The sequence below is a fragment of the Azospirillum oryzae genome, from assembly GCF_008364795.1.
Lineage (GTDB): Bacteria > Pseudomonadota > Alphaproteobacteria > Azospirillales > Azospirillaceae > Azospirillum > Azospirillum oryzae.
This window is the reverse complement of the sequence record NZ_VTTM01000001.1, coordinates 110,748-336,330: the sequence shown is the minus strand read 5'-3', so window position 1 is coordinate 336,330 and position 225,583 is coordinate 110,748. Positions and strand designations below refer to the sequence as shown.

Annotated in this window: 222 protein-coding genes and 1 riboswitch (1 of these 223 running past the window's edge); of the genes, 108 read left to right on the top strand and 114 right to left on the bottom strand. The window is 66.5% G+C overall.

Annotated features, from left to right (window positions below):
• The 9 genes from hflX to FZ938_RS01595 all read right to left on the bottom strand — a co-directional run.
• On the bottom strand, positions 1-14 hold the start of the coding sequence (gene hflX / locus FZ938_RS01635; protein WP_149197643.1) for a GTPase HflX. 1,279 nt of this gene lie to the left of the window's left edge; the window shows 14 of its 1,293 coding nt (coding positions 1-14); its start codon is at positions 12-14; its stop codon lies beyond the left edge, outside the window.
• Positions 15-66: 52 nt separating this feature from the next.
• Entirely contained in the window at positions 67-315 is a 249-nt protein-coding gene (hfq, locus tag FZ938_RS01630) for an RNA chaperone Hfq (protein ID WP_012974114.1), read from the bottom strand.
• Positions 316-376: 61 nt separating this feature from the next.
• A complete protein-coding gene (locus FZ938_RS01625; protein WP_149196965.1) occupies positions 377-1,105 on the bottom strand; it encodes an HAD family hydrolase in 729 nt (242 codons plus the stop codon).
• A 178-nt stretch (positions 1,106-1,283) separates the two neighbouring features.
• Positions 1,284-2,684: a nitrogen assimilation response regulator NtrX gene (gene ntrX, locus FZ938_RS01620; protein ID WP_149196964.1), complete on the bottom strand. Its 1,401-nt coding sequence runs from the start codon at positions 2,682-2,684 to the stop codon at positions 1,284-1,286.
• Positions 2,674-4,992 carry a sensor histidine kinase NtrY-like gene (locus tag FZ938_RS01615; protein WP_149196963.1) on the bottom strand — a complete coding sequence of 773 codons (2,319 nt, stop codon included), beginning with the start codon at positions 4,990-4,992 and terminating at the stop codon, positions 2,674-2,676. Before FZ938_RS01615 ends, ntrX begins: the two co-directional genes overlap by 11 nt.
• Before the next feature lie 225 nt (positions 4,993-5,217).
• Positions 5,218-6,663 (bottom strand): nitrogen regulation protein NR(I), encoded by a 1,446-nt coding sequence (gene ntrC, locus FZ938_RS01610; RefSeq protein WP_109151026.1) that lies wholly within the window; start codon positions 6,661-6,663, stop codon positions 5,218-5,220.
• A complete protein-coding gene (locus FZ938_RS01605) occupies positions 6,663-7,862 on the bottom strand; it encodes a two-component system sensor histidine kinase NtrB (protein WP_149196962.1) in 1,200 nt (399 codons plus the stop codon). Before FZ938_RS01605 ends, ntrC begins: the two co-directional genes overlap by 1 nt.
• Positions 7,863-7,876: 14 nt before the next feature.
• A complete protein-coding gene (gene dusB / locus FZ938_RS01600) occupies positions 7,877-8,863 on the bottom strand; it encodes a tRNA dihydrouridine synthase DusB (protein WP_149196961.1) in 987 nt (328 codons plus the stop codon).
• A 168-nt stretch (positions 8,864-9,031) separates the two neighbouring features.
• Positions 9,032-9,862 carry a cytochrome C assembly family protein gene (locus FZ938_RS01595; RefSeq protein WP_149196960.1) on the bottom strand — a complete coding sequence of 277 codons (831 nt, stop codon included), beginning with the start codon at positions 9,860-9,862 and terminating at the stop codon, positions 9,032-9,034.
• A gap of 188 nt (positions 9,863-10,050) precedes the next feature.
• On the opposite strand from FZ938_RS01595, the gene FZ938_RS01590 reads away from it, so the two are divergent.
• Genes FZ938_RS01590 through FZ938_RS01580 form a run of 3 tightly spaced genes read left to right on the top strand, consistent with a single transcriptional unit; the run spans position 10,051 to position 12,009 of the window.
• Positions 10,051-11,238: a bifunctional 2-C-methyl-D-erythritol 4-phosphate cytidylyltransferase/2-C-methyl-D-erythritol 2,4-cyclodiphosphate synthase gene (locus FZ938_RS01590; protein ID WP_149196959.1), complete on the top strand. Its 1,188-nt coding sequence runs from the start codon at positions 10,051-10,053 to the stop codon at positions 11,236-11,238.
• Between the two features lie 36 nt (positions 11,239-11,274).
• On the top strand, positions 11,275-11,778 hold the full coding sequence (locus FZ938_RS01585; RefSeq protein WP_085089438.1) for a CinA family protein: 504 nt from the start codon (positions 11,275-11,277) through the stop codon (positions 11,776-11,778).
• 42 nt (positions 11,779-11,820) lie between these two features.
• Positions 11,821-12,009, top strand: a complete 189-nt coding sequence (locus tag FZ938_RS01580; protein ID WP_014247666.1) for a 4-oxalocrotonate tautomerase — start codon at positions 11,821-11,823, stop codon at positions 12,007-12,009.
• A gap of 33 nt (positions 12,010-12,042) precedes the next feature.
• On the opposite strand, the gene FZ938_RS01575 is transcribed toward FZ938_RS01580, so the two are convergent.
• The 9 genes from FZ938_RS01575 to FZ938_RS01535 form a co-directional block, all read right to left on the bottom strand.
• Positions 12,043-12,498: a type II toxin-antitoxin system RatA family toxin gene (locus tag FZ938_RS01575; protein ID WP_109151031.1), complete on the bottom strand. Its 456-nt coding sequence runs from the start codon at positions 12,496-12,498 to the stop codon at positions 12,043-12,045.
• A 35-nt stretch (positions 12,499-12,533) separates the two neighbouring features.
• Positions 12,534-13,490, bottom strand: coding sequence for a lipoyl synthase (gene lipA / locus FZ938_RS01570; protein WP_149196958.1), 957 nt, complete (start codon positions 13,488-13,490; stop codon positions 12,534-12,536).
• 62 nt (positions 13,491-13,552) lie between these two features.
• Positions 13,553-14,038 (bottom strand): DUF29 domain-containing protein, encoded by a 486-nt coding sequence (locus tag FZ938_RS01565; RefSeq protein ID WP_149196957.1) that lies wholly within the window; start codon positions 14,036-14,038, stop codon positions 13,553-13,555.
• 42 nt (positions 14,039-14,080) lie between these two features.
• A complete protein-coding gene (gene lpdA, locus FZ938_RS01560) occupies positions 14,081-15,478 on the bottom strand; it encodes a dihydrolipoyl dehydrogenase (RefSeq protein ID WP_149196956.1) in 1,398 nt (465 codons plus the stop codon).
• A 15-nt stretch (positions 15,479-15,493) separates the two neighbouring features.
• On the bottom strand, positions 15,494-15,796 hold the full coding sequence (locus FZ938_RS01555; protein WP_149196955.1) for a chorismate mutase: 303 nt from the start codon (positions 15,794-15,796) through the stop codon (positions 15,494-15,496).
• 20 nt (positions 15,797-15,816) lie between these two features.
• Positions 15,817-17,154: a pyruvate dehydrogenase complex dihydrolipoamide acetyltransferase gene (locus FZ938_RS01550; protein ID WP_149196954.1), complete on the bottom strand. Its 1,338-nt coding sequence runs from the start codon at positions 17,152-17,154 to the stop codon at positions 15,817-15,819.
• A gap of 16 nt (positions 17,155-17,170) precedes the next feature.
• Positions 17,171-18,586 (bottom strand): pyruvate dehydrogenase complex E1 component subunit beta, encoded by a 1,416-nt coding sequence (locus FZ938_RS01545; RefSeq protein WP_149196953.1) that lies wholly within the window; start codon positions 18,584-18,586, stop codon positions 17,171-17,173.
• A 116-nt stretch (positions 18,587-18,702) separates the two neighbouring features.
• Complete coding sequence (pdhA, locus tag FZ938_RS01540) at positions 18,703-19,722, bottom strand: pyruvate dehydrogenase (acetyl-transferring) E1 component subunit alpha (RefSeq protein WP_149196952.1); 1,020 nt, start codon at positions 19,720-19,722, stop codon at positions 18,703-18,705.
• A gap of 194 nt (positions 19,723-19,916) precedes the next feature.
• Positions 19,917-20,288, bottom strand: coding sequence for an FtsB family cell division protein (locus FZ938_RS01535; RefSeq protein ID WP_174757288.1), 372 nt, complete (start codon positions 20,286-20,288; stop codon positions 19,917-19,919).
• Positions 20,289-20,647: 359 nt separating this feature from the next.
• Between FZ938_RS01535 and FZ938_RS01530 the strand changes: the two genes are divergently transcribed.
• On the top strand, positions 20,648-20,959 hold the full coding sequence (locus FZ938_RS01530) for a hypothetical protein (RefSeq protein ID WP_149196951.1): 312 nt from the start codon (positions 20,648-20,650) through the stop codon (positions 20,957-20,959).
• A 35-nt stretch (positions 20,960-20,994) separates the two neighbouring features.
• On the opposite strand, the gene modC is transcribed toward FZ938_RS01530, so the two are convergent.
• The 3 genes from modC to modA are packed head-to-tail and all read right to left on the bottom strand — an operon-like array spanning position 20,995 to position 23,634.
• Complete coding sequence (modC, locus tag FZ938_RS01525) at positions 20,995-22,116, bottom strand: molybdenum ABC transporter ATP-binding protein (protein ID WP_149196950.1); 1,122 nt, start codon at positions 22,114-22,116, stop codon at positions 20,995-20,997.
• A gap of 2 nt (positions 22,117-22,118) precedes the next feature.
• Positions 22,119-22,814, bottom strand: coding sequence for a molybdate ABC transporter permease subunit (gene modB / locus FZ938_RS01520; RefSeq protein ID WP_149196949.1), 696 nt, complete (start codon positions 22,812-22,814; stop codon positions 22,119-22,121).
• Positions 22,815-22,824: 10 nt separating this feature from the next.
• Positions 22,825-23,634, bottom strand: coding sequence for a molybdate ABC transporter substrate-binding protein (gene modA, locus FZ938_RS01515; RefSeq protein ID WP_149196948.1), 810 nt, complete (start codon positions 23,632-23,634; stop codon positions 22,825-22,827).
• Positions 23,635-23,837: 203 nt separating this feature from the next.
• Between modA and rpe the strand changes: the two genes are divergently transcribed.
• Entirely contained in the window at positions 23,838-24,491 is a 654-nt protein-coding gene (gene rpe / locus FZ938_RS01510) for a ribulose-phosphate 3-epimerase (protein ID WP_085089452.1), read from the top strand.
• A 115-nt stretch (positions 24,492-24,606) separates the two neighbouring features.
• On the opposite strand, the gene FZ938_RS01505 is transcribed toward rpe, so the two are convergent.
• Complete coding sequence (locus tag FZ938_RS01505; RefSeq protein ID WP_149196947.1) at positions 24,607-25,047, bottom strand: hypothetical protein; 441 nt, start codon at positions 25,045-25,047, stop codon at positions 24,607-24,609.
• Between the two features lie 213 nt (positions 25,048-25,260).
• Here FZ938_RS01505 and FZ938_RS01500 point away from each other — a divergent pair, with 213 nt between their 5' ends.
• Positions 25,261-25,518, top strand: coding sequence for a GlsB/YeaQ/YmgE family stress response membrane protein (locus FZ938_RS01500; protein WP_109049913.1), 258 nt, complete (start codon positions 25,261-25,263; stop codon positions 25,516-25,518).
• Positions 25,519-25,647: 129 nt separating this feature from the next.
• Here the strand turns inward: FZ938_RS01500 and FZ938_RS01495 are convergent, their stop codons facing one another.
• The 3 genes from FZ938_RS01495 to FZ938_RS01485 all read right to left on the bottom strand — a co-directional run bounded on the left by FZ938_RS01495 (position 25,648) and on the right by FZ938_RS01485 (position 28,009).
• Positions 25,648-26,448 (bottom strand): response regulator, encoded by an 801-nt coding sequence (locus tag FZ938_RS01495; protein ID WP_149196946.1) that lies wholly within the window; start codon positions 26,446-26,448, stop codon positions 25,648-25,650.
• Between the two features lie 261 nt (positions 26,449-26,709).
• Positions 26,710-27,297 (bottom strand): thermonuclease family protein, encoded by a 588-nt coding sequence (locus FZ938_RS01490; protein ID WP_246457417.1) that lies wholly within the window; start codon positions 27,295-27,297, stop codon positions 26,710-26,712.
• Positions 27,272-28,009 carry an SOS response-associated peptidase gene (locus tag FZ938_RS01485; RefSeq protein WP_149196945.1) on the bottom strand — a complete coding sequence of 246 codons (738 nt, stop codon included), beginning with the start codon at positions 28,007-28,009 and terminating at the stop codon, positions 27,272-27,274. The genes FZ938_RS01490 and FZ938_RS01485 overlap by 26 nt, the downstream gene beginning before the upstream one ends.
• A gap of 200 nt (positions 28,010-28,209) precedes the next feature.
• On the opposite strand from FZ938_RS01485, the gene FZ938_RS01480 reads away from it, so the two are divergent.
• Both FZ938_RS01480 and FZ938_RS01475 read left to right on the top strand, forming a co-directional pair.
• Positions 28,210-30,543 (top strand): xanthine dehydrogenase family protein molybdopterin-binding subunit, encoded by a 2,334-nt coding sequence (locus tag FZ938_RS01480; protein WP_149196944.1) that lies wholly within the window; start codon positions 28,210-28,212, stop codon positions 30,541-30,543.
• Positions 30,544-30,716: 173 nt separating this feature from the next.
• Positions 30,717-31,412 (top strand): EAL domain-containing protein, encoded by a 696-nt coding sequence (locus FZ938_RS01475; protein WP_211101029.1) that lies wholly within the window; start codon positions 30,717-30,719, stop codon positions 31,410-31,412.
• A gap of 9 nt (positions 31,413-31,421) precedes the next feature.
• On the opposite strand, the gene FZ938_RS01470 is transcribed toward FZ938_RS01475, so the two are convergent.
• The 3 genes from FZ938_RS01470 to FZ938_RS01460 all read right to left on the bottom strand — a co-directional run bounded on the left by FZ938_RS01470 (position 31,422) and on the right by FZ938_RS01460 (position 33,847).
• Positions 31,422-32,426, bottom strand: a complete 1,005-nt coding sequence (locus tag FZ938_RS01470) for a hypothetical protein (RefSeq protein ID WP_149196942.1) — start codon at positions 32,424-32,426, stop codon at positions 31,422-31,424.
• A 10-nt stretch (positions 32,427-32,436) separates the two neighbouring features.
• On the bottom strand, positions 32,437-33,015 hold the full coding sequence (locus FZ938_RS01465; RefSeq protein WP_149196941.1) for a hypothetical protein: 579 nt from the start codon (positions 33,013-33,015) through the stop codon (positions 32,437-32,439).
• 274 nt (positions 33,016-33,289) lie between these two features.
• Positions 33,290-33,847: a GNAT family N-acetyltransferase gene (locus tag FZ938_RS01460; protein ID WP_149196940.1), complete on the bottom strand. Its 558-nt coding sequence runs from the start codon at positions 33,845-33,847 to the stop codon at positions 33,290-33,292.
• 90 nt (positions 33,848-33,937) lie between these two features.
• Here FZ938_RS01460 and cysQ point away from each other — a divergent pair, with 90 nt between their 5' ends.
• Genes cysQ through rnhA form a run of 4 tightly spaced genes read left to right on the top strand, consistent with a single transcriptional unit; the run spans position 33,938 to position 37,029 of the window.
• Positions 33,938-34,714 (top strand): 3'(2'),5'-bisphosphate nucleotidase CysQ, encoded by a 777-nt coding sequence (gene cysQ / locus FZ938_RS01455; protein WP_149196939.1) that lies wholly within the window; start codon positions 33,938-33,940, stop codon positions 34,712-34,714.
• Positions 34,711-35,517, top strand: a complete 807-nt coding sequence (locus FZ938_RS01450) for a ferritin-like domain-containing protein (protein ID WP_149196938.1) — start codon at positions 34,711-34,713, stop codon at positions 35,515-35,517. Before cysQ ends, FZ938_RS01450 begins: the two co-directional genes overlap by 4 nt.
• A 55-nt stretch (positions 35,518-35,572) precedes the next feature.
• On the top strand, positions 35,573-36,556 hold the full coding sequence (locus FZ938_RS01445; RefSeq protein ID WP_149196937.1) for a homoserine kinase: 984 nt from the start codon (positions 35,573-35,575) through the stop codon (positions 36,554-36,556).
• A complete protein-coding gene (rnhA, locus tag FZ938_RS01440) occupies positions 36,553-37,029 on the top strand; it encodes a ribonuclease HI (RefSeq protein WP_149196936.1) in 477 nt (158 codons plus the stop codon). Before FZ938_RS01445 ends, rnhA begins: the two co-directional genes overlap by 4 nt.
• A gap of 28 nt (positions 37,030-37,057) precedes the next feature.
• Here the strand turns inward: rnhA and FZ938_RS01435 are convergent, their stop codons facing one another.
• The 4 genes from FZ938_RS01435 to FZ938_RS01420 all read right to left on the bottom strand — a co-directional run bounded on the left by FZ938_RS01435 (position 37,058) and on the right by FZ938_RS01420 (position 41,013).
• Positions 37,058-37,705, bottom strand: coding sequence for a hypothetical protein (locus FZ938_RS01435; protein WP_149196935.1), 648 nt, complete (start codon positions 37,703-37,705; stop codon positions 37,058-37,060).
• 133 nt (positions 37,706-37,838) lie between these two features.
• Entirely contained in the window at positions 37,839-38,336 is a 498-nt protein-coding gene (locus FZ938_RS01430; RefSeq protein ID WP_149196934.1) for a peroxiredoxin, read from the bottom strand.
• Positions 38,337-38,479: 143 nt separating this feature from the next.
• The gene (locus FZ938_RS01425; RefSeq protein WP_149197640.1) at positions 38,480-38,833 is read right to left on the bottom strand and encodes a zinc ribbon domain-containing protein YjdM; all 354 of its coding nucleotides are present in this window, start codon (positions 38,831-38,833) and stop codon (positions 38,480-38,482) included.
• 89 nt (positions 38,834-38,922) lie between these two features.
• Positions 38,923-41,013, bottom strand: a complete 2,091-nt coding sequence (locus FZ938_RS01420) for a protein-disulfide reductase DsbD family protein (RefSeq protein WP_149196933.1) — start codon at positions 41,011-41,013, stop codon at positions 38,923-38,925.
• A 194-nt stretch (positions 41,014-41,207) separates the two neighbouring features.
• Here FZ938_RS01420 and FZ938_RS01415 point away from each other — a divergent pair, with 194 nt between their 5' ends.
• A complete protein-coding gene (locus tag FZ938_RS01415) occupies positions 41,208-41,798 on the top strand; it encodes a YqgE/AlgH family protein (RefSeq protein ID WP_149196932.1) in 591 nt (196 codons plus the stop codon).
• Between the two features lie 24 nt (positions 41,799-41,822).
• Here the strand turns inward: FZ938_RS01415 and moaE are convergent, their stop codons facing one another.
• From moaE to FZ938_RS01370, 9 genes are all read right to left on the bottom strand, one after another.
• A complete protein-coding gene (gene moaE / locus FZ938_RS01410; RefSeq protein WP_149196931.1) occupies positions 41,823-42,275 on the bottom strand; it encodes a molybdopterin synthase catalytic subunit MoaE in 453 nt (150 codons plus the stop codon).
• A gap of 4 nt (positions 42,276-42,279) precedes the next feature.
• Complete coding sequence (gene moaD, locus FZ938_RS01405) at positions 42,280-42,531, bottom strand: molybdopterin converting factor subunit 1 (protein ID WP_149196930.1); 252 nt, start codon at positions 42,529-42,531, stop codon at positions 42,280-42,282.
• A gap of 10 nt (positions 42,532-42,541) precedes the next feature.
• A complete protein-coding gene (locus FZ938_RS01400; protein WP_149196929.1) occupies positions 42,542-43,795 on the bottom strand; it encodes a molybdopterin molybdotransferase MoeA in 1,254 nt (417 codons plus the stop codon).
• Between the two features lie 70 nt (positions 43,796-43,865).
• Positions 43,866-44,495: an HAD hydrolase-like protein gene (locus FZ938_RS01395; protein WP_149196928.1), complete on the bottom strand. Its 630-nt coding sequence runs from the start codon at positions 44,493-44,495 to the stop codon at positions 43,866-43,868.
• Positions 44,496-44,549: 54 nt separating this feature from the next.
• Positions 44,550-44,879, bottom strand: a complete 330-nt coding sequence (locus FZ938_RS01390; protein WP_149196927.1) for a hypothetical protein — start codon at positions 44,877-44,879, stop codon at positions 44,550-44,552.
• A 355-nt stretch (positions 44,880-45,234) separates the two neighbouring features.
• Complete coding sequence (mobB, locus tag FZ938_RS01385) at positions 45,235-45,735, bottom strand: molybdopterin-guanine dinucleotide biosynthesis protein B (protein ID WP_149196926.1); 501 nt, start codon at positions 45,733-45,735, stop codon at positions 45,235-45,237.
• 11 nt (positions 45,736-45,746) lie between these two features.
• Positions 45,747-46,349, bottom strand: coding sequence for a CDP-diacylglycerol--glycerol-3-phosphate 3-phosphatidyltransferase (gene pgsA, locus FZ938_RS01380; protein ID WP_149196925.1), 603 nt, complete (start codon positions 46,347-46,349; stop codon positions 45,747-45,749).
• Between the two features lie 78 nt (positions 46,350-46,427).
• Entirely contained in the window at positions 46,428-48,374 is a 1,947-nt protein-coding gene (gene uvrC, locus FZ938_RS01375) for an excinuclease ABC subunit UvrC (protein ID WP_149196924.1), read from the bottom strand.
• A 404-nt stretch (positions 48,375-48,778) separates the two neighbouring features.
• The gene (locus tag FZ938_RS01370; RefSeq protein WP_085089474.1) at positions 48,779-49,549 is read right to left on the bottom strand and encodes an SDR family oxidoreductase; all 771 of its coding nucleotides are present in this window, start codon (positions 49,547-49,549) and stop codon (positions 48,779-48,781) included.
• Between the two features lie 106 nt (positions 49,550-49,655).
• Here FZ938_RS01370 and FZ938_RS01365 point away from each other — a divergent pair, with 106 nt between their 5' ends.
• The 3 genes from FZ938_RS01365 to FZ938_RS30410 all read left to right on the top strand — a co-directional run bounded on the left by FZ938_RS01365 (position 49,656) and on the right by FZ938_RS30410 (position 51,222).
• The gene (locus FZ938_RS01365; RefSeq protein ID WP_149196923.1) at positions 49,656-50,471 is read left to right on the top strand and encodes a hypothetical protein; all 816 of its coding nucleotides are present in this window, start codon (positions 49,656-49,658) and stop codon (positions 50,469-50,471) included.
• A 39-nt stretch (positions 50,472-50,510) separates the two neighbouring features.
• A complete protein-coding gene (locus FZ938_RS01360) occupies positions 50,511-50,825 on the top strand; it encodes a hypothetical protein (protein WP_149196922.1) in 315 nt (104 codons plus the stop codon).
• A 229-nt stretch (positions 50,826-51,054) separates the two neighbouring features.
• Complete coding sequence (locus tag FZ938_RS30410; protein WP_174757286.1) at positions 51,055-51,222, top strand: RSP_7527 family protein; 168 nt, start codon at positions 51,055-51,057, stop codon at positions 51,220-51,222.
• Positions 51,223-51,328: 106 nt separating this feature from the next.
• On the opposite strand, the gene FZ938_RS01355 is transcribed toward FZ938_RS30410, so the two are convergent.
• Positions 51,329-51,709 carry a DUF983 domain-containing protein gene (locus tag FZ938_RS01355; RefSeq protein ID WP_149196921.1) on the bottom strand — a complete coding sequence of 127 codons (381 nt, stop codon included), beginning with the start codon at positions 51,707-51,709 and terminating at the stop codon, positions 51,329-51,331.
• 354 nt (positions 51,710-52,063) lie between these two features.
• Here FZ938_RS01355 and FZ938_RS01350 point away from each other — a divergent pair, with 354 nt between their 5' ends.
• The 3 genes from FZ938_RS01350 to FZ938_RS01340 are packed head-to-tail and all read left to right on the top strand — an operon-like array spanning position 52,064 to position 54,790.
• Positions 52,064-53,044, top strand: coding sequence for an ABC transporter substrate-binding protein (locus FZ938_RS01350; protein WP_149196920.1), 981 nt, complete (start codon positions 52,064-52,066; stop codon positions 53,042-53,044).
• Positions 53,045-53,087: 43 nt separating this feature from the next.
• A complete protein-coding gene (locus FZ938_RS01345) occupies positions 53,088-53,996 on the top strand; it encodes an ABC transporter permease (RefSeq protein WP_149196919.1) in 909 nt (302 codons plus the stop codon).
• Positions 53,993-54,790 carry an ABC transporter ATP-binding protein gene (locus FZ938_RS01340; protein WP_149196918.1) on the top strand — a complete coding sequence of 266 codons (798 nt, stop codon included), beginning with the start codon at positions 53,993-53,995 and terminating at the stop codon, positions 54,788-54,790. The genes FZ938_RS01345 and FZ938_RS01340 overlap by 4 nt, the downstream gene beginning before the upstream one ends.
• On the opposite strand, the gene FZ938_RS01335 is transcribed toward FZ938_RS01340, so the two are convergent.
• The 6 genes from FZ938_RS01335 to FZ938_RS01310 form a co-directional block, all read right to left on the bottom strand.
• Entirely contained in the window at positions 54,787-56,598 is a 1,812-nt protein-coding gene (locus FZ938_RS01335) for a monovalent cation:proton antiporter-2 (CPA2) family protein (protein WP_149196917.1), read from the bottom strand. The genes FZ938_RS01340 and FZ938_RS01335 overlap by 4 nt on opposite strands.
• A 102-nt stretch (positions 56,599-56,700) precedes the next feature.
• On the bottom strand, positions 56,701-57,546 hold the full coding sequence (locus FZ938_RS01330) for an FTR1 family iron permease (RefSeq protein WP_149196916.1): 846 nt from the start codon (positions 57,544-57,546) through the stop codon (positions 56,701-56,703).
• 37 nt (positions 57,547-57,583) lie between these two features.
• On the bottom strand, positions 57,584-57,931 hold the full coding sequence (locus FZ938_RS01325; protein WP_149196915.1) for a cupredoxin domain-containing protein: 348 nt from the start codon (positions 57,929-57,931) through the stop codon (positions 57,584-57,586).
• Positions 57,932-58,109: 178 nt separating this feature from the next.
• On the bottom strand, positions 58,110-58,529 hold the full coding sequence (locus FZ938_RS01320; protein WP_211101027.1) for a GFA family protein: 420 nt from the start codon (positions 58,527-58,529) through the stop codon (positions 58,110-58,112).
• Positions 58,514-58,975, bottom strand: a complete 462-nt coding sequence (locus FZ938_RS01315) for a GFA family protein (protein ID WP_149196914.1) — start codon at positions 58,973-58,975, stop codon at positions 58,514-58,516. Before FZ938_RS01315 ends, FZ938_RS01320 begins: the two co-directional genes overlap by 16 nt.
• A 3-nt stretch (positions 58,976-58,978) precedes the next feature.
• A complete protein-coding gene (locus FZ938_RS01310; protein WP_149196913.1) occupies positions 58,979-59,218 on the bottom strand; it encodes a DUF1127 domain-containing protein in 240 nt (79 codons plus the stop codon).
• 171 nt (positions 59,219-59,389) lie between these two features.
• Between FZ938_RS01310 and FZ938_RS01305 the strand changes: the two genes are divergently transcribed.
• From FZ938_RS01305 to FZ938_RS01280, 6 genes are all read left to right on the top strand, one after another.
• A complete protein-coding gene (locus tag FZ938_RS01305; RefSeq protein ID WP_149196912.1) occupies positions 59,390-60,277 on the top strand; it encodes a transcriptional regulator GcvA in 888 nt (295 codons plus the stop codon).
• A gap of 57 nt (positions 60,278-60,334) precedes the next feature.
• Entirely contained in the window at positions 60,335-61,309 is a 975-nt protein-coding gene (locus FZ938_RS01300; protein ID WP_149196911.1) for an aspartate carbamoyltransferase catalytic subunit, read from the top strand.
• Entirely contained in the window at positions 61,309-62,616 is a 1,308-nt protein-coding gene (locus FZ938_RS01295; RefSeq protein WP_149196910.1) for a dihydroorotase, read from the top strand. The genes FZ938_RS01300 and FZ938_RS01295 overlap by 1 nt, the downstream gene beginning before the upstream one ends.
• Positions 62,585-63,220 carry a glycerol-3-phosphate 1-O-acyltransferase PlsY gene (gene plsY, locus FZ938_RS01290; protein ID WP_211101026.1) on the top strand — a complete coding sequence of 212 codons (636 nt, stop codon included), beginning with the start codon at positions 62,585-62,587 and terminating at the stop codon, positions 63,218-63,220. Before FZ938_RS01295 ends, plsY begins: the two co-directional genes overlap by 32 nt.
• Positions 63,221-63,478: 258 nt before the next feature.
• Positions 63,479-65,431, top strand: coding sequence for an acetoacetate--CoA ligase (locus tag FZ938_RS01285; RefSeq protein WP_149196908.1), 1,953 nt, complete (start codon positions 63,479-63,481; stop codon positions 65,429-65,431).
• A 1-nt stretch (position 65,432) separates the two neighbouring features.
• Positions 65,433-65,891 (top strand): hypothetical protein, encoded by a 459-nt coding sequence (locus FZ938_RS01280; RefSeq protein ID WP_149196907.1) that lies wholly within the window; start codon positions 65,433-65,435, stop codon positions 65,889-65,891.
• A gap of 52 nt (positions 65,892-65,943) precedes the next feature.
• Here the strand turns inward: FZ938_RS01280 and FZ938_RS01275 are convergent, their stop codons facing one another.
• The gene (locus tag FZ938_RS01275; protein WP_149196906.1) at positions 65,944-66,936 is read right to left on the bottom strand and encodes a TerC family protein; all 993 of its coding nucleotides are present in this window, start codon (positions 66,934-66,936) and stop codon (positions 65,944-65,946) included.
• Positions 66,937-67,371: 435 nt separating this feature from the next.
• Here FZ938_RS01275 and FZ938_RS01270 point away from each other — a divergent pair, with 435 nt between their 5' ends.
• From FZ938_RS01270 to FZ938_RS01250, 5 genes are all read left to right on the top strand, one after another.
• Complete coding sequence (locus FZ938_RS01270) at positions 67,372-67,647, top strand: HU family DNA-binding protein (RefSeq protein ID WP_012974184.1); 276 nt, start codon at positions 67,372-67,374, stop codon at positions 67,645-67,647.
• Positions 67,648-67,682: 35 nt separating this feature from the next.
• Complete coding sequence (locus FZ938_RS01265) at positions 67,683-68,093, top strand: Ros/MucR family transcriptional regulator (protein ID WP_149196905.1); 411 nt, start codon at positions 67,683-67,685, stop codon at positions 68,091-68,093.
• A gap of 727 nt (positions 68,094-68,820) precedes the next feature.
• The gene (gene rpoH, locus FZ938_RS01260; RefSeq protein WP_085089494.1) at positions 68,821-69,711 is read left to right on the top strand and encodes an RNA polymerase sigma factor RpoH; all 891 of its coding nucleotides are present in this window, start codon (positions 68,821-68,823) and stop codon (positions 69,709-69,711) included.
• 356 nt (positions 69,712-70,067) lie between these two features.
• A complete protein-coding gene (locus tag FZ938_RS01255) occupies positions 70,068-71,414 on the top strand; it encodes a globin-coupled sensor protein (RefSeq protein WP_149196904.1) in 1,347 nt (448 codons plus the stop codon).
• Between the two features lie 658 nt (positions 71,415-72,072).
• On the top strand, positions 72,073-72,717 hold the full coding sequence (locus tag FZ938_RS01250) for a GNAT family N-acetyltransferase (protein WP_149196903.1): 645 nt from the start codon (positions 72,073-72,075) through the stop codon (positions 72,715-72,717).
• A 3-nt stretch (positions 72,718-72,720) separates the two neighbouring features.
• Here the strand turns inward: FZ938_RS01250 and FZ938_RS01245 are convergent, their stop codons facing one another.
• A complete protein-coding gene (locus FZ938_RS01245) occupies positions 72,721-73,164 on the bottom strand; it encodes a hypothetical protein (protein WP_246457416.1) in 444 nt (147 codons plus the stop codon).
• Positions 73,165-73,438: 274 nt separating this feature from the next.
• Here FZ938_RS01245 and FZ938_RS01240 point away from each other — a divergent pair, with 274 nt between their 5' ends.
• Entirely contained in the window at positions 73,439-74,566 is a 1,128-nt protein-coding gene (locus tag FZ938_RS01240) for an alpha/beta fold hydrolase (protein ID WP_246457415.1), read from the top strand.
• Positions 74,567-74,608: 42 nt separating this feature from the next.
• On the opposite strand, the gene FZ938_RS01235 is transcribed toward FZ938_RS01240, so the two are convergent.
• From FZ938_RS01235 to FZ938_RS01220, 4 genes are all read right to left on the bottom strand, one after another.
• Positions 74,609-75,472, bottom strand: coding sequence for an alpha/beta fold hydrolase (locus tag FZ938_RS01235; RefSeq protein ID WP_149196900.1), 864 nt, complete (start codon positions 75,470-75,472; stop codon positions 74,609-74,611).
• 45 nt (positions 75,473-75,517) lie between these two features.
• Complete coding sequence (locus FZ938_RS01230; RefSeq protein ID WP_149196899.1) at positions 75,518-76,417, bottom strand: lytic transglycosylase domain-containing protein; 900 nt, start codon at positions 76,415-76,417, stop codon at positions 75,518-75,520.
• 94 nt (positions 76,418-76,511) lie between these two features.
• Positions 76,512-78,653 carry an excinuclease ABC subunit UvrB gene (gene uvrB / locus FZ938_RS01225; protein ID WP_149196898.1) on the bottom strand — a complete coding sequence of 714 codons (2,142 nt, stop codon included), beginning with the start codon at positions 78,651-78,653 and terminating at the stop codon, positions 76,512-76,514.
• A gap of 111 nt (positions 78,654-78,764) precedes the next feature.
• Positions 78,765-79,034, bottom strand: coding sequence for a hypothetical protein (locus FZ938_RS01220; RefSeq protein WP_149196897.1), 270 nt, complete (start codon positions 79,032-79,034; stop codon positions 78,765-78,767).
• A gap of 14 nt (positions 79,035-79,048) precedes the next feature.
• Here FZ938_RS01220 and FZ938_RS01215 point away from each other — a divergent pair, with 14 nt between their 5' ends.
• Positions 79,049-80,065 (top strand): sensor domain-containing diguanylate cyclase, encoded by a 1,017-nt coding sequence (locus FZ938_RS01215; protein ID WP_149196896.1) that lies wholly within the window; start codon positions 79,049-79,051, stop codon positions 80,063-80,065.
• 45 nt (positions 80,066-80,110) lie between these two features.
• Here FZ938_RS01215 and FZ938_RS01210 read toward each other — a convergent pair whose 3' ends face one another.
• From FZ938_RS01210 to FZ938_RS01200, 3 genes are all read right to left on the bottom strand, one after another.
• Positions 80,111-80,497 (bottom strand): DUF6285 domain-containing protein, encoded by a 387-nt coding sequence (locus FZ938_RS01210; RefSeq protein WP_149196895.1) that lies wholly within the window; start codon positions 80,495-80,497, stop codon positions 80,111-80,113.
• Complete coding sequence (locus tag FZ938_RS01205; protein ID WP_149196894.1) at positions 80,497-81,579, bottom strand: phosphotransferase family protein; 1,083 nt, start codon at positions 81,577-81,579, stop codon at positions 80,497-80,499. Before FZ938_RS01205 ends, FZ938_RS01210 begins: the two co-directional genes overlap by 1 nt.
• Positions 81,580-81,777: 198 nt before the next feature.
• The gene (locus FZ938_RS01200; RefSeq protein ID WP_149196893.1) at positions 81,778-84,423 is read right to left on the bottom strand and encodes a glycosyltransferase; all 2,646 of its coding nucleotides are present in this window, start codon (positions 84,421-84,423) and stop codon (positions 81,778-81,780) included.
• Between the two features lie 189 nt (positions 84,424-84,612).
• On the opposite strand from FZ938_RS01200, the gene FZ938_RS01195 reads away from it, so the two are divergent.
• Complete coding sequence (locus tag FZ938_RS01195) at positions 84,613-84,828, top strand: hypothetical protein (protein WP_149196892.1); 216 nt, start codon at positions 84,613-84,615, stop codon at positions 84,826-84,828.
• Between the two features lie 54 nt (positions 84,829-84,882).
• On the opposite strand, the gene gcvPB is transcribed toward FZ938_RS01195, so the two are convergent.
• The 5 genes from gcvPB to FZ938_RS01165 form a co-directional block, all read right to left on the bottom strand.
• A complete protein-coding gene (gcvPB, locus tag FZ938_RS01190; RefSeq protein ID WP_149196891.1) occupies positions 84,883-86,454 on the bottom strand; it encodes an aminomethyl-transferring glycine dehydrogenase subunit GcvPB in 1,572 nt (523 codons plus the stop codon).
• A complete protein-coding gene (gene gcvPA / locus FZ938_RS01185) occupies positions 86,451-87,809 on the bottom strand; it encodes an aminomethyl-transferring glycine dehydrogenase subunit GcvPA (RefSeq protein ID WP_149196890.1) in 1,359 nt (452 codons plus the stop codon). Before gcvPA ends, gcvPB begins: the two co-directional genes overlap by 4 nt.
• A gap of 1 nt (position 87,810) precedes the next feature.
• Complete coding sequence (gcvH, locus tag FZ938_RS01180) at positions 87,811-88,185, bottom strand: glycine cleavage system protein GcvH (protein WP_109155828.1); 375 nt, start codon at positions 88,183-88,185, stop codon at positions 87,811-87,813.
• Positions 88,186-88,235: 50 nt separating this feature from the next.
• A complete protein-coding gene (gene gcvT, locus FZ938_RS01175) occupies positions 88,236-89,348 on the bottom strand; it encodes a glycine cleavage system aminomethyltransferase GcvT (RefSeq protein WP_149196889.1) in 1,113 nt (370 codons plus the stop codon).
• Positions 89,349-89,519: 171 nt separating this feature from the next.
• A riboswitch (glycine riboswitch) is annotated at positions 89,520-89,635 on the bottom strand.
• Positions 89,636-89,841: 206 nt separating this feature from the next.
• Positions 89,842-90,378, bottom strand: coding sequence for a lipoprotein (locus FZ938_RS01165; protein ID WP_149196887.1), 537 nt, complete (start codon positions 90,376-90,378; stop codon positions 89,842-89,844).
• A 220-nt stretch (positions 90,379-90,598) separates the two neighbouring features.
• Between FZ938_RS01165 and ispH the strand changes: the two genes are divergently transcribed.
• Together ispH and FZ938_RS01155 are read left to right on the top strand one after the other, a co-directional pair.
• Entirely contained in the window at positions 90,599-91,576 is a 978-nt protein-coding gene (gene ispH, locus FZ938_RS01160) for a 4-hydroxy-3-methylbut-2-enyl diphosphate reductase (protein ID WP_149196886.1), read from the top strand.
• A gap of 84 nt (positions 91,577-91,660) precedes the next feature.
• Positions 91,661-91,903, top strand: coding sequence for a hypothetical protein (locus FZ938_RS01155; RefSeq protein ID WP_246457413.1), 243 nt, complete (start codon positions 91,661-91,663; stop codon positions 91,901-91,903).
• 335 nt (positions 91,904-92,238) lie between these two features.
• Here the strand turns inward: FZ938_RS01155 and FZ938_RS01150 are convergent, their stop codons facing one another.
• The 5 genes from FZ938_RS01150 to FZ938_RS01130 form a co-directional block, all read right to left on the bottom strand.
• On the bottom strand, positions 92,239-93,324 hold the full coding sequence (locus FZ938_RS01150) for a pyridoxal phosphate-dependent aminotransferase (RefSeq protein ID WP_149196884.1): 1,086 nt from the start codon (positions 93,322-93,324) through the stop codon (positions 92,239-92,241).
• 162 nt (positions 93,325-93,486) lie between these two features.
• Positions 93,487-94,272, bottom strand: a complete 786-nt coding sequence (locus FZ938_RS01145; protein WP_149196883.1) for an amino acid ABC transporter ATP-binding protein — start codon at positions 94,270-94,272, stop codon at positions 93,487-93,489.
• Positions 94,273-94,302: 30 nt separating this feature from the next.
• Positions 94,303-95,409 carry an amino acid ABC transporter permease gene (locus FZ938_RS01140; RefSeq protein WP_149196882.1) on the bottom strand — a complete coding sequence of 369 codons (1,107 nt, stop codon included), beginning with the start codon at positions 95,407-95,409 and terminating at the stop codon, positions 94,303-94,305.
• Positions 95,410-95,414: 5 nt separating this feature from the next.
• Entirely contained in the window at positions 95,415-96,614 is a 1,200-nt protein-coding gene (locus tag FZ938_RS01135) for an amino acid ABC transporter permease (RefSeq protein WP_149196881.1), read from the bottom strand.
• Between the two features lie 211 nt (positions 96,615-96,825).
• Entirely contained in the window at positions 96,826-97,845 is a 1,020-nt protein-coding gene (locus tag FZ938_RS01130) for an amino acid ABC transporter substrate-binding protein (RefSeq protein WP_149196880.1), read from the bottom strand.
• A 316-nt stretch (positions 97,846-98,161) separates the two neighbouring features.
• Between FZ938_RS01130 and metC the strand changes: the two genes are divergently transcribed.
• The 4 genes from metC (at position 98,162) to FZ938_RS01110 (ending at position 101,655) form a co-directional block, all read left to right on the top strand.
• Entirely contained in the window at positions 98,162-99,340 is a 1,179-nt protein-coding gene (gene metC, locus FZ938_RS01125) for a cystathionine beta-lyase (protein WP_149196879.1), read from the top strand.
• Positions 99,341-99,369: 29 nt separating this feature from the next.
• Complete coding sequence (gene hisI, locus FZ938_RS01120) at positions 99,370-99,804, top strand: phosphoribosyl-AMP cyclohydrolase (protein WP_149196878.1); 435 nt, start codon at positions 99,370-99,372, stop codon at positions 99,802-99,804.
• 560 nt (positions 99,805-100,364) lie between these two features.
• Positions 100,365-101,048, top strand: a complete 684-nt coding sequence (locus FZ938_RS01115) for a calcium-binding protein (protein ID WP_149196877.1) — start codon at positions 100,365-100,367, stop codon at positions 101,046-101,048.
• A gap of 124 nt (positions 101,049-101,172) precedes the next feature.
• Positions 101,173-101,655 (top strand): PRC-barrel domain-containing protein, encoded by a 483-nt coding sequence (locus FZ938_RS01110; RefSeq protein ID WP_149196876.1) that lies wholly within the window; start codon positions 101,173-101,175, stop codon positions 101,653-101,655.
• Between the two features lie 86 nt (positions 101,656-101,741).
• Here FZ938_RS01110 and FZ938_RS01105 read toward each other — a convergent pair whose 3' ends face one another.
• Positions 101,742-103,253: a TRAP transporter large permease gene (locus tag FZ938_RS01105; RefSeq protein ID WP_149196875.1), complete on the bottom strand. Its 1,512-nt coding sequence runs from the start codon at positions 103,251-103,253 to the stop codon at positions 101,742-101,744.
• 18 nt (positions 103,254-103,271) lie between these two features.
• The gene (locus FZ938_RS01100) at positions 103,272-103,772 is read right to left on the bottom strand and encodes a TRAP transporter small permease subunit (protein ID WP_246457412.1); all 501 of its coding nucleotides are present in this window, start codon (positions 103,770-103,772) and stop codon (positions 103,272-103,274) included.
• 507 nt (positions 103,773-104,279) lie between these two features.
• Here FZ938_RS01100 and FZ938_RS01095 point away from each other — a divergent pair.
• Positions 104,280-105,971, top strand: a complete 1,692-nt coding sequence (locus tag FZ938_RS01095) for a methyl-accepting chemotaxis protein (protein WP_149196873.1) — start codon at positions 104,280-104,282, stop codon at positions 105,969-105,971.
• Between the two features lie 53 nt (positions 105,972-106,024).
• Here FZ938_RS01095 and FZ938_RS01090 read toward each other — a convergent pair whose 3' ends face one another.
• The 4 genes from FZ938_RS01090 to FZ938_RS01075 form a co-directional block, all read right to left on the bottom strand.
• Positions 106,025-106,789: an arginyltransferase gene (locus tag FZ938_RS01090; protein ID WP_149196872.1), complete on the bottom strand. Its 765-nt coding sequence runs from the start codon at positions 106,787-106,789 to the stop codon at positions 106,025-106,027.
• 70 nt (positions 106,790-106,859) lie between these two features.
• The gene (locus FZ938_RS01085) at positions 106,860-107,837 is read right to left on the bottom strand and encodes an alpha-E domain-containing protein (RefSeq protein ID WP_149196871.1); all 978 of its coding nucleotides are present in this window, start codon (positions 107,835-107,837) and stop codon (positions 106,860-106,862) included.
• Positions 107,834-109,216 carry a circularly permuted type 2 ATP-grasp protein gene (locus FZ938_RS01080; RefSeq protein WP_246457411.1) on the bottom strand — a complete coding sequence of 461 codons (1,383 nt, stop codon included), beginning with the start codon at positions 109,214-109,216 and terminating at the stop codon, positions 107,834-107,836. Before FZ938_RS01080 ends, FZ938_RS01085 begins: the two co-directional genes overlap by 4 nt.
• 288 nt (positions 109,217-109,504) lie before the next feature.
• Entirely contained in the window at positions 109,505-110,656 is a 1,152-nt protein-coding gene (locus FZ938_RS01075) for a flagellar motor protein MotB (RefSeq protein WP_149196870.1), read from the bottom strand.
• A 343-nt stretch (positions 110,657-110,999) separates the two neighbouring features.
• On the opposite strand from FZ938_RS01075, the gene FZ938_RS01070 reads away from it, so the two are divergent.
• Complete coding sequence (locus FZ938_RS01070) at positions 111,000-111,491, top strand: flavin reductase family protein (RefSeq protein ID WP_149196869.1); 492 nt, start codon at positions 111,000-111,002, stop codon at positions 111,489-111,491.
• A gap of 23 nt (positions 111,492-111,514) precedes the next feature.
• Here FZ938_RS01070 and FZ938_RS01065 read toward each other — a convergent pair whose 3' ends face one another.
• From FZ938_RS01065 to FZ938_RS01055, 3 genes are read right to left on the bottom strand one after another with little or no spacing between them, the layout of a single operon-like run.
• A complete protein-coding gene (locus tag FZ938_RS01065; RefSeq protein WP_149197637.1) occupies positions 111,515-111,799 on the bottom strand; it encodes a DUF1488 family protein in 285 nt (94 codons plus the stop codon).
• Between the two features lie 35 nt (positions 111,800-111,834).
• Positions 111,835-112,491: a DUF6134 family protein gene (locus FZ938_RS01060; protein ID WP_149196868.1), complete on the bottom strand. Its 657-nt coding sequence runs from the start codon at positions 112,489-112,491 to the stop codon at positions 111,835-111,837.
• A gap of 49 nt (positions 112,492-112,540) precedes the next feature.
• Positions 112,541-112,843, bottom strand: a complete 303-nt coding sequence (locus tag FZ938_RS01055; RefSeq protein WP_085089532.1) for an SCP2 sterol-binding domain-containing protein — start codon at positions 112,841-112,843, stop codon at positions 112,541-112,543.
• Positions 112,844-113,014: 171 nt separating this feature from the next.
• On the opposite strand from FZ938_RS01055, the gene FZ938_RS01050 reads away from it, so the two are divergent.
• The 6 genes from FZ938_RS01050 (at position 113,015) to FZ938_RS01025 (ending at position 119,653) form a co-directional block, all read left to right on the top strand.
• On the top strand, positions 113,015-114,763 hold the full coding sequence (locus FZ938_RS01050) for a long-chain-fatty-acid--CoA ligase (RefSeq protein WP_149196867.1): 1,749 nt from the start codon (positions 113,015-113,017) through the stop codon (positions 114,761-114,763).
• 114 nt (positions 114,764-114,877) lie between these two features.
• The gene (locus FZ938_RS01045; protein ID WP_149196866.1) at positions 114,878-115,270 is read left to right on the top strand and encodes a MerR family transcriptional regulator; all 393 of its coding nucleotides are present in this window, start codon (positions 114,878-114,880) and stop codon (positions 115,268-115,270) included.
• Positions 115,271-115,382: 112 nt separating this feature from the next.
• A complete protein-coding gene (locus FZ938_RS01040; protein ID WP_149196865.1) occupies positions 115,383-115,913 on the top strand; it encodes a thioesterase family protein in 531 nt (176 codons plus the stop codon).
• Positions 115,914-115,952: 39 nt separating this feature from the next.
• Positions 115,953-116,702, top strand: a complete 750-nt coding sequence (locus tag FZ938_RS01035; protein WP_149196864.1) for an electron transfer flavoprotein subunit beta/FixA family protein — start codon at positions 115,953-115,955, stop codon at positions 116,700-116,702.
• A gap of 166 nt (positions 116,703-116,868) precedes the next feature.
• Complete coding sequence (locus tag FZ938_RS01030; protein WP_149196863.1) at positions 116,869-117,795, top strand: electron transfer flavoprotein subunit alpha/FixB family protein; 927 nt, start codon at positions 116,869-116,871, stop codon at positions 117,793-117,795.
• Between the two features lie 37 nt (positions 117,796-117,832).
• Positions 117,833-119,653 carry an acyl-CoA dehydrogenase C-terminal domain-containing protein gene (locus FZ938_RS01025; protein WP_149196862.1) on the top strand — a complete coding sequence of 607 codons (1,821 nt, stop codon included), beginning with the start codon at positions 117,833-117,835 and terminating at the stop codon, positions 119,651-119,653.
• Here the strand turns inward: FZ938_RS01025 and FZ938_RS01020 are convergent.
• Complete coding sequence (locus FZ938_RS01020) at positions 119,595-120,254, bottom strand: pseudouridine synthase (RefSeq protein ID WP_149196861.1); 660 nt, start codon at positions 120,252-120,254, stop codon at positions 119,595-119,597. The genes FZ938_RS01025 and FZ938_RS01020 overlap by 59 nt on opposite strands.
• Before the next feature lie 80 nt (positions 120,255-120,334).
• On the opposite strand from FZ938_RS01020, the gene FZ938_RS01015 reads away from it, so the two are divergent.
• Positions 120,335-121,261, top strand: coding sequence for a 2-hydroxyacid dehydrogenase (locus FZ938_RS01015; RefSeq protein ID WP_149196860.1), 927 nt, complete (start codon positions 120,335-120,337; stop codon positions 121,259-121,261).
• 95 nt (positions 121,262-121,356) lie between these two features.
• On the opposite strand, the gene ubiB is transcribed toward FZ938_RS01015, so the two are convergent.
• The gene (gene ubiB / locus FZ938_RS01010) at positions 121,357-122,895 is read right to left on the bottom strand and encodes a 2-polyprenylphenol 6-hydroxylase (RefSeq protein WP_149196859.1); all 1,539 of its coding nucleotides are present in this window, start codon (positions 122,893-122,895) and stop codon (positions 121,357-121,359) included.
• Between the two features lie 6 nt (positions 122,896-122,901).
• A complete protein-coding gene (locus FZ938_RS01005) occupies positions 122,902-123,735 on the bottom strand; it encodes a class I SAM-dependent methyltransferase (RefSeq protein WP_149197636.1) in 834 nt (277 codons plus the stop codon).
• A 434-nt stretch (positions 123,736-124,169) separates the two neighbouring features.
• On the opposite strand from FZ938_RS01005, the gene FZ938_RS01000 reads away from it, so the two are divergent.
• Positions 124,170-125,126, top strand: a complete 957-nt coding sequence (locus tag FZ938_RS01000) for a tyrosine-type recombinase/integrase (protein ID WP_149196858.1) — start codon at positions 124,170-124,172, stop codon at positions 125,124-125,126.
• A gap of 12 nt (positions 125,127-125,138) precedes the next feature.
• Complete coding sequence (locus FZ938_RS00995) at positions 125,139-126,302, top strand: aminotransferase class I/II-fold pyridoxal phosphate-dependent enzyme (protein WP_149196857.1); 1,164 nt, start codon at positions 125,139-125,141, stop codon at positions 126,300-126,302.
• On the opposite strand, the gene FZ938_RS00990 is transcribed toward FZ938_RS00995, so the two are convergent.
• Positions 126,276-127,544: a pentapeptide repeat-containing protein gene (locus FZ938_RS00990; RefSeq protein WP_174757164.1), complete on the bottom strand. Its 1,269-nt coding sequence runs from the start codon at positions 127,542-127,544 to the stop codon at positions 126,276-126,278. The two genes, FZ938_RS00995 and FZ938_RS00990, sit on opposite strands and share 27 nt — an antisense overlap.
• Before the next feature lie 559 nt (positions 127,545-128,103).
• Between FZ938_RS00990 and rpmI the strand changes: the two genes are divergently transcribed.
• From rpmI to FZ938_RS00965, 5 genes are all read left to right on the top strand, one after another.
• Entirely contained in the window at positions 128,104-128,304 is a 201-nt protein-coding gene (gene rpmI, locus FZ938_RS00985; protein ID WP_012975158.1) for a 50S ribosomal protein L35, read from the top strand.
• A 35-nt stretch (positions 128,305-128,339) separates the two neighbouring features.
• Positions 128,340-128,711, top strand: a complete 372-nt coding sequence (gene rplT / locus FZ938_RS00980) for a 50S ribosomal protein L20 (protein WP_012975157.1) — start codon at positions 128,340-128,342, stop codon at positions 128,709-128,711.
• A 134-nt stretch (positions 128,712-128,845) separates the two neighbouring features.
• Positions 128,846-129,913: a phenylalanine--tRNA ligase subunit alpha gene (gene pheS / locus FZ938_RS00975; RefSeq protein ID WP_149196855.1), complete on the top strand. Its 1,068-nt coding sequence runs from the start codon at positions 128,846-128,848 to the stop codon at positions 129,911-129,913.
• A gap of 12 nt (positions 129,914-129,925) precedes the next feature.
• Positions 129,926-132,337 (top strand): phenylalanine--tRNA ligase subunit beta, encoded by a 2,412-nt coding sequence (gene pheT, locus FZ938_RS00970; protein ID WP_149196854.1) that lies wholly within the window; start codon positions 129,926-129,928, stop codon positions 132,335-132,337.
• Positions 132,338-132,707: 370 nt separating this feature from the next.
• Entirely contained in the window at positions 132,708-133,121 is a 414-nt protein-coding gene (locus FZ938_RS00965; protein WP_149196853.1) for a response regulator, read from the top strand.
• A gap of 48 nt (positions 133,122-133,169) precedes the next feature.
• On the opposite strand, the gene FZ938_RS00960 is transcribed toward FZ938_RS00965, so the two are convergent.
• From FZ938_RS00960 to FZ938_RS00950, 3 genes are all read right to left on the bottom strand, one after another.
• A complete protein-coding gene (locus FZ938_RS00960; protein WP_149196852.1) occupies positions 133,170-134,936 on the bottom strand; it encodes a DUF3369 domain-containing protein in 1,767 nt (588 codons plus the stop codon).
• Positions 134,937-134,997: 61 nt separating this feature from the next.
• Entirely contained in the window at positions 134,998-136,011 is a 1,014-nt protein-coding gene (locus tag FZ938_RS00955) for an SH3 domain-containing protein (protein ID WP_149196851.1), read from the bottom strand.
• Positions 136,008-136,976 carry a LysR substrate-binding domain-containing protein gene (locus FZ938_RS00950; RefSeq protein ID WP_246457574.1) on the bottom strand — a complete coding sequence of 323 codons (969 nt, stop codon included), beginning with the start codon at positions 136,974-136,976 and terminating at the stop codon, positions 136,008-136,010. The genes FZ938_RS00955 and FZ938_RS00950 overlap by 4 nt, the downstream gene beginning before the upstream one ends.
• A 159-nt stretch (positions 136,977-137,135) precedes the next feature.
• On the opposite strand from FZ938_RS00950, the gene FZ938_RS00945 reads away from it, so the two are divergent.
• Positions 137,136-137,342 (top strand): hypothetical protein, encoded by a 207-nt coding sequence (locus FZ938_RS00945; protein ID WP_149196850.1) that lies wholly within the window; start codon positions 137,136-137,138, stop codon positions 137,340-137,342.
• Between the two features lie 51 nt (positions 137,343-137,393).
• Positions 137,394-138,482, top strand: a complete 1,089-nt coding sequence (locus tag FZ938_RS00940) for an asparaginase (protein ID WP_149196849.1) — start codon at positions 137,394-137,396, stop codon at positions 138,480-138,482.
• A gap of 62 nt (positions 138,483-138,544) precedes the next feature.
• Here FZ938_RS00940 and FZ938_RS00935 read toward each other — a convergent pair whose 3' ends face one another.
• Positions 138,545-139,141 (bottom strand): PRC-barrel domain-containing protein, encoded by a 597-nt coding sequence (locus FZ938_RS00935; protein WP_149196848.1) that lies wholly within the window; start codon positions 139,139-139,141, stop codon positions 138,545-138,547.
• A 159-nt stretch (positions 139,142-139,300) separates the two neighbouring features.
• On the bottom strand, positions 139,301-141,103 hold the full coding sequence (gene lepA / locus FZ938_RS00930; protein WP_149196847.1) for a translation elongation factor 4: 1,803 nt from the start codon (positions 141,101-141,103) through the stop codon (positions 139,301-139,303).
• 561 nt (positions 141,104-141,664) lie between these two features.
• Here lepA and FZ938_RS00925 point away from each other — a divergent pair.
• Positions 141,665-144,541 (top strand): pentapeptide repeat-containing protein, encoded by a 2,877-nt coding sequence (locus FZ938_RS00925; protein ID WP_174757352.1) that lies wholly within the window; start codon positions 141,665-141,667, stop codon positions 144,539-144,541.
• 26 nt (positions 144,542-144,567) lie between these two features.
• Here the strand turns inward: FZ938_RS00925 and glgA are convergent, their stop codons facing one another.
• On the bottom strand, positions 144,568-146,034 hold the full coding sequence (gene glgA / locus FZ938_RS00920; protein ID WP_149196845.1) for a glycogen synthase GlgA: 1,467 nt from the start codon (positions 146,032-146,034) through the stop codon (positions 144,568-144,570).
• A gap of 124 nt (positions 146,035-146,158) precedes the next feature.
• Positions 146,159-147,430: a glucose-1-phosphate adenylyltransferase gene (glgC, locus tag FZ938_RS00915; RefSeq protein ID WP_149196844.1), complete on the bottom strand. Its 1,272-nt coding sequence runs from the start codon at positions 147,428-147,430 to the stop codon at positions 146,159-146,161.
• A 649-nt stretch (positions 147,431-148,079) separates the two neighbouring features.
• On the opposite strand from glgC, the gene FZ938_RS00910 reads away from it, so the two are divergent.
• The 3 genes from FZ938_RS00910 to FZ938_RS00900 all read left to right on the top strand — a co-directional run bounded on the left by FZ938_RS00910 (position 148,080) and on the right by FZ938_RS00900 (position 151,324).
• A complete protein-coding gene (locus tag FZ938_RS00910; RefSeq protein WP_149196843.1) occupies positions 148,080-149,516 on the top strand; it encodes an ammonium transporter in 1,437 nt (478 codons plus the stop codon).
• Positions 149,517-149,692: 176 nt separating this feature from the next.
• Complete coding sequence (locus FZ938_RS00905) at positions 149,693-150,550, top strand: pirin family protein (RefSeq protein ID WP_149196842.1); 858 nt, start codon at positions 149,693-149,695, stop codon at positions 150,548-150,550.
• A 228-nt stretch (positions 150,551-150,778) separates the two neighbouring features.
• Positions 150,779-151,324 (top strand): invasion associated locus B family protein, encoded by a 546-nt coding sequence (locus tag FZ938_RS00900; protein ID WP_149196841.1) that lies wholly within the window; start codon positions 150,779-150,781, stop codon positions 151,322-151,324.
• A gap of 167 nt (positions 151,325-151,491) precedes the next feature.
• On the opposite strand, the gene FZ938_RS00895 is transcribed toward FZ938_RS00900, so the two are convergent.
• Complete coding sequence (locus tag FZ938_RS00895) at positions 151,492-151,923, bottom strand: catalase family protein (protein WP_149196840.1); 432 nt, start codon at positions 151,921-151,923, stop codon at positions 151,492-151,494.
• Positions 151,924-152,327: 404 nt separating this feature from the next.
• On the opposite strand from FZ938_RS00895, the gene FZ938_RS00890 reads away from it, so the two are divergent.
• Entirely contained in the window at positions 152,328-155,312 is a 2,985-nt protein-coding gene (locus FZ938_RS00890; RefSeq protein WP_246457573.1) for an EAL domain-containing protein, read from the top strand.
• 90 nt (positions 155,313-155,402) lie between these two features.
• On the opposite strand, the gene FZ938_RS00885 is transcribed toward FZ938_RS00890, so the two are convergent.
• Both FZ938_RS00885 and FZ938_RS00880 read right to left on the bottom strand, forming a co-directional pair.
• Positions 155,403-155,819, bottom strand: coding sequence for a hypothetical protein (locus tag FZ938_RS00885; protein WP_149196838.1), 417 nt, complete (start codon positions 155,817-155,819; stop codon positions 155,403-155,405).
• 115 nt (positions 155,820-155,934) lie between these two features.
• Positions 155,935-156,849 carry a pseudouridine-5'-phosphate glycosidase gene (locus tag FZ938_RS00880; protein ID WP_149196837.1) on the bottom strand — a complete coding sequence of 305 codons (915 nt, stop codon included), beginning with the start codon at positions 156,847-156,849 and terminating at the stop codon, positions 155,935-155,937.
• A 40-nt stretch (positions 156,850-156,889) separates the two neighbouring features.
• On the opposite strand from FZ938_RS00880, the gene FZ938_RS00875 reads away from it, so the two are divergent.
• Positions 156,890-157,981: a ligase-associated DNA damage response exonuclease gene (locus FZ938_RS00875; protein ID WP_149196836.1), complete on the top strand. Its 1,092-nt coding sequence runs from the start codon at positions 156,890-156,892 to the stop codon at positions 157,979-157,981.
• Positions 157,978-159,567, top strand: a complete 1,590-nt coding sequence (locus FZ938_RS00870) for a cisplatin damage response ATP-dependent DNA ligase (RefSeq protein ID WP_149196835.1) — start codon at positions 157,978-157,980, stop codon at positions 159,565-159,567. The genes FZ938_RS00875 and FZ938_RS00870 overlap by 4 nt, the downstream gene beginning before the upstream one ends.
• A gap of 7 nt (positions 159,568-159,574) precedes the next feature.
• Here the strand turns inward: FZ938_RS00870 and FZ938_RS00865 are convergent, their stop codons facing one another.
• Positions 159,575-159,766, bottom strand: coding sequence for a hypothetical protein (locus FZ938_RS00865; RefSeq protein ID WP_149196834.1), 192 nt, complete (start codon positions 159,764-159,766; stop codon positions 159,575-159,577).
• Positions 159,767-160,116: 350 nt separating this feature from the next.
• On the opposite strand from FZ938_RS00865, the gene FZ938_RS00860 reads away from it, so the two are divergent.
• Positions 160,117-161,277 carry a DUF3734 domain-containing protein gene (locus FZ938_RS00860; protein ID WP_149196833.1) on the top strand — a complete coding sequence of 387 codons (1,161 nt, stop codon included), beginning with the start codon at positions 160,117-160,119 and terminating at the stop codon, positions 161,275-161,277.
• Between the two features lie 31 nt (positions 161,278-161,308).
• Positions 161,309-162,088 carry a 3-hydroxybutyrate dehydrogenase gene (locus FZ938_RS00855; protein ID WP_149196832.1) on the top strand — a complete coding sequence of 260 codons (780 nt, stop codon included), beginning with the start codon at positions 161,309-161,311 and terminating at the stop codon, positions 162,086-162,088.
• Positions 162,089-162,178: 90 nt separating this feature from the next.
• Here the strand turns inward: FZ938_RS00855 and FZ938_RS00850 are convergent, their stop codons facing one another.
• The gene (locus tag FZ938_RS00850; RefSeq protein ID WP_149196831.1) at positions 162,179-164,707 is read right to left on the bottom strand and encodes a methyl-accepting chemotaxis protein; all 2,529 of its coding nucleotides are present in this window, start codon (positions 164,705-164,707) and stop codon (positions 162,179-162,181) included.
• Positions 164,708-164,979: 272 nt separating this feature from the next.
• Here FZ938_RS00850 and FZ938_RS00845 point away from each other — a divergent pair, with 272 nt between their 5' ends.
• The 6 genes from FZ938_RS00845 (at position 164,980) to upp (ending at position 170,642) form a co-directional block, all read left to right on the top strand.
• Entirely contained in the window at positions 164,980-166,863 is a 1,884-nt protein-coding gene (locus tag FZ938_RS00845) for an ABCB family ABC transporter ATP-binding protein/permease (RefSeq protein ID WP_149196830.1), read from the top strand.
• Between the two features lie 22 nt (positions 166,864-166,885).
• Positions 166,886-167,452 (top strand): biliverdin-producing heme oxygenase, encoded by a 567-nt coding sequence (locus tag FZ938_RS00840; RefSeq protein WP_149196829.1) that lies wholly within the window; start codon positions 166,886-166,888, stop codon positions 167,450-167,452.
• A 72-nt stretch (positions 167,453-167,524) separates the two neighbouring features.
• Positions 167,525-168,250: an orotidine-5'-phosphate decarboxylase gene (pyrF, locus tag FZ938_RS00835; RefSeq protein ID WP_149196828.1), complete on the top strand. Its 726-nt coding sequence runs from the start codon at positions 167,525-167,527 to the stop codon at positions 168,248-168,250.
• Positions 168,247-168,891 (top strand): phosphoribosylanthranilate isomerase, encoded by a 645-nt coding sequence (locus tag FZ938_RS00830; RefSeq protein WP_149196827.1) that lies wholly within the window; start codon positions 168,247-168,249, stop codon positions 168,889-168,891. Before pyrF ends, FZ938_RS00830 begins: the two co-directional genes overlap by 4 nt.
• A gap of 95 nt (positions 168,892-168,986) precedes the next feature.
• On the top strand, positions 168,987-169,895 hold the full coding sequence (locus FZ938_RS00825; protein ID WP_149196826.1) for a diguanylate cyclase: 909 nt from the start codon (positions 168,987-168,989) through the stop codon (positions 169,893-169,895).
• Between the two features lie 96 nt (positions 169,896-169,991).
• Positions 169,992-170,642 (top strand): uracil phosphoribosyltransferase, encoded by a 651-nt coding sequence (gene upp, locus FZ938_RS00820; protein WP_085087593.1) that lies wholly within the window; start codon positions 169,992-169,994, stop codon positions 170,640-170,642.
• Between the two features lie 71 nt (positions 170,643-170,713).
• On the opposite strand, the gene FZ938_RS00815 is transcribed toward upp, so the two are convergent.
• Positions 170,714-171,820: a DUF2235 domain-containing protein gene (locus tag FZ938_RS00815; RefSeq protein WP_149196825.1), complete on the bottom strand. Its 1,107-nt coding sequence runs from the start codon at positions 171,818-171,820 to the stop codon at positions 170,714-170,716.
• Between the two features lie 458 nt (positions 171,821-172,278).
• Here FZ938_RS00815 and hemA point away from each other — a divergent pair, with 458 nt between their 5' ends.
• From hemA to FZ938_RS00790, 5 genes are all read left to right on the top strand, one after another.
• Positions 172,279-173,493, top strand: coding sequence for a 5-aminolevulinate synthase (gene hemA, locus FZ938_RS00810; protein ID WP_149196824.1), 1,215 nt, complete (start codon positions 172,279-172,281; stop codon positions 173,491-173,493).
• Between the two features lie 177 nt (positions 173,494-173,670).
• Positions 173,671-174,216, top strand: coding sequence for a hypothetical protein (locus FZ938_RS00805; RefSeq protein ID WP_149196823.1), 546 nt, complete (start codon positions 173,671-173,673; stop codon positions 174,214-174,216).
• 143 nt (positions 174,217-174,359) lie between these two features.
• The gene (locus FZ938_RS00800) at positions 174,360-175,136 is read left to right on the top strand and encodes an Hpt domain-containing protein (RefSeq protein WP_149196822.1); all 777 of its coding nucleotides are present in this window, start codon (positions 174,360-174,362) and stop codon (positions 175,134-175,136) included.
• 107 nt (positions 175,137-175,243) lie between these two features.
• Positions 175,244-176,128, top strand: a complete 885-nt coding sequence (locus FZ938_RS00795; protein ID WP_149196821.1) for an ABC transporter permease — start codon at positions 175,244-175,246, stop codon at positions 176,126-176,128.
• A gap of 25 nt (positions 176,129-176,153) precedes the next feature.
• Entirely contained in the window at positions 176,154-176,969 is an 816-nt protein-coding gene (locus tag FZ938_RS00790; RefSeq protein ID WP_149196820.1) for an ABC transporter permease, read from the top strand.
• 18 nt (positions 176,970-176,987) lie between these two features.
• Here FZ938_RS00790 and FZ938_RS00785 read toward each other — a convergent pair whose 3' ends face one another.
• Positions 176,988-177,233, bottom strand: a complete 246-nt coding sequence (locus tag FZ938_RS00785; protein ID WP_014248877.1) for a hypothetical protein — start codon at positions 177,231-177,233, stop codon at positions 176,988-176,990.
• 180 nt (positions 177,234-177,413) lie between these two features.
• Here FZ938_RS00785 and FZ938_RS00780 point away from each other — a divergent pair, with 180 nt between their 5' ends.
• Positions 177,414-177,836: an acyl-CoA thioesterase gene (locus tag FZ938_RS00780; protein ID WP_149196819.1), complete on the top strand. Its 423-nt coding sequence runs from the start codon at positions 177,414-177,416 to the stop codon at positions 177,834-177,836.
• 41 nt (positions 177,837-177,877) lie between these two features.
• Positions 177,878-179,224, top strand: a complete 1,347-nt coding sequence (locus FZ938_RS00775; protein WP_149196818.1) for a class I SAM-dependent RNA methyltransferase — start codon at positions 177,878-177,880, stop codon at positions 179,222-179,224.
• A gap of 28 nt (positions 179,225-179,252) precedes the next feature.
• On the opposite strand, the gene FZ938_RS00770 is transcribed toward FZ938_RS00775, so the two are convergent.
• Both FZ938_RS00770 and FZ938_RS00765 read right to left on the bottom strand, forming a co-directional pair.
• Positions 179,253-180,464, bottom strand: a complete 1,212-nt coding sequence (locus tag FZ938_RS00770) for a class I SAM-dependent rRNA methyltransferase (RefSeq protein WP_149196817.1) — start codon at positions 180,462-180,464, stop codon at positions 179,253-179,255.
• A gap of 68 nt (positions 180,465-180,532) precedes the next feature.
• Positions 180,533-181,099 carry a hypothetical protein gene (locus FZ938_RS00765; protein WP_149196816.1) on the bottom strand — a complete coding sequence of 189 codons (567 nt, stop codon included), beginning with the start codon at positions 181,097-181,099 and terminating at the stop codon, positions 180,533-180,535.
• A gap of 245 nt (positions 181,100-181,344) precedes the next feature.
• Between FZ938_RS00765 and ccoN the strand changes: the two genes are divergently transcribed.
• The 8 genes from ccoN to FZ938_RS00725 all read left to right on the top strand — a co-directional run bounded on the left by ccoN (position 181,345) and on the right by FZ938_RS00725 (position 188,985).
• Positions 181,345-182,841 carry a cytochrome-c oxidase, cbb3-type subunit I gene (ccoN, locus tag FZ938_RS00760; protein WP_149196815.1) on the top strand — a complete coding sequence of 499 codons (1,497 nt, stop codon included), beginning with the start codon at positions 181,345-181,347 and terminating at the stop codon, positions 182,839-182,841.
• A gap of 21 nt (positions 182,842-182,862) precedes the next feature.
• A complete protein-coding gene (gene ccoO / locus FZ938_RS00755) occupies positions 182,863-183,600 on the top strand; it encodes a cytochrome-c oxidase, cbb3-type subunit II (protein ID WP_109074327.1) in 738 nt (245 codons plus the stop codon).
• Positions 183,601-183,615: 15 nt separating this feature from the next.
• Positions 183,616-183,777, top strand: coding sequence for a cbb3-type cytochrome c oxidase subunit 3 (locus FZ938_RS00750; protein WP_012972963.1), 162 nt, complete (start codon positions 183,616-183,618; stop codon positions 183,775-183,777).
• A gap of 3 nt (positions 183,778-183,780) precedes the next feature.
• Positions 183,781-184,671: a cytochrome-c oxidase, cbb3-type subunit III gene (gene ccoP, locus FZ938_RS00745; protein WP_149196814.1), complete on the top strand. Its 891-nt coding sequence runs from the start codon at positions 183,781-183,783 to the stop codon at positions 184,669-184,671.
• A 249-nt stretch (positions 184,672-184,920) separates the two neighbouring features.
• Positions 184,921-185,445, top strand: coding sequence for a FixH family protein (locus FZ938_RS00740; protein WP_246457571.1), 525 nt, complete (start codon positions 184,921-184,923; stop codon positions 185,443-185,445).
• 45 nt (positions 185,446-185,490) lie between these two features.
• Positions 185,491-188,016 (top strand): heavy metal translocating P-type ATPase metal-binding domain-containing protein, encoded by a 2,526-nt coding sequence (locus tag FZ938_RS00735; RefSeq protein WP_149196812.1) that lies wholly within the window; start codon positions 185,491-185,493, stop codon positions 188,014-188,016.
• Entirely contained in the window at positions 187,937-188,140 is a 204-nt protein-coding gene (gene ccoS, locus FZ938_RS00730) for a cbb3-type cytochrome oxidase assembly protein CcoS (RefSeq protein ID WP_149196811.1), read from the top strand. Before FZ938_RS00735 ends, ccoS begins: the two co-directional genes overlap by 80 nt.
• A gap of 158 nt (positions 188,141-188,298) precedes the next feature.
• Positions 188,299-188,985, top strand: a complete 687-nt coding sequence (locus FZ938_RS00725; protein ID WP_083897443.1) for a Crp/Fnr family transcriptional regulator — start codon at positions 188,299-188,301, stop codon at positions 188,983-188,985.
• 59 nt (positions 188,986-189,044) lie between these two features.
• Here FZ938_RS00725 and FZ938_RS00720 read toward each other — a convergent pair whose 3' ends face one another.
• The 4 genes from FZ938_RS00720 to FZ938_RS00710 all read right to left on the bottom strand — a co-directional run bounded on the left by FZ938_RS00720 (position 189,045) and on the right by FZ938_RS00710 (position 191,359).
• Positions 189,045-190,112, bottom strand: coding sequence for a COX15/CtaA family protein (locus FZ938_RS00720; RefSeq protein WP_149196810.1), 1,068 nt, complete (start codon positions 190,110-190,112; stop codon positions 189,045-189,047).
• 89 nt (positions 190,113-190,201) lie between these two features.
• Positions 190,202-190,696, bottom strand: a complete 495-nt coding sequence (locus FZ938_RS00715) for a lysozyme (protein ID WP_149196809.1) — start codon at positions 190,694-190,696, stop codon at positions 190,202-190,204.
• A 143-nt stretch (positions 190,697-190,839) separates the two neighbouring features.
• Positions 190,840-190,989 (bottom strand): hypothetical protein, encoded by a 150-nt coding sequence (locus tag FZ938_RS30405; RefSeq protein ID WP_174757351.1) that lies wholly within the window; start codon positions 190,987-190,989, stop codon positions 190,840-190,842.
• Between the two features lie 106 nt (positions 190,990-191,095).
• Positions 191,096-191,359: an usg protein gene (locus FZ938_RS00710; protein WP_149196808.1), complete on the bottom strand. Its 264-nt coding sequence runs from the start codon at positions 191,357-191,359 to the stop codon at positions 191,096-191,098.
• Between the two features lie 355 nt (positions 191,360-191,714).
• Here FZ938_RS00710 and groES point away from each other — a divergent pair, with 355 nt between their 5' ends.
• From groES to FZ938_RS00680, 6 genes are all read left to right on the top strand, one after another.
• Positions 191,715-192,005 carry a co-chaperone GroES gene (gene groES / locus FZ938_RS00705; protein WP_014248860.1) on the top strand — a complete coding sequence of 97 codons (291 nt, stop codon included), beginning with the start codon at positions 191,715-191,717 and terminating at the stop codon, positions 192,003-192,005.
• A gap of 48 nt (positions 192,006-192,053) precedes the next feature.
• On the top strand, positions 192,054-193,697 hold the full coding sequence (gene groL, locus FZ938_RS00700; RefSeq protein WP_149196807.1) for a chaperonin GroEL: 1,644 nt from the start codon (positions 192,054-192,056) through the stop codon (positions 193,695-193,697).
• A 264-nt stretch (positions 193,698-193,961) separates the two neighbouring features.
• Entirely contained in the window at positions 193,962-194,318 is a 357-nt protein-coding gene (locus tag FZ938_RS00695; protein ID WP_149196806.1) for a hypothetical protein, read from the top strand.
• Positions 194,319-194,333: 15 nt separating this feature from the next.
• A complete protein-coding gene (locus FZ938_RS00690) occupies positions 194,334-195,251 on the top strand; it encodes a DMT family transporter (protein WP_149196805.1) in 918 nt (305 codons plus the stop codon).
• Positions 195,252-195,674: 423 nt separating this feature from the next.
• Positions 195,675-196,376 carry a response regulator transcription factor gene (locus FZ938_RS00685; protein ID WP_246457569.1) on the top strand — a complete coding sequence of 234 codons (702 nt, stop codon included), beginning with the start codon at positions 195,675-195,677 and terminating at the stop codon, positions 196,374-196,376.
• A gap of 153 nt (positions 196,377-196,529) precedes the next feature.
• Complete coding sequence (locus FZ938_RS00680; RefSeq protein WP_149196803.1) at positions 196,530-197,705, top strand: ATP-binding protein; 1,176 nt, start codon at positions 196,530-196,532, stop codon at positions 197,703-197,705.
• 121 nt (positions 197,706-197,826) lie between these two features.
• Here the strand turns inward: FZ938_RS00680 and FZ938_RS30400 are convergent, their stop codons facing one another.
• A complete protein-coding gene (locus FZ938_RS30400) occupies positions 197,827-198,171 on the bottom strand; it encodes a hypothetical protein (protein ID WP_174757349.1) in 345 nt (114 codons plus the stop codon).
• 241 nt (positions 198,172-198,412) lie between these two features.
• On the opposite strand from FZ938_RS30400, the gene FZ938_RS00670 reads away from it, so the two are divergent.
• Complete coding sequence (locus FZ938_RS00670) at positions 198,413-199,423, top strand: zinc-binding alcohol dehydrogenase family protein (RefSeq protein WP_149196802.1); 1,011 nt, start codon at positions 198,413-198,415, stop codon at positions 199,421-199,423.
• A gap of 25 nt (positions 199,424-199,448) precedes the next feature.
• On the opposite strand, the gene FZ938_RS00665 is transcribed toward FZ938_RS00670, so the two are convergent.
• Positions 199,449-200,342, bottom strand: coding sequence for a LysR substrate-binding domain-containing protein (locus FZ938_RS00665; protein WP_149196801.1), 894 nt, complete (start codon positions 200,340-200,342; stop codon positions 199,449-199,451).
• Between the two features lie 192 nt (positions 200,343-200,534).
• Here FZ938_RS00665 and FZ938_RS00660 point away from each other — a divergent pair, with 192 nt between their 5' ends.
• Together FZ938_RS00660 and FZ938_RS00655 are read left to right on the top strand one after the other, a co-directional pair.
• The gene (locus FZ938_RS00660; protein WP_149196800.1) at positions 200,535-201,056 is read left to right on the top strand and encodes a substrate-binding domain-containing protein; all 522 of its coding nucleotides are present in this window, start codon (positions 200,535-200,537) and stop codon (positions 201,054-201,056) included.
• Between the two features lie 183 nt (positions 201,057-201,239).
• Positions 201,240-201,740 (top strand): GNAT family N-acetyltransferase, encoded by a 501-nt coding sequence (locus FZ938_RS00655; RefSeq protein WP_149196799.1) that lies wholly within the window; start codon positions 201,240-201,242, stop codon positions 201,738-201,740.
• Positions 201,741-201,743: 3 nt separating this feature from the next.
• Here FZ938_RS00655 and FZ938_RS00650 read toward each other — a convergent pair whose 3' ends face one another.
• Positions 201,744-203,297 carry an ATP-binding protein gene (locus FZ938_RS00650; protein WP_149196798.1) on the bottom strand — a complete coding sequence of 518 codons (1,554 nt, stop codon included), beginning with the start codon at positions 203,295-203,297 and terminating at the stop codon, positions 201,744-201,746.
• A 612-nt stretch (positions 203,298-203,909) separates the two neighbouring features.
• Here FZ938_RS00650 and FZ938_RS00645 point away from each other — a divergent pair.
• Positions 203,910-205,778 (top strand): GGDEF domain-containing protein, encoded by a 1,869-nt coding sequence (locus FZ938_RS00645; RefSeq protein ID WP_149196797.1) that lies wholly within the window; start codon positions 203,910-203,912, stop codon positions 205,776-205,778.
• A gap of 28 nt (positions 205,779-205,806) precedes the next feature.
• Here the strand turns inward: FZ938_RS00645 and FZ938_RS00640 are convergent, their stop codons facing one another.
• The 6 genes from FZ938_RS00640 to FZ938_RS00615 form a co-directional block, all read right to left on the bottom strand.
• Positions 205,807-206,583: an ABC transporter ATP-binding protein gene (locus FZ938_RS00640; RefSeq protein ID WP_149196796.1), complete on the bottom strand. Its 777-nt coding sequence runs from the start codon at positions 206,581-206,583 to the stop codon at positions 205,807-205,809.
• Positions 206,584-206,588: 5 nt separating this feature from the next.
• On the bottom strand, positions 206,589-207,434 hold the full coding sequence (locus tag FZ938_RS00635) for an ABC transporter ATP-binding protein (protein WP_149196795.1): 846 nt from the start codon (positions 207,432-207,434) through the stop codon (positions 206,589-206,591).
• Between the two features lie 2 nt (positions 207,435-207,436).
• The gene (gene nikC, locus FZ938_RS00630) at positions 207,437-208,357 is read right to left on the bottom strand and encodes a nickel transporter permease (protein ID WP_149196794.1); all 921 of its coding nucleotides are present in this window, start codon (positions 208,355-208,357) and stop codon (positions 207,437-207,439) included.
• Entirely contained in the window at positions 208,354-209,364 is a 1,011-nt protein-coding gene (locus tag FZ938_RS00625) for an ABC transporter permease (protein WP_149196793.1), read from the bottom strand. The genes nikC and FZ938_RS00625 overlap by 4 nt, the downstream gene beginning before the upstream one ends.
• Positions 209,365-209,632: 268 nt before the next feature.
• A complete protein-coding gene (gene trxB, locus FZ938_RS00620; RefSeq protein WP_149196792.1) occupies positions 209,633-210,637 on the bottom strand; it encodes a thioredoxin-disulfide reductase in 1,005 nt (334 codons plus the stop codon).
• 35 nt (positions 210,638-210,672) lie between these two features.
• Positions 210,673-212,601, bottom strand: coding sequence for a hypothetical protein (locus FZ938_RS00615; protein ID WP_149196791.1), 1,929 nt, complete (start codon positions 212,599-212,601; stop codon positions 210,673-210,675).
• Between the two features lie 195 nt (positions 212,602-212,796).
• On the opposite strand from FZ938_RS00615, the gene FZ938_RS00610 reads away from it, so the two are divergent.
• The 10 genes from FZ938_RS00610 (at position 212,797) to sigJ (ending at position 219,520) form a co-directional block, all read left to right on the top strand.
• Positions 212,797-213,408 (top strand): PadR family transcriptional regulator, encoded by a 612-nt coding sequence (locus FZ938_RS00610; protein ID WP_149196790.1) that lies wholly within the window; start codon positions 212,797-212,799, stop codon positions 213,406-213,408.
• Positions 213,409-213,428: 20 nt separating this feature from the next.
• The gene (locus FZ938_RS00605) at positions 213,429-213,722 is read left to right on the top strand and encodes a DUF2218 domain-containing protein (RefSeq protein WP_149196789.1); all 294 of its coding nucleotides are present in this window, start codon (positions 213,429-213,431) and stop codon (positions 213,720-213,722) included.
• Positions 213,723-213,875: 153 nt separating this feature from the next.
• Complete coding sequence (locus tag FZ938_RS00600; protein ID WP_042701959.1) at positions 213,876-214,331, top strand: RrF2 family transcriptional regulator; 456 nt, start codon at positions 213,876-213,878, stop codon at positions 214,329-214,331.
• 158 nt (positions 214,332-214,489) lie between these two features.
• The gene (gene cysK / locus FZ938_RS00595) at positions 214,490-215,449 is read left to right on the top strand and encodes a cysteine synthase A (protein WP_149196788.1); all 960 of its coding nucleotides are present in this window, start codon (positions 214,490-214,492) and stop codon (positions 215,447-215,449) included.
• Between the two features lie 165 nt (positions 215,450-215,614).
• Positions 215,615-216,412 carry a hypothetical protein gene (locus tag FZ938_RS00590; RefSeq protein WP_149196787.1) on the top strand — a complete coding sequence of 266 codons (798 nt, stop codon included), beginning with the start codon at positions 215,615-215,617 and terminating at the stop codon, positions 216,410-216,412.
• A 95-nt stretch (positions 216,413-216,507) separates the two neighbouring features.
• Positions 216,508-217,296, top strand: coding sequence for a HesA/MoeB/ThiF family protein (locus FZ938_RS00585; protein WP_174757345.1), 789 nt, complete (start codon positions 216,508-216,510; stop codon positions 217,294-217,296).
• 57 nt (positions 217,297-217,353) lie between these two features.
• A complete protein-coding gene (locus FZ938_RS00580) occupies positions 217,354-217,818 on the top strand; it encodes a DsrE family protein (protein WP_149197635.1) in 465 nt (154 codons plus the stop codon).
• 16 nt (positions 217,819-217,834) lie between these two features.
• A complete protein-coding gene (locus FZ938_RS00575) occupies positions 217,835-218,092 on the top strand; it encodes a hypothetical protein (RefSeq protein ID WP_149196785.1) in 258 nt (85 codons plus the stop codon).
• A 97-nt stretch (positions 218,093-218,189) separates the two neighbouring features.
• Positions 218,190-218,642 (top strand): carboxymuconolactone decarboxylase family protein, encoded by a 453-nt coding sequence (locus FZ938_RS00570; protein ID WP_149196784.1) that lies wholly within the window; start codon positions 218,190-218,192, stop codon positions 218,640-218,642.
• Positions 218,639-219,520: an RNA polymerase sigma factor SigJ gene (gene sigJ / locus FZ938_RS00565; protein WP_149196783.1), complete on the top strand. Its 882-nt coding sequence runs from the start codon at positions 218,639-218,641 to the stop codon at positions 219,518-219,520. Before FZ938_RS00570 ends, sigJ begins: the two co-directional genes overlap by 4 nt.
• Before the next feature lie 12 nt (positions 219,521-219,532).
• On the opposite strand, the gene FZ938_RS00560 is transcribed toward sigJ, so the two are convergent.
• The 4 genes from FZ938_RS00560 to FZ938_RS00545 all read right to left on the bottom strand — a co-directional run bounded on the left by FZ938_RS00560 (position 219,533) and on the right by FZ938_RS00545 (position 221,836).
• Entirely contained in the window at positions 219,533-219,907 is a 375-nt protein-coding gene (locus FZ938_RS00560; RefSeq protein ID WP_149196782.1) for a response regulator, read from the bottom strand.
• 76 nt (positions 219,908-219,983) lie between these two features.
• Entirely contained in the window at positions 219,984-220,595 is a 612-nt protein-coding gene (locus tag FZ938_RS00555; RefSeq protein ID WP_246457567.1) for an HAD family hydrolase, read from the bottom strand.
• Between the two features lie 209 nt (positions 220,596-220,804).
• Positions 220,805-221,209, bottom strand: coding sequence for a hypothetical protein (locus tag FZ938_RS00550; RefSeq protein WP_149196780.1), 405 nt, complete (start codon positions 221,207-221,209; stop codon positions 220,805-220,807).
• A 195-nt stretch (positions 221,210-221,404) separates the two neighbouring features.
• A complete protein-coding gene (locus FZ938_RS00545) occupies positions 221,405-221,836 on the bottom strand; it encodes a Fur family transcriptional regulator (RefSeq protein WP_085090580.1) in 432 nt (143 codons plus the stop codon).
• 460 nt (positions 221,837-222,296) lie between these two features.
• Between FZ938_RS00545 and FZ938_RS00540 the strand changes: the two genes are divergently transcribed.
• The gene (locus tag FZ938_RS00540; protein WP_246457564.1) at positions 222,297-223,454 is read left to right on the top strand and encodes an ATP-binding protein; all 1,158 of its coding nucleotides are present in this window, start codon (positions 222,297-222,299) and stop codon (positions 223,452-223,454) included.
• A 67-nt stretch (positions 223,455-223,521) separates the two neighbouring features.
• On the opposite strand, the gene htpG is transcribed toward FZ938_RS00540, so the two are convergent.
• A complete protein-coding gene (gene htpG, locus FZ938_RS00535) occupies positions 223,522-225,402 on the bottom strand; it encodes a molecular chaperone HtpG (RefSeq protein WP_149196778.1) in 1,881 nt (626 codons plus the stop codon).
• Positions 225,403-225,583: the final 181 nt, after the last annotated feature.

Here is a 225,583-nt window from a genome sequence, read left to right as displayed (position 1 = left end):
ACAGGGTGGACCACGATGGCCCGCGCGGCGCCTTCAGGGGCCGCGCCGTTACCATTGGTCAAGGGATCAGACGCTTTCACCTTCCTTGGGCGGCTCGAAAAGTTGAATGGGATGGGCCGGCATGACCGTCGAGATTGCGTGCTTGTAGACGAGCTGGGAATGCGCGTCGCGCCGCAGAAGTACCGAGAAGTTGTCGAACCAAGTAATAATGCCCTGGAGTTTCACGCCGTTCACGAGAAAGACGGTTACGGGAGTCTTGTTCTTACGGACGTGATTGAGAAACACGTCCTGCACGTTTTGGCTTTTTTCAGACATTTTTCATGCCCCCTTCTTCAATGTTCTTGGGACCCCTTCGTCAGGCGGTCCGCTCCCCGTTTCACGGTGCAGGTATGGTGCGCGTTGGTACCGTCTCGACAGCCGTTTGCAGGGATATGGTATCACCATTGCCTTCCACCAAGCCATACAGGACGCGGTGCAGCGCCGTACAGTCGGTGTGGCGATGGGCGGGCGGGAAACGGTCGAAGCCGCTCCCCTCGCCCAGCCCTATTAGCACCGGAACGAGTCCGGCGCCATGGGCGCATTCCATATCGATGTCGGCATCGCCGAGAAACCAGATATCGGCACCCGGCGCGATCCCCGCCGGCTCCAGCGCCATCCGCACCGGGGCGATGTGCGGCTTGTCGAACTCGGCATCCTGTGCGCCGACCAGCTTGCCGAAATAGCGGCTCCAGCCCAGCGCATCGGCCTCCGCCCGCAGGAACCTGCCGTTCTTGTTGGAGACAACGGCCTGATAGACGCCGCGCTCGTGCAAATGGCGCAGCAGAATCTCCGCGCCCGGCAGCGGCTTCAGTCCGTCCAGATGGTGGGCTGCGAAATAGCCGTAGAACAGGTCGCGCGCCTCGGTCCAGCGCTCGCCGAAGATGCGGGGGAAGCTGTCGCGCAACGATGCCTTGATCCGCTCGCGCGCCTCCTCGGCACTCCAGGGGTCGAGGCCGAAGGACACCAGCGCATGGTTCAGCGCCGCGCGCACGGTGTCCCAGTTGCTGACCAGGGTATTGTCCCAGTCATAGATGACGGCGCGCGGCAGGGTGATGGGGGCGGACAAGGAGATGCTCCAATAGGCGTGGGAATGGCGGCACGAAGCCGCCCTCACGTGGAGGTCATCCCCACGAAAGCGGGGATCCAGGCTGTCCCACAGTCACTCCTGTGCAAACGCTGGACTCCCGCCTTCGCGGGAATGACGGACGGACTGAGAAGTGATTGCCGTCGTGCGATGGCGCCGATCACTCGATGAACATTTTCCCCTTTTCGCTGCCATGGACGCCCAGCGACTTCAGCTTGCGGTGAAGGGCGGAGCGCTCCATGCCGACGAAGGACGCGGTGCGGGAGATGTTGCCGCCGAAGCGGGTGACCTGTGCCAGCAGATATTCGCGCTCGAACACCTCGCGCGCCTCGCGCAGCGGCAGGCCCATAATCTCGCCGCCCTTGTCCCATTTCAGGACCGTCGGCGTGATGGCGCCGATCTCCGGCGGCAGGGTGTCGGCGCGGATCGGCTCCTTCGCGTCGCCCTGGGCCATGATCAGCAGCCAGTCCACCACGTTGCGCAGCTGGCGCACGTTGCCCGGCCAGTCATAGGCCTGGAGCGCCGCCATCGCGTCCTCGCCGAACTCGCGGACCGGCAGGCCCGACGCCTCGGCGGAGCGCTGCATGAAATGGCGGGCCAGCACCGGGATGTCCTCCCGCCGCTCCGCCAGTGACGGCACGCGGATCGGCACCACCGACAGGCGGTAGAACAGGTCCTGGCGGAAACGTCCCTGCTCGATCTCCGCCTGCAGGTCGCGGTTGGAGGTGGCGATGACGCGCACGTCGACCTCGACCCGCTGGCCGCCGCCGACGCGCTCGAACACCTGCTCCTGCAGGGCGCGGACGATCTTGCCCTGGGTTTCCAGCGGCATGTCGGCGACCTCGTCCAGCAGCAGCGTGCCGCCATGGGCCTGCTCGAAGGTGCCGATCTTGCGGCCGGGACCGTCGACGCCGGCCTCGGTGCCGAACAGTTCCATCTCCAGCCGCTCCGGCCGCATGGTGGCGCAGTTCAGCCCGACGAAGGGGCCGCTGGCCCGGCGCGAGCGGGCATGGATCAGGCGCGCGACCACCTCCTTGCCGGCGCCGGGCGGGCCGGAGATCAGCACGCGGCTGCCGGTCGGCGCCACCTTGTCGATGGACTGGCGCACCTGATTGACCGCCGATGAGCGGCCGATCAACTCGACGTCGCCGCCGGCGCGCAGCTTCAGTTCCTGGTTCTCGCGCTTCAACCGCGCCGCCTCGATGGCGCGGTCCACCATCAGCAGCAGCCGGTCGGCCTTGAACGGCTTCTCGATGAAGTCGTAGGCGCCGACCTTGATCGCCTGGACCGCGGTCTCGATGTTGCCGTGGCCGGAGATCATGATGACCGGGAGGTTGCCGTGGTCCCGCATCAGCTGTTCCAGGATCTGCAGGCCGTCCAGCCTGCTGCCCTGCAGCCAGATGTCGAGCACGACGAGGCTCGGCCGGCGCGCCGCCACCTGGGCGAAGGCCTGATCGGCGTCGGCGGCCTCGCGGGTCTTGATGCCTTCGTCGTTCAGGATGCCGGCTATCAGCATCCGGATATCGGCTTCGTCGTCGACGATCAGAATGTCATGCGCCATGGGCTTCGTGCCTCATCTCTCCGCCGGTCTCCGCCGGCCTGTCGTCACGGCCGCCCGCGTCGTTCGCGACCGCAACCGGGTGTGGAATGACCAGGGTCACGCGCGCCCCGGACCCGCCTTCGCGGTCCTCCAGGGTCAGCACGCCGCCATGGTCCTCCATGATCTTCTTGACGATGGCGAGCCCCAGCCCGGTGCCCTTGGCCCGCGTCGTCACATAGGGTTCGGTCAGACGGTCGCGCTGTTCGCCGCCGGGCAGGCCCTTGCCGTTGTCCTCGACGGTGACGACGACCTTCTCGCCGTCGTCCTCCACCGCGATCGCCACCTCGCCGGGCGGCAGGTCCGACCCGTCGGTGGGCGGCGTGCGCCCTTCGATGGCGTCCGCCGCGTTCTGCAGCAGGTTGGTCAGCGCCTGGGAGATCTGCCGGCTGTCGCACGCCACGGTCAGCGGCCCGGACGGCAGCCGGGTGTCGAAGCGGATCTTGCCGGTATGGGCGCTGGATTGCAGGAACACCGCCTGCCGCACCAGATCGTTGATGTTGACCGGCTTCATCACCGGCTGCGGCATCCGCGCGAAGGCGGAGAACTCGTCCACCATGCGGCGGATGTCGTCGACCTGCCGGACGATGGTGTCGGTGCACATGGTGAAGACCTCCGTATCGCTGGAGATCTCCTTCAGGTATTTGCGGCGCAGCCGTTCGGCCGACAGCTGGATCGGCGTCAGCGGATTCTTGATCTCGTGCGCGATGCGGCGCGCCACGTCGGCCCAGGCCGCCTTGCGCTGGGCCGACACCAGTTCGGTGATGTCGTCGAAGGTGACGACATAGCCGCGCACCTCGCCGGCGCGCACCTCCGCCGCGATGCGGACCAGCAGGGTCAAGGTCGGCTTGCCCGGACGGCGGATCTGGATCTGGTCCTGCACGACGCGGCCCGGCTTCTTCGGCGCATTCTCCAGCAGGTCGCCGATGTCCGGCAGCAGTTCGACCAGCGACATGCCGACCAGACGCTCCGGATCCTCCTCGCCCAGCAGCCGGGCGGCGGACAGGTTCGGCAGGTTGATGACGCCGTCGGCATCCACGCCCAGCACGCCGGCGGACACGCCGGACAGCACCGTCTCGGTGAAGCGGCGCCGCTCGTCCAGCAGCCGGTTGGTCGACAGCAGTTCCCGCCGCTGCCCCTCGATTTCCGTGGTCATGCGGTTGAAGGCGCGGGACAGCAGCACGAACTCGTCCTCGCCCGGCGGCTCGGAGACGCGAACGGTCAGGTCACCGGCGCGCACCCGCTCGGCAGCGCCGATCAGGGCGCTGATCGGGCGGACCAGCCGCGTGGCGAAATTCAGCCCGGCCCACACCGCCGCCAGCAGCAGCAGCATCGCCACCACCAGGAAGATCAGGGTGAAGGTGATCTGCAGGCTGCCGCGCTGGTTCTCCAGCGCCGTGTATTCCTTCACCGCCCCCTCGGCAGAGGCCATGTGCTGGAGCACCCGCGGTTCCACCATGCGGCCGACATAGAGGAAGGTGTCGGACACCCGGTCCAGGCTGACCAGGGCGCGGACGCGGTCGTCGGATTCCTTGACGATCAGCGCGACCTCGCCATTGCGGGCCTGCTGGATCTTGTCTTCCGGGATCGGTTCGAATTCCAGGGTGAAGGTATAGCCGGCGCGCGCGACGATGGCGCCGGTGGTGCCGTTGAAGACGATGGCTTCCGACAGGGCGCGCAGCATCGCCTGGGTGGCGACGACCTGCTCGAACCGCTCCGGGTCGCTGGAAAGCCGCGCCTCCTGCGACAGGTCGTTGGCCATCGCCAGGGCATCGGCGCGGATGTTCTGCTGGTGCTCGTGCAGATAGGCGCTGGCGACCACCAGGGATTCATTGACCGCCGTGCGCACGCGGTCGCTGAACCAGCTCTGCACCCCGACATAGAAGAACAGGGTGGAGAAGACGGTCATGATGATGGCCGGCGCCACCGCCAGCACGCTGAACACCAGAACCAGCCGGGTGTGCAGCCGCGATCCCGCCAATCCGCGCCGCCGCCCGATCAGGATCGCGACGATCCGCCGGGCGATCAGCACGCCCAGCGTCAGCAGGATCGCGAGGTCGAGCGTCAGCAGAAGCGTGACGGTGCGCGGGTTGGCCTGCCCGAAGGGCGCGCTTTCCGTCATCGCCGCATAGGTGGCGAAGCCGGCGGCCAAGGCTGCCAGCGACAGGGCAAAAGCCAGCCGCTTGCCCAGGCCTACCCGCCGGGACCAGTGGAGAATCTTCTGCCAGACCGGCCTTTGGCCGGCTGCTGCGTTGTCGGAAATGGGTGGCATGGTCCGGCGCTGATCTGTTGCCGGAAAGATACACCTCTGTTGCGGCCCTGCCAAGCCGCAATGGATCTGCCTTTCGGACAGGACCGATTAGGCCAGCCGGCGCGGCGCGCCATCGGGCGGTTGCTGGTCTTTCGTCCAGCGCCGTCCGCACCGACGCTGTGTCACAATTTTGGCACGGGTCGGTTGCGGCGGCGGCGGGGCGTCAATCGGCTGGTCGGCAGCAGTCTATTTGATGCCGCGCATCACCTGGATGTCCAGGTCGCGGATCTTCTTGCGAAGCGTGTTGCGGTTCAGACCCAGCAGCTGGGCTGCCTTGATCTGGTTGCCGCGGGTCGCCGACAGGCTGAGCGAGATCAGCGGCCGTTCGATCTCGCGCAGCACGCGGTCGTACAGGCCGTTGGACGGCATGCCGTCCTTATGGGCGGCGAAATAGTCCTTCAGGTGTCGCTCGACCGCCGAGGACAGGCCCTCGCTCTGCGGCTCCTCCACCGGCTGGGCGGCCGGGGTGGCGTCGGCAAGCTCCGCCTCGACCACGTCCAGCCCGATGACCTCCTGCGAATAGAGCGCGGCCAGACGGCGGACCAGATTCTCCAGCTCGCGGACGTTGCCGGGCCAGCGGTAGCGCTTCAGCCGGTCCATCGCCGCCTGATCGATGCTCTTGGCCGGAAGCCCCTGGCTGATGCCGAGATTGAGGAAATGGCGGACCAGCAGCGGAATGTCCTCCGTCCGCTCCCGCAGCGGCGGCAAGCGGATCGGCACCACGCACAGCCGGTAGAACAGATCCTCGCGGAACAGGCCCTGGCGGATCAGGGTGCGCAGGTCGCGGTGGGTCGCCGCGATGATGCGCACGTCGGTCTTGATCGCGGTGCGGCCGCCGACGGTGGTGTATTCGCCCTCCTGCAGCACGCGCAGCAGGCGGGTCTGCGCCTCCAGCGGCATGTCGCCGATCTCGTCCAGGAACAGGGTGCCGCCCTGCGCCTGTTCGAACCGGCCGGTCGACCGGTTGGTGGCGCCGGTGAAGGCACCCTTCTCGTGGCCGAACAGCTCGGACTCGATCAGCTCGCGCGGGATGGCGGCCATATTGATGGCGACGAAGGCGCCGTTGCGCCGCTTGCCGTAATCATGCAGCGCGCGGGCGACCAATTCCTTGCCGGTGCCGGACTCGCCGGTGATCATCACCGTCAGGTCGGTGCCCATCAGGCGGGCCAGCACCCGGTAGATTTCCTGCATGGCGGGCGAGCGGCCGATCAGCGGCAGCTGTTCCTCGCCTTCCAGGTCGCCGCCGGGCATCGCCGCCGGCGGCGTGTTGGTGTTCAGCGCCCGTTCGACGACCGACACCAGCTCCTTCAGGTCGAAGGGCTTGGGCAGATATTCGAAGGCCCCGCGCTCCGCGGCCTTCACCGCGGTGATCAGCGTGTTCTGCGCGCTCATGACGATGACGCGCAGTTCGGGCCGCAGCTTCTTGATGCGCGGGATCAGGTCCAGGCCGTTTTCGTCCGGCATCACCACGTCGGTGATGACCAGATCGCCCTGCCCGTCCGCCACCCAGCGCCACAGCGTGGCGGCATTGCCGGTGGTGCGCACCTCGTGCCCCAGCCGGGCGAGCGCCTGCGTCAGGACGGTGCGGATGGCGCGATCGTCATCCGCGATGAGAATGGTCGCCGCGCTCATCAACGACTCCCCCGGCCGCCCTTGGACTGCAAGCCAGCGTCTGAAATCTTCGACTCCCCGGAAGGTTTCGAGTCATCGTATTTCGAATCATCGTACATCGGCAGCGACACCTTGAAGACGGTCCGGCGAGGCTGGCTGTCGAACTCGATGGTTCCGCCATGATCGCCTATGAGTTTCGCCACCAATGCAAGACCAAGGCCAGTGCCGTTCACTTTGCTGGTCACGAAGGGATCGAACAGGTTGGACTGCAGGTCTTCCGGAATGCCATCGCCATTATCCTGCACCGTCACCAGCAAGGGCAGATGCCGGCGCGCATCGCCGCCCGGCAGCGCCATGCGCACGCCATGCTGATAGGAGGTGATCAGGGTGATTTCGCCGCCTGATTCCGGTGCAGCTTCTGCCGCATTTTTCACCAGATTCAGGAAAACCTGCACAAGTTGGTCGCGATTGCCGTAAACAGGAGGCAGCGAGGGGTCGTAACGCTCGACAAAGCGTATTTTTCGGGCAAACCCGCTCTGGGCTACCTTGCGCACATGCTCCAGGACCGTGTGGATGTTCACCGCGGCGCGTTCCAGCGGCCGTTCATCGGAGAACACCTCCATCCGGTTGACCAATGCGACGATGCGGTCGGCCTCGTCGCAGATCAGGCGGGTCAGCACCCGGTCCTGGTCGCTGGCGTTCTCCTCCAGCAACTGGGCGGCGCCACGGATCCCCGACAGCGGGTTCTTCACCTCATGCGCCAGCATCGCCGCCATGGCGGTAACGGAGCGTGCGGCATGGCGGTGGGTCAGCGAATGGTCGATCTTGCGGGCCAGCGACCGCTCATGGATGGTCAGCACCACATGGTCGGGCGGGTCGCCCATGGTCGCCACCTGCACCGTGACATGGTGCGGACCGATGCGCGGCGTGTCGATGATGACCCCGTCCTGCGACACCCGGCGGCTGCCGCGGCGCACCTGCTCGATCAGGCCCATCACCGGACTGTCCGGCGGCAGCAGGTCGGGCAGCGGCATGCCTTCCATGGCGTTGGCGGACAGGTCGAAGAATTCCTGCCCCTCCAGATTGACGAAGCGGATGTCGCCATTGCCGTCCACCACCAGCACCGGATCGGGCAGGCTGTTCAGCACCACCAGGGAATCCAGCCGGGGCGCCCGCGAGGCACCCGACCGGTTGCGGCCACGCTGGCCCGGGGCGGTCATCGGTACGGGATCCATCAGGCGGCCATCCTTTCGATTGCCGGTTCGTAGAAGGCACGGATGCGGTCACGCACCGCGTCGGGGTCGGCCAAGCGGTTGACCTCCTGGCGGAACTCGTTGGAGTCGCGCAGGCCGGTCGAATACCAGGACACATGCTTGCGGGCGACCTTGATACCGCCGTCCGTGCCGTAATGGCTCAGCATGCTGTCGAAATGCTCCAGCAGCGTGGTCATCTGCTCGTGCAGCGGCGGATCGGGCAGCCTCTCGCCGGTGCGCAGGTAATGCATGACCTGCGACGGGAACCAGGGCCGGCCATAGCTGCCGCGCCCGATCATCACGCCGTCGGCTCCGGATTCGGCAAGCGCGCTGTCCACCGCCTCGAAACTGGCGATGTCGCCGTTGACCACCACCGGGATCGACACCGCCTCCTTCACATGGCGGACATAGGTCCAGTCGGCAGTGCCGGTGTAGAACTGCATGCGGGTGCGGCCATGGACCGTCACCATCCTGATCCCGCACTGCTCGGCGATGCGGGCGAGGTTGGGAGCGTTCCGGTTGGTCTCGTCCCAACCCAGCCGCATCTTCAGCGTAACCGGAATGCTGACGGCCTTCACCACCGCCTCCAGGATCCGCCCGGCCAACGCCTCGTCCCGCATCAGGGAGGAGCCGGCGTGGCCGTTGACCACCTTCTTCACCGGACAGCCGAAATTGATGTCGACGACTGCGGCGCCGCGGTCCTGGTTCAGCTTCGCCGCTTCCGCCATCACCTCGGGCTCGCAGCCGGCGAGCTGGACCGCCATCGGAAATTCTTCCGGTTCGGTCTCCACCATCCGCAGGGTCTGGCGATTCTCGCGGATCATCGCCTGGCTGGCGATCATCTCCGACACGACAAGGCCGCAGCCCGCGCGCTTCACCAGACGGCGGAACGGCAGGTCGGAGACACCCGACATGGGCGCCAGGATCACCGGTCCGGCGAGCGTGATGGGTCCGATTTGTATGGTCATTCTCACCTGCCCGATTGATGGGCAAATCAACAAAGTGCCGCCAATTTGTGCAAGTTATCACGCTGCTGCGGATGTGTGCAAGCGCGAAGCCCGATCGCAAGCCCAATGGCCAAGCTTACGCTTGGGGCAAAACCCATGTTCCGCCACCGGCTTGCGGTGGATGCGCCCTCAACTCCAAGCCCATTGGCCGATCAGCACGTTCGACACGAACTTGACGCCGGGATAGGCAAGCGTCGCCAGCAGATAGACGATCAGCATGGTCCGCGCCGCCGTCCGCCCGCGCACGCCGGTCCGGTATTCGGCCAGCAGCAGGACGCCGATGACGATGAAGGTCGCCAGCGACAGCAGGGTCTTGTGATCGGTGCGGAACAGCAGCCCCTGTTCGAAATAGAGCACCGCCATGCCGGTGGCGAGACCGGCGCCGAGGATCACCTCCGACGCGATCAGCAGTCGCAACTGCAGCCGCTCGCTCTCCGCCACCGGCGGCAGGAAGCGGCTGAGCGGGGTCGGCCGCTTGCTCTTCAACGCCCGCGTCTGGATCACCGCGGCGAAGGATGCCACGGCACTCAGGGTCAGCAGGGCATAGGTGAAGACCGACACCGCGATGTGCAGGTCGATCCACACGCCCGGCGCATTGCCGCGCAGGACCGGCGCCGGCGCATCCTCCGTCAGCGTCGCCAGCAGGCAGACCGCCAGAAGATAGGGCAGCAGCAGCGGCGCCAGCCTCCAAGCCGTGTCATGGAGCAGGCTGAGCCCGATGAACAGAGCCATGCAGGCGGCGGTCGTGACCCACAGCGCGGTGGAGAAACCGGTCTGCCATTGGCCGGCGACCTGCAGGATCGCCCACATGCCCGGCCCGGCGGCGGCGAGCAGCAACGCACCCCAGAAGGACCAGCCGCGCCCCTCCACCCCCTGCCCGGCAATGCGCCGGTAAGGATAGAAGGCGGCAGGCAACAGGGCCACCAGCGCCGTCAGGCTCAAGAAAATGTTCTGCGACATGGACCCGAATGCACTCCCGTCCTTCCGCCGTCATGCTGCCATGACGTGCCGCCATATCATGCCGCCCGCCCCCGGACATCATCCGGAGCGTAGCAGGTGGCAAGGCTCGGCACTTGGCGGAACCACGGCGACAGGCTAGGCTCCGCGACGTTTCCGTCAAGTGGCTATCATATCTTACGGTTTGCCTCATGCCCACCTGCATCGCGCCCACCTGCATCGCCCTGATCGTCGCCGGCGGATCCGGCCAGCGGTTCGGCGCCGAACGGCCGAAGCAGTATCTCGAACTCGCCGGCAAGCCGGTGTTGCGCCGGACGGTGGAGGCTTTTCTGAGCCATCCCCAGGTCACCGGCGTGCGCGTGGTCATCGACCCGACCTGGCGCGAGGCCTATGACGCCGCCGTTGCCGGCCTCGGCCTGCCCGATCCGGTGGCCGGCGGCGCCAGCCGTCAGGATTCGGTGCGCAACGGGCTGGAGGCTCTCGCCGCCGCCGACGGCGCCCCTGACCTCGTACTGATCCACGACGCCGCCCGTCCGCTGATCGACGCGGCCACCATAGGCGCGGTGATCGACGCGCTGGAGACCACGCCGGGCGCCATCGCCGCTGTGCCAGTCGCCGATACCCTCAAGCGCGGCAGCGGGAATGGAGGGGCCGGCGCCATCGCCGGCACGGTGGACCGCGAAGGACTGTGGCGGGCGCAGACCCCGCAGGGCTTCCGCTTCCCCGCCATTGTGGAGGCGCACCGCGCCGCCGCCGGCCTGTCGCTGACCGACGATGCCGCGGTGGCGGAGCGGGCCGGGCTTGCCGTTGCCCTGGTGCCGTCCAAGGAGGACAATTTCAAGGTGACCACCCCCGACGACCTGACCCGCGCCACCCGCGCGATCATGAGCAGCCTGTGGGATGTGCGGACCGGCAGCGGCTTCGATGTCCACCGCTTCACCGATGGCGATTTCGTCACGCTTTGCGGCCTGCGCGTGCCGCACGACCACGGGCTGGAAGGCCATTCCGACGCCGATGTCGGCCTGCATGCCCTGACCGACGCCATCCTCGGCGCGCTGGCCGCCGGCGACATCGGCAGCCACTTCCCGCCGACCGACCCGCGCTGGCGCGGCGCCGACAGCGCCAAGTTCCTGCGCCATGCCGCCGATCTGGTGGCGGAGCGCGGCGGCGTCATCGCCCATGCCGACGTGACGATCATCTGCGAACGGCCGAAGGTCGGCCCCCACCGCGCCGCGATGGCCGAGCGTATTGCCCAAATCCTGGGCATTGAGGTCGGGCGGGTCAGCGTCAAGGCGACGACCACCGAGCAGCTGGGCTTCACCGGCCGGCGCGAGGGCATCGCCGCGCAAGCGGTGGCGACCATCCGGCTCCCCGGTTAACATCCAATCCAACAGTCCGAACCGGGAGAGGCCGTCATGTTTCCCGAGCCCATCCGCGAGCTTTCCGCCCAGGTGCTGGCCGAATACGGCCTCGCCGGCTTCATGCTGGCGACCGCCGAGTCCTGCACCGGCGGTCTGATCGCCGGCGCGCTGACCGACATCGCCGGCTCGTCCAAGGTGGTCGACCGCGGCTTCGTCACCTACACCAACATCGCCAAGACCGAACTGCTCGGCGTTCCCGCCAGCCTGCTGCACGCCCATGGCGCGGTCAGCCCGGAGGTGGCGGTCGCCATGGCCGTCGGTGCGCTGGCGAAGTCGCGGGCCGATGTGACGGTGGCGGTGACCGGCATCGCCGGTCCCGGCGGCGCGACCGAGACCAAGCCGGTGGGCCGCGTCTATGTCGCCACCGCCGTGCGCGGCGGGGCGGCCAAGGCCAAGGAATATACCTTCCCCGGCGACCGCGACGCCGTGCGGATGGCGACGGTCCAGGCGGCGCTGGAACGGCTGCGGCTGGCCCGCCCGACCGGAAGCCTGCGCTGAAGAAACGCCGGCAAACTCTTCACTAGCAAGGAAAATCACCCGATGCCGACCATCAACATCCAGCTGTTCGAAGGCCGCACCGTCGAGCAGAAACGCGAATACGCCAAGGCGCTGACCGAAGCGACCGTGAAGGTCCTCGGCTGCTCGCCGTCGGCGGTGGACATCATCTTCCAGGACGTGAAGAAAAGCGATTGGGCCAGCGGCGGGGAGCTGTGGTCGGACAAGACCTGACCGACCACCCACGCAACCGCGTACAAGCCGGCGTCAGGCCGGCTGCGTCACCCGGCCCGGCCCATAAAGCTGGGCCGCCCGCGTTTCGAAGGCCTGCACCATGCGGCGCACCGCCTCGTTGAACAGCAAACCCATGATCTTCTGCAGCATCTTCGAGCGGAACTCGAAATCGACGAAGAAGTCGACGCAGCAGCCGCCGGGATGATCGTTGAAGATCCAGTGGTTGTTCAGGTATTGGAACGGCCCGTCGGTGTACTGCACGTCGATCCGGCAGGCTGGCGCACTCAACTCCACCCGTGAGGTGAAGCGTTCGCGGACCATCTTGAACCCGATGATCAGGTCCGCGAACATGACATTGCCTTCGCGCTTGCGGATTCGGGCCGCGAGGCACCAGGGCAGAAACTCCGGATACTTCTCCACATCGGCGACCAGGTCGTACATCTGCTGGGGCGTGTAGGGAAGAACCTTCTTTTCCGCGTGCGTCGGCATGCCCGTACCCGTGTCCTTCTATTGAACCGCCTGGATCAGGCGGCCGCGACCCCCAGCTTGCGCAGCCGGGCTTCGCGCAGCTTCTCGAAATCGGCGCCCGCATGGTAGGACGAGCGCGTCAGCGGCGACGAGGCCACCAGCAGGAAGCCCTTGCCGCGGCCGACAGTGGAATAACCGTCGAACTCCTCGGGAGTCACGAAACGATCCACCGCCGCATGCTTGGGCGTGGGCTGGAGATACTGCCCAATCGTCAGAAAGTCCACATCGGCGGAACGCAAATCGTCCATAACCTGCCCGATCTCCTCCTTCGTCTCGCCCAGCCCGACCATCAGGCCGGACTTGGTGAAGATCGTCGGATCCAGCTCCTTCACCCGCGCCAGCAGCTGCAGCGAGGCGAAATAGCGCGCACCGGGGCGGATTGTCGGATAAAGGCGCGGCGCAGTTTCCAGATTGTGGTTGAACACGTCGGGCTTGGCCTCCACCACCACCTCGACCGCACCCTTCTTCTTCTGGAAGTCGGGGGTCAGGATCTCGATGGTCGTCGTCGGCGACGCGGCGCGGATGGCGCGGATGGTGCGGGCGAAATGCTCGGCGCCGCCATCGGCCAGATCGTCGCGGTCGACCGACGTGATGACGACGTGGCTCAACTTCAGCTTGCCGACCGCTTCGGCCACATTGTCCGGCTCATGCGGGTCCAGCTGGTCGGGACGCCCGGTCTCCACATTGCAGAAGGCGCAGCCGCGCGTGCAGATGGAGCCCAGGATCATGAAGGTGGCGTGCTTGTGCTTCCAGCACTCCCCGATGTTCGGGCAGGCGGCCTCTTCGCACACGGTGTTCAGCTTCAGACCGCGCATCAGCTGGCGGGTCTCATTGTATTCCTGGCTCATCGGCGCCTTGACCCGGATCCAGGCCGGTTTGCGCTGGATGGGGTTGTCGGGCTTATGGGCCTTTTCGGGGTGGCGCAGCTTCTCGGTCTGGTCGACGAGGGTCATGGTCTAAAGCTCCCGATGGCCGACGCGATGCCCCGGCCCCGACAATAGGTGCGATGAGGATGTCAAACCCGCCATTCCGGCGGAAACAGTTCGGCCGGATAGGCCGGATCGAGCGCCTGGTCAAGTGTGAAAGGCGACTGGACCGGGAAATGGCCGTCGGGCACATCCGCCTCGACGGCGGCCCGCAGGCGGGCATCCGAGTAAACGTCGGCGAAGATGCCGGCAATGTATGGCCGAAGGCTGGGGCTGTCCTTGATCTCCCGGATCAGCTTCTTGCGCTGCTCCCGGACAGTCAGGCGCCAGCCGCGCTCGCACCGCTCCCGCAGGTCGGGACAGAACATCCATTTCAGCAAATGGACCAGCAGAACGCCAAGGCGGCTGTCGATCTCGGACTTCTGGCCGCGGCCCATGCTCTCGATCTCCTCGGCGACGTTCTCCCAGTCGACCGGGGCATTGTTCCGCTCGGCGCCGGCACGGCGAAGCTCCTGCGCCTGGGCTTGCGTCCAGGCGTAGAAATCCTCGTCATAGGCGGCGCTGCTGCGGTCCATGGCTCCGTCCAAAGGGGAAAACGTCACCTCGGAAAATCTTAGTTAAAAGTGGATCGCCCGGCCATAGGCATCAAGGACCGACTCATGCATCATTTCCGACAGGGTCGGGTGCGGGAACACCGTGTGCATCAGCTCGGCCTCGGTCAGCTCCGACGACTTGGCGATGCCGTAGCCCTGGATCAGCTCGGTCACTTCCGCGCCGATCATGTGGGCACCCAGCATCTCGCCGGTCTTGGCGTCGAAGATGGTCTTGATCAGGCCTTCCGGTTCGCCCAGCGCGATGGCCTTGCCGTTGCCGACGAACGGGAAGCGGCCGACCTTGATCTCGTAGCCGGCTTCCTTGGCCTTCTTCTCCGTCAGGCCGACCGACGCGATCTGCGGGTGCGAATAGGTGCAGCCCGGGATGTTGCGGACGTTCAGCGCATGCGGATGCTTGCCGGCGATGTGCTCGACCACGATCACGCCTTCATGGCTGGCCTTGTGGGCGAGCCAGGGGGCGCCGGTCACGTCGCCGATGGCGTACACGCCCGGCTCGTCGGTCTCGCACATGCCGTTGGTCTGGATGTGGCCGCGGTCGGTCTTGACCTTGGTGTTCTCCAGCCCCAGCCCCTCGGTGTTCGGGCTGATGCCGACGGCGACGATGACGCGGTCGACCGTGATGTCCTCGGTCTTGCCGCCCGCCTCGACGGCCACGGTCACGCTGTCGGCGGCCTTGCGCAGGTTGCCGGCCTTGCCGCCGGTGATGATCCGCATGCCCTGCTTCTCAAAAGCTTTCCGGGCCATTGCGGAGATTTCCTCATCCTCCACCGGGAGGATGCGGTCCATCACCTCAACCACTGTAACCTTGGCGCCCAAGGCATTGTAGAAGCTGGCGAATTCGATGCCGATGGCACCGGACCCGATCACCAGCAGCGACTTCGGCATGGAGTCCGGAGTCATCGCCTTGCGATAGGTCCAGACCAGCTTGCCGTCATCCTCCAGCCCCGGCAGCGTGCGGGCGCGCGCGCCGGTGGCGATGATGATGTGCTTGGCGCCGAAGGTGCCGACCGGGGCCTCGCCCTTGGTCACCGCCACCTGCCCCTTGCCGAGCAGCTTGGCGGAACCCTCGATCACCGCGACCTTGTTCTTCTTCAGCAGGTGCTTGACGCCGCCGTTCAGCTGCCCGGCGACCTTGCGCGAACGGGCGACGACCTTGTCGAGGTCGAAGGACGGGTTCTGGATGACCAGACCATAGTCGGCGGCATGCTTGGCGAGATGCAGCACCTCGGCCGAGCGCAGCAGCGCCTTGGTCGGGATGCAGCCCCAGTTCAGGCAGATGCCGCCCAGGTTCTCACGCTCGATGACCGCGGTGTGCAGGCCAAGCTGCGCGGCACGGATCGCCGCCACGTAACCGCCCGGCCCGCCGCCGATGACGATGACGTCGTAATTCATGTCGGCCAAGGGTGTTCTCCCCATTCAGGAGCGAGGCGCATCCTCGCGGCCGGCGGCAAATATGCCTTCCTCGACCCGGCACGCCTCGTCGATGATCGTCTGGTACAGGGTGGCCATGAAGTCCGGATCCAGGCCGTACACCAGCCCCGCCTCGGCCGCCCGTTTTTTCACCGCTTCGACGCGGTCGGGCAGCACGGCCGGCAGGTTCTCCGCCATCTTCACCGCTGCGACGCGGTGGACGACGGACAGGCGCTTGCCCAGCAACGCGACGAGTTCGTCGTCGATGGCGTCGATTTCGGCGCGGAGCGGGGCAAGTCTTTTCGACATGGAACCGGATCCTCAAACCATCAGAGCAGCATCGAGAGCGGATCCTCGAGCAGCTTCTTCACCGCTGCAAGGAATTCCGCACCGACGGCGCCATCAGCCACGCGGTGATCGAAGGTGCCGGTCAGGCTCATCACCGTGGCGATGGCAAGCGCGCCGTCCTTCACCACCGGGCGCTGCTCGCTGGCGCCGACCGCCAGGATGCAGGCCTGCGGCGGGTTGATGATCGCCTGGAACTGCTTGATCCCCATCATGCCGAGGTTGGAGATGGAGATGGTGCCGCCCTGATACTCTTCCGGCTTCAGCGCGTTGTCGCGCGCCTTCTTGGCCAGCGCCTTCATCTCGTTGGAGATGTCGGCCAGACCCTTGGTCTCCGCCTTCTTGATGATCGGGGTGATCAGCCCGGTCGGGGTGGCGACGGCAACCGAAACGTCGGCGTGGCCGTACTGCAGCATCGCCTCGTCGGTCCAGGACGCGTTGATCGCCGGGACCTTCTTCAGCGCCAGCGCCACGGCGCGGATGATGAAGTCGTTCACCGACAGCTTGTAGGCGTCGGACCGGCCGTTCAGCTCGGCGCGGACCTTCATCAGCGCGTCGATCTCGACATCCACCGTCAGGAAATAGTCGGGGACGGTGCGCTTCACCTCGCCCAGACGCTTGGCGATGGTCTTGCGCATGCCGCTGTTCGGCACGGCGGTGTAGGCCATGCCCAGCTTGTCGGCGAGCGCCTTGGCGTCGATGCCCTCGGCCTTCGGCGACGGTGCCGGAGCAGCGGCAGGAGCCGGTGCAGCGGCCGGAGCCGGCGCAGCCGCCGGGGCGGCGGCCTTGGCCGGACCGGCGGCCTTGGCGGCCTCCACGTCGGCCTTGACGATGCGGCCGTGCGGGCCGGTGCCCTTGACGGACTTCAGGTCGACGCCGGCCTGTTCGGCGATGCGGCGCGCCAGGGGGCTGGCGAACACGCGCTCACCCGGAGCGGCAGCCGCTGGAGCGGCGGCCGGAGCCGGAGCAGCGGCCACCGGAGCGGCCGTCGGCGCCGGGGCAGCGGCCGGAGCGGCGGCAGCAGGCGCCGGGGCCGGGGCGGGAGCGGAGCCGGCCGAGGCCAGCGCGCTCTCGTCCTCGCCCTCTTCCAGCAGGATGGCGATCGGGGTGTTCACCGCGACGCCCTGGCTGCCGGCCGGGATCAGGATCTTGCCGATGCGGCCTTCATCGACCGCTTCGACTTCCATGGTGGCCTTGTCGGTTTCGATCTCGGCGAGAACGTCGCCGGACTTCACCGTGTCGCCTTCCTTCTTCAGCCACTTGGCGAGGTTGCCCTCGGTCATCGTGGGCGAGAGGGCGGGCATCAGAATCTGAACGGTCATCCTATCAGCCCTCCTCTCAACGATAGCAGGCTTGCTTGGCGGCCTTGACGATGTCGGCGACCTGCGGCAGCGCCAGCTTTTCCAGGTTGGCGGCGTAGGGCATCGGCACGTCCAGGCCGGCCACGCGGGCCACCGGGGCGTCGAGATAGTCGAACGCCTGCTCCATCATCAGCGCGCACATTTCCGAACCGATGCCGGCGAAGGGCCAGCCTTCCTCGACGGAGACGAGACGGTTGGTCTTCTTGACGCTGTTCACGATGGTGGCGGTGTCCAGCGGACGGATCGTGCGCAGGTTGATGACCTCCGCGTCGATGCCTTCCTTCGCCAGTTCCTCCGCCGCAGCCAGCGCATGGCCGACCATGATCGAGAAGGCGGTGATCGTAACGTCCTTGCCCTGACGCTCGATCTTGGCCTTGCCGATCGGCAGGACGAATTCCTCGTCCTCCGGTACGTCGAAGCTCTGGCCGTAGAGAATCTCGTTCTCCAGGAAGACGACCGGGTTCGGATCGCGGATCGCCGCCTTCAGCAGGCCCTTGGCGTCGGCCGCCGACCAGGGCGAGACCACCTTCAGGCCCGGGCAGTGGGCGTACCACGAGGCATAGCACTGCGAATGCTGGGCCGCCACGCGGGCGGCGGCGCCGTTCGGGCCGCGGAAGACGATCGGGCTACCCATCTGGCCGCCGGACATGTAGAGCGTCTTGGCGGCGGAGTTGATGATGTGGTCGATCGCCTGCATGGCGAAGTTGAAGGTCATGAACTCGACGATCGGCTTCAGCCCCTTGAAGGAGGCGCCGACGCCCAGACCGGCGAAGCCGATCTCGGTGATGGGCGTATCGATGACGCGACGCTCGCCGAACTCCTGCAGCAGTCCCTGGGTCACCTTGTAGGCGCCCTGGTACTGCGCGACCTCCTCGCCCATGACGAAGACCTTCTCGTCACGGCGCATTTCCTCGGCCATCGCGTCGCGGAGAGCCTCGCGGACCGTCTTCTTCACCGTCTTGGCGAAGAACTTGTCCTCATCCGAATCCGGAGCAGACACCGGAGCGGCCGGCACGGTCGGCGCCGGGGCCGGGGCCGGGGCCTGCACCGCCGACGGGGCGGCCTTGGTCTCTTCCGAGGCGGGGGCGGCGTTGGCCGGAGCGGCGGCGGCCGGGGCGTTGCCACCCTTGGACAGCGCGCTCTCGTCCTCACCCTCTTCCAGCAGGATGGCGATGGGGGTGTTCACCGCGACATTGTCGGTGCCTTCTGGCACCAGGATCTTGCCGACGCGGCCTTCATCGACCGCTTCGACTTCCATGGTGGCCTTGTCGGTCTCGATCTCGGCGAGAACGTCGCCGGACTTCACCGTGTCGCCTTCCTTCTTCACCCATTTCGCCAGCTTGCCCTCGGTCATGGTGGGCGACAGGGCCGGCATCAGCACTTCGATCGGCATTCCTCAACCTCCGGCGGCGCGGGGAACCGGCTGCTTCACCCCGATATGGGGGCAACCCGTTTCTCTGGCGCCGCTCCTGCTTTTCGTTGACGTCAGGACCAGACGGTGGACGACGGTCAGCTCTCGACCAGGATGTCGGTCCACAGCTCCGACGGATCGGGCTCGGGGCTCTGCTGCGCGAACTCGGCCGATTCGGTGACGATCGCCTTCACCGCGCGATCGATCTCCTTCAGCTTGTCCTCGTCGGTATGGCCGCCGGCCAGCAGCTTCGACTTCAGCTGGTCGATGGGATCGGACTCCGACCGCATCTTCTCGACCTCCTCCTTCGTCCGGTACTTGGCCGGATCGGACATGGAGTGGCCGCGGTAGCGGTAGGTCTTCATCTCGAGGATGACCGGGCCGTTACCTTCGCGGATGTAGTTCACCCACTTGTCGGCGGCGGCCTTCACCTCGAGCACGTCCATCCCGTTGACCTGATAGCCGGGGATGCCGTACGCGGCGCCGCGCTGATGCAGTTCACCGGCGGAGGCGCGCTCCTGCGAGGTGCCCATGGCGTACTTGTTGTTCTCGATGACGAACAACACCGGCAGCTTCCAAAGCGCCGCCATGTTGAAGCTCTCGTACACCTGGCCCTGGTTGATCGCGCCGTCGCCGCAATAGACCGCGGACACGCCGCCGTCGTTGAGGTACTTGTGCGCAAAGGCCAGACCGGTGCCGAGCGGAACCTGGCCGCCGACGATGCCGTGACCGCCGTAGAAATTCTTCTCGCGGCTGAACATGTGCATCGAGCCGCCCTTGCCCTTGGAGTAGCCCCCAATGCGGCCGGTCAGCTCGGCCATCACGCCCTTGGCTTCCATGCCGCAGGCCAGCATGTGGCCGTGGTCACGGTAGCTGGTGATGACGTCATCGCCTTCTTTCAGGGCGGCCTGGACGCCGACCACAACGGCTTCCTGGCCGATGTAGAGATGGCAGAAGCCGCCGATCAGGCCCATGCCGTACAGCTGGCCCGCCTTCTCTTCGAAGCGGCGGATCAGCAGCATTTCGCGATAGTAATGAAGAAGCTCTTCGGACGAGACGGCTTGAGCGGGCGCGGTGTCGGTCTGCGCCTTGGTGGAACGGCGTCGGGACGCGGCCATGATTCCTCCCCAGGGTTCAAGCGGCAAAGGTCTTTTTCAACACCCCTTGCCGCCGCGCGTTGCGGGCGTGCGAGAGCCCGCACCGGAAGCGAATATGGCGCGCACACTACACGAGCTTCTGGGTCTGCGCAAACGTCTGTTTTTGCAGCGCTATTTTAGATTAACCGCGATTCGGTTAATCGGCTGATATCCCCTTACTTCTGCGTGGAGGCACCCTCGGGATCAGCCAGCTTGGGCAGCTTGACGATGACGTCGCGCGGGTTGGCGAAATTCAGCATCAGCCGCGCCCGCTCCTCCAGCATGTCGCGGTCGAGACCGTCGCCGCGCAGCAGCTGGGCGCGCCGTTCCATATCTTCCCGCTCGGTGCGGAGCTGGTTGAGGACCCCTTCGGCCTGGGCGATTTCCCCCTGGATCTGCTTCATCGCCACCAATCCGCGATCGCCATGGATCGCGTAGTAGGCGAAATAAGCGACCACGCAGGCGCACAGCGCCGGCATGATTGCTTGGCGGATCGCGCTTTTGGCGGCGCGGGCGAGCGTATCGGTGAGGTCGGCGATCATCGTCATGGTGGCACGATGGAATCACAGCGGCTTTCCACCGGTCAAACGAAAAAGATGGAACAGCCAAGTCGCAAAAGCTTCGTGATCTTTGCGCAACCCAGTAATGGGTATTCGTCACGCCCAAGCCACAAGTCGAGAGGATGTTCTGGTAAAGTTCTCATCGGTAATCGGGCGTCCGACCGGGCGATGCACCCGCTCATCGGTACAGCCAGCCACCCGGCATAGAGCGAAGGTGCATGGAATGAAACCGGCGGTGGCGTGTTTGGACCCACACGGCGCCGCTTGGCCAAAGCCGCGAGTCCCTTGCGGGCTCGCACAGGCGATTCCGCCGATGGCGCCGCCCACTGGCTGAGGAGCGATACCCCATGCGCAGCAAGTTCCTGATCGTGGCCCTGCCCGCCCTGCTTCTGGGTCTGGCGGCCTGCGACGACCAAAACGCCCAGAACTCCAATGCGGCGAACCAGACCAGTCCGACCACCAGCAGCGGGTCGAGCAGCGGGTCCACCACTGTGCCGCCACCTTCGACCGGCGTTCCGATGCAAGGCGGCACCTCCGGCAATTCGATGAACGAGACCAGCGGGTCCACCCGCACCGTGCCGGGCGGCTCGACCGCCGGTGGTTCGGCCGGCGGCGGCGCCAGCACCGGCGGCTCCCCCGCCCCGTCGGGCACCCAATAAGGACGAAAGCCGATAAGGCGGGACACGGTGGACGGTCACACGTCCACCACCCGCTTCCGCCGGTCCGATGCTTCGCCGCTGCTGTCCGGCTCGAAAGCGATGCCCTTGACCAGCGCCACCACCAGGCGGCCGGGCGCCAGTTCCAGTTCGCGCACGGCCGCCCGCGTGATGCGCGCGATCAGGAACGACCCGCCAACGGCCAGCCGCACATCGGCCGACGATGGCCCGGACTCCGCCACCTCCGCCACGGTCGCGGTCAGCGTGTTGCGCAGGCTGACGCCGCTCGGCGGCTGCAAGGCGATGATGACGTCGCGGGCGTGGATGTGCAGCCGCACCGCCGCGCCGGGCGGGCGGTCGATCTGCGGCACCGTCAGGCGCCCGCCGTCGAAAGCCAGCACCGACAGCCCGTCCTCCGGAACGTGACGCTCGACCGTCAGGTCCAGCACCGCGCCGGCATCCTGCGCGCCGGTCACCGCCGACAAGTCCAGCCGGCCCATCACCGTACCGACCGGCCCGGCCGCGCGCACCCTGCCCTCCGCGATCAGCACCATCGTGGTGGCGAGCCGCACCACCTCGTCCAGCGCGTGGCTGACCAGGACGATGGGGATATTCATCTCGTCGCGCAGCCGCTCGATATACGGCATGATCTCCGCCTTGCGGGCGGCGTCGAGCGATGCCATCGGCTCGTCCATCAGCAGCAGGCGCGGCTGTGCCAGCAGTGCGCGGCCGAAGGCGACCCGCTGTTTCTCGCCGCCGGACAGGCCGCGCGGCCGGCGGTCCAGCAGATGGCCCAGCCCCAGCAGGTCCACCACCGGTTCGAATGCGATGCGCCGCTCCCCGGCGGGCACGCGGCGCAGCCCGTATTGCAGGTTGCTGCGCACCGTCATGTGCGGAAACAGCCGCGACTCCTGGAAGACATAGCCGATGCGCCGCTTTTCCACCGGAACGTCGATGCGCCGGACGCTGTCGAAGAACACGGTGTCGCCGATGCGGATGTGCCCGGCATCGGGCCGCCTCAGCCCGGCGATTGCGTTGATGACCGACGTCTTGCCGGAGCCGGAGCGGCCGAACAGCGCCGTGACCCCGCGTTCCTCTGCGGTGAAGGCGATGTCGAGCGTGAAGGCGCCCAGTCTCTGGCGAATGTGCAGGTCCAGCATGCTCAGACCTGCCCGATCAGGCGGCGAACCCGGTTTGCCAGAAACTCCGACAGCATCAGCGCCATCAGCGCCACGCCGAAGGAAATCGCCGCCAGCCGCGCCGCCACCGCGTCGCCGCCCGGTTCCTGCGTCGCGGCATAGATCGCCAGCGGCAGGGTCTGCGTCTTGCCGGGGATGTTGGACACGAAGGTGATGACGGCACCGAATTCGCCCATCGCGGCGGCGAAGGCGACGATGGCGCCAGACAGCAGGCCCGGCGCCATCAGCGGCAGCAGGATGGTGAAGAAGCGGTCGACCGGCCCGGCGCCCAGCGTGCGCGCCGCCGCCTCCAGCCCGCTGTCGATGGCCTCCACCGACAGGCGGATCGCCCGCACCATCAGCGGAAAGGAGGTCACCGCCACCGCCAGCGACGCCCCTTCCGCCGTGAAGATCAGCTTGATGCCGAAAGTCTGGTAGAGCCAGCCGCCGACCACCCCCTTGGTTCCCATGGTCACCAGCAGGATGTAGCCGGTGACCACGGGCGGCAGGACCAGCGGCAGATGGACCAGTCCATCGACCAGCGTCTTGCCCGGAAAGGAATAACGGCCGAGCACCCACGCGGCGAGCACGGCCACCGGCAATCCCAACGCGATGGCGACGCCCGCGACACGCAGGCTCAGCAGCAACGCGGTGGTTTCCATCGGCGTCAGGAGTTCCATGCGGCAGAGCTTACGGTGCCTTGGGTGCCGGAACGAAGCCGAATTCCTTCCAAACCGCCATGCCGTCCGGCGATTTCATGTAATCGAGGAGGGCAACGGCCGCCGGACTCTTCGACGACGCCACCAAAGCCGCCGGATAGGTGATCGCCGGATAGCTGTCGGGCGGGAAGGTCGCGGCGACCTCCACCCCCGGATCGACGGCGGCGTCGGTGCGATAGACGATGCCCAGCGGCACCTCGCCCCGGCTGACCAGCACCAGCGCGGCGCGCACGCTGTCGGCCCGCGCCAGCTTCGGTTCGACCGCCGTCCATTGGCCCAGCGACTCCAGCGCCGCCTTGGCGTACTTCCCGACCGGAACGTTCGACGGGTCGCCGGTGGCGAGCCGCCCGTCGCCCAGCTGGTCCGCCAGCTTGCCGCCCTTGGACAGATCCGGCTTCAAGGGCGAACCCTTCGGCACCACCACCACCAGTTCGTTGCCAAGCAAATTCACCCGGCTGTCGGTCTTGATGAGATCGCGCTTCTGCAGATAGTCCATCCAGTCGAGATCGGCCGAGATGAAGATGTCGGCCGGGGCGCCATTCTCGATCTGCTTGGCCAGCGCCGACGAGGCGGCAAACGACGAAGTCACGGCGGCCCCGGTCTTCGCCTTGAACTGCTCCGCCAGCTTTTCCACCGCGTTCTTGGTCGAAGCCGCCGCCAGAACCAGCACGTCCTGCGCCATCGCCGCCGGTGCCGCGACCGTCAGGCCGATGCCCAGGACGACCGCCGAAACCGTCACCGAAAAACCGCGGAGCCCGAACTTCCTATCCTTCCCGACCATCGCCACCTCCTGCCGAATTCGATGCCTGACCTATATTCCAACGGATACAACGCTTCGCGGTTGCGGTAAAGCGTAAACGGTGCAATCCGCACCGTTGAGGCATGACGGCCATCCACATCATGTCATGACTTGCGTTGCGGCCCCGTGATAGGAAGTGCGGCGAATCAGCCCCTCTTCATCACTCCCTGCCCCAGGAAAGCCCCATGCGCGCCGTGAAGATTTCCCCCTCGATTCTCTCCGCCGATTTCGCCCGGCTGGGCGAGGAGGTCCGCGCGGTCGACGCCGCCGGCGCCGACTACATCCACATCGACGTGATGGACGGCCATTTCGTGCCGAACCTCACCATCGGGCCGGGCGTGGTGAAGGCGCTGCGTCCGCACTCCGCCAAGGTCTTCGACGTCCACCTGATGATCTCGCCGGTGGACCTGTTCATTCCGGACTTCGCCAAGGCCGGCGCCGACATCATCACCGTCCATCCGGAGGCCGGCCCGCACCTGCACCGCACCATCCAGCTGATCAAGTCGCTGGGCAAGAAGGCCGGCGTCTCGCTGAACCCGGCCACCCCGGTGGACGCGATCCAGCATGTGCTGGAGGACATCGACCTCGTCCTGGTGATGACGGTCAACCCCGGCTTCGGCGGCCAGAGCTTCATCAAGAGCCAGCTTCCGAAGATCCGCGACCTGCGCGCCCGCATCGACGCGCTCGGCAAGCAGATCGACCTGGAGGTGGACGGCGGCATCAACCCGGAGACCGCCCGTCTGGCGATCGAGGCCGGCGCCGACGTGCTGGTTGCCGGCACCGCCACCTTCACCGGCGGTCCGGAGCAGTATGCCGCCAACATCCGCGCGCTGCGTTGAACGAACCGTTCGAATAAATGCCGACGGCCCCGCAACGCTCCCCCGGATAGGAGAAGCGTTGCGGGGCCGCTTCGTTTCAGGCCGGACTGGTTACAGTCCGGCCGGCAGGCATGGGTCAGCGGGTCGGCGGCGTATAGGGCGCACCGCCATTCATACCGCGCGTGCTCATGTTGCCTTCCGTCTGCGATCCGGTGCCGGAATAGCCCGGAGCGGTATAACTGGGAGCGGTATAGCTGGAACCGGAGTTGCTGTAGCCGTAGGTCCCGGCGCTCGACCCGGAATAGGTGACGGGCGGGGTCATGCTCTCCGCCCGCTGTCGTTCGGCCAGCTGGCGTTCACCGATGCTCTCGCCCAGTACGACGACCTTGCCACCCTGCGCCGTGTCGGTGATCGGCAGGCCGCGGGCCGGCGCGTTCAGCGGCGGCACGCCGGTCGTCCCGCCCATCGTATAGCTGGAGCCGGCCTGCGGCGTCGTCGCGGAACCGGCCACCTGGGCCATCGCGCCGGTCGACAGCAGAACGGCACCCACAGCGGTGAAAATGAAGGTCTTGTTCATAACGCGTCTCCTAACAGTCGTCCGTGGCGGCACCGCAGTGCAACGCCTGAAACGTGATGCGGAGAACAGGGCCGGCCCCGGAAAGGTTCCCGGCCGGGTTTCGGTTACCCGAAGGCGAGTCACCCTAAAAGATCACGCATCTGCGAGAACCAAATGCGTCTCTGCCCGTTATTGGGCATGGGAAGACGGTCCCGCAACGGAAGGGAAATCACCATGGGCATTCTCTGGACGATCATCATCGGCTTTCTCGCCGGCATCGTCGCCAAGTTCCTGATGCCGGGTCGCGATCCGGGCGGCTTCATCATCACCACCCTGCTGGGCATCGCCGGCGCTTTCGTCGCGACATATCTGGGCGCCGCCGTCGGCTGGTATCGGCCTGGCGAGGGAGCGGGCTTCATCGGCGCCATCGTCGGCGCCGTCGTCATCCTGGCCATCTACCGCATGATCGCCGGCCGGCGGACGACGGTCTAAGGCGACGGCTGTGGTACGGATCGGCCTGATTGAAGGCCGGTCGCGACATAACAGTACAGGACAAAGGGACCACCGGTCGGCCGGCGGTCCCTTTTCCGTGTGTCCTTATTCCTGGCCGGATCGGCGACGTTACGCCAGCGCCACCGGCTGCGGCATGAAGATGGCGCGGGAGATGGCGGCCTGGATGCCGGCGTTGGTGAAGGGCTTCCGGACGATCTGCCCGAGATGGCGGGCATCGCCGGCCTGGATGTCGTCGTCGAAGGCGGTGACGAAGATGGTGCGCAGATCTCGCACGCGCTTCAGCCGCCGTGCAATCTCGATCCCGCTGCCGCCATCGGCCAGCCGGACGTCCAGCAGGGCCAGTGTCGGCTTTTCCGCCTTCATCAGGGCCAAAGCCTCCGGCTCGTTGCCGGCGGTCCCGCAGACGACATGCCCCATCTCGGCGACCAGCGCCCCTAATTCCATCGCCAGGAGGGCGTTGTCCTCCACCACCATCACCCGCTGGACCATGGCGCCGCGCACCCGCGCACGGGCGGTCTTCAACCTCTCGATCGCCTCTCCCGGCCGCAGCTGCAGCACCTTCGCCGCCTGCGGCAGGCTGAGGCCTTCCAGCGCGGTCAGCAGATACAGACGGCGATCGGCCTCCGGCAGTTCGGCAAGGGCGCGTTCGATGGGGTGCGGCGAGGGCAGCGGCCGGCCGGCCGGGCCGAAATCCTCCGAACGGTCGAACAGCAGGTTCAGCAACGCATACATCGACATCCGCGCCCCGTCGCCGCCACGGTCCAGACCGAAGCGCGAGGGCGCCATCATCGCGGCCTCAACACAGCGGGTCACCAGCGCGTCGCCACGATCAGTCGTGCCGGTCAGCGCCCGCGCATAGCGACGCAGCACCGGAACCACTTCGAACAATTCGCATTCGTAAACGAGCATACCCGTGACTCCGCTCCCCGACGGGAATTGCCGCTCTGGAATCGCGCCTCTCGAACCGTTCACCGGGGAAACGCGCGGCCCCTGTCGATTGATGTCAGCCACAGGCCCGGCTTTGGAAATCGCCTTCTGGAGATCGTCATTCGTTCCATTCGAATGCTATCATGGACGGCGCGGCGGTCGAATGGGAAATGGGGGTGCCGGCCGCCAACGGGCCATAGAGTCTTTGCGGCCGGCACAGCGCAACCGGCAGGCGGGATCCGATCACTTGGCCGTCTCGCGAAGCTGCCGGCTGCGCCATTGCCAGGGCTTTTCCACCTGCCCGGCCCACAGCCCCATGCGCTTGCTCTGGGCATAGGCCTCGCCCTTCTGGTAGGCCGGCGACAGGCTGGCATATTGAAAGGCCCAGCCGCGCGACACCATCGCCGCCCCCAGATCGACGCCGCGCACGCGGCATTCGCCCTTCTTCTCGCCGGTGCGGTCCTGTTCGGTGACGGTGCAGGTCACCTCCTCGCCCTTCACCATGTTGGCGAGCACGGCAGTGGCAACCTTGAAGCAGTCCAGTTCGTGACCGTAGCGGTTCCTGCATTTCTGCCCCGGGTCCGGCGCGTCGATGCCCATCAGCCGGACCGCGGTGCCGTTGATGGTCAGCAGGTCGCCCTCCACCGCCATGGCGGTGCCCTTGATGGTCTGGTCCGGCGTGTTGGCGATGGGGCCGCGCCCCTTGGCCGCCTGATTGGTCTGCGCGGCGACCGGTGCCGCCAGGGCCAGCAAGGCCGCCAGCAGCAGCCCCTTTCCCGGCCCCGCCACCATCATCTGCATCGTCTTAGAACAGGCTCGGCTGGTCATCATCGCCCGGCTTGCCCGTCGCCTTCACCGGAGCGGTATCCTGCGGCGGATCCAGGCAGGAGCAGTCGTCGTTGCGCACGCTGTTCACCTTCGGCCCCACCGGCACCACATCCAGCCATTCCTCCGGCGCGGAGCGGATCAGCCCCTCCAGCACCGGCAGCGGGGTCGACGGATCGAGCCATGTGTCCCAATCAGCGGGGTCGAGAACCACCGGCATGCGGTCATGCAGGAAGGACAGGGTCGCGTTGGTCGCCGTCGTCACCACCGTCGCGGTCTCCAGCGGCGGGTCGAGCGGCGGCGCGCCCTTCGGCCCGCGCCAGCGCTCCCACAATCCGGCCAGCGCGAACAGGCCGCGGTCGCGGCGACGGATGACGTGGCCCTGCTTGCGCGGCTTCGCCCCCTCCCCCACACTGGTCCATTCATAAAACCCGTCCAGCGGAACCAGGCAGCGGCGCTTGCGGAAGGCATCGCGGAAGGCCGGCTTGTCGGTCACCGATTCCCCGCGCGCGTTGATCATCCGCCCACCGATGGCTGGATCGTCGGCCCAGGGCGGCACCAGCCCCCAGCGGACCATCGCCAGATGGCGGCCGTCCTCCTCGCGACGGATGACGGGGATGTCCTGCGTCGGGGCGATATTCCACCGCGGCATCAGGTTCGGCCGTTCGGGCACGCCGAACACGCGCTGGACCTCGCTGACCGGGGTGGTGAGAAGCATGCGTCCACACATGTCCTGAAATATGGCCCTTGATGGTCGATTGCGCCAGCCGTTTGCCCCTGTCCTTGCGGGTCCATCCGACAATCCTTGCAGCGGACAACCGTCACCCATGTCGCCCGTCGGGGTTTCCCTGACGCTTAAGCCGGCCTATCTTCGCGGGGCACAACAATCGCATCGAACCGGAAGGCGGGAGTTCACCCATGAAGTTCGGCATCGGACAGGCGGTTCCGCGCACCGAAGACGCCCGGCTGCTGACCGGCGGCGGCCGCTACACCGACGACGTGTCCCTCCCCGGACAGGCCTATGCGGCCTTCGTCCGCTCGCCCCACGCCTTCGCCGCCATCGGCGCCATCGACACGTCCGACGCGCTGGCCCAGCCCGGCGTGCTGGCGGTGTACACCATCGCCGATCTCGACGCCGAGAATGTCGGCATGATCCCCTGTCAGGCGGTGCTGAAGCAGCGCGACGGGTCGAACTATGTCCGCACCCCACGCCCGGCGCTGGTCCGCGGCTTCGCCCGCCATGTCGGCGATCCGGTCGCCATGGTGGTGGCCGAAACGCTGGAGGCCGCGCGCGAGGCCGCCGAACTGGTGATGGTCGATTACGAGGACCGCGAGCCCGTCACCGGCACGCTGGCGGCGCTGGAGCCCGGTCGTCCGCTGGTATGGGACGACGCGCCGAACAACCTCTGCTTCGACTGGGACACCGGCGACGAGGCGGCGGTGGAGGCCGCGCTCTCCGGCGCCCATCGCGTCGTTGAGCTGGAGCTGGTCAACAACCGCGTCGTCGCCAACCCGATGGAGGGGCGCGCCTGCGTCGCCGGCGTCGAAGCCGGTGCCGACGGCGGTCCCGGCCGGCTGCTGATCTACGTCACCAGCCAGGGCGTGCACGGCCTGCAGAAGCAGTTCGCCAAGATCCTGAACGAGCCCGAGCAGCGAATCCGCGTGCTGACCACCGATGTCGGCGGCGGCTTCGGCATGAAGCTGTTCAACTATCCGGAATATGTCGCCTGCCTGTTCGCCGCCCGCCGGCTGAACCGCGCGGTCAAATGGGCCGCCGACCGGATCGAGGGCTTCATCAGCGACGATCACGGCCGCGACCATGTCAGCAAGGCGCGCCTTGCGCTCGACGCTGACGGCCATTTCCTGGGCCTGCGGGTCGATACCGTCGCCAATCTCGGCGCCTACCTGTCCAACTACGGTCCCTTCATCCCGACCGATGCCGGGTCGGCGATGCTGGTCGGCTCCTACAAGACGCCGGCCGTATATGTGCGGGTGAAGGGCGTCTTCACCAACACCCAGCCGGTGGACGCCTATCGCGGCGCCGGCCGTCCGGAAGCGGCTTATCTGCTGGAACGGCTGATCGACCATGCCGGCCGCGTCACCGGCCTCGGCCCGGCGGAGATCCGGCGGCGCAACTTCATCCCGCCGACGGCGATGCCCTATGCCACGCCGATGGGGCAGGTCTATGACACCGGCGAGTTCGTCCAGAATCTGGAAGACGGCCTGATCCTCGCCGACATGGCCGGCCTGCCCGCCCGCAAGGCGGAAGCGAAGGCCCGTGGAAAGCTGCGCGGCGCCGGACTGTCCACCTACATCGAAGCCTGTTCAGGCGGCGGGCCGGAGCAGGCGACCGTCCAGGTCAACGGCGACGGCAAGGTGGTGCTGATGATCGGCACCCAGACCAACGGCCAGGGCCACGAGACCGCCTACAAGCAGATCCTCGCCGACCGGCTGGGCGTCCCACCGGAAGACGTGGAGGTGGTGCAAGGCGACACCGACCGCGTCAGCTGGGGCGCCGGCACCGGCGGCTCGCGTTCCGTCCCCGTTGGCGGCTCGGCGCTGGCGGAGGGGGCGGCCAAGGTGGTGAAGGCAGCGACCAGCGTCGCCGCCGACCTGCTGGAAACCGCCGAGGTGGACGTGGAGTTCGCCGACGGCCGCTTCACCATCGTCGGCACCGACCGCTCGGTATCGCTGAAGGAGGTCGCGGCCAAGGCGGCGGCCGGCACGGGCGGCGTCGCCTTCTCCGAGATGGCGCGCTGGACCCCGCCGGCCAGCACCTTCCCCAACGGCTGCCACATCGCGGAGGTGGAGATCGACCCCGCCACCGGTATCGTCGAGGTGCTGCGCTACAGCGTCGTCGACGATTTCGGCACGGTCATCAACCCGATGCTGGTGATCGGCCAGATCCATGGTGGCGTGGCGCAGGGGCTGGGTCAGGCCCTGCAGGAGCGGGTGGTGTTCGATCCCGACAACGGGCAGCTGCTATCCGGCTCCTTCATGGACTACCAGATGCCTCGCGCGGTCGACATGCCGCCGATCGAGGTGAAGCTGAACAGCGTGCCCAGCACAACCAACATGCTGGGCATGAAGGGCGCCGGCGAGGCCGGGGCCATCGGCGCGCCGCCGGCCATCATCAACGCGGTGGTCGACGCGCTGTCCGACCTCGGCATCACCCACATCGACATGCCGGCGACGCCGGAATCGGTGTGGGCGGCAATCCGCAACGCTGAAACCCGAATGGCGGCGGAATAGGGGAAAGTCCTAACCGGAAGGTGTGGCAATTGCCACACCTCCGTCTGATGAAATTCATGGCATTGTTCCCTACCTGAAAGTGCAATTCTCGATCCGACAGGGGTAGGGCGATGGCGTTTGGCGACGGTGGGTGCGGCGGTCAATGTGCGGACCGCCTCGATCTGGACTTCACGATGGCGTTCCAGCCCATCGTCGACGTCGCCAATGGTGGTGTCTGGGCGCATGAGGCGCTGGTGCGCGGCACACAGGGCCAAGGGGCCGGCTGGGTGCTGGGCCAGGTGACCGATTCCACCCGCTACGCTTTCGACCAGTCCTGCCGCATCAAGGCCATCGAGCTTGCTTCGTCCCTGCCGATGAACGGCGCCCGCCTGTCCATCAACTTCCTGCCCAACGCCGTCTACAAGGCGGAGGCCTGCATCCGCGCGACGCTCGCCGCCGCCCGGCGCACCGGCTTCCCAACCGACCGCATCATCTTCGAGGTGACGGAGAACGAGCGGGTGGTGGACCACGACCACCTCAAAAGCATCTTCAACGAATACAAGCGCCAGGGCTTCCTGACCGCCATCGACGATTTCGGCTCCGGCTATTCCGGCCTGAACCTGCTGGCCGAATTCCAGCCCGACATCATCAAGCTGGACATGGAGCTGACCCGCAACATCGACAGCGCGCGCGCCCGGCGCAGCATCGTCAAGGCGATCCTCGCGGTGTGCGAGGATCTCGCCATCACCCCCATCGCCGAGGGCATCGAGACCGCCGATGAGGCCAAGACCCTGCGCGACCTGGGCGTGAACCTGATGCAGGGCTACCTGTTCGCCAAGCCGGCCTTGGAATCTTTGAAGCTGGATATCGATCTTACCAACCTTACATAGTCGATACCCTTAACGAGGTTCTAAATTTCCATTGGACGCACCACCTTCTGAAACATTCTTTTCAAGCTTCCCCCTTGACATTAATAAACTTGCCTTGCGATTCCTAATGAAAATTGCATTTTTCTCGAATATATCCGGGTGAATTCTGTGAATAGAGGCAAATTTCTTCTGCTTATCTTGCTCGATAAAATTAAACTCATCCCTTAGAGTCTGGTTTATTGCTTCTGCAATATCAGAGTTGCCGGAGACGATGTATTTGTCCACTAAGGCAACATCCGCATACATCTGTGCATCCAAGACTTCTTTCATTTTTTCAAACTGACCTAGTTTCATGAGTTTACGATAACGATCAGCGAATGACTGATCCTCCCTAGCCATCGCCTCATATTCTGCCATAATGGTAACAATATCTTCTTCCATGCCAAAGAGATGTTCAGGAAGAGTTGCCAATTCATAAGCAAATTGAAACCAATCTTTGGCAGCTCTCAATGTAAGCTGATGAGACTTGCCATTTCCTTCAGAGACGACAGCCTTCTTATAGATGTAACGCGCGTCAGAGATCTTCTCGAGAAGGGTGATCATATCAGCAGAAGTTTTTGCTTCCACGCCTTCAATGGAAGACATAGTTTTTGCCGGCTTATTTCTGAATATGTTTATAGACAATTCGTCTTCTGAAATTTTCGAGAGTGGTCGCAGAAGTACAACCTCCTGATCAGTGCGACCCTTATCTCGCCATTCCGCAACGAGAACGACTGGATTTTTCACAAGTGAAGCCACGTCGATTGAACGCAAATCGAGCGTTAGCTTGTACTCCGTAGGATTATCATCGTTTGGTTTTGTAACACGTGCAACGTGAGGCCCAGCGCGAAGTTGGATCTTACTCGGAAGGACAGCATCTAAAGGCAAAACGCTAACGTTCACGACAAACTCGCGAGCTTGTAACGGTTCCGTTACTCCACACCCCATCATCACCGCAACAGCAGTGAAGCAAAATGACGAGAGCGAGAACCGCATTCGTGACATTCTAACCTACCCCCTTAGAGCCTGTGACGTTTCTCGCAGATATCCCAAGTATAACCATCATATACATTAAACTAGTTTCTTGCACTCTACCAAAAAACACCTCCATTCTCTTGAAGGTATCGTCGAGTTCGTCTGGAGAGATCGCTGAATTTACAGCATCTTTCACAAACCGAGCCTCAGTTACCACCCCTAAATAGAGCGACAAAAACAAACCAGATATGACTAATATTAACAAGAAAATCATCGAAAAAGGCCTCTGACCCTTAAACGCAAAGATGGAAGCAATAGAGACTAAAGGCAGAAGCAATTTATGAAAAGCATTCAAAAAATTCTCCGGCTTGTCCGTAAACGAAATGAATATCGAAAGCCACTTTCCATCATCATCATATTGAACGCCACCTACAGTCTTGTACATAAAGATGTATAACGGCATATAATACAAAAAAAGAACAATAAAGCTAAAAGCGAAAGCTACCCAAAAATACCATCTGTTTTCTTCTGAATAAATTAACTCGCCATTAGTATTTTTGCTTTCACTCTGCGCTAAGGGAGGCTTTTCACTATCTTTCTGCTCGGTCAAAGCACCCTCCTTCCCAAACTTATGATTTCACACCGAAAAAATCAATAATAAGGCCCGCCTGATTAACACAAGGCGCCTCATATGTCCAATAGGTAACCGCGTAGACATTCAAATTGCCGCCAAGGGCGGGATATACCAAAGCGACAAGGTTGGTTATTTATGGGCTGCGTGGTAAACGCATGGGCTTATCAATATACAACAAAGAAATTTCATGGAAATAATTAATGCGAAATCGAAGTATCTAAATAGAAATCTAATGAAGAATCAGCGACGTCTATTTTTTTGAAACAGTCATTGTCATATAGCTCATCCCGCCGCCATAGCTCGCCAGCTTGGCCTCCAGCGCCGGTCCGCCATCCGCATAGGGTGCGAAGCCGACGCGGTCCCAATAGCTCCGCGCACCCGGCGTCGAGGTCAGCGCCAGCCACCTCCACCCCTCCCGTGCCGCCAGTCCATGGGCATAGCCCAGCACCGCCGCCCCCAGCCCGGTGCCGCGTGCCTCCGGCAATAATGCGATGTCGTGCAGGTACAGGCAGTCCGCATCGGCCGACAGGCTGCCCAGCGGCGTGTCGAGCGGCGGCGGCACCCCCAGCTTGCCCGGATGCATGACGCCGTAGCCGATGGCCTCGCCGCGGCATTCCGCCACACGACAGCCGGCGGGATAGAGCGCCAGCCGCTCCTCGAACACGCCGCGCTCCTCCGGATAGTCCGGATGAACGATGTCCGCGATTGCCAGGATCCGGTCCAGATCGGCCGCGGTCATAGCACGCCATAGGGCCGATGCGCCGTGGCCGTTCGGCCGCCCGATGTCCGACAATTCCCCGGCCGTCATCCGCCTTCTCCGTTCCACACCCGTTCAAGAGCTTCCGGCCCGCCTTCGGGCAGGATATGCTGACTCTTCATACCATAGGGAGATTACCCCATGCCCGATGCCGCTGTGGCGAGCCTGCTGCCGACGGTCCGCACCATCGCCCACGAGGCCGGCCAGGTCATCCTGCGCTTCTACAACGACGGCATCGACGTCGCCACCAAGGTTGACGGCAGCCCGGTCACGCAGGCCGACCAGGCGGCGGAGGCGGTGATCGTCCCGGCGCTGCACCACCTCCTGCCGGGCGTACCTGTCGTCGCGGAAGAGGCGATGGCCGCCGGCCACAAGCCCGACATCTCCGGCGGCCGCTTCTGGCTGGTCGATCCGCTCGATGGAACCAAGGAATTCATCTCCCGCAACGGCGAGTTCACGGTGAACATCGCCCTGATCGAGAATGGCGTCCCGGTCCTGGGCGTCGTCTATGCCCCCGCCACCGGCGACATGTACACCGCCGCCGGCCCCGGCACCGCCGTCCATTGCGCGGAGGGCCGCCACGACCACCCCATCGCCGTCCGCAACCCGCCGCCCGACGGGCTGACCGTCGTCGCCAGCCGTTCCCACGGCAGCGGTTCGGTACTGGAGGATTTCCTCGGCAAGTACACGGTCAAGGACCGGGTGTCCTGTGGCAGTTCGCTGAAATTCTGCACGGTTGCGAGCGGCAAGGCCGACCTTTATCCCCGCTTCGGGCCGACCAGCGAGTGGGACACCGCCGCCGGCCACGCCGTCCTAATCGGCGCCGGCGGCCGGGTGGAACAACCGGACGGCTCGCCGCTGGTCTATGGCAAGGACGACATCCTCAACCCGCACTTCGTCGCCTACGGCTGGAAATGACCTCGTCCATATCGTGCCTGGGTGAGGCGGCGACCGCGGTGCTGACCACCGCGGCGCCGCTGGAGAAAGTGCGCCTGACCCGCCTGCATGCCGCCGCCTGGCGCGACGGCCTGCTGTCGCCCGCCGTGCCGGCCCCACCGCCCGACCGCCCCGCCCGTCCCGACCGGCCGGAGTTGAAGCTGCCGCGCGACATGCCCAAGCGCGGGCGCGGCGGCAGCGCGCAGAACCGCATCGCACTGCTGCATGCGCTGGCGCACATCGAACTGAACGCCATCGACCTCGCCTGGGACATCGTCGCCCGATTCGCCCCGCTCGGCCTGCCGAAGGGCTTCACCGACGACTGGATCCAGGTGGCCGACGACGAGGCCCGGCATTTCCAGATGCTGGAATCCCGCCTGAATGCCCTCGGATCCTCCTATGGCGACCTGCCGGCCCATGACGGGCTGTGGCAGGCGGCGACGGAGACCGCGCACGACCTCGCCGCCCGGCTGGCGGTGGTGCCGATGGTGCTGGAGGCGCGCGGCCTGGACGTCACCCCCGACACCGTGCGCCGCCTGCGCGACTTCGGCGATGCCGAGAGCGCCGACCTGCTCCAGACCATCCATGACGAGGAAATCAGCCACGTCGCCGCCGGCCGCCGCTGGTTCGTTCATCTCTGCGCCGAGCGCGGAGCCGAGCCGGTCGCCCTGTGGCAGGAACTGGTCGGCCGCCATTTCCGTGGCGGTTTGAAGCGCCCCTTCAACACCACCAGCCGCCAGTTGGCCGGCTTCGGCCCGGAATATTACGAGCCGATCACGCCCTGAATTTTGATTGTGGAAATTGACCGCAGGCCGGAAACCCGGTAAGGCGCTGGACACCATGGCCGTATACACCGAAGTCACCGACGAGGATCTCAGCACCTTCGCCGCCCAGTACGATCTGGGCGCGGTGCTGTCGTGCAAGGGCATCGCGGAGGGGGTGGAGAATTCCAACTTCCTGCTGGTGACCGAACGCGGACCCTACATCCTGACGCTCTATGAAAAGCGCACGCGGAAGGAGGATCTGCCCTTCTTCCTCGGCCTGATGGAGCATCTGGCGGAGAAGGGCATCGCCTGTCCGCTGCCGGTGCCGGGGCGCGACGGCGTGGCTCTGCGCGAGCTGTGCGGCCGCCCGGCGGTGATCGTCACCTTCCTGGCCGGCATGTGGCCGCGCCGGATCATGCCGCAGCATTGCGCCCAGTTGGGCGAGGCTCTGGCCCGCCTGCATCTGGCGGTCGGCGATTTCCGCATGGAACGGCCGAACGCACTGGCCCTGCCCGGCTGGAAGGATCTGTTCGCCAAGTCCGCCGAACGCGCCGACGAAGTGGCGCCGGGCCTGCGCGCGACGCTGGAATCGGAACTGGCGGCGCTGGAAGCCAACTGGCCGATCGGCCTGCCGGCCGGTGTCATCCATGCCGACCTGTTCCCGGACAATGTCTTCTTCCGCGGCGAAAGCCTGTCCGGCCTGATCGATTTCTATTTCGCCTGCAACGACTTCTTCGTCTACGACGTGGCGATCTGCATCAACGCCTGGTGCTTCGAGATCGACGGCTCCTTCAACGCCACCAAGGCGCGGCTGCTGCTGTCCAACTACCGCAAGGTCCGTCCGCTGTCCCGCGAAGAGCTGGACGCCCTGCCCTGGCTCTGCCGTGGCAGCGCCGTGCGCTTCCTGCTGACCCGTCTCTATGACTGGCTGAACCACCCGCCGGGCGCCTTCGTGCGGCCGAAGGACCCGCTGGAATATCTGCGCAAGCTGCGCTTCCACCAGTCGGTCCGTGGCCTGGGCGACTATTTCCTCGACGATTCCGACGCAGGCGGGCGATGACCGACGACTCCACCCCGACCGAATCCGGCCGTAAGACCGTCGACATTTTCACCGACGGCGCCTGCAGCGGCAATCCCGGCCCCGGCGGCTGGGGCGCCATCCTGCGCTATGGCGAGGTGGAGAAGGAGCTGTATGGCGGCGAGCCGGCCACCACGAACAACCGCATGGAACTGATGGCCGCAATCATGGCGCTGGAAGCGTTGAAGAAGCCGGTGACCGTCCGCCTCTTCACCGACAGCGAATATGTGAAGAACGGCATCACCAAGTGGATCCATGGCTGGAAGGCCAAGGGCTGGCTGACCGCCGACAAGAAGCCGGTGAAGAACGTCGACCTGTGGCAGCGCCTGGAAGAGGCGAAGCGGCAGCACGAGATCGAATTCCACTGGGTCCGCGGCCACGCCGGCCACCCGGAGAACGAACGCGCCGACGAACTGGCGCGCCGTGGCGTGGCCGACGTGCGGGCGCAGGGCTAGCGTATAACCCTTTGTATCCCAATCCGCCTTAACGTGTCAGAACCCAGAAGCAAGAAGCAAATCGGATCAACTGATCTTCAGATTCAGAAACTCTATATGTATATGACTCTGGCCCCCCATCCTCGCCATAACGGTAAATTCCGTCTTTGGATCTCTGATAATTGAGTCCGAAAGACTTTTCACCAATGTTATGCGCCCTGGTATCAACTCTTTCAGTCGCGGATTTGCGCGCACCGTCGCCATTGGCCACCAAAAATGCCATGCCTACGTATTGAATTGTCGAACTTTTTGGCGACTTCTTCAAAGCAGATCGCAAGCGGGACAGGTCACTCGCTATCGTCGCGTGAGCATTGATAGTTCTTTTTACTTCAATAGCTCCGATCGGCGCCTCAGACGTGTCATAAACAAAAATATCAAATCGTCCAGCTTCGTTAAGTGCTTCAGGGAACTTTCCACGCCCCAGAGCACCAGCTTCACTCATCGACTCTCTGATGTTGGCTTCTGGCTTTACCCAACCGACAGACTTCAGTTTCTTCAGACTACGGTACAATCCGGCTGTCAGAAGATATTCGGGCATGAGATCGCAACTGATCCCGCTGATCTCTTGAAATTCGTTGCAAACCTCACCCAGAGATTTGTGGACGCATTTGATTAATGCATTCAGGGCCAATGTCATAAAGTGTACTCCCAAAGGACGGCAATGCAATCCTTTGGGAGATTTTTTCCGCTGTCAATCCCGTATACGTATTGACATTAAGAGACGAGATCAACTCAGCGTATACGCTATACCCCTACATTCTCCCCAAAGATCAAACCTTCTCCAGCACCGCCTCGGCCGACGACACCTCGAACTTGCCGGGGGCCTCGACGGCGACGTGGGTGACCTTGCCGTCCTCCGCCACCAGGGCGAAGCGCTGGCCGCGGGTGCCCAGGCCGTGGGCGGAACCGTCCATGGTCAGGCCGAGAGCCGTGGTGAAGGTGGCGTTGCCGTCCGGCAGCATCTTCACCTTGTCGCCGACGCCGCCCTTGTCGCCCCAGGCGCGCATCACGAAGGGATCGTTGACGGCGAGGCAGATGATGCTGTCCACGCCCTTGGCCTTCAGCGCGTCGGCCTGCTGGACGAAGCCCGGCAGGTGCTTGGCGGAGCAGGTCGGGGTGAAGGCGCCGGGGACGGAGAACAGGACGACCTTCTTGCCCTTGAACAGCTCGTCCGTCGTCACTTCCTGCATGCCGTTGTCGGTCAGCCACTTCAGCGTGACAGACGGAATGGTATCGCCAACCTGGATGCTCCCAGCCTGATTGCTCATGGTCTCTAACCCTTCCGATTTTATGGGTTTGACCCGTTTTCCGGGTTCGGTCGGGCCCCTGTTGCTGAGCCCGGCCCTGCATCCCTTCTATCCCCCGCGGCGAATGGCCGCAAGGCGCGGTTGACCCAACTCAACGGCCAAGCTCACACCTTCTTCACGAACTCCGATTTCAGGTTCATGGCGCCGATGCCGTCGATCTTGCAGGCGATGTTGTGGCCGTCGGCGCCGTCCGTCAGACGGATGTTCTTCACCTTGGTCCCGCCCTTGACCACCAGGGACGACCCCTTGACCTTCAGGTCCTTGATGACCGTGACGCTGTCGCCGTCGGCCAGCGGGTTGCCGTTGGCGTCGCGCACGCCCAGCCCCGCTTCGGCATCCGTCGCCGCGGCGGCCGTGTCGGGGTTCCATTCATGGCCGCAGTCGGGGCAGTTCCACAGGCTGCCGTCGTTATAGGCGTTCTCGGAGTTGCACTGCGGGCAGTTGATCTGATCGTCCATCATCGTCCTCATGGCACGGGAGAAGATCCCGGAGCCGCCCTGTTACCGCAGAATAGCCGCAGCGGCCATAGGCCTTTTCCCAATCGCGCTCAGGACGACTTGCCCGCCGCCTTGCCCAATGCCTCCAGCACCGCGCCGTCGCTGAGCAGTTCCGGCAGGGCGATGCCGTCCGGCGCGCCGGGGCCGTAGACGATGTTGAAGGGGATGCCGTACCGGCCATGGTCGGACAGGAACTTCGCGATCGTCGCGTCCGGCCGGGTCCAGTCGGCGCGCATCGCCACCACGCCCTTGTCCTCCAGCCGCTCGGCAACCTCGCCACGGTTCAGGACCAGCTTCTTGTTGGCCTGACAGGTGATGCACCAGTCGGCGGTCACGTCGACGAACACGGTGCGGCCGGCGGCGACATGGTCGCGGATCGTCGATTCGACGAAGGGAACCCAGCGCGCCTTGCTGTCGCTGACCACCGGCGCCGCACCGGCCGACGGGCCGACCGCGGCCGGCATGGCGAAGGCGGCAACCGCCAGCACACCGGCCAGCGCCGGGCCGGCGGTCCGCGCCGCGCCGCGTGCGCTCCGCCCCACCCACAGCGCCAGCACCAGCGCCGCCATCAGCAGCCCGACCGTCGCGGCAGCCACCTCGCCGATCTGCGCCGTCAGTACCGACAGCAGCCAGACCGCCGTCAGCATCAGCGCGAATCCCAGCACGGTCTTCAGTGTCGCCATCCAGCGCCCCGGTTTCGGCAGCCACCCGGCCACCCGCGGCCACGCCGCCACCGCCAGATAGGGCAGAGCCAGCCCGACACCCAGCGTCGCGAAGATCGCATAGACCTCCACCGGCCCCTTCGACAGCGCGAATCCCACCGCCGTACCCAGGAAAGGCGCCGAACAGGGGGTCGCCAGCAGGGTGGCGAACATGCCGGTGGCGAACGGCCCGGCCAGCCCGTCGCCGCCCAGCCGATCGGCCAGCGCGCGCGGCAGCGGCACCTCGAACAGGCCCCACAAATTGGCCGAGAACAGCGTGACCAGCACGACCATGAAAACCAGGAACAACGGCTGCTGGAACTGGATGCCCCAGCCGACCGCCCCGCCCGCCGCCTTGATGCCGACCAGCGCCGAGGCCATCAGCAGGAAGGAGGTCAGGATGCCGGCTGCGCTCGCCAGGAATCCGGCGCGCACCGCCGCAGGCGCCCGTCCGCCATGCTTGACCACCGACATCAGCTTCAGCGACAGCACCGGCAGCACGCAGGGCATCAGGTTCAGGATCAGCCCGCCCAGCAGCGCCACCCCCAGCATCGCCGCCAGACCGACGCTGCCGGGTGTCGGCGCGGCAGAACCGGCAGATGCCGTCACCGGCGCCTCGACCGCCTTGTCACCGTCGACCAGGGTCAGCGTCATCGCCCGCCCGGCCAGATCCAGCCCCGGCTGCGGATCGGTCACCGTCAGGGTCAGGCGGACATGGCGGTCATTGTCGGAAAAAACCGCCTTGGGGGCGGAAAAGGTCAGGGCAGGATCGGTCTCGACGAACAGGTCGGGGGTGACGAAGCCGTCGGCGGCGGTCGCCTCCACTTCCAGCGACGAACCCTTGCCCTGCACGGAATCGATGCGCAGCAGCCCGTTCGGTCCCTTCGGCACCAACGCCTGCGCGCGCGCCACATCGTTGGCGACCTCGCTGGGGTCCGCCGGTCCGGCCGGCAGCGCAAGCGCGAGGTCCAGCGTCTGTGGCACGCAGATCTCCGAACAGACCAGCAGTTCGGCGGTCAGCGCCAGATCGACCGGCTTGCCGGGCGTCGCCGGCGCCCCCTGGATCGGGAACAGGACCGCGGTGTCGTATCCCGCCGTCTCGAATCCCAGGACGGAGAAACGGTGCGGCGCCGGATAAGAGAGCGTCGCCTCGCCCAGGTTACCCGAGCGGCTCCAGTCCAGGCGCGGCGCGAATCCGGCATCGCCGGGGGAGCGCCAGTAGGTCTTCCATCCCGGCTCCAGCCGCAACTCCAGCCCCAGCGGCAGCGCCGTCAGGTCGCCGGTGCCGCGCACCGCGGAAACCAATCGCGCCTCCACCGGCCCGGCCTTCGTCCAGGCTCCAATCCCGTCCCCTGCCTCATTGCCCTGGGCAAAAGCGGGTGCGGCGCCACCGGCCGGCACGGCCAGAAGCAGCAGGAGGGCGAGGGCATGTCTTTTCATCGCGCGCACTGTTCTCTTCCCTGGAAGGGGCGCATCGGCGTCCCCGACACCCTATATGATAGCCCATATAATGGTGACAAAGCTCGGCCGGTGCTGTCACACTCCGGTGAAAGCGTCGCCAGAGCGCCAACCACAACCCACCGTAGGGACGGGCGCGGTCATCCGCACCGAACCGACGACAAGGATAATCGCCCATGCCGCGCCTGACCAAGTCTCCGGACTCCAATGCCACGGAATCGCTGACCGGCCAGCTGCTGATCGCCATGCCCGGAATGGAGGACCCGCGTTTCCAGCGTACGGTCATCTATGTCTGCGCCCACAATGAAGACGGCGCAATGGGTCTGGTGGTGAACCGGCTGTTCGGGTCGATCACGTTCGAGGATCTGCTGGAACAGCTCGACATGGACATCCCGCAGCCGACCCACAACCTGCCGGTGCATTACGGCGGTCCGGTCGAGTCGGGCCGCGGCTTTGTCCTGCACTCCACCGATTATGTCCGCGACGGCACGCTGGTGGTGAACGACGACGTGGCCCTGACCGCCACCATCGACATCCTGCGCGCCATCTCCGAAGACCGCGGCCCGCGCCGCAACCTGCTGCTGCTCGGCTACGCCGGCTGGGGTCCGGGGCAACTGGACGCCGAATTCCAGGCCAACGGCTGGCTGAACGTGCCCTGCGACGAAAAGCTGCTGTTCGACACCGACCTGGACGCCAAGTGGGAACGGGCCATCGGCAAGCTTGGCGTCAGCGTCTCCATGCTGTCGGGCGAGGCCGGGCACGCCTGAGCGCGCCCAGCCTGTCCTGATATCTCACTGCGCCCACCGTGCCGCTGCCGCGTCGTCGCTTTCCTTGGCCTCGACCCAGCGCTCGCCCTCAGGCGTGGCTTCCAGCTTCCAGAAGGGCGCCTTGGTCTTCAGCCAGTCCATCAGGAAACGGCAGGACTCGAAAGCGGCGTCGCGGTGGGCCGACGCGGTGGCGACCATCACGATGCGGTCCCCCGGCTCCAGCCGGCCATAACGATGGATCACCAGCACATCGTCCAGCGGCCAGCGGCGCCGCGCCTCCTCCTCGATGGCTTCCAGCTGACGCTCGGTCATGCCGGGATAGTGCTCCAGCGTCATGGCGCTGACCGCCGCGCCGCCGGCGATGTCGCGCACCAGACCGACGAACATCGCCACCCCGCCGATGCTGGTTCGGCCGGCGGTGAAGGCGGCATATTCGGTGCCGACATCGAAATCCTCGGCCTGGACGCGGATTGCCATGCCGTCAGCCCCCCGTCACCGGCGGGAACAGCGCAATCTCATCGGTCGCGGAGATCGGGTGGTCGTAGGGCACATGCTCCTGGTTCACCGCCACCTTGACGACCTTGCTGTTGGCCAGCGCCTCGGCGTGGCGGGGGCTGCGGGTCTTCAGCCATTCGACGAGAGCACCGGCCGTGGTCACCTCCGCCGGCAACTCCACGGTCTCGGTCGGCACGCCGATCTTGCTGCGCAGCCAGGCGAAATAGAGAATCTTCATCACGCGACCTCTACAGGAATTCTTTGAAAGGCAGGAAATCGACGGTCATGCCGGGCTCGACCCCGGCCAGATCCTCCGGCAACTCGATCAGGCCCTCGGACTCGACCAGCGACGACAGCACGCCGGCCCCGTCGCGCGGGTATTTGGACGCCACCAGCGCGCCATCCTCACCGCGGGCCAGCGACCCGCGCAGGAACTCACGCCGCCCCGGCTTCTTCTTGTGCGCGAAGGCTGCGCGCACCGGGATCGCCCGCGGCGCCTCGTCCGCCGCCCCCATCAGCCGCAGCAGGATCGGCCGGGCGATGCGCAGGAAGGTCACCACCACCGCCACCGGATTGCCTGGCAGCCCGACGAACACCGCCCCGCGCACACGGCCCAGCGCGACCGGCCGGCCAGGCTTGATCGCCAGCCGCCAGAAATCCAGCCGCCCATTGGCCTCGACCGCCGGCTTGACGTGATCCTCCTCCCCGGTGGACATGCCGCCGGAGGTGATCAACGCATCATGGCTCGCCGCTGCCTCCGCCAGAGCGTCGCGGATCGTCTCGAACCGGTCGGGCAGGATGCCGAGGTCGGTGACGGCGCAGCCCAGCCGGGTCAGCAGCGCGATCAGGGCGAAGCGGTTGGCGTCATAGACGGCGCCGGGCTCCAGCACCTGACTAGGCTGCCGCAACTCGTCGCCGGTGGAAAACACCGCCACCCGCAGGCGGCAGCGCACCTCCAGCACCGCATGGCCCAATGACGCCGCCAGCGCGATGTCCTCTGGCCGCAGGCGGCGTCCGGCGGCCAGCACCACCGATCCCTCGCGCACATCCTCGCCCGCCAGCCGCCGGTTTACGCCGCGGCGGATGCCCGCCGGCAGGGTGACGGTGGCGCCGTCGCTGCGGCAATCCTCCTGCATGAACACCGTGTCCATGCCCGGCGGCATCGGCGCGCCGGTGAAAATGCGCACCGCCTCCCCCCGCACCGCCGGCCGGCCGAGCCACTGCCCGGCGGCGACCCGCGCCGTCACTGGCAGCACGGAAGCCCCATCGGCGGAGAGATCGTCGAAGAACACGGCATAGCCGTCCACCGCAGCATTGTCGTGCGGCGGCACGTTGAAGGGCGCCACCAGATCGGCGGCCAGCACCCGGCCGAGCGCGTCGGACAGCGGCACGATCTCGGTCGCCGTCACCGGCCCGACCCGTCCGGCCAGCAGCGCCAGCGCCGGCTCCACCGCCATCATCGGCCCGCCGAAGGCGAAGCAATCATTGTCGAGTTGCACCATGGCCGCCACTCTAGTCCGTCGCGGCGTCCGGTGCGAAGAGGGAAAAGGCGTCCTTTCCGGGACGTGGCACTCAGTCGCCGAACAGGCCGGGAATCTCCTCCACCCGCGTCAGCAGCCGGTCCGGCCGCCGCGCCGCCAGCGCATCCTCGCGCGCATAACCCCAGGCGACGGCGGCGCAGCCCATCCCCACCTTCCGCGCGGCGTCGATGTCGCGCACCTCGTCACCGATGCCGATGGCAAGCTCCGCCGGAACACCGGCCGTGCGCAGCATCTTGCGGAACTTCGCCGCCTTGCCGAACAGCGAGGCGCCGCAGCCGTAATGCGCCACCCGCCCGGCCGCCTCCGGCCCCAAAATACCGCGGATGTTCTCCACCGAGTTCGAACTGACGATGGCGACGGTCATGCACCTGTCGCTCAATGCCCGCAGCATCTCCGGCACACCGTCGAACAGCCGGATTCCGTCAATGTCGCGCGCCATCAGCTGCCGCATGTGATCGGCGATGAAGGGCAGCTTCCAGTTCGGCACCCGCAGGTGCCGCATGATTTGCCGCGCGTCATAGCCGCGCAACCGCTCCACCTCGTCCGCCTGCACCCGATTGAAGCCATAGCGGTCGGCGACGCCGTTCAGGACGCCGATGAACCAGGGAAAGCTGTCAGCCAGCGTCCCATCGAAATCGAAGATGGCGAGCTTGTAACGCAAGGATGAGAACACAAACTCTGCTACATTAGATTTGGTCGACTTTGTTCAGAGCGATCACGCAATATCGAAAATTTCCTCTCCATCGCGCATCACATATTTCCCGCACACCCAGCACTTGACCAGATATTTCGATTCCGGATCATTGCGAGTATACGTATACATCACATAGGAATTATTCTTTCGACGCACCCAGAGATCACCGGCTTCGGTGTCTTCCAGCAGGCGATCGCCGGTTTGATCCGGAATATTGTTTAGACTATCGATCACATCGTCAACATCAGCTGCTTCAGCTGCAGTCAACGCCTGAAATAGACGATTAAATTGACGGTGGTATTGAAATAAAATCTTAGGCTTACGACTCAATCTAAACGGCTCGTCGGACACGACCTTCAACCCTTTTTGTTGGGCAACCAGCCTCCCGGCTTGTCACCTTCAATCTTCAATTTCGAAATAAACTCAGAGACTTTCTTTTTGCTACTCGGGTTCAGAGCAATCTTAACCGGCGCCTTTGTTACATGTGGTCCCGCTGAAGGGGGCTGCTGCGGTTTCGATGCCGTCATAGTGGGCCTCACTAACAAATCTGTGTCTGACATATATGTGGCGACCTTTGTCCTGTGGTGTCAACGATAGCAGAATGCGCCAAAACGCATAGCTCCGTCGGAGTCAGGGATAACTCTAACGTCTTATAAGTAGAAAGTCACTTGCATTTTCGCGCATTCAGATGCATGAGCGAGCAAGATCACCCCAACCCGCACCGCTCCACCACAAACGCCGCAACCGCCTCGGCGTCGTTCAGGTCCAGCACCGGCACAGGGCATCGCGGCACGACGCCGTCGCTCGCCACCGCAACGATGGTGGGATCGTCGGGGGCGATCAGCGCCTTGTCCACCTCGGCCCGCCAGACCTCGATCTTCTCGTGCCGGTCGCGCTTGAATCCCTCGACCAGCAGCAGGTCCACCGGAGCCACCTTGGTCACCAGCTGCTCCAGAGTCAGCTCCGGCTCGCCGTCGCGCAGTTCGTGCATCAGCGCCCAGCGGCGGGGGGAGCTGACCAGCACCTCCGTGGCGCCGGCCAAGCGATGGTTGTGGCTGTCCTTGCCGGGATGGTCGATGTCGAAGCCCTTGTGGGCATGCTTGACCGTCGACACACGCAACCCCCGCGCCGTCAGCGCCGGGATCAGCCGCACCATAAGCGAGGTCTTGCCGCTGCCGCTCCAGCCGGTCAGCCCGAAGATTTTCATGTTGGAAACTCTCAACCGGCGCTGCGGGCGGAACGGGCGGTGCCGGGCTTCGCCGGCTGTTCCGCCATCATGTGGGTCAGCCCGGCGCGCATGTAATCCCACCCGGTATAGAAGGTCAGCGCTGCGGCGATCCACAGCCCGACCGTGCCGATGAAGGTCACCGGCAGTTCCGCCGGACCATAATCGCCGACGATCAGGAAACCCAGCGCGATCATCTGGATCGTCGTCTTCCATTTCGCCAGCCAGGTCACCGGCACGCCGACATGCAGCCCGGCCAGATACTCGCGCAGGCCCGACACCAGCACCTCGCGCAGCAGGATCACCACCGCCGGCAGGATCGACAGGCCGGTCAGCCGGTGGAACCCCGCCAGCATGATGAGGGTCGCCGCCACCAGCAGCTTGTCGGCGATGGGGTCCAGGAACTTGCCGATCACGCTTTCCTGCGCCCACGCGCGTGCCAGATAGCCGTCGAACCAGTCGGTGATGCAGGCGGCGGCATAGAGCGAGCACGCGGTATAGGCCGCCCAGGCTTCCGGCACATAGAACAGCCCGACCACCAGCGGGATCACCGCGATTCGCGACAGGGTCAGCAGGTTGGGCAGGCTGGTCAGCATGACGGAAAACTCGAACCGCTGGAGGATGTCGCCGCACGGCACCCGTGAGAGAGCCGGCTGATTTGTTGTGCCCGCATTCTAACCATCGGGATGGAAGTGATCGTATATCTTTTTCGCAACGGCGCGATTGATCCCTTCCACCTCCTCCAGATCGGCCAGCCCGGCGCGCGCCACCGCCGCCCCGCTGCCGAAATGATGCAGCAGGGCCTTCTTGCGGGCGGGCCCGATGCCGGCGATCTCGTCGATCGGTGATTTGCCGATGGCCTTGGTCCGCTTGGCCCGGTGGGTGCCGATGGCGAAGCGGTGGGCCTCGTCGCGCAGCCGCTGCAGGAAATACAGCACCGGGTCGCGCGGCTCCATCTGGAAGGGCGGACGGTTCTCCATGAAGAAATGCTCGCGTCCGGCGTCGCGGTCCGGACCCTTGGCGATGCCGACCAAGGTCACGTCGTCGATGCCCAGTTCCGCGAACACCTCCAGCGCCACGTTCAGCTGTCCCAGACCGCCGTCGATCAGCACCAGATCGGGCCAGGTCCCCAGGGTGCGCTCCGGGTCCTCCTTGACCGCCCGGCCGAATCGGCGGGTCAGCACCTCGCGCATCATGGCGAAGTCGTCGCCGGCCGCCCCCTGCTCGCGGATGTTGAACTTGCGGTAGGCGTTCTTGATGAAGCCCTCCGGCCCGGCGACGATCATCGCACCGATGGCGTGTGCCCCCTGGATGTGGGAGTTGTCGTAGACCTCGACCCTCTCCGGCGGCCCGTCCATGCCGAAGGCGGCGGCAACCCCGTCCAGCAGCCGCGCCTGGCTGGAGCTTTCGGCCAGCCGGCGCCCATGCGCCTCGCGCGCATTGGTCAGGGCATGCTCGACGATCCGCCGCTTCTCGCCGCGCTTCGGCTCGGCCAGTTCCACCTTGTGCCCGGCGCGCACGGCCAGCGCCTCGCTCAGCAGGTCCAGCTCCGGCAGGGCGTGGCTGACCAGCACCAGCGGTGGGGCCGCCTTGTTCTCGTAGAACTGGGCGATGAAGGCGGCCAGCACCTCCTCGGTCTCTGCCGCCTTGTCGTGGCTGGGGAAATAGGCGCGGTTGCCATAGTTGCGTCCGCCGCGGAAGAAGAAGACCTGGATGCAGGTCACCCCGCCCTCGGCATGGGCGGCGATGACATCGGCATCCTCCACCACGCCCTCGACATTGATGTCCTGGTGGGCCTGGATCGCGGTCAGCGCGCGGATACGGTCGCGGTAGCGCGCCGCCGTCTCGAAATCCATCGCTTCGGAAGCGGCCATCATCCGGTCGGCGAACTCCGTCTGGATATCGCGGCTCTTGCCCGACAGGAAGGCGCGCGCCTGACCAACCTGTGCCTGATACTCCGCCGGGCTGACCCGGCCGACGCAGGGCGCGGTGCAGCGCTTGATCTGGTATTGCAGGCAGGGCCGGGTGCGGGCGGCGAACACCGTATCGGCGCAGTTGCGCAGCAGGAAGGCGCGCTGCAGCGCCGTGATCGTCCGGTTCACCGCACCGGCCGACGCGAAGGGGCCGAAGTAATCGGCATCGCGCCCGCGTGCGCCGCGGTGCTTGGTCAGCTGGGGATAGTCGTGGTCCTTCGTGATCATGATGTGCGGAAAGGTCTTGTCGTCCCGCAACAGCACGTTGTAACGCGGCATCAGCTTCTTGATCAGGTTCGATTCGAGAAGCAGCGCCTCCACCTCGGTGTGGGTGTTGACGAACTCCATCGTCTCGGTCTCCGCGACCATGCGCTGGAGCCTGACCGGCAGCTTTCCGACCTGGGTGTAGTTGGTCACCCGGCGCTTCAGGTTGCGCGCCTTGCCGACATACAGGACCGCCCCGTCGCCCGCCAGCATGCGGTAGACGCCCGGCGTCTGCGGCAGGGTCTTCAGATGCTCACGAATGATCTCGACACCCCGGTTGATGTCGGCCGGCTGCCGCTTCGGACGCGCGGCAACGCCCTCACCGCCCGAGGCATCGGTGTCGGAAGAGGAAACCAGGGGCTCTGAGGAATGCGTTTCGGACATGACCAGAATGTCGTCGAGGCGCCGTCGCGGGTCAACCGTTGGGCACGCGAAGGACGCATGCGGAGCGACTCACCCCTCCTGAAGAATATCCACGAAACCTGTGGATAAGTTTGTCGATAACGACGGGGGTAGCCCGTCCGGAGCTAGGCGCCACAACGGGTCGCATGCTTCCGCCCATTTTTTAGGCATTTTTGTTAAGCCATTGATTTCCTTAGGTCAGGCCCGAGTCAAGGCCGGGAATTGACGCGCCGACACAAAATTGTCGCGGGTGTGCAGGCGCCTCTTGCGCGGGGTGGGGCACCTGTGTAAAACGCGCGGTCATTTTCGCCGCACCGCACCCGTCCCGCCGGCCGCAAGGCTCCGGACGGGCGCGCCCGTCCCTGTTCAAGGATTGTAATCCGCCGCTATTCGTTGGGCACGAAGCCATGCGCCGGCTGCGCCCATCCCAGATGTTCCCCACCGTCCAGCGCGATCATCTGGCCGGTCATCGCCGGGGCGGCGATCAGGAACCGGATAGCGGCGCAGACCTCCTCCGGCGTGGTGCCGCGATGCAGCGGGGTCGAGTCCCACTGGGCGGCGAACTCCTCTTCCGTCTGACGGTCGTTGCGCAGGGTGGGACCGGGTCCGATGCCGTTGACGCGGATGCGCGGGGCCAGCGCCAGCGCCATCGTGCGGGTCAGCGCCCACAGCCCCATCTTCGACAGGGTGTAGGATACGAAGTGCGGCGTCGGATTCCATACGCGCTGGTCAATGATGTTGACGATCAGCCCGCGCTCCCCCTCCGGCAACCGCGACGCGAAATCCTGCGACAGCACGAAGGGCGCCCGCAGGTTCGCCTCCATATGCGCATCCCACGATTCGCGGGTGACGTCGGCCATCTCGTCGCGTTCGAAGCGGGAGGCGTTGTTGACCAGCAGGGTCAGCGGACCGAGCCGCTCCGTCACCGCCGGCACCAGCGTCTTCACCTCCGCCTCGCGGTCCAGGTCGGCAGCGAAGGCCATGGCACGACCACCCGCCCGCTCGATCTCGGCGACGACGGCATCGGCCTCCCCGCGGGAGCTTCGGTAATGGACGGCGACGTCCCACCCCTGCCCCGCCAGATCGAGCGCGATGGCCCGCCCGATGCGCTTGCCGGCCCCGGTCACCAGAGCCGTTTTCCTCTTGATCTCGACCATGGCGCCATAGGTACCTTGCCACCGCCGCGGGTCAAGGGGTGAGACGGCCCAAAGCCGGGCCGATGCCGAAGTTGGCGGCGAAGTTGGTGGAAGGGGTAAGCCGGCGATGTTGCGCGAAGCCTTCGAATATTTGACCACGCCCTGCCCACCGCTGGCCCGCCGTTTCGGCTATCTGTCGGAGATGGTGGCCCTGGGGGCCCGCCACCGCCGGCAGAGGCGGACCTGGGCGCCGCATGTCGCGGCCTGTCACCGCTTCATCGATCAGGCGATGCAGCGGGTGGAGCCGGGCGGACGGGCCTTGGTGGCCGGCTCCGGGTTGCTGATCGAAATTCCGCTGGAAACGCTGACCGCCCGCTTCGACGAGGTGGTCCTGGCGGACGTGCTGCACAGCCGAACCGTCCGCCGCCGCGCGGCGGCCCTGCCCAATGTCCGCCTTGTCGAAATGGATGTCAGCGGCGCGCTGGCGCCGCTTGCCGCCGCGCTGGACACCGGCGGCCGCCTGCCCACCGATTTCGAACCGCCGATTCCCGACGGCGGCCCGTTCCGCTTTGCCGTGTCCTGCAACCTGCTGTCCCAACTGCCGCTGCTGCCGCTGGAAGCGGTGGAACGCCGCGCCCCGGCGACCACGGAGGCGGAGCGGACGGCCTTCGCCCTGCGCATGGTCCATGGCCATCTCTGCTGGCTGTCCGCCATCGCCGAACGCGCGGCCCTGTTCACCGACATCGACGCCTCCTGGATGCATGGCGGCACGGTGACGGAGGTGGAGGATTCGACCTGGGGCTTGGCCCTTCCCGCCCCCGATATGTCCTGGCTTTGGGACATCGCCCCGGCGCCGGAGCAGGACCGGCGGCAGGACCTGCGCCACAGCGTCGGCGGCTGGTTCGACGTGCGGACGGTGACGAGTGTCCTTCCACCCTGTTGAGGGAACCGAGACCTCGACACAGCAGACGGGAGAGCGCCCATGGCCGCCGATGACCGCAACCGCGGTATCAATGACCGCACCGGAGACGACCGTCCAAAAGATGACCGGCCGAAAGACGACCGCAACGTCGGCAACGCCACCGGCCCCGGCGCAGGCGGCCCCATCGACCAGCCCGACGAGGGCTTTGGCATTCCGGGCAGCGAGGAGGCGGGCGGACTCGGCACCGGTCCCCTGCCGCCGCGACAGCCCGACCGTCCACAGGGCCAGACCACCAGGGGAACCGAACCGGGATCTTCGGACCGTATCGTCTCCGACCGCAACGTCGCGGTCGATGGGGCGCGGGACCGCAAGTAATCGGTACGGCGAACTACTGCCGGAGAGGCCACGGACCATGGCGGCCGACAATAGTTCGCACCTCCGTTTATTGATAAAGCTGATACGGAAACGGTCGGGCGGCATTGCGCGAACTGCGCTTCTTGGGACAGTGGTTCTGCCCTATCTTGGGTCTCACAAGGCGAACGAATGCCTCATACCAACCCAAGGGAGTGGACGTCTCTCACCTCACGTGGAGATTCCCAAAGCCATGAACAGCAATTTCAACGAAGTCCGCGCTCCCCGTTCCTACGACGAGATCATGCTGGCCGCCCGCCAGATGCGCGCCGACCACCTGCGCGACCTGTTCGGCAAGCTGCGCGCCAACCTGTTCGGCGCCCGTGCCGGCCACGGCACCGCGCTGCCGAGCGTTCGCTGACGGCAGATGGGCCGCCGCCGACCGGCGAGGCTCCAGCCAGATAAGGAAACGGCACCGTGCAATGCTGCGCGGTGCCGTTTTCGCATCTAGGATACTCTCCAACCCGCTACCCGCGTTCCGACCCCGGTGCGCCGGTGCACCACAGAAGACCCAACACCAGACCCTTGCAGCGCGGCAGCAGGACCAGCGTCAGCAGCAGGGTCAGCGCCGGCCAGATGGCCAGATGCAACCAGGTCGGCGGCTCATAGGTCTGTTCGACGAACAGCAGGGCGGGGATGACGATGTGGCCGACGATCAGGATGGTCATCCAGGGCGGCGCATCGTCGGCGCGCAGATGGCCATAAGCCTCCCCACAGGCCGAGCAATGGTCCACCGGCTTCAGGAAGTTCCGCAGCAGCCGGCCGCGCCCGCAATTGGGACAGCAGCCGATCAAGCCGCGGAAAGAGGCTAGAAACTTCGACGGAGCCGCTTCGGTCCCTGCGATCATGGCCACTCCTTCCGTGTTGCCCACAATATAGGCTCTTGCCCGCCAAACCACACCCCCGATTGCGGACAGGTCGGGCATGCGGAGGTCGGGATCGCGGCGACCGTCCGGATTTTCGTGCCGTCCTTATCCCGTCCGTCACCCCGTGCTATGAAGTGTGCAGCCTGTTTGCCGCTACGGAGAAGACATGGGAGGGGACCCGATGGATCGGACGCCGGATGAAACAATGGAACATCTCCCGGATTCTGTTTCATAGCGTTTCAAATGTTCAACTCCAGCCTCCCCAACCCTGCTGCCGAGTTGACGGCGGCGACCGCGCGGTCTAGGGGAAGACCTTTGCGTTCCGGAGACCCAGCCATGCCCGTCACCCGTCTGTTGTGCGCCGCCGCGGCCCTCGCCGCCTTCGTCGGTCCGTTCGCCGCCCCGGTTTCGGCGATGGCGCAGACCAAGACCGTCGCCATCACCGCCATCGTCCAGCACCCGGCGCTCGACGCGACCCGCGACGGCGTGGTGGAGGCGTTGAAGGACGCCGGCTACGTCCAGGGCCAGAACCTGAAGGTCGAATACCAGAGCGCGCAGGGCAGCCCGGCCACCGCCGCGCAGATCGCCCGCCAGTTCGCCGGCTCCCGCCCCGACGTGATCGTTCCGATCTCCACCCCGTCGGCCCAGGCGGTGGCGGCGGCGACCCGCGACATTCCGGTGGTCTTCACCGCGGTGACCGATCCGGTGTCGGCCCAGCTGGTGAAGTCGATGGACAAGCCCGGCGCCAACATCACCGGCCTGTCCGACATGGCCCCGGTTGGCGAGCATGTCGCCCTGATCCGCGAAATCCTGCCGCAGGCCAAGCGCATCGGCGTCCTCTACAACCCGGGTGAGCCGAACTCCATCGTGCTGGTCAAGGCGCTGAAGGACGAGGCCGCCAAGGCCGGCCTGACCGTGGTCGAGGCCTCCGTGCCGAAGTCGTCGGATGCCCAGCAGGCGGTGCGCAGCCTCGTCGGCAAGGCCGATGCCGTCTACATCCCGCTCGACAACACCGTCGTCTCGGCGCTGGAAAGCGTGATCGCCGTCGGCCAGCAGGCCAAGCTGCCGATCTTCTCCGCCGACACCGACAGCGTCGCCCGCGGCACCGTCGCCTCGATCGGCTTCGACTATCTCCAGGTCGGCAAGCAGACCGGCGCCATCGTCGCCCGCGTCCTGAAGGGCGAGAAGCCGGGCGACATCCCGGTGTCGCTCGCCAAGGGCACCGACCTGTTCGTCAACCCGAAGTCCGCCGCCGCCATGGGCGTCACCCTGCCCGACGCGGTGGTGAAGCGCGCGACGAAGGTGGTTGGACAGTAAGGCGCCTGCCTGCACCTGCCCGCACCTGAACAAAAGCACCGCAATGACCGAAATCGCCCTCTTCGGCGCCATCGAGATCGGCCTCGTCTATGCGCTGGTCGCCATCGGCGTCTATCTGTCCTTCCGCATCCTGGACTTCCCCGACCTGACGGTGGACGGAAGCTTTCCGCTGGGGGCGGCCGTCTGCGCGGTGCTCTTGATCGCCGGCGTCAACCCCTGGCTCGCCAGCCTCGCCGCCGCGCTGGCCGGGGCGGCGGCCGGGCTGGTGACGGCGACGCTGAACGTGCGCTTCAAGATCCTGCATCTGCTCGCCAGCATCCTGACGATGATCGCCCTGTTCTCCGTCAACCTGCGGGTCATGGGGCGGCCGAACGTGGCTCTGCTGATGCAGGACACGGTGCTGACGCCTTTCTATGGACTCGGGATTCCCGACCACATCGTCCGCCCGCTGGTGGTCGGCGTCATCGTCGCCGTCGTCGTCCTGCTGCTCGCCCGCTTCCTGTCCAGCGAGTTCGGACTGGCGATGCGGGCGACCGGCGTCAATGCACGGATGGCGCGGGCGCAGGGTGTCGACACCGACGCTCATGTCTATGCCGGCATCGCCCTGTCCAACGCCCTGACCGGTCTTGCCGGCGCCCTGTTCGCCCAGACCAACGGCTTCGCCGACGTGACGACCGGCATCGGCACCATCGTGGTCGGCCTTGCCGCCGTGATCGTCGGCGAAACGGTACTGCCTGCCCGCACCCTGGCTCTGGCCTTGGTCGGCTGCGTCGCCGGCTCGATCCTCTACCGCCTCGCGGTGCAGTTGGCGCTGTCGGCCGATTCCATCGGCTTGCAGGCTTCCGACCTCAATCTGGTGACCGCGGTTCTGGTCGCGGTCGCCCTGATCCTGCCGCGCTTGAGGGCCAAGGCCTCCCGTAGCGTCTCCCGCAGCCCGAGTGCCGCCAAATGATCGTCGTCGAGGATATCCACGTCACCTTCGGCCGCGGCACGCCGCTGGAAAAGCATGCGCTGCGCGGCGTCGACCTGACCATCCCGGAGGGGGAGTTCGTCACCGTCATCGGCTCCAACGGCGCCGGCAAGTCGACCTTCCTCGGCTCGCTGGCCGGTGATGTGCTGGCGGAGCAGGGGCGCATCTCCATCGACGGCACCGACGTCACCCGCTGGGACACGCCGCGCCGGGCCGGGCTGGTCGCCCGCGTCTTCCAGGACCCGATGGCCGGCAGTTGCGCCGCCTTGACCATCGAGGAGAACATGGCGCTGGCCGCCGCCCGCGGACGCCGCCGCGGCCTTGGGCTGGCGCTGGGCAGCGACCGCCGCAGGAACTTCCGCGACCGCATCGCCGCGCTCGGCCTGGGTCTGGAGAACCGGCTGCACGACCGCATGGGCCTGCTGTCCGGCGGGCAGCGTCAGGCGGTCAGCCTGCTGATGGCGACGCTGGCCGGCTCCAAGATCCTGCTGCTGGACGAGCACACCGCTGCGCTCGACCCCGCCACCGCCGATTTCGTGCTGGACCTGACCCGCCGCATCGTCCGCGACAACCGCCTGACCACGCTGATGGTCACCCATTCGATGCGGCAGGCGCTGGATTATGGCGACCGCACGCTGATGCTGCACGAGGGGCGCGTCGTCCTCGACGTGGCGGGGGAGGAACGCGCCGGCCTGGACGTGCCGCACCTGCTCGCCCTGTTCGCCAAGCAGCGCGGCGGGGTGGAGATCAGCGACGACAGCCTGCTGATCGGCTAGGCCCTCGCCGTCCTCGCCTCGGCCTGCGCCACGTGCTCGTCCTCGCGATCCGCCTCGAACAGCGACTGAAGCTCCGCCGCGGCATCACGGGAGGTCTGGATCAGCTTGGTCTCGTCATTGTGAACGGCGTGCTGACGGATCAGGGTGCGTTCGTCATGGGCCCGGAAGGTGTCGAGCGTCCGCGTGACCTCCCCCTCCGCCATGCCCATCTGGCGCAGCACGTCGCCGGTCAGGCGGATGCTGCTGTCGAAGGTCTCGCGCACGATGTGGCTGACGCCACGGTCCATTAGATGGTGGACATGGCGGCGGTTGCGGGCGCGGGCGAAGATGGTCAGGTTGGGGAAATGCCGGGTCGCCATCTCCACCACCCGCAGCGACTGCTCCATGTCGTCCAGTGCCACCACCAGGACCTTTGCCTTCTCCGCACCGGCGGCGCGCAGCAGCTCGACCCGCGTCGGGTCGCCGTAATAGGCCTTGCTGCCGAACTTGCGGACGAAATCGACCTGGGCCGCACTGCTCTCCAGCGCGGTGAAGGCGATGCCACGCATCCGCAGCACACGGCCGACCACCTGCCCCACCCGACCGAAGCCGCAGATGATGACCGGCGGGTTGTCGTCGGGCGGGTTGTCGAAAGGACGCTTGGGCTTCGCCGACATCAGGCGCGGCGCAAACCAGCGCTCCTCCGCCGCGAACAGGAACGGCGTCGCCAGCATCGACAGGGTGACCACCAGCATCGCCGCCGACGCCTGTTCGCCGGCCATCACACCGCCGCCGACGGCCAGCCCGAACAGCACGAAACCGAACTCGCCGCCCTGGCTCAACACTGTCGCCATCCGCGTCGCTCCTGCCCACGGCACCCCGGCGATGCGGGCGAGAACAAGCATCACCAGCGCCTTCACCACCAGCAACGCCAGGGCAAGGCCGAGGAAGCGGACGGGATGCGCCATCAGCGTCGGCACATCGGCTCCCATGCCGACCGACACGAAGAACAGCCCGAGCAGCAAGCCCTCGAAAGGTTCGATATCCGCCTGCACCTCGTGCCGGTATTCCGAATCCGACAGCAGGACGCCGGCCATGAAGGCGCCCAGCGACATCGACAGCCCGGCCTCCTGGATCAGCACTGCGGTGCCGATGACGATCAGCAGGGCGGTGGCGGTAAAGATTTCGGGCGCGCCGGCCCGGTCGACCGCGTGGAAGATCGGCCGCAGTAGATAGCGCCCTCCGATCAGCACCACGACCACGGCGACCGCCGCCTTGGCGACGGACAACCACGCGCCGTCGGCCTGGGGAACGCTGCCAGTGCCCAGCAGCGGCAGCAATGCTACTGCAGGAATGATGGCGAGGTCCTGGAACAGCAGGACGGAAAAGGCGTTGCGCCCGGATTGATTGGCGAGCAGCCCGCGCTCCGCCATCATCGGCAGCGCCATGGCGGTGGAGGACAGGGCGAAGCCGAAGCCCAGAACCACCGCCGTCGGCCAAGCGAGTCCCAGCCCCCAGCCGCACAGCGCGGTGATCACGGCGCCGGTTACCGCGACCTGCGCACCGCCCAATCCCAGCACCGATTTCCGCATGACCCACAAGCGGGCTGGCCTCAGTTCCAGCCCGATCAGGAACAGCAGCATGACGACGCCGAGTTCCGAGGCGTGGGCGATCGCCCCCACGTTGGTCACCAGCCCAAGCCCGGCCGGACCCACCGCCAGCCCGGCGGCGAGATAGCCGAGCGGCGCACCGAACCCGAACCTTTTTGCCACCGGCACGGCGACCACCATCGCCGCCAGCAGCACAACCAACGTCACAAGTTCCGCCATGTCCCCCGCCGCTCGACTGTCGCAGGGGCACTATGGCGCGAATTCCATGGCCGATGCCAGACGCTTAACCGTCAGCCCGGCCATATACCCAGATACTATTGATTATTCGGCCGCGGAGGCCACGCGCGAATTGTTCGACGGCGGCGCCCCGCTGGCAGCCCAGCGGGTCAGCAGAAGGATGCCGACGACCACGCCGACATAGGCGATCAGCTGCGCTTCCGTCGGACGGTCGGTGTAGCCGACCAGCACATGCAGCGCCTGCCCGACGAGGCTGTTGTCGCGCAGGACGTCCGAGGTATCCCACAGCACGGTGCCACCCGCCATCAGGATGCCGCCCTGCGCCAGGAAATTGACCGCCGTGGCGGCCATGCCGGCAGCCAGCAGCGTCAGCAGCCACGTGGTCGTGGCGAACAGATGTCTTGTCGGGATCTGCAGCAGCCCGGCATAGAGCAGGACGGAGACCAGCGCGCCCAACGCCATGCCGCCCAGCCCGCCGGTGGCCACCGTGGCGATGCCGCCCTCTTCCGATGCGAGGATGCCGGTCAGGAACAGGACGACCTCCGATCCCTCGCGCAGCACGGCGACGCCGATGACGATCGCCAGCGCCGCCAGCGACTTCTCCCCGCTCTGCACCGCACGGCCGACCGCCTTCATGTCACGCGCCAGTTCGCGGCCATGCTGCGCCATCCAGGCATTGTGCCAGGCCAGCATGACGACGGCGATCAGCAGGACGGTGGCGTTGAACATCTCCTGCCCGGTATCGGCGAACAGCGAGCTGATGCCGTCGGCGAAGGCGGCGACGATGCAGGACCCGACGATTCCACCGACGATGCCCAGCGAAATCGACCGGCCGCGGCCGGGCACTCCCTGCGTCGCGGCCAGCACGATGCCGACGATGAGGCCCGCTTCGAGGACCTCACGAAAGACGATGATCAGACTGGCGAGCATGGTCGTCTCCGGTACTGGGCGGTCTTCTGGGACAGCGTCACTCGGCGATCACGACGCCTTGCGCCGTCGCTTCGTGGAATTCGCCGAAGAAGGGATAGCGCCCCGGCTTCAGCGGACCGACCATGACCTTGATCTGCTTGCGGCCGCCGACGATCTTCTCGACCTTCATCTCGCCGCTTTCGAACTCTTCCGAGGTGGCGTCCTGGTTGTCGACCAGCAGGGTCACCCGCTTGTTCGCCGGAATCCTGACCTCCGCCGGCTCGAACTTGTGATCCTTGATGACGATGGTCACCGTGTCGGCAGCCTGAGCCGGGACGGCATGGATCAGGGCGGCACCGGACAAGGCGATGCCGAAGGCGGCGGAAAGCAGAGAGACACGACGCATTCGCGGAAAACCTCAGGGGCTGGTGGGCCATTGCTTCTGAAAATCATTCTCACTCAAGCCCCCCGGGGTCAAATGAAAAGGCACCCGCAGGCTCCGCAACGCACCTGCGACGGAATCGCGCACCCCGCCGGGGTCCCGCCGATTCGCAAGGCTCCCCGCACCCTGAATCCCTGCCCCGCTACTCCTGCTCGGACGAGCCGGGGAACTGCTCCAGCCCGTCGGTGATTTCATAGTAGTCGGCCTTGTCGGCCACATAGCCATGGCGGAGCGTCGTCAGCCCGGTCGGCTGGTCCAGGCTGCCCGCCGCGATCTCGATCTCGGTCTTGCCGTCGCCCTTCCAGAACAGGGACGACCCGCAGCGCCCGCAGAACCCCCGCTCCGCGATGGCGGAGGAACGGTACCAGGACAGCGTTTCATCGGCGTCGAAGGTGACGGTATCGCGCGGAACCGTGACATAGGCGCCGATGTGGCCGTGAAAGCGGAGGCACTGGCCGCAATGGCAGGTCACGACCCCGTCCGGCCGTTCCGCCAGCAGGAAGCGCACGCCGCCGCACAGGCAACCGCCGGCCAGAGCCCGCCCCGTCATGCCTTCGGACATTCCACCACATCTCCCGTGCTGGTCCGCCGCTCGACACCATCGTCGCCGATGTCGTAATAGGCGCCCTTTTGGTCGACGAAGATATGGCGATCCACCCGCAGCCCAGACGCATCATCCAGGCTTCCGGCGGTCACCGTGATCCGGCGCTCCGCACCGGCCTGTTCCAGCGCCTCCCAGAACAGCCCGGCACCGCAACGCGCGCAGAAGCCGCGCCGGGCCCGCTCGGAGGAGGCGTACCACGTCAGTGTCGAGTCGGTGAGCAGACGCAGCGCCGCGCGGGGCAGGCCGGTGTAGGCGCCGACATGGCTGTGCTGGCGCCTGCACTGGGAACAATGGCAGAAGGAGATCGGCTCCGGCCGGGTGTCGATGGCATAGCGCACGCCGCCGCACAGACAGCCGCCGGTCCAGACCCGCTCCCCCACCCCGCTTGCCTTCACGTCGCCCATCACTCAGCCCCGCCAGAACGGCTTTTCGGCCTCATAGTCCGCGTCGACACGGGAAATGCCGATGTCGGACAGCAGATGGTCGGGCAAAGCTTCCAGCGCGCGGCGCTGCCGGCGGCGTTCGTTCCAGGTCGCAAGGCGGTCGAACAGCGCCACCACGTGCCCGCCCAACCCACTGCCGGCCTTGACCGGCTTGCGGACGAACAGTTCTGCGCTGGAGATCGGTGAGTGCATTCCCTTTGCCATGATCCGTTTCCCTCCGGTGAATGGGGAGCGGGGCGTTGGCCTCGCCGCTCCGATTGTCAGATCGCTTGTGAAACTGAGGATGGTACAGAGACCGCTTGCCGACAAACGACGCTTTCTCATAGAATCGATTAGCTCAGCTAATCCGAATCCAGCCGCCGGTCCGTCCCCGCCATGTCCCGCCGCCTACCCCCGCTGAACGCGCTTCGCGCATTCGAAGCCGCCGCACGCCATCTTTCCTTCACAAAAGCCGCGGATGAGCTGCATGTGACGCAGGCCGCCGTCAGTCACCAGATCAAGGCGCTGGAAGAGTGGCTCGGATTACCGCTGTTTCGCCGAATGAACCGGGCGCTGGCACTGACCGAGGCCGGGCAGAGCTACCTGCCGCCGGTGCGCGAGGCGATGGACACATTGTCCCAGGCGACCGACCGCCTGATCCGCGCCGACAGCAGCGGCACGCTGACCATTTCCACCATGCCCAGCTTCGCGTCGAAATGGCTGGTGCCGAGGCTGGTGCGTTTCCAGAAGCGCCATCCGGAAATGGATGTGCGGGTCCACAGCACGTCACAGGTGGTGGACTTCGCCCGCCACGACGTCGATCTGGCAATCCGCTTCGGCAATGGCCTGTGGCCGGATTTGCGGGTCGAACGGCTGCTGACCGAGGACATCTTCCCGGTCGGCCATCCGTCGCTGCTGTCCGGCGACCGGCCGCTGGTCAATCCGGAGGATCTGCGGCACCACACGTTGCTGCACGACGACTACAACATCTCCTGGGCGGTCTGGTGCCGGGCGGCGGGGATCGAGGGGGTGGACACCGACCGCGGCCTGCGATTCGACGATTCCTCCTTCACGCTGCAGGCGGCGATCAACGGCCACGGCATTGCGCTCGCCCGCGGCGTGCTGGTGGCCGACGACATCGCCGCCGGACGGCTGGTCCGCCTGTTCGAGGTGCGGCTGCCGGGAAGCCTCGCCTACTACGTCGTGGCGCCACAACATTACTTTTCCCGGCCCAAGGTGAAGGCCTTCCACGACTGGTTGTTCGAAGAGGCTGAAGCGGTCTGAAAAGCACCGAATTGAGCGGCTTGCGGGCGAAACGGACCGCTCCTATAGTCCGCGCCCATGAGCGCGAACCCGTCCCCCGACACGGTCTTCCCGCACCGCCATCTCCTCGGAATCGAGGGGCTGCGGGCCGGCGAGATCACCCAGATCCTCGACCTTGCCGATGGCTATGTCGAGCAGAACCGCCGCCCCGTGAAGAAGTCCAGCCTGTTGGACGGCCGCACGCAGGTGAACCTGTTCTTCGAGAACTCCACCCGCACCCGCACCAGCTTCGAGCTGGCCGGAAAGCGGCTGGGGGCCGATGTCATCAACATGTCGACCGACAGCAGTTCGGTGAAGAAGGGCGAGACCCTGATCGACACGGCGATGACGCTGAACGCCATGCACCTGGACGCGCTGGTGGTGCGCCACGCCGATTCGGGCGCGGTGAAGCTGCTGGCCGACAAGGTCAACTGCTCCGTCATCAACGCCGGCGACGGCCACCACGAACACCCGACCCAGGCCCTGCTGGACGCGCTGGCAATCCGCCGCCGTCTCGGCCGGCTGGATGGGCTGATCGTGGCGATCTGCGGCGACATCCTGCACAGCCGCGTCGCGCGCTCCAACATCCACCTGCTGAACGCCATGGGCGCCCGGGTGCGCTGCGTCGCGCCGCCGACCCTCCTGCCCTCGCAGATCGAACGACTGGGCGTCGAGGTCCATCATTCGATGAAGACCGGCCTGCGCGACGCCGACGTGGTGATGATGCTGCGCCTGCAGACCGAGCGGATGAGCGGCCAGTATGTCCCCTCGACCCGCGAATACTTCTACTTCTACGGTCTCGATTACGAGAAGCTGGAGGTGGCGAAGCCCGACGCGGTCATCATGCATCCCGGTCCGATGAACCGTGGCGTCGAGATCGACTCCGAGGTCGCCGACGACCTCAAGCGCTCGATGATCCTCGATCAGGTGGAGCTTGGCGTCGCCGTGCGCATGGCCGTGCTCGACCTGCTGACCCGTGAACGCCGCCTGTCCGACCTTGCGGGAGCCGTCTGATGAGTGCCCCGACGAACCCCCGTATCGTCTACCGCAACGCCCGCCTGCTCGATCCGGCGACGGGCCTGGACCAGCGCGGCGACCTGCTGATCGACGGCGAGACGATCGGCGATTTCGGCCCCGGCCTGTTCAACGACTCCACGCCCGAAGGGACGGAGGTCATCGACCTCGCCGGCCGATGCCTCGCCCCCGGCCTCGTCGACATGCGGGTGCTGATCGGCGAACCCGGCGAGGAAGAGAAGGACACCATCAAGAGCGCCTCGCGCGCCGCGGCTGCCGGCGGCATCACCGCCATGGCGCTGCTGCCCAACACCGACCCGGTGCTGGACGAGGTCGCCGGACTGGAATTCATCGCGCGCCGCGCCCGCGAGGTGAAGCTGGTCAAGGTCTTCGCCTATGGCTCCGCCACCCGCGGCACCGAAGGCAATGAGATCACCGAGATGGGCCTGCTGGGTCAGGCCGGTGCGGTCGCCTTCACCGACGGCACCAAGGCCATCGTCAGCGCCAAGACGATGCGCCGGGCGCTCAGCTACGCCAAGACCTTCGGCAAGCTGATCGTCCAGCATCCGGAAGAGCCGTCGCTGGCATCCGGCGGCATGATGAATTCGGGCGAGATCGCCACCCGCCTCGGCCTCGTCGGCATCCCGCGTGAAGCCGAGATCATCATGATCGAGCGCGACCTGCGGCTGGCCGAACTGACCGGCGGGCGCCTGCATTTCGCCCATATCAGCACCGGTGAATCGGTCGACCTGATCCGCCGCGCCAAGGCGCGCGGGTTGAAGGTGACCTGCGACACGGCTCCGCATTACTTCGCCCTGACCGAGACCGACGTCGGCGACTACCGCACCTATGCCAAGGTCTCCCCGCCGCTACGCGGCGAGATGGACCGGCGCGCCATTGTCGAGGGTTTGGCCGACGGCACCATCGACGCCATCGCCTCCGACCATGTGCCGCAGGATCAGGACCAGAAGCGACTGCCCTTCGCCCAGGCCGCCCCCGGCGTCGTCGGGCTGGAGACGCTGTTCCCGCTGACTCTGGAATTGGTGCACAAGGGCAAGATGCCGCTGCTGAAGGCTCTCGCCTGCGTCACCGCCAACCCGGCGGCGATCCTCGATCTGCCGCTCGGCCGCATCGTCAAGGGCGGGCCGGCCGATCTGGTCGTCTTCGACCCCGACGTGCCGTGGCAGATCGACGTCACCCGCTTCAAGTCGAAGTCGAAGAACTCGCCCTTCGAAAATCGCCCTGTCCAGGGTCGGCCGCTGCGCACCATCGTCGATGGCCGCACCGTCTGGCAGGCGGAGGACTGATCCGGTGCCGATCCTCCTGTTCGCCGCGCTGCTGGGCTACCTGCTGGGCTCGATCCCCTTCGGGCTGGTGCTGACCCGGATGGCCGGTCTGGGCGATATCCGCCAGATCGGTTCCGGCAATATTGGCGCCACCAACGTCCTGCGGACCGGCAACAAGCCGTTGGCGCTCGCCACCCTGCTGCTCGACGGCGGCAAGGGGGCCATCGCCGCATTGCTGGCGCAGTGGCTGGCCGGGCCGGAAGCGGCGGTGCTGGCCGCCGGCGGCGCCATGCTGGGCCACAGCTTCCCGGTCTGGCTGGGCTTCAAGGGCGGCAAGGGTGTCGCGACGGCGATCGGCGTTCTGCTGGCGGTGTGCTGGCCGGTTGGGCTGCTCGCCTGCCTGACCTGGATCGTCATGGCAGCGCTGTTCCGCATCTCCTCGCTGTCGGCGCTGACGGCGCTGGGCATCAGCCCGCTGACCGGCTGGTATTTCGGCGGGCCGCTGGTCGGCGGCCTCTGCCTGTTCATCGCGGCGCTGGTCTTCATCCGCCACGAGACGAACATCCGTCGCCTGTTGAAAGGCGAGGAGCCGAAGATCGGATCGGGCAAGAAGAAGGCTGCCTGAGCGGTCCGAATCGAAGAAACAGATCGAACGGGCGGCGGGGAGGCGACTCCCCGCCCATTTCATTTGCAGTCCTCTGATTCCGTTGGCATTCCGCCGCCCTTGCTCCTGCGCCTGCCATCCCGCTTCCGTCCACCCGGGCAAAGACAACCGGGGCGGCCATGCGCTATGCTGCACGGCAATCCGGGGCACGAACAAGCAACCCGGCAGGTGAGCCGGCGGCTGGCGCCGGCGGACAACGAGACGCTGAGGGAACCGAGAATGGACACTCCGCTGTGGAGCCCGAGTGAGGAGCGCATCGCGCAGGCCAACCTGACCGCTTTCCGCGAGGCGGCGAATGCGCGATTCGGACTGCGGCTGGACGATTACGACGCGCTCTACAACTGGTCGATCGCGGAGAAGGAGCGGTTCTGGCGCTTCCTGTGGGAGTGGGCCGGGCTGACCGGCGACCTCGGCAGCGTCGATCTGCTGGACGGCGACAAGATGCCGGGCGCCCGCTGGTTCCCCGAAGCCCGTCTCAGCTATGCCGAGAACCTGCTGGCCGGCGCACCGGACGACAACGCCGTCATCTTCTGGGGCGAGGACAAGGTCAAGTACCGCTGGAGCGGGACGGAATTGAAGGCCACCGTTTCCCGTCTGCAGCAGGCGCTGAAGGCCAAGGGCGTCGGCAAGGGCGACCGCGTCGCCGCCATCATGCCGAACATGCCGGAAACGCTGGCGGCGATGATCGCCACCACCAGCCTTGGCGCGGTGTGGTCCTCCTGCTCGCCCGACTTCGGCATCCAGGGCATCACCGACCGCTTTGGCCAGATCGAGCCGAAGGTGGTCTTCGCCCCCGACGCCTACTGGTACAACGGCAAGAGCCACGACGTCCGCGCCAAGGTGGCGGAAGTCCTGAAGGACCTGCCGACCGTCGTCGCCACCGTCATCGTTCCCTATGTCGACAAGGCGCCCGACCTGTCGTCAATCCCGGGCGCGGTCGGCTTCCAGGACTTCATGGCGCCCCACCCGGCGGTCGAGCCGACCTTCGAGCGCGTCGCCTTCGACCATCCGCTGTTCATCCTCTATTCGTCCGGCACCACCGGAAAGCCGAAATGCATCGTCCACGGCACCGGCGGCACCATCCTTCAACATGTGAAGGAGCACCGGCTGCATTGCGACCTGAAGCCCGGCAACCGTCTGTTCTACTTCACCACCTGCGGCTGGATGATGTGGAACTGGCTGGTGACCGGGCTGGCCAGCGGCACGACGCTGGTCCTCTATGACGGGTCGCCCTTCGCCCCCAACGGCAACATCCTGTTCGACTATGCCGATGCGGAACAGGTGACCCTGTTCGGCACCTCGGCCAAATTCATCCAGTCGCTGGAGAAGTCGGGGCTGGAACCGATGAAGACCCACTCGCTCGCAAGCGTCCGCGCCCTGGCCTCCACCGGCTCGCCGCTGATGCCGGAGAACTTCGAGTTCGTCTATCGCTCGATCAAGCAGGACATCCACCTCGCCTCGATCAGCGGCGGCACCGACATCATGTCCTGCTTCGTGCTGGGCAACCCGATCTCCCCGGTGTGGAAGGGTGAGATCCAGACGCGCGGCCTCGGCATGGCGGTGGAGGCGTTCGACGACAACGGCCACGCCGTGCGCGGCGAGAAGGGCGAACTGGTCTGCACCCGTCCCTTCCCCAGCATGCCCATTGGTTTCTGGGCCGATCCGGACGGGTCGAAGTACCGTTCCGCCTATTTCGACCGCTTTCCCAATGTTTGGGTCCATGGCGACTTCATCGAGCAGACCGAGCATGGCGGCTGGGTGATCTACGGCCGTTCGGATGCGGTGCTGAACCCCGGCGGCGTGCGCATCGGCACGGCGGAAATCTACCGCCAGGTCGAACAGCTGCCGGAAATCATGGAGGCGGTCTGCATCGGCCAGGAATGGGACGGTGACGTGCGCGTCGTGCTGTTCGTCGTCCTGCGCGAGGGGCTGAAGCTGGACGAGGCGCTGGCCGCCACCATCCGCAAGCGGATCAAGGACAACTGCTCCCCCCGCCATGTCCCGGCGAAGATCGTCCAGGTCACCGACATCCCGCGCACCCGCTCCGGCAAGATCACCGAACTGGCGGTGCGCGACGCCGTCCACGGCCGTCCGATCAAGAACACCGAGGCGCTGTCCAATCCGCAGGCGCTCGACGAGTTCCGCGAACGGATGGAACTGAGCGGGGCGTGAGGTGGCGCCGCCGCTGTTCCTCGACCTGGACGGCGTGCTTGCCGATTTCGACCGCGGCGTGGTCGCGGTCACCGGCAAGCGGCCGGAACAGCTGCCGATGAAGGAGATGTGGCAGGCCCTGTCCCGCCACTCCGATTTTTTCGGCACGCTGGACTTCATGCACGACGCGCAGGAGCTTTGGAATTTCTGCGCGCCGCATCGGCCGACCATCCTGACCGGCCTGCCCCTGGGCAGTTGGGCACCCGACCAGAAGAAGCGCTGGGTCGCCCGCATGCTGGGGGCCGAGGTGCCGGTCATCACCTGCATGGCTCGCGACAAGGCGCGCTACGCCAGTCCCGGGGCCATCCTGGTCGATGACCGCGAGAAGGCCCGCGATCCGTGGGAGGCGGCCGGCGGACGCTTCATCCTCCACCGCGATGCGGCGGCGAGCATCGCCGAACTGGCGAGGCTGGGATTCTGAACGTGACAAGGGGCGGCACCCGTGTGCCGCCCCCCCGTTTCGCCGAACCCGTTTACTCGGCAGCCGCTGCCCTAGTCTCGCGGCTGGTCTTCCACAGCGACACCACCACGCCGCCGCCGATCAGGGCGAAGGTGACGCCCAGCGCGATCAGCGGGTCGGGCTTGCCGAAGAATTGCGTGTAGAAGATCTTGCCGCCGATGAACACCAGAACCAACGCCAGCGCGTATTTCAGATAACGGAATCGGTGGACCATCGCAGCCAGGGCAAAGTACAGCGCACGCAGGCCCAGGATGGCGAAGATGTTGCTGGTGTAGACCAGATACGGGTCGGTGGTGATGGCGAAGATCGCCGGCACGCTGTCGACCGCGAAGACCAGATCGGCCAGTTCCACCATGATCAGTGCCAGCAGCAGCGGCGTGGCCGTCCACCGCATCACGCCACTGTCGCCCACCGGCTGTTTGACGATGAAGTGATGGCCGTGGAAGCGGTCGGTGACGCGGATGTGGCGCTTCAGGAACCGCAGCGCGGCATTCTCGCCGATGTCGGTCTCATCATCCTTCGCGAACAACATCTTGATGCCGGTCAGCAGCAGGAAAGCGCCGAAGACATAGAGGATCCAGTGGAATTCGGACACCAGAGCGGCACCGGCGCCGATCATCAGGCCACGCAGCACGATGACGCCCAGGATGCCCCAGAACAGCACACGATGCTGCAGTTCGCGGGGCACGGCGAAATAGCTGAAGATCAGCGATATGACGAAGACGTTGTCCAGCGACAGGCTCTTTTCGACGAAGAAGCCCGTGTAGTACTGCAACCCGGCCTCGCCACCCATCGACCACCAGACCCAGCCGCCGAACAGCATGGCGACCGCGATGTAGAAGGCGGAGAGCTTCAGGCTTTCACCGACGCCGATGACATGGTCGCGTCGGTTGAGAACGCCCAAGTCCAGAACCAGAAGCGTCAGGACGATTCCAACGAAAACGAGCCAAATCCAAACCGGTTTTCCCAGAAATTCCAGGAAAATCGTTGCAAACAAACCATCCATCGCAAAACCCACTTGATGACGCTGCGTGAGCGGTGAGATCAAGCGGTTCCGACATCACGACCGACGCCTCGGCCGTCAGAGGGGCCCGGACCCGAACTTTCTCGCAGATGGTGTCGCCCCGCCGCAGGTCAAGATGGCGGCAAGCAGCGACGAGGCGGCGAAAGCAAAAACACCGCACGGTGTCTTCCGCTGGCCTTTGCGAGTCGCAGCGCCGGCAGCGTCGGTATGCCGGCCGCACTGCGGAAAACTGCGGCCCTGTGGGTGGGAACGGCACCGGGACTCGGCGCTTGATGCAATGCCGCCACAGATAGCCAAGAAATGACCGGCAAGAAAAACACCGATGGTTGCCCAATCTGTGTTCGCTCTTGTGCGGATGGTGCCGTTCTGCCAATAACTCCGAAAAACCGAAACCAAACCGAACAAATGGAGTTTTGCATGAACCAGGCCGAGCTGATCGAAACCGTCGCCACCAACGCCGGCATCAAGAAGGCCGACGCGGCCAAGGTCGTTCAGGCTGTGTTCGAGGGCATCTCCGGCGCGCTGGGCCGCGGCGAAGATGTGCGGCTGGCCGGTTTCGGCATCTTCGAGGTGGCCGAGCGCGCCGCTCGTGAAGGCCGCAACCCGCGCACCGGCGAAGTCGTGGCGATCGCCGCCTCCAAGGCTCCGAAGTTCAAGCCGGCCAAGCAGCTGCGCGATCTGGTGAACGGCTGATCCGCCCGCAACCACGTCCCAGGGGGAGCGCAGCAATGTCCATCGATCAAACCGAACTGCAATCGCTGACCGCCAAGGTCGTCGCCGCCTATGTCGGCAACAACTCGGTGCCGGTTCAGGATCTGCCCACGCTGATCAACAGCGTCCAGGTGGCATTCCGCAATCTGGGCGACGACAAGCCGGCCTCTGCCAAGGCCGAACTGGTTCCGGCGGTCGCGATCAAGAAGTCGGTCACGCCGGAATTCATCGTCTGCCTGGAAGACGGGAAGAAGCTGAAGATGCTGAAGCGGCATCTGAAGACCGTCTATGACATGACGCCGGACGAATATCGCGCCAAGTGGGGCCTGCCGCCGGAATACCCGATGGTCGCCCCGAATTACGCCAAGGCGCGTTCGGAAATGGCGACCAAGCTCGGGCTTGGCCGCAAGCGTGCGGCGGCCGAATAACGGCTTACGCCCTCTGCCGTCCAGAAAGGCGCGTCCCTGGGGGCGCGCCTTTTTCTTTGTCCGCGCGATGCCGACGGTCCGTCCAAGGAACCTTCACGCGGGCTACCCCGTTCCTGTTTGACGGCCTATGACCAATGTTCAGGTAGCGAAGCGCCTCGGCCTTCCCATCTAGGGTTCCGGTAGGGTTCACGGGCCGTAGACGGTCCTATCACCTTCCTCGCCGCAGAGGCACAGTCGCCTCCCGCTATGTCTGTCGACCGGTGGCCCACCTGCCGCCGATCCACTTCTCAGATGCGGTATGACGGTGGCATATCAAGGGCGGCCCGCCCGGAACGATGCCAGCCGACTGGAAAGGTGATACCTGCCCGAAAGGCACCTTGCCGAAGGTCTTGGGTCATAGGATTGCCTCCTCCCCCAGACTGCCGGTGCGGGTGGAAGAAGAGCTTGGGTATACGCCGAAAAACACCCGGAACACGCCCTTTACAGGGTTGATCCGCCGCATTTACGCGGCCACATTAACATTGTCGAAAGGACGCAGTTCCTTGAGACACCGGGCAAAATACGAACCCCACAACAAACCAAAACCAGCCAGAGCCGAAGCGACGGACGATATTCCTGCGTCCGCCGATGGACAATCGCCTCTAAAGGCGACCCCGCCATGGGCCCCGACATGGGCCGGCCTTCGAAAATCGGCCGTCCCAGGAAGCGTTGGAGAGGAGGCATTCGCGTGCTGAAGAAACTGCTGACCGGTGAAAACGCCAGCCTGACCCGCTACATCGAGGAGTCCAAGCGCTTCCCCATCCTTGCGCCGGACGTCGAACGCGACCTTGCCATCGCCTGGCGGGAGCGCGGAAGCCCGCAGGCCCTGGAACAGCTCGTGGGCAGCCATCTCCGCCTCGTCATCAAGATCGCCCGCGGCTTCGGCGGCTACGGCCTGCCGCTGGTCGATCTGGTCGCCGAAGGCAATGTCGGCCTGATGCAGGCGGCCCAGAAATTCGATCCGCAGCGCGGCTTCCGTTTCGCCACCTACGCCACTTGGTGGATCCGCGCCGCGATCCAGGAATACATTCTGCACAGCTGGTCGCTGGTGAAAATGGGCACCACCGCCGCGCAGAAGAAGCTGTTCTTCAACCTGCGCCGCCTGAAGAGCCAGATGGCCGAGCTGGAACAGGGCGACCTGTCGCCGGAGACCGTGGCCACCATCGCCGCCGAACTGGATGTTCCGGAGACCGAGGTGGTGGAGATGAACCGCCGTCTGGCCGCCAACGACAGCTCGCTCGACGCTACCCTGTCGACCGACGGCGAAACCAATTGGCTGGAACTGCTGGCCGACGACCGCCCCACCCAGGACACCATGCTGGCCGACGCCGACGAACTGGCGCTGCGCCGCCGGCTGGTCGGGCAGGCGTTGGACCGGCTGGATGCCCGTGAACGACGCATCCTTTTCGAACGCCGCCTGAAGGACGATCCGTCCACGCTGGAAGCGCTGAGCCAACAGTTTTCGGTGTCGCGCGAACGGGTGCGCCAGATCGAGGTGCGGGCTTTCGAAAAGCTCCAGAAGGCGGTGCTCAGCGCCGCGCAGGCCCTGCGCCGTCCGGCCACTCCGATGGTGGCCTGACCCAGCCGATTGTCCCGTCGGGCGGACGCGATGCCGGACGGGCGTTTTGCGGAACCGGCCAGCCGGTCGGTCACCGCATCGTTGCCGCGGGCTTTCCGCCCGCCAGTTGCCTCCAGACCTGTCACCTTCAAGCCGGCGGCGCCCTTGGCCCGCCGGCATTTTCTTGCGCCGACAGGCTATCGCCGGGTCTCAGTCCGTTGTCACACATTGCGTTTGTTGCTGCTTTTGGGTGCTGTGCGACAAAGTGACCGGTTCAAAGATGCGAATGCTTGCGCATGATGTGCCGCTCGCGGGAAAGATTGCATTTTCTCCAATACTTAGTACGCTAGTCATATCTCAAATGGGAGAGGGGCTCCATGTCGCACGCTGCCCAGACTCAATCGATCATTGACCGCATCACCTTCCTGCGCATCGACGAGGCGACGAAGGCGACCCTGCGGGAGTTCCAACCCTATCTGGCGCAGCGCATCGATCAGATTCTCGAGGAATTCTACGGCTATCTCCGTTCGGTGCCGCAGGTGGCGCCGATGCTGGTCAATCCAGCAGTGACCGGCCGGGCGCGCGATCTGCAGAAGCAGCACTGGCTGCGCAACGTCTTCACCGGCACCTTCGACGAGGCCTATGTCAGCCAGGTTCTGAAGATCGGTCAGACCCACCAGCGCATCGGGCTTGAACCGCGCTGGTATACCGGCGCCTACTGCTTCACCCTGAACAAGCTGATCGAACTCGCTGCCCAGATCCACCGCAAGAAGCCGGAAAAGCTGTCGCAGCTCCTTCAGGCCATCAACAAGGCGGTGTTCCTGGACATGGACCTCGCCACGTCGGTCTATATCGATCTGAACACCGCGGCGATCATCGCGCGTGAACTGGGCAGCACCGCAGACAGCTTCGAGCGCGAGGTGAAGGGCGTGGTCCAGGCGGTGGCGAGCGCCGCCCAGCAGCTCCAGGGCACCGCCCAGGCGATGAGCCGCACCGCCGAGACGACGAGCGAGCAGTCGACCCAGGTCGCCGCCGCCGCCGAAGAGGCGTCCGTCAACATCCAGACCGTCGCTGCGGCGGCGGAGGAACTGACCGCCTCCATCGGCGAAATCAGCCATCAGGTGACCCAGTCGGCCGCCATCGCCAACGCCGCGATGACGGAGGCCGAACGCACCAACGCCACTGTCCAGGGGCTTGCCGACGCCGCCAGCCGCATCGGTCAGGTGGTGAAGCTGATCCACGACATCGCCAGCCAGACCAACCTGCTGGCGTTGAACGCCACCATCGAGGCGGCGCGCGCGGGCGAGGCGGGCAAGGGCTTCGCCGTCGTGGCCAGCGAGGTGAAGAGCCTCGCCAACCAGACCGCCAAGGCGACGGAAGAGATCAACTCGCAGATCGGGGCCGTTCAGGGTGCGACCCAGGAGGCGGTCGGCGCCATCCGTTCCATCTCCGGCACCATCGCCCGCATCAACGAGATCTCCACCTCCATCGCCACCGCCATGGAGGAACAGGGTGCCGCCACGACCGAGATCGCCCGCAACGTCCAGCAGGCCTCGATCGGTACCCGCGAGGTCAGCGAGACCATTGTCGCGGTAAACGCCTCGGCCAACAATGCCGGGGAAGAGGCCCGTGAAGTGCTGGAGGCGACCAACGAGTTGTCTCGCCAGTCCAACACCTTGCGGACAGAGGTCGAACGTTTCCTTGCCCGCGTCCGCGCCGGCTGATCCGGTCCTCCGGTCTCGAAATGAAAATGGCGCGTTCCACAGAACGCGCCATTTTCATATGGATGCTTTGAACTTTGAATTCCGCCTGAATACGGTGGCTCACGGCATCGTGCGAACTACCAAGTCGCTGACCGGAATATTCTCGGCCTGAGCGGCGCGCCGAACATCTTCGGCACTGCGCCAATGACTGCGACCGCCCAGGCTGGTGAGAATACCTCCCCGCATCGCCACGAACAGCCCGGTACGTCCCAGATTGACAATTCTCATCATGATCCTACCCCCGCCCAATTTCTTGCATTTTAGAGAATTTATTTAGATTCTCACTCTGAAAGAGGATACCTCTCTGTCCAAAAGAGGTATCAGCACATACCAGGTCGCGTCAATAAGACTTCCGTCACTCAACTCGATGACGAATTCATAGGCCACTCTTCATCTGAAAGCCTTCGCCTTCATCCCACCACGGTCTATATTGATTTACTTTTGTTTATATGAAAATTTTAGAGACTTTCGCTGCATCCATTGAATGGCTCCTCCTGTCCAAAAGCCTTATCCCGACAGCGTCGCGTGGGAACGACCGCGTGCCGTGTAGGGTTGTCACCGAAAGCCGCTGTCCAATCGACGGCATGCAGCGGGAAAGAACCTGCGAGGCATCGGCATCATGGCAACTGCACACCGCCGTACCGGCCCTTACGGCACGGCCAACAACGACTGCGTTGGTGCGGAATCGGAAGAGAACGGCGACAAGCGCGCAATCCTTGCCCTGCCATTGACGATCCGTCAGGCAAGGCAGGAAGATTTACCGACCTTGGAGTGGTACGGCCAGCACACACCCCATCGCGAGATCATAGCGGGTGCCTTCCGTCTGCAGGAGCGGGGCGACGGCTCAATGCTGTTGGCCGACGTCAATGGCTTCCCCGTCGGCCAGATCTGCGTCGACTTCCTGCGCAAGCGGCCGAGTGGCCGGGCCACGCTGTGGGCTTTGCGGGTGTTCCAGCCGTTCCGAGGGTTGGGCATAGGCGCCCGGTTGGTGCGGGCGGCCGAGCGGGTCGTGATCCAGCGCGCCGTCCCCTACGCCGAATTGGGCGTCGACCGCGACAATGCCGGCGTCCTGCCCTTTTATGAGCGGTTGGGATACGAACATTGTGGTCGAGAACGCGGCCAGTTCCTTTACCATACGCCCGAGGGACGGCTGGTCCGCGTTGCCATCGACCAGTGGCTTTTGCACAAGCGGCTGATCGAAGGGGCGGAGTCCGCCACCGCAGTTCCCGACAACGGTCGTTGCCTGCGGCTTGCGGGGGACTGACCGCTATTCCGCTGCCAACGCCGCACCGACCGGAAGGGGCACCAGCCTAGCCGCCCGCCTGCGCGGCAGGAAGATGCGGGCGCCATCCAGGATATTGCCCAACTCGCCCATTGCATCGACTGCCATGCACAGCGCCACCGGCGGAAGCCAACGGTCGAACAACTGCGCCGCCACCTCAGCATCACCGCCCTGGACCGCAGCCAGGGAATCCAGCAGTGCCGCCTCGTCGGCACTGATGCGGGTGCAGGCCGGGCAACGGATCTCAGGCTTGCGGGCACCCGCCACCGCGAATGTGCCGAGCAGCGCGAACAGCGGCAGCAGGGCCGTGTTCGGCACGCCGGCCACGTTCAGCCCGATTCGCATCGACGCCATTGCTCCGGCGGTGCCGGCGCGGAACCACTGTCGGACGCCGGTCAACAGCGCCCGTTCGGCCGTCGTCAGGTCCATCACAGTCCATGGCGACGGCCGCCCTTCTTCCATCGTCCCGCACATGCCGCAGTTCCTTCATCCGGTTGCAGGACCATCCTAGCGCTTCTCCATCCTAATTGCGAGTCATTCTTATTTGCGATTTTGCCTGTGACAAAAATCGGGCGGCCGTGACAGCGGGAATGCCGGAAAGGTCGCGTTAACGAACCAAGGCAATCCTGAACCGACTCGCAGTACAGGGGGATCGGTGGGGATGATTCGGACACTACGGGGAGCTGTTTTCGGACTGGTTGCGGTGATCGGAATCGCTGTTGCGTCGGGCTTGACGGTGGCCCACCCGGCAGCGGCCCAGATCGTTTTGAAATCCGCTTATGGGGAGGCGTCACTGGCCGGCCCGGCGAGGGCGCGCGGCGCGGTGGTGTGGAGCCACGGTCGTTCGGTGGACTCCGAGGATTCGGAGGCTCCCACCCCGCTCTACATGAAGGCGCTGCGCGACGCCGGCTGGGACGTCTACCGGTTGGACCGCATGCGCGTCAGCGACACGCTGCCCAACAGTTCCCGTTCGCTTGCCAGCTATTCGGAAGCGCTGAAGGCCAAGGGCTATCGCCGGGTCGCCCTGACCGGCCAATCCTTCGGCGCTTTCATCTCGCTGATCGCCGCCGGACAGACCAACGCCATCGACGCCGTCATCGCCACCGCCCCCGCCGCCTTCGGCAACTTCACCGAGGCTTTCGACAGCTACCGCGAGAATGCAGCCCAGCTCTGGCCGATCCTGCGTGAGGTTCGCCGGGCGCGGGTGATGATGTTCTTCTTCCACGGCGACGATTTCGATCCGGGCGGACGTGCCGAGCCGGCCCGCAACATCCTGTCTCAGCGCGGGCTGAGCAGCATGATCGTCGACCAGCCGTCGCTGCTGACCGGGCATGGCGCCGCCAACACCGGCCTGTTCGTCCGCCGCTTCGGCGCCTGCATCGTCCGCTTCGCCGAGGAGCCGCCGACTCCGAACGATCCGCCCTGCGATGAATCCTGGGGCCGCAGCCCCAGCGCGGAACTGCTGCAGGCAGCATTGCCCGCCAACGCGTCGGGCTCCGCCAAGGGCAATGACGCCACCGCGGCGCTCCGCCCCTATATGGGCACGTGGTACGGCAGCTACATCAACGGCCGCGAGGTCGCGCTGTCGGTGGAAAAGGCGGAGGGCGACGCCGTCTATGCCGACTATGTCCTGGGCGCCGGCATGGAAGCCGACCAGCCCGCCGAACGGGTGCGCCGCAAGGGCCGGATCGAGAATGGCGAACTGGTCTTCGACGAGAAGGGCCGCAACATCCTGCGCTACCGCCTGCGCCCTGACGGCCGCGTTGCCGCCAGTTGGCTCGACAAGGACGGCCACGGCCGGCTCGACACCGTGCTGCGCCGGGTTAACTGACCTTCCAGGGCGGCGGGCGCATGGCCCACCGCCCTCTCCTTCTTAGCCCTCGGCGAGGAAGTTGCGGACGATCGCGATCTGCTCGTCCGTCATCAGGGACGGGGCGTGGCCGGTGTTGGGGAATTCCACCACCCGCACCAGACCGGACGCTCCCGGTCCACGCTCCGCCATCCGCTCCGCCGTCTCGGCGCTCAACAGGTCCGAATCCGCCCCACGCAGGACCAGCACCGGGCAACGCACGCGATCCCACAGCGCCCACAGATCGACGTCGGCGATGGGCGCGGTCTTGAACGCCTCGCCGATGGCGGGATCATAGGCAAGGCGGAAACGGCCGTCGGGCAATGGGCGGGCGCTGTGCTCCGCCATGTGGCGCCAGCATTCGTCGCTGATCGTGCCGAAGCCCATAAGGATGAAGCGCAGGTAGGATTCCAGTGCCGGCAGATCCTCGAACACCGGGTCCTTGCCGACATAATCGGCGATCCGCTGCAATCCGGCCTGGGCGATGAAGGGACCGACGTCGTTGATGACCATGCGACGGATCGGACTGTTGGCCTGCGCTGCCAGAGTCATGCCGATCAGCCCGCCCATGGACGTGCCGACCCAATCGACCGTCTCCACCCCCATACGGGCGATCAGCGCCACCATGTCGGCGCAATATTGCGGATAGCCGTAGAGCGCCGGAACCGGCAGCCAGTCGCTGCGCCCGCGTCCGACCACGTCCGGGCAGGCCACGCGCCAGCCGTCGGCCAGCGCCAGAGCCAGCCGGTCGAAGTCCCGGCCGTTGCGGGTCAGTCCATGAACGCACACTGCCGTCCGCGCGGCGTCGTCACGCCCCCACTGGGTGTAGGCGATCTTGTGAAACCCGGCGGCGCTGAGGCCGAGGACGTTGCGTTCGGACATCGGCACGGGCGGGCACTCCTGTTCGGATTCGACTTCCCGGTTCAACGGGGCTCATCCCTTTTTCGGCGATTTGGCGCCGCGTGGCAACTCCGCCTCCGCATCGCCACCGGAGGCGGCGCGGATGGCGGGCAGCGCCGGCGACGGCTCGGCCACCGTTCGATCGAAGGGATGCCGGGTATCGTCATAAATGCGGCGGATGACACGGACATAGTTGCGCGTCTCCGCATAGGGAGGAACGCCCTTGTAACGGTCGACCGCCCGCTCTCCGGCATTGTAGCCGGCCAGCGCCAGCGTCACGTCGCCCTGAAAATAGGCCAGCAGCCAACGCAGATACTTCACCCCGCCGGTGATGTTCTGCTTCGGGTCGAAGACGTCGCCAACGCCGAACCGGTCGGCCGTGTCGGGGATCAACTGCATCAGGCCCGCAGCGTCCTTCGGCGACACCGCATCTGTGCGGAAGGCGCTTTCCGCCTGGATCACCGCCAGCACCAGCGCCGGATCGATGCCGTATTTCGGCGCGATGGAGTTTACCAGCGCCACCACCTCCGCCGGGGGAGGACCGATCTCACGCACCGGACCGGCACCGGGACGGCACCAGGGACGGATGCGCCCCATGCGGCCGGGGACATAGTTGACCAGCCGCCGCGCCTCCGGATGCCCGCGCGACGCGGCGGCGCGCAGCCATGCGGTGCCGAGCCGCCGGTCCTTGCGCACGCCCTTGCCGAACAGATAGCGGCGGGCAAGCCGGAAGGCGGCGTCGGCATCGCCCTGTTCCGCCAGTTCGCATTCGCCGGATTTGCTTTTCAGCGAAGGCGGCGGCAGTTCGGCCACCGCATTCGGCTTCGCCGCGGACTTCGCATCCGCCGCCTCGGCGATGGATACCCCCCCGATGCCGACGCCACACAGCGCCAGCGCGATCAGCGGCACCATCACGACACGACGAAAAAGCAACCCACAACCCTCCTGTGATCCCGCCCCACCCTACGGGAAGCGGAAGTATGGTGTTGCAACCTGTTCAGGACAAGGGTGGGTCAACAAGGGTGGGTTATGGCCCGCGGCGGCGGCGACCCTGCTTCTTCGGGGCACCTTCGGGAATGCCGCGACCCTGGCGGGCACTGCTGATGCCGATGCTGCCGGGGGTCTCCAGCCCCAGATCCATCGCCTCCAGCCGGCGCAGCTCGTCGCGCAGGCGGGCGGCCTCTTCGAATTCCAGATCGGCGGCGGCGGCGCGCATGCGCTTTTCCAGATCGGCGATGACGTTCTTGAGATTGTGCCCGACCAGTTCGTTGGCATTCAGGCCGGTCTTCACCGTCACATGGTCGCCGCGCTCGAACACGCTTTCCAGGATGTCGCCGATGGCCTTCTTCACCGATTCCGGCGTGATGCCGTGCTCAAGGTTGTAGGCCATCTGCTTTTCACGGCGGCGCGCCGTCTCGTCGATGGCGTATTTCATGCTGTCGGTGATCTTGTCGGCATAGAGAATGGCCCGGCCATCGACGTTGCGCGCCGCACGGCCGATGGTCTGGATCAGCGAGGTCTTGCTGCGCAGATAACCTTCCTTGTCGGCGTCCAGGATCGCCACCAGCGCGCATTCCGGGATGTCCAACCCCTCGCGCAGCAGGTTGATGCCGACCAGCACGTCATAGGCGCCGAGCCGCAGGTCGCGGATGATCTCGATGCGCTCCAGCGTCTCCACGTCGGAGTGGATGTAGCGCACGCGCAATCCCGCCTCGTGCATGTACTCGGTCAGCGCCTCGGCCATCTTCTTGGTCAGGGTGGTGACCAGCACGCGATATCCCTTGGCGACCACCTCCTTGCACTCGCCGATCAGGTCATCGACCTGGGTTTCGGTCGGACGGACAATCACCGGCGGGTCGATCAGACCGGTCGGGCGGACCAGCTGCTCGGTGAAGACGCCGCCGGTGCGCTCCAACTCCCACGGGCCGGGGGTGGCCGAGACGAAGACCGTCTGCGGCCGCATGCCCTCCCATTCCTCGAACTTCAGCGGCCGGTTGTCCTTGGCGCTGGGCAGGCGGAAGCCGTAATCGGACAGCGTCGATTTGCGCACCAAGTCGCCGCGATACATGCCGCCGATCTGCGGCACCATGACGTGGCTCTCGTCAACGATCAGCAGAGCGTCGCCCGGCAGATACTCGAACAGGGTCGGCGGCGGATCACCCGCTGCGCGGCCGGTCAGATAGCGGGAATAATTCTCGATGCCGGCGCAGGAACCGGTGGCCGCCATCATCTCGATGTCGAAGGTGGTGCGCTGCTCCAGCCGTTGCGCTTCCAGCAGCTTGCCTTCGGCGGCGAACTCCTCCAGCCGGTCCTTCAGATCCTTCTTGATCTGATTGATCGCCTGATTCAGTGTCGGCTTCGGCGTCACATAGTGGCTGTTCGGATAGACGCGCACCGCCTCCAGCGCCGCCAGCTTCTCGCCGGTCAGCGGGTCGATTTCGTGGATGCCCTCGATCTCGTCGCCGAACAGCGAGATGCGCCACGCCCGGTCTTCCATGTGAGCCGGGAACAGTTCCACCGTGTCGCCGCGCACGCGGAACAGACCACGGCCAAAGGCGGCATCGTTGCGCTTGTATTGAAGCTCGGTCAGCTTCCGCAGCAACTCGGGTTGGGCGATCACCTCGCCCTTGCGCAGATCGACCGTCATCTCCGAATAGGTTTCGACCGAACCGATACCATAGATGCAGGACACCGACGCGACGATGATGACGTCGTCCCGCTCCAGCAGAGCCCGCGTCGCCGAGTGGCGCATGCGGTCGATCTGCTCGTTGATCGAGGATTCCTTCTCGATATACGTGTCGGTGCGCGGGACGTAGGCTTCGGGCTGATAATAATCGTAGTAGGAAACGAAGTATTCCACCGCATTATTCGGGAAGAAGGACTTCATCTCGCCATAAAGCTGCGCCGCCAGCGTCTTGTTGGGCGCTAAAATCAGCGTCGGACGCTGCACCGTCTGGATGACGTGCGCCATGGTGAAGGTCTTGCCCGACCCGGTAACCCCAAGCAGCACCTGATCCTTCTCGCCCTGCCGCAGCCCGGCGGTCAGCTCCTCGATCGCGTTCGGCTGGTCGCCGGCCGGCGTGTAGTCCGACACGATAACGAACTGCTTTCCGGCTTCCAGCTTCGCGAGCGGCCGGGCGGGAATAGCGGACAGGACGGGACTTGCCATGGGGCGGCGATCCGGATCAGAGGAGGGGTACGGAACGGGAACCGATTATATGGCCGCAACGCCCCCGTCTGTCGAGCGCAGGCTGAGCGGCAATTGCGATATGAAGCACGATCATCCCGAAATTCGATTTCCTGAAACGCTTCGATTCACGACCATCAGCGGACGGGAAGCCTCGCCTAAATCGCGCGCAAGTTGATCGTAACGGCGCGAAATGCTCGATAGCTTGAACGGTGCAATATAGTGTGGCATTGTGCCGTTTAAAGTGTGAAGTAGGTGCCGTTCATGAAGCCTGTCCAAAGGGGCCGCTTCAAGGATATCCTTGCCCAGCCGCAGCCACAACTTGCGGATGCGGCGTTTCGTGGACTGACTGTTGTTGTGCATTCGGCGGATCGTTCATGTCAGACAAGTTCTTCTCCGAGATTTCCGACACACTCACCTCCGCCCGTTCGGTCGAAGACCTGACCCGTCCTCTGCTCAGCCTGTTGGAAGCGGTAACGGAACTGGAAGCGACCTACCTGACCCGCATCGACCGGGAACTGGGTGTGCAACGCGTTCTGTTCGCCTACAACACCAAGACAATGCAGATTCCCGAAGGGCTCGTCGTTCCCTGGGAGGGGACGCTGTGCAAGCGCGCGCTCGACGAAGGACGGTTCCATACCGACGATGTGCCAACTCTGTGGGGCGACTGTGACGCCGCCAAGGCTCTCGGTATCCAGACCTATGTCAGCACTCCGGTTCGGCTGAATGACGGCACTTTGTTCGGAACCCTGTGTGCCGCGGGGTCGGAGCGCAAGCCACTGACCCCGAAGGGGGAGCAGGTCCTCCGCCTCTTCTCCTCGCTGATCGGCCTGCATGTGGAGCGGGAACAGCTTCTCGAAAACCTTCAGACCGTCAATACCGCCCTAGAGGCCCATTCCTTCACTGACGTGCTGACCGGACTGCCCAACCGCCGCTTCCTTCTGAAAGAGATGGACCGCCTGTTCACCGATGCCGAGCTGACAGGGCAGACGGTCCTGATCGCCTTCATCGACCTCGATGGGTTCAAGGCGATCAACGACCGCCATGGTCATGAAATCGGCGATGAGTTCCTGATCGAGGTGGGCAAGCGACTGTCGGCCGGTCTTCGGGCAGGGGACATCCTTGCCCGCTTCGGCGGCGACGAATTCATCGTCACCGGCCTGGGTCCATCGGGTGACGCCGAAGGCCGGGCGGCTGCGGAGGCCTTGTGCAACCGCCTGGCCCCGTTGCTGATCGGGGACTACCAGTTGCACGGCATCACCCTGCACTATTCCGGCGCAAGCTTCGGACCCACCGCCGCCGACCCCCGCATCGTCAATGTGGAGGCCGCGCTGCGGACGGCCGATGCCGCCATGTACGAGGTGAAGCGGGAACGGAAAACGCGCAAGGCGTGACGGGGCCGGGCAGCACTCCAACCTGACGACCCGACCCCAACGCCCCTACCCCAACGCCTTCGGGTTCGATATCCCCAGACGAGCCTGTACGATGGCCTCCAGTGAATCCATCAACACGTCCTGGCCCTCGTGGTCGAAGTCGCCGGCGGCGATCTCGATGCAAAGTCGGTGCTGCAAGGCCTCCACACGCTTGCGCAGATCGTCGCCCGACAGGGCGTCGTCGGCGTCCTCGCCATAGAGCAGGGCAAGCGCGCCCAGCATGGAATGGCCGGCGGCATCCAGCCCCTTCAACTCGCGCTCGGCGATGTCCAGCGCGTTGGCGACCATCAGGGCGGCGAAGCGCGCCTCCGGCGCCACATGGGGAAGAACGTCGGACCGGAAGGTGGAGGCGGCGATCTGCAGCAGACCGCGGGCGTCGGGATTGGTGCGCATCAGGCCACCTTCTCCACCGCTCCGGACGCCATGCTGCCGATGGCGCGGAGATGGCGCAGCATGTCCAGCTCGATTTCCGGCAGCATCCGCCCGGTCAGCGCCAGCTCCAACGAAGATTCGGCACCGGAGCTGTGACGCAGCCCCTGCTCCACCGCGATGGCCGCCCAGCGCAGGTAGGCGGCCGTCTCCCAATAGGCGACGCGCGCGGGATCGACGCGGCGGCCGGAGGTCTCCTCATAGCCGGCATAGAAATCCGCACGGTCGGCGATGCCCCCCGCCTCTCGGTCGGGCCGGCGGAACCGCCAGGAGCGGGCGCAGAACCAGCCCAGATCCTCCATCGGGTCGCTGAACCCGGCGAACTCCCAATCCAGGATCGCGGTCAGCGCGCCGTCCTTGACCAGATAGTTGCCGGTGCGGAAGTCGCGATGGCACAGCACCACCGCACCCGGCAGCGGAGCGTTGACCTCCATCCAGCGCAGGCCCCAGGCGATCACCGGATCGCGGCGTCCAAGGTCGCCGAACCAGCGGCGATACTGAGCCAACGTCTCGTGCGCTGGGCATTCCGGCGCCTCGCCCAGCCTCTCCAGCCCCTCGGTCTCCGGGGTGATCCGGTGCAGCCGGCCAAGCTGTCGGCCAAGTTCCCGCGCCAGCTCCGGCTGGGCCGCTTCCGACCGCGTCACCGCATGGCCGGCTCCCAGCCCATCGGCGCGGCGCATGATGTAGAAGTCATGGCCAAGCACGGCGGGGTCGTCGCAGGCGAACAGCGGTTCGGGCGCCATCACGCCGCCGGCGAAGGCGGCGCGCAGCACCACGAACTCCCGCAGCTTGCCGATGCTGGCCGAAATACGCCCGCCGCCCTCGGCCCGCAACACGCAGGCATGCCGGCCGGCAATCGGCCCACCATCGATGTCCAGAGTCACCGCAAGGTTCAGGGAGATCGCGCCACCGCCAAGCCGTCCATCCTCAGTCACCACGACGCGGGATGCGCCGGCCTGTGCGGCCAGCCAATTTTCCAGACGAACGCGATTGTCGCCCGACAGCAGCGATGGCGGCGACTGGTCGGACGCTTTGACGACATGCATGGCGTTCTCCCTCCAGAGGTTGCTTGGCGCGTTGGTCCGCGCGTCCTTATCGATTTCAGCCGCCGATGGTAGGCACGAAGAGCTGTTGCCGACAAGTTTCACCTTGGTCGGAAAAGCGACTCCACCCCCAAAAAAGTCGGCCCCTCCCCCGCCCTTGCAGGCGGGAAAGGGGCCGTCGGTGGGCGTGATGCGGAGGCGTTACGCCGCGATCGGACGGTTCGCCCCCTGCTCCTGGCCGGCCGTGACGGCCTGCTGGGTGGCGGGGACCGGCGCCGGCTTGGCCTCGCGGACCGGCAGCATGTCACCGATACCGAAGGCGACGGCCATCAGGTTCGGGACCGCCATCGCGGCGAGCAGAACCGACCACAGCTCCAGCGACAGGGTGCCCAGCGGGTTGACCAGGGCGGCGGTGGCCGACGAGGCGACCAGCGCGGCGGACAGCCAGGCTTCGGGCTTGGCGCAGAAGCGGCCGGCGGTGCGCTTGCCGCCCTTGGCGGTCACCCGGAAGGCGTCGTGCTTGCGAACCAGACCGCGGACGACGGCCAGGGCGACCGTGGTGGACAGCGCCATGCCGACGGCGCAGGCGCCCAGGCTTTCCTTCCAGCTGTTGCCGGAGGCGTAACGCGAGGCCAGCAGGCTGGAGCCGGCGCGGAGGACCAGGGCCCCTAGCACGGCGGCGGTTGCGGCCACCGGCGGAAGGTGCAGCGGCAGAACCAGCGAGGCGAAGGTCCAGACCACGGCGGCGGCGGCGGCGAACAGGCCGACGGCATCGGACCACCAGCGGATCCAGTTGGTGACGTAGCCCAGCTTCTGCCGCGCACTCAGCTCGGCCGCACCCGGCAGGAACTTCTTCCAGTGGGCCCGGACGATCTGCGTGGAGCCGAACACCCAGCGGTCACGCTGCTTGCGGAACTGCATGAAGTTGTCCGGGGCCAGACCGGCGCCGAGCCGCTCGTCGGTATAGGCGGCGCGGTAGCCGGCCGACAGGATGCGCAGGCCCAGTTCGGTGTCCTCGCAGATGCCGGCTTCCGACCAGCCGCCGACCTGATCCATCGCCGACCGGCGCAGCATGATCATCGTGCCATGGCAGATGAAGGCCTGGCTCGACACGCCTTCCTGCATGCCGACGTCGAAGAAGGGGCGGTATTCGGCGGTCATCGCGGCCTTCAGCGCCGTCTCGTGGCCGTCGCGGTGTTCCTGCGGGGCCTGGACGATGCCGACCGACGGATCGGCGAAGGTCGGAGCCAGCTTCGACAGCCAGTCGGACGACACTGTATAGTCGGCATCCAGCACGGCGACGATCTCGGCCGACGGATCAGTGTGGCGCAGGGCGGCGTTCAGCGCGCCGGCCTTGAAGCCGGAGATCTTCTTGTACCAGTGGAACTTGAACTTGCGCCCAAGCGCCTGGCACATCTCCTCCACCGGACGGACCAGATGCTCCTCCTCGGTGTTGTTGATGAGGACGACGACCTCGTAGTTCGGGTAGTCCAGCCGCGACAGAGAGGCCAGCGTGGCGTTCAGCACGTCCGGCTGCTCGCGGCAGGCGGCGACGTGGATGGACACCATCGGCTTGTGGTCGATGCTGGGCACGGCATGCGGCAGCAGCGCCGGGGCGCGGCCGGTCAGCAGCCGGCGGGCGACATCCACCAGATCGGCGAAGGCGACGCTCATCATCAGGGCGCCCAGTGCGAAGGCGGAGCCCCAGGTGGTGACCGCACCGAAGGTCAGATATTCGGCGAAGGCGCCGGCGACGGCCGAACCGATGGCAAAGCCGATGATGTTGGCGCCCAGCGAGGCGGCCAGGGCGAAGCCGGCGTTGGTCCGGCGACGGAAGACGGCGAAGGCCGACAGGGCCAGACCGACGGCGAGCGCCACGCCCGCACCGACCCGCTCGCCATAGGGGGCGGCGACGGCGCCGGTCATCGACCATTTCGGCTGACGGTCGGCATCCAGCACGCCCCAGGTCGGGCCGGGCGAGCCTTCGATGGTCGACTTCCAGATGCCGTCGAAGGCCTCGACGACGTTGTAATGGATGCCGAGCGCATTGGCTTCCGCCGCGAACCCGCGGACGACCGCGGCCTGCGCCTCCGGCGTCGGGTAGGCGTCGTGGAAGTTCTCGCCGCCCGAAGGCCAGCCGACCTCGCCGACGAACAGCGGCTTGCCCGGATGCGCCTTGCGCACGGTGTCGAGCCGGTCGCGGATCCAGGTCAGCGCATCGGTGACCGGCACGCCTTCCCAGTAGGGCAGCACATGGACGCCCATGAAGTCGGACGCCCTAACCGTAGCGTCAGCCTTGACCATTTCAGACCACACGTCGGCGGTGCCGACCTTGATCGAAGCCGGAACGGCGGCGCGCACACGCTTGATGTAGCCGGCCAGCTCGGCATCCGTCAGTTCGGCGCGCAGCAGAGTCTCGTTGCCGACGACGATGCGCTTGATGCCGCGGAATTCCTTGGCCAGCGCGATGCCGTGCATCACCTCCCGCTCGTTGCGGACCTTGTCCTTGCTCAGCCAGATGCCGAGCGTGACGTCCAGCCCCTTGGACACCGCGATCTCCGGCACCTCGCCCTGCGAGCCGAGCGTCGAGTAGGTACGGACGCCATCGGCGAAGCCGGCGATGGCGGTCATGTCCTTCTCGATGTCCTTGCGCGGGACGATCGGCTGATGATTGGGATCGTAATTGCGGCCCGAGGGCGAATAGGACACCGATTCTATGCGGCCGGGTTCCGCGTCCACCGCCGTGGGCGCGTTGCGCCAGGACCAGAAGGACGCGTGGCCGGCGGTCACGGCCAGCAGTGCGGCGGCGATGGTTGCGCGCCGGATCGAGTTCTTCGGGTTGCTCATGGGGAGTTCGCGTTGCCCTGTTGCTGGGTGGCCGTTCGCCACCGGACATCCGCACAAACGGGCAGACCGACTTCCCTATTCCGTCACTTCCAAAAATTTTTTGTGCGCTGCGGAGAACGGAACCCTGCCGATCGCCTCCTGTTGGACAACGTCCGGTTCCATACTCCCAAAAACACAGGAGAGCGCCCCATGGCCACCCGCCACGAAGACAGCCCGGAACACAAGAAGGCCCACGATCTGGCCGAGCAGGCACTGGACAAGGCCGCCGGCGGCGATCCCCGCAAGGCGCGCGACCTGATCGAGGAAGCCAAGCGCATCGACCCCAAGATCGGCGAGGAGATGTCCCGCGAAGCCGCCGAGGATCAGAAGAAGGCCGACAGGTACGTCGACAAGACCGACAAGTGAGCGACGGAAACTCCCTCTCCCGACGTGGGAGAGGGAGTTTCGACGTCGAGCCCCTTACTCCGCCGCCAGAGCCTCCGCCACCACCGGCGGAGTCCAGCGCAGGACCGGCTTGCGGGCCGCCGCGGTCTCGTCCAGACGACGGCGCGGAGTCAGGCGCGGAGCGGCCTGGAAGTAGGCCACGTCGCCCGACTTCGCCCGTTCGGCCAGCGCCCGCAGCGCGTCGACGAACTGGTCCAGGCTGGCCTTGCTTTCCGTCTCGGTCGGTTCGATCAGCAGGGCACCGTGGACGACCAGCGGGAAATACATGGTCATCGGGTGGAAACCCTCGTCGATCAGCGCCTTCGCCATGTCGAGCGTGGTGACCCCCGTCCCCTTCAGGAATCGGTCGTCGAAGAGGCACTCGTGCATGCACGGCCCCTCGAAGGAGGCCGTCATCACGTCCTCCAGCCGTGCCATGACATAGTTGGCGTTCAGCACCGCGTCGCCCGACGCCTGCCACAACCCGTCGGCGCCATGACTCAGCATGTAGGACAGGGCGCGGACGAACATGCCCATCTGGCCGTGGAAAGCCTTCATGCGGCCGAAGGCCAGACCGTCGCCGGCGTTCTCCACCAGCGCGAAGCCGTCCTTGCCATGCGTCACGTAGGGCACCGGGATGTAAGGCGCCAGCGACTCCGCGAACACCACCGGTCCCGACCCCGGACCACCGCCGCCATGCGGGGTGGAGAAGGTCTTGTGCAGGTTGATGTGCATGACATCGATGCCGAGGTCGGCCGGACGGACCCGCCCGACGATGGCGTTGAAGTTGGCGCCGTCGCAGTAGAAATAGCCGCCGGCCGCATGCACCGCCTCGGCGATCGCGATGATGTCGCGTTCGAACAGGCCGCAGGTGTTGGGGTTGGTCAGCATCAGGCCGGCCACGTCGGGACCGAGCTTGGCCTTCAGCGCCTCCAGATCGACACGGCCGTCGGCGGTCGCCGGGATGGCATCGACGCTGTAGCCGCAGGCGGCGGCGGTCGCCGGGTTGGTGCCGTGGGCACTTTCCGGCACCAGGATCTTGGTGCGGCCGGTATCACCCTTCGCCTCATGCGCGGCGCGGATCGCCATGATGCCGCACATCTCGCCATGGGCACCGGCGGCGGGCGCCAGCGTCACGGCGGCCATGCCGGTCAGCGTCTTCAGCCAGTGGGCCAACTGGTCCATCAGTTCCAGCGCACCCTGCACCGTGCTGACCGGCTGCATGGGATGCACGTCGGAGAAGCCCGGCAGCCGCGCCATCTTCTCGTTCAGGCGCGGGTTGTGCTTCATCGTGCAGGAGCCGAGCGGATAGAACCCGCTGTCAATGGCATAGTTCTTCTGCGACAGGCGGGTGTAGTGGCGGACCACCTGCGGCTCGGCGAGGCCGGGCAGCCCGACCTTGGCACGCGGCTTCACCGCACCCAGGCGCGAGGCCACCTTCGGCACGTCGGGCAGGTCGACGCCGGTGCGGCCGGCGCTGTCCTGTTCGAAGATCAGCGGTTCTTCGATCTGCAGGCCACGGTTGCCGGTGACGGTGCCGGTCACGCCGTCGAACGAGGCGGCACCGGCCGGAATGGCCGACGGACGGCCCTGGTTGTTCATGCTCATGCCAGAACCCCAGATCCCAGAATTTCAGTCAAGGCAGCCGCGAAGGCGTCCATGTCGGCGTCGGTGTTGGTCTCGGTGACGGCGACCAGCAACAAATCTTCCATTTCACCCGGATAGAGGCGCGACACCGGCACGCCGCCGAGGATGCGGCGCTTGGCGAGGTCCTCGACCACCGCGGCGGCGGGCTTCGGCAGCTTCACGGTAAATTCGTTGAAGAAGCCGTCGTTCAGCACCTCGACGCCCGGAACCGCCGCCAGCTTGTCGGCCATCTGGACCGCCTTGGCGTGGTTCAGCTGGGCCAGCTGCGTGATCCCCGCCTCGCCCAGCAGGCTGACATGGATCGAGAAGGCCAGCGCGCACAGGCCGGAGTTGGTGCAGATGTTCGAGGTCGCCTTCTCGCGGCGGATGTGCTGCTCGCGGGTGGAGAGCGTCAGCACGAAGCCGCGGCGGCCATCGGCGTCCACCGTTTCGCCGCACAGGCGGCCCGGCATCTGGCGGACATATTTGTCCTTCACCGCGAACAGCCCGACATAGGGGCCGCCGAAGTTCAGCGCGTTCCCGAAGGACTGGCCTTCCGCCGCGACGATGTCGGCGCCCATGTCGCCCGGCGGCGTCAGCAGCCCCAGCGACAGGGCCTCCGTCACCACGACGATCAGCAGTGCGCCCTTGGCCTGGCAGGCGGCGGCCAGATCGGTGTAGTCGCGGACATGGCCGAACACGTCGGGGTTCTGCACGACGACGCAGGACGTCTTGTCGTCGACCAGCGCCAGCAGATCCTCGCCGCCGGTCGGTGCGGCCGGCAGGGCCACCGCCTCGAAACCGATGAAGCGGGCGTCGGTGGTGGTCACGTCGCGGTAATGCGGGTGCAGGCCGCCGGACAGGATCGCCTTCTTCCGCCGGGTGACGCGATTGGCCATCATGACGGCTTCGGCGCAGGAGGTGGCGCCGTCATACATCGAGGCGTTGGCCACATCCATGCCGGTCAGCAGGGCAACCTGGGTCTGGAATTCGAACAGGACCTGCAGCGTGCCCTGGCTCACCTCCGGCTGGTACGGCGTGTAGGCGGTCAGGAACTCGCCGCGCTGGACCAGATGATCGACGGTGGCCGGCACATGGTGGCGGTAGGCACCGGCGCCGAGGAAGCTGGGCACCGATCCTGCCGTCAGGTTCTTCGCCGCCATGGTCCCCAGCAGACGCTCGACCTCAAGCTCGCCCATATGGTTGGGCAAGCCCCCGATCGGGCCGGCCAGTTGGGCCGCCTTTGGAACATCGCGGAACAGGTCTTCGACCGATGTTGCGCGGACGGCCTCCAGCATCGACTGCCGGTCGGCCTCGGTCAGGGGCAGATAGCGCATGTCAGTGGGATTCCTCAACGAAGGCCTTGTAGGCCGATTCGTCCATCAGACCATCGAGTTCGGAGGCGTCCTTCAACTGGATCTTGAAGAACCAGCCATCGGTCTCGGCGGCGCTGTTGACCATCGACGGGTCATCGACCAGGGCCTGGTTGGCCTCCACGACGGTGCCGGAGACCGGTGCGTACACGTCGCTGGCAGCCTTCACGGATTCGACGACAGCGGCTTCCTTGCCCTGCTCCAGCACGCGGCCGGCCTCGGGCAGCTCGACGAACACAACGTCGCCCAACTGGCTCTGCGCGAAGTCGGTGACGCCGACGGTGGCGACATCGCCATCGACCTGAACCCACTCGTGGTCCTTGGTGAATTTCTTGCTCATATGAAGATTTCCCTGTCCGAACGGTTGCTTGTGATTGGGTTGAGGAGGCATCAGCCCCGGTAATAACGCTGCGGCACGAAAGGCGTGGCGGCGACGCGGGCGGGCAGCGGCTTGCCGCGCACTATCAGCGTCAGCGGCGTGCCGACCGCGGAGTTCGCGATGTCGACATAGCCCATGGCGACCGGCGCGCCGGCGGTCGGGCCGAAGCCGCCGCTGGTGATCTCGCCGACGCGGGTGCCGTTGGCGTCCTGGATCTCGGTGTGCTCGCGGGCCGGCTGGCGGCCTTCCGGCTGGATGCCGACGCGGCGGCGCGGCGCGCCCTCGGTCAGCTGCCGGTGGATGATGTCGTAACCGGGGAACCCGCCCTCGGCGCGGCGACGCTTCGGCAGCGTCCATTCCAGCGCGCCTTCGACCGGCGTCGTGGTGGTGTCGATGTCATGGCCGTAGAGGCAGAGCCCGGCCTCCAGCCGCAGCGAGTCGCGGGCGCCCAGCCCGATCGTCTCGACCTCCGATTCGCCCAGCAGCGCGCGGGCGATCATCTCCGCATCGGCCTTGTCGCAGGAGATCTCGTAGCCGTCCTCGCCGGTGTAGCCGGAGCGGGTCAGGATCACCGGCACGCCCTTGAAGGTGGCGGACAGGTAGCTCATGAACTTCATGGTGGCGGCTTCCGGCACGAAGCGGGCCATCACCTCGGCCGCCATCGGACCCTGGAGCGCCATCAGCGCCAGATCGTCCAGCAGTTCGACCTCGGCCTTGCCGGCCAGCTTCTTGCGCAGATGGGCGACGTCCTGCTCCTTGCAGGCGGCGTTCACCACCAGGAACAGGTGGTCGCCGGCATTGGTCACCATCAGGTCGTCGAGGATTCCGCCCTGCTCGTTCAGGAACAGCGTGTAGCGCATGCGGCCCTGGACCAGCCCCTTGATGTCGCCGGGAACCAGCGTTTCCAGGGCGGCGGCGGGATCGTCGCCGGTCAGGCGGACCTGCCCCATGTGGGACACGTCGAACAGCCCAGCCTTCTCGCGGGTGTGCTGGTGCTCCTTCAAGATGCCCAGCGGATACTGCACCGGCATGTCATAGCCGGCGAAAGGCACCATGCGGGCGCCAAGCTCGACATGGAGCGCGTGCAGCGGGGTGGTCTTGAGAGCGGTTGCGGCCTCGGTCACGCGCGGGTCCTCCGACAAGGTTTCAGCGCCCGCATCGGGATCGATGCAGGAAGCTGCCCCCTCTGTCTTGGACCTGAGAGATTCACCGCTGTCCGGTCGAGCCGGGCACCCGGTTTACTCCTTCGGTGAGTCGCGGCGACTGGGCGCCGAGGCTGCTTTCCAGAGTTGCCTTATCCCCTTGCGGTCCTTTTGCCTGAGAGTTTCCGGGGGCGGTTGCTCCTTCGGCGCCGCCCGCGGACCTGTCGATTTACGACAAGCTCACAAGCGATCTCTCCCGCGAGGGATCATCGGCGTGTACGCGGCGCACACTGTCGCGAATGGACAGGTTTGTCAATCGGCGGATCCGGTGCCAAACCCGCACCCTCGACGGCCGTCATCCCCGCGAAGGCGGGGATCCGGGCTTCCAGATAAAGCGGTTGATGCGGCTGGATTCCCGCCTGCGCGGGAATGACGGTCGAAAGGGGACGGCCCCGAAACCGATGAACAGAAGTTCTTACTTCTTCATCTGCGTCCGGTTGAAGTTCAGCTGCTCCGGCGTCAGCTGGAAGCCGAGATAGATCTTCCAGTCCTTGGCGTTGGCGTCCTTCGGCAGCGGGATCTTCGGGGTCAGTTCCTCGCGGGTGCCGGCGCGCGGCTGGCCGGGGACGAAGGTCACGTCGGTGTCGAAATAGGCCTTCGACACCAGCGTGTCATCCGGCTGGGCCAATGCTACGAAATACTGGTACTTGGCGGTGTTGCCCTGAAGGGCCGGGCCGCGCTCGGCCACCAGATAGACGTTCACGTTCACGGTGACGCCGTCGCTGGTGTAGTCGCAGCTGCCGGTGAAATCGACCAGGGCGGCGCGCGACTCCAGATCCGTCAGATCCTTGCCGCCTGGGCGGAAGACCGTGACTTCCTGAAGGTCGCGGACGATGTTGACCTTCGGGCAGGCCAGCGCCGCCTCCGACGGATTCGTCGGCCCCAACCCCATGCCGGAGCAGCCGGAAAGCACCAGCACGGCCCCGGCCGCGAGCAGCGCAGGGCGGCCCATCCCAAAGAGGGACGCCAGCGGGCTTTTCCGGGCGGGGGTTCCTATATTACGGTCGCGGCGGTCCATCGGTTCGGCCTGATCGGTTAACGGGCTGTTGGATCACGACTTTAGTGTCCCAGCTTGACCGGCACAAGACCGCGCGGCGGTTCTATCCCTTGTGACCGTCCGGCGCAGGACCACCTAAGGGCGACCCACTCCACGCAAGGGCGGCACAGCGCATATGACCACGACCTCTTCCCCAGCCCTTCGGCCCCTGACCATCCTGCTGGCGGCACCGCGCGGCTTCTGCGCCGGGGTGGACCGGGCGATCCAGATCGTCGAGACGGCGCTCGACCGCTTCGGGGCGCCGGTCTACGTCCGGCACGAGATCGTCCACAACCGCTTCGTGGTCGAAAGCCTGGAAGCCAAGGGCGCCGTTTTCGTCGATGAGCTGACCGAGGTGCCGGACGGCCGCCCGGTGGTCTTCTCCGCCCATGGCGTGCCGAAATCGGTGCCGCAGGCGGCCGAGGCGCGCGGGCTGTTCTATCTCGACGCCACCTGCCCGCTGGTCAGCAAGGTACACCGCGAGGCCGAACGGCATTACGAGGACGGCAAGCAGATCGTCCTGATCGGCCATGCCGGCCACCCGGAGGTGATTGGCACCATGGGCCAGCTGCCCGACGGCGCCGTGGTGCTGGTGGAGACGGTGGCCGACGTGGCGACGCTCGAGGTGCAAGACCCTGAAAACCTCGCCTTCGCCACCCAGACCACCCTGTCGGTCGACGAGACGACGGAGATCCTGGCCGCCCTCCAGGCCCGCTTCCCCGCCATCGCCGGTCCGAAGAAGGAAGACATCTGCTACGCCACCACCAACCGGCAGGCGGCGGTGAAGGCAATCGCGCCGAAGGTGGACGCGCTGCTGGTGCTGGGGGCGCCGAACTCCTCCAACTCCAAGCGGCTGGTGGAGGTGGCGAAGACCCATGGCTGCCCGGCCGCCCAGCTGGTCCAGCGCGCCGTCGACATCGATTGGGACGCACTGTCCGGCGTCGCCCGCCTCGGCATCACCGCCGGCGCATCGGCCCCGGAAGTGCTGGTCGAGGAGGTCATCGAGGCCGCCCGCGCCCGATTCGACGTGACGGTGGAGGAGCTGCGCACGGCGACGGAGAACATCGTCTTCAAGCTGCCGCGCGCGTTATCGGTGGAGCGGGAAGAGGTTTGACGGCGCCGGAACCCGGTCGCGGGGCGGCGCGTTGCTTCAGGCGGAGCGCACGCTCCACCGTGACGAGCGTGAGGTGAAGCCTTGGTGGGTTGGATCATTCGGACGCTGGTGTTGTGCTTCGTCGTCGGCTTCGTGCTGTCGTTCCTGCGCATCGATCCGGCCAGCATCCTGACGAACAGCTGGCAGACGGTGCAGGAGATCGTCGCCTTGATGATCGACGCCGGCCGCTGGGCGCTGCCCTACATCCTGATCGGCGCCGTCATCGTGGTGCCGCTGTCGGTGCTCGGGCTGGTGCTGCGCTGGAACCGCACGCGCCCGCCCTCATAGGCATCGCCGTCCAGAGCCCAGGCAAAAAAACAGGAGGCACCGGAACCGGGGCCTCCTGTGAAACAGGGAGGGTTAGAGACAGTCACAGGTCTACGCCCACCCACCCCTCCCCGCTTTGATGCATGTCAACGGACGGGCACTTTCCGTCGCCCCCCGCCAAAAAGAAAAAGCCGGAGACATCCATGCGGATGCTCCGGCTCAGTGATACAGGGAGGGTTAGAGACAAGAAGGACCTTATCCGGAAGCGCATAGATCGTTCGTTGATCTGCATCAAAAGAGACGAAAATCTTCGCGATCCGTTCGCGTCGTTCCGTCGCAGCCTCTGGCCGGCCTCGTCAGCCGAGAATCTCCGCCAGCGCCGCCACCAGCGCCTTGTTCTCCTCCTCCCGGCCGATGGTAATGCGCAGGCAGTCGGACAGGCCATACTCGGTCACCGGTTTCACCAGGATGCCCCGGCGGGCGAGATGGTCGATGACCGCCTGGATGCCCAGCGACGGATCGGTCGGCACACGGGCCAACACGAAATTGCAGACGCTGGGATAAACGCGCAGCCCGACCCGCTCCAACTCGCGCGACAGCCAGGGCAGCCACTGCGCATTGTGGGCGAAGGTCGCCTCCTCATGCTCGGCGTCGCTGAGCGCGGCGGCGGCGGTCAGTTGGGCGGGAAGCGAGACGTTGAAGGCGCCGCGGATGGCATTCACCGCCTCGATCACCGTGGCGGGACCATAGCCCCAGCCGACCCTCAGCCCCGCCAGCCCATGCATCTTGGAAAATGTGCGGATCAGCAGGACGTTGTCGGAATTCTCGACGATCTCCGTACCGTCGCTGTAGTCCGGCAGGCGGCAATAGTCGGCATAGGCCGAATCCAGCACTAGCAGCGTGTTCGACGGCAGGCCGGCGCGCAGCCGCTGCACCGCCTCGGCCGGAATGTAGGTGCCGGTCGGGTTGTTGGGGTTGGCGAGGAAGCAGATCTTCGTGCGCTCGCTGGCGCGGTCGATCATTGCCTCCACATCCACCACCATGTCGCGTTCCGCCGCGACCACCGCGGTGGCGCCGGTGGCACGGATCGCCTTGAGGAACCCGCGATAGCCCCGCTCGTGGCACAGAACCTCGTCGCCGGGGCCAGCGAAGGCCTGGGCGACCAGATGGATCAGTTCCTCTGACCCGGCGGTGCAGACGATGCGGTCGGCATCAATGGAATGACGGCGTGCGATGGCGTGGCGCAGCGGTTCCTGGTCCCAATCCGGATAGCAATGGATGCGCGTGGCCGCTTCGCAATAGGCGTCCAGTGCCAGCGGGCTGGGTCCGAGCGGATTGTGGGTCAGCGACAGGTCGATCCACCGACGGCCGTCGCGAGGCGGGCGAGCGGGACGGTACGGCTTGATCTGGCCAACGCTGGGACGGGGGCTGAGCAGGTCCATAACCTCGGTCTCCGTAAGCGGATCGGTCGAACAGCACGTCAGGCGACCGATTGAACCGCAAACCGGTGCGCGACGCCACAGGACATTGCGTCGCGCACCCCAACTCGAGGTGTTTTATTTCCAAATAGCAGGCCGGACGGAAGCGCCGGCCTGCTGTCCGGATCAGTGGTTTAGAATTTGGCTGAGGAAGAGGCGCGTGCGGTCCGACTTGGGGTTGGAGAAGAACGCGTCCGGCGTGTCCTGCTCCACGATTTCGCCGCGGTCCATGAAGATGACGCGGTCGGCGACCGACTTGGCGAAGCCCATCTCGTGCGTCACGCACAGCATGGTCATGCCGTCCTCGGCCAGACCGATCATGACATCCAGCACCTCCTTGACCATCTCGGGGTCGAGCGCGGAGGTCGGCTCGTCGAACAGCATCACCTTCGGGCTCATGCACAGCGACCGCGCGATGGCGACGCGCTGCTGCTGGCCGCCCGAAAGCTGGCCGGGATACTTCCTGGCCTGCTCGGCGATACGCACCCGCTTCAGGTAGCTCATCGCCCGCTCTTCCGCCTCCGCCTTCGGCATCTTGCGAACCCAGATCGGGGCGAGCGTGCAGTTCTCCAGCACGGTCAGGTGCGGGAACAGGTTGAAGTGCTGGAACACCATGCCGACTTCGCGGCGGACCAACTCGATGTTCTTCAGGTTGTTGGTCAGCTCGATCCCGTCGATGACGATCGTGCCCTTCTGATGCTCCTCAAGCCGGTTCAGGCAGCGGATCATCGTCGATTTGCCCGACCCCGACGGGCCGCAGACGACGATGCGCTCGCCCTTCTGGACATTGAGGTTGACGTTCTTCAGGACGTGGAACTCGCCGTACCACTTGTTGACGCCCGTGCAGCGGATGATCTCCTCGCCGCTGAGGGTGTGCTTCGGCTTGGTGCCCTGGGACATGGCCTGGGACATGGGTCTTGCTTCTCCCTTGACGGCGTTGATCTAGCGGCGATGGCCGCGATTCAGGTCGCGTTCCAGCTTCTGGCTGTATTTCGACATGCTGAAGCAGAAGATCCAGTAGATCACGCCGATGAACAGATAGGCCTCGCGGTAGAAACCGCGCCAGGACGGGTCGGACAGCGCGGCCTTCGCGGTGCCGAGCAGGTCGTACAGGCCGATGATGATGACGAGCGAGGTATCCTTGAAGAAGCTGATGAAGGTGTTCACCAGCGGCGGGATGGCGATGGCCAGCGCCTGCGGCAGGATGATCTTGCGCATCTTCTGCCAGTAGCTGAGCCCCAGCCCGTCCGCCGCCTCATACTGCCCCTTCGGGATCGCCTGCAGGCCGCCGCGGATCGCTTCCGCCATATAGGCGGCGGCGAACATGATGAAGGCGATCTGCGCACGCAGCAGCTTGTCGACCGAAACACCGTTCGGCAGGAACAGCGGCAGCATCACCGACGCCATGAACAGCAGGCTGATCAGCGGCACACCGCGGATCAGCTCGATGTAGGTGACGCACAGCACCTTCACCGCCGGCATGTCCGACCGCCGGCCCAGCGCCAGCAGGATCGATACCGGGAAGGCCACGGCCAGACCGATCACCGACAGGATGATGGTCAGCGGCAGGCCGCCCCACAGCGTGTTCTCGACATAGGTGAGGCCGAAGACGCCGCCCCACATCAGGATCGCCACCAGCGTCAGCCCGGCGGCCCAGACCAGCCCAAACCACGGCTTCCAGAAGCGGCGGTCGCAACTGGCGACCAGCAGAGCGATGAAGATGCCGATGGTCAGAAGCGGGCGCCACTGCTCATCCCACGGGAACATCCCGAACATGATGAAGCGCAGCTTCTCACCGATGAAGCCCCAGCAGGCGCCGCCGGCATCCTGCCGGCAGACCGTGGAGTTCGAATCGAAGCCATGCGCGTTGACCAGCAGCCATCCGACGAAGGGGGGAATTGCCGAGACCAGCAGCGCCAGGACCAGAATGGTCAGGATGGCGTTGTACCAGCTGTTGAACAGGTTGCTCCGCAGCCACGCGATGGGGCCGACGGTGTTGGCCGGCGGACGCTCGTCCGGCAGGCCGACGCTTTGCACGTTGTCGGTCATGGCCGTTACCGCTCCACCAGCGCGATGCGCTTGTTGTACCAGTTCATGAAGATCGAGATGCTGAGGCTGATGACCAGATAGGTGCCCATGATCATCGTCACGCCCTCGATCGCCTGACCGGTCTGGTTCAGGGTCGTGTTGGCGATGGACACCAGATCGGGATAGCCGATGGCCAGCGCCAGCGAACTGTTCTTCATCAGGTTCAGATACTGGCTGGTCAGCGGCGGCACGATCACCCGCAGCGCCTGCGGCAGGATCACCAGACGCAGCGTCGGGCCGCCCGGCAGGCCCAGCGCGCGCGCCGCCTCGGTCTGGCCCCAGTTGACCGCCGTGATGCCGCTGCGCACCACCTCGGCGATGAAGGCCGCGGTGTAGAGCGTCAGGCCGGTCAGGATGGCGAAGAATTCCGGCGAGATCGCGGCGCCGCCGGTGAAGTTGAAGCCGGTCAGCTTCGGCACGTCCATGGCGAGCGGCGCGCCGCCGGCGAGCCAGGTCAGGATCGGCAGGCCGATGATCAGGCCGAGCCCGGTCCAGCCCGCGGGGAACAGCTGCCCGGTCCGGTCCTGCCGTGCCCGTGCCCAGCGCGACACGCCCCAGGCGGCGAGGATGCCAACCAGCAGGGCGATGCCCATGTTCGCCCAGACCGGATCGGGGGCGGGCACCGGCACGCGCAGGCCGCGCTGCGACAGGAACACGCCCGGGATCGGGTTCAGCGCCTGACGCACCGGCGGCAGGCCGTCCGACACCAGCGCGTACCAGAAGAACAGCTGAAGCAGCGGCGGGATGTTGCGGATGATCTCGACATAGGTCGAGGCCAGCTTGGCGATCAGCCAGTTGCTGGACAGCCGGGCGACGCCGATCAGCGTGCCGATGATCGTCGCCAGGAGGATGCCGATGACCGACACCTTCAGCGTGTTCAGCACGCCGACCAGGAAGGCCCGGCCATAGGTGTCCTTCGGCGAATAGTCGATCAGCGACTCGCCGATGCCGAAGGCCGCTTCACGCCCCAGGAAATCGTAACCGGTCGCGATCGAGCGCCGCGCGAGGTTGTCGAGCGTGTTGGAAACAAGGAACCAGCCGACCAGAACGACCGCGCCGACCACCAGGATCTGGTAGACGATGGCACGGAACGTCGGGTCGCTGAGGGAAATGGATACGCCACCCGGCGGCGGAGCGCCTTGGGTGGTCCGGGTCTCGGTCGCCACGGACTACTCTCCCCCAACCATCGCGCCCCATACGGTGCCCACGCGGTCCCGGACGTTTTTCCGGGCATTTCCCACACCGTAGGGGATGCGACATGTCTCCCAATGCGGTCCAATGCGCGGGCGTTTCGCTGACGCCCTTCGCGACCGCTCCTCTACCGGAAGGCCGCCCCCGGCAGGTTCCCGACGGGCGGCCTTCAAACGGTGGTTCGCCTTACCGGAACGGCTGCGCGTACATCAGGCCGCCCTTGGTCCACAGCGCGTTCAGGCCGCGCTCCAGCTTCAGCGGGGTGCCCGGGCCGACGTTGCGGTCGAAGATCTCGCCGTAGTTGCCGACCTTCTTCACGGTGTTGTAGGCCCATTTCTCGTCCAGGCCCAGAGCCTTGCCCATGCCCGGCGAGGTGCCGAGGAAGCGCTGGATGTCCGGGTTCTTGGAGTTGGCGAACTCGTCGATGTTCTTGGAGTTGATGCCGAACTCTTCCGCCTGGATGGTGGCGTAGACCGTCCACTTCACGATGTCGAACCACTGGTCGTCGCCATGGCGCACGGCCGGGGCCAGCGGCTCCTTGGAGATGACTTCCGGCAGGATGACATGGTCTTCCGGAACCGGCGCGACACCGGCGCGGGTGCCGGCCAGACCGGACACGTCGGTCGTCAGCACGTCGCAGCGGCCGGCGAAGTAGGCGGCGTTCACCTCGTCGTTCGACTCGATGACGACCGGGTTGTAGGTCATGTTGTTGGCGCGGAAATAGTCGGCGAGGTTCAGTTCGGTGGTAGTGCCGGACTGGACGCAGACGGTGGCGCCGTTCAGTTCCTTGGCGCTCTTCACGCCCAGCTTCTTCGGAACCATGAAGCCCTGGCCGTCATAATAGGTGACGGGGGCGAAGTTCAGGCCGACCGAGGTGTCGCGGGTCAGCGTGGCGGTGGTGTTGCGCGACAGCAGGTCGACTTCGCCCGACTGGATGGCCGGGAAGCGCTGCTGCGCCGACAGCGGGGTGAACTTGACCTTGTTCGGGTCGTTGAAGATGGCGACGGCGACGGCACGGCAGTAATCGACGTCGAGGCCGGTCCAATTGCCGGCGCTATCGGGATTGCCGAAACCCGGCAGGCCAGCATTGACGCCGCACTGCACGAAGCCGCGCTGCTTGACGGTATCGAGCGTGGCAGCACCGGCGGCGGCGCTGGCGGTAATGACCACGGCCGCCGCGGCGGCGGCGAGAAGCCCTGACTTCATAATTATTAACTCCACCCTGTTCTTGCGTTCTTCGCATTTGAGCGGTCTGACGACGCGCCGACCACGCCGGCCAAGTGAACCCCGGGGCTCCCTCGCGGGCCGCCCCTGTGGGGATCGCGACGCAGCCATGCGCGTGGGACAAGAGTGTATCAAGTTGATCCCGCTTGTCGAATCATCCGTGCATTTGTGGTGATACCAGACTATACCGCCGGCTGACGGCACTTCGGCGCAATCGGCGTTGGCCGCGGGGCCTTCGGAATGACACAATGTTCGGCTCCGCCGCACCGGGATGCCGCACCAGCCAAACGGACAGTCGATGAAGGACGTCACGAAGGACACGATTCTCGTTCATGCCGGCCGCGATCCGCGGAACAACCACGGCATCGTCAATCCGCCGGTCTATCACTGTTCGACCGTGCTGTTCCCGACGCTTGACGCGCTGGAGGAAAGCGACCGCAACACGCTGGAAGGCGTGCACTACGGCCGCATGGGCACCCCCACCACCTTCGCCTTCGAAGAGGCGGCGGCGGCGCTGGAGGGTGGTTACCGCGCGGTGAACACCGGCTCCGGCCTCGCCGCCATCGCCATCGCGCTGTCGGCCTTCACCAAGGCCGGCGACCATGTTCTGATCACCGACAGCGCCTATGGCCCCACCCGCCGCTTCGCCAAGGAGACGCTGGCGCCCTATGGCGTGGAGGTCGAGTTCTACGATCCCTGCATCGGCGCCGGCATTTCGGCGCTGCTGCGGCCGAACACCAGCGTGGTCTTTCTCGAATCGCCGGGCTCCCTGACCTTCGAGGTGCAGGACGTGCCGGCCATCGCCGCGGCGGCCAAGACGGTTGGCGCCACGGTGATGATCGACAATACCTGGGCGACGCCGCTGTTCTTCCGCCCCTTCGACCATGGCGTCGACCTGTCGATCCATGCCGCCACCAAATATATGGTCGGCCATGCCGACGCGATGCTGGGCGTCATCACCTGCCGGGACGAGGAAAGCTGGACCGCGGTGAAGAAGGCAGCCACCCGTTTCGGCGTCTGCGGCGGGCCGGACGACCTCTATCTCGGTCTGCGCGGACTGCGCACCCTGTCGGTGCGGATGCGCCAGCATCAGGAAAGCGCTCTGGCGCTCGCGGACTGGCTGGCCGCCCGGCCGGAGGTGACGCGCGTGCTGCACCCCGCCCGCCCCGATTTCCCCGGTCACGAGTTGTGGAAGCGCGACTTCACCGGATCGAGCGGCCTGTTCTCCATCATCATCGATCAGGTTCCGCGCAAGGCGCTGGCGGCGATGCTGGACGGGATGGAGTTGTTCGGCATGGGCTACAGCTGGGGCGGGTTCGAAAGCCTGATCCTGCCGACGCGGCCGGCTGCGGTGCGCTCCGCCACCCGCTGGACCGATCCGGGACAGGTCCTGCGCCTGCATGCCGGCCTGGAAAGCCCCGACGACCTGATCCGCGATCTTGAGGCCGGCTTCCGCCGGATGGCCGCCGCCCTCTGAGCGGCAGGCCTGTGAAGGAGTGATTTGCCATGACGGACACACCGTCGATCGATGTTGGCCCCTTTGAAGAGGTGCTGGCCGCCATCCGCTTCACCGCCGACGGCCTGGTTCCGGCAATCGCCCAGGCCGAGGGCACCGGCGAAATCCTGATGATGGCCTGGATGAACCGCGATGCGGTGGTGGAGACGCTGTCCACCGGCCGCGTCTGCTATTGGTCGCGGTCGCGCGGCGGCCTGTGGCGCAAGGGCGAGACCTCCGGGCAGGTGCAGCGGCTGAAGGATTTCCGGGTGGATTGCGACGGCGACACCCTGCTGCTGATCGTCGAACAGGACGGCGTCGCCTGCCACACCGGCCGGCGCAGCTGCTTCTATCGGGCTTGGCGGGCTGGAAAGCTGGAAACGATCCAGGAGGTCGAAACCGACCCGTCCGTTCTCTATGGCGGGCATTCGCACAGCCACGGCTGAGCGGGAGGACGATGAGGACGCGGTTCGGCGCCGCCGCCGGATTTCTTGATCCACATCAAAGCGGCACCCCCGCCAAAGGGTATACACACCTTCTTGTCTCTAACCCTCCCTGTATATGACTGCGCCGGGCGCTCCTTATGGACGCCCGGTTATTTTTTGTGCCGATCCCCGGATCCGCAATCGTAGACAGCGGAGGGCGCATTTGCGCCGCCGATCTTCTTTCGGACGATCCGTTCCGACAGTGTATTTGCCTGCGGCCTACTGCCCTCCCGTCCGTGCATCGCCTTCGGCCGGCTGCCCTGTGCCCTTCCGCCGGCTCGGAACTGCCCATAAGAGGAACAAAGTCTCTGTTCCATCACAGAAAGATCCCGCTTTCGATCACAAATGCGTCGAATAAAGAAACATTAAATATGATAAATCAAATCAAGGTTCAGTTATCTGTGTCATCTCTCCTTGTCCCGTTTGTACTGCCCCTTTATCGCTTTTCGACCGCCCCGGCCCCATGGTTAACATCTGGTTAATCGTTAACAGCACGTTAACGGCACTGATGGAGAGACGCCATGCGCCAGTTTTGGGGGACTTCGAACAACGACGCCATGACCGGCACCGCCTATGACGACCGGCTCGACGGTCTGGATGGCGACGACCGCATCAACGGCGCCGGCGGAAACGACCTGCTGTATGGCGAACGCGGCAATGACTCGCTGATCGGTGGGCTGGGCAACGACCAGTTCCATGGCGGCGACGGCAACGACTGGCTCGGCGATCCCTATGGCGGCAACGAGGCCGGCAACGATTCGATGTGGGGCGATGCCGGCAACGACCAGCTGTTCGGTGGCGACGGCAACGACTGGCTGAACGGCGGCACCGGTGACGACATCGTCAAGGGGATGCGCGGCGACGACACGATGATCGGCGGCGCCGGCAACGACACGCTGTACGACAGCTATCGCGACGGCGGCGCCGACCTGTTCCAGCCGGGTACCGGCAACGACCAGATGGTCAGCTACACCGACGGGCAGGTCGACCGCTTCCTGATGGAGCAGGCGCCCGGCGGCTTTGGGCAGGACACCATCAACTATTTCGAAAAAGGGGTCGACCAGATCGAGTTCCATGGCTACGCCGCGTGGGAGATGGGCATGACCAGCAGCGGCTCGACCTCGGTCTTCACCTTCACCGACGGTTCGTCGCTGACCGTGGACCAGATCGGGCTCAGCGCCGGCCACGATTTCATCTTCACCTGACCTGTCCAAATGGAGGTCTTTCGCGGGCGATGGGGTCACCCCGTCGGCGCGAGGGACCTCCGGCCACGCTCGTGCTGTTTTAAGGGCGGACATTTCCGCGCCGTCAGCAAAAGGGCCAAGACCGATGGATCACCGCCGCCTTTCCCTGCGCATGCCCCTCCCCACCTTGTCGGCTCTGGTCATCCTGCCGGTTTTGGCATTGGGCGCCTGCGCCAGTTCCGACATGGGCGGCGTCCCATCGGCGGAAGTGGCGACCAAGCCACCGGTGGAACTCGTCGGACTGACCGTGCAGACGCCGGACGGCCGCCGCATCCTCGGCAACGTCAGCGATCTCGTGATCGGACCGACCAACCGGGTGGAACAGGCGATCGTCACCGTCGGCGCACCGCGCTACCCGAACGAGCACAAGGTCGTGGTCGCCAGCGACAACCTGCGCTACGCCCGCAATCGTCAGGCGGTGATCCTGACCGGTATGACGGCGGAGGAGTTCGCCGCCCTGCCGCCCGTCGCCGGAAGCGACCGCATGGTTTCGCTCGGCAGCGGCGGCGCTCTCCCCTCCACCGGAACCGCGCCGACCAACTGGGCCGGTGCCACCAAGTCACGCTGACCCTTTCCCCTGCGAATGCGCATCAAAAAGAAAGGGGCCGGATGAACCGGCCCCTTTTGCTTGTCCAGGTCTTGTGACGGTCGCCGTCACTTGCCCTGCAACTGCTTCATGATGTCGTCGTTCGGGCTCGACTCCGGCTGCGCCGGAGCGCCGAAGGGCGGAGCCACTTCTTGGTTGTCGAAGGCGGGAATTTCGATCTTCACGTCGTTCAGGTTGATAGCCGGTCCCTTGTCGCGGCCGGCATCGACCAGCTGCGGGAAGCCGATGACGAGACCGACCATGATGATCTGGATGACGACGAAGGGAACCGCACCCCAATAGATCTGGCCGGTGGTGATCTTTGCGATCTTCTTCCCGGTGATCTTGTCGAGATAATCGGTTTTCGGCGCCACCGACCGCAGGAAGAACAGCGCGAAGCCGAAGGGCGGGTGCATGAAGCTGGTCTGCATGTTGACGCCCAGCAGCACACCGAACCAGATCAGATCGATGCCCAGCTTGTCCGCCACCGGCCCCAGCAGGGGGACGATGATGAATGCCAGCTCGAAGAAATCGAGGAAGAAGGCCAGGACGAAGACCAGGATGTTGCAGACGATCAGGAAGCCAAGCTCGCCGCCCGGCAGGCTGGTCAGCAGATGCTCCACCCACAGGTCGCCGTTCACCGCGCGGAACACCAGACCGAACACGGTCGAACCGATCAGGATGAACACCACGAAGGACGACAGCTTGGCAGTCGCGTCCATGGCCTGACGCATCAGGCCCCAGCTCAGCTGCCGCTTGGCGAGCGCAAGCAGGATGGCACCTGCCGCGCCCATAGCGCCGCCCTCCGTCGGGGTGGCGATGCCGATGAAGATCGTGCCCAGAACCAGGAAGATCAGCACCAGCGGCGGCACCAGCGACGTGATGACGCGCAGCAGAAGCTTCCAACCGCGCAGCGAACGGGCTTCCAGCGGCAGGGCCGGCACCATCTCCGGCTTGATGATGCTGGTGAGCAGGATGTAACCGGCATAGAGCCCGGTCAGCACGAGGCCGGGGATCAGTGCGCCGGCATACATGTCGCCGACCGAGCGGCCGAGTTGGTCGGCCAGAACGATCAGCACCAGCGACGGCGGAATGATCTGGGCCAGCGTGCCCGACGCGGCGATCACGCCAGTCGCGATCCGCCGGTCATAGCCGTAACGCAGCATGATCGGCAGCGAAATCAGGCCCATGGAGATGACCGAGGCCGCGACCACGCCGGTCGTCGCCGCCAGCAGCGCGCCGACGAAGATCACCGCATAGGCCAGACCGCCACGGATCGGACCGAACAGCTGCCCGATGGTATCGAGCAGATCCTCGGCCATGCCCGATCGTTCGAGGATCAGGCCCATGAAGGTGAAGAATGGGATCGCCAGCAGCGTGTCGTTGCGCATGATGCCGAACACGCGTTCCGGCAGCGCCTGCATCAGCGCCGGGGTCAGAAGACCCAGTTCGATGCCGATCAGACCGAAGACCAGTCCGTTCGCGGCAAGCGCGAAGGCGACCGGGAAACCCATCAACAGGAAGAACACCAGCGCGCCGAACATCAGCGGCGCCATGTTGGCGGTTACGAACTCGACCATCTGGGGTGCTCCCGGTCCTTAGGAATGGCTGTGCATCTTCTCGCCCGGCTCGTCACGATGGCCGGTGAGAAAACCGATGCGCTTGATCAGTTCCGAGACACCCTGCGCGGTCAGCAGGAAGAAACCGACCGGGACCAGAAGCTTCACGGGCCAGCGGATCAGGCCGCCGGCATCGCTCGACATTTCGTTGGTGACGAAGCTGTCCATGAACATCGGCCAGGACAGCACCATGATCAGGATCGTCATCGGGAACATGAAGACGATGATGCCGAAGATGTCGACCCAGGCCTGTACCCGCTTGGAAAAGCGGCCCAGCACGATGTCGATGCGGATGTGTTCGTTGCGCAGGAAGGTATAGCCGGCGCACAGCAGGAACACAGCCGAGAACAGATACCATTGCAATTCCAGCCACGCATTGGAGCTGGTGTTCAGCCCATAGCGGACCACCGCGTTGACGGAGCTGACGACGACGGCGACCAGCACGAGCCAGTAGGCGAGCTTGCCGATGCCTTCATTCATGGCATCGATCAGCCCACTTAGTCTGAGCAGACCTCTCAAAGGAGAAACCTCCCTGTTGCGGGGGCGCGGCTTGGGCCGTCCCCTTTTGCTTTTGTTGCAGCCGCGCTGCGCGCGACAGGTAGCAACCCTCTCTCGGTTGGAGGGTATACCAAAAGATAGGATTGAACGGGACTATTCCTTTCCCGCCCCCCAGCGGCAAGGCCTACGTTGGAGCTACGTAGAATCCCGTAGATGCGCACTGCGGAATGCGTCGCAATTCGCAGCGCCTGCGTCAACTCGCCACACCGTAGGTCCCGCCGCATGGGTCGCCGGTCGATCTTGAAATCGATCATCGCCGGCCAAGCCCTTGCTTTTCTTGCAACTCCACATAACGGAGCCCGATGGCGCATTCCTTGCTCAGGCAGTCGGATGCCCTATCGCAGACGCCCAAAGAGGCGTGGCGATATGGTGTCTGCCGGTTTTAGCGCCTTTTCAATCAGCACCGTTGCATTTTGCAGGAGATGGGGAATGACGTGGCTATCGAACATGACGGTTCGAATGAAGTCGATCGCTTCCTTTACAGCAGTAATAATCATATTTATTGCGTTTGGAGGCTTCTCTATCCTGCAGATGTCGTCGATGAACGATAAGTCTCTCGAAATCAGGAACAATTGGCTTCCGTCCGTGGCTGCGGTCGCCAATCTTTACACACTGTTCGATTACTACCGCATCAATGAGGGTGCGCACATCATCTCAACCTCGGACGAGGGCATGCGCGTCGAAGAAAACACCCTGGAGGAGATTCTTAAATCTTTTGAACAGGCCGATAAGATCTATGCGGCCATGCTGACGCCAGGATACGAGACCGAAACCTATCAGGCGTTCAAGTCAGCATGGGACGGTTATCTGAAAACCAGCAAAACCGTTCTGCTTCCACTCTCGCGCAAGAACCAAACCGAAGAAGCTGGTTCCGTCTTCCGTGGACAAGCAAGAGATCAGTATAGGACGGCAAAAGGCCTTTTGCAGAAGCTGATCGACTTCAATACGCGCGAGGGCGCAAAGGCGGCTGACCAAGGCCAGAACCTGTACGAAAACGGCAGAATCCTCATCATGGTTTCTTCCGGCCTAGTTGCCGTGATCTGCATCGGCATCGCTGTTTCCATGCTGTCCACCGTGGTTCGGCCGATCCAGAAGCTGACCACGATCATGGGCCGTCTCGCGAACCGGGAACTTTCGGTCGCCGTCGATGGAACGGAGCGGAAGGACGAGTTGGGCGCCATGGCCAGAGCGGTCCAGATCTTCAAGGACGGTCTGATCGAGGCCGACCGGCTCGCCGCCGCCGAGGCCGCCGAACAGCAGACCAAGGCGCGGCGTACCGCGGCGATCGAGCGTCTGCTGGCCTCCTTCGAGACGTCGTCCGGCGCCGCGTTGCGCACCGTGGCGTCGGCCGCGTCGGAACTGGACGCCACCGCGCACGCCATGTCGGCGATGGCGCAGCAGACCAGCAGCCAGGCCACCGTCGTGGCGTCGGCCGCCGAACAGACCAGTGCCAACGTCCAGACGGTCGCGACCGCGACCGAGGAGATGGCCAGTTCCATCCGGGAGATCGGCAGCCAGATCGCCCGCTCGGCCGACATTGCCGGCAAGGCGGTGACGGAGGCGGCGCAGACCAGCGACGCGGTGCGCAGCCTCGCCGATGCAGCCCAGCGGATCGGGGCGGTCGTCGAACTCATCAACTCCATCGCCAGCCAGACCAACCTGCTGGCGCTGAACGCCACCATCGAAGCGGCGCGGGCAGGAGAGGCCGGCAAGGGCTTCGCCGTGGTCGCCAGCGAGGTGAAGAGTCTTGCCGGCCAGACCGCCAAGGCGACGGAGGAAATTGCCGGCCAGATCGGCGCCATCCAGCAGACGACCTATGGCGTGGTGACGGCGATCACCGGCATCGGCGGCACCATCGGCCGCATCAACGACATCACCACCGGCATCGCCGCGGCGATCGAGGAGCAGAGCGCGGCGACCAACGAGATTTCGCGCAATGTCCAGCAGGCCGCTGCCGGCACGCAAGAGGTGACGGGCAGCATCGTCCAGGTCAATCAAGCCGCAGGCGAGGCCGGCAATTCCGCCGATCAGGTGCTGGGCGCCGCCAGCGAACTGTCCAAACAGGCAGAGTTGATGCGCCGGGATGTCGAGAAGTTCCTGAGCGACATCAAGGCAGCCTGACGTCGGCGGTCATCTGGGAAGGGCGCATCGCCGTTGGTGCGGCGGCGATGCCTCTACTCTCCATTCCTGATCGGTCCGTCCATGTCCCGAGCGATCTCAGCCGGGCGCCAGCCGTCCTCGCCCAGGCATTCCAGTGGATGGAACTTCGCCTTGTAGGCCATCTTTCGGCTGTGGGCGATCCAATAGCCGAGATAGACATAGGGCATGCCGGCCAGCCGCGCCCGTTCGATCAGGCCCAGGATCATGAAGGTGCCCAGGCTGCGACGGTCCTGCGCCGCGTCGTAGAAGCTGTAGACCGCCGAATAGCCGTCCGACAGCCGGTCGGTCAGCATGCAGCCGACCAGTTGGCCGCGCTCGTCCCGCGCCTCCAGCAGGTTGGTGTCCGCCCTGCCCTCGTCCACCATGGCGGCGAAATCACCCATCGCCATGCGGGCCATGTCGGAATCGCCATGGCGGGAGTTCTGGTAGAGCGCGAACAGCCGGTACTGCTCCGACGTGGCGTAGGCCGGGCGTTCCGCCAGCGTCACCCCCTCGTTCAGCTTCAGCACCCGGCGCTGCGACCTAGTCGGCACAAACTCCGCAACCGGTACGCGCACCGGCACGCAGGCCTGGCAGTTGGGGCAGACGGGCCGATAGACGATGTCGTGGCTGCGGCGGAAGCCGGCGCGCGACAGGGTCGAGTTCACCTCGGTCGCGAAGGGACCGATCAGGCGGGTGAACAGCTTGCGTTCCACACGTCCGGGCAGATAGGGGCAGGGCATCGGCCCCGACCGGAAGAATTGCTGCAATGGACGCTGCGGCGGCTGGATGACCGACATTCTGACCGACAACCACCACGACAGTGAGGAGGAGGCGGAGGAGCGTGAAACCCCTCCGCCGGACCTGAGCTTACTGCGACTGGCTCTGAACTGCCAGAGGAGGCTGTACGCCGAAGAAGGCTTGCGCGATCTCCGTGGTCACGATGCTCAGCTGCAGCTGTATCCAATCGAGATATTCGTGCAGGCCGTCACGCAGCACGGCATCGATCGGACGTGACAGCAGCGCGGCCAGCAGCTCGTCCACCCGCTCCATCGCCGCCGACCCGCCGCGCAGGTCGTAGCGCGAGCGCATCCGCGTCAGCACCCCGTCGATCTGCCGCACGCACATCACGACAGAGCGCGGAAACCCCTCGTTGAACAGCATGAAGCCGGCGACCGTGGTCGGCGACATGCCGCGGGGATAGACGCGACGGAAGGCGTGGTAGCCGGCGGTGCAGCGCAGCACCGTCGTCCACTGGCTGACGTCCAGCGTGGACCCGACCTCGGCCGACGACGGCAGCAGCGTGTGGTACTTGATGTCGAGCAGGCGCGTGGTCTGGTCCGCCCGCTCGATATACTTGCCCATCTGGTAGAAGTACCAGCCCTGGTCGCGGTAGAAGGTGCCCTCGGTGATGCCGGTGTGGGTCTGGCATTCCTCCTTGATCCAGGTGCAGACCTTGGACAGGTTCTGCGTCGCCACGTCCTTGACCGACATCTCCAGCAGCTTGTTGTGGAACACGTTGATCTGCGTCCACATCTCCGTCGAGATCCAGGGGCGCAGGGTCCGCGCATTCTCCCGCGCCATCCGCAGCATCGACAGCAGCGAATTATGGTTCTGCGCGTCGAACATGTAGTAGTGGATCACCGCTTCCGCCGTCGGGCGGTCGTGGCGGCTGAAGAAGTCCTTCTCGTCGGCGTTCAGCTGGACGATGGAGAACCAGTTGGTGGCCCCGCGGGTGTCGCGCGCGAAGGTTTCGTGCACGTCCAGAATGCGGGCCAGATTCTCGGCCCGTTCCATGTAGCGGGCCATCCAGAAAATGCACTCGGCGTAACGGGACAGCAGGTTCATGCCGCACCACCTTCCAGAACCCAGGTGTCCTTGGAGCCGCCGCCCTGGGACGAATTGACGATCAGCGTGCCCTTCTTCAGCGCCACGCGCGACAGGCCGCCGGGCAGGACCCAGGTGCTCTTGCCGGTGATGGCGAAGGGGCGCAGATCGACATGGCGCGGCTCGATGGCATCGTCGCAGACGGTCGGGCAGACCGACAGGTCGACGACCGGCTGGCTGATGTAATTGGACGGATCGGCCAGCAGCTTGGCCCGGCAATCCTCCAGCTCCGCCTTGCTGGCGCGCGGGCCGATGGTGATGCCGTAGCCGCCGGCCTCGCCCACCGGCTTCACCACCAGATCGGCCAGATTGTCCAGCGTGTATTGCAGGGCGTCCGGCTCACGGCAGATGCGGGTGTCGACGTTGGGGATGATCGGGTCCTGGTCCAGGTAGTATTTGATCATCCGTGGGACGTAACAGTAGACCGCCTTGTCGTCGGCCACGCCGGTGCCGATGGCGTTCGCCAGGGCGACATTGCCCTTGCGGTAGGCCTCCAAAATGCCGGGCACGCCCAGCAGGCTGTCGGGATTGAAGGCCTTGGGATCGAGGAAGGCGTCGTCAAGCCGGCGGTAGATCGAATGGACCGGAGCCAGACCGTTGGTCGTCTTCATGAAGACGCGGTCGTTTTCCACCACCAGATCGCGCCCCTCCACCAACGGCACGCCCATCTCGCGCGCCAGGAAGATGTGCTCGAAATACGCCGAATTGTAGGTGCCCGGCGACAGCAGAACCACCTGCGGATCGTCGACCGGCGCGATCTCCATCATGGCATCGAGCAGCTTGTGGCCGTAATTGTCCACCGGGCGGATGCCGATGTCCTGCAACAGGTCCGGAAAGACCCGCTGCATCATATGGCGGTTCTCCACGACATAGGAGACGCCGGACGGAACACGGCCATTGTCCTCCAGCACGCGGAAGGTGCCGTGACGGTCGCGCACCAGATCGGTGCCCATGATGTGGATGTAGGTGTTGAAGGGAACGTCCAGCCCGATCATCTGCGGGCGGAAATTATGGTTCCCCTCGACCAGATCCCGCGGGATCACCCCGTCCTTCAGGATCTTCTGGTCATGATAGATGTCGTGCAGGAACAGGTTCAGCGCGGCGACCCGCTGCGTGACGCCTGCCTCCAGATGCTTCCATTCCGGTGCGGAGATCACCCGCGGGATGACGTCGAACGGCAGGATGCGGTCGACGGCGTCCTTGTCGGAATAGACGATGAAGGTGATGCCGAGATTGTATAGCTCCCGCTCCGCATCCTGCGCGCGGCGGCGCAGTTCATCGAAGTCGAGCGCGGCCAGCCTCTGGCGGATCAGCGCCGTATGTTCGGCCGGCAAATCCATGGCTCCGAACAATTCGTCGAAGTACAGGCCAGGATTGTAGGATGACAAAAGGTCGGACGGTTTGCCCTCGGGTACGCTCACAGACTCCCCCGCGCTTGTATCTGACCGATCATCGCGGGCCGGGCGGCATCGCCCCGGCCATGTCGCATTGTGCAGGAAGTATGACCCAACGCCGCGCGCTTTGAACAGGGCAAACGCGCGTGCCGTTGTGCGACGCGATGACAAAGCAAGAATTCGGATGCCGGCGATTCCGGAAATTAGCGCCAAAGTACCGGCGGCACCGAAGACTTATCGTGCTTTGGTGGGGGCGCCGCCGCCGCCGGACTGGCCGCCGGCCGCGGGTGCCGCCTGGGTCTCGCGCAGCAGGACCATGGTGATGCGGCGGTTGCGCGGGCTGTTGGGCTGATCGGCGACCAGCGGGTCGCGGTCGGCCTTGCCGACGACGTCCTGGATTCGCGAGGGGTCGATGCCGCCGGTCAGCAAGGCGCGGCGGGTGGCATTGGCCCGCTCGGTCGATAGATCCCAGTTGTCGCGGCCGGAACCTGAGGGGAACGGTGTGGAATCGGTGTGGCCGCTGATCGACAGCTTGTTGGGCAGCTTCGACAGTGCCTTCGCCACCTGCTGCACCAATTGGCGGGTCTGCGGATACATCTGGCCGGAGCCGCCGGGGAACATCGACACGCGGTCCTGGTCGACGATCTGGATGCGCAAGCCTTCCGGCGTCTGGTCTATCATCAGGTTCTGGGCCAGCGGCTCCAGTTCCGGCACCGACTGGATCGCCTGACGGATCTCGGTGGCCGCCTGCTGGAACTGGCGGGCCTCCTTGGCCGCGCCCTGCAGGCTTTCCATCGCCTCCTTCACCCGCTCGCCGAAGTCGGACAGCTTCTCGCCGGGCTTCTGGCCGGGGATGCCCAGCTGCTTGGCCATCTCCTCCATCCGCTTCTGGAACTCGGCGCGGGTCTCGCTGGGCTTCTGGTCGGCGACGTCGGCATCGGAGGCCGCACCGTTCGCCGCCGAGTCCTTGCCCGATTTTCCCGGACCGGTGCCCTGTCCGGGTCCGACGGCCGATTCGGTCGGGTCGTCGGCGTCGTCGGTCTGCTGCGACGAATAGCCGGGCGGACCCGACACCGGCACATCGGCCGACATCGGCGAGCTGGGGGAAATCTGCGCGCCCGGCACCGTGATGGTCTTGCCGCCCAGCATGCCGCCGGAGCCGGACTGTTCGCGGCTGACCGACACGGGCGAGAAATAGTCGGCGATGCCCTTGCGCTGGTCCGAGGTGGTGACGTTCAGCAGCCACAGCAGCAGGAAGAAGGCCATCATCGCGGTCACGAAGTCGGCATAGGCCACCTTCCACGCACCACCATGGTGGCCGCCGTGCCCGCCCTTCTTCTTCTTGATGATGATTGGCCGCTCGTCGCCGCCGGAATTCCCGCTCATGCCCTGGCCGTGGCGAATGGTTCGAGGCCCGAAGGCCGATTTCCGCGCGCGGCGCCGCGGTGGACGCGGCGGCTGTCCGCCGCGGCAAAACCCTGACCGGGTTTGATTAAGATCCGTTTAACGACGTTGCCTCCACGGGAGGTGCGACGGAGATCGGGCGGAGATGCGGGGCAGATGTGGTGGGGGATGCGACGGAGATGCGGCTTGCACCGGATGGCGTGCTGGATTAATTCGCGGTATTTCCTACTTTCAATGTCATCTTCGGCCACTCAGGGGGCCTTGCACGGGTCCCCTGCCGTCTTCTCCGCCAGCCCCTCCACTTCGGCCCACACCACAGGACGTCATGACCACCGAACAGCCGATCGATCCCCTTGCGTTCCGTTCCGCCCTCGGCTGTTTCGCCACCGGGATCGCCGTCATCACCACAATCGCGCCAGACGGGCTGCCGCTGGGGGTGACGGTGAACTCCTTCTCGTCCGTGTCGCTCGATCCGCCGCTGGTGCAGTTCTGCCTGGGCCGTGCCGCGATGTCCTTCGAGGCCTTCAACGTCGCCCCGCATTTCGCGGTGAACATCCTGGCCGCCGACCAGGAGGAGCTGTCGAACCGCTTCTCCCGCCGCGACCTGCAGGAGCGCTGGGCAGGGCTGGAGACCACCACCGGCCGCGGCGGCGTCCGCCTGCTGACGGGCTGCCTCGCCACGTTGGAATGCGACCGCGAGCATCTGCTGGATGGCGGCGACCACGTCATCGTGCTGGGCCGCGTCCGCAATCTGACCTCACGCGAGGACGGCGACCCGCTGCTGTATTTCCGCGGCCGCTACGCCCATCTGGATTGATTTGCGGGGGCTGACGCTTCGGTTCAGCCGGCCGCGCGGTGAAGGTCGCGGCCGGTCAGGTGGATGTTGGCATCGGGGTCGAGCGCGCGGGACATGATGCGCTGTTCGGTCGCCCGTTCGAACAGGGGGCGGTTCATGCAGACCTGCTGAACCGCCTCGTCCGGCTTCGGCATGTGGCCGACGATGCCCTGCAACGTGCGGCGGGTGACGAAGACCCGGCCCTGATATTCCCCGACCTGCACCGCGAACTCCACGGCGTCGGCCTCCTCGTTCCAGAAGGGGTCGTCGGGAAACAGGAAGATCGGCATCGGGTCCTCGTTCACTCAGGATTCATCGGCGGAATTCACTTCAGGACATAGGTGATATCATAGCCGCTGCGTTTGAAGCGCGTCTTCAGCAGCGTGCCGTCCGCCGCATACCACAGGTCGCGTTCCACATCGCCCTCGATGCGGTGGTGGGCGGCCTCGGTCGCCTTGCCGCCGGCCTCCACCGTCTCCGCTCCGATCTTGCGCGAAGCCACCTTGTAGGGAGCCGCGTCGATCACCGACAGAAGCTCGCGGTGCTTCAGCACGTCCGTCGTCCACAGAGTCAGCGGCAGGGCGCTTGCCGGCGCCTGCTGGGATTTGCCGTCCACGACCAGCTGGTAGCCGCCGGGATCGCGCGCCATGTCCATCTTGTGCGGGGTGCCGTCGTCGTCGGTGGTGGCGGTCATCGATTCCAGAACGCCGCCCTTCCACATCTCCTCCCGCTTGTGGTCGTAGCGGAAGTTGATGAACAGCACCTTCACCCGCGTGGTGGCGGTGACAGTGACCTTGGTGCGGTCGCCCTGCAGTTCGATCTTCACCTGTTCGGTGCCGATGGGGTCCTCGCCCATCAGGATCTGGTAGGTCAGCGTGCGCGCGGTCGCCTGCGCGGAGGCCGCACCCGGCAGACCGGCCAGCAGCGTGGCCGCCATCAGGGCAGCGGACAGGGTGGCGCAATTGGTGCGCATCGTCGTCATGTTCGTTTCCTCCCGGTTGATTTGGTGGGCGGCTCTTCCGGCCGCGTCGTCAGTCGTCCAGCAGCTGCGCCAGCTTCATCGCGACACCCATCGAGCCTTCGACCTTCAGCTTGCCCATGGTGAAGGCCAGCATCGGGTTCAGCTTGCCGTTGATGAGCTTCTGCAGGTTTTCCGGCGAAATGCGGATGGTGCAGTCGGACTCGGCGTCATCGCGGCTGATGCTGATCGGGCTGGCGCGGCCGTCGACCCGGATCACCTCGCCCTCCTTGCCCAGCAGGAAGCGGACCGAGGCGTTGAGCGAGCGCAGATCGCCGCTGCGGCTGCGCAGTTCCTGCAGAATGTCGTCGACCATGAAAGCGTGCCCTCAGGATTGTTCGTAGGACTGGTCTTGACAGTAGGCGCGCATTACGTTTACGTCAACGTCATAACGAAAGCGTTTCAGACGCCCGCCGCTTGTCGATGCCGCCGTTCGGTGCCGGCCGTCAGGTGATCCGGAACGCGCCACCGCCAAGGGGAGCGAAGCATGCCCGAGCCGCTTGCGCAGAGCGCCAATCCGCCGACCACCAATGCCAATGGCGCCGCCGCCAATGACACCGTCCATCCCTGGCTGGCGCACTATCCCAGGGGAATCGCCTGGGACCAGACCTTCACGCCGATGCCGCTGCACATGCTGTTCGAGGAGGCGGCCGGGAGCTATGCCGACCGCCCCTGCCTGGACTTCATGGGCCGCCGCTACACCTACGCCGAGGTGCTGGCCCTGGTGAACCGCGCCGCCCGCGGCTTTCAGGATCTGGGCGTCGGGCCGGGGGTGCGGGTGGGGCTGTGCCTGCCCAACTGCCCGACCTACGTCATTTCCTATTTCGCGGTGCTGAAGGCCGGCGGGACCGTGGTCAACTACAACCCGCTCTATGTCGAGCGGGAGTTGGAGCACCAGATCACCGACTCGCAGACCGAGATCATGGTGACGCTGGACCTGAAGCAGATCTACCCGCGTGTCGGGGCGATGCTGACGCGCACGCCGATGAAGCGGATCGTCGTCTGCCGCATGGCATCCATCCTGCCGGCGATGAAGAAGGCTCTGTTCAGCGTGCTGAAGCGCGGTGAACTCGCCGCCGTGCCGCGCGACGACCGCCATGTCGATTTCGACAGCCTGCTTGCCAATGACGGCACGCTGCGGCCGGTGCGCATCGACGGGCTGCGCGACGTCGCCGTGCTGCAATACACCGGGGGCACCACCGGCGTGCCCAAGGGTGCGATGCTGACCCACCACAACCTGTTGTCCAACGCGCGGCAGGTGCAGGCCTGGTTCCCCGAGGTGGCGCTGGGCCGGGAGCGCATGCTGGCGGTCCTGCCCTTCTTCCATGTCTTCGCCATGACCGTGGTGCTGAACATGGGGCTGGCCTGTGGGGCCGAACTGATCATGCTGCCGCGCTTCGAGACCGAACAGGTGCTGAAGACCATCGCCAGGCGCAAGCCGACGCTCGTCCCCGGCGTGCCGACCATGTACAAGGCGCTGCTGGGCCATCCGCAGGTCGGCCGCTATCCGATGACCTCGATCCGCTACTGCATCTCCGGCGGCGCGCCGCTGCCGATGGAGCTGAAGCGCCAGTTCGAGACGGCGACCGGTTGCGTGCTGATCGAAGGCTACGGCCTGTCGGAAGCCTCCCCCGTCTGCGCCGCCAACCCGCTGAACGGCGTCAACAAGGAGGGGTCGATCGGCCTGCCGCTGCCCGGCATCGCCATCGAGATCCGCGACCTTGAGGATCCGGCCCGCAAACTCGGCATCGGCGAGAAGGGCCAAGTGGCGATTGCCGGACCCAACGTCATGGCCGGCTACTGGGGCCGGGCGGAGGAAAGCGACCGCACCGTGGTCGACGGATTCCTGCTGACCGGCGATGTCGGGACAATGGACGAGGATGGATACGTCTTCCTGCTCGACCGTCTGAAGGACCTCATCATATGCAGCGGCTACAACGTCTATCCGCGCATGATCGAGGAAGCGATCTATCAGCATCCCGACGTTGTCGCCGCCTGCGTCATCGGCCTGCCCGACGATTACCGGGGCCAGACGCCGAAGGCCTTCGTGCAGTTGAAGCCCGGCGCGAGCCTGACGGCGGATGCTCTGCGCGACTTCCTGCGCGACAAGATCTCCCGCATCGAGATGCCGACGGCCATCGAGTTCCGCGAGGAACTGCCGAAGACCGCCGTCGGCAAGTTGTCGAAAAAGGAACTGATCGCCGAGGCGAAGCAGGCTCTATCGAACGGAGGATGACCCGAAGTCACCGCGTTGACCCGGACGTAAAGGGAAGCCTTATCACGCGACGGCAGCTGTGCTACCAAACGGAAGGCGCATTGTGCCGAACGCAAACAAAAGGTCTTCCCAGGGATGGAACAGCTCTACACGGTCAACCAGCTTGCGGAGGAGCTGGGCATCACGCCGCGGGCCCTGCGCTTCTACGAGGTCAAGGGGCTGCTGGCGCCGAACCGCGTCGGCAACAACCGGGTCTACACCAAGCGCGACCGCGCCCGGCTGAAGCTGATCCTGCGGGGCAAGCGTCTGGGCTTCTCGCTGGCCGAAATCCGCGAATATCTCGACCTCTACAACGTCAATGGCGGGGTCGAGCAGCAGAAGAACCTGTTGAAGCGGGTGCAGAAGCGGCTGAAGGACCTCGCCCAGCAGCGTGAGGACCTGGAAGCCACCGTGCAGGAGCTGCGCGACATCGAAGAGCAGGTCAACAACACCCTGGCGGACCTGAAGACCGCCGCGAAGGACAGCTGACCGGTCGGGCGCCCATCGTGCGCCGATCGGCCCTGTGGAGGGGGGATCGGAACATGATGGGACAACGACATCCGCGGGCGGCCTGCGATGCCTTCAAGGCGGGAGAGGGGCGATGAACCTGATCTTCCGCCTGCTGGCGGTCGCCGCCGCCGCTATCTTTGCTGCGTGGCGCGGTCGACGCTCGGGATTGCTGGAGCCGTCGGCGCTGCGTTTCCGGGTCTGGCCGACCGACCTGGACATCAACCTGCACATGACCAACGCGCGCTATTTCAGCGTGATGGATCTGGGTCGCACCGACCTGATGATCCGCGTCGGTCTGGGGCCGGCGATCCTGCGCAACCGCTGGCAGCCTGTGTTGGGCGGGGCGACGATCCGCTACCGCCGGTCACTGCGGCCGTTCCAGAAATTCACCCTGGTCAGCCGTGTGCTGTGCTGGGACGATAAATACATCTTCATCGAACACCGCATGGAAACGCGGGGCGGGCTGGCGGCGATGGCCGTCGTCCAGGGCGCCTTCGTCGGAAGCCGGGGCGTGGTCGCGCCGGCCGAGGTGCTGGCAGCCCTCGGCACCACCGCGGCCTCCCCGCCAATTCCCGATGCGGTCGCAGCCTTGCGCGGACAGCCCCTGTCCGCCGCCGCCTGAGTCCATAGAAGAACACCATTCGAGAGGAGACACGCCATCATGAAGGTGCTGGTGCCGGTGAAACGGGTCGTCGACTACAACGTGAAGGTCCGCGTCAAGGCGGACGGCAGCGGCGTCGAGACCGCCAACGTGAAGATGAGCATGAACCCCTTCGACGAGATCGCCGTCGAAGAAGCCGTGCGCCTGAAGGAAGCCGGTACGGCGACCGAGATCGTCGTTGTCTCCGTCGGCCCGACCCAGGCCCAGGAAACCTTGCGCACCGCTCTCGCCATGGGTGCCGACCGCGCCATCCTGGTGCAGACCGACGTGACGACCGAGCCGCTCGCTGTCGCCAAAGTGCTGAAGGCCCTGGTCGAGAAGGAGGCCCCCGGCCTCGTCATCCTCGGCAAGCAGGCGATCGACGACGACTGCAACCAGACCGGCCAGATGCTGGCCGCCCTGCTCGGCTGGGGCCAGGGCACTTTCGCCTCTAAGGTTGTTGCCGCTGACGGCAAAGTCGCCGTCACCCGCGAGATCGACGGCGGTCTGGAAACCGTTGAGCTGAAGCTGCCGGCGGTGGTGACCGCCGACCTGCGCCTCAACGAGCCGCGCTATGCCTCGCTGCCGAACATCATGAAGGCGAAGAAGAAGCCGCTGGAGACCGTCACCCCGGATGCGCTGGGTGTCGACGTGACACCGCGTCTGAAGACGCTGAAGGTCACCGAGCCGGCCAAGCGGCAGGCCGGCATCAAGGTGCCGGACGTCGCCACCCTGGTCGACAAGCTGAAGAGCGAGGCGCGTGTGATCTGAGGAGCGCCGGCCCCGGTGCCCCCACCCTAACCCTCCCCCGCTTCGCAGGGGAGGGAACTGCCGCCGAACGCCGACAAGCATCCTGCTCCCTCCCCCGCCCAGCGGGGGAGGGTCGGGGTGGGGGCAAGTGTCCGCACTCCCCGCCCGCCCGACAGAGGAACCCGCCATGCCCATCCTGATCCTCGCCGACCACGACAACGCCACCCTGAAGCCCGCCACCGCCCACGCGGTCAGCGCCGCTGCCAAGCTCGGCAGCGACATCCACCTCCTGGTCGCCGGCCGCAATGCCGCCCCCGTTGCGGAGCAGGCCGCCAAGCTGGCCGGCGTCGCCAAGGTGCTGCTCGCCGACGATGCCGCCTACGAGCACGCGCTGGCCGAGCCGGTCGCGGCCCTGCTGGTGTCGATCGCCTCCGGCTACAGCCACGTCCTCGCCGCCGCCACCTCGGTGGGCAAGAACGTGCTGCCGCGCGTCGCGGCGCTGCTCGACGTGGCAATGATCTCCGACATCACCGCCGTGGTCTCCGCCGACACGTTCGAGCGGCCGATCTATGCCGGCAACGCCATCGCCACAGTTCAGTCGTCCGATCCGGTGAAGGTCGTCACCGTCCGCACCACCGCCTTCGAAGCAGCGGCAGCCGCCAACAGCGCCCCGGTCGAGAGCGTCGCAGCGGTCGCCGATCCCGCCCTGTCGAGCTTCGTCTCGGCCGAGCTGTCGAAGTCGGAGCGGCCGGAGCTGACCGCCGCCCGCATCGTCATCTCCGGCGGGCGCGGCATGCAGTCGGGTGACAACTTCCACCTGCTCGAGGTCATCGCCGACAAGCTGGGCGCGGCGGTTGGTGCCAGCCGCGCGGCGGTCGATGCCGGCTTCGTGCCAAACGACTATCAGGTCGGCCAGACCGGCAAGATCGTGGCGCCGGAGCTGTACGTCGCCGTCGGCATCTCGGGCGCCATCCAGCATCTGGCCGGCATGAAGGACAGCAAGGTGATCGTCGCGATCAACAAGGACGAGGAGGCGCCGATCTTCCAGGTCGCCGATTACGGCCTCGTCGCCGACCTGTTCAAGGCGCTGCCGGAGTTGCAGCAGGCCGTCTGATCCCGTTCATTTCCTCCGTTACCCGAAGAGGTCCCCCATGACCGCCGCCGCGATCCCCTATACCCCGCCGCTGAAAGAGATCCGCTTCGTCCTCGACCACCTCGCCGGCATGGCCGAGGTGGCGGCTCTGCCGGGCTTCGAGGATGCCAGCCCCGACATGGTGGACAGCATCCTGGGCGAGGCGGCGAAGATCGCCGAGAACATCCTGGCTCCGCTGAACCGTATCGGCGATGTCCAGGGCGCGAATCTCGGCGCCGACGGCATCGCCCGCACGGCGGAGGGCTGGGGGCCGGCGTGGCAGGCGCTGGTGGAGGGCGGCTGGAACGGGCTGCCCTTCGATCCGACGCGCGGCGGCATGGGGCTGCCCAACCTGCTGAACACCGCCGTGCAGGAGATGTGGCATTCCGCCAACATGGCCTTCGCGCTCTGCCCGATGCTGACGCAGGGGGCGGTGAACGCGGTGCAGCTCTATGGCTCCGACGCGTTGAAGGACATCTATTTGCCCAAGATGATCTCGGGCGAGTGGACCGGCACCATGAACATCACCGAGCCGCAGGCGGGCAGCGACCTTGCCGCCACCCGGTCGCGCGCGGTGCCGAACGGCGACCATTACCTCGTCGGCGGCCAGAAGATCTTCATCACCTACGGCGACCATGACCTGACGGAGAACATCGTCCATCTGGTGCTGGCCCGCCTGCCCGATGCGCCTCCGGGCGTGAAGGGTATCAGCCTGTTCGTCGTGCCGAAATTCCTGGTCAACCCGGACGGCAGCCTGGGCGCCCGCAATCAGGTGAAATGCGTGTCGCTGGAGCACAAGCTGGGCATCCACGGCAGCCCGACCGCCGTGCTGTCCTTCGGTGATGAGGGCGGGGCGACCGGCTTCCTGGTGGGCGAGCCGAACCGCGGCCTGGAATACATGTTCACCATGATGAACCATGCCCGGCTGAACGTCGCCATGCAGGGCCTGTCGATCGCCGAGCGCGCCTACCAGCAGGCGCTTGCCTATGCCCGCGACCGCGTGCAGGGCAAGCCGCTGGGCTGGACCGAGGGTCAGTCGAAGGGCATCGTCAACCACCCCGACGTCCGCCGCCTGCTGATGGGCATGAAGGCGCGGATCGAGGCGATGCGCGGCATCCTCTACACCGCCGCCGCCGCGGTGGACGTGGCGCATCACCATGCCGACGAGGCGGCACGTGGCCGGGCCGCCCTGCTGGTCGATCTGCTGACCCCCATCGCCAAGGGCTGGTGCACCGAGACCGGCCAACAGCTGGCGTCGGACGGCGTGCAGGTCCACGGCGGCATGGGCTTCATCGAGGAGACCGGCGCCGCCCAGCATCTGCGCGACGCCCGCATTACCACGATCTACGAGGGCACGACCGCCATCCAGGCCAACGACCTGATCAACCGCAAGATCCTGCGCGACGGCGGGGCGACGGCCAACGGCTTGCTCGACGAGATCGCGGCGCTGGGCGGCGAGTTGTCCGGCCACGCCGATGAAGCATTGCGCGTCACCGGTGCCGAGCTGGTCGCTGCGGTGCATGAGGCCAAGCAGGCGGTGGCCTGGGTTCTGGCCACGGCGAAGCAGGACCCGCGCCTGCCGGCCGCCGCGTCGGTGACGCTGCTGGAACTGATGGGTGTCGTCGCCGGCGGCTGGCAGCTTGCCCGCGCCGCCAAGGTGGCGGTTGAACGGCTGGCGGAGGGCGATGGCGACACCGCCTTCCTGTCGGCCAAGCCGCTGACCGCCCGCTTCTACGCCACCCATGTGCTGCCTAAGGCGGCGGCGCTGCGGGCGACCGTCGTCAACGGCTCCGCGAGCGTGATGGCGCTGAGCGAGGAGCAGCTGTTCGGCGCGGCTTGACGGGGGCGCGCTGACCGGTTGGCGCCGGAGCCTTTGGCCCTTTGCTGGGTGTCGCGGGCGGTTGGGGGACCTCCCGCCACTGCCCCGGCGCCAGCCCATCCAATGTCCAATCGCCGATCGACCAGCGGATCAGCCGCAGGGTGGGGAAGCCGACCGCCGCGGTCATGCGGCGGACCTGCCGGTTGCGCCCTTCGCGCAGGGTCAGCGCGATCCAGCTGGTGGGGATGGCGGCCCGGTAGCGCACCGGCGGATCGCGCGGCCACAGCGACTCCGGCTCCTCCATCCGCCGCACCTCGGCCGGCAGGGTGGGGCCGTCCTTCAGCGTGACGCCGCGACGCAGAGCCTCCAGCGCCTCGTCGGTTGGCACGCCTTCCACCTGCACCCAATAGGTCTTGGGCATCTTGTTGGCGGGCGATGCGATGCGGGCGATCAGCGGGCCGTCGTCGCTGAGCGCCAGCAGCCCCTCGCTGTCGCGGTCGAGCCGGCCGGCGGCATAGACGCCCTTCACCGGCACCAGCTCCGCCAGGGTCGGGCGGCCCTGGTCGTCGGTGAATTGCGGCAGCACACCATAGGGCTTGTTCAGCAGGATCAGGCGCGGCACGGGCTTGCTTCCTTGCGCGGTTCGGGAAAGGCGCTATCGTTCGCACCCCAACATGATCTCTTGATAGCAGGGGTTCGGCCGTGACGCTTCTGTTCTGCTCCGCCAGCGACAGCGCCGAGGATTGGCGCCGGGAAATCGCCCGCCATCTTCCCGGCGTGGAGATGCGCGTCTGGCCCGAGACCGGCGATGTCGCCGACATCGAGGTCGCGGTGGTGTGGAAGCCGCCGGCCGGCATGCTGGCGACGCTGCCCAACCTGCGCCTGATCGTGTCGCTGGGCGCCGGGGTGGAGCCGATCCTGCAGGATCCGACCCTGCCCGACGTGCCGCTGGTCCGCATGGTGGCGGACGGGCTGACGGTCGACATGGCCGGCTATGTGGCTTTCCAGGTGCTGTACTGGCACCGGCTGATGGATGGCTATGCCGCCCTCCAGGCCGAGGCACGGTGGGAGCAGAGGGACCATCGCCCGGCCTCCGAGGTGACCGTCGGCTTCCTTGGATTGGGCGAACTGGGGGCGGCGTCGGCCCGCACGCTGCGGACCCTGGAATACCGCCTGATGGGCTGGAGCCGCAGCCCGAAGAGCATCGAGGGGGTGGAGAGCTTCTCCGGTCCCGACGGGCTGGCGGCGATGCTGCCGCAGTGCGATTTCCTCGTTTGCCTGCTGCCGCTGACCGACGAAACCCGCGGCATCATGGATGCCTCGCTGTTCGCCGCCCTGCCCAAGGGGGCGGTGGTGGTCAACGCCGCCCGCGGTGGGCATCTGGTCGAGCGGGACCTGCTCGACGCGCTGGAGAGCGGGCATCTGCGCGGCGCCAGCCTGGACGTCTTCGCGACGGAGCCCCTGCCGGCCGACCATCCGCTCTGGCGTCATCCGAAGGTCCGCGTCACCCCCCATGTCGCTGGGATCACCCACCCGTCCCGCTGCGCCGTGCAGGTGGCCGACGCGGTGAAGGCCCTGCACGACGGCCGGCCGCTGCCCAATCTGGTGGATCGCAGCCGGGGGTATTGATCTGGCAAAAAGGACTTTCCTCGACCGTCATTCCCGCCTTCGCGGGAATGACGGTCGAGGAAAGCGCAGCAACAACTTTAGCCCAGTCGCGGCCCTTACAGCATCTGCACCGCGATCACCGCCAGCAGGGCCGCGATCACCCACAGGGCGATGCGGTCCGAGCGGCGGCGGGTCTCCCAGCCGTTCAGCATCTGGCGGACGGTCTGCGGGTGCAGGCGCACCCCGCCTTCCGCGATGTCGCGGGTCACCCGTTCCGCCTCGCTGACCAGGGCGGGAATGCGGCGGACGGTGGACAGGATGGCGCCGGCATCGTTGATGAACTGCGCCTCCGGTCCGCGATTCTCGCGCATCCACTCCTCGATCAGCGGGCGGGCCAGCTCCCACATGTTGATGTTGGGGTTCAGCAGGCGGCCGACGCCCTCGGCGGTCAGCATGCTCTTTTGCAGGAGCAGCAACTGCGGCTGGGTTTCCATCTCGAACTGTTCGGTGACGGCGAACAGCTGGGCCAGCAGCCGGCCGACCGAGATGTCGGCCAGCGGCTTGTTCTGCAACGGCTCGCCGATGGCGCGGCAGGCCTGGGTGAAGATTTCGATCGACTGGTGGCGCGGGACGTAGCCGGCCTCGAAATGCACGATGGCGACGCGGCGGTAGTCGCCGGTCAAAAAGCCGATCAGCATGTCGGCGAGGTAATAGCGCGTCTCGCGGTCCAGCCGGCCCATGATGCCGAAATCGACGGCGGTGATGGTGCCCTGTTCGTTGATGAACAGGTTGCCGGGATGCAAATCGGCGTGGAAGAAGCCGTCGCGGAAGACCTGATTGAAGAAGCTGGCCGAGGCCATCGCCAGAATCTCGTCGCGGTCGAAGCCGGCGGCGGAGATGCGGGCCGGCTCGTCCACCTTGAAGCCGCGGATGCGCTCCAGCGTCAGCACCCGGCCGCCGGTGCGCTCCCAATCGACCTTCGGCACGTTGAAGGTGTCATCGTCCTTGAAGTTCGACGCCAGTTCCGACGCCGCCGCCGCCTCCATCCGCAGGTCCATCTCCAGGCGGGAGGTGCGGGCGAAGGTGTCGACCACCTCGACCAGCCGCAGCCGCTTCAGCCTGGGCAGCACCCACTCGGCGAGCCCGGCCAGCCGGTAGAACAGGTCGATATCGCGCTCGAATGCCTGTTCGATCCCCGGGCGCAGCACCTTGACCGCCACCTCCTGCCCATCGGCGGTGACGGCGAAATGGACCTGGGCGATGGAGGCGGCGGCGACCGGCTTGTCGTCGAAGCTCTGAAACAGGGCATGGACCGGCTGGCCGAACTCCGCCTCGATGATGGCGCGGGCCTGATGGGCGGGGAAGGGCGGCAGTTTGTCCTGCAGCTCGGCCAGATCGACGGCCATCCGCTCGCCGACCAGATCTGAGCGGGTGGACAGCAGCTGCCCCAGCTTGATGTAGGTCGGGCCGAGTTCGGCCAGCGCGCGGGCCAGCCGCTCGCCCTCGCGGCCGGGCACGCCCTTGCGGGCGACTCGGCGCCACAGCCACAGCAGGCCGGGGGCGGTGCCGAGCAGGCTGGTGGGCAGGGCATCGTGACGGGCGACCGTCCGGCCGATCACGGCCATCCGGATCAGGTTGCGCAGGATGCGGAACACGGGGTCTTAGATCCGCCAGCCGGAATGGATGGCGGCGATTCCGCCCGACAGGTTGCGCACGCGCACCGCGCCGAATCCGGCGGCCTCGATCCGTTTGGCCAGATCGGCCTGCTGTGGGAAGCGGCGGATGCTCTCGGCCAGATAGCGGTAGCTCGCCTCGTCCTTCGCCACGACGCGGCCCATGAAGGGCAGCACCTGGAAGGAATAGACGTCGTACAGCTCGCGCAGAACCGGCAGGACGACGTGGCTGAATTCCAGGCAATAGAACTTGCCGCCCGGCTTCAGGACGCGCTGGGCTTCCTTGATCGCCTCGTCGATGCGGGTGACGTTGCGCAGGCCGAAGGCGATGGTGTAGGCGTCGACCGAGCGCGAGGCGATGGGCAGCCTTTCCGCATCGCCAACCGTCCATTGCACGCCGGACAGGATGTTGCGGTCGATGGCACGGTCGCGGCCGACCCGGACCATCGCCTCGGTGATGTCGCAGACCACCGCGGCTCCGCCGCCCTTCTTCAGGAAGCGGAAGGCGATGTCGCCGGTGCCGCCGGCCACGTCAAGCAGGGTCATGTCCGGCTTCGGCGCCACCATCTCCATCAGCGTGTCCTTCCACAGCCGATGGATGCCGCCCGACATCAGGTCGTTCATCAGGTCGTAGTTGGTCGCCACGCTGTCGAACACGGCGCGGACCAGCCCGGACTTGGCGGACGGATCGACGGGGGTGAAGCCGAACCAGTTGCCTTCGGCACCGGAGGGGGCGGCACCGGACGCGGGCTTTTGCGGGTCGGCGGAGGATGGGGGGGTGCGGTCGCTCATGGCCGGGAAGATAGCGCGGGCAAGGGCCATGCGCCAGCGGGGGCGTGCGGTGCGGAAGGCGCTGCGGCGAATGGCGTAGGGCGGATGGAGGCGAGGGGCGGGGGAGGCGGAGGTTGGAACGTCGTGGAACAGGTTTTGGAGACTGTTCCACGGGGTGCGGTTCGGCGGTAGGTCGGCGGTCTGCCGGGTGATGGAACAGGGTGAAACAGTTTCCCGGTGATGTTCCATCGCCGTTGAGACCTCCTGAAGGCGTAGGTACTCAATCCTATCACCGGGTCGGCCGACGGGAAAGGATGGGGCGAATTCCGGACTGCGCGGCTTCGTTATCATGCGGGCTGATGAGCCTGGAGGCGCTGGCCGTGCTTGCCATTCACCGGGGGCTGGCCTACTGACTGCCGGGTATAACATACGCCCGTATTCCTGTGGCTGCGGTGGCCGTGGGTGGGAGCCTCTGGTGGATCGGCATGACCCTTGCTGAAGCTTGCGCCGAATTCCTGACCCATTGCCGGGTCGCCAAGAACCTGTCGCCCCATAGTCTGCGCGCCTACACCATCGATCTGGCCGAGTTCGAGCGATTCGCCGGCCCCGCGACGGCGGTGGCGGTGGTGGACCGCCCGCTGCTGCGCCGCTATCTCAGCCACCTGTTCGAGGTGCGGCGGCTGAAGGAAACCAGCGTCAAGCGGCGGATCGCCTGCCTGAAGGTGATGTTCCGCTGGCTTGAACTGGACGAGGTGATCGAGATCAGCCCCTTCCACCGGCTGGACGCCCGCATCCGCCTGCCGCGCCGCCTGCCGCGCAATCTGACCGACGACGAGGTGCGCCGCCTGCGGGGCGCCGCTCTTGCCGGGGCGGGGATTGCGGGGCGGGTTACCGAAGTGAAGGCCCTGCGTGCTGCCCGCAAGGCCGAACACGACGCCTTCACGGCGCTGGTGGCGGTGGAGGTGCTGCTGGCCACGGGGTTGCGCGTGGGCGAGTTGGCCGGCATGCGGGTGGAGGATGTGGATCTGACCGGCCGCGTCATCACCATCGTCGGCAAGGGCAGTCGCCAGCGCCGGGTGTTTCTGCCCGACGATGCGGTGACGGCCCTGGTGACGGCTTATCAGGGGGCGACAGGCGCGCGGCGGTGTGACCATGACCGGTTCCTGATGACGGGAACGGGCGGGCCGGCATCGACCCAGCATCTCCGCTTGCTGATTCGGGGAATTGGCGAGGAGGCGCAACTGTCCCGCCGCGTGACTCCGCACATGCTGCGGCACACGGCGGCGACCCGGCTGCTGGAGAATGGGGTGGACATCCGCTTCGTCCAACGCCTGCTGGGGCACCAGAGCATTTCGACGACAGAAATCTACACGACGGTGACGGACGCCAGCCTGCGGGCGGCGGTGATCAAAGCGGCGGAGGGGATGCGGGGAGGGAGGTGATAACTAGGAATTATGAGCAACCGCGCTGTGTTTTTTCCCGATGACATTGATCGGATAAATGCCAAATATTTCAATAAGCTGCGGCAGGATGGCGGAGTGTCAGCCGATCCATCATACTGGTATGAAAATCGGTCCGAAGTCGCTTTCGAATTTGGTCTCGAATCAATTCGTGCTTATACAAGTGATTACGATGGCGGATTACGAGACGAAAAAGCAGTGATAGCGGGAACTCTGGGGCTCTGGGATGGGCAAACCTATTCCAACGACGATCTGAGTTTATGCAGTTCGGCAACCTCAGCATCGCTTTCTATCCTTGCTTACCTCCGTCACATGCGCGGATTCGAATACATTGTATTCGAGACGCCTTGTTATTTTGCGAGCTATAAGCAAGCACAATATTTGTCGTTCAACGTTTGTCTTGCGCCAACCTATTTCAATGAGAAATTCAATATTAACTTGGATTTGATTGATTTTAGTCATCCTAAAGTCATCTGGATCACTCAGCCTAGATTTGGTATAGGCTCAAATTACGATGTCAGTCACCTGGATGCCATTCTGCACTGCATGAGTAAACACGATGTACTGGTAATCGACGAGGCCACAGAGCAGCTGACGCCCCCTCATTTGGCAGATTACAGCCATGCGCGCGATCCACGGATCATAAAGATCCGTAGTCCCTTCAAAGGCATGGGAATCAACGGGCCAAGGGTTTCTACCATTATTCACGGCGAGCATCGCTGCCGTCAGCTACAGCTCGCGCGTGAGCAGGTCCAAGGCTCGATCGATAGGTTCAGCCTTGATTTTGCAGTAAAGTTGCTCTCAGAACCAGAGCGATTCTTTATGATGCTGCAAACCGCGAATCGACAAATTCTAAACTTGCACAGAAATCTTTCCGTTCGGTGCATCGGTACGCGGGTTACTATGTCACCGATGCAAAACGGCTTCATCGGTTCTGCGTCGGTAGCCTATGATTCTCTGGATAAGCCGTATGTTCAAAGGCGCGAGCGGTTGCTACAGCATTGTTCAGAGCATGGAATGCCTGTGATTGTTGGGGCAAACATGTATTTTGCGATCGATCCTTCGCGTGAGTTCGTTCGTTTCAGCTATTTCTCTAAAGAGACAGATCTACAAGAAGCCGTAAGAATACTATCACTCTTTTCGCTCTCCACCATTTAGTATCTTCAGAAGAAGTAATCGTGACGCAGTCACCTGCCTAATTGATAGCTGGAGGCTAAGCTCAACCAGCAAATTTCCTGGGAATATCGACTTAATTTTCAGGCCGTAAAGATGGCTACTATCTTGATCGAAGCCGAGATTGACCGCAAACAAGCTCTTTCCTGGAAGAAGACTCTTTCCTAACTCTAAATTGCTTCCACTCTGGCTCTCGACCATCTGGGAGGAGGTGCCTCCGTAGGAAGCAACCTCAATTTTGAATCTAGAGGCCATGAACAACGCAACGAAGGGAATCATGTCGGCAATGGTGTCCCATGCCAGAAACATCTCGTTTGGTGAGTTGTGTTTCTTTATGCTGACAATCGCAATGCCTGGCCGTGCGAAGATATAGGGATAGTTAGCCAAATAATGACCGGGATCTAATGGGCCATTCACCAAAATGGACGCTATGCTCCCCAAGCGCTTTGTGGTCGATGTGACCGCAGCGAGGTATGCTTCTGCAATGCGGGCGAGCGTCATATGAACGCCGTAGATCGGCGTCATTGCGGCCGTTGGGATCGACGCATGCTCAACCAGAGCTCCGGTAAGCGAATGAAGTTTCAATATCGGAAAGACAATAATTTTGCCGCTTTCATAGAGGTCCAGCAGAAACTCCATGTAGAGTGTTAGGATATTTGTGAAAGTAAGTGGGATTTTGGCAGTGCCGATCCAGCTATCAAGCGCAAAGGTCGCTTCAAAGACGTTCGAACCCGCTAACGTGGCATCGCGGTCCAAAAAATGAGATACTTTGAATGCCTCGATTGGAGTGGATACTGGATATGAAGCGATGTCCTGAGCGCCCAACAGGCAAAATTCCTCGTCGATGCTTCTGTCCCGAATTGCACTGGCGGTGATAGCCTCTTTATATATTCCAAAGTTTCCAATCAGGGTTTGAATTTGCAAATTAGTGTTGTGAATAATCGGGTTGGAGAAAAGGCAAAAATCAAAAAGCTTGTTTGAGGTTGTGCAGTCCAAGAATTTGCAATCAAAGAACTTGCAGAGCTCAATAACCATATGGTCCAGCGCGCAATTCTTAAAGAGCACATTGCGGAATGTTGTCCCTGTGATCGAAACATTGTGAAAATGGCAATTTTCGAACTCAACCGCCTCAAAGTCGCAGTTGATTATCGCTGCGAAATCGAAGGAGCATCCGCGGAACACCGAACGCTCAGCAAAGGAGTCCTTGAAATCTACGTATTCGAACAAGCCTGCGTCCGATTCAAAGTCTCGAATCGTCGATAGTACGATATTGGCTGGCCTCAGATGGTGGCGCTTAGTGTGAAGGCCTGTGAGAAGCGAGCGCCTAATTTCTTGAGATCTGGTCGTAAAAGACTCCATCTCCGAGAAATTCAGCGTGACATCAACCGGGTTATCGAGGACGAAAGCAGTGCTTACGTCAGTTGGCCGCTTGCTTCCCATAATTCCTAGTTATCAATTTCGATAGTGGTTAGAAATTGCGCCTATGCGCATCGATCGCTAGCAGGTTGCCAGATGGCAAAGGTATACTCAAGTGATAAATCAATCGCAAATTAACACCCTCCGGTGTGCCGTCTGGTGGACTGGAATGGTCTGGAAAGCGGGAACCGGAGCGCGCTCCTTGGCTGTGCGGTATTCTGCAAAGGCACACCCCCACATCCTCCTTGCATCCCGCCGCCCCCGCGCGTATAAGCGCATCCTTCCACGGGCGGCGAGGCTGGGCCGTATGGCTCAGGGCATGCCCAACCGTCCGATGGAATTCCGCCTCATTTCCCTCTAGGAAACGAAAATGCCCAAGCTGAAGACGAAGAGCGGCGCCAAGAAGCGCTTCAAGGTGACCGCCACGGGTAAGGTCCGCGCTCAGGCCGCCTACAAGCGCCACTGCCTGGAACAGAAGTCCCCGAACATGAAGCGCAACGCGCGCGGCATGATGACCCTGTGCGACTCCAACGCCCGCACGGTGCTGAAGAACTGGCTGCGCAACGCCTGATCTCGGCACATCATAGAATTCGGAAGGACTGAACCATGGCTCGTGTTAAGCGCGGCGTCACGACGCACGCCCGTCACCGCAAGATCCTGAAGCTCGCCAAGGGCTACCGGGGTCGCAATTCCAAGAATTTCCGCATTGCGATCGAGAAGGTCGAAAAGGCGCTTCGTTACGCCTACCGCGACCGCCGCAATAAGAAGCGCGATTTCCGCGGCCTGTGGATCCAGCGCATCAACGCCGGCGTCCGTCAGTACGGCCTGACCTACTCGCGCTTCATCAACGGCATCAAGCTGGCCGGCATCGAGATCGACCGCAAGGTCCTGTCCGATCTGGCCGCGCGCGAGCCGGAGGCCTTCAAGACCCTGGTGGACAAGGCCCAGGCCGCGCTCGCCTCCAAGGCCGCCGCGTAACGCCTCGCGCTTCCCGTTCAAAAGGGAACGCTTGCCGTCACGGCGTCAGTTGTAAGAGAAGGGAGCCGGGCCGCTGGGCCGGCTCCCTTTTTCTTTTTGCACCGTTTTCTTCCCCACGCTTGCCGGGAACCGCCATGCTCGACGCGCTGAAAGACGAACTTCTGTCGCAGGTCAACGCCGCCGCCGACCTTTCGGCGCTGGACGAGGTGCGGGTCTCCGCGCTCGGCAAGAAGGGGCGCATCACCGGCTTCATGAAGGAGTTGGGGAACCTCACGCCGGACGAGCGCAAGGAGCGCGGTCAGGCGCTGAACGCGCTGAAGGACGAGATCGCCGCCGCCATCGACGTGCGCAAGGCCGACCTCGCCGCCGCCCACCTGAAGGCGCGGCTGGAGGCCGAACGGGTCGACGTCACCCTGCCGGTCCGCCCGGAGACGGAAGGGCGCATCCACCCGATCAGCCAGACGATGGACGAGATGATCGCCATCTTCGCCGAGATGGGCTTCTCGGTCGCCGAAGGGCCGGACATCGAGGATGATTTCCACAACTTCACCGCCCTGAACTTCCCGCCCGGCCACCCGGCGCGCGACATGCACGACACCTTCTATCTGCCCGATTCGGGTGACAAGAAGATGCTGCTGCGCACCCACACCAGCCCGGTGCAGGTCCGCACCATGCTGAACAACAAGCCGCCGATCCGCATCATCGCGCCGGGGCGGACCTACCGCTCCGACTACGACATGACCCACACCCCGATGTTCCACCAGATCGAGGGGCTGGTCATCGACGAGGCGACCAACATGGGGCACCTGAAGGGCTGCCTCGTGGAGTTCTGCCGTGCCTTCTTCGATGTGGACGATCTGCCGCTGCGCTTCCGCCCCAGCTTCTTCCCCTTCACCGAACCGTCGGCGGAGGTCGATATCGGCTGCTCGCGCAAGGGCGGGGAGCTGAAGCTGGGCAACTACGGCGACTGGCTGGAGATCCTCGGCTGCGGCATGGTCCACCCGAACGTGCTGGAAGCCTGCGGCATCGACAGTACCCGCTACCAGGGCTTCGCCTTCGGCATGGGGGTGGAGCGCGTCGCCATGCTGAAATACGGCATCCCCGACCTGCGCACCTTCTTCGAAGCCGACCTGCGCTGGCTGAAGCATTACGGCTTCGCGGCCCTCGACATTCCCAACATCGCCCACGGCCTGACGCGCTAAGGAGCCGGATCCATGAAGTTCACGCTGTCCTGGCTGAAGGACCATCTGGAGACCGACGCCTCGCTCGACCAGATCACGGAGAAGCTGACCGCCCTCGGGCTTGAGGTGGAAGGCGTCCATGACCGGTCGAAGGAGCTGGCGCCCTTCCGCGTCGCCCATGTCGTCTCGGCCGAGAAGCACCCGGACGCCGACAAGCTGCGCGTGCTGATGGTCGATACCGGCGCCGGCACCCTGCAGGTGGTCTGCGGCGCTCCGAACGCGCGCGCCGGCATGAAGGGCGTCTTCGCGCCGGAGGGGACCTATGTCCCCGGTTCCGACATCACGCTGAAGAAGGGCGTCATCCGCGGCGTCGAGTCGAACGGCATGATGTGCTCCAAGCGCGAGCTGAAGTTGTCGGACGAGCATGAAGGCATCATCGAGCTGCCGGACGACGCGCCCGTCGGTGCCGGCTTCGCCGACTATGCCGGGCTGAACGATCCGGTCATCGACATCAACCTGACGCCCGACCGCGCCGACTGCGCCGGCGTGCGCGGCATCGCCCGCGACCTCGCCGCCGCCGGCATGGGTACGCTGAAGCCGCTGACCGCCGGGCATCTCGACACCACCCCGGTCGAAGGCCGCTTCGCCAGCCCGATCGGCGTGAGCATTGATGCGCCGGAGGCTTGCCCGCTGTTCGTCGGTCGCTACATCCGCGGCGTGAAGAACGGCCCGTCGCCGAAGTGGCTGCAGGACAAGCTGGTGTCGATCGGCCTGCGTCCGATCTCGGCGCTGGTCGACATCACCAACTACCTGACCTTCGACGCCGCCCGACCGCTGCACGTCTTCGACGCCGACACGGTGAAGGGCAACATCACCGTCCGTATGGGCCGCGAGGGTGAGACGCTGGCGGCGCTGAACGGCAAGGAATACGCCCTGGACGGCGCCATGACCGTGGTGGCCGACGACGAGCGCGCCGAGGCTCTGGCCGGCATCGTCGGCGGCGAGCCGACCGGCTGCACCGAGCAGACCGTCAACGTCTTCGTCGAGGCCGCGCTGTTCGATCCGGTGCGCACGGCGCAGACCGGCCGCCGGCTGGGCATCGACTCCGATGCGCGCTACCGCTTCGAGCGCGGCGTCGACCCGGCCGCGGTGTTCGCCGGCATGGAGCGCGCCACCCGCCTGATCCTGGAGCTGTGCGGCGGCGAGCCGTCGGAACTGGTGGTCGCCGGGGCCGAACCGGACTGGAAGCGCAGCCTGACCCTGCGGGCCGGGCGGGTCGCGGCGCTGGGCGGCGTCGAGCTGCCGCGCGACCGTCAGGTGCAGATCCTGATGGATCTGGGCTTCACCATCGAGGGCGAGGACGAGGAGGGCCGGCTGCGCGTCGGCATCCCGTCCTGGCGCGCCGATGTCCATGGCGAGGCCGATCTGGTCGAGGAGGTGCTGCGCGTCCACGGTTTCGACGCCATCCCGGCGACGCCGCTGCCGCGCGAGACGGTGCTGACCCGTCCGGCCCTGACGCTGAAGCAGCGCCGCGTCGCGCTGGCGAAGCGGACGCTGGCCGCCCGCGGCCTGTCGGAGGCGGTGACCTGGTCCTTCCTGTCCGGTCCGGTCGCCGAGCTGTTCGGCGGCATCGAGCCCGGCCTGCGGCTGGTCAACCCGATCAGCAGCGACCTGGACGTCATGCGCCCGTCGATCCTGCCGAACCTGATCCAGGCCGCCGGCCGCAACGCCGACCGCGGCTTCGCCGACGTGCGGCTGTTCGAGGTCGGGGCGGCCTTCCGCACCCCGGCGCCGGACGGGCAGGATTCGGTCGCCGCCGGCATCCGCGCCGGGGCGGCGGTGCCGCGCCATTGGGCGGAGAAGGCGCGCGGCGTCGACGTGTTCGACGCCAAGGCCGACGCTCTGGCGGTTCTGGAGTCGGTCGGCGCCCCCGCCGGCAACCTGCAGGTCACCACCGACGCGCCGGGCTGGTACCATCCCGGCCGGTCCGGCGTGCTGCGACTCGGCCCCACCGTGATGGCCCGCTTCGGCGAGATCCATCCGTCGGTGCTGGAGGCTCTGGGCGTCAAGGGGCCGGTCGTCGGCTTCGAGGTGATGCTGGACGCCGTGCCGCTGCCCAAGAAGAAGGGCGGCACCGCCAAGCCGATGGTGCAGCTCTCCTCCTTCCAGCCGGTGGAGCGCGATTTCGCCTTCGTCGTCGACCGCAAGGTGGAGGCCGACAAAATCCTCCGCGCCGTGAAGGGCGCCGACAAGGCGCTGGTCAAGGATGTCGCAGTGTTCGACGTCTATGAGGGACCGGGGGTGGGCGAGGGACGCAAGTCGGTCGCCGTCTCGGTCACCTACCAGCCGACCGCCGCAACCTTGACCGATGAGGCGATCGAAGCGGTCGGCCAGAAAATCGTTGCGGCGGTGGTCAAGGCGACCGGTGGAAATCTCCGCGCCTGAGACTATCCTCCAAAGGTTGAAACTCCTGCTGTTCAAGAATAGAGCCTCCGTTCCGGCGGGGGCTCTTTTTTTGTTTTCGCCGAAGGAGTCACGAAAGGGTCTTTTCAAACCACCGATTGCCCAATCATATGATGAATCGCTGATTGAAGAGTCTTGAGTGCATTCGCTAAGGGAAAATCCTGATGACGATTGTTGCAATTCAGTGTTTGACGGCGGGGCAATGTTTTATGGGAAAATCCGGCTTTGGGATTGTTTACCCCTGGTAAGCCCATGATGCGTCCAATGTCACGGTTAGGCCACAGGCGGCGCTTGCATTGCCTTGGCATGCCCGATGTCCAATTTGGTGCAAGCGACGGAGCGGGAGAAATCAATGGCTGATCCTACAGACAGTCAGGCAACCAAACCGGAGTCCGTCAGGCCGCTGATCCTGGTGGTGGACGATGACCGCTCGATTGTCGAGGGGCTGGCGATCCTGTTGGACGGCTGGGGGTACGAGGTGGTGAAGGCGCTGAGCGCCGCTGCGCTGGAGGCTCAGCTCGGCGGTCTGGACCGGGCGCCGAACCTGATCATCGCCGACCATTACCTGCCGGCCGGCCGTACCGGGCGGGAGGTGGTGGAGCGCGTCCGTGCCGAAACCGGGCAGCAGATCCCGGCGATCATCCTGACCGGCGACAGCACGCCCGAACGGCGCGACGAGGCCGAACTTCTGGGCTGCCAGCTGCTGCTGAAGCCGGTGCAGGTCGGGCCGCTGCGCGAGGCGGTCGAGGCCCTTTGCAGCCGGTAGGAGTGCAGTCGATAAGCGGGCGGGGGTAGGGTTGCTCCATCCCGCCTTTCAGGCCGCCGGGCCTGCCCCGGAACCGGGCCGGTCGATCTCCGGCAGCACGGCGAGGAAGGCATCGACCACCGCCGGATCGAAGCGCAGGCCGGTCAGCCGCCGGATCTCCTCCACGGCGTGAGCGCGGTCCAGCGCCGGGCGATAGGGTCGGTCGCGTGTCATCGCGTCATAGGCATCGGCGACGGCGACGATGCGGGCGCACAGCGGGATCGCCGCCCCGGTGCGGCCGTCGGGATAGCCGGTGCCGTCCCAATTCTCGTGATGCCAGCGCGCCACCGCCGCCCCCAGATGCAGATGGGTCGGGCCGTCGGCCAGATGGCTGGCCTGGTGCAGCAGGGCGGCGCCGGCCACCGTGTGGGTCTGCATGGCGCTGCGTTCCGTCGGGTCGAGCGGGCCGGGCTTCGACAGGATGCCCGGGTCGACTGCCGCATTGCCGATGTCGTGCAGGATGGCGGCAAGCCCGATGATCTCCAGTGTCGACTCGTCCAGCGACTCGGGGAACAGACCGTCGGCATGCAGGCGGCGGGCGATCCGTTCGGTGATCGCGGCGATGCGCAGCGAGCGGCTGAAGCGGCTGCCTCCGGCCATTTCAGTCGTCACTTCGGCGGTCACTTCGGCCGTCATCTCCGCCGCCGGGCCGTCCGTGCCCAGCGCGCCGCGGCCACGTTCGGCCAGATCGGCCAGCGCCGCCAGCGTGCCCTGCTGGGCGCGGTAGAGCTGTTCGTAATGGTGCAGATTGTCGAACCCGACGGAGATCTTGCCGCAGAACACCTCGATCAACTTGCGGTCGAGTTCGGACAGCGGCCGGTTGGAGCGCAGATAGACAACCGTTTCGCGGTCGTTCGGTGTGCGGATGTAGAGCGTGCAATGGTCGCCGGCATAGGCATGCGCCTGCTTTTCCAGGCAGGCGGTCACCGCATCCAGCACCGAAGGGTCGACATGGCCGGCGGCGGGCTCGTTGATCAGCGTTTCGAACCGGCCCGACCCGGCCAGCACATAGAGGCTGGTGGGACATCCCGATGAGGCGCATCCCGACGGGGTGCAGCCGGCCGCGCCGGCGCCGCCGCGCTGCATGCAGAGGATGGCGTCCGGCCCCACCCCCAGCAGGCCCGACAGCTGGGTCAGCACGCCCGCCGCGAACAGCTTCATCGAGCGGGCGCGGAACAGCGACGACGACGCCTCGATGATCTTCTCCAGGCCGCGGCGGTTGGCGTCGATGGTTACGATGTCCTCGTAGGAGCGCAGCGCCGCGACCGTGGTGGTGAACAGCTGCTGGGCGGTCAGCTGGGTCTTCGCCTTGTAGTCGTTGATGTCGTAATCGAGGATCACCGCCCGTTCAGGCGCCTGTCCCGGCTGGCCGGTGCGCAGGATGATGCGGACGTTGCGGTTGCGCAGCTCCTCGCGGATGTGGTGGACCAGCCGCAGGCCGGCATCCTCCGTCTCCATCACCACGTCGAGCAGGATCAGCGCGATGTCGCTTTCCCGTGCCAGGATCCGCCGCGCCTCCGCCGCCGAATGGGCGGACAGGAAGCGCGCCTTGCGCCCCTTGTAGGCGAAATCGGACAGGACGAGCTTGGTGATCGCATGGACCTCCGGCTCGTCATCGACGATCAGCATGGTCCAGCGGCTGCCGGGCGGCTCCTCCGCGCCCTGCTCCTCCTCCGGGGCGGTATCGTCCAGGAACACCAGATCCTCGTCACCGCTTTCCGGTGCCGGATCGGTTCGGGCGTCGTCCTCTGGTCCAGTCGGGTCGGCGTCGGTCATGGCTCTTCGATCGTGAAAGGGTCATGAGGAAGGGCGCGGCCGGCCCAGATGCGCAAGGCTATCAGAATGTATCCAGCTCGATCACCGTACAATCGAGTCCGCGTTGCGCCAACGTGCCGCAGGCGGTGTCGACCTGCAGCCGGGTGAAGGGGGCCACCCCGACCTCATACAGGAGGCGTCCCTTGCGGAACACCGGCCAGACCATCGGCGGCAGGTCGCGATAGGCGCTGCCCGGTCCGGCGGTGAACTCCTTCCAGGCGCGCAGACCCTCGGAATAGCTGACATATTCGCCCAGCTTGATGCCGTAGAGCATGCCCGGCTCCACCGGCGGCATGCCCGGCAGCGGGTAGGGCGCCACCACCCCGACCAGCCCCTGGACCGGCGCCAGCGCGCGGGTGCCGGCGGGCAGGGCCAGAGTCGCCTCGCCGTTCGCGGCACCGATCAGCGCCACCACGTCGCCCTGGCGCAGGGTGAAGGGGCGCCGCTTGCGGTTGCTCAGGATCTCGGTGGCGGAGATCGGGCCGGCGGCGACGACATAGCCCTCCGCCGGGGTCTGGGCCGCCTTGTCCCAGGCCGCGCGCGGCACGACGGCGGCGCTGCGGTGGGGCAGGGAAGCGTTGGCCGGCGGTTTGCCGGAACCGGGATTGGCCGAGTCCGGTTTGGCCGAGTCGGGTTTGGCCGAGTCGGGTTTGGCTGGCCCGGCGGGCTTGTGCGCCCGCGGCCCCTCGCCGCCGATGGCCGGCCGGCCGGTGACCATCAGCGCCGGGTCCAGCGAATCGGCGGGAACATAGCCGATGGGCTGGCCGCCGATGGCGACCTCCGTCCAATAGGTGCCGCGCGGGGTGCCGAGCGCGTTCAGCGCCTTGCCCTGCTTCAGCGTCATGACGATGCGCGCGTCCTCGCTGGGGCCGATCCGCACCTCGATGTCGCGGTTCAGCACCACCTCGCCGGTCAGCGGAGCGCCGATGGCGACAGGGCTCTGTGCCCGCGCCGGCGGGGTGGCGGCGAAGAGCCCGGCCCAGGCGAGGGCGACGGCGAGTACCGGCAGCAGGCGGCGGGTCGGCACGGCATTCATGGCACTGCTTTCATGGCACGGCTGATGGGGGCGACTTCCTTCGCGGACACCGGCGGGGCGAGGCCCGGTCCCCGGCGGCCCGCCAAGTCATGGCCGACGAGGTCGTGGATGGCGTCTGCCAGCAGCCGCACCGGCTTGGGCGCCGTACCGCGGGCGCGGTGCAGGGCGATGTCGACGTCCGGCAGGCCGGGAAACCCCTCCGCCGCGCCGATGCGACGCAGGCTGGGCGGGACGGTGCAACATTCCATCGCCGTCACCCCCAGCCCGCCCATCACCGCGCCATGGACGGCGACGACGCTCTTGCTGGTGAAGGCGACGCGCCAGTCGCGGCCGATGCCGTCGAGCGCGGCGACGGCAAGGTCGCGCACGACGCAGCCCTTGGGGAACAGCGCCAGCGGCAGCGGATCCAGGCTTTCCACCGGGCGATGTCCCGGCGTTGGCACGGGGTCGAGCGGCGGGGCGACCCAGGCCACCGGCTCCTGCCGCACCAGCTCGCCGCCGGCCTCGCCGGCCTTGCGGGTGACGAGAGCGAGGTCGTAGCGGCCCTTGTCGATCTCCGCCACCAGATCGGGGCTGTTGTCGCAGATGACCTCGACCATCACCTCGGGATAGGCGGCGTTGAAGCGGGCCAGGATTTCCGGCAGCAGCATGGTGGCGTAATCGTCGGGCGTGCCGATGCGGACGCTGGCCACCGTCGGGCTGCGGTGCATCAGGGCCAGCACCTCGTCGTTCAGGGTCAGCATGCGCCGCGCATAGGCCAGCAGCACCTCGCCGTCGCGGGTCATGCGCACGCCGTGGGTGTCGCGTTCGAACACGCGCTTGCCCACCGTGTCCTCCAGCCGGCGCACCTGCTGGCTGACCGCCGCCTGGGTGCGGCCCAGCCTTTCGCCGGCACGGGTGAAGCTGGCGCTGTCGGCGACGGCGACGAAGGCGCGCAGCAGGTCGGTATCGAGATTGGCGGGCATGGCGTGGAACCGGAAGTTGCCGCTTATTCAAGCAGAGCGCCGGCCGGTCCGCAACGGCGCGGTCATTACGAACCGTGATGACGGCATAATGCCTATTCGTTTCCAAGGGAATCGCGCCCGCCCCATTGTCGGTCTCCGATCCCTTTGGAGTGTCCGATCATGTCGCTGTTCGCCGCCTGGACCGGTGCGGTTCTCGGGGCCGCCCGGATGGAGTTGCCTGTCATGCCTGCGCCGTCGGTGCCGGAGCCGCGGCGCTTCCGCCTCGCCTACAATCCGATGCCGGCCGTCGTTGCAGGCTTCGGGCGTGCCCTGGTGGCGGAGCCTGCGCCGACGTCGGTGCGGGACCGGCTGTGCCTTGAGAAATAGGCGGGCGCCAGCCTATCCTGCCGCCGACAAGAAAGCCGGGAGGAACGGGCGATGTCGCGGGTCTATGTGCTGTATACCGGGGGCACCATCGGGTGCGTGACCAATCCCGACGGGGCGCTGGCCCCGGTGCCGGGTGCAGAATTCGAGAAGCTGGCCCTGGCGGTGCCCGGCCTGTCGGACCATCGGGTGCAGGACTACCCGGACCTGAGCTGGACGATGGGCTGGTTCGACCGCACGCTCGACAGTTCCAACATGACGCCGGCGGATTGGGTCGCCATCGCCCGGCGGCTGCTGTCGGTCTATGACCAGTATGACGGTTTTGTCGTGCTGCACGGCACCGACAGCATGGCCTACAGCGCGTCGGCCCTGTCCTTCCTGCTGCCCGGCCTGTCGAAGCCGGTGGTGTTCAGCGGATCGCAGGTGCCGCTGTCCTTCACGCTGAGCGACGCCCCGGCCAATCTGGTCGGTGCCATCGTGGTGGCGGGGACCCTGCCGGTGCCGGAGGTCTGCGTCTATTTCGACACCAGGCTGCTGCGCGGCAACCGCTCGTCGAAGGTCGACGCCAACCGCTTCGCCGGCTTCGATTCGCCGAACTTCCCGCCGCTCGCCACTGTCGGCAGCGTCGTCGCCCGCAACGAGCCCTATTGGCTGCCGATGCCGGACAAGAGCGTTTCACTGGCCGAGCCGGATAACCGGTCCAGGCGGCTGGCCGCGCTGGACGCCCTGCCGGCGGCGTTGGCGGGGTTCTCCGTCGTCATGCTGTGGCTCTATCCCGGCATTCGGGCGAGCACGGTGTCGGCGATGCTGACCGGCACCAGCCCGGCGGCGAAGGGGGCGGTGCTGCTGGCCTTCGGCGAGGGCAACGGCCCGACCGATCCGGACTTCCTCGGCGCCCTGTCGGCGGCGGTGAAGGCCGGGGTCGTGCTGATGGACAACACCCAGGTGCAGCGTGGCGCGGTGCTGCCGGGGGCTTATGCCACCGGGCTGGGCGCCGTCGGGGCGGTCGGCGCCTATGACATGACGCCGGAGGCCAGCTACGCCAAGCTGGTCTGCCTGCTGGCCGGCGGCCTGGACGCCGAGGCGGTCAAGGCGGCAATGCCGGTGCCGCAGGCGGGCGAGCTGACGGTGATCGGGGATTGAATTGCTGACCGGAGGCGGGGGCGGTTCGGCCGTCCGCCTCCGGTGACGGATTACCGGCCCACTTACTGGCCCATGCCGGGCTGGTTCGGCGACATGGTGCCACGGTTCATCGTGCCGTTGCCCATAGTGCCCTGATTCATCGAGCCCTGATTCATGGTGCCGCGGTTCATCGAATCGCTGTCCATCGACCCGCGGTTCATGGCGCCGGACCCCATACCGCCCATGGAGCCGCCCATCTGGCCGCCCATGTTTCCGCCCGTCGAGCTGCCGTAGCCGGTGTTGGCCTGATTGCTGTACTGGGCGAGCTGCTGCAGCTCGCTGGCGTCCTGCATGACGATGATCTGCTTGCCCCGCCGTTCGAAGGAGGCCGGCGGCAGCATGACGGTCTGGCCGGACTTGGCGAGTTTCAACTCGACCATCGTCTGGCCCTCTGCGTCGGTGGTGACATTCTGGACGGTGCCGGCGACCGGCCCGCCATGGCGGTGGACCACCCGCTTGCCGATCATGTCCCGGCTGGCCTGGACGTCGCGGGCGCCGCTGTCCATCGTGCCGTTGGCAACCGCATTGGCCCTGGCGGAGCCGCTGGTCTGGGCATGGCCCGGCGCGGCGACGGCCATCAGCATCAGGGCCGGAACCGCGGCGGCGAGAAACTTGCGCATGTCATCCTCCCGGAATTGAACCACAACAGGGGAGGCGCCGCGCAGGCGCGGCACCGTCCTCAGCCGTGATGACACCCGAGCGGCCGGTTTGTTGCGCAGGTTGTACGGAATTGCCGGTCTGCACAAAAAAGGCGGACCGAAGTCCGCCTTTCCGTATCCTTACTCGTCGCCCATCTTGAGCGCCGCGATGAAGGCGCTTTGCGGGATTTCGACCTGGCCGAACTGGCGCATGCGCTTCTTGCCTTCCTTCTGCTTGTCCAGCAGCTTGCGCTTGCGGCTGATGTCGCCGCCGTAGCACTTGGCGGTCACGTCCTTGCGCATGGCGCTGATGCTCTCGCGGGCGATGATCTTGCCGCCGATGGCGGCCTGGACGGCGATCTTGAAAAGCTGGCGCGGGATCAGTTCCTTCAGGCGTTCGCACAGCTGACGGCCGCGGCGTTCGGACTGGCTGCGGTGGACGATCATCGACAGGGCGTCCACCGGCTCGGCATTCACCAGGATCGACAGCTTGACGAGGTCGCCTTCCTCATAGCTGTCCATCTGGTAGTCGAAGCTGGCATAGCCGCGGCTGATCGACTTCAGCCGGTCGTAGAAGTCGAACACCACCTCGTTCAGCGGCAGCCGGTAGACCAGCATGGCGCGGGAGCCGGCGTAGGTCAGCTCGATCTGCTGGCCGCGCCGCTCGGTGCACAGCTGGAGGACGCCGCCCAGATACTCATCGGGCAGCATGATCGTCGCCTTGATCCACGGCTCGTCGATGTGGTCGATCCGCATCACATCGGGCATGTCGGCCGGGTTGTGCAGGTCCCGCACCGTCCCGTCGGTCATCGTCAGCTTGTAGACCACCGACGGCGCGGTGGTGATGAGGTCGAGGTTGAACTCGCGCTCCAGCCGCTCCTGGATGATCTCCAGATGCAAGAGGCCGAGGAAGCCGCAGCGGAAGCCGAAGCCCAGCGCCGCCGACGTCTCCGCCTCGTAATGGAAGCTGGCGTCGTTCAGCTTCAGCTTGCCCAGGCTGTCGCGCAGCCGCTCGAAATCGGCGGCGTCGACCGGGAACAGGCCGCACCACACCACGGGGATGGACGGCTTGAAGCCGGCCAGCGCTTCGCTCGCCGGCTTGCGCTCGTCGGTGATGGTGTCGCCGACCTTGGTCTGGGTGATGTCCTTGATCGCGGCGGTGATGAAGCCCATCTCGCCCGGCCGCAGTTCGCCGGTCAGCAGCGCCTTCGGCGTGAAGACGCCGACGCGGTCGACGTCATGGGCCGAGCCGGCGGCCATGAAGCGCACCTTCTGCCCGACCTTCAGCACACCGTCGACCACGCGCACCAGAATGACGACGCCGAGATACGGATCGTACCAGGAATCGACCAGCAGGGCCTTCAGGGCTGCATCGGCATCGCCCTTGGGCGGCGGCAGGCGCTTGACCACCGCCTCCAGAACCGCGCCGATGTTGAGGCCGGACTTGGCCGAGATCTCCACCGCGTCGGAGGCGTCGAGGCCGATCACGTCCTCGATCTGCTGCTTGATCCGCTCCGGCTCGGCGGCGGGCAGGTCGATCTTGTTGAGGACCGGGATGATCTCGTGGTTGTTGTCGATCGCCTGATAGACGTTGGCGAGCGTCTGCGCCTCGACGCCCTGGGAGGCGTCGACCACCAGGATCGAGCCCTCGCAGGCGGCCAAGGACCGGCTGACCTCGTACGCGAAGTCGACGTGGCCGGGGGTGTCCATCAGGTTCAGCGTGTACTGCTTGCCGTCCTCGGCCTTGTAGAGCAGGCGGACGGTCTGGGCCTTGATGGTGATGCCGCGCTCGCGCTCGATATCCATGCTGTCGAGCACCTGTTCGCGCATCTCGCGCGCGTCGAGGCCGCCGCACTGCTGGATCAACCGGTCGGCAAGGGTCGACTTGCCATGGTCGATGTGGGCGATGATCGAGAAATTGCGGATGTGCGAAAGGTCAGTCATCTGGGCCCGGACAAGCGATAGTTTGCCGGGAACATAGGGCGGACGGGGGATGGGCGCAATGATGGTGTGGTGGGGCGGGTGGGGCAGGCCGGGCGGTGGGGTGGTTGGAACAGCGTGGAACGCTTTTCCGCGGGGTGTTCAGTGTTCCATCGGGTGCGGCTCGCCCTGGCGGCGGGCGGGGGGTGGAACGTTTGTAACAGTTTGGAACGGTTTTGGCGGGTGTGTTCACTGTTCCATCCTGCGGCGTGTGGCGCTTTGGGTGGTGGGTGGTCGCCCTCCGGGAACTATAGGCCGGACGTGGCAATATGCCCATCTTGATCTCCAAATGGTAGAAATGGGACAGTAGACTGCATAAAAAGAGACGGAAGGTCCGGCGATGCGCGTTTGCTTCCTCCATAATGGCGGCAGAATTTCCATGAAGGGGCGAGCGGGCACCGCAGCGCCACACGCTGGCTGATTTGAGTGGGGGCGCGCTGCTGACCCAGGGCGGGCCCGGATCGCTTTTCACGGCTGAGGATGGCGGGCAGCGACAGGCATCATTGCGGACATAAGGGGCGAACCATGGTTGCGGTTGAGCGAGCCAGCCTTGCGCGGGCGTTCGGCAAGGTGGCGGTCGATCTGGCCGATCTGAATTTCGGCAGCGCCATCAAGGGGGTGATCGACGCCACCGGCGCTTTCAAAGCCGATCCGCAAACCCCGCCCACGGCGGAGGAGGGGGCGAAGCTGCTGCTTCAGCGCTCCGCCTATGCCGCCGCCATCCGTGTTATCCAGGCGGAGGCGCGCAACGCCCCCGTGATGGCGGTGGAGGCCGACCTTCGGGAGATCGAGGCGGCGATACTGGGCGCAACCGCCGATGTTTCCCTGGACCTGACCGCAATGGCCTTCACCGATCCGGAGCGCTGGCCGGGTTTGGAGGTGTTGCTGGCTCTGTTCGACTGGTGCATGCGGGCCTGTGGGGTGTCCGAAGACAATCGCCTCCTGGTCCGCCGCGCCTTAGCCGATGCGTTGCCGCTCGCCCTGGCCGGGGAATGGCGAAACCCGGAGCGGGAGAAGGACTATCAAGCACTGCGGGCGGCGCTGGAGCAGACCCCTTTCGACCCGGCGGCGCAGCGGTCGTTGCAGTGGAACGCATACCGCGACCGTCTGGTCAAGGCGATGGACGCGCCGTTGCGGGCGCTGAGTCCGAAGAAGATCCGCTGTTCCCTGAACGACCTCTACGTCCCCCTGCGGGCCGCGGTCGGCGATCCTGAGGCGCCGGAGCGGACAAGCGGAGAGCGGCGCAAACGGACTCTCGTCTGGCTGGACGACGCGCTGTATAGCTGGGCGACCCGGACAGACTGTGGTGACGTCGACCGGATTCGCGTGTTGTCCGGCGAGCCCGGCGCCGGCAAATCGAGTGCCTGCATGAAACTCGCCGCCCGGCTGGCCGCAGAAAAGCGGCGGGTGCTGCTGGTGCCGCTCACCCGGCTCAACATCGCGAAGGGTTCGCTTGAAGAGTTGGCGCGCTATCTGGCCGGCGACCTTGGGCACGATCCCTTCAATGCTCTATCTGCCGGCGAGCCGCTGGTGCTGATTCTTGACGGGCTGGATGAACTGGCTAAGGCGGGCCAAGGAGCGACGGTGCTGCTGAGCGGGTTCATCACGGACCTGGGGCAGCGCCTGTCGGAATGGAACCGTGAAGACACCCGTGTGCTGCTGCTGCTCGCCGGGCGGCCGGGCGCCGTTTCCACTGCGCTCAACCTCGGGGGCATGGCCCGCAGGGACGAAGCCCGTCTGCATGTGCTGCGCTATCGCATTGTCGAGCAGGACCGTGACGGTTACGAACCGCAGGACTTGGCCAGACTCGACCAGCGGTCGGTCTGGTGGAAGCGCTTCGATCCGAAAGGCGGGATGCCTGAGCCGCTGAGGCGCCATGACCCACACATCGACTCGTTGACCGAGCAACCGCTGTTGAACTGGTTGCTGGCGCAAATTCTGACGGAGGAAGGGCCGGAGCGGGCAGCGACCATCAGTGGTGTTCATGATCTCTATACCCGCCTCTTCGGCCACGTCCTCGATCGCATCCATCGGCGGCGTCAGGGGGACGGGAGCACGGAGGCCATCGATCCTGTCCGTGACCGACTGGAACAGATGCTGGAGGAGGTGGCGGTGGCGGCATGGCATGCCGGGACCGACCGCGCTGTAGCGTTGAGTGCGGTAGAAAGACGACTCAATGACAATCAGTTGTCCAAGGAGCTAAAGCGTCTTTCTGAGGATAGCGATGCAGCTCTAACAGCTTTACTTGACAGCTTTTTCTGTCGCGCTCACCAGGGTGTGGAGCACCGGTTGGTTGAATTCACCCATAAAAGCTTCGGTCAGTTCCTCGTCGCCTGCCGGGTGGTTCGGCTACTGCCGGAGATGCCAAATGCTCAAGAGGTGCGGCGAAACAGGACTGATGCCGCACTGAAGGATTGGTTGGAGTTGTGCGGTCCTACGGTCATGGACCGGGCAACCTATGGCTTTCTGTCCGCGGAAGTGGCTCTCGAAGCCGCTCACGATCCGCTTAAGGTTGATCGGTGGCGGGATTCCCTTTCTAGCCTTCTGGTAGAGTGTTTGGAAACGGGCATGCCATTGCCGGATGGTGCAATGCGCTCGCGGGCTAGCGAACGGCTGGTTCGCAACGCAGAGACAGCAATGCTCTGTGCTCTTGCGGCAGCATTCCGCGTTTCGGCGAAAAAATCCGCCCCCATCCGGATCGATTCCGCAATCCTGGCAGCAACCCTGCATCGCCTTGCTGGACCAGTAACCGAATACTCCGTCGCACGGGACACATTTCACATCTTTGACCTGACGGGCACCGACCTGACGAGTGTTGACCTAACGGACGCCGACCTGACGAATGCCGACCTAACTTGTGCCGACCTGACGGACGCCAATCTCATGGACGCCGACCTGACGGGGGCTCACCTGGGCAAGGCTGACCTGACGCGCACCAACCTGAACCGTGCAACCCTAGGGGATGCCGATCTGACTGGCGCTGATCTAAGGAACGCCAATTTGAGCGAGGCCCGCCTGACGCGTGCCAATTTGACCGGCTCCAATTTAAGGGACGCCGACCTTACGGGCGCCGACTTGAGAGATGCTGACCTGAGTTGCGCCAACCTGATGGGCGCTGATCTAAGTCATGCCAATCTATCGTGTTCCAACTTGAGGGGCGCTAACCTGACAGGCGCCGATCTGACGCGCGTCAACCTGACGGGCGCCGACCTGACGCGTTCCAACCTGAGAGATGCCAACCTGAGAGACGCAAACTTGACAGGTGCAAATCTGAGGGAGGCCGAACTGCCAAGCGCTAACCTGACGCGCACCAACCTCTGGGAGGCCGACCTAACAGATGCCAATCTGACGGGTGCTAATCTGAATCCAGAGCAACTTGCCGCCTGTTCCCGAAGCCCATAAATGGCAACAGGCGGCAAATTGTTCCGCTATCTCGCCACCCCCCGATACAGCTCCATATACTCCTCCGCCGGGCCGTGCCAGCCGAAGTCGCGCGTCATGGCGCGGCGCTGCATCGCCTGCCAGCGTTCCGGCTTGCGGTAGACGCTCATCGCCCGACGCAGCGCCCAGACCAGTTCTTGCCCCGTCGCGTTGACGAACTGGAAGCCGGTGGCGCTGCCGTCGGCGCTGGCGGCCGGGTTGGCGTCGATCACCGTGTCGGCGAGGCCGCCGGTGCGGCGGACCAGCGGCAGGGTGCCGTATTTCAGGGCGTAGAGCTGGGTCAGCCCGCAGGGCTCCGATCGGGACGGCACCAGGAACAGGTCGGCACCGGCCTGGATGCGGTGGGACAGCGGCTCGTCATAGCCGACGCGGACGCCGACCGATTGCGGATGCCACTGGGCGAGGTGGCGGAAACCGGCCTCGCTGTCGACGTCTCCGCTGCCGAGAACCACCAGCTGGCCGCCCCAGGCGACCCATTGGCTGGCGGCCTCCAGCACGAGGTCCAGGCCCTTGTGCCAGGTCAGGCGGCTGACCACGGCGGCCAGCGGCGCGTCGGGGCGGCGGTCCAGGCCGAAGGCGGATTGCAGGTCGGCCTTGCAGGCGTCCTTGCCGCCGAGGTCGTCGGGGGTGTAGCGGGCGGGCAGGTGCGGGTCGGTCGCCGGGTCCCACACCGCGTAATCGACGCCGTTCAGGATGCCGGTCAGCACGTCGGACCGGGTGGCGAGCAGGCCTTGCAGGCCGGTGCCGTGCTCCGCCGTCTGGATTTCGTTGGCGTAGGTCGGGCTGACCGTGGTCAGGCGGTCGGCGTAGAAGCAACCCGCCTTCAGGAAGCTGATGTTGCCGTAATACTCGACGCCATCGATGCGGAAGCTGGAGGAGGGCAAGCCGAGGTCGCCCATCATCCAGGGGCCGAAGATGCCCTGATAGGCGATGTTGTGGATGGTCAGCACGGTGCCCGGCCGGAAGGGGCCGGTGAAGCGGTCGGGGCGCAGGGCCAGATAGGCGGGGATCAGCCCGGCCTGCCAGTCGTGGCCGTGCAGGATGTCGGGCCGCCACCAGGGATCGTAGGAGTCCTCCGCCGCGAAACCGGCGGCGACCCAGGCGAGCGCGGCGAAGCGCAGGGCGTTGTCGGCCCAATCCTTGCCGTCCGGCCCGAGATAGGGGTTGCCGGGACGGTCGTACAGCGACGGCGCGTTCAGCGCATAGGCGAGGACCCCGTCGGCGGTGCGGCCGATGCACAGCTGGGCGCGGTCGCAGCCGGGCAGGTCGGTGATCAGGTCGCCGACCTCGTGCAGGTTCTGCAGGCTGTTGAGAACGGCGGGATATCCCGGCAGCAGCAGGCGGACATCGGCGCCGGCGGCGTTCAGGGCCGGCGGCAGGGCGGCGGACACGTCCGCCAGCCCCCCCGTCTTGACCATCGGGTAGCATTCGGACGTGACGTAGAGGACGCGCATCGGGAAGGCACTCGGATGAAAGGCGGGGGGAGGGGGGAGGGCGCAAGTCAGCTTATAGCGCCGATGCGGGGCCGGTGGGGAACCGAGCCGCATCGGCGCGGAGTACTGGCGGCGAAATGCCGCTTTACTCCTTCGGCAGCTTCTCGATCATCTCGCGGGTGATCAGGACGACGCCGCCCTCGCTGCGGTGGAAGCGCTTGGCGTCCAGCTCCGCATCCTCGCCGACGACGAGGCCGTTGGGGATGCTGACGCCGCGGTCGATCACCACCTTCTTCAGGCGGCAATGGCGGCCGATGTCGCATTCCGGCAGGACCACCGCCTCGTGCAGCTCGCTATAGGAGTTGACGCGGACCGAGCTGAACAGCAGTGACCGCCGCACGGTGGAACCGGAGATGATGCAGCCGCCCGACACCAGGCTGTCCACCGCCATGCCGCGGCGGTTCTCGTCGTCGAAGACGAACTTCGCCGGCGGCAGCTGTTCCTGATAGGTGAAGATCGGCCAGTCGCGGTTGTACAGGTTCAGCTGCGGCGTGACGTGGCAGAGGTCCAGGTTGGCTTCCCAATAGGCGTCGATGGTGCCGACATCGCGCCAGTAGGGGGCGTTGTCGGGCGCGTCGATGATGGCGCTGTCGGCGTAATCGTGGGCGATGATCCTGGCACCGCTCTTCACCAGATGCGGGATGATGTCCTTGCCGAAATCGCGGCTGGAACCGGGGGTGACGACGTCGCGCTCCAGCTGGTCGTAGAGGAACTGGGCGTTGAAGACGTAGATGCCCATGCTGGCCAGCGCCAGATCGGGGCGGCCCGGCATCGGCGGCGGATCGGCCGGCTTTTCCACGAAGTCGATGATGCGGCGCTCGTCGTCGATGTGCATCACGCCGAAGCCGCTCGCCTGTTCGCGCGGAACGGCGATGCAGGGGACGGTGACGTCGGCCTTGCGGTCGATGTGGTCGAGCAGCAGCGCGCCGTAATCCATCTTGTAGATGTGGTCGCCGGCCAGGATCAGGACATATTCCGGCTCGTGGTCGCGCAGGATGTCCAGGTTCTGGAATACGGCGTCGGCGGTGCCCTGGTACCATTCCGTCTCGCTGATGCGCTGCTGGGCCGGCAGCAGGTCGCAGAACTCGTTCATCTCGCCGCGGAAGACGTTCCAGCCGCGCTGGAGATGGCGCAGAAGGCTGTGCGACTTGTACTGCGTCAGCACGCCGATGCGGCGGAATCCGGAATTGACGCAGTTGGACAGCGCGAAGTCGATGATGCGGTACTTGCCGCCGAAATATGTCGCCGGCTTGGCCCGGCGGTCGGTCAGCTGCTTCAGACGGCTTCCGCGTCCCCCGGCCAGCACCAGCGCCACCGCACGTCGCGGTGCGAGGCGCAGATCGCGTTTGTCGAGCATGGCCGTTACTCCCTTTGCCTTATTCTTGAGGCCGCGGGTGAGCGGCCAATCCAATTGGAGGCGTTGACGGTGCCACATCTCGCCGCCATGTCCAATAGGCCCGGCGTCGGGTTCGCCTCGGCTTACCCGCCGGATCTTCAACCCGCGGTCCTAGGAGGAAAGCGGTGGAGAATCCGGGGCAAGCCGAATGGACTGGATGGAAGGGGTAGGGGCCGCCCGATGTCGCGCCAGTGACCGCTGCGCAGGCCGAACTCTGCCCAAATTTTCATCATCTGCCGGAATGACAGCCAGAATGCCGGGGCGCATCACGGTGTCCGGCCCTGTCAATCGCTCGAAAGCCCGAAAATTGCGGGAGAATACCGCCTCCGGAACCTGCCTGTTTTCTGTGCAGACAGCGGGTGCGACTCGTACGGGGCTGCCCGTTCGGGGGCCCGGTCCTGGGACAACCCTGACGATTCCAAGCCGTTTTCGACTGGCACGCTTCTTGTAACGCTGGAGGCGTCCTTGGTCCCGTCCGCCGCCCCGTCTTTGCCGGGGACGGGGCGACCGGGACGGGGTCGCCCCAGTGCGGTGCCCTGTGCGCGGAACACCTCCGGTGCCGCGCCGGCCGTTCAGGGGTGGGAGCGATTTTGGAGAAAGAGGAGCCTCGATGAACCGTCTGTTCCTTCTGGCCGCACCGATGATGGCGGTTGCTCTGGGCGCGGTCGGCATGCCGGCCGCAGCCCTTGCCCAGGATCCGGCGGCTGCCGCCGCTGCCGCGGCTACGGCTGCTGCCGCTGCTGCTGCCGCGCCGGCGGCTCCGGCGCTGAATGGCGGCGACACCGCCTGGATGCTGGTCTCCACGGCGCTGGTGCTGATGATGACCATCCCCGGCCTGGCGCTGTTCTACGGCGGCATGGTCCGCAAGATGAACGTGCTGGCGACGGTGATGCAGAGCTTCGCCATCACCTGCCTCGTCAGCGTCCTGTGGTACGTGATCGGCTACAGCCTGGCCTTCACCGGCACCGGCGCCTATGTCGGCGGTCTCGACCGGCTGTTCCTGAACGGGCTCGACTTCTCGAAGGCCTTCGTGCTGGGCGAGGCGACGGGTTCGGGCGTCGCGACGACGATCCCCGAGCCGGTCTTCATGATGTTCCAGATGACCTTCGCGATCATCACCCCGGCCCTGATCACCGGCGCCTTCGCCGACCGCATGAAGTTCTCCTCGCTGCTGGTCTTCACCGCCCTGTGGTCGATCGTGGTCTATGCGCCGATCGCCCACTGGGTCTGGTATCCGTCGGGCTTCCTGTTCGGCCTGGGCGTGCTGGACTTCGCCGGCGGCACGGTCGTGCACATCAACGCGGGCGTCGCCGGTCTGGTCGCCGCGCTGGTGATCGGCAAGCGCAAGGGCTACCCGAAGGAAGCCTTCATGCCGCACAACCTGGTGCTGTCGCTGATCGGCGCCTCGCTGCTGTGGGTCGGCTGGTTCGGCTTCAACGCCGGTTCGGCCCTGACCGCCGGTCCGCGCGCCGGCATGGCGCTGGCCGCCACGCACATCGCCACCGCCGGCGCCGCCATGGGCTGGCTGTTCGCGGAGTGGATCGTCAAGGGCAAGCCGTCGATCCTCGGCATCATCTCCGGCGCCGTCGCCGGTCTGGTCGCCGTGACCCCGGCCGCCGGCTTCGTCGACCCGACGGGCGCCATCATCATCGGCATCATCGCCGGCGTGGTCTGCTTCTGGTCGGCCACCAGCCTGAAGCACATGCTGGGCTATGACGACAGCCTGGACGCCTTCGGCGTGCACGGTGTCGGCGGTCTGGTCGGCGCCATCCTGACCGGCGTGTTCGCCAAGATGTCGGTGTCCAACAGCGAAGGCGGCTTCGCCGCCGTCCTGCAGGCCGATCCGAACGCCACGCTGGGCCTGCTGGAAGGCAACGCCGCCGCCGTGTGGATCCAGGTCCAGGGCGTGCTCTACACCATGGTGTGGTGCGCCGTCGCCACCTTCGTCCTGCTGAAGGTCGTCGACGTGGTGATGGGCCTGCGCGTCGAGGAGGATGTGGAGCGCGACGGTCTCGACCTCGCCCTGCACGGCGAGAGCATCCACTAAGACAAATCCCTTTCCCACGGGTCTCTTCGAGAAGGCCGCCGGTTCTCCGGCGGCCTTTTTCGTTTGGATTGTTGCACGGGCGGAAACGCTGTGGCGCGGGCGGGCCGGCTTCACGGCGGGGCCGGGGCGGACTACCTCTGGTGCAACGTCATTGTGCTTTTTCAGGAGTTGCCGCCATGTCCATCCAGCCCGCCACCCCCGGTGTCCGTCCGGTGCTCGCCGCCGTGGAGGGCATGGCCACCTCCGACGGGGCCGGGGTCAACATGACCCGCATGCTGGGCACGCCCCGCCTGCGCACGCTCGACCCCTTCCTGATGCTGGACCTGTTCGGGTCGGACCAGCCCACCGACTATCTGGCGGGCTTCCCCGACCATCCCCACCGCGGGTTCGAGACGGTGACCTACATGCTGGCCGGCCGCATGCGCCATGCCGACAACCACGGGAATGAGGGCGTGATCGAGACCGGCGGCGTGCAGTGGATGACCGCCGGCCGCGGCCTGATCCATTCGGAGATGCCGGAGCAGACCGAAGGCTTGATGCGCGGATTCCAGCTGTGGATCAACCTGCCGGCCCGGCTGAAGATGACCGAGCCGCGCTATCAGGAGTTCCCGGCCGCCGCCATCCCGGTGGAAAAGCGCGAGGATGGGGCGACCGTCACCGTCATCGCCGGCGATACCGCCCGCGGCACGGCCGGGCCGGTGCGGGCCGAGGCGACCGACGCCCGCTATTTCGACGTGACGCTGCCGCCGTCGGTGTCCTTCGCCGAGCCGCTGCCGGCCGGCCACACCGTCTTCCTGGTGCTGTTCGAAGGCACGCTGGATGTCGGCGGGGAGGGATCTTTGTCCGGACCGCGGGTGATCGTGCTGGGTGACGGCGAACGGGTGGAGGCGGTCGCCGGGCCGGAAGGCGCCCGCTTCCTGCTGCTGGCCGGCGAGCCGATCGGCGAGCCGATCGCCTGGGGCGGACCCTTCGTCATGAACACGCGGGAGGAGGTGATGCAGGCCTTCCGCGACTTCGAGGAAGGGCGCATCTGATCGTCCACAGCCGCGCGTCGGGCCCCGTTCATGGCCCGGCGCGCGGCATCTCGTGCCTTGCACCCCCGCCGTCCCCGGTTATCATGGCGCATTCCGTGCTACAGCTTCGCGCGTTCATATGAACGCGCGAAGCTGTAGTTTTATGTTTGGCGATCGGATTCACGCGTTAAATCGATCCCGATTTTACGCGATCCGATCTAACACGAACGATGGCGGGGAGCCGGGGCGATGCGAGCAAAGGGTCTGATGGGTGGCTTCAGGGCGGCTGCGGCTGCGGCACTGCTGGCTCTGACGCTTGCCGGGGGACTTTTCTCCGCCAAGCCGGCCGCCGCCGTGGACTTCTCCAAGGCCGCCGCCGATTTCGGGCCCGAGGGCGCCTGGACCAACCAGTGCGACATCGACCGGATGACCGACAGCAAGACCTGCCGGCTGATGATCTACCGCCTGTTCGACGACGGGAAGGATGTCGGCTTCATCGCGCTCAGCATCATTCCGACCGGCAACGACTTCCACCTGTTCCTGACCACCAGCCAGGGTCTGATCGACCGCTGTGCCATCCGCGTCGACCGCCAGCCGCGCATCGAATCGCATGTGGCGACGCTGAACATGTGCATGTTCCCCAACTTCGTGTCCGGCCGCGTCGCCGACCAGTTCCGCAACGGCTCGTCCATCCTGGTCCGCGTCAGCTCCCCCCGCATCGGCAAGCGCGACATCGACTTCCCGCTGAACGGCTTCTCCCGCACCTTCGAGGAAATGCAGCGCAGCCTGCAGTGATTGGCCGTCATCCCCGCGAAGGTAGGGATCCAGGCTACTCCGCATTTAAGCCTTTGAAAGGTCTGGATTCCCGCCTTCGCGGGAATGACGGCCGAGAGACGTGCGCGACGAAGTCCAACTCTCAGAGAGTGCGGCCTTACCCCGGCAGCCGGTAGCCCGCCGCCGGTTCATGCATCGGGCAGCCGTTGCGTTCCATGCGGAATTCGGCGGAGCGGTCGTCGGCGAGCGCGCAGGCCTGCCGACAGCACCTTCTTCGCCGTTTCCGCCCAGTCGGTGGTGGCGGCCAACAGCTTCGGCCTCTTCAGGAACTGCTTGGCGTCGGGGGCCGAGAAGACGGGGGCGTTGGCCATGACGAAATCCTGCGTGGCCTTGTCCTCCGATCCCGGCATCCGGTCGCCGGACACGCCCAGCACCTTCACCGACAGACCGCGCGGGGTCGACACGCTGTCGGGAAGGACGTCGCCCGGCGTCGTCGACAGCCGCAGGATCGCCGGATAGCTCTCCGCCAGTTCCCCGAAGATCCGGGCCTCTTCGGGACCGGGATTTTCGACCGACGGCGCGTAGGGCAGGGGCTTTGCAGTGGGCGGGGCAGCGGACACGAGCGGGGCTCCGGATAGGGGCAGGGGCAGGGTGCAGCCGGGACAACAGCCGGATTGTGTCGTCCGTTCCGCAACGATCCGCCGGAGCCCGCGTAGATTACGAACAAGGCATGGGTTCCGCTTCTTCTATTCGCACTGCAAAATGCGGACGCACTTGCAAATAAACAAGCACGACCCATGCGGGTGTATCTTGGGAAAATTCCAATCTTCTATGGAAATTAACCAAAAAGATTGGAGGATCCCTTATAAGAAGTCTGTGGCGCTGGGGTGCCTTGCCTGCTTATCCTTCAAAGCGAGAGGGTCGGAACCCTTCGATCACCTTGCGGAGTTCGAAGAGTCCGGCCGGATCGGCGACCGAAGGGTGCTCCATGACCAGTTGGCCTGCGACAGGTCCCATCAGGTGGATGCACGGCTGTGTCCTGCTGCTGGGGCTTCTGCTGGCGGCGCTGGCACCGTCCGCCGACGGGCGGGCGACGGCGCCGAACCGGACGGTGCTGATCCTGCATTCCAACCACCAAGGCTACGAGTGGACCGATCGGCAGGCCGCAGGCATAGCCGAGGTGCTGGCCGCTTCGGCGCCCGATGCCGTGGCGATCAGCTACTATCTGGACTGGAAGCGCTTTCCTGACCGGGCCGGGGTGGATCTGCTGCAGGCGCTGATCGCCCTTCGCCATCCCCGTGGACAGATCGATGTCATCGTCACCACCGACGATGCCGCCCTGCAGCTCGGCCTCAAGCTGCGCCAGGAGGTCTACGGCCCGATTCCGCTGGTTTATGACGGGGTGCAGGTGGACGTGGCGCGTGCGATGACGGCGGGAGATCCGGCGGTCACCGGCGTGGTGGAGTCCAGGGACGTGGCCGGCACCATCGACATGGCGCTGGCGGCCAATCCGGCCCTGCGGCATCTGTTCGTCGTGCGCGACGGCACCGAGTCGGGCACCGTGCTGGACGACGAAATCCGGGAGGCCATGGCGGCCGGTCTTCTTCCGGCCGTGCGGGATATGCAGATCCTGGAAAACATGCCCTTCGCCCGGCTGCAGGAGAAGCTGTCGTCGCTGCCGCCGGACAGCGCCGTTCTGCTGGGCAATTACGCCACCGACGCCAAAGGGGCCGTCCTGGCGCCGCAGCAGTATCTGGCGCTGATGAGCAAGGCGAGCAGCGCCCCGATCTATGGGCTGGAGGACTATCTGCTTGGCCATGGGATCGTGGGCGGCAGCCTGAAGAGCGCCTATGAGCATGCCCGTGCGGTGGGCGCGCTGACGGCGAAGCTCCTCAACGGCATGCCGGTGGCCGAGCTGCCGGTCGAGAGGCGCCGCTCGGTCGTCCGTGCGGTGGATTACCGGCAGGCGGAGCGGTACGGCATCGACGTCACGCGGTTCGGGCCGCTCGACCGGCTGATCAACAAGCCCTTCTCCTTCATGGAGACCTACCGCTGGCTGGTGGTGACGGTCGGCGGCGTGGTGATGCTGCTGTTCGGCATGGTGCTGGTGCTGTCCTTCGCGTTGCGCGAACGCTGGATGGCCGAGGCGGCGCTGCGGGTGAGCAACGATGCGCTCAGCGACTCGCGCCGGCAGCTGCAGGCCAAGGTGGAGGAGCTGATCGCCAGCAAGGAGGCGCTGCGCGAGCGCGAGCGGTGGATGCGGCTGGTGGCCGAGGCGTCGCGCGACATCATCTGGACATGGGACATCGTCAAGGACCGCCGGGTCCTGTCCGGCCGGGTCGAGGAACTGCTGGGCGTGGATTCCCTCAGCATCAATTCGCTGGCGGCCTGGTTCGACCGCGTCCACCCCGACGACCGTGCGCATGCGGAGGAGGAACTGTGCCGCCACCTGTCCGGCGAGCTGCCGGAATACCGGGTGGAATACCGCGTCCGCCACCGCGACGGCCGTTACCTGTGGCTGTACGCCACCGGCAAGGCCCTGTTCGACGAGCAGGGGCATCCGACGATGATGGGCGGCTCCTACACCGACATCACCGCCCAGAAGCAGCAACAGGCGCGGCTGGACCATCTGGCCCATTATGATTCGCTGACCGGCCTGCCCAACCGGCTGCTGCTGGAACGGCATGTCGACCGGCTGATCGCCGACAACAGGGCTTGCGGCCAGGCCGGGTCGCTGGCGCTGCTGTTCCTCGACATGGACAATTTCAAGTTCATCAATGACGGGTTCGGCCACAAGGCGGGCGACGAGCTGCTGGCGATGATGGGCCAGCGCATCGGCAAGGGAGCCGGCGAGGGGCTGTTCATCGCGCGGCTGGGCGGCGACGAGTTCGTGGTGGTCGTCCAGGGCGGCGATGCCTGCGCTCCGGTGGAGGTGGCGCGGCGGATGGAGCAGGCGCTGGCCGCGCCCTTCCTGGTCGAAGGGCAGAATTTCTACGTTTCCTGCAGCATCGGCATCGCCCGCTATCCCTGGGACGGCCGCTGTTTCGACGATCTGCTGCAGAATGCCGACACCGCCATGTACCGGGCCAAGGACAATGGGCGCGGAAGCGTCTGCACCTTCACCGCCGACATGAACCTGAACGTGGTGGAGCGCATGCAGCTGCTCAGCCGCGCCCGGCAGGCCTTCGACCGCCAGTCCTTCACCCTGCATTACCAGCCCCAGGTCGCGACGGCCGACGGCCGGGTCCGCGGCTTCGAGGCGCTCGTCCGCTGGACCGACTCGGAACTGGGGCCGGTATCGCCGGACCGCTTCATTCCGGTGTGCGAGGATTCGGGCCTGATCGTCCCGCTCGGGCTGTGGGTGCTGGAGACCGCCTGCATCGAGGCGGTGGGGCTGGGCTGCCGCGGGGCCGGCGACGTGACGATGAGCGTCAACATGTCGGCGGTCCAACTGGCCCAGCATGATTTCGTGCCGCGGGTGCTGGAGATCCTGGCCCGCACGGGATTGCCGCCGCACCGGCTGGAGCTGGAGATCACCGAGTCGCAGATGATCGGCTCGCTCGACGCCGCCATCGGCAAGCTGAACGCGCTGCGGCAGGCCGGCGTCCACATCGCGCTGGACGATTTCGGCACCGGCTATTCGTCGCTGACCTATCTGCGCACGCTGCCGATCAACACGCTGAAGCTGGACAAGGCCTTCATCAACGACGTCCACCGCCGCCCCGACGCGCGCAGCATGGTGTTGTCCATCTCGCGCATCGCCCACGACCTGAGCCGCAGCGTGGTGGCCGAAGGGGTGGAGGAGCTTGCCCAGTGGGAGGCGTTGTCGCTGATGGGCTGCGACCTGATCCAGGGCTATTTCGTCAGCCGGCCGCTGCCCGCCGACCGCATCGACGCCTTCCTGGCGGCCTGGGAGGAACGGCGGGCCAGACTGCCGGTCGCCCGCGACGATGTGGTGGTCGGCATACCCTCCGCCGCGGCGACCCGGCCGCCGTCTCCGGTTTCATAACCTGGGGAAAGGGCGCCGACGCAAAACGCCCCGCAAATGGGCTGCGGGGCGTTTTCGGAGGCTGGACTGACGGGACCGGAGGAGTCGCGTTCAGTGCCGCGTGCGGGCCGGGGTGATGTAGACGCCGTCCCAATCGACACCGAACAGGGCGTCGTCGCCGGCCTCTTCCACCAGGTCGTCATATTCGTGGGCTTCGATCAGCCCGAAGATGGAGGCGGTGCCGGAGGCGTCGAGGTCGCAGGTCACCACATGGCCGCCCACCTCGACGGAGGTGAAGAACACTTCCGGCAGTTCCATGCTGTCCAGGTCGGCGGTGACGGCGGCTTCGATCTCGTGGATGCTGCGGGCCGACAGCGACACGCGCAGCTTGGCCGCCTGGGAGGCCCAGACGATGCGCTTGACGTGGGCCGGCTCCTTCATCTCCGCAACGCCCGATGCCTCGTCGCCTTGGCCGGCCATCGCGATCATCCGGGAAACCAGGGTCGAGGTGCTGCTGGGTGCGCGCATTGAAGCCTCCGCTCGTTCGATGACGACAGATTTGCGCGCAGGCGGTTAACGGGGTCTTAAGCCGGTACCGGGGCTAAAGCCTTACCACCCCGGAAGTAGTCCTATCCGTTCGGTTTTAGGCGGCGGCAAGGGCGGCGGCGACTCCTGCCGCGACCCGCGCGTTGTTGCGGATCAGCGCGATGTTGGCGGTCAGGCTGCGCCCGCCGGTGATGCGCTCCAGCGCCGCCAGCAGATGGGGGGTGATGTCCTTCCCCTTGATTCCATTGGCTTCCGCGTCGGCCAGCGCCTGGGTGACCGCGGCTTCCATCGCGTCGGCGTCAAGCTCGTCGGCGGGCGGGATCGGGTTGGCGAGCAGCACGCCGCCTTCCAGGCCAAGCTGCCATTTCGCCCGCAGGATGTCTGCCACCTCGATTGCGTTGTCACAGCGATGATCGACGGGCAAGCCGCTGCGGCGGCTGTAGAAGGCGGGAAATTCCTCCGTGCCGAAGCCCAGGACCGGGACGCCGCGGGTTTCCAGCACCTCCAGCGTCTTGGGCAGGTCGAGAATCGACTTGGCGCCGGCGCAGACCACGCAAACCGACGTGCGGGCCAGCTCGTCGAGGTCGGCGGAGATGTCGAAGCTGGTCTCCGCCCCGCGATGGACGCCGCCGATGCCGCCGGTGGCGAAGACCGATATCCCGGCCAGCCGCGCCCCGATCATCGTCGCCGCCACCGTGGTGGCGCCGATGCCGCCGGTGGCGATGGCGATGGGCAGGTCGCGGCGGCTCAGCTTGCGCGCCTTGTGGCCGGCGGTGGCCAGCCGTTCCAGCGCCATGTCGTCCAGCCCGACGCGGATGCGCCCGTCCATCACTGCGATTGTGGCGGGAATGGCGCCGGCGGCCCGCACCTCCGCCTCCAGCGCGCGGGCGGTCTCCAGATTTTGCGGGTAGGGCATGCCGTGGGAGATCACCGTCGATTCCAGCGCCACCACCGGGCGGCTCGCGGCAAGCGCGTCGGCAATCTCGGGGGTCGGCAGCAGGATCGGGTGCATGCGCTGGGTCTCCGCTGTTGGACGCCCTATATTAGGACGCATGTCCGCTGCACACCAATCCAATCAGGGTGGGTCCAATCCCGACCGCCCGCACCCCGACAAATGGATCAAGGTCCTGCCCGAGGGCCTGTATGTCGAGCCGGGAGGCTTCTACATCGACCCGGTGCGCCCGGTGGAGCGCGCGGTCGTCACCCACGGCCATTCCGACCACGCAAGGCCGGGCAACCGCCATGTGCTGGCGACGCCCGGCACGCTCGCCGTCATGCGCCAGCGGATGGGCGAGGGGGTGGGCGGAAGCCTGCAAGCGCTGGAGTATGGCGAGAGTTTGCGCATCGGCGACGTTGCGGTGCGGCTGGTGCCGGCCGGCCATGTGCTGGGCAGCGCTCAGGTGGTGCTGGAGCATGCCGGGTCGCGTGTCGTGGTGTCGGGCGACTACAAGCGCCGCCTCGACCGCACCTGTACGCCGTTCGAACCGGTGCCCTGCGACGTCTTCGTCACCGAGGCGACCTTCGGCCTGCCGGTGTTCCGCCATCCGCCCGACCTGGGGGAGGTGGGAAAGCTGCTGCATTCGATGGCGCTGTTCCCGGAGCGCAGCCATGCGGTCGGCGTCTATGCGCTGGGCAAATGCCAGCGGCTGATCACCTTGCTGCGGGCGGCGGGGTACGACCGGCCGATCTGGCTGCACGGCGCGCTGGAGCCGCTGTGCCGGCTCTACAGCAGTCTGGGGGTGGAGTTGGGCGAGCTGCGGCCGGCGACGGTGGCGGCGAAGGAGGATTTGAAGGGGGCGCTGGTGCTGGCCCCGCCGGCGGCGGTGGCCGACCGCTGGGCGCGGCGGCTGGCCGATCCGGTGGTGGCGGTGGCGTCGGGATGGATGCGGGTGCGTCAGCGCGCACGCCAGCGCGGGGTGGAACTGCCGCTGGTCATCTCCGACCATGCCGACTGGGACGAGCTGTGCCAGACGTTGGAGGATGTCGGTGCGCCGGAGGTCTGGGTGACCCATGGGCGGGAAGAGGCGCTGGTCCATTACGCCACCAGCCGCGGCATCCGCGCCCGCGCGCTGGCGCTGATCGGCTTCGAGGACGAGGATTCGGAAGGGATTCCGGAGAAGGCCGGGGAAGGGGAGGCGTCGTGAACCGCTTTGCCGCGCTGATCGACGCGCTGGTCTTCATGCCGTCGCGCAACGGCAAGATCCGCCTGCTGGTCGAGCATTTCGCCACCGCGCCGGACCCCGAGCGCGGCTGGGCGCTGGCTGCGCTGACCGGGGCCCTGAGCTTCCGCGAGGCCAAGCCGGCGGCGATCCGCGAACTGGCGGCGACCAGGGTCGATCCACAATTGCTGGCGCTGTCCTACGACTATGTCGGCGATCTGGCGGAGACGGTGGCGCTGATCTGGCCGGAGCGGCCCGAAAGAGCGAACAGCTTGCCGCCCAGCCTGGACGAGGTGGTGGAGGGGCTGCGGGCCGCCAGGCGCGGGCAGGTGATCGGGCTGGTGGAGGGCTGGCTCGACACGCTCGACTCGTCGGGGCGGTTCGCCCTGCTGAAGCTCATCACCGGGGCGCTGCGCATCGGCGTCTCGGCCCGGCTCGCCAAGACGGCGCTGGCGGAGTGGGGCAGGGCGGCCCGGCCGGAGGTCAGCGTCGATGACGTGGAGGAGGTCTGGCATGGGCTGACCGCCCCCTATCGTGAGCTGTTCGCCTGGCTGGAGGGGCGGGCGGAGCAGCCGGCCACCGGCTCCGGCGCCGGGTTCCGCCCGATGATGCTGTCCCACCCGCTGGAGGAGGAGGACCGCGCCGTGCTCGACCCCGCCGCCTATGCCGCCGAGTGGAAATGGGACGGCATCCGCGTGCAGATGGTGGCGCGCGGCGGGGAGCGGCGGCTCTACAGCCGCACCGGCGACGACGTGTCGGGCGCCTTTCCGGACATCGTCGATCACATGAGCTTCGACGCCGTGCTGGACGGCGAACTGCTGGTGGCGCGCGACGGCGTGGTGGCGCCGTTCAACGACCTGCAGCAGCGGCTGAACCGCAAGACGGTGACCGCGCAGATGCTGCGCGACGGGCCGGCCTGGGTGCGGCTCTACGACATCCTGTTCGACGGCGAGGAGGATCTGCGCGGCCTGTCCTTCGTCGAGCGGCGCGCCCGGCTGGAACGCTGGTTCGAGGCGGTGCAGCCACGGCGGATGGATTTGTCGCCGATGGTGCCCTTCACGGCCTGGGACGAGCTGGTGGCGTTGCGGGAAGGCGCGCGGGAGAACGGCATCGAGGGGCTGATGCTGAAACGGCGTGACAGCGCCTATCTGGCCGGGCGGCCCAAGGGGCCGTGGTTCAAGTGGAAGCGCGGGGCGCTGACGCTCGACACCGTGATGATGTACGCCCAGCGCGGCCACGGGAAGCGGTCGAGCTATTATTCCGACTACACCTTCGGCGTCTGGCGCGGCGAGGAGCTGGTGCCGGTCGGCAAGGCCTATTCCGGTTTCACCGATGCCGAGCTGATCGAGCTGGACCGCTGGGTGCGCAACCACACCACCCGCCGCTATGGCCCGGTGCGCGAGGTGGAAGCCGGGCTGGTGCTGGAAGTCGCCTTCGACAGCGTGCACCCATCGACCCGGCACAAGAGCGGGCTGGCCATGCGCTTCCCCCGCATCCACCGCATCCGCTGGGACAAGCCGGCGCCTGAGGCCGACCGGCTGGAGACGCTGGCGGCGATGGTGGTGGGGTAGGAACCGCTTACCGCAGCGGCGCCGTCACCACGTCGACGGAGGTTTCCGCCACGGTGCCGACGACATCCACGGCGGTGCCGGCGATGCTGGCCGCACCGCTGGCCACGCCGGTGACGGCACCGCAGCCGCTCAGCGAAGCGCCCAGCAGCAACAGGGCGGCGAGCGGGAGAAGGCGGCGGGAAGCGGGGCGGCGGGACATGGCGTCCTCCAGAAAACCACAGGCTGAAACGAAACCGATGGCGATTGCAGCACGCAATTCCCACCGAAAGGTTAATTCGGGCATTTGGCACAACAGCCTTGAAATCCGCCGTCCTGCGAAGAGCCCTTCGTCGGCGCTGAATATTACAAGTAATTAATAGTGGCGTAATACCTTGATGTAGGTTTTCGCGAGGATTGGGGTGGAGTAAAAGAAATCGGCATGGCTGCCATGAATATTCCTCTGTTTCTGGAGAATGTTTCCGTATGGCCGCATTCATTTTTGGTCCCATATCAGGCCTGCCGACCGAAGAATGACGTCGGCAAGCGACTGACTGGTAGGGAAAGACACCGATGCGCGACGGATCCTTTGCCGATCTCACCGCCCCCTACGACCGGGTGGCTCTCGTCCTGCAAGGCGGCGGAGCGCTGGGGGCCTATCAGGCGGGCGTCGTCGAGGGGCTGTTCAAGCACGATATTCATCCGACCTGGGTGGCCGGCGTGTCGATTGGCGCGGTCAACGCGGCGCTGATCGCCGGCAATCCGCCGGAGCGGCGCTGTGCCGCGCTGGCGGAGTTCTGGGCCCGCGTCGCCCCGCCCTCGCCCTGGGAGCATGCGGAGGCCCTGTGGCGGCGGCTGGATCCCGACGGCCCGTCGATTTCCATCCTCAACCAATGGAGCGCGTGGCGGACGGCGTTGTCCGGACAGCCCGGCTTCTTCCGGCCGCGGCCGGCGGTGGAATGGGCGGCGGCCGGCCCCTTCGCCGGACCGACCAGCGTCTACGACACCGCGCCGCTGAAAAGCACGCTGGAAGACCTGATCGACTTCGACCAGATCAACCGGGGCGACATTCGGCTGTCGCTCGGCGCGGTCAATGTGCGCACCGGCAACTCCATCTATTTCGACACCGAAACCCACCGGATCGGCCCGGAGCATGTGATGGCCAGCGGCGCCCTGCCGCCCGGCTTCGCACCCGTGGAGATCGACGGCGAGTTCTATTGGGACGGCGGGCTGGTCTCCAACACGCCACTGGATCATGTGCTGGAGGACCAGCCGCGCCGCGACACACTGGTCTTCCAGGTCGACCTGTGGAGCGCCAGCGGTCAGGTGCCGCGCGGCATGTCGGAGGTGCTGGAGCGGCAGAAGGACATCACCTATTCCAGCCGCACCCGCTTCAACACCGACAAGGTCACCTACGAGCAGACCCTGCGCAACCAGCTGGTCACGCTGCTCGACCGGCTGCCCGACGATCTTCGCGACACGCCGGAGGCCAGGGCGCTGCGGCGAGCCGCCTGCGGGGCGGCGATCAATATCATCCACCTGATCTACCGCCGCAAAAGCTACGAGCGCGACAGCAAGGACTACGAGTTCTCCAACGCCGGCATGCGCGAGCATTGGGAGAGCGGCCTTGCCGACACGCTCGCCACGCTCGCCCACCCGGAATGGCTGGCGATGCCGTCGCGGCTGGACGGTCCCGTCACGCACGATGTGCGGCGCGAGCGCGCCGAACCGTAACCGACCCTCTCACCGTTTAAGGAGCGGACCCATGCGTTTGCAGGACAAAGTCGCCGTCATCACCGGGGCGGCGAGCGGAATCGGGCTGGAAATCGCCCGGACCTTCGCACGCGAAGGCGCGCTGGTCGTCATCGCCGACCTCAACCAGGCCGGCGCCGACGCGGCGGCGGCCAGCCTCGATCCCACCGGCAAGCGGGCGCTGGGCGTCGCCATGGACGTGACCGACGAGGCCCAGGTCGATGCCGGCATGGCCCGCGCCGCCGCCGCCTTCGGCCGCATCGACATCCTGGTCAGCAACGCCGGCATCCAGACCGTGGCGCCGATCGAGTCGTTCGAGTTCGCGAAGTGGAAGCAGCTTCTGTCCATCCATCTGGACGGCGCCTTCCTGACCACCCGCGCCGCCCTGCGGACGATGTACAAGCAGGGAAGCGGCAGCATCATCTATATGGGGTCGGTCCACTCCAAGGAGGCGTCGCCGCTGAAGGCGCCCTACGTCACCGCCAAGCACGGGCTGATCGGCCTCGCCAAGGTGGTCGCCAAGGAAGGGGCGGCACATGGTGTGCGCGCCAACGTGATCTGCCCCGGCTTCGTCCGCACCCCCCTGGTCGAAAAGCAGATCCCCGAGCAGGCCAAGGAACTCGGCATCTCCGAAGAGGCGGTGGTGAAGACGGTGATGCTGAAGGAGACCGTCGACGGCGAGTTCACCACGGTCGAGGACGTCGCCCAGGCCGCCCTGTTCTTCGCGTCCTTCCAGTCCAACGCGCTGACCGGCCAGTCCCTGGTCGTCAGCCATGGCTGGTTCATGCAATAGGCGGAACGCCGCCGGAATGAAAAAGGCGCCGGGCCGATGGCCCGACGCCTTTTCCGTCGCGTTCGTTCAACCGGCGCCTGCGGCGTCCGCTCAGAACTCCTTCCAGTCGTCGTCGTCGCCGCTGCTGTGCTTCAGGACCGGAACCGCGGTGGCGCCGCCGCGCGCCGGGGAGTCGGTGCGGGCAGCCGGCTTTGCGGTCGTCACGGCATGGCCCGTGCCGTTGCCGCGGGCGGCGGGCTTCGCCGTGGGCTTGGCGGCGGAGGCGCGGGTGGGGGCCGCCGTGGCGCGGCGGGTGGTGGCGACCGCTTGGGCGTTGTGGGTGACGGCGTGGACGGCAACCGGCGCGCGCGGAGCCGCGGCATAACCGAAGCCGGCCGCCTGTTCGAACTTGAAGAAGCCGACCAGCGACTTCAGGTCGCCGGCCTGACCGCTCATCGCCTGGGCGGCGGCGGTGGTCTCCTCCACCAGGGCGGCGTTCTTCTGGGTCATCTCGTCCATGTTGGCGACGGTCGAGTTGATCTCGTCCAGCGCCGTCGCCTGTTCGGCCGAGGCCGACGCCATCTCGGCGATCAGGGTCGCCACCTGCTGCACGCCGGACACGATGCCCTGCAGCGCGTCGCCGGCCTTGCTGACCAGATCGACGCCGTCCTTCACCTGGGCGTCGCTGTCCAGGATCAGGCCCTTGATTTCCTTCGAAGCCTGGGCGGAGCGCTGGGCGAGTTGCCGCACCTCCTGCGCCACCACGGCGAAGCCGCGCCCGGCGTCGCCGGCCCGCGCCGCCTCCACCGCCGCGTTCAGCGCCAAGAGGTTGGTCTGGAAGGCGATCTCGTCGATCACGCCGATGATGTCGGTGATCTTGCGGCTCGATTCCTCGATCCGGCGCATCGCCTCGATGGCGGAGCCGGCGACGCCGCCGCCGGATTCGGCGGAGCTGCGGGCCTGGGCCGCCATCACGTTGGCGCGCTGGGCGTTCTCGGCGTTGGAGCGCACGGTCGCCCCCAGCTCCTCCATGCTGGCCGCGGTCTCCTCCAGCGAGGACGCCTGCTGCTCGGTGCGGTCGGCGAGGTCGGAGGATCCCAGCGACACCTCGGCGGCGGCGGCGGCGATGGTCTCGGCCGCCTGGGTGATCTGGCCGACGATCTCGGCCAGCCGGGTGGAGGTGGCGTTGACGTCGGTCTTCACCCGCTCGAAGGCGCCCTGGTAGTCGCGGGTGACGCGGCGGTTCAGGTCGCCCTGGGCCAGCGCGCTCAGCACCTCGCCCAGGTCGGCGATGACCGCCTCCACCGTGTCGGTCAGGCGGTTGATGCCCGCCGACATGGTCTTGTAGAAGCCGTCCTTGCCGGCCAGATCGATGCGCCGTTCCAGGTCGCCCTTCGACACGGCATCGATCAGCCCGGCGATCTCCTCGCCGATGGCCTGTTCGCGGGCGCGCTGGGCCTCGGCGGCGCGGCGTTCGGCCTCCAGCCGCTCGCGCTCCGCCTCGTCCATCCGCTTCTTTTCGATGGCGTTGTCCTTGAACACCAGCACCGCCTTGGCCATGCGGCCGATCTCGTCGCGGTTCTCCAGCGCCGGGACATCGACGGTGAGATTGCCGGCGGCCAGTTCCGTCATCGTGCCGGTCATCTGCACCACCGGGCGGACGATGGAGCGCGCGGTGACCAGGGCGATCAGGATGCCGAGAGCGAAGGCGCCCACCGCCATGCCGATCAGCAGCTTGGTGGTGTTCTCCATGTCGGTCCGCGCGCCGGTCAGCACCGTGTCGCGCGTCTCCGCCTGGGAGGCGATGGTCTTGTTGACCAGATCGGCGAACTCCTCCGCCTCCTTGGCCATGGTGTCGAAGGCCAGGGTCTGGGCGTCGTTCACGGCGGTGACGACACGGTTGAAGCTTTCCAGATAGCGTCCGGCGATCTGCGCCGCCTCCTCCGCCGCGCGCTTCTGCGCCGGGTCGGTCAGGCGGGCGGCAAGCGCGGTGGCGGACTTGATGAAGCCTTCCATTCGGGTGCGCACCTCGTCCGACGACTTCGCCGAAGGATCCGTCAGGAAACGCTGAGCGCTGAGCCGGGCGAGGATCAGCGACTCCTGAGCCTGTCCGGCATGGGCGGCGGGTTCGAAATCACCGGAGGCGATCCCGCCGGCCAACACTTGGCTCAGCCCTTCGCGCGCCTTGATCCCCAGCGGCACCAGCTCCTCGGACACCAGCCGGTCGCGCTGTTCGCGCGCCTTGACCAGCTTGCCGAAGTTGGCGGTGTAGCCGTCGAACTGCTGGATCATGCGGTCGAGGTTAGCGCGGCGGCGGGGATCCTGCGTCGCCTCACGGATGGCACGCAGCATCTCGCCCAGCTTCTTCTGCTGAGCCTGGATCGGCGCGATCAGAGCGTTGCTGCCGGAGAAGGAGTAGTTGACCACGTTTCGGCGCATGTCGGAGACCGAGCCGTCCACGTCCGAGATCCGCAGCGAATTGTCGGAGATCGTCGCGTAGCGGGTGAATCCGTCCTCCGCCGTCGACAGCGACCGCACACCGAGTGCTGCCACCAGGGCGAGGAGGGCCAGGATCAGAAGGAATCCCACCTGGATGCGGGTGCCCACCTTGAATCGGCCGGCGAAGCTGGCGTTCTGCATGGTCAAATGCCTTGGTCTGCGGTGCGGATCGAACGCGATACGCCCGGCAGGGTAGAGGAAGATGGTTTCCAGTCCGTTGCCATGGCGCAAGGAAATGCAGGGAAAGCGTCCCTGGGCCGCGCCAAAATCGTGTCAAAGCCGTGATGCGGGGCTTTGACGATGCCGCAGCGGTCCCTAGGTTAGGTCGCCTGAACAGCTTTTCGGGGAACGGGCCTTGTCGGCTGGTTTCCCCCGGATCCGCAGAAATCCCGTAAAGGCCACTGAAGACTCCGATGCGCCGCAGCCTTCCGCCCACCTCCGACGCCAGCGCCTTCACCCGGCCGTCCGGCGACCTGCGCTCCGCGATGCGCTCGCTGGCGCCCTATATCTGGCCCAGCGATTCCCTGGAAACGCGGATCCGGGTGGTGGCGGCGATGCTGCTGCTGATCGGCGCCAAGGTCGCCAACGTCTATGTGCCGATCTTCTACAAGCATGCGGTGGACGCGCTGACTCCGGCTTCCGCCGGCGGGACCGCCGGGCCGGGCGCGGTGATCGCCATCCCCCTGGGACTGATCGTCGCATACGGCCTTGCCCGCGTGACCTCGCTGATCTTCGCCGAGCTGCGCGACGCCGTCTTCGCCACCGTGGCGCAGCGGACCATCCGCCGGGTGGCGCTGTCGGTGTTCCGGCACCTGCACGCGCTGTCCCTGCGCTTCCATCTGGAACGCCAGACCGGCGGCCTGACCCGATCGCTGGAGCGCGGCACCCGCGCCATCGAGTCGCTGCTGCGCTACACCCTGTTCTCCATCGTGCCGACGCTGGTGGAGATCGCGCTGGTCTGCGCCATCCTGTGGAAGCTGTTCAGCGTCTGGTTCGCGCTGGCAACCTTCGTCACGGTGATGGGCTACATCCTCTACACCTTCTTCGTGTCGGAATGGCGCATCAAGTTCCGCCGCCTGATGAACGACACCGACAGCAAGGCCAACACCAAGGCGATCGACAGCCTGCTGAACTACGAGACGGTCAAGTATTTCGGCAACGAGGAGCATGAGGCCCGCCGCTATGACGGCGCCTTGCAGAGCTACGAGAAGGCGGCGGTGCGCAGCCAGCAGAGCCTGTCGCTGCTGAATGTCGGGCAGTCGGCGATCATCTCGCTGGGGCTGGCGGTGGTGATGGGAATGGCCGCCAACGGCATCGTCAACGGCAGCATGTCGCTGGGCGACTTCGTTCTGGTGAACACCTATCTGCTGCAGCTCTACCAGCCGCTGAACTTCTTCGGCGTCGTCTATCGCGAGATCAAGCAGTCGCTGATCGACATCGAATCGATGGTCACCCTGCTGGCGGTCGATCGCGAGGTGGCCGACGGCCCCGATGCGAAGCCGCTGGCGGTCGATGGGGCGGAGCTGCGCTTCGAGGGGGTGGAGTTCGGCTACGACCCGCGCCGGCCGATCCTGAAGGATGTCAGCTTCACCGTGCCGGCCGGCAAGACGGTCGCCATCGTCGGCCCGTCGGGCGCCGGCAAGTCCACCATCAGCCGGCTGCTGTTCCGCTTCTACGACGTCAATGGCGGCCGGGTGATGATCGACGGGCAGGACATCCGCGACGTCACCCAGTCCTCGCTGCGGGCGTCCATCGGCATCGTCCCGCAGGACACCGTGCTGTTCAACGACACCGTCTTCTACAACATCGCCTATGGCCGCCCCGGCGCCAGCCCGGCGGAGGTGGAGCGGGCGGCGCGGCTGGCCCACATCCACGATTTCATCATGGCGCTGCCCGACGGCTACCAGACGACGGTGGGCGAGCGCGGGCTGAAGCTGTCCGGCGGCGAGAAGCAGCGCGTCGCCATCGCCCGCACCATCCTGAAGGATCCGGCGATCCTGCTGTTCGACGAGGCGACCAGCGCGCTGGACACCCACACCGAGCGGGAAATCCAGGCCAACCTGCGCGAGGTCAGCCGCGGCCGCACCACGCTGGTGATCGCCCACCGGCTGTCCACCGTCATCGACGCCGACGAGATCCTGGTGCTGGAGGCCGGCCGGGTGATCGAGCGCGGCCACCATGCCGACCTGCTGGCCGCCCGCGGCGCCTATGCCGCCTTGTGGACGCGGCAGCAGGAAGCCAGCCAAGCGGCCACTGGTGGGCCTGCGCCGTTGTCCGGCGTGCTGGCCTCGACCTGAGCGGATACGCGGAGCACGCTTGATGGGACCGGCAAGGCAGGCGCTGCGCGCCGCGACGCGGGAGAGCCACGACCGGCTGGACAAGGCCGCGGTGCTGCAGCCGCTGGTCCGGCCGGACATCACCGCCGACCAGTATGCCCGCGCGCTGGCCGTGCTCTACGGCTTCCATGCGCCGGTGGAACGGGCGCTGGGCGAGGGGGCCGCGCGGCTGGCGCTGCTGCGCGAGGATCTGCGGGTTCTCGGCACCGATCCGGACAGGCTGCCGGAGATGACGGACCTGCCGCCGCTGGACAGCGCGCCGGCCCGGCTGGCGGCGCGCTATGTGCTGGACGGCTCCGCCCATGGCGGGCGGGCGATGCTGCCGGGGATCACCCGCGCGCTGGGATTCGATGCCCGGCGTGGCGCCCGCTTCCTGGCGTCGGACGGGCTGGACATGGCCGGGGCCTGGAAGGCGCTGATGGTCCGGCTGGAGGAGGAGCTTGCCGATCCGGCCGCGCTCGCCACCGCCTGCGCCACCGCCGCCGCGCTGTTCGCGGCGCTGGAGGGATGGACGGCAGTAGAACGGTGGATGGGGGAGCAGAGGGGTTGAAACTGGCGCGCGGCCCCATCCCTTGCTAGGGTGCCGGACCATTCGCATTCAGGTTCTGGAGACCGCCTTCCCATGACCGCGCCAGCCTCGCGCATCTATTGCTCCGTCGACACCACCGAGATCGAGTCCGCCCGCCGCATCGCCGGGCAGGTGGCGGGGGCCGTCGGCGGCATCAAGCTGGGGCTGGAGTTCTTCATCGCCCAGGGGCCGGCCGGCGTCCGCGCCGTGGTGGGCGAGGACGGGCCGCCGCTGTTCCTCGACCTGAAGCTGCACGACATTCCCAACACGGTGGCGGGTGGCGTGCGCGCGGCGCTGCCGCTGAAGCCGGCCTTCATGACCATCCACAGCGCCGGCGGGCCGGCGATGATGCGGGCGGCGGCGGAGACGGCGGCAACGGCCGGGGCCGACCGGCCGAAGATCCTGGCCGTCACCGTGCTGACCAGCCTGGACGAAGGCGATCTGGACGCGGTCGGCCAGTCGGTGCCGGTGGCCGAGCAGGTGGTGCGGCTGGCCAAGCTCGCCAAGGCGTCGGGGGTGGACGGCGTCGTCTGCTCGCCGGCCGAGGTGGCGCTGGTGCGCGCGGCCTGCGGTCCCGACTTCATCCTGATGGTGCCCGGCATCCGCCCGGCCTGGGCCGCCACCAACGACCAGAAGCGCTTCATGACCCCGGCGGAGGCGCTGGCCGCCGGCGCCGACCATCTGGTCATCGGCCGGCCGATCACCGCCGATGCCGACCCGGCCGCCGCCGCCCGCCGCATCGTTGCGGAGATTGAGGCCAGTTCCGGAGGGACCGCATGACCGTCGCCGCCAAGATCTGCGGGCTGAGCGAGCCCGAAAGCCTGCGCGCCGCCGTCGCCGGCGGGGCCCGCTATGTCGGTTTCGTCTTCTACCCGCGCAGCCCGCGCGCCATCGCCCCGCCGATGGCGGCGGAACTGGCGCGGCTGCTGCCGACCGGCGTGCGCTCCGTCGGGCTGTTCGTCGATCCCGACGACGAGTTCCTGGAGCATGTCACCGGGCAGGTCCCGCTCGACCTGATCCAGCTGCATGGCGCCGAGACGCCGCGCCGCATCGTCGAAATCAAGGGGCGCTATGCCCTGCCGGTGATGAAGGCGGTCAAGATCGGCGGGCCGGAAGACCTGACCACGGCGATGGAGGCGGCGGAGGTCGCCGACCGGCTGCTGTTCGACGCCAAGCCGCCGGCCAAGGTGTCGGCGCTGCCCGGCGGCAACGGCATCGCCTTCGACTGGACGATCCTGGCCGGGCGCAGCTGGCCGCGCCCGTGGATGCTGTCGGGCGGGCTGACGGCGGAGAATGTCGCCGAGGCGGTGCGGGTCACCGGCGCCGCCGAGGTCGACGTGTCGTCCGGCGTGGAGGACCGCCCCGGCCACAAGGACCCGGCGCTGGTCCGCGCCTTCCTGTCGGCGGTCGCCTCGCTTTAAAGCCGGCTTTCGGCGAAAGCGCCCTGTTTTAGACGAATGCTTCGGCTTATCTTGGTCGCATGGCGGGACCTTGCGCCGTCGGGTAGGATGCGCCCATGAGCGATTCGACCACTCCGTCCACAACCGAGGCGCTCGGCGCCGTGCTCGACGAGCATCTGCGCTGGATCGGCCAGTGGCAGCGCGCCGTTTTCTACCGTGAGGGGCGCGGCGGGGAGCGGTCGTCGGCCCCGGCCTCCTTCCAGGCCTGGTGTCAGGCCGCCAGCCGCGACGACCTGCTGCAGCAGCCGGCGGTGCAGAAGCTGGCGACCTTGCACGAGCAGATGCACCGGCAGGCCCGGCTGATCCTGCTGAAGTCGTCCGGCGGCGAGTTGCCGACCGAAGCCGAGTTCGAGGGGGTGGTCGGCCGGTTCGAGGAGTTCATGCTGCATCTGCGCCGGATGGAGCGCGCCTTCGCCGCCGCCGCGTCCGGCCTGGATCCGCTGACCGGCCTGCGCACGCGGCGCGGCATGGGCGAGGCGCTGGAGCGCGAGCACAACCGCTACCGCCGCACCGGCCAGCCCTTCTGCGTCGCGCTGTGCGACATCGACAAGTTCAAGGGCATCAACGACAGCTACGGCCACGACATCGGCGACCGGGTGCTGGCCGCCACCGCCGCCGTCATCAGCCGCGGCGTCCGCAGCTTCGACGAGGCCTTTCGCATGGGCGGCGAGGAGTTCCTGGTCTGCCTGAAGGAAACCAGGCTGGACGAGGGTTATGAAGTGATCGAACGGCTGCGCGTCGACCTGATGCGCTCGCCGGTGGTGCTGCCCGACGGCCGGATGATTCCCGTCACCGCGTCCTTCGGGCTGGTGGAGGCGGTGTCCGACCTGACCGTCGACGATCTGGTGGTCTGCGCCGACCGCGCGCTCTATCAGGCGAAGAATTCCGGCCGCAACCGCGTGATCCGCTACGGCATCGACCGTCCGGAGCCGAAGCCGGCGGCGGCGAAGGCGGGGCGGGGGTAGGGACAAGTAGCGCCCCGCAGGTCAGCCCCCTTGGCCCCGGCCCCCCTGACGCGCTAGGATCGCGATAACCTTACCGTCAGCCGTGATCCGGATTCCATGCGCACCCTGCCCGAATTTCCCAACCTGTTCGTCCTCGACCATCCGCTGATCCAGCACAAACTGACCCATATGCGGAACAAGGAGCGGTCGACCGGCGGGTTCCGTACCCTGCTGCGCGAGATCTCCCTGCTGATGGGCTATGAGCTGACGCGCGACATCCCGCTGACCACCGAGCGGATCGAGACGCCGCTGCAGCCGATGGACGCCCCGGTGATCCTGGGCAAGAAGCTGGCGGTCGTGCCGGTGCTGCGCGCCGGGCTCGGCATGTCGGCCGGGCTGCTGGAGCTGGTGCCGTCGGCGCGCGAGGGACATATCGGCCTCTACCGCGACCATGACACCAAGCAGCCGCACGAATATCTGGTGAAGCTGCCGCCGGCCGAAGGGCGGCTGTTCATCGTCGTCGACCCGATGCTGGCGACCGGCAACTCCGCCGCCCATGCCTGCGACGTGCTGAACCGCCATGGCGTCGACGACGACAACATCCGCTTCATGGCGCTGGTCGCCGCGCCCGAGGGCGTGCGCCGCTTCCATGAGTCGCACCCGGACGTGAAGGTCTTCACAGCGGCGCTGGACAGCCACCTGAACGAGGACGCCTACATCGTTCCCGGCCTGGGCGATGCCGGCGACCGCATGTTCGGCACCAAGTAAGGATCGGTTCAGGTCATCGTAGAACGGGGCGGGCGCCGGAGGACGGCTCCGCCCCGTTTTTCGTCGGCCGGTCAGCCGGCCGTGGCCGGCTCTTCTGCCCGCGCGGCATCGAACTGGACCAGCGCCTTGCGGTAGCCGATGTTGGGCGGCGCATAACCCGCATCGCTGGCGGCGCGTTGCGGCACCGATGCGTGCAGGTTCTCCTCGCTGTAGGGCAAGACGCAGACCGGGCGGTAATGGCGCGGCTCCGCCAGCTTGCCGATCCCGTCCAGGAAGCGGGCGTAGGAATCCACGATGGCGCCCAGCGCGTTGTCGGGCGTCACCTCCGGCACCCAGATGGGGTCGATGGCCAGCCCGCAGGTCTCGGCGTGCTCCATCATCCATTTCAGCGTGATGTCCGACAGCCTGTCGTCGTCATAGCCGCCGCCGACGTTCGAATGGCAGCCGGCGAACCAGCGCTGTTCCATCCGTTGTGCCGGCTTGTTCTTCGGGTCCCACAGGTTGGCGGCGAAGGTCTTGCGGTGCTCGTCGATCGCCAGCGCCTGGAAGGCGTTGCGGACAAGGCTGCTGAGTTCGGTATCGTGAAAGCCGTAAAGCTCCTCGTCCAGATGCGCGCAGATGCCAAGCGGCACGCCGAGCGCGCCCACCGTGTCCCAGACGCCGAGGAAATGGATGGGGATCAGCGCCGACCCATGGGTATCGCGGAACTGCTTCGCCTCGCCCACGTCGGGGCCGTCGTCCCGCTTGCGGTAGAGCGCATAGGCCGCGTCGGTCTGGTCCAGCTTGTCGGCCGGCAGCAGCCCGGCATTGCGGATCAGGCCGACGAGGCTGCGGGCGGTGTAGGCACCGCGCGAGAAGCCCAGGATGAAGACATGGTCGCCGTCGTTGTAGTGCGAGGCGAGGAAGCGGTAGCCGTCCTTGATCTTCTTGTCGATGCCGAGGCCGAAGGCGCCGCCGAAGACCTTGTCGAACCAGTCGTGGAGGAACCCGCCCTTGTCATCGGTGCCGACGCCGGAATCGTAGAAACTGACCTGCGCCGTGCCGTCGGGGGCGTTGTCGAGTACCGACTTGTAAAATTTCCAGACGTTGGTCGCCGCCTCGTTGTCCTTGTCCGGCTGATTGCCGCTGCCCGGCGTGTTCCAGGTGCCGTCGAAACACAGGACGATCCGCTTCGCCATCTTGCCCTCCCTGCTGGCATGCGCGCAGGGGATGATGGCAGCGATAGTTTTTCCCCTTCAACAGATTTGTTGAAAAAGCCTGCAACTCCAGAACGTGTCGCTGTGTACGCCGCAACCGGGTTCGGCCGCCGGGGGGCGGCGCAGGCATACGCACGTATTCCCCGACTGCAGTCATGGTTATGCGGAAAGTTCCCGCCCATACAATTGCCGCTTCGGTCAAGTCATCGCCGTGCGGCCGGACTGTCGGCGGGAAGCCGACATGCGGCATCCGCAGGACATGGGAGCCTGCCACTTGTGCGAAGGTCCCATATGACATTGGCTTGATTTCGATCAATGCCGGGTGGCGTGACGGAAAGGATCATGCCATCCTCTTCGATGCGCCGACCGAATGGCCTAGCCCATATGCCTTCAACCGGTGCAGCCGATCCTTAGTGGACGAACGCGAACGGGAACGCGCGATGGATTACGAAACTTTCTTCCGCAACCAGATTGCGACCCTGAAGCAGGACGGCCGCTACCGGGTGTTCGCCAATCTGGAACGCCATGCGGGAAATTTCCCGACGGCGACCTTCCGCGATTCCAACGGGCGCGAGCGCCCGGTCACGGTCTGGTGCTCCAACGACTATCTCGGCATGGGCCAGCACCCCAGCGTCATGAAGGCGATGCACGACGCGCTGGATCAGGTCGGTGCCGGCGCCGGCGGCACCCGCAACATCTCCGGCACCAACATCTACCATGTGCTGCTGGAACGCGAACTGGCCGACCTGCACCACAAGGAAGCGGCGCTGCTCTTCACCTCGGGCTATGTGTCGAACGACGCGACGCTGACCACGCTGGGCAAGATCCTGCCCAACTGCGTGATCCTGTCGGACGCGCTGAACCACAACTCGATGATCACCGGCATCCGCAATTCGGGCGCCGAGAAGCACATCTTCCGCCACAACGACCCCAAGCACCTGGACGAGCTGCTGTCCGGCATCGCCCCCGGCCGGCCCAAGGTGGTGGCGTTCGAAAGCGTCTATTCGATGGACGGCGACATCGCCCCGATCCATGACCTGTGCGACGTCGCCGACAAGCATGGCGCCATGACCTATCTGGACGAGGTGCACGCCGTCGGCATGTACGGCGCCCGCGGCGCCGGCGTGGCCGAGCGCGACGGCGCCATGGACCGGCTGACCATCGTCGAAGGCACGCTGGGCAAGGCCTTCGGCGTCCAGGGCGGCTACATCACCGGCTCCACCGCGCTGATCGACTGCGTCCGCAGCTTCGCAGCCGGCTTCATCTTCTCCACCTCGCTGTCGCCGGTGCTGGCGGCGGGCGCGCTGGCCTCCATCCGTCACCTGAAGAACAGCCAGACCGAGCGGACCCGGCACCAGGAGCGCGCCGCCACGCTGAAGCGGATGTTCGCCGACGCCGGCCTGCCGGTGATGCCGTCGGTCAGCCACATCGTGCCGCTGATGGTCGGCGACGCCCACCGCTGCAAGCGCGCGTCCGACGAACTGCTGGACCGGCACAACATCTACGTCCAGCCGATCAACTACCCCACCGTCCCGCGCGGGACGGAGCGGCTGCGCTTCACCCCGACCCCGCTGCACACCGACGCGCAGATGGGCATGCTGGTCGATGCGCTGCTGGATGTCTGGAGCCGGCTGGACCTGCGGCTCGCCGCCTGAGCGGGGCGCTCAGGAAAACCCCTTTGGCGGTAGGGACGTTTTGCCCCCTGGACAGATGACACGCACATCCCTACTTTGAGGGGTAGTGTTGCGACCGGTTCGCAGTTTTCTCGCTGCGGGCCGGCTGTGACCGTGCCGTCCATCCTGTAAACCGGGGCATCGCCCAGGGGGTTCGCCATGTACCGTGACAACTCGCTGATGCCGAAGGAGGCCGTGCGCCTCGTCGTCCTGGGCACGCTGATCCAGGTCGGACCATTGCGCTACGCCGATCTGGCCGGTTCCGTCCGTCATTTCCTCGATCGCATGATGGGTCCGTCGCTGGACCTGATGGGCACCTCGCTGGAGATGCTGCGCTACGAGGGGTTGATCGAGGCGCTGGACGGCAGCGGCATGGAAGACAACGCCCTGCTCGGTCCGACCGAAACCGGCCGGGCGGAGTTCGACACGCTGATGCGCGCCAATGTCCGCGCGCCGTCGGCCGACGGGCTGAACAAGCTGGTCATCGCGCTGAAGCTGCGCTTCCTGCATCTGCTGGACGTCGAGTCGCAGCGCGACCAGATCGACAATCTCGTTGCGCTCTGCGAGGCCGAGTTGGCGCGGCTGGGCGACCTGAAGCGGGCGGACGTCGGCAGCGACGGCCATTTCGCCTCCTGGCTGGACCGGGACATCACCCAGACGGAAGAGCGTCTGGCGTGGTTTCAGGAACTGCTCTCCCGGCTCTGATTTCCCGGCCCTGATCCCCTGCGGGACCTGAGGCTTTATTTCGCTCGGCGCGTCCTCATCAAATAGGGGCGCGCCGCGTCTGTTTCGGCGTCCGGTTTTGGTGTACCTTCGGGGTACCTCTTTCCTCAGCCGGAATCCTCTCCATGGCCTCGTCCCTGTCGACCGACGACCTCGAAGACCGCTTGCGCATGGAGTTCGTGGACGACGCGCGCGATCGGCTGGAGCTGATGAACGCGACGCTGACGGACCGCGTGAAGGGCGAGCGCAGCGATACGGACACCATCGGCGTCCTGCGGCTGGAAGCCCATAATTTCAAGGGCATGGGCACCAGCTTCGGCTATCCCACCGTCAGCCTCGTCGCCCACCGGCTGGAGGATTACCTCAGCGGCCTGAAGCGGCTGGACGAAAAGCAGCTGGTCGACGCCCAGATCTTCATCGACCGCATCTCCGAACTGGTCGACCGCGCCGAACAGCCGTTGCTGGCCGAGACAAACCGGATCATCCGCGCCCTGCCGGTGCGCTATGAGTTCCAGGTCACCGACGTCGACGTCCGCAACGTCGAGATCATGCTGGTCACCCCGTCCAAGGTCGTCGCCAAGAAGCTGGGGACGGAGCTGGCGGCCTGCGGCTTCCGCACCATGACGGTGACCGACCCGATCGAATCGATCAGCCTCGCCGTGCGCGTGCCGCCGGACATGGTCATCGCCTCGATGGTGATGGACGGGCTGTCCGGCCTGGACCTGATCCGCGGCCTGCGCGCCATGAGCGTGACCCAGCATGTGCCGATGGCGCTGCTGACCTCGCTGAACCTCGACCACCCGTCGCTGAAGGAGATCCCGTACGGCGTCTCCGTCATCCGCGTCGGCGAGCATTTCGGCGACGACTTCGCCGCGGTGGTGGCCAAGCACAATCTGGGCTGACCGGGCAGCCATTCGGCTGAACGTCATCGTCATATAGCCGCGCTTGCGCCGTCGGGAATCCTCATGTTAGGCGTCAAACCGGTCCCACAGGCTGGAGCAGCGCCCGAATGACGGAGGTTCTTCGCCGGTACGGCCCGGTCCTGACCGGAATGATCCTGTTGGCGGTGGCGCTGTGGCTGGCGCTGCTGGTGGTGCTGCCGCAGCTGATGATGATCGGCTTCTCCTTCCGGCCATCGCTGCCGCCGTCCAAGATCGGCGGGCCGGAGGACGTGTTCACGGTCAAGAATTACCTGACGCTGTGGACCAACCGGATCCATCTGGCGATCTTCCTGAAGACGATCTGGGCCAGCGCGCTGGTCACCGCGACCACGCTGGCGGTCTGCTATCCGGTCGCCTTCTATCTGGCGCAGGTGGCGCCGAAGCGGCGATTGCCGCTGCTGATCCTGATGCTGGTCGTGCCCTTCTGGATCAACGAGCTGCTGCGTACCTTCTCCTGGTACATCATCCTGGCGTTCAATGGGCCGCTGAACGCCATTCTGCTGGGGCTTGGCATCATCGACGAGCCGCAGCGCTTCCTGGGCGGCGACGGCGGGGTGATCGTCGGGATGGTCTACGTCTACATCCTGTTCATGGTCTTCCCGCTCTACAACGCCATCGAATCGCTGGACCGCAACCAGATCGAGGCGGCGCGGGACCTGGGCGCCGGCTGGCCGCGCATCCACCGCCGCATCGTGCTGCCCCACGCGAAGCCGGGTATCGCCGTCGGCTGCATCATGACCTTCATGCTGGCCGCCGGCAGCTATGCCGTGCCGGCGCTGCTGGGCGGGCCGAACAGCCGCTGGTTCACCGAGATCATCTACAACTGGTTCTTCGAGGGCGGGAACTGGAACCAGGGGGCGGCCTACGCCTTCATCCTGCTGGTGCTGTGCATCGGCTTCATCCTCGGCGCGATGCGGCTGTTCCGTGTCGGGCTGGCGGATATCGCGAAATGAGCCCGCCGTTCATGAGAAGGCCGACATGACCGCCGCCCGACTCCGCCGCCTGCTGACCGGCGCCTATCTGGTGCTGTTCTTCTGCTATCTGTTCCTGCCGCTGGGCATCATGGCGGCGGCGACCTTCAACAGCAGCCGCTTTCCCACCGTCACACCCTGGATGGGCTTCACGCTGGGCTGGTTCCAGGCATTGTGGGAGGACCAGCGCATGTGGGCGGCGCTGGGCACCAGCCTGATCGTCGGGGCGGGGGTGATCGCGCTGGCGGTGCCGCTGGGGCTGGCGGCGGCGCTGCTGCTCGACCGGCTGCACAGCCGGGCCAAGACCTTCCTCTACGCGCTGATGGTGTCGCCGCTGCTGACGCCGGGGGTGATCGTCGGCATCTCGACCCTGGTGTTCTGGCGGGAGTGGTTCGGGGTCAGCGGCGGGCTGTTCCTGACGGTGGTCGCGCAGTCCAGCTTCATCGCCGCCTATGCCATGCTGCTGTTCTCGGCAAGGCTGGAGCGGTTCGATCCGGTGCTGGAAGAGGCCGCGCTCGACCTCGGCGCCAGCCATGGGCAGGTGTTCCGGCGCATCACGCTGCCGTACCTGATGCCGGCAATCCTGTCGGCAGCCCTGCTGGCCTTCCTGCAGAGCTTCGAGAACTACAACACCACGCTGTTCGTGCGCGGGTTGGACACCACCCTGACCGTCTATATCGCGACCAAGGTGCGCACCGGGCTGACCCCGGCGGTCAACGCGCTGTCGCTGGTGCTGATCGCGCTGACCATCCTGGGCGCCGTCGTCTACGAGGCCTTGCGCCGGCGCGAGGCGCGCCGGCAGGCAGGGTCCGCAGTCGCTTGAGGGGCAACCGCCTGTTCGTCAGTCCTCTTCCGCCTCGTCGGCGTCGGCCTCGATCTGGGCGGCGAGGTCGCGCAGCATGTCGATGACGTCTTCGTGGCTGGTCTCATCCACGGCGGCGTTCACCGCGGCCTCGATCATGGCGACGGCGATGTAGGGGCCGAGCGGGCCACCTTCCTTGATCGCCTCATCCAGGTGCTTTTCGGCGATCGACAGCGCCTTTTCGAACAGCGCCTCGGCCGTCTGGTTGGTGGTGTCCTTGCTCATCGTCCGGTCCGTTGCGGAGGGTTGGTCCGACTCCAATAACACGCCCAATCGGCGATTGGCGCGGGAATTCGCTGTCCCGGCCGCAAATAGAGGCCGCGAAACGGGAGGCCGGGCTTGCGCCGCCCCGGACCATACGCCACAGTCCGGAGATGCGTTGACCTATACGGCAAGAGAGACAGCATGACCAGGACGCCCGACCTGACCAGCCCCGACCTCTACCGCTTCTGGTGGGAGGAGCGCGTGCGCTTCAACGACCTGGACGCCGTGGGACACGTCAACAACAACGCCATCGGCGTCTTCTTCGAACAGGCGCGTATTGCCCTGTTGCATGGCGCCGGCGGCTTCCGCGACGAGGATCCCTGGACGGTCGTGCTGGCCCGCAGCCTGATCGAATACAAGGCGGAACTGCTCTATCCCAACACCGTGCGGATCGGCGCGCGGACGCTGCGGGTCGGCACCAGTTCCATCACGCTGGGCTGCGCCATCTTCCTGGGCGACCGCTGCATCGCCACCCAGGAAGCGGTGGCGGTGATCGTCGACAAGGCGGCCCATCGCCCGACCCCGATCCCGGAACCGTTGCGCGCCAAGCTGCTGGAAGCGTAAAGGGAGGCGCAATAACCCCCGCACCCCGACGGATCCCCGCCATGACGCGCTCCCCCCAGCGCCCTTCCGGCAAGCGCCCCTTCGCCAAGGGACGCCCGCCCGCCCGCAAGACCGCCCAGTTACCCGCCGAAATGCGGGAGATGGAGGTCGCCATCGCCGATGTCGGTGCGCGCGGCGACGGGATCGCGTTCGCCGAGGGCCTGCGCCTGTTCGTGCCCTACACGGTGACCGGTGACCGCGTGCGTGTACGTGTCGCGGAGGGTGACGGGAAGGGGGAAGGCGTACGGGCAGACCTGCTTGAGGTTCTTGAGGCCGGTCCCGGCCGCCAGACGCCGCCCTGCCGCCATTTCGGCCGCTGCGGCGGCTGTACGCTCCAGCAGATGGACGATGCGACGTACGCCGCCTGGAACAGCGGGATGGTGCGCGGTGCGCTGGAGCGGGTCGGGCTGGGCGAGGTCGTGCTGGAGCCGCTGGCGCGTACGCCCGCCGGCGCCCGCCGCCGCGCCCGCTTCGCGGCGCTGAAACGCGGCAAGCGTGTCTGGTTCGGCTTCAACGAACGGCAGAGCCACCGGTTGGTCGATCTGGAGGAGTGCCCGATCCTGGCGCCCCGCCTGTTCGCCCTGGTGGAGCCTCTGCGCGCCGTGCTGGCGGAGATCCTGCCGGACGGCGGCGACGCCGACGTGGTGCTGACCGACCTGGAGGGCGGGGTCGACCTGCTGCTGGTCGGGCCGCGCAGCCTGGACCGTGAGGCCCGCGAGGCGCTGGTCGCTTTCGAGCCGGAGCGCATCGCCCGCATCGCCTGGCAGCCCACCGACCGCGCGGCGGCGGAGCCGGTGGCGAACCGCCGGCCGGCCTTCATCCGTTTCGCAGGCGTTCCGATCCAGCCGCCGCCCGGCGCCTTCCTGCAGGCCAGTGCCGAGGGCGAGGCGGCCCTGGTGGCGGCGGTGCGCGAAGGGCTGGGGCAGGCGTCCCGCATCGCCGACCTGTTCGCCGGCATCGGCACCTTTTCCATTCCGCTTGCGCAACAGGCGGCGGTTCATGCGGTGGAGGGTGACGAGGCGGCGGTGACGGCGCTCGGCCGCGCAGTGCAGGGGCTGCGGCTGACGGTGGAGCGGCGCGACCTGTTCGAGAACCCGCTGGGGGCGAAGGACCTCAACCGCTACGACGCGGTGGTGTTCGACCCGCCGCGTGCCGGGGCGGCGGCCCAGGCGGCAGCGCTCGCCGGAGCCAAGGTGCCGCGGGTGGTGGGGGTGTCCTGCAATCCCGCCAGCTTCGCCCGCGACGCGCGGGTGCTGGTGGATGGCGGCTATCGCCTGGTGAAGCTCTGGCCGGTCGACCAGTTCCTGTGGTCGGCCCATGTGGAACTGGTCGGCCTGTTCGAGCGGTGAGGAGGCTGCCGCAGCCTCCCCCTTCGCATCAATCCAGCTGCAGGACGATCGCCTTCAGATAGGCCGACTCCGGCAGGTGCGGGTGAACCGGGTGGTCGGGGCCGGCGCCGGCGCTGCGCAGGATGCGGCCGGTGCGGCCGGCGTCGTGCAGGCCGCGGGCGACCTGTTCGGCGAAGGTCGGCGGATCGACATTGTGGCTGCACGACCCGCAGAGCAGAAAGCCGCCCGGCGCCGTGATCTTCGCGGCCAGGCGCGCCATCTTGCGATAGGCGCGGCAGCCGACCGCCAGATCCTTCTTCGACTTCACGAAAGCCGGCGGATCGGCCACCACCACCTGGAAGGTCTCGCCGGCCTCGATCAGCCGTTCCATCTCCTGGAAGGCATCGGCCTTGCGTGCCTCGAAGCGGTTGGCGACGCCGTTCGCCTCGGCGGCGCGGGTGGCGTTCTCCAGGGCCAGGGCGGAGCGGTCGACCGCGACCACATGGGTGGCGCCGGCCACCGCGCACTGGATGCCGAAACCGCCGTTGTAGCTGTAGAAGTCGATGGCCCGGCCGCCCTTGGCCAGCGAGGCGATGAAGGCGCGGTTGTCGCGCTGGTCGTAGAACCAGCCGGTCTTCTGCCCGTCCAGCGGGTTGGCGAAGAAGGTCACGCCGTTCTCTTCAAGGCGGATCGAGCCGTCGATCTCGCCCTTGGCCAGCCGGGTCTCCTCCGTCAGCCCTTCCAGCGCGCGCTGGCTGCCGTCGTTGCGCAGGATGACCGCGCGCGGCGCCATCACCTCGTCGATGGCGGCCAGGATGTCGTCGATCCGGCTGTCCATGAAGACGGAGTTGGCCTGGACCGTCACCACATCGTCGAAACGGTCGACGATCAGGCCGGGCAGACCGTCGGCCTCGGCGTGGACGACGCGGTAGAAGGGGCGGGAGAACAGCCGGTCGCGCAATTCCACCGCGCGGCGCAGCCGGCCGGCGATGAAGGCGTGGTCCACCACGGTCGCCGGGTCGTTCGACAGCAACCGGGCGGCGATCAGCGTGTGCGGATTGAAGGTGTAGATGCCCAGCGGCGTCCCGCCGGGGTCCAGAAGCCGCACCGGGCTGCCGGGCGGCACCGCCTTGGCGATGCTGTCCATCTGGACTTCGTTGGAATAGACCCAGGGATGTCCATGCATGACGCGCCGCTGGCGGCCGGCCTGCAAATGGATGGGCGGGTATTTCTTGACGGGTTTGGTGCCGGTGTCGCTCATGGCCGCATCCTAGCGGCAAATCGCCGGCGCGCAATGGCTGCCTGCCCCGTCCATCTACTCGGGCCCACCTACTCGGCGCGCAGGGTGCCGCCCGGCAGGTCGGGGGCGTTGTCGTTGACCACGACCAGATCCTTGCAGAAACGAACCGTCTCCTGCCGGTGGCCTTCGGTGCGGAAGCAGTCGGGGATCGGGTTGCGGCGGGAGTCCCGCTGCATGTAGCGCTCCGGCAGGGTGGTGTGGATGGCGGCGCAGCCGAGCCGCCGCGCCAGCCCCTCCATCGCCTGCAGCAGAGTCTCGGCGGGGCCGGCGACGTCGAACAGGTCGAGCACGACGAAGTTGTCGACGCACAGCGTCCGGCCATGGAGCAGCTGCGCCTCCACCGCGTAGGAGAACAGGCCGTGCATGTACCCTTGGGCGTTCTGCACGGTCATGATGCCCCTGGCCGCGGGCAGGCCGTCCGTCCCGGCGCCTCCCCCGCCCTTGGGGCTGCTGCCCACGGTTGCGCTGTCGAGCAGCGCTGCGGCAAATGCGCGCCATTGGTCGACCCCCAGGCCCGGTGCGATGGCGCAGACCAGCGGATAGGCCTGGTCGATTTGGCGCCGACCAAGGGGTTTGGCGATGAAACTGTCGTCCATTTCAGTCCGGCCGATTGCAAGGACACTGAACGATGGCAGGCCCTGGCCGCAAGGGTCGTTGACGTAGATCAATGTTGCTGAACCCCCCCATACACATAGTGGCGTCCATTGGAGACAGGCGCGCCCGGCGTCCCTCTCGGCATTTCCGAGTGCAACCTGTCCCGCTCCTTAACAGTACGTACCCAGTGGTGGTGCAACCCAGAAGGCGCGGCCCCACGGCCGCCCGGGGCAAACGGGAGAGATTTATGACATCAGCGACTCTGACTTCAGGGGCCACCCTGGGCAGCCAGCGGGTGTCGGAAGACGTGCGTTACCATGAGGACGCCATCCGACTCTTCGTTATCGCTGCAGTGTTCTGGGGCGTGGTCGGTTTCCTGGCCGGCACCTTCATCGCTCTGCAGCTGGCCTTCCCGGCGCTTAATCTCGGGCTGGAGTGGACGAGCTTCGGGCGCCTGCGCCCGGTCCACACCTCGGCCGTGATCTTCGCGTTCGGCGGCAACGTGCTGCTCGCCACCTCGCTCTATTCGGTCCAGCGGACTTGCCGCCAGCATCTCTTCGGGGGCGAAGGGCTGGCGAAGTTCATCTTCTGGAACTACAACGTCTTCATCGTGCTCGCGGCGCTGAGCTATGTCCTGGGCTTCACCCAGGGCAAGGAATACGCCGAGCCGGAGTGGATCCTCGACCTGTACCTGACGGTCGTCTGGGTGCTCTATGCGGTCCAGTTCATCGGCACCGTGATGACGCGGCGCGAGTCGCACATCTATGTGGCGAACTGGTTCTTCATGGCGTTCATCCTGACCGTCGCAATCCTGCACATCGGCAACAACGTCAACGTTCCGGTGTCGCTGTTCGGCATGAAGTCCTACACCTACGTGTCGGGCGTGCAGAGCGCGATGGTGCAGTGGTGGTACGGCCACAACGCGGTCGGTTTCTTCCTGACCGCCGGCTTCCTGGGCATCATGTACTATTTCGTGCCCAAGCGCGCCGAGCGGCCGGTCTATTCCTACCGCCTGTCGATCGTCCACTTCTGGACCCTGATCTTCCTCTACATCTGGGCCGGCCCGCACCACCTGCACTACACCTCCCTGCCGGACTGGGCGCAGACGCTGGGCATGACCTTCTCCATCATGCTGTGGATGCCGTCCTGGGGCGGCATGATCAACGGCATCATGACCCTGTCGGGTGCCTGGGATAAGCTGCGCACCGACCCGGTCCTGCGTTTCCTGGTCACGTCGGTCGCCTTCTACGGCATGTCGACCTTCGAAGGCCCGCTGATGTCGGTCAAGCCGGTCAACGCCCTGTCGCACTACACCGACTGGACCGTCGGCCACGTGCACTCCGGCGCGCTCGGCTGGGTCGCCTTCATCTCCTTCGGCGCGATCTATTATCTGGTTCCGGTGCTGTGGAAGCGCTCGCAGCTCTACAGCCTGCGTCTGGTCAGCTACCACTTCTGGACCGCCACCATCGGCATCGTGCTGTACATCACCGCCATGTGGGTGTCGGGCATCATGCAGGGCCTGATGTGGCGCGCTTACGACAACCTGGGCTTCCTGCAGTACTCCTTCGTGGAGACCGTCGCGGCGATGCACCCGTTCTACGTGATCCGCGCGATGGGCGGCGTCCTGTTCGTCACCGGCGCTCTCATCATGGTCTACAACCTGTGGCGCACGGCGAAGGGCGATGTCCGCATCGAGAAGCCCTATGTCACCACGCCGCACAAGGCGACGGTCGGCGCGGCCTGACGCTAGGGAAGGATGCGAGAAATGGCTCAGGATAAAAAGGGCTTCAGCCACGACCTGATCGAGCGGAATACCCTTCTGCTGATCGTGCTCGTGCTGATCACCGTGTCGATCGGCGGTCTGGTTCAGATCGTCCCGCTCTTCACGATCGAATCGACCATCGAGAAGGTGGAGGGGGTCCGTCCCTACTCCCCGCTCGAGCTGGCCGGGCAGAACATCTACTTCCGCGAAGGCTGCTACAACTGCCACAGCCAGCAGATCCGTCCGTTCCGTGACGAGGTCGAACGCTATGGTCACTACTCGCTGGCGGCTGAGTCGATGTACGACCATCCGTTCCAGTGGGGCTCCAAGCGCACCGGTCCCGATCTGGCCCGCGTCGGCGGCAAGTACTCCAACGACTGGCAGGTCGCCCATCTGGTGAACCCGCGCGCGGTCGTGCCGGAGTCGATCATGCCGACCTACGGCTGGATGAAGGACCGTCCGCTGAGCTACGGCGACATCGCCGACCACCTGAAGACCCTGAAGATCGTCGGGGTGCCCTACACCGACGAGCAGATCGCCAACGCCAAGGCCGATCTGGAAGCGCAGAAGAATCCGGACGGTGACACCGCCGGCCTGACGAAGCGCTACCCGAAGGCCGTGGTCGCGAACTTCACCGGCAGCAAGACCGTCACCGAAATGGACGCTCTGGTTGCTTACCTGCAAGTGCTGGGCACCATGGTGGACTTCACCAAGTACCAGTCCAAGCAGCTGCAGCAGTAATCGGGGGAGGAATCCATGGACTTGGATTCGATCACGGTGATGCTTCGGTCCTTCTGGACGGTGTGGTTGATGCTGCTGCTGACGGGCATCCTGGTTTACGCCATGTGGCCCGGCAACCGCCGCACCTTCGACGACGCCGCCCAGATCCCGCTCAAGGATGATGGTCAGGAGCTTTAGACCATGGCACAGAATTACAAGGACGAGCTGTCCGGCGTCGAGACCACCGGCCACGAGTGGGATGGACTGCGCGAGCTGAACAATCCGCTGCCGAAGTGGTGGCTGTATCTCTTCTACGTCTGCATCGCCTGGGCGATGATTTACTACGTGTTCTACCCGGCCTGGCCGCTGGGCAAGACCTACACGAAGGGCATCCTCGGCTATTCCCAGCGCGAGGAGCTGGACACCAAGCTGGCGGAAGCGAAGGCCGGCCAGGCCAAGTACCTGACCGCCATCGCCGCCAAGTCGGTCGACGAAATCCAGAAGGACAAGGACCTGCTGGGCTTCGCGATGGCCGGCGGCCGGTCGTACTTCAACGAGAACTGCGCCGCCTGCCACGGCGCCGGCGGCCAGGGTGCCAAGGGCTTCCCGACGCTGGCCGACGACGTGTGGCTGTGGGGCGGTGCCTCGGCCGACATCTACAAGACCATCCAGCACGGCATCCGGTCTGACGATGGCGACACCCGCGGCACGCCGGGCACCGGCATGACGGCCTTCGGCAAGGACGGCATCCTCAACCGCGACCAGATCGATCAGGTGACGGACTATGTTCTGTCGCTGAACGGCAAGCCTGCCGATGCGGGCAAGGTCACCAAGGGCAAGACCGTCTATGACGAGAACTGCGCCGCCTGCCACGGCGACGCAGCCCAGGGTTCGGTTGCCGCCGGCGTCGACGGCGTCGGCGCCCCGCCGCTGAAGCAGGCCAACTGGCTCTACGGCGGCGACAAGGCGACGCTGATGGAGACGGTGACCAACGGCCGCGCCGGCGTGATGCCGGCTTGGTCCAAGCGTCTGGACGACGCGACGATCAAGTCGCTGGCGGTCTACGTCCACAACCTGGGCGGCGGCAAGTAAGCCGTCCGACTGGGGAACTGGTTCGGAACTGACCGAAAAGGCGTCGGGGGGGGCACTCCCCGGCGCCTTTTTCTTATGCGCAACTGGCGGTCGGACGGCCGCTTCGTTAACTTCCTGTCATTTGATCCATCGCAATGTACCTGCGGCAATCGGTCGCCATAGTGCCTCCGACCGGCCACACACATCGTCGATCAAGCGCCGCAGATCGAAAGCAGCCGACCAGTCGAAGGGCAGCCACCGACCATGAGCATGAGCACCACCACCGGAAACCGCCCCGCCTCGCCGAAGCATGTGAAAGCACCGCGCCAGCCGGGATGGTACATCCCCTGGATCTTCGTGGGCGTCTTCATGGTCGTCCTGGCGGTGAACGGGGTCATGGTCCATTACGCGGTGTCGAGCTGGACCGGGATCGAGACCGAGAACCACTTCATCAAGGGTCTTGGCTACAACAACGACCTCGCCGGCGCCCGTGCCCAGGCGGAGCGCGGCTGGCAGGTCGAGCCCCAATTCACCAGCACCGAACCGCGCAAGGCCGTGATCGCCATCACCGCCCGCGACAAGCAGGGCCAGGTCCTGAAGGACGCCACCGTCACCGTGACGATGATCCGTCCGATCTCCGAAGGCCACGACAAGACCCTGACGCTGCCCTATCTGGGCGAGGGCCGCTATGGCGCCCCGGTGGAGCTGGATTTGGAAGGCCAGTGGGACATGCGCTTCGTCATCACCCACGCCACCGGCGATTATCAGGACCAGAAGCGCGTCTGGGTGCAGTGACGGCGGCGACGACGCCGCGACCGGGACAGTCAGGGTGACGATGAGATGACCGTCTGCCTCCATTGCGGACAAGAGCTGGGCGAGGGCGCACAGGCTGGTGCCGGTGCCGCGAACGCCAGTGCCACGACCGCCGCCGATGGTGCGGGTCCCTTCTGCTGCACCGGCTGCGCCGCCGCCTACGACCTCGTCCGCGGTCTGGGGCTGGAGCGCTATTACGAGCGCCGCAGCGTCGATCCCACCGCCCGCCCGCTGCGCCCGGACGATGCCCCGGCGGCCGATTACGAGCCGCATGCGCGCGAGGAGTCCGACGGCAGCCGCAGTCTGCACCTGATGGTCGACGGCATGCAGTGCGCGGCCTGCGTCTGGCTGATCGAATCGGCGCTCAGCCGCCAGCCGGGCATCGGTCAGGCCCGGATGAACATGACCACGCGCCGGCTGACGGTGCGCTGGAATCCGAAGGAGACCGACGCCAACGCGGTGGTCGGCACCGTGGCGCAGTTGGGATACCGCGCCGTGCCCTTCGACCCGGAGCGGCTGGGCGGCGCCCAGGCCAAAAGCGAGAAGGAACTGCTGCGCGCCATGGCGGTGGCGGGCTTCGCCATGGGCAACGTCATGCTGCTGTCGGTGTCGGTCTGGGCCGGCCACAGCCAGGGCATGGGCACCGCCACCCGCGACCTGATGCATTGGGTTTCCGCACTGATCTGCATGCCGGCCATCGCCTATGCGCTGCGTCCCTTCGCGCGCTCGGCGCTGTCGGCCCTGCGCCACGGCCGCACCAACATGGACGTACCGATCACCATCGGTGTCCTGCTCGCCACCGGCATGAGCCTGTTCGAGACGATCCACAGCGGCGAGCACGCCTATTTCGACGGCGCGGTGATGCTGCTGTTCTTCCTGCTGATCGGCCGCTATCTCGACCAGCGGGCGCGCGGCCGGGCGCGGTCGGCGGCGGAACAGCTGCTGGGCCTGCGCGCCAACGCCGTCACCATCCTGAACGAGGACGGGACCAGTGCCGTGGTGGCGCCGGAGCAGGTCGGCCCCGGCAGCATGATCCTGGTCGCGGCCGGCGAGCGCATCCCCGTCGACGGCCGGGTGTCCGACGGCGTGTCCGACCTCGACACCGCGCTCATCACCGGCGAGACGGTGCCGGGCACCGCGCGGCCGGGCGATCAGGTCTTCGCCGGCACCCTGAACCTGACCGCGCCCCTGCGCCTGACCGTCACCGCGGTGGGGGAGGGCACGCTGCTGGCCGAGATCGTCCGGCTGATGGAGGTGGCGGAGCAGGGCCGCGCCAAATATGTCGCCATCGCCGACCGGGTGTCGCGCCTCTACGCTCCCGTCGTGCATCTGACCGCGCTGACCACCTTCGCCGCCTGGATGCTGCTGGGCGGGGTGGTGTGGCAGGACGCGCTGATGAACGCCATCGCCGTGCTGATCATCACCTGCCCCTGCGCGCTGGCGCTGGCCGTGCCGGTGGTGCAGGTGATCGCCAGCGGCCGGCTGATGCGTCAGGGCACCCTGCTGAAAAGCCCGACCGCGCTGGAACGGCTCGCCGCCATCGACACGGTGGTGTTCGACAAGACCGGCACCCTGACCGAGGGGCGCCCGGTGCCGCAACTCGACGGGCTGGCGGCGGAGGATCTGGCGCTGGCGGCCTCGCTCGCCGCGGCCAGCCGCCATCCGCTGGCCCGCGCACTGGCCGCCGCCGCGCCGGAAGTGCCGGTGGCCGCGGGCGTGCGCGAAATCGCCGGCGCCGGCCTGTCCCTGCAGACGGCGGACGGCGAGGTGCGGCTGGGCAGCCGCCGCTTCACCGGCGCGCCGCCGGAGGCCGAGGACGCCGCCGGTCCGGAGCTGTGGCTGGCCCGTCCGGGCGAGGAGCCGCGCCGGATCGTCTTCCTCGACGCCCCGCGTCCCGATGCCGCCGCGGTCGTGACGGCGCTGAAGGCGCGCGGGCTGGAGGTGAAGCTGCTGTCGGGCGACCGCAAGGGCGCGGTGGCGGCGGTGGCGGAGCGGCTGGGCATCGCCGACTGGCGGGCCGAGCAGACTCCGGCCGACAAGACCGCGGCACTGGCCGAACTGGCGGCGCAGGGCCGCACCGTGCTGATGGTCGGCGATGGGCTGAACGACGCCCCGGCACTGGCTGCCGCCGCGGTGTCGATGTCACCCTCCACCGCGGTGGACGTCAGCCAGACCGCCGCCGACGTGGTGTTCCAGGGCCGGCTGCTGCGCCCGATCGTCGAGACGGTGGAGGTTGCCCGCCGGTCCGGCCGGCTGGTGAAGCAGAATTTCGGCATCGCCCTGGTGTATAACCTGTGCGCCGTGCCGCTCGCGATGGGGGGGCTGCTGACGCCGCTGCTGGCGGCGCTGGCCATGTCGTCGTCGTCGCTGATCGTCATTCTCAACGCGCTGCGGCTGGCCCGCGGCGCCGTCGTCAAGGATCTTCCCGTGCGGGACATCGCCGCGCGGGAAGTGTCGGGCAAGGATTCGGGTGATGGACGAGCTTCTCTATCTGATCGCGATCGCGCTGAGCCTGGGCGGTCTGGGGCTGGCGGCCTTTCTGTGGGCGCTTAAGTCCGGCCAGTTCGACGATCTGGACGGAGCGGCCCACCGCGTCCTGTTCGACGACGATCCGCCGCCGCCCGCCCGCGCCGGACATGAACCGGCCAAGCCGGCGGAGGCCGCGCGCGGGCAATAGCCACAGGCCCGGTATGGGCAATGAAAGGGTTGTATGCGTGCGAGGTTGCGATTCTCAGCGATTGCCACCAATATGGGCCCATGCGGAATGAAAGGCTGGGTTCCTCCATGCCACCCTTCGATACGGTCCGGGCTCGCGACAAGAGCGCTGCGACGGAAATGAATCCCTGCGGGGCCTGTCCCGTGCGCAGCCTGACGGTATGCGCCGCGCTGGAACCGGAGGAATTGCGCCGTCTTGCCGACATTCTGCAGAACGTGCGCATCGACGCTGGCCACACCCTGTTCGCCGAGGGTGACGCCGCCGACGCGCTCTACAACGTCACGTCGGGCACGGTGAAGCTGTACAAGCTGCTGCCGGACGGGCGCCGCCAGATCACCGGCTTCCTGGTGACCGGCGATTTCCTGGGGCTGGCTGTCAACGACAGCTATGCCTACACCGCCGAGTCGGTGACCAGCGCCTCGCTCTGCCGCTTCCCGCGCAAGAAGATCGACGCGTTGCTGGAGGAATTTCCCAAGATGCAGCGGCGCCTGTTCTCCATGGCGTCGAACGAGCTGGCCGCTGCGCAGGACCAGATGCTTCTGCTCGGCCGCAAGACGGCGAAGGAGAAGATCTGCTCCTTCCTGCTGATGCTGTCGCAGCGCGCCGCCCGCCGCGGCCACAAGGAGAACCCGGTCTTCGTGCCGATGAGCCGCGCCGACATCGCCGACTATCTCGGCCTGACCACCGAAACCGTCAGCCGCACCTTCACCCAGCTGAAGACCGCCGGGGTGATCTCGCTGCAGGAAGGCAACAAGGTCCTGATCGCCGACCTCGACGCGATGTACGATCTGGCCGAAGGGGCCTGACGCGGCCCGACGGGGGGCATCCACGGCATTGCCGTGAACGCCGCCGCACTACGAAGCGGTCAATCCACCGGACGCAGTTCGAACAGCAGCCACACCAGCATCGACACCACCAGAATCGCGCCGGCCTGATGGGCGGCGGCGATGGGGATCCACACCACGGTCAGCAGCGTGGCGATGCCCATGGCGATCTGCAGCAGGACCATGGCGCCCGACGCCAGCGCGGCGCGGCCGGCGCGGCCGGGCAGGCGGGCGTTCAGGACGCGGGCGGCCAGCACCACCACCACCACCCCGGTGAGGATCGCCAGCGCGCGGTGGATCAGCTGGATCGCCGCGGTGTTCTCGAACGGGTTGATCCACCAGGGAGTCAGCGTGTTGACTTCCGGCGGGATCCAATGGCCGGCCATCAGCGGGAAGGTGTTGTAGGCGAAGCCCGCATCCGATCCGGCGACGAAGGCACCCCAGACGATGGTGACGGCGACCAAACCCAGCGCCCAGCGGGCGTGGCGGCGCAACGGCGCCGACTCCGGCCGCCAGCCGGCCAGCGGCAGCGGGTCAAGCAGGCCCAGCGCGGTGCGCAGCAGCAGGGCATAGATCAGGATCGCGGTGCTGAGATGCAGGGCCAGCCGGTAATGGCTGACGTTCGGCGAATCGACCAGCCCGCTCTTCACCATGAACCAGCCGATGCCGCCCTGCAGCCCGCCCAGCAGGAACAGACCGGCCAGCTTCGGCCAAAGCTCTGCCGAGACGCGGCCCTGCATCCAGAAGCGCAGGAAGGGGATCAGGAAGACGAAGCCGATCAGCTGGCCCCACAGCCGGTGGAACCACTCCCACCAGAAGATCGACTGGAAGCCGGCAAGATCCATGTGGCTGTTGTAGATGCGGAATTCCGGCGTCGCCTTGTACAGGTCGAAGACGCGGTTCCATTCGGCCGAGGACAGCGGCGGCAGGATGCCGATCAGCGGCTTCCACTCCACCATCGACAGGCCGGATTCCGTCAGCCGGGTGATGGCGCCGATCACGGCCATGGCCAGCACCATGGCGGCGCAGACCAGAAGCCAGACGGCGATGGGCCGGTTCGGGTTGGGACGGGTGGAGGCGGCGAGGCTGTCGGAGGCGAAGGCGGTCAAGGCGGCATTCCGGAGCACGGCGGTGGGATGTTCGCCAATGTGGTGCGAACATCCCGTCCCGTCAAACGCCTCCTGCCGCCATAGCCGGATCAGGCGGTGCCGTCGGCGGTGGTCACGCCGGTCTGGGGCTGGGCGGTCCGGCCCTGGAACAGTGCCTCTTCCGCCGCGCGGCGGGCGACGAGGCCGGCCAGCTTGGTCGGCTTGCCGTTCACCGTGGCATAGACCCAGCGGCCGAACTGGTCGGCGGCACCGGCGTAATCGCCGGCATTCAGCAGCTTCAGCAGGGTCGAGCTTTGCAGGCTGCCGGCACCCAGGTTGAAGACGAAGGAGGACAGCGCGCCGCGCTGGTCGTCGTTCAGCGCCACCTTCACCAGCCCGTCGACGCGGCCGGCCGCCTCGGTCAGGTCGGAGGCGAGAAAGGCGTCGGCCTGCTCCGCGGTGATGGTCTGGCCCATCTTCACCCCGGCGGTGTGGCCGTAACCGATGGTGGGAACGCCGGCCGGGCAGAGATAGGCGTTGAGGTACAGGCCCTCGAAATGCTTCACGAGATCGACCGCGGCTTGGCAGACCGGCTTGGTGGTCATGGATGCTAACTCCCGGTTGGCGCGCCGGGCGGACACCCTCCGCCCGCAACGGAGGCGATCGTATGCGAAATGCGCGCTTAACGGGAAGGATAGAATGCAAATTGTCGTAATTTGCCGCAAGCCGGCCGGGGAGTCCCGCAGAGTCAGGGCGTCAGCGTCTGCGCGGCGCCGAACAGCACGAACAGGGCGAACAGCAGCGCGAACAGCCCGGCGATCGTCGTGACCTCCAGCAGCGCTTCCACCAGCCGGCCCTCGCGATTCCGCCACTCCTCCGCCTTCCGCTTCGCCCCCATCGTCCCCTCCACCTCTGCAGCTCCGGTATTCGATAAAATTTTAGCGAATACCGGGGGGTGGTGCTGTGACGGCAGTCACAGGGGGCCGAAAGGGCGCCGGCCGGGATCAGTGAAGGCGGAAATCGGCGGCGGCGTGGCGAAGCTCGCCGGGGGTGATCAGGGTGTGGCTCGCCAGCCGCACCGAATGCAGCTTGCCGTCCAGATTGCGCTGCCAGAAATCGAGGAAGCGGCGCAGCACCGGATAGTCCGGCGCCTGGTCCAGCTCCTGCCACAGGTAGCACTGCAGCAGGCCGGGATGGTCCGGCATATGGTAGAGAATCTCGGCGGTGGTCAGGCGGAAATCGCGGAGCTGGAGGCTGAGATCGGCCATGCGCGGTCTCCCGTTCGGTGGGGGGATCGGGTGGGTCTAGCGGTGTCCGGTTCCTCCCGGTGCCGTCCCGGCAGGGCGGCAGGCGCCGGAACGGTCGGGTCCCCGGTGACCGTTTGAAGAAATCTTGCCGCCGCGCGGGTCGGGGTGCAACGGAAAATATCGTCCAATTCCAACATGTTAGCAGCATATTGCCGTGAGTGCTGCCGGCATTCGCGCCAAATTCCGAAACGAGCCTCTTGAATCCCCAAACCGGTTCGATTAGCTGTCTGGCACTCGCCGGGTGGGAGTGCTAACAGCCGCCGCCCGCGCCAATTCACGTCAGTCAGAACCAAGCCTTGATCCAAGGAGGCATTCCATGAAGTTCCGCCCGCTGCACGACCGCGTCGTCGTCAAGCGTCTGGAGTCCGACACCAAGACCAAGGGTGGGATCATCATCCCCGACACGGCCAAGGAAAAGCCGCAGGAAGGCGAGATCATCGCCGTCGGCCCCGGCGCCCGTGACGAGGCCGGCAAGGTCGTGGCGCTGGACGTCAAGGCCGGCGACCGTATCCTGTTCGGCAAGTGGTCGGGCACGGAAGTGAAGATCGAAGGCGTCGATTACCTGATCATGAAGGAATCGGACATCATGGGCGTCATCGAGGCCTAAGTCCTCCGCCCGTATCCTTCGAAATTTACAAGTTAAAGGAATCGAGACATGGCTGCCAAAGACGTCAAGTTCGGCCCCACCGCGCGCGAAAAGCTGCTGCGTGGCGTTGACATCCTCGCCGACGCCGTGAAGGTCACGCTGGGCCCGAAGGGCCGCAACGTCGTGATCGAGAAGTCCTTCGGCGCTCCGCGCATCACCAAGGACGGTGTGTCGGTCGCCAAGGAAATCGAGCTGTCGGACAAGTTCGAGAACATGGGCGCCCAGATGGTCCGCGAGGTCGCCTCGAAGACCAACGATCTGGCCGGTGACGGCACCACCACCGCCACCGTCCTGGCCCAGGCCATCGTCCGCGAAGGCGTGACGAAGGTCGCCGCCGGCCTGAACCCGATGGACCTGAAGCGCGGCATCGACATCGCCGTCGCCGCCGTCGTCGCCGACATCCAGGCCCGCGCCAAGAAGGTCACGACCAACGACGAGATCGCCCAGGTCGGCACCATCTCCGCCAACGGCGAAGCCGAGATCGGCAAGATGATCGCCCAGGCGATGGAGCGCGTCGGCAACGAGGGCGTCATCACGGTGGAAGAGGCCAAGAGCCTGGACACCGAGCTGGACGTCGTCGAGGGCATGCAGTTCGACCGCGGCTACCTGTCGCCGTACTTCATCACCAACGCCGACAAGATGATCGCGGATCTCGAGAATCCGTACATCCTGCTGCACGAGAAGAAGCTGTCGGGCCTGCAGCCGCTGCTGCCGGTCCTGGAGTCCGTCGTGCAGTCGTCGCGTCCGCTGCTGATCATCGCCGAGGACATCGAGGGCGAGGCCCTGGCCACCCTGGTCGTCAACAAGCTGCGCGGCGGCCTGAAGATCGCCGCCGTGAAGGCCCCGGGCTTCGGTGATCGCCGCAAGGCGATGCTGGAGGACATGGCCATCCTGACCGGCGGCCAGGTCATCTCGGAAGACCTCGGCATCAAGCTCGAGAACGTCACGCTCGACATGCTGGGCACCGCCAAGAAGGTCGTGATCTCCAAGGAGACCACCACCATCGTCGACGGCGCCGGCGAGAAGGCCGACATCGAAGCCCGTTGCGGCCAGATCCGCGCCCAGGCCGAGGAGACCACCTCGGACTACGACCGCGAGAAGCTGCAGGAGCGTCTGGCCAAGCTGGCCGGCGGCGTCGCGGTCATCCGCGTCGGCGGTGCGACCGAGGTCGAGGTGAAGGAGCGCAAGGACCGCGTTGACGACGCCATGCACGCCACCCGCGCCGCGGTGGAAGAAGGCGTGGTCGCCGGTGGCGGTTCGGCCCTGCTGTACGCCGGCAAGGCCCTGGACAAGCTGGTCCCGGCCAACGACGAGCAGCGCGTCGGCATCGACATCATCCGCCGCGCCCTGCAGGCCCCGGTCCGTCAGATCGCCTACAACGCGGGCACCGACGGTTCGATCGTGGTCGGCAAGCTGCTGGACCAGAACGACCCCAACTTCGGCTACGACGCCCAGAAGGGTGAGTTCACCGATCTGGTCGCCGCCGGCATCATCGATCCGGTGAAGGTGGTCCGCACCGCCCTGCAGGATGCGGCCTCGATCGCCGGCCTGCTGATCACCACCGAGGCGATGATCGCCGAGAAGCCGGAGAAGAAGGCTGCTCCGGGCGGCATGCCGGGCGGCATGGGCGGCATGGACGACATGGGCTTCTAATAGCCCATCGGCCGACCGTTCCACGGTTCGGGAAAGGGGCGCCTCCGCAAGGGGGCGCCCTTTTTCTTTTGCCCGGAGGGAAGCGGGGGAGCGGGTTGCGCCCATTCGCGGCCATCGCGAAAAGCCCCAACCCAAAAATGTCAAGGCGAAGTCCGCCTTGCTTTGCCGCGGTCGCCTCCCAATAATCCGCCCCTCTCTTGCCGGGTGCCCCAGCGTGGGGCGCCGGCCTCCTGACTTCCGTATATTTCAACGAGGGCCTGTTCCATGCGCTCCTTCGAGGGCCAGCATTCCGACAACGTCGCCATCAAGCGCAGCCGCGAGGAGAAGCAGCGTCAGCTGGTTCAGCTCAAGGAGCAGCTGGCGACGCTGAAAGCCCACGCGGCCCCCGCCATCCGTGAAGCGTTGGTCAAGCGCATCGCCGAACTCGACGCCGAGCTGCGCCAGCCCGCCAAGCCGCCCCGCGAGGGCCGCGAGGGGCGCGGTGGCGAGGGCCGTGAAGACGCGCCGCGCCATCCCCGCCGAGAATCCCGCCCCAGCGTCTTCCGCGCCGAAGACAGCGGCGACCGCGGCGGCGCCTTGTCCGCGTCCAGCGTCTTCGCCTCGCCCCGCCGCCGCAGCTGAAGCACGGACAGCCCGATGCCCGCCAACCGCGTCGCCTCCGCCAAAGGATCCCGCCTGGCCGATCAGGCCTGGCTGCTGATGATGCTGCCGCCCCTGTTCTGGGCCGGCAACGCGGTCCTGGGGCGCGCGGTCGCCGGGGCGGTGCCGCCCATCGGGCTGGCCTTCTGGCGCTGGTGCCTGGGCATGCTGGTGGTGCTGCCCTTCGCCTGGCCGCACCTGCGCCACGACATCACGCCGATCCTGGCGCGGTGGAAGAGCGTCCTGCTGCTGGGCACGCTGGGCATCGGCATCTACAACACCTTTCAATACATCGCGCTGAACACGACGACCGCGCTGAACTGCGTGATGCTGCAGTCGTCGATGCCGGTGATGATCGTGCTGATGAGCCTCGTCCTGTTCCGCGACCGGATCGGGGCGATGCAGGGGGTGGGGATCGCCGTCTCCCTGGTCGGCGCGATGACCCTGATCTCGCATGGCGATCCGGCGACGCTGCTGGGACTGCAACTGAATGCCGGTGACGTCTGGATGCTGGCGGCGGTGGTGATCTATGCCGCCTATACCACCCTGCTGCGCCGCCGGCCGGCGATCCACGGGCTGAGTTTCGTCGTCGTCACCTTCGCCATCGGCGCGGTGGAACTGCTGCCCTTCTATATATGGGAGAGCGTGAGCGGGCATCCGGTGCAGGCCAGCGGCATCACGCTGCTGGCGGTCGGCTACACCGTGCTGTTCCCGTCCATCGCCGCCTATCTGTGCTTCAACCGGGCGGTGGAACTGCTCGGTCCCAACACCGCCGGTCTCGCCATCCATCTGGTGCCGGTCTTCGGCAGTCTGCTGGCCATCCTGTTCCTGGGCGAGCAGCCACATCTGTATCACGGGATCGGCATCGCCCTGATCGCCGCCGGCATCGTCCTGGCGACCCGCCGCCGGGCATGAGCGGAGGTGAGACCAGCCTCAGTAATAAAATTTCCACCAAAGAGAAATTTTAAAACTGCGTCTAGGAAACAAGAAGTTAGGATTGAGTTACTTCGTGTGCGACAAATTTGCAATGGCGTCTTCTGTAAGCCGGCAGTCGGTCCAGGAGAAGAACTTGCGAATATACTTGCGAAGTTCGCCATCTGGTTTTGTACCGCGCCGCGGGATAGCGCCTTGATTGGGATTCTTGTTCGGGTGTTCGCCCGTATAATATCCCCGATATCCTTTTAGACATCCCCACTATCCCTCGCGCCTGCGGCGGTCAATAAGGGATGACCGCTAAAATGTGGGTCATGGCGGCGGTTCGGTAGCGGATCGATCGTCGTGTGGAGCCGGCGCTGTTCGCCGGTCCGATGTGGTGGAGGTCCCAAGATGCCCCTGCAAATGTCCGCGCCCGCTTACACGCAAACCGCCTGCCTGGTTCATATCGTCGACGGCGACCTGCTGTCGCGCAGCACGCTCTCGCGGGCGCTGGGCGCCGTCGGCATCGCCTGCCGGGTTCACAGCACCGCCGCCGACGCGCTGGCCGTGCTGGGCACCGCGTCGGCCTGCATCGTCCTGCGCAGCGACCTGCCGGACATGACCGCCATCGAATTCATGGCCGAGGCCTCGCTGCACGGGCATGACCTGCCGGTTCTGGTGGTGACCGAGCAGGGCGACGTCGACGCCGCCGTGGCCGCGATGAAGGCCGGCGCGATGGATTGCATCGCCCATCCCTTCGCCATCCCGGCCTTCCTGGAGCGGCTGCGCGCCTGTCTCGCCTCCGGCAATCCGCAGGCCCAGCAGCGCGACCGCAGCCGCGACGCCGTCCGCCGGCTGGCTCTGCTGAGCCGCCGCGAGTCGGAGGTCTTGGAACTGATCGTCGAGGGCAAGCAGAGCAAGACCATCGCCTGGGAACTGGGCATCAGCATCAAGACGGTGGAGGTCCACCGCGCCCGCATCATGGAAAAGACCGGCTGCCGGTCCATCGTCGGGCTGGGCCGCCTGTGGGAGGCGGCGGAGATCCTGCGCGGGCGCGACCTGCCCCATGGGCTTCCCGTCCGCCAGCCGGCCCAGCCGGTACTGATGGAAGTCGCGGCATCCTGACGCAGGGCACGAGGCGGCATCCTGGAAGTTGCGCTTCGTCCGGCTCCGGCCGGACGAAAAATGAGACGAGACGTGTCCTTTGCGTGGGCTTGACCCCAAGAGGATTGTAATGTTCTGGCGATGAGCAACCAGAACGCCGACAGGAGCGGTCCGATGTTCCCCGATCATGGTCACCGTCGCATTGCCGTGGCGTCGCCCGACGACATCGCCACGGCGCGTCGGATCGCGGCGGAGCGGGCCGAGGGCGTTCTGGCGGCCGACGAAGCGGCCCGGCTTGACCGGCTGGTGACCGCGCTGGCCGAGCATGCGCTGGGCCTGCCGGACGGGACTCTGCTGATTGCGCGGATGCGGTCGGGCGCCGGTGTCGAATGCCTGGCCTACGACCGCGATCCCGCCACCGCCGAACTGCCCGCGCCATCCGAGGGCGATGCGCCCGCCGGGCTCGGCGTCGCGCTGGAAACGGTCCGGGCGCAGGCCGACCGTTTTCACATCCATGCCACGCCGGGCATCGGCTCGGCGTTGCTGGCCCGCGTGTTGCGGCCCGGGGCGGACGATGCGCCGCCCGCCGACGCCATGGTGCAAACCGGGTCCGTCATGGTCGAGCGGAGCGGGGGCGAGGCCGCGCGGGGCGGCCCCTTCCTCGACCATTGGTTCGTCAGCTGCGCGACCGCCCGTGGCGGGTACGGCCCCTGCGGAATCGCGCTGATGATCGACGGCGACACGGTGGCCGGCGGCAATGCAGGCGTGGACGCCGGGGCCGGCGAGGGCGAGGGCGAGGTCTATGGTCCTCCCCGCTATCCCCCCACCGTGATGACGCCCGGGGTGATCCGGCAGGTGGAGACGGTGGTCGCCGCCACGGTGCCCGGCCTGCCGGCGCCCATGGTGGTCAATGCGATCCGGCGCGATCTGAAGGGGCGGCCCGAACTGGGGCTTTCCGAGGACAAGACCCTGGCGCAGATCGGACGGGCCGCCGTCGCGGTTCTGCGTTTCGACGCCAAGGCTGTCGACTATACCGCGCTGGGCACCGTGGCCGGGGCGGTGGTGCGGCCACAGGAACTGACGGCGCTCGGCGCGCGCTGGGCGATGATCGGCTTCAACCCGCTGGCCCCGGCCGCCGTCCATCTGCTGTGGGGACCGGGCGACCACGTCGTGCTCTACACCGGCGGATGCGCCCGGCTGCCCGCCCTGTTCATCCGCCGTGACCTCCGCACGGTCGAACCGACGCTGGCGGCGCTGGTCCTGCTGCGCGACGGCGCGGTGTGCGACGACGACCACACCATCCTGGTACTGCGCAACCGCGCCGATCAGGTGCCGGCGTCGGCCGCCTGACGAAGGAAGCCTATCGGGATCCACAGCGTCGTGCGTTTCATATTAAACGCATGACGCCGTGGCTTTATGCTTGGCGATCGGATTCACGTTCCAAATCGATTCCGATTCTACGCGATCCGATCTAGCGGCCCCAGCCGTGCGGGCCGCCCGGGCGTTCCCATGCATGCGGGTCGCCGTTGTGGTTCCATTCCCGGCGGTGCCAGCCGCGATCCCCGCGATCGCCCCAACCGCGGTCGCCCCAGCGGCGGTCGCCATCCCACGAGCGGTAGCGGTAGCCGGGCTGCACGATGACCGGCGGCGGCACCGCATAGACGGTGGGCGGCGGCGCCACCACCGGCCCGCCGTAAGCGGGATAGTAGGGATCGTAGCCATCGTAGGCGACACAGCCGGACAGCGTGGCCGCACCCGCGGCCAGAAGCAGGGCGGTCAGCATCTTCGGCAGGATCGTCGGACGGATGGTGCGCATGGCCTTGCTTCCTGTCTTGCGGAGGACCGGGATCGGTGAAGAAAGCGGTCATCGGTACAAACAGCCCAACCCGCCCGGCTATTCCATACCCCTTTGGCGTCACCCTGTCCGGAGCGGGTGCGGCGGTAAGCCGTCCATCGCGGTTTCTGATGGATGAAACAAGAACTATGAATTTCACATATCCGGCGGGCGCCGCCATCCTGTGTCTCGACTTCCTCCACAGCATGAAGACGAGGCCATCATGAAAGCCATCGGCTACCGCAAATCCCTGCCCATCACCGATGCCGACGCGCTGATCGACGTCGAGATCGACCGCCCGACGCCCGCCGGCCGCGACCTGCTGGTCCGGGTGGAGGCGGTGTCGGTCAACCCGGTGGACACCAAGCTGCGCCGCAACGCCTCTCCGGCCGACGGCGACCTGCGCATCCTGGGCTTCGACGCCGCCGGCATCGTCGAGGCGGCCGGGCCGGGCGTGACCCTGTTCCGTCCCGGCGATGCGGTGTTCTATGCCGGCGCCATCGACCGTCCCGGCACCAACAGCGAGTATCATCTGGTCGACGAGCGCATCGTCGGCGCCCGTCCGGCCAGTCTGAGCGTCGCCGAGGCCGCCGCCCTGCCGCTGACCGCCATCACCGCCTGGGAAATGCTGTTCGACCGGCTGGGGTTGCCCCGCGATGGTGGTGAGGGCAAGTCGCTGCTGATCGTCGGCGGGGCCGGCGGCGTCGGCTCCATCGCCATCCAGTTGGCCCGCCGGTTGACCAAGGTCCGGGTGCTGGCCACCGCCTCGCGTCCGGAGACCGCCGACTGGGTGCGCGAACTGGGCGCCCATGACGTGATCGACCACAGCCGGCCGATGGCGCAGCAGGTGAAGGCGCTGGGGCTTGCCGGTGTCGATTACGTCTTCTCCACCAACGCGACCGACCGCCATTTCCCGGATCTGGTCGAGCTGGTGGCGCCGCAGGGCCATATCGGGTTGATCGACGATCCGGAGCCCATCGACGTCCGCCTGCTGAAGCGCAAGAGCGTCTCGCTCCATTGGGAGCTGATGTTCACCCGATCGCTGTTCCAGACCGACGACATGATCGCCCAGCACAAGCTGCTGACCGAGGTGTCGCGGCTGGTCGATGCCGGCACCCTGCGCACGACGCTGACGGAAACGCTGGGCCGCATCGACGCTGCCACCCTGCGCAAGGCCCATGCCCTGATCGAATCGGGCAAGGCCCGCGGCAAGGTCGTGCTGGAAGGCTTCTGATCCGCCGGCGCGTCCCCCCGCCGCTCTACCCCGCCAGGGCGAGCGGCGGGCGGGCCGGGCGCATCGCCGCCAGGCTCTCCACGATGAAGCCGACCAGCGGTTCGGCGAGGCGGCGGTTGCGCGGCGTCTCGCCGAAGATCGCCATTTCGACATTGCCCAGCTCGGGCAGCCCATCCTCCACCCCCAGCCGGCGCACGCCGTCGGGCACCGAGGATTCGCTGAGCACCGCCACACCAAGCCCGGCGCGGACGGCGGCCTGCACCCCCATGACGCTGGCGCTGGTGTAGACCACCCGCCAGGACCGTCCGGTCTCGCCCAGCGCCGCCAGCCCGCGGTTGCGGAAGACGCAAGGGGCCGGCAGGGCGCAGAAGGGCAAGGGGCCGTCGGCCGGGATTTCCAGACCGGGGGCGGCGATCCAGCGCATCGGCTCGGTCCAGATGGCGCGGCCGCGGCTGTCGCCGGCATCGCGGCGCGAGATCACGAGATCCAGCTCTCCGGTATCCAGCGCCGTGACCAGATCGCTGCACATCCCCACCCGCACGTCGATGTGCAGGCGCGGGTGCAGCTTGGCGAAGCGGCGCAGCACATGGGGCAGATGGTCGGACAGGAAGTATTCGGCGACGCCCAGCCGCAGCTCGCCCTCCGCCGCCGGTTCGGTGAAGCGGCGCACCGTCTCGTCGTTCAGGTCCAGCAGGCGGCGGGCATAGCCCATCAGCAGTTCGCCGTCATGGGTTAGCGCCAGCGACCGGCTGGTGCGCTCGAACACCCGGCGGCCGAGAAGATCCTCCAGCTTCTTGACCTTGACGCTGATCGCCGACTGCGTCCGGCCCAGCCGTTCGGCCGCCGCGGTGAAGCCGCCGGCCTCCGCCACGGTGACGAAGGCGCGCAACGCGTCGATTTCCAGGTCGGGCAGGGACATGAGGATGCATTCCGGATGATGATCGGTGCCCCCTATCCTATCGCGATCGCTCATGGATGGCGAGCGGCGCATCGGTGCGGCCTGTGGGACAAGCGGCGGCCGGGCCGTTGAAGCCGGGCGGGAGCATCCTCATTGTCAGCCCCCGGGCTTCGCCGTCCGGATGTCCGACGATCCTGAGGAGAGAGACGCCCAATGATCCGTTTTTCCGCGCCGGCCGGCAGTTTGGCTCTCGCGTTTGCCGCTGTCGCCCTGCTCGCCGGCTGCCAGATGCCGGGCACCATGCCGCCGCCGCAACAGACCGCCGCCCTGCCGCCGCCGGCCGTGCCCAAGCCGCCGCCGGAAGCCCGCGGCATCTGGATCGTCGGCAGCCCGGCCCTGCGCGGCACCATCGATCAGGCGGCGGCCAAATATGACGGCGGTCCCGACACCAAACCGCATCTCGATGCCCGCGGCACCGCCGCCGGTTTCCGCGCCTTCTGCGCCGGGGTCGGGCTGGACCATCCCGACATGGTGGCCTCCGACCGTCAGATCAGCGCCGCCGAATACAAGCGTTGCCGCGCCGCCGGCGTCACGCTGACCGAGTATGATTTCGGACCGAAGCGCTTCGTCTACGTCAAGGACTCGCACATGATGGCGGTGCCCGGCGTCAACGACTTCGTCACCAGCTGGAGCCAGAGCGGCAAGCCGGTGAGCGCGCCGACGGCTGGGAGCTGAGGGGCGGGAGTAGACTGGAAGACACTCACAGTCTTTTCCTTCTCACGGGGCCGCTTCGCAAGCGGCCCTTTTTTCTTTGCTTCGGGCATCCGCGGAAAGGCAGGGATCAGGCAGTCAATTTGGTGGAACTAAATCCAATATAATGGAATCATCGGGTGGGTACCGAAACGGAGGACTCCAACCATGACTCATGCCATACGGGCGGCGACGGACGCCGACTTGCCTGCGATCCTTGCCATTTTGAACGAGGCGATCCTCAACACCACGGCAGTGTGGAGCCTGACGCCGAGCACGCTGGAGCAGCGCCGTGCCTGGATGGCGGAGCGTCAGGCAAAGGGCATGCCCGTGTTGGTGTGCGAACTCGACGGCGTAGTCGTGGGCTTTGCGTCCTACGGCGAGTTTCGCCCGTGGGAAGGGTACAAGCACACGGTCGAACACTCGATCTATGTGGACCCGTCCGTGCATGGCAAGGGGATCGGGCGAGGTCTGCTGGCTGCCTTGCTGGACGATGCGAAGCTGAACGGCAAACATACGATCGTTGCCGGCATCGAAGCGGAAAACATTGCGTCAATCCGTTTGCATGCTGGCTTTGGGTTTGTCGAAGCCGGCTCCCTGCGTCAGGTCGGCCGCAAGTTCGACCGTTGGCTCGACCTTCTGTTCATGCAGAAGCATCTGACCGCGTGACGCTCACCCCGCCGCGAACAGCCCACCCTCATCGGGGGCGTCGGCCGCGTCATCGGCGTTGGGATCACCCAGCGCGGTTTCCCAGCCCAGTGCCGGCAGGGTGATGGCGCGGGTGTTGCCGAGGCCGCTGCGGCTGGTGATGAAGCCGCGCTGTTCCATGTAGGTCAGCAGGCGGCGGCCGCGTCCCTTCGACCGGCTGCCGCAGGCGCGCGCCACGTCGGCGTCGGACGGGCAGGGGGCGTGGTCCAGCGCGGCGCGGGCCAGCAGCAGGAAGACCGGCTGGATGTCCTCCGCGAGCGTGGCGGCGACCTCCGTCGCGCGCTGCCAGGCGGGATCGTCGCCGCTGCCGGCCCCGGCGCGGGCGGTGGCGAGACGGCGGCGGAAGGCGGGCAGGGCCAGACGGTCGCCGTCCACCCCGCGGCCCCGGCAGCGCACCAGGAAATCCTGGTACAGCACGGCGAGCGAGCGGTAGGGCGCCTCCGGGTCGGCCAGAACCTCGGCCAGAACTTGGTCATACTGGGCTTCGCGCTCGGCGGCCTGTTCAGGCGTTTCCTCCGGCTCCAAAGGCAGCAGGGCCGGCTGTTCGGTGGCGCTTTCATCGGTTGACGGCGGCGGGGCGGCGGGACGACCGCGCGCCAGTTGCGCCATCAGGTCGGCACTGGCCGAAGTGGAGGGACGGCGCACGTAGCGCGGCGGCTCCGGTTCGGTGGTGGTAAAGATCAGGTCGCGGGCGTCCGCCACCGGTGTGGCGGGGGGCGGCATCAGGGTCGGGCTGCCGGTGCGGCCCTGGGTCTCCACCGCGCCGATGCGCAGCGGCAGCGGACGGCGCGACAAGGCGGGGCCGAGCGCGATGAAATGCCCGCGCTCCAGGTCGCGGAACATCTCCGCCTGCCGGCGCTCCATGCCCAGCAGGTCGGCGGCACGCGCCATGTCGATGTCGAGGAAGGTGCGGCCCATCAGGAAGTTCGACGCCTCCGCCGCGACGTTCTTCGCCAGCTTCGCCAGACGCTGGGTGGCGATCACCCCGGCCAACCCGCGCTTGCGGCCGCGGCACATCAGGTTGGTCATGGCGCCGAGCGAGACCTTGCGCGCCTCGTCCGACACCTCGCCGGCGGCCGAGGGGGCGAACAGCTGCGCCTCGTCCACCACCACCAGCATCGGATACCAGAAGTCGCGGTCGGCATCGAACAGCCCACCCAGGAAGGCGGCGGCGTGGCGCATCTGCATTTCCGCGTCCAGCCCCTCCAGGTTCAGGACGACGGAAACGCGGTGCTGGCGCACGCGGGCGGCGACCGATTGCAGCGCCGCCTCGCTGTGCTCGTCGGCCTCGACCACCACATGGCCGAAGCGTTCGGCCAGCGTGACGAAGTCGCCTTCCGGGTCGATGACCGCCTGCTGCACCCATTGGGCGCTCTGTTCGATCAGCCGGCGCAGCAGGTGCGACTTGCCGGAGCCGGAATTGCCCTGGACCAGCAGACGGGTCGCCAGCAGCTCCTCCAGGTCGAGCGTCGCGGCGCTGCCCGCGTTCGTCGCCCCCATGTCGATGCCGACCTTCATCCCGCTCGCCTCCCGCTCACCCGAACCGCCCTCATGACTGGCGGGGCCTTCCTATAGCGCAGGCGGGCGCGGCGATACGAGGATTCGATTCGGGACCGCCGGGCCGCGGACGAGAGGTCACTCTCCGAGCGATTGAGCGGCAACGGTGCGGATGAGCGTTCCGGTGGTGGGGTGGGTCTTGCGGCGGAGGGCGGTTTGACCATATTCTGGCGGACAGGAGGGTGCGGGGCCAACCGCACCCCCCGTCCGGCCCGGTTACTTCAGCAGGTCAAGGATCGCCTTGATCAGCTGAAGCACCAGGACCAGGAGGACGAGTGCTTTTTCCACTCCGTGCTCCCAGGTAGGTGGGACGCGGGCGGTGGCCATTCCGCCGCCCGGTTCCCACCATTGCATGCATAGCGATGCGCGGTGGTGCGGGCAATGCGCATTCCACCGCACCGTGTGTGCGGTCGGCCTGTGATCAACTGGAATTCGGATCCTGCCTGTTCCTCCGCGTCTGCGGCGGGAGGGCGCGTTGCGCAACAACGTGGCGCTGCGGTCATGAAACCGCAAACAAGCTCTGTTACAAGCGGATGCTGATCCCAGACGGGACCGGCGCTGGCGGACCGAGCGATGACTGTGCTGACCACGACTATGGCCGGGATTGAAACCGGGAGGTTGGAGAGCGGCCGTGCCGAGTCCTATGGCGCGAACTGGACCGCCGTCCGCTCCGCCGACGGTGCCGCCGCGGCGTTCGATTGGGCATCGGCGGTCGGGCTCTTGCGCTATGCCTTCCAACCCATCGTCCAGCTGCGGTCCGGCCGCTGCCATGGCTATGAGGCCCTGCTGCGCGGGTTCGAGCGCACCGGCTTCGCCAATGCGGGCGAATTGCTGGATGCCGCCGAGGCCGCCGGCCTGCTGGCGACGGTGGAGACGGCGCTGCATGCCAAGGCGGTCGCGGCCTACCGCGCGCTGGCGGGTTGGAGCGAGGCGAAGCTGTTCCTGAACCTGGACGCCCGGTTGATCGGCCGGCCCGACTCGCCCTGGCTCGCCCGCGATCCGGCGGCATCGCGCAACAGCGGCATCGTGCTGGAACTGTCGGAAAGCCGTCCGGTGCCCAGCGGCGTCGCGGTGGATGCGGCGGTGGACCGCTACCGCCAGAGCGGGGTCGGGATCGCCATCGACGATTTCGGCGTCGGCCATTCCGGCCTGCGCACGCTGTACGAAGCGCGGCCGGACTATGTGAAGATCGACCGCTTCTTCATCGCCGGCATCGACGCGGATTCGCGCAAGCGGGCGCTGGTGGCGGCACTGGCCGGCCATGCCCATGCGCTGGGCATCCAGATCGTGGCGGAGGGGGTGGAGACCGCGACCGAGTTCTACACCTGCCGCGATCTCGGCTGCGACTTCGCGCAGGGCTTTCTGATCGCCCGGCCGCGGGTGGATCTGACCGGGCTGCCCAACCGCTATGCGATGGTGGAGGACCTCAACCGCCAGGACCGCCGCCAGCCCAGCGAGTCGCACCGCCGCCTGTCGGAGGTGATCGAACGGCTGCCGCCGCTGCGGGTCGATTCGCGCAAGACCGAGCTGCTGGACTATTTCCGCCGCGACGGCAGCGCGCCCATCGCACCGATCACCGACGAGCATGACCGGCCGCTCGGCCTGATCCGCGAGCGCGACCTGAAGCGTTACGTCTATTCGCGCTTCGGCGGGGAGCTGCTGCGCAACCGCGGCCTGGGCGACCGGCTGGACGATCTGGTCATCCGTTCGCCGGTTTGCGACATTTCCACCCCGCTGGACCGGGTGATCGAGGCCTTCTCCACCGAATCCGCCGCCGACGGGATCGTGATCGTGGAGGGCGGCGCCTATGCCGGCGTGCTGTCGAGCGGCGCCCTGCTGCGGCTGGTGCATGAGCGCAACCTGGCGATGGCGACCGACCAGAACCCGCTGACCCGGCTGCCGGGCAACGCCGCGATCCTGCGCCACATCGAAGGGGCGCTGGCCGACCCGGGCCGCGGCCATGTGCTGGCCTATCTGGATTTCGACAACTTCAAACCCTTCAACGACAATTTCGGTTTCCGCCAGGGCGACCGCGCCATCCTGATGTTCAGCGAGCGGCTGAAGGCCTGGGCCGGCAGCGCCGGGGCGGCCATCGACGCCGACGCCTTCGCCGGTCATATCGGCGGCGACGACTTCTTCCTGGGCGTCAGCGGCGGCGAGGAGGGCGAGGTGCTGGCGCGGCTGGTGGAATTGCTGGCCCTGTTCCGCTCCGACGCCGAGAGCCTGTACGACGCCGAAACGCGGGTCAGCGGCGGCTTCCTGGCGAAGGACCGCTATGGGGCGCTGCGGCGTTTCCCTCTGCTGGCGGCCAGCGGCGTCGCCGTGGTGATCCCGCCCGGCTGCGGTCAGCTGACCCCCGACGCCGTCAACGCCGCCATCGCCGACCACAAGGCCGCCGCAAAGGGGGCGGAGGACAAGCTGTGCGTGGTGCGGCTGGGGTGAGGGAAGTTACGGCGCTATTGCCCCATCCTCACGCATAATCCCGGAAGCTTTCCGCCGTCGCGCGGTCGTAGCCCAGGCTGGCGCGCAGGAGTTGCAGGGTGTAGGGCTCGCGCGCGGCACCCCGGCGCAGTTCCTCCACCGTCATCTCCTCCACCAGACGGCCGCGGTTCATCACCGCCAGCCGGTCGCACAGATTGGCGACGACGGCGAGGTTGTGGGTGACCAGCACCAGGGTCAGGCCATGCTCCGCCCGCAGCCGGCGCAGCAGGTTCAGGATTTCCGCCTGGACCGACACGTCGAGCGCCGAGGTCGGCTCGTCCAGCAGCAGGACGCGAGGCTCCAGCACCAGGGCGCGGGCGATGGCGACGCGCTGGCGCTGGCCGCCCGACAACTGGTGCGGGTAGCGGAAGCGGAAGGCGGGGCCGAGACCGACATCGCGCAGCACCCGGTCGATGCGCGCATCGGCGTCGTCCAGCCCGTGGATGGCGATGGGCTCGGCCAGGATGCGGTCCACCGTGTGGCGCGGGTGCAGCGAGCCGTAGGGGTCCTGGAACACCATCTGGCAGAGCTTGTAGAAGGCCTTTTGCCGCTTCGGTCCCTGATCCGCGCCGGCGACGGCGATGCGGCCGGTCCAGTCGTCGTTCAGGCCGCTGACCGCGCGCAGGACGGTGGACTTGCCGGAGCCGGACTCGCCGACGAGGCCGAAGCTTTCCCCCTCCCGCACCGACAGGGTGATGCCGTCCACCGCGGTGACGGCGTCGCCGCCATCGCCGAAACTGACCCGCAGGTCCTGGATGTCGATCATTGTTATCATCCTTCCAGCCAAGCGGGGTCGCGGCTCAGGACCGGCAGGTCGCCCGGCGGCTCGTCGATCTTCGGCAGGCTGGCCAGCAGGCCGCGGGTGTAGGGGTGCCGCGCCGCGTGCAGCTCCGACGCGCGGCAGCTTTCCACCACCCGGCCGGCATACATGATGAGGATGCGGTCGCAGAAGGAGGCGACGAGGTTCAGGTCGTGGCTGACGAAGATCATGCCCATGCCGCGCTGGGAACAGAGGTCGTCGAGGATCGCCAGCACCTGCATCTGCACGGTGACGTCCAGGGCGGAGGTCGGTTCGTCGGCGATCAGCAGGTCGGGGTCGGGAATCAGCATCATCGCGATCATGATGCGCTGGCCCATACCGCCCGACACCTCGTGCGGGTAGCGGTCATAGACCCGCTCCGGATCGCGGATGCGCACCGCGGCCAGCATCTCCAGCGCGCGGCGCTTGGCCTCGGCGGCGCCGGCCTTGCTGTGGACGCGGTAGGCCTCGGCGATCTGGCGGCCGACGGTCATCACCGGGTTCAGCGAGTATTTCGGATCCTGCATCACCATGGCGATGCGCCGGCCGCGGATGTCGCGCATGCGCCTGGGGGACGCCGCCAGCAGATCCTCGCCGTTGAAGGCCAGCCGGTCGGCGGTGACCCGGCCCGGCGGCGGCACGAGGCGCAGGATGGAGCGGCCGGTCATCGACTTGCCGGAGCCCGACTCGCCGACGATGCCCAGCTTCTCCCGGCCCAGCGTGAAGGAGACGCCGCGCACCGCCTCGGCCATACCGGTGCGGGTGGGGAAGGCGACGCGGAGGTTGGAGACTTCCAGAAGGGGAGTTTTGTCCGTCATCGTCAGTCCCCCTTCGGGTCCAGCACGTCGCGCAGACCGTCGCCCAGCAGGTTGAAACCCAGGCTGACGATGAAGATGGCAAGGCCGGGCATGGCGGCGACCCACCATTGCTCCAGCACATATTGCCGGCCGCTGGCGATCATCGCCCCCCATTCCGGTAGCGGAGGCTGGGCGCCGAGGCCGAGGAAGCCCAGCCCGGCGGCGGTCAGGATCACCCCGGCCATGTCCAGCGTCGTCCGCACGATCAGCGAGGCGACGCACAGCGGCATGATGTGGCCGAGGATGATGCGCAGGCTGGACGCGCCCTGCAGCCGGGCGGCGCTGATGAAGTCGGCGCGGCGGACGGTCAGCGTCTCCGCCCGCGCGATGCGGGCATAGGGCGGCCAGGAGGTGATGGCGATGGCGATCACCGCATTCTCGATGCCGGGGCCGAGCGCGGCGACGAAGGCCAGCGCCAGGATCAGCTTGGGAAAGGCCAGCGCGATGTCGGTGATGCGCATCAGCACGGTATCGACCCAGCCGCCGAAATAGCCGGCGACCGTGCCGATCACCAGCCCGGCCAGCGGCGCCGTCGCCGCCACCAGCGTCACGATCATCAGCGTCAGCCGCGCGCCATGGATCAGGCGCGAGAGGATGTCGCGTCCGAAGGCGTCGGTGCCCAGCCAATGGACTGCACTCGGCGGCATCAGCCGGTTGTTCAGATCCTGGGCATAGGGATGGTGGGGCGCCAGCACCGGGGCCAGCGCCGCGACGACGACCAGGGCCAGCACGATCAGCAGCCCGGCGACGGCCAGCCGGTTGCGGCGGAAGGCGGTCCAACCGGCCCAGGCGCGGCCCAGCCGGGCCTGCGCGCGGGACTGCGGCGTGTCGGTGGTCAGCCATTCCCGCCAGCCGGCGGATTGGGTATCGGTGCGCGCGGTCATCGGGCCCGGGGATCCAGAAGGCGATAGAGCAGGTCGGACAGCAGGTTCAGCGCGATGAAGACCGCGCCGACCACCAGCGTCCCGCCCAGCACCGCGTTCATGTCGGCGCTGAGCAGCGAATTGGTGATGTAGAGCCCCAGGCCGGGCCAGGCGAACACCGTCTCGGTCAGCACCGATCCTTCCAGCAGGCTGGCATAGGACAGGGCGATGACGGTGATCAGCGGCACCGCGATGTTGCCCAGCGCATGGCGCCAGACCACCCGGGTCTCCGACAGTCCCTTCACCCGTGCGGTGGTGATGTATTCCTGGCGCAGCTGGTCCAGCATGAAGCCGCGCGTCATCCGCGCGATGTAGGCGACGCTGTAGAGGCCGAGGATGGCCGACGGCAGAACCAGATGCTGCACGGCGTTCCAGAAGATCTCGGTCTCGCCGGCCAGCAGGGCGTCGACCGTGACGATGCCGGTCACCGGATCGACCATGCCCTCATAGAAGACATCGACCCGCCCCGGCCCCGGCGCCCAGTCCAGCTTGGCGTAGAACAGCAGCAGCGCCATCAGCCCCAGCCAGAAGATCGGCACCGAATGGCCGATCAGGCCGAGCAGGCGGATGGCGTGGTCGGGCCAGCGCCCGCGGTGGGTGGCGGCGAACACCCCGGCCGGCACGCCCAGCAGCGCGCCGAGCACGACGGCGACCGTCGCCAGTTCCAGCGTAGCCGGGAAGACGCGCAGCACATCCTCCAGCACCGGGCGGGAGGTCAGCACCGAGGTGCCGAGGTCGCCCTGCAGCACATCGCCGACATAGCGGAGGAACTGCTGCCACAGCGGCAGGTCGAGGCCGAGCTGCGTGCGCATCTGCGCATAGCTTTCGGCGTTCGCCCGGTCGCCGAGCGCGGACAACACCGGGTCGATCGGCACGACGCGGCCGATCAGGAACGTGACCAGCAGCAGGCCCAGCAGGGTGGCGGCGACCGTGACCAGCAGGGTCAGGCCGCGTTTCAGCGTAGGCAAGAGGACTCCCTCGCGAATGGACGCGCTAAGGAATCACAGTCGGGGCTTTGTGCAAAGCCCGTCAAGGGCATAGGGGGGTATGAAAGGGAAGTGGGTGCTGTGGATGCGCCGCTTGCCCCCTCCCTATCCCTCCCCCGCGTTCCGCGGGAGAGGGGATTGGATGCTAGGTGCCGTGACGATTCGCAAATGAGCGGCGGAGTTCCCTCTCCCACCGAAGGTGGGGGAGGGTTAGGGAGGGGGCATCCGCCGCTTGCGCTAAACCCTCAGCTCACCAAGTCCCGGCCGGGCTCGGGTCGCCATGGGCGCCGGCGGCCGGCTCGTGGTGGGCGAGCCAGCGTTCGGCCTCCAGCGCGGCCATGCAGCCCATGCCGGCGGCGGTGACGGCCTGACGATAGACCTTGTCCTTCACGTCGCCGGCGGCGAAGACGCCCGCGATGTCGGTGGCGGTCGAATCGGGGGCGGTGACGATATAGCCCGACTCGTCCATCTTCACCTTGCCCTTGAAGATGCCGGTCGCCGGCTCGTGGCCGATGGCGACGAAGACGCCGGCAACCGGGATCACGCGCTCCTCGCCCGACTTGACGTTCTTCACGCGGACGCCGGTGACGGCGCGCGGGTTGCCCATGGTGCCGTCGCCCTCGCCGACGATCTCCTCGACCGTGCTGTCCCACACCACCTCGATCTTCGGATGGCGGAACAGGCGGTCCTGCATGATGCGTTCGGCACGGAAGCTGTCGCGGCGGTGGATGACCGTCACCTTGGTGGCGTGGTTGGTCAGGTACAGCGCCTCCTCGACCGCGGAGTTGCCGCCGCCGATCACCGCGACCTCCTTGCCGCGGAAGAAGAAGCCGTCGCAGGTGGCGCAGGCCGACACGCCGAAGCCGCGATAGATCTCCTCGGTCGAGATGCCGAGCCAGCGCGCCTGGGCGCCGGTGGCGATGATGACGCTGTCGGCGGTGTAGGTGTCGCCGCTGTCGCCCTTGCAGACGAAGGGACGCTTGGTGAAGTCGACGTCGGTGATCAGGTCGAACACCATCTTCGTGCCGACATGCTCCGCCTGCTTCTGCATCTGCTCCATCAGCCAGGGGCCCTGGATCGGATCGGCGAAGCCGGGGTAATTCTCCACATCGGTGGTGATCATCAACTGGCCGCCCGGCTGCATGCCTTGGACCATCAGCGGTTCCAGATTGGCGCGCGCGGCATAGATGGCGGCGGTGTAGCCGGCCGGGCCGGCGCCGATGATGAGGACCTTGGTGTGGTGGGTCGTGGCCATGGATCTGATCCCGCAGATTTGCGATTGGAACGGCTCTAGAAACCGAACATATGGTCGAGGCTGAAGGCGCTGTCACCGGCAGCAAGGCAGCCATGGTAGCCGAACAGGCGGCAGGTGGTGTCGCGGATCAGCACATAGGCATGCTCGCCCGCCGCCAGCCGTTCCGCTTCCGAAAACATCTCGTGATAGCGCCAGAAGCGCGAGCCGCCGCAGGGGATCGCCAGCCGCTTGCGCGCCACTTCGACACCGTCGCGCCGCACCAGGATCAGGCTGGTGTCGGACGTGGCATGCCACCGGGTCGAGGCAGGGTAGACGAGGTGGCAGAGCGTGTCCCACGGGTCGGTGCCCAGCCGCAGGAACAGGCGGGTCGACAGGCCGGGCGGGCGGCCATGGTAGCTCTGCGGTTCGTCGCGATAGACCATCGCCATGTTGAACATATGGCTGCCGAAGCTGGTCTCCGCAACATGGCCGGTCGTTACGTCCTCGTAACGGACCAGCGCGTGCAGCCAGCCGTCGGCGATCGTTCCGGCTTCGAAATCATAGACCAGTTCGACATGGCCCCAGCCGTCGACGACGCTTTTGTCCGCGACCAGCCCGGTGACGTCCAGCGCCACGCTGTCGGACCGCTTGAGGTTGCCGAAGTGGTGTTCGGCGATCTCGACGCCGTTGCGGTCGTAGACGACGGCCTTCACCGGCAACTCGGTCTGCGCCGTGCTCATCGGCGTCGGCAGCAGGATGGTGCGCCAGCGGCCCATCGGCAGCAGCGGCGCCGGCAGGATGTGGCCCTTGCCCACCACGCCCTTGTCCATGGCGCCACCGGTCAGTTGCGGCAACTTGGGGTCGGGCTTCAGGTCGGTGCGCTCGACATTGGCATGGGCCATGCGGCGGCGGCCGTCGGCGGCGACGATCTCGTAGCGCGGGCGGACGAAATGCTTGCCGGCCTGCACCTCGAACTGCTGCGGCCAGCGCGCTTCGGGGAACAGGCCGGCGACGTCCAGCTCGACGGTGGCGAAGGCCGGGACCGCCTGGTCGAGCCTGCGGATGTCGGCCGAGCCCATCAGGTTCAGGCCGACGGCGCCGGCCGGGATCGGCGTCGGGTGGCTGTTCTGGATCCACAAGGTCACCCGCTCGCCCTCGCGCGGGGCGGGCAGGCCGGCATAGAGGTCGGCCGGCCAGGCGTTGGCGTCGTGGGTGCAGGACAGCACCGTGTCGTCGTCGCCATAGGTGTCGAGCGCGTATTTGACCACGTCATGCCCGGCGGCGCCGATGACGTGCAGGAACAGTGAGCCGCAGAAGTCGGACAGGTTGAAGCGCTCGCGCACCTGCCGGCTGTCGATCACCACCGTGCCGTCGGTCGGCGGCATCGGCTCCGTCCAGTCGGCGATGGGGCGGCCCTCGCCGTCGAACAGGCAGGCCCACAGCCGGGTGCCCTTGGCGCCGTAGCGCGGCCAGTAATTGGCCGACACCACGCGGGTGTGGTGGCCGTTGCCGTCGCGGAACCAGGCGAAGTTGGTCGCCCAGTTGAACTTCGACAGGTAATGGCCGGGGTCGTTCAGCATGTCCTCCGGCACGCGCATGGCGTCGAGCGAGACGACGCCGGCCTGCTTCGGGATCAGGTGCGCGATGTGGCCTTCCAGCCGCTGGGAATCGAAGGCGACGATGAAGACGGTGCGGGCGCCGCTGGACGGCAGGTCGGTCACCGGGCGGGCGACGTGGCCGAACACCTCGCGGCCCACCTGCTCCACGTCCTGGACATAGATGCCGCCGATGTCGATCGACGACAGGTCATAGAACTCCGCCAGACCCGACAGCAGGCCCAGCGGGTCATAGACCGCCACCGGGCCGAAGGAAGCCAACCGTGCGATCAGGATCGCGGCCTTGGGCGCCGCCAGCGGATGGCCCACCGCCTTGAAGAAGCTGGAGCCGCCGGTGACGTTGGAAAAGGTCTCGATCCGAAGAGGCATGAGGACACACACGCGCGATAGCAATGCCAGGGCGTCGGTTATAGCCCCTTCGGCCGGGCGGGCGACAGAGATTTGCAGGCGAACGCAATTTGTCCGGGGGTACGAACGCCTGCCCGAACGATCCCTCTTGTCTGAGAGCGAGTTTCGATATATCTAAGTTTTCGTTATATCGAAACTGCATCAAGAGAGGGTTCCATGTTTCGGCACCTGTTTCACAATCACGGCCGCCGCTTCTCGCGTCCGGAATTCGAAGACGAGGCTCCGGAGGGACGCGGCCGGCACGGGCGCCACGGCCATCGCGGCGGCTGGGAAGGCTGGGGCGGCCATGGGAAAGGCGGCCGGGGCGAGCGGCGCATCTTCGACCATGGCGACCTGCGCCTGGTCCTGCTGTGGCTGATCGCGGAGAAGCCGCGCTCCGGCTACGACCTGATCAAGACGATCGAGGAGATGGTCGGTGGCGCCTACAGCCCCAGCCCCGGCGTCGTCTACCCGACCCTGACTCTGCTGGAGGAGCAGGGCCACATCCGCGTCGGCGCCACCGAAGGCAACAAGAAGCTCTACGAGATCACGCCGGACGGCACTGCGGCGCTGGCGGCGGCGGAACCGACCGTGGTGGCGGTGCGCGAACGCATCGCCCATGCGAAGGCCTGTCGCCAGCGTGAATCGTCGCCGCAGATCGTCCGCGCCGTCGAGAACTTCAAGATGGCCCTGCGCATGCGCCTGTCGCGCGGCGACCTGACGACGGAGCAGACCCAGGCCATCGCCGACATCATCGACAACGCCGCCCGCAGCGTCGAGCGCATCTGACCGGACAGGAGACGATGACCATGGCCGCATCGACCGCGCGCATCGTAACGCCGAACGGGCGCCGCTACATGACCCAGCTGTGCAAGCACTGGGCGCACAAGTTCGAGGTCGTTTATGACGAGACCCAGGGCCTCGTCCCCTTCGGACCCGACAGCCGCTGCCGCATGGCGGCCGACGACGCGGGACTGACGCTGACCCTGGAGGTGGAGGACTCCGGGCAGATGGAGCGCATGCAGGGGGTGGTGATCGACCACCTGAAGCGCTTCGCCTTCCGCGAGGATCTGGGGCAGGTGGCCTGGGCTCCGGTGGGGTGAGGCGCATTTTCCCGAATCTGTCTGCGACAAATCCTGTTGAGAATTACCGCATTTGCGATGTAAAACGGTTCTTAACCAACAGGCGGGAATGGGAGAGAAGGCGGTTTTCCACCGCCGGGCCGCCCATGGACAGATCACCGGGAGTCTTTCGTGATGCTCCGCATCTCCAAGAAGCTGATGTTCGCCATCGAGGCGGTCCTCGACATCGCCTACAACGCGGGCACCGAGCCGGTGCAGTCGGGGGAGATCACCCGGCGCCAGGGCATCCCGAAGCGTTATCTGGAACAGGTGCTGCAGCAGCTGGTGCGTGAAGGCGTGCTGGCCGGTGTGCGGGGCCCGCGCGGCGGCTACCGGCTGGCGCGCGAGCGGCGGCGGATCACGCTGGGCGAGATCGTCAAGGTCGTCCGCGCGATGGAGACCGCCACCGACCCGATCGAAGAGCCGGCCGGTTCCGTGCTGGGCCATCAGGTGGTGCGCCCGCTGTGGGGTGAACTGCAGGAAGAGTGCATGGCGAAGCTCGACACCATCACCATCGAGGATCTGTGCATGCGCGCCCGCCGCGCCGGGGTGGAGAGCGAGACCGAGGACCGGATCGACTTCACCATCTGATCTGGTCGGGCTGACGGGGTCGGCATAGGCTGGTGCGGACGGCCGGGGCACCCCACTTGCCGTTCGCCACACTTGCCGTTTGACAGTGCCCCTGTGCTGGATAATGCTCCGCCTGGGGTGTTGAACTCACTTATAACACAAATCTCAGAGGTGGAATCATGGCTGCACCGGAGTTCCGCGGCAAGATCTACGACAGCATCCTCGACACGATCGGTGCCACGCCGCTGGTGCGGCTGGACCGCCTCGCCGCCGAGGCGGGGGTGAAGGCCCAGATCATCGGCAAGCTGGAGTTCTTCAACCCGCTCGCCAGCGTCAAGGATCGCATCGGCCGCGCCATGATCGAGGCCGCCGAGGCCGCCGGTACCATCGCCCCCGGCCGCACGACGCTGGTCGAACCCACCTCCGGCAACACCGGCATCGCGCTGGCCTTCGTCGCCGCCGCCAAGGGCTACAAGCTGATCCTGACCATGCCGGAAAGCATGTCGGTAGAGCGGCGCAAGATGCTGAAGCTGCTGGGCGCCGAGCTGGTGCTGACCCCGGCGGCGGAAGGCATGAAGGGCGCTATCCGCAAGGCGGAGGAGATCCTGGCCGCCGACCCGAACGCCTATCTGCTGCAGCAGTTCAAGAACGCCGCCAACCCGGCCGTCCACCGCGCCACCACGGCGGAGGAGATCTGGAAGGATACCGACGGTCAGGTCGATTTCCTGATCTCCGGCGTCGGCACCGGCGGCACGCTGACCGGCACCGCCGAGGTCATCAAGGCGCGCAAGCCCTCCTTCAAGGCGGTGGCGGTCGAGCCGGAAGACAGCCCCGTCCTGTCCGGCGGCATGCCCGGCCCGCACAAGATCCAGGGCATCGGGGCCGGCTTCGTGCCCGACATCCTGAAGAAGGAGCTGATCGACGAGGTGGTGCGCATCTCCAACCAGCGCGCCTTCGAGACCGCCCGCAACGTCGCCCGCCTGGAAGGCGTGCCGGTCGGCATCTCGTCCGGCGCGGCGCTGGCGGCGGCGCTGGAGATCGGCGCCCGTGCGGAGAATGCGGGCAAGCAGATCGTCGTGATCCTGCCGTCCTTCGCCGAACGCTACCTGTCGACCGCCCTGTTCGAAGGGCTGGAATAAAGGCGCATCAATGCGGGTGGGGGTGATCTTTGCCCCCACCCGCAGCTTCGGTTCGCAGCTTGGCGGCGAAATTCCGGCCCGAAATTTGACGGATTTCGCCGTTTCGGCTAATCTTCCGGGTGACCGCACCGCCGTTTCCGTCCGTGCCGCCGGGGAGTGACCGCCATGACGGATATTACCGCCGCCACCTACGTTCCGAACCTGTCGAGCAGCGCCTTCTCCCAGTTCAAGGGGAAGACGACCAAGATCGGTTCGGACGGGGCCAACGCCGATAGCCAGACCTTCACGGTCAGCAAGTCCGGCGAGTTCAATTTCAAGATCAACGACACCTTCACCAACGTCGAGATCCGCAACGACCGGAACGAGGTGGTGACCACCATCCGGTCGAAGGAATCGGCGGCGGACGCCAGCGCGCGGCTGGGACCCGGCACCTACACCGCGACCTTTTCGCAGGCCAACCGTACGGCCGGCGTGCGCGACTATTCGATGGACGTCACGGAACGGCAGAACGTCCTGGTGACCGGCGGCGGCGCGACCTTGAAGGGCACCGCACAGCCGCCGGGGAACGGCGACACCGGCGTCCAGAAGCACACCTTCAACGTCGTGCAGGGCGGCACCTTCACCGCCGACATCTCGCTGGCCAACACACGCTGGGCGATGATGGACAAGGACGGCAAGGTGGTGGCCGCCAGCGACTCGGGCAAGACCGATGCGGAGCAGAACTTTCTGCAGAAGCCGACCTACAAGCTGGAACCCGGCCAATATTCGATGGTGGTGGTGCCGCCGTCCAGCCTGAAGAGCCCGACGGATTTCCGGCTGAGCTTCGTCCCGCGCAATCCGGACCTGTCGGACAGCGGCCTCAACCAGGAAAGCGCCATCCAGAAGACTCTGCGCGAACGTCAGGACCGGCTGCGCCAGTGGGCATCGGAAGCGAAGCCCACGACCACTTCAACCAAAGCATAACGGGACCGGGTCCTGACCGGCGGCACTGCCGGCTTGCGGAAAACGCGGCATCGAATGTTGCTGCAACGGCCCGTCCTTGCGCTATGCTGCGGGCCATGGACTTCACGGATACCCAGCTTCACCGCTATTCCCGCCACATCGTGCTGCCGGAAGTCGGCGGCATCGGCCAGGAAAAGCTGTTGCGTTCCAAGGTGCTGGTCGTCGGTGCCGGCGGCCTGGGCGCGCCCCTGCTGCTCTATCTGGCGGCGGCCGGCGTCGGCACCATCGGCATCGTCGACGACGACACCGTCGACCTGTCGAACCTGCAGCGGCAGGTGATCCACGACGAGTCGTCGCTCGGCCGCGCCAAGGTGGACAGCGCCGCCGCCCGCATCCGGGCGCTGAACCCCGACGTCCGGGTGGAGACGCACCGGACGCGAATCAGCCGCGACAACGCGATGGAGCTGATCGCCGGCTATGATCTGGTCGCCGACGGATCGGACAATTTCGCCACGCGCTTTCTGCTGAACGACGCCTGCTTCCTGGCCGGCAAGACGCTGGTGTCGGCGGCGATCCTGCGATTCGACGGGCAACTGACCACCTTCAAGGCGCATCTGGGCGCGCCGCACCCCTGCTATCGCTGCCTGTTCCCCGAGCCGCCGCCGCGCGGCACCGTGCCGTCCTGCTCGGAAGGCGGGGTGCTCGGGGCGCTGGCCGGCTCCGTCGGCTCGCTGCAGGCGACGGAGGTGCTGAAGGAACTGCTGGGGCTGGGCGAGAGCCTGTCGGGCAGCCTGCTGATGATGGACACGCTCTATGCGTCCTATCAGCGCATCTCCATCAAGCGGGATCCCGACTGCGCGCTTTGCGGCGATCATCCGACGATCCACGACCTCTCCGCCCATTGACGGGCGCCACGGCAACGACGGGAGGCGGCCACCATGTCCACTGCCCTGCCTGAAACCATGCCCAACCCAATACCGGCGACGGGAGCCGGCGGCACGTCGGCCCTGTCCATCGTCTTATTCGCCGGCGGCTTCGACCGCGTCCATTACGCGCTGGTGATGGCCAGCGCCGCTGCGGCCACCAACCGCAAGGTCACGCTGTTCTTCACCGGCCGCGCCCTGCGTGCCCTGGTGCATGAGACGGAGCCGGGGGTGCTGGGCTGGCACGACCTGGACCCGGCCGACGACGGCAGCACGCCGGTGGCGCGCGACCGGTATTTCGCCACCCACGGCCTCGCCACCTTCGAGGAATTGCTGGAGGCCTGCGTCGCCATGGGCGTCACGGTGATGGCCTGCGAGATGGGGCTGCGCGCGCTGGGGTTGCCGCCGGGCGTTTCGCTGCGCGCGGATGTTCCGGTCGCCACCGGCGGCGTCGTCACCTTCCTCAACGAGGCGCCGGGCGGCGGCGCCATGCTGTTCGTCTGAGGCTGTTGGATAGAGCATGACCGACAACCGCGAGATCCTCGACCTTGCCAACCAATTCGAGTCGATCGCCACCGACGGGTTCGAAGGGCGTCCCTACCGGCCGGCGCTGGCCGAGCTTGCCGTCCGCGTGCGCGAGCGGCCGGGCATGGCGCCGCGCGTCGCCCATGCGCTCGGGATCATGATCCAGCTGATCGGCGAGAGCGATCCCGAGGGCCGGTTCGCCGCCAAGATCGCCATCCTGCGCGAGGCGGTGGGGCTGCTCGGCGACGCCTGAGGTGCGCGCTTGAGCCAAGCGCAAGGCAGCCATGCGTCACGCTGGAGATGTGCGCCCCGTCATGGGGGTGAAGACACTCCAGATGAGGATGAACACCATGGCTTTCCGTTTCACCGTCGCCGCCGATGCCCCGTCCCTTTACGCCACGCTCTTCGCCACCGCCAAGGCCATCCGCGGCAGCGGCCTGCCGACCGGGCTGGTCCACCTGATCGACCTGCGCGTGTCGCAGATCAACGGCTGCACCTATTGCATCGACCTGCATACCAAGGAAGCCCGCCATGACGGCCAGTCCGACCAGCGCATCGCCGCCCTTGCCGGGTGGGAGCGGTCGGACCTGTTCCTGCCGGACGAGCGCGCCGCCTTCGCCTGGGCCGAGGTGCTGACCCGCACCCAGCATGACCGCATCGACGAAGCCTACCGGGCGCTGCAACGCCATTTCAGCGCCGAGCAGATTGCCCAACTGACCGTGACGGCGGCGCAGATCAACGCCTGGAACCGCATCGGTATCGCCCAGCATATCGAGGGCACCGCCGTCGGGATGGCGGCGTGACGGCGCTGGCCGACCCGGACACCGCGCTCGCCGCCTTTGCGGGCGAGCGGGCACGGCTGCGCGCCCTGGCCTACCGGCTGCTCGGTTCGGTGGCGGAGGCGGAGGACACGCTGCAGGACGCCTGGCTGCGCTGGTCCGCGGTGGCGCCCGGCAGCGTCGGGTCGGCCCCCGCCTTTCTGACGACGCTGGTGACGCGGCTGGCGCTCGACCGGCTGCGCTCCGCCCGGGTGGCGCGGGAACGTTATTACGGGCTGTGGCTGCCCGAGCCCGAGGTCGCCGATTGGGAGGACGGGTCGGAGGACGGTTCGGAGTCCGAGTCGGTGCCGCTGGCGATGCTCCTGCTGCTGGAACGGCTGGCGCCGGACCAGCGGGCGGTCTTCGTCCTGCGCGAGGCGATGGATTTGGATTACGCGGAAATCGCGGCGATGCTGGGCAAGTCGGTCGAGGCCTGCCGCCAGATCATGCGGCGCGCCCGCGCCCGCATGGCCGAGCCGTCCGCCGCGATGGCCGATCCGGATGCCGGACGCCGTCTGGCTGCCGCCTTCGCCGAGGCCAGCGTGCGGCGCGACTATGCCGCCATCGTCGCCCTGCTGTCGGACGACGCCCAGTGGCTGAGCGATGGCGGCGGGATGGTGCGGACGGCGGTCAACCCGCTGTTCGGCGCCGACCGCATCGCCCGCTTCCTGATCGGCGTCCAGCGCAAGCGCGCCCTCGGCTTCCGATTCGTACCGGTGCGGGTCAATGGCGGGCCGGGGTTGCTGGCCGAGCTGGGCGGGTCGTTCCGCAGCGTGCTGGCCTTCGATGTTGCCGATGGTCGCATCCTGCGGGTCTATCAGGTCGCAAACCCGCAGAAGCTGGAGCGCGTGCGGAGCTTTTAGGCTGTCCGGCTTTTAGGGCGTCGCCTCGTCCAGCCAGCGGTCGAGCGCGGTCAGATCGACCGGGCGGGGCAGGATGGGGAAGGGCAGGTTCGGCATGCGCGGGCCGGTCATCAGGATGCGCGTCTGCGGATAGAGCATCGCCGCCAGTGCCGCGGCGCGGTCGCCCTCGTCGCCCTCATGATCCAGCGGCAGCAAGGCCACGACCGGCGCCTCCGCACCGATGAGGGTCAGGGCCTCCAGCGCACCGGCGGTCTGCGAAACCTGGAAGCCGCGGCCGGACAGATGGCCGGCCAGTGCCTCGCGCTGGATGCGGTCGGCATCGGCGACCACGGCGCGGCGCCCGCCGTAACCCGGCATCCGGATGTCCGCTTCGATGCTGAAAGCCACGTTCCCCCTCCGTCCATCATGTTTTTGTTATGGACGAGGGGAGTATGCGGGTGGGTGGACGGGTTGTAAACGGCCGCTACCTGTGGTTCGACCTTCGTCGAATACGGACCACTTCGCCCTTGTGCATCAGCGCCAGCATCGGCAGGTCGCTGGGATGGTTGCCATAGCCCCAGGTGGCTGCGACCGGGCCGTTGCCGGCGATCCAGCCCGTCACCCGTTCCGCCTTGTCCAGCCGCACGCAGTTGGCGGTGCTGAGCCGGCCGGTCAGCCTGCCGTCCACCACCTCCATGCCCGTCGCCAGCAGGTCGTCCACCTCCAACCTGCGCAGCAGCGCCGGCATGTAGAGGTCGAGCGCGCCGGTGGCGACCACCACGCGGCGGCCCTGCCGGCGATGCTCCTTCAGCACGTCGAGCATCGGCTGGTGCCAGCGCACGCGCGGGACCATCCGCTCCGCCGCGGCCAGCGCGTCGGCCACCGGCAGGCCGCGCAGGGTGCGCTTCAGATAGATCGCCTTGACCGACCCCGGAAAATCGCAGCCCGGGCCGCGGCCGCGGACATGGCGGTGCAGGGCCGATCGGATGGCATCGGCCAATGCCAGGGCGGCGCGGCGCCGGCCGATCACCTCGCCGACGAACATCGGCAGGCTGTCGCCATGGATCAGCGTCCCGTCGAAGTCGAAGAAGGCCACACCAGCAGGCCCCAAAATCGATGACTCGATAGCCGGCGAATCGGGTGGCATCGCCAGCAGCGGCGCGGGCGGCGTGAGGCTGGTCCGGGGCTCGATGCCGCGGGGCGGAACGGACGTCGTTTGCATGACCATGTTTATCCGGCCGGCGCGGTGCGGCAGGCAAGGACTTTCAAATGCCCCCCGGGCCAAGCCGGTCCCGGCAAAGCCGATCAATGCAGCATGGTGGGGCCGCAGGGCGCCTCGAAGAGCGGTCCGTCCTCCGCGCCATCCTCCGCCCCGTCGTCGGATGCGAACTCCGGCCCGGCGCTGTCGTCCACCTCCTCCAGCTGGGCGATCAGGTCGCCCGACGCCTCCTCCAGCCCGGCCTTGACGGCGATCAGCAGGTTGATGATCTCGCCATTGTCCTGCTCCAGGCTGCGGACACGCTCTTCCAGCCGGTCGATGCGTCGCATCAGCAGCTCGGACAGGCGGTCCAGCCGTTCGAGGACGGGGTCGGGGCCCGAGCCTGCGGCGTTGGCTGCGATCTTGGGAATGTCCGGCCCGGCCGTGCTCGGCGGGCTTTCGGGCCGGGCGTCGGGGCGTCGGTCTTGGCGATTGTCGGGACGATCATCCATGGTGCGGCCGGTTCCGGTCAGTGAGGTTTGCTCCTCGCCTAACCTTGGACCAGTGGCCGGCAAGGTCCAGACCGGCACCCGATGCACCCCGCAAGCGATGGCCGCCTGACCCGCCCGTCCCGCGTGTGGAGATTCCGGGGAAGGGAGAGTCAGCCGGCACCCCTTGTGCGCATCGCCAACAAGTTCTTCATACAGTTAAGACTCAGATTTATCAGTCCGGCGTTTGCGCGGAACACCGTACAGTTCCAACCGATGGCCGATCAGGTCATAGCCAAGTTCGCGCGCGATGCTTTCCTTCAGCCGTTCCATTTCATCGTTGGTGAACTCGATCACTTCTCCTGAGTCGACATCGATCAGATGGTGGTGATGATCGGTTCTGGTTTCTTCGTAGCGCGCACGGCCGTCACCGAAATCCAGCCGGTCGATGACGTGCGCCTCTTCGAACAGCCGCATCGTGCGATAGACCGTGGCGATGGAAATGCGCGGGTCGATGGCGGATGCACGGCGGTGCACTTCCTCCACATCGGGGTGGTCCGTCGCCTCCGACAGCACGCGCGAGATCACGCGGCGCTGATCGGTCATCTTCAATCCCTTCTTCACGCACAGTTCTTCAAGGCGCGAGGGCATGGACATCCCCTGTGTTCCTGTCTTTGTTCGACGGGCGACGGTTCGCCCCTCCGGTCTCCCTGATCCCCGGGCACGCCAGCACCGAACGCCGACCGGATGTTCCATCCCGGCCGGCCCTTCGCGGCACCCCGAATATCCGACCAATATACTGTGTTTCGGACGCATTCTCAAACACCCACGGCCACCGACAGCCCTGCCGGACGGCCGAGCGGAAGAGGCTTTGCCGGCCAAAGCCATAGTACTTTCCGGCTATCGTTCAGCGGGAGTGGATGGTTGGAACGGAAACCAATTGCTCATAATCCCCTGCTAGGTTTTGTCGGATGGAGCGCCGTGCAGTCCGGGACGGCGCCGTATCGGACGTGACCATGCCGGATAGGGAGGGGGAGGGGCCGCAATGACGCCATTCGATGTCCCGCCTCCCGTCCCACCTCCTGTTCCGATGATTGCGGCGGAGCCGCCCATGGACGAACCCGCCTTCACCGCCGCAGGGCTGGCCGTTCCGGTGCCGCCGCTGACCCTTGACCAGGGGTGTGCCGCCGCGCTCGCCCGTTTCCGGCGCCAGCCGGAGCTTGCCGCCCTGCCGGTGGTCGACGGCGACGGCCGCGTCGCCGGGCTGCTGGAGCGTGGCCGGCTGCCGCCGGCCGGCGGGGGAGAGGGGGGCTGCATGCCGCTGGTCTCCGACGCGATGGACCCGCATCCGCTGCTGATCGAAGGGGCGACGCCGCTGGCGGAGATCGGTCGGCAGCTGGCCCGGCTGAAGCCGGCGGCGCTGGTGACGGGATTCCTGGTGATGGAGCGGGGCCGCTATCTCGGCGTCGGCACGGTGACCGTGCTGATGGCGCGCTCGGCCGAACAGACGGAGCTGCGCGCCCGCCAGCTGGAAGAGGCGCGCCGGCAGGCCGAACAGGCGATCCGGGCCAAGACCGCCTTCCTCGCCAACATGAGCCACGAGATCCGCACGCCGCTGACCGCGATGATGGGCTTCGCCGAACTGCTGGAGCAGGAGGTGCTGGGGCCGCACGCCATCCCGCTCTATCGGGAATACGCCCGCGACATCGCCGAGAGCGGCCGGCACCTGATGGAACTGATCAACGACCTGCTCGACCTGTCCAAGGCCGACGCCGACCGGCTGGAACTGGTGGATGGCACGGTGGACGTGGTGCGGGTGGCGATCGGTACGGCGCGGCTGCTGGCCGAGCGGGCGTCGCGCCACGGCGTCAGCATCGCAACCGAGGTGCCGCTGGACCTGCCGCCGCTGCGCGCGGACGAACGCAAGCTGCGCCAGATGCTGCTGAACCTGTTGTCGAACGCGGTGAAGTTCACGCCCACGAACGGCGTGGTGACGCTCGGCGCCCGGATGGCGGCGGACGGCGCCTTGTGGCTGTCGGTGCGCGACACCGGCATCGGCATGACCGGGGAGGAACTGGGCAAGGCGCTGGAGCCCTGGGGGCAGGTCGACAGCGCGCTGGCCCGCAGCCAGATCGGCACCGGCCTGGGATTGCCGCTGACCAAGCGCCTGATCGAACTGCATGGCGGCCGCCTGGACGTCGTCAGCCGCCGCGACGAGGGCACCACCATGGCGCTGGTCTTCCCGCCCCAGCGGGTGGGGCGGGGGTAGAACGGAAAAGCCCCTCCTCCGGGGAGGAGAGGGCTTTTCCGTCAGATTTTCCTGTTCAGGGCGATCGTTACGCCAGCCCCTTCTCCATCGCGTTCGCCAGACGGCGGGCGAAGGCGGCGGGGTCGGGCAGGGCTTCGCCTTCGACGATGCGGGCCTGATCGAGCAGGAGCCACGCCGCATCCTCCAGCGCGTCGGTGGCGCCGCTGCCCTTGGCCCGTTCGGCCAGACGCTTGATCAGGGCGTGGGACGGGTTGATCTCCAGGATGCGCTTGCCGACCTCGCCGTTCAGCTGCTTGTGCTGCTTCAGCAGGCGCTCCAGGTGCATGTCCATGTCGTTGTCGTCGGCGACCAGACAGACGGCGCTGTCGGTCAGGCGTTCGGACTTGCGGACATCCTTCACCGCGTCGGACAGGGTCAGCTTCAGCAGGGCCAGCAGGTCGGTCAGCTCGCCCTCCGGCGCCTTCTCCTCCGGCTTCTCGGCCTCTTCGCCCTTGATCTTGCCGAGATCGGCGCCGCCGCGCGTCACCGACTTGAAGGGCTTGCCGTCATAGACGCCGACAGACGGCATCCAGAACTCGTCCACCGGGTCGGTCAGCAGCAGCACCTCGACGCCCTTGGCCTTGAAGCCTTCCAGCTGCGGGCTGCGCAGCAGGGTGTCGATGTCGTCGCCGCTGATGGTGTAGATGGCGTCCTGGCCCTCCTTCATGCGGGCGACATACTGCTCCAGGGAGACCAGATCCTCGCCGGCGGTGGTGCGGAAGCGCAGCAGCTTCAGCAGCTCGTCTCGGTGCTCGTAGTCCTCATAGAGGCCTTCCTTCAGCACCGCGCCGAAATTCTCCCAGAAGCTGTCGTATTCGGCCGCGTTCTCGCTGTCCTTGGCCTTCTTCGACAGCTCCGACAGGACGCGCCGGGTGATGCCGGCCTTGATCTTGGCCAGCATCGGGTTGTGCTGCAGCATCTCGCGGCTGATGTTCAGCGGCAGATCCTCGCTGTCGACCACGCCGCGCAGGAAGCGCAGGTAGGGCGGGATCAGCCCTTCGGCCGCGTCGGTGATGAAGACGCGCTTGACGTACAGCTTCACCCGGTGGGCGCGCTTGGGGTCGAACAGGTCGAACGGCTTGGTCGAGGGCACATAGAGCAGGTTGGTGTATTCCAGCGCCCCTTCGGCCCGCCAGTGCAGGGTCAGCCACGGATCGTCGAAGGCGTGGCCGACATGGTGGTAGAACTCCTTGTACTGGTCGGCGGTGATCTCCGACTTCGACCGGGTCCACAGGGCCGACGCGCTGTTCAGCGCCTTGGCGTCGTCACCCTCGCCGAACAGGATCGGGATAGCGATGTGGTCGGAATATTTGCGGACGATGCCGCCCAGGCGAGCCTCGTCGAGATACTCGTCGTCGCCGGTGCGCAGGTGCAGGACGATCTTCGTGCCGCGCGGCAGGCCGTCGGTCTCGGCGATGGTGAACTCGCCCTTGCCGTCGGATTCCCAGCGCCAGCCCTGATTCTCGCCGGCCTTGCGGGTCAGCACGGTGACCTTGTCGGCGGCCATGAAGGCGGAATAGAAGCCGACGCCGAACTGGCCGATCAGGTTGACGTCCTTCTTTCCGTCACCCTTCTCGGCGGTTTCCAGCGACTTCATGAAGGCGGCGGTGCCGGAGCGGGCGATGGTGCCGAGATTCTCGACCAGATCCTCGCGGTTCATGCCGATGCCGTTGTCGGCGACGGTCAGGGTCCGCGCGTCCTTGTCGACCAGCAGGCGGACCTTGAGGTTCGGATCGTCGGCCGAGAGTTCGGGCTGGGTCAGCGCCGCGTAGCGCAGGCGGTCGCAGGCGTCCGACGCGTTGGAGACCAGTTCGCGCAGGAACACTTCCTTCTCGCTGTAGAGCGAGTGGGCGACGATGTCGAGCAGACGGCTGACCTCGGCTTGAAAACTGAGCCGTTCCTCGGTCATGGGGGCACCTTCGTTGGTTTTGCACGGGTGTTGGCGTCAAGACGGCGGAGATATGTGAAAGCGTCCCGGCCGTTCAAGAGGCTTGTGCCGTGCAACCGCGGGAGGTGTGCGGCGGGGTGTCGCGGTGGAGAGGCCTGAACCGGATGTCCCGACACCTTCCTCCCTTCGCCGCTTCAGGGCC

Coding starts and splice junctions, on each gene's coding strand:
- hfq (WP_012974114.1), bottom strand. CDS start 315: ATGTCTGAAAAAAGCCAAAACGTGCAGGACGTGTTTCTCAATCACGTC.
- ntrX (WP_149196964.1), bottom strand. CDS start 2,684: ATGGCGCATGACATTCTGATCGTCGACGACGAAGCCGATATCCGGATG.
- FZ938_RS01615 (WP_149196963.1), bottom strand. CDS start 4,992: ATGCCACCCATTTCCGACAACGCAGCAGCCGGCCAAAGGCCGGTCTGG.
- ntrC (WP_109151026.1), bottom strand. CDS start 6,663: ATGAGCGCGGCGACCATTCTCATCGCGGATGACGATCGCGCCATCCGC.
- FZ938_RS01605 (WP_149196962.1), bottom strand. CDS start 7,862: ATGACCGCCCCGGGCCAGCGTGGCCGCAACCGGTCGGGTGCCTCGCGG.
- dusB (WP_149196961.1), bottom strand. CDS start 8,863: ATGACCATACAAATCGGACCCATCACGCTCGCCGGACCGGTGATCCTG.
- FZ938_RS01595 (WP_149196960.1), bottom strand. CDS start 9,862: ATGTCGCAGAACATTTTCTTGAGCCTGACGGCGCTGGTGGCCCTGTTG.
- FZ938_RS01590 (WP_149196959.1), top strand. CDS start 10,051: ATGCCCACCTGCATCGCGCCCACCTGCATCGCCCTGATCGTCGCCGGC.
- FZ938_RS01585 (WP_085089438.1), top strand. CDS start 11,275: ATGTTTCCCGAGCCCATCCGCGAGCTTTCCGCCCAGGTGCTGGCCGAA.
- FZ938_RS01580 (WP_014247666.1), top strand. CDS start 11,821: ATGCCGACCATCAACATCCAGCTGTTCGAAGGCCGCACCGTCGAGCAG.
- FZ938_RS01575 (WP_109151031.1), bottom strand. CDS start 12,498: ATGCCGACGCACGCGGAAAAGAAGGTTCTTCCCTACACGCCCCAGCAG.
- lipA (WP_149196958.1), bottom strand. CDS start 13,490: ATGACCCTCGTCGACCAGACCGAGAAGCTGCGCCACCCCGAAAAGGCC.
- FZ938_RS01565 (WP_149196957.1), bottom strand. CDS start 14,038: ATGGACCGCAGCAGCGCCGCCTATGACGAGGATTTCTACGCCTGGACG.
- FZ938_RS01555 (WP_149196955.1), bottom strand. CDS start 15,796: ATGTCGAAAAGACTTGCCCCGCTCCGCGCCGAAATCGACGCCATCGAC.
- FZ938_RS01550 (WP_149196954.1), bottom strand. CDS start 17,154: ATGACCGTTCAGATTCTGATGCCCGCCCTCTCGCCCACGATGACCGAG.
- FZ938_RS01545 (WP_149196953.1), bottom strand. CDS start 18,586: ATGCCGATCGAAGTGCTGATGCCGGCCCTGTCGCCCACCATGACCGAG.
- pdhA (WP_149196952.1), bottom strand. CDS start 19,722: ATGGCCGCGTCCCGACGCCGTTCCACCAAGGCGCAGACCGACACCGCG.
- FZ938_RS01535 (WP_174757288.1), bottom strand. CDS start 20,288: ATGACGATGATCGCCGACCTCACCGATACGCTCGCCCGCGCCGCCAAA.
- FZ938_RS01530 (WP_149196951.1), top strand. CDS start 20,648: ATGCGCAGCAAGTTCCTGATCGTGGCCCTGCCCGCCCTGCTTCTGGGT.
- modC (WP_149196950.1), bottom strand. CDS start 22,116: ATGCTGGACCTGCACATTCGCCAGAGACTGGGCGCCTTCACGCTCGAC.
- modB (WP_149196949.1), bottom strand. CDS start 22,814: ATGGAACTCCTGACGCCGATGGAAACCACCGCGTTGCTGCTGAGCCTG.
- modA (WP_149196948.1), bottom strand. CDS start 23,634: ATGGTCGGGAAGGATAGGAAGTTCGGGCTCCGCGGTTTTTCGGTGACG.
- rpe (WP_085089452.1), top strand. CDS start 23,838: ATGCGCGCCGTGAAGATTTCCCCCTCGATTCTCTCCGCCGATTTCGCC.
- FZ938_RS01505 (WP_149196947.1), bottom strand. CDS start 25,047: ATGAACAAGACCTTCATTTTCACCGCTGTGGGTGCCGTTCTGCTGTCG.
- FZ938_RS01500 (WP_109049913.1), top strand. CDS start 25,261: ATGGGCATTCTCTGGACGATCATCATCGGCTTTCTCGCCGGCATCGTC.
- FZ938_RS01495 (WP_149196946.1), bottom strand. CDS start 26,448: ATGCTCGTTTACGAATGCGAATTGTTCGAAGTGGTTCCGGTGCTGCGT.
- FZ938_RS01490 (WP_246457417.1), bottom strand. CDS start 27,297: ATGATGACCAGCCGAGCCTGTTCTAAGACGATGCAGATGATGGTGGCG.
- FZ938_RS01485 (WP_149196945.1), bottom strand. CDS start 28,009: ATGCTTCTCACCACCCCGGTCAGCGAGGTCCAGCGCGTGTTCGGCGTG.
- FZ938_RS01480 (WP_149196944.1), top strand. CDS start 28,210: ATGAAGTTCGGCATCGGACAGGCGGTTCCGCGCACCGAAGACGCCCGG.
- FZ938_RS01475 (WP_211101029.1), top strand. CDS start 30,717: ATGGCGTTCCAGCCCATCGTCGACGTCGCCAATGGTGGTGTCTGGGCG.
- FZ938_RS01470 (WP_149196942.1), bottom strand. CDS start 32,426: ATGCGGTTCTCGCTCTCGTCATTTTGCTTCACTGCTGTTGCGGTGATG.
- FZ938_RS01460 (WP_149196940.1), bottom strand. CDS start 33,847: ATGACGGCCGGGGAATTGTCGGACATCGGGCGGCCGAACGGCCACGGC.
- cysQ (WP_149196939.1), top strand. CDS start 33,938: ATGCCCGATGCCGCTGTGGCGAGCCTGCTGCCGACGGTCCGCACCATC.
- FZ938_RS01450 (WP_149196938.1), top strand. CDS start 34,711: ATGACCTCGTCCATATCGTGCCTGGGTGAGGCGGCGACCGCGGTGCTG.
- FZ938_RS01445 (WP_149196937.1), top strand. CDS start 35,573: ATGGCCGTATACACCGAAGTCACCGACGAGGATCTCAGCACCTTCGCC.
- rnhA (WP_149196936.1), top strand. CDS start 36,553: ATGACCGACGACTCCACCCCGACCGAATCCGGCCGTAAGACCGTCGAC.
- FZ938_RS01435 (WP_149196935.1), bottom strand. CDS start 37,705: ATGACATTGGCCCTGAATGCATTAATCAAATGCGTCCACAAATCTCTG.
- FZ938_RS01430 (WP_149196934.1), bottom strand. CDS start 38,336: ATGAGCAATCAGGCTGGGAGCATCCAGGTTGGCGATACCATTCCGTCT.
- FZ938_RS01425 (WP_149197640.1), bottom strand. CDS start 38,833: ATGGACGATCAGATCAACTGCCCGCAGTGCAACTCCGAGAACGCCTAT.
- FZ938_RS01420 (WP_149196933.1), bottom strand. CDS start 41,013: ATGAAAAGACATGCCCTCGCCCTCCTGCTGCTTCTGGCCGTGCCGGCC.
- FZ938_RS01415 (WP_149196932.1), top strand. CDS start 41,208: ATGCCGCGCCTGACCAAGTCTCCGGACTCCAATGCCACGGAATCGCTG.
- moaE (WP_149196931.1), bottom strand. CDS start 42,275: ATGGCAATCCGCGTCCAGGCCGAGGATTTCGATGTCGGCACCGAATAT.
- moaD (WP_149196930.1), bottom strand. CDS start 42,531: ATGAAGATTCTCTATTTCGCCTGGCTGCGCAGCAAGATCGGCGTGCCG.
- FZ938_RS01400 (WP_149196929.1), bottom strand. CDS start 43,795: ATGGTGCAACTCGACAATGATTGCTTCGCCTTCGGCGGGCCGATGATG.
- mobB (WP_149196926.1), bottom strand. CDS start 45,735: ATGAAAATCTTCGGGCTGACCGGCTGGAGCGGCAGCGGCAAGACCTCG.
- pgsA (WP_149196925.1), bottom strand. CDS start 46,349: ATGCTGACCAGCCTGCCCAACCTGCTGACCCTGTCGCGAATCGCGGTG.
- uvrC (WP_149196924.1), bottom strand. CDS start 48,374: ATGTCCGAAACGCATTCCTCAGAGCCCCTGGTTTCCTCTTCCGACACC.
- FZ938_RS01370 (WP_085089474.1), bottom strand. CDS start 49,549: ATGGTCGAGATCAAGAGGAAAACGGCTCTGGTGACCGGGGCCGGCAAG.
- FZ938_RS01365 (WP_149196923.1), top strand. CDS start 49,656: ATGTTGCGCGAAGCCTTCGAATATTTGACCACGCCCTGCCCACCGCTG.
- FZ938_RS01360 (WP_149196922.1), top strand. CDS start 50,511: ATGGCCGCCGATGACCGCAACCGCGGTATCAATGACCGCACCGGAGAC.
- FZ938_RS30410 (WP_174757286.1), top strand. CDS start 51,055: ATGAACAGCAATTTCAACGAAGTCCGCGCTCCCCGTTCCTACGACGAG.
- FZ938_RS01355 (WP_149196921.1), bottom strand. CDS start 51,709: ATGATCGCAGGGACCGAAGCGGCTCCGTCGAAGTTTCTAGCCTCTTTC.
- FZ938_RS01350 (WP_149196920.1), top strand. CDS start 52,064: ATGCCCGTCACCCGTCTGTTGTGCGCCGCCGCGGCCCTCGCCGCCTTC.
- FZ938_RS01345 (WP_149196919.1), top strand. CDS start 53,088: ATGACCGAAATCGCCCTCTTCGGCGCCATCGAGATCGGCCTCGTCTAT.
- FZ938_RS01340 (WP_149196918.1), top strand. CDS start 53,993: ATGATCGTCGTCGAGGATATCCACGTCACCTTCGGCCGCGGCACGCCG.
- FZ938_RS01335 (WP_149196917.1), bottom strand. CDS start 56,598: ATGGCGGAACTTGTGACGTTGGTTGTGCTGCTGGCGGCGATGGTGGTC.
- FZ938_RS01330 (WP_149196916.1), bottom strand. CDS start 57,546: ATGCTCGCCAGTCTGATCATCGTCTTTCGTGAGGTCCTCGAAGCGGGC.
- FZ938_RS01325 (WP_149196915.1), bottom strand. CDS start 57,931: ATGCGTCGTGTCTCTCTGCTTTCCGCCGCCTTCGGCATCGCCTTGTCC.
- FZ938_RS01320 (WP_211101027.1), bottom strand. CDS start 58,529: ATGTCCGAAGGCATGACGGGGCGGGCTCTGGCCGGCGGTTGCCTGTGC.
- FZ938_RS01315 (WP_149196914.1), bottom strand. CDS start 58,975: ATGGGCGACGTGAAGGCAAGCGGGGTGGGGGAGCGGGTCTGGACCGGC.
- FZ938_RS01310 (WP_149196913.1), bottom strand. CDS start 59,218: ATGGCAAAGGGAATGCACTCACCGATCTCCAGCGCAGAACTGTTCGTC.
- FZ938_RS01305 (WP_149196912.1), top strand. CDS start 59,390: ATGTCCCGCCGCCTACCCCCGCTGAACGCGCTTCGCGCATTCGAAGCC.
- FZ938_RS01300 (WP_149196911.1), top strand. CDS start 60,335: ATGAGCGCGAACCCGTCCCCCGACACGGTCTTCCCGCACCGCCATCTC.
- FZ938_RS01295 (WP_149196910.1), top strand. CDS start 61,309: ATGAGTGCCCCGACGAACCCCCGTATCGTCTACCGCAACGCCCGCCTG.
- plsY (WP_211101026.1), top strand. CDS start 62,585: ATGGCCGCACCGTCTGGCAGGCGGAGGACTGATCCGGTGCCGATCCTC.
- FZ938_RS01285 (WP_149196908.1), top strand. CDS start 63,479: ATGGACACTCCGCTGTGGAGCCCGAGTGAGGAGCGCATCGCGCAGGCC.
- FZ938_RS01275 (WP_149196906.1), bottom strand. CDS start 66,936: ATGGATGGTTTGTTTGCAACGATTTTCCTGGAATTTCTGGGAAAACCG.
- FZ938_RS01270 (WP_012974184.1), top strand. CDS start 67,372: ATGAACCAGGCCGAGCTGATCGAAACCGTCGCCACCAACGCCGGCATC.
- FZ938_RS01265 (WP_149196905.1), top strand. CDS start 67,683: ATGTCCATCGATCAAACCGAACTGCAATCGCTGACCGCCAAGGTCGTC.
- FZ938_RS01255 (WP_149196904.1), top strand. CDS start 70,068: ATGTCGCACGCTGCCCAGACTCAATCGATCATTGACCGCATCACCTTC.
- FZ938_RS01250 (WP_149196903.1), top strand. CDS start 72,073: ATGGCAACTGCACACCGCCGTACCGGCCCTTACGGCACGGCCAACAAC.
- FZ938_RS01245 (WP_246457416.1), bottom strand. CDS start 73,164: ATGGACCTGACGACGGCCGAACGGGCGCTGTTGACCGGCGTCCGACAG.
- uvrB (WP_149196898.1), bottom strand. CDS start 78,653: ATGGCAAGTCCCGTCCTGTCCGCTATTCCCGCCCGGCCGCTCGCGAAG.
- FZ938_RS01220 (WP_149196897.1), bottom strand. CDS start 79,034: ATGCACAACAACAGTCAGTCCACGAAACGCCGCATCCGCAAGTTGTGG.
- FZ938_RS01215 (WP_149196896.1), top strand. CDS start 79,049: ATGTCAGACAAGTTCTTCTCCGAGATTTCCGACACACTCACCTCCGCC.
- FZ938_RS01210 (WP_149196895.1), bottom strand. CDS start 80,497: ATGCGCACCAATCCCGACGCCCGCGGTCTGCTGCAGATCGCCGCCTCC.
- FZ938_RS01205 (WP_149196894.1), bottom strand. CDS start 81,579: ATGCATGTCGTCAAAGCGTCCGACCAGTCGCCGCCATCGCTGCTGTCG.
- FZ938_RS01200 (WP_149196893.1), bottom strand. CDS start 84,423: ATGAGCAACCCGAAGAACTCGATCCGGCGCGCAACCATCGCCGCCGCA.
- FZ938_RS01195 (WP_149196892.1), top strand. CDS start 84,613: ATGGCCACCCGCCACGAAGACAGCCCGGAACACAAGAAGGCCCACGAT.
- gcvPB (WP_149196891.1), bottom strand. CDS start 86,454: ATGAGCATGAACAACCAGGGCCGTCCGTCGGCCATTCCGGCCGGTGCC.
- gcvPA (WP_149196890.1), bottom strand. CDS start 87,809: ATGCGCTATCTGCCCCTGACCGAGGCCGACCGGCAGTCGATGCTGGAG.
- gcvH (WP_109155828.1), bottom strand. CDS start 88,185: ATGAGCAAGAAATTCACCAAGGACCACGAGTGGGTTCAGGTCGATGGC.
- FZ938_RS01165 (WP_149196887.1), bottom strand. CDS start 90,378: ATGGGCCGCCCTGCGCTGCTCGCGGCCGGGGCCGTGCTGGTGCTTTCC.
- ispH (WP_149196886.1), top strand. CDS start 90,599: ATGACCACGACCTCTTCCCCAGCCCTTCGGCCCCTGACCATCCTGCTG.
- FZ938_RS01150 (WP_149196884.1), bottom strand. CDS start 93,324: ATGGACCTGCTCAGCCCCCGTCCCAGCGTTGGCCAGATCAAGCCGTAC.
- FZ938_RS01145 (WP_149196883.1), bottom strand. CDS start 94,272: ATGTCCCAGGCCATGTCCCAGGGCACCAAGCCGAAGCACACCCTCAGC.
- FZ938_RS01140 (WP_149196882.1), bottom strand. CDS start 95,409: ATGACCGACAACGTGCAAAGCGTCGGCCTGCCGGACGAGCGTCCGCCG.
- FZ938_RS01130 (WP_149196880.1), bottom strand. CDS start 97,845: ATGAAGTCAGGGCTTCTCGCCGCCGCCGCGGCGGCCGTGGTCATTACC.
- metC (WP_149196879.1), top strand. CDS start 98,162: ATGAAGGACGTCACGAAGGACACGATTCTCGTTCATGCCGGCCGCGAT.
- hisI (WP_149196878.1), top strand. CDS start 99,370: ATGACGGACACACCGTCGATCGATGTTGGCCCCTTTGAAGAGGTGCTG.
- FZ938_RS01115 (WP_149196877.1), top strand. CDS start 100,365: ATGCGCCAGTTTTGGGGGACTTCGAACAACGACGCCATGACCGGCACC.
- FZ938_RS01110 (WP_149196876.1), top strand. CDS start 101,173: ATGGATCACCGCCGCCTTTCCCTGCGCATGCCCCTCCCCACCTTGTCG.
- FZ938_RS01105 (WP_149196875.1), bottom strand. CDS start 103,253: ATGGTCGAGTTCGTAACCGCCAACATGGCGCCGCTGATGTTCGGCGCG.
- FZ938_RS01100 (WP_246457412.1), bottom strand. CDS start 103,772: ATGAATGAAGGCATCGGCAAGCTCGCCTACTGGCTCGTGCTGGTCGCC.
- FZ938_RS01095 (WP_149196873.1), top strand. CDS start 104,280: ATGACGTGGCTATCGAACATGACGGTTCGAATGAAGTCGATCGCTTCC.
- FZ938_RS01090 (WP_149196872.1), bottom strand. CDS start 106,789: ATGTCGGTCATCCAGCCGCCGCAGCGTCCATTGCAGCAATTCTTCCGG.
- FZ938_RS01085 (WP_149196871.1), bottom strand. CDS start 107,837: ATGAACCTGCTGTCCCGTTACGCCGAGTGCATTTTCTGGATGGCCCGC.
- FZ938_RS01080 (WP_246457411.1), bottom strand. CDS start 109,216: ATGGATTTGCCGGCCGAACATACGGCGCTGATCCGCCAGAGGCTGGCC.
- FZ938_RS01075 (WP_149196870.1), bottom strand. CDS start 110,656: ATGAGCGGGAATTCCGGCGGCGACGAGCGGCCAATCATCATCAAGAAG.
- FZ938_RS01070 (WP_149196869.1), top strand. CDS start 111,000: ATGACCACCGAACAGCCGATCGATCCCCTTGCGTTCCGTTCCGCCCTC.
- FZ938_RS01065 (WP_149197637.1), bottom strand. CDS start 111,799: ATGCCGATCTTCCTGTTTCCCGACGACCCCTTCTGGAACGAGGAGGCC.
- FZ938_RS01060 (WP_149196868.1), bottom strand. CDS start 112,491: ATGACGACGATGCGCACCAATTGCGCCACCCTGTCCGCTGCCCTGATG.
- FZ938_RS01055 (WP_085089532.1), bottom strand. CDS start 112,843: ATGGTCGACGACATTCTGCAGGAACTGCGCAGCCGCAGCGGCGATCTG.
- FZ938_RS01050 (WP_149196867.1), top strand. CDS start 113,015: ATGCCCGAGCCGCTTGCGCAGAGCGCCAATCCGCCGACCACCAATGCC.
- FZ938_RS01045 (WP_149196866.1), top strand. CDS start 114,878: ATGGAACAGCTCTACACGGTCAACCAGCTTGCGGAGGAGCTGGGCATC.
- FZ938_RS01040 (WP_149196865.1), top strand. CDS start 115,383: ATGAACCTGATCTTCCGCCTGCTGGCGGTCGCCGCCGCCGCTATCTTT.
- FZ938_RS01035 (WP_149196864.1), top strand. CDS start 115,953: ATGAAGGTGCTGGTGCCGGTGAAACGGGTCGTCGACTACAACGTGAAG.
- FZ938_RS01030 (WP_149196863.1), top strand. CDS start 116,869: ATGCCCATCCTGATCCTCGCCGACCACGACAACGCCACCCTGAAGCCC.
- FZ938_RS01025 (WP_149196862.1), top strand. CDS start 117,833: ATGACCGCCGCCGCGATCCCCTATACCCCGCCGCTGAAAGAGATCCGC.
- FZ938_RS01005 (WP_149197636.1), bottom strand. CDS start 123,735: ATGGCCCTTGCCCGCGCTATCTTCCCGGCCATGAGCGACCGCACCCCC.
- FZ938_RS01000 (WP_149196858.1), top strand. CDS start 124,170: ATGACCCTTGCTGAAGCTTGCGCCGAATTCCTGACCCATTGCCGGGTC.
- FZ938_RS00995 (WP_149196857.1), top strand. CDS start 125,139: ATGAGCAACCGCGCTGTGTTTTTTCCCGATGACATTGATCGGATAAAT.
- rpmI (WP_012975158.1), top strand. CDS start 128,104: ATGCCCAAGCTGAAGACGAAGAGCGGCGCCAAGAAGCGCTTCAAGGTG.
- rplT (WP_012975157.1), top strand. CDS start 128,340: ATGGCTCGTGTTAAGCGCGGCGTCACGACGCACGCCCGTCACCGCAAG.
- pheS (WP_149196855.1), top strand. CDS start 128,846: ATGCTCGACGCGCTGAAAGACGAACTTCTGTCGCAGGTCAACGCCGCC.
- pheT (WP_149196854.1), top strand. CDS start 129,926: ATGAAGTTCACGCTGTCCTGGCTGAAGGACCATCTGGAGACCGACGCC.
- FZ938_RS00965 (WP_149196853.1), top strand. CDS start 132,708: ATGGCTGATCCTACAGACAGTCAGGCAACCAAACCGGAGTCCGTCAGG.
- FZ938_RS00960 (WP_149196852.1), bottom strand. CDS start 134,936: ATGACCGACGCCGACCCGACTGGACCAGAGGACGACGCCCGAACCGAT.
- FZ938_RS00955 (WP_149196851.1), bottom strand. CDS start 136,011: ATGAATGCCGTGCCGACCCGCCGCCTGCTGCCGGTACTCGCCGTCGCC.
- FZ938_RS00950 (WP_246457574.1), bottom strand. CDS start 136,976: ATGCCCGCCAATCTCGATACCGACCTGCTGCGCGCCTTCGTCGCCGTC.
- FZ938_RS00945 (WP_149196850.1), top strand. CDS start 137,136: ATGTCGCTGTTCGCCGCCTGGACCGGTGCGGTTCTCGGGGCCGCCCGG.
- FZ938_RS00940 (WP_149196849.1), top strand. CDS start 137,394: ATGTCGCGGGTCTATGTGCTGTATACCGGGGGCACCATCGGGTGCGTG.
- FZ938_RS00935 (WP_149196848.1), bottom strand. CDS start 139,141: ATGCGCAAGTTTCTCGCCGCCGCGGTTCCGGCCCTGATGCTGATGGCC.
- lepA (WP_149196847.1), bottom strand. CDS start 141,103: ATGACTGACCTTTCGCACATCCGCAATTTCTCGATCATCGCCCACATC.
- FZ938_RS00925 (WP_174757352.1), top strand. CDS start 141,665: ATGGTTGCGGTTGAGCGAGCCAGCCTTGCGCGGGCGTTCGGCAAGGTG.
- glgA (WP_149196845.1), bottom strand. CDS start 146,034: ATGCGCGTCCTCTACGTCACGTCCGAATGCTACCCGATGGTCAAGACG.
- glgC (WP_149196844.1), bottom strand. CDS start 147,430: ATGCTCGACAAACGCGATCTGCGCCTCGCACCGCGACGTGCGGTGGCG.
- FZ938_RS00910 (WP_149196843.1), top strand. CDS start 148,080: ATGAACCGTCTGTTCCTTCTGGCCGCACCGATGATGGCGGTTGCTCTG.
- FZ938_RS00905 (WP_149196842.1), top strand. CDS start 149,693: ATGTCCATCCAGCCCGCCACCCCCGGTGTCCGTCCGGTGCTCGCCGCC.
- FZ938_RS00900 (WP_149196841.1), top strand. CDS start 150,779: ATGCGAGCAAAGGGTCTGATGGGTGGCTTCAGGGCGGCTGCGGCTGCG.
- FZ938_RS00890 (WP_246457573.1), top strand. CDS start 152,328: ATGCACGGCTGTGTCCTGCTGCTGGGGCTTCTGCTGGCGGCGCTGGCA.
- FZ938_RS00885 (WP_149196838.1), bottom strand. CDS start 155,819: ATGCGCGCACCCAGCAGCACCTCGACCCTGGTTTCCCGGATGATCGCG.
- FZ938_RS00880 (WP_149196837.1), bottom strand. CDS start 156,849: ATGCACCCGATCCTGCTGCCGACCCCCGAGATTGCCGACGCGCTTGCC.
- FZ938_RS00875 (WP_149196836.1), top strand. CDS start 156,890: ATGTCCGCTGCACACCAATCCAATCAGGGTGGGTCCAATCCCGACCGC.
- FZ938_RS00865 (WP_149196834.1), bottom strand. CDS start 159,766: ATGTCCCGCCGCCCCGCTTCCCGCCGCCTTCTCCCGCTCGCCGCCCTG.
- FZ938_RS00860 (WP_149196833.1), top strand. CDS start 160,117: ATGCGCGACGGATCCTTTGCCGATCTCACCGCCCCCTACGACCGGGTG.
- FZ938_RS00855 (WP_149196832.1), top strand. CDS start 161,309: ATGCGTTTGCAGGACAAAGTCGCCGTCATCACCGGGGCGGCGAGCGGA.
- FZ938_RS00850 (WP_149196831.1), bottom strand. CDS start 164,707: ATGCAGAACGCCAGCTTCGCCGGCCGATTCAAGGTGGGCACCCGCATC.
- FZ938_RS00845 (WP_149196830.1), top strand. CDS start 164,980: ATGCGCCGCAGCCTTCCGCCCACCTCCGACGCCAGCGCCTTCACCCGG.
- FZ938_RS00840 (WP_149196829.1), top strand. CDS start 166,886: ATGGGACCGGCAAGGCAGGCGCTGCGCGCCGCGACGCGGGAGAGCCAC.
- pyrF (WP_149196828.1), top strand. CDS start 167,525: ATGACCGCGCCAGCCTCGCGCATCTATTGCTCCGTCGACACCACCGAG.
- FZ938_RS00830 (WP_149196827.1), top strand. CDS start 168,247: ATGACCGTCGCCGCCAAGATCTGCGGGCTGAGCGAGCCCGAAAGCCTG.
- FZ938_RS00825 (WP_149196826.1), top strand. CDS start 168,987: ATGAGCGATTCGACCACTCCGTCCACAACCGAGGCGCTCGGCGCCGTG.
- upp (WP_085087593.1), top strand. CDS start 169,992: ATGCGCACCCTGCCCGAATTTCCCAACCTGTTCGTCCTCGACCATCCG.
- FZ938_RS00815 (WP_149196825.1), bottom strand. CDS start 171,820: ATGGCGAAGCGGATCGTCCTGTGTTTCGACGGCACCTGGAACACGCCG.
- hemA (WP_149196824.1), top strand. CDS start 172,279: ATGGATTACGAAACTTTCTTCCGCAACCAGATTGCGACCCTGAAGCAG.
- FZ938_RS00805 (WP_149196823.1), top strand. CDS start 173,671: ATGTACCGTGACAACTCGCTGATGCCGAAGGAGGCCGTGCGCCTCGTC.
- FZ938_RS00800 (WP_149196822.1), top strand. CDS start 174,360: ATGGCCTCGTCCCTGTCGACCGACGACCTCGAAGACCGCTTGCGCATG.
- FZ938_RS00795 (WP_149196821.1), top strand. CDS start 175,244: ATGACGGAGGTTCTTCGCCGGTACGGCCCGGTCCTGACCGGAATGATC.
- FZ938_RS00790 (WP_149196820.1), top strand. CDS start 176,154: ATGACCGCCGCCCGACTCCGCCGCCTGCTGACCGGCGCCTATCTGGTG.
- FZ938_RS00785 (WP_014248877.1), bottom strand. CDS start 177,233: ATGAGCAAGGACACCACCAACCAGACGGCCGAGGCGCTGTTCGAAAAG.
- FZ938_RS00780 (WP_149196819.1), top strand. CDS start 177,414: ATGACCAGGACGCCCGACCTGACCAGCCCCGACCTCTACCGCTTCTGG.
- FZ938_RS00775 (WP_149196818.1), top strand. CDS start 177,878: ATGACGCGCTCCCCCCAGCGCCCTTCCGGCAAGCGCCCCTTCGCCAAG.
- FZ938_RS00770 (WP_149196817.1), bottom strand. CDS start 180,464: ATGAGCGACACCGGCACCAAACCCGTCAAGAAATACCCGCCCATCCAT.
- FZ938_RS00765 (WP_149196816.1), bottom strand. CDS start 181,099: ATGGACGACAGTTTCATCGCCAAACCCCTTGGTCGGCGCCAAATCGAC.
- ccoN (WP_149196815.1), top strand. CDS start 181,345: ATGACATCAGCGACTCTGACTTCAGGGGCCACCCTGGGCAGCCAGCGG.
- ccoO (WP_109074327.1), top strand. CDS start 182,863: ATGGCTCAGGATAAAAAGGGCTTCAGCCACGACCTGATCGAGCGGAAT.
- FZ938_RS00750 (WP_012972963.1), top strand. CDS start 183,616: ATGGACTTGGATTCGATCACGGTGATGCTTCGGTCCTTCTGGACGGTG.
- ccoP (WP_149196814.1), top strand. CDS start 183,781: ATGGCACAGAATTACAAGGACGAGCTGTCCGGCGTCGAGACCACCGGC.
- FZ938_RS00740 (WP_246457571.1), top strand. CDS start 184,921: ATGAGCACCACCACCGGAAACCGCCCCGCCTCGCCGAAGCATGTGAAA.
- FZ938_RS00735 (WP_149196812.1), top strand. CDS start 185,491: ATGACCGTCTGCCTCCATTGCGGACAAGAGCTGGGCGAGGGCGCACAG.
- ccoS (WP_149196811.1), top strand. CDS start 187,937: ATGGACGAGCTTCTCTATCTGATCGCGATCGCGCTGAGCCTGGGCGGT.
- FZ938_RS00725 (WP_083897443.1), top strand. CDS start 188,299: ATGAATCCCTGCGGGGCCTGTCCCGTGCGCAGCCTGACGGTATGCGCC.
- FZ938_RS00715 (WP_149196809.1), bottom strand. CDS start 190,696: ATGACCACCAAGCCGGTCTGCCAAGCCGCGGTCGATCTCGTGAAGCAT.
- FZ938_RS30405 (WP_174757351.1), bottom strand. CDS start 190,989: ATGGGGGCGAAGCGGAAGGCGGAGGAGTGGCGGAATCGCGAGGGCCGG.
- FZ938_RS00710 (WP_149196808.1), bottom strand. CDS start 191,359: ATGGCCGATCTCAGCCTCCAGCTCCGCGATTTCCGCCTGACCACCGCC.
- groES (WP_014248860.1), top strand. CDS start 191,715: ATGAAGTTCCGCCCGCTGCACGACCGCGTCGTCGTCAAGCGTCTGGAG.
- groL (WP_149196807.1), top strand. CDS start 192,054: ATGGCTGCCAAAGACGTCAAGTTCGGCCCCACCGCGCGCGAAAAGCTG.
- FZ938_RS00695 (WP_149196806.1), top strand. CDS start 193,962: ATGCGCTCCTTCGAGGGCCAGCATTCCGACAACGTCGCCATCAAGCGC.
- FZ938_RS00690 (WP_149196805.1), top strand. CDS start 194,334: ATGCCCGCCAACCGCGTCGCCTCCGCCAAAGGATCCCGCCTGGCCGAT.
- FZ938_RS00685 (WP_246457569.1), top strand. CDS start 195,675: ATGTCCGCGCCCGCTTACACGCAAACCGCCTGCCTGGTTCATATCGTC.
- FZ938_RS00680 (WP_149196803.1), top strand. CDS start 196,530: ATGTTCCCCGATCATGGTCACCGTCGCATTGCCGTGGCGTCGCCCGAC.
- FZ938_RS30400 (WP_174757349.1), bottom strand. CDS start 198,171: ATGCGCACCATCCGTCCGACGATCCTGCCGAAGATGCTGACCGCCCTG.
- FZ938_RS00670 (WP_149196802.1), top strand. CDS start 198,413: ATGAAAGCCATCGGCTACCGCAAATCCCTGCCCATCACCGATGCCGAC.
- FZ938_RS00665 (WP_149196801.1), bottom strand. CDS start 200,342: ATGTCCCTGCCCGACCTGGAAATCGACGCGTTGCGCGCCTTCGTCACC.
- FZ938_RS00660 (WP_149196800.1), top strand. CDS start 200,535: ATGATCCGTTTTTCCGCGCCGGCCGGCAGTTTGGCTCTCGCGTTTGCC.
- FZ938_RS00655 (WP_149196799.1), top strand. CDS start 201,240: ATGACTCATGCCATACGGGCGGCGACGGACGCCGACTTGCCTGCGATC.
- FZ938_RS00650 (WP_149196798.1), bottom strand. CDS start 203,297: ATGAAGGTCGGCATCGACATGGGGGCGACGAACGCGGGCAGCGCCGCG.
- FZ938_RS00645 (WP_149196797.1), top strand. CDS start 203,910: ATGACTGTGCTGACCACGACTATGGCCGGGATTGAAACCGGGAGGTTG.
- FZ938_RS00640 (WP_149196796.1), bottom strand. CDS start 206,583: ATGATCGACATCCAGGACCTGCGGGTCAGTTTCGGCGATGGCGGCGAC.
- FZ938_RS00635 (WP_149196795.1), bottom strand. CDS start 207,434: ATGACGGACAAAACTCCCCTTCTGGAAGTCTCCAACCTCCGCGTCGCC.
- nikC (WP_149196794.1), bottom strand. CDS start 208,357: ATGACCGCGCGCACCGATACCCAATCCGCCGGCTGGCGGGAATGGCTG.
- trxB (WP_149196792.1), bottom strand. CDS start 210,637: ATGGCCACGACCCACCACACCAAGGTCCTCATCATCGGCGCCGGCCCG.
- FZ938_RS00615 (WP_149196791.1), bottom strand. CDS start 212,601: ATGCCTCTTCGGATCGAGACCTTTTCCAACGTCACCGGCGGCTCCAGC.
- FZ938_RS00610 (WP_149196790.1), top strand. CDS start 212,797: ATGTTTCGGCACCTGTTTCACAATCACGGCCGCCGCTTCTCGCGTCCG.
- FZ938_RS00605 (WP_149196789.1), top strand. CDS start 213,429: ATGGCCGCATCGACCGCGCGCATCGTAACGCCGAACGGGCGCCGCTAC.
- FZ938_RS00600 (WP_042701959.1), top strand. CDS start 213,876: ATGCTCCGCATCTCCAAGAAGCTGATGTTCGCCATCGAGGCGGTCCTC.
- cysK (WP_149196788.1), top strand. CDS start 214,490: ATGGCTGCACCGGAGTTCCGCGGCAAGATCTACGACAGCATCCTCGAC.
- FZ938_RS00590 (WP_149196787.1), top strand. CDS start 215,615: ATGACGGATATTACCGCCGCCACCTACGTTCCGAACCTGTCGAGCAGC.
- FZ938_RS00585 (WP_174757345.1), top strand. CDS start 216,508: ATGGACTTCACGGATACCCAGCTTCACCGCTATTCCCGCCACATCGTG.
- FZ938_RS00580 (WP_149197635.1), top strand. CDS start 217,354: ATGCCCAACCCAATACCGGCGACGGGAGCCGGCGGCACGTCGGCCCTG.
- FZ938_RS00575 (WP_149196785.1), top strand. CDS start 217,835: ATGACCGACAACCGCGAGATCCTCGACCTTGCCAACCAATTCGAGTCG.
- FZ938_RS00570 (WP_149196784.1), top strand. CDS start 218,190: ATGGCTTTCCGTTTCACCGTCGCCGCCGATGCCCCGTCCCTTTACGCC.
- FZ938_RS00550 (WP_149196780.1), bottom strand. CDS start 221,209: ATGGATGATCGTCCCGACAATCGCCAAGACCGACGCCCCGACGCCCGG.
- FZ938_RS00545 (WP_085090580.1), bottom strand. CDS start 221,836: ATGCCCTCGCGCCTTGAAGAACTGTGCGTGAAGAAGGGATTGAAGATG.
- FZ938_RS00540 (WP_246457564.1), top strand. CDS start 222,297: ATGGACGAACCCGCCTTCACCGCCGCAGGGCTGGCCGTTCCGGTGCCG.
- htpG (WP_149196778.1), bottom strand. CDS start 225,402: ATGACCGAGGAACGGCTCAGTTTTCAAGCCGAGGTCAGCCGTCTGCTC.